The organism is Rhodococcus sp. KBW08, assembly GCF_003852455.1.
Taxonomy (GTDB): Bacteria; Actinomycetota; Actinomycetes; order Mycobacteriales; family Mycobacteriaceae; genus Rhodococcus_F; species Rhodococcus_F baikonurensis.
The window spans coordinates 342,580-573,265 of the sequence record NZ_QAJJ01000017.1; the positions used below are offsets into that span (position 1 = coordinate 342,580).

Below are 230,686 nucleotides of genomic sequence, written 5' to 3' on the forward strand. Positions count from 1 at the left end.
TGCCGCCGCCTTCACAGATGGTCAGCAGGCCGTAACGACCGCCGGTGCGCTCGAGTTCGTTGAGCAGCGTGGCCATCAGCTTGGTACCGGTCGCGCCGAGCGGGTGGCCGAGTGCGATCGCGCCGCCGTTGACGTTGACCTTGGCCGGATCTGCGCCGATTTCCTTGATCCAGGCCAGGACGACCGGGGCAAAAGCTTCGTTGATCTCGACGAGGTCGATGTCCTCAATGCTCAGACCGGCCTTCGCGAGAGCATGCTTCGTGGCCGGGATCGGCGCACTGAGCATGAAGATCGGGTCGTCGCCGCGAGCGCTGAGATGATGAATCCGGGCGCGGGGCTTGAGGTTGTACTTTTCCACCGCTTCCGCCGACGCCAGCAGCAGCGCACTCGCGCCGTCGGAGATCTGGCTGGCCACCGCTGCGGTCATGCGACCGTCTTCGACGAGAACCTTGAGCGTCGCCATCTTTTCGAGGCTGGTCTCGCGGGGTCCTTCGTCGACGGTCGCGTCACCCATGGCGACGATCTCGTTGTCGAAACGACCCGCGGCGATTGCAGCCTTGGCGCGCTCATGGCTCTGCAGTGCCCACTTCTCGAGCTCTTCGCGGCTGATGTCCCACTTCTCGGCGATCATTTCGGCGCCCTTGAACTGCGAGACTTCCTGGTCACCGTAACGCTCGGTCCAACCGACCGAACCCGAAGTCGGCGTGTCGAATCCGTACTGCTGACCGACGATCATCGCTGCCGAGATCGGAATCTGGCTCATGTTCTGAACGCCGCCGGCAACGATCAGATCCGCGGTGCCCGACAGGATGGCCTGAGCACCGAAGTGCACTGCCTGCTGGCTCGAACCACACTGACGGTCGACCGTCACACCGGGTACGTGCTCCGGGAATCCCGCTGCGAGCCAGGACATGCGGGCGATGTTGCCGGCCTGGCCGCCGATGGCGTCGACGCAACCGAAGATCACGTCGTCGACGTCACTGGGATCGATACCGGTGCGCTCGACCAGTGCCTTGACGACGTGTGCACCGAGATCGATGGGGTGCACGCCGGACAGCGCGCCGCCCCTCTTGCCGATCGGTGTTCGAATGGCGTCGACGATGTAAACCTCGGACATAGCGTTAGCTCCTAGTTTCGTTGTGCAGCAATAGTTCTTGAAGTTGATTCAGCAATAGCGTCTGAAGTTGTTGCCGGATCGGATAGCCCGTCGAGCACGATCGCGAGATATTGAGCCGCGACGGCGTGAGCCGAGAGGGATCCACCCGGGCGGTACCAGCGAACCGCGACCCACACGGTGTCGCGCATGAAGCGGAAGACCAATTCGACGTCGATGTCGGACCGGAAGGTCCCGTCCGCGACGCCGGCTTCGAGGACGCCGACCCACAGGTCCCGGAACTCGGTGTTGCGCTCGGCCAGGTAAGCGAAGCGCTCGTTCCCGACGAGGTGCTTGACCTCGTCCTGGTAGATCGCAACAGCCGAATGTGAGGCGTCGATGGCCTCGTACGAAGTCACGACCAGAGCTTCGAGCGTCGCGCGACTGTCCAACCCCGCCGCGACGATCTCGCGGTATTTTCCGAAGAGTTCGTCGAGGAACTGGTGCAGGATCTCGTCGACCATCGACTCCTTGGAATCGAAATGGTGATACAAACTGCCGGAGAGGATCCCGGCGGCGTCGGCGATATCGCGGACCGTCGTCGCGCGCACTCCGCGATCGGCGAACAGCCCGGCCGCGATCTCGAGCAGTTCGTCGCGGCGCCCTGACTTGCCGGTTGATTCGTCGGAATTTCGAGGTGGCGTCATGTATTCAATCCTATCCAGGGCCCTCCCCTGTGCGCGGTCAGCGAGTCCAGGGACTCCTTAACCGCGCACGGGGACGCTAGGCCCTCTGCGAAGAAACGGAGACGATCTCGCCGGTCATGTAGGTGGAGTAATCGCTGGCGAGCATCGCGATGACCGTTGCGATCTCCCAGACCTCCGCGGCGCGGCCGTAGGCCTCACCGGAGGCCAACTGGTCGAGCAGTTCCTCGCTGGTGACCTTCGCCAGAAACGCATGACGCGCAATGGAGGGTGAGACCGCGTTGATCCGGACTCCGTACTCCGCTGCTTCGATGGCGCTGCACCGAGTCAGTGCCATGACGCCGGCCTTGGCTGCGGCGTAGTGCGCCTGAGAATGCTGCGCGCGCCAACCGAGAACGGACGCGTTGTTCACCAGAACACCGCCGTGCGGAACGCTCTTGAAGTACCGCAGCGCGGCGCGCGTCGAACGGAAGGTGCTGTTGAGGGTGATGTCGAGAACGCGATCCCACTGATCGTCCGTCATGTCGACGACGGGAGTCTCACCGCCCAGGCCTGCGTTGTTGACGACGATGTCGATACGCCCCAGCTTCTCGGCCGCGCCGACGAACAGCGCGTCGACCTGCTCGGTGCTGGACACGTCGCAGATGATCGACTCGACCTGCTGACCGGGGAATTCGGCCTTCAGCTTCTCCACCGTCTCCCCGAGCCGACGCTCGTGGAAGTCGGAGACGAGAACGTCGCCACCCTCGAGAAGCACCCGGCGTGCAGTTGAGAAGCCGATGCCGGTTCCGGCTGCGGCGGTGATGATCGCCTTCTTGCCCGCGAGCAGTCCGTGGCCCGGGGTTTCCTCCGGCGCAACGGAAAGCGGGGACGCGGCTTTGGTGTCAGACATTAACGAGCCTCTCGGGGAAGACCGAGCACGCGCTCGGAAATGATGTTGCGCTGAATTTCGTTGGAGCCGCCGTAAATCGTGTCGGCGCGGGTGAAGAGGAAGAGGCGCTGCCACTCGTCGAGCTCGAGATGCTCGGGATCGGTGATGTCCGAGGCATTGCCTTCGGAATCGGCCCACGGTGCAACCAACGACGACGCACCTTGCACGTCCATCGCCAGCTGTCCCAGATCACGATGCCAGTTGGCCCACAACAGTTTTGCGACGGACGCTTCTCCGCCACCGGTTCCGGCGTCGACCGCGTCGAGAGTACGCATCGCGTGGGCGCGCATCACGCGCAGTCCGACCCACGCGCGGGCGATCTTTTCGCGGATGTGCGGATCCTGGTCGCTGCCATTGGCTTTCGCCAGGTCGACGACGCCTTGGAGCTCGCGGGCAAATCCGATCTGCTGTCCGAGCGTGGACACACCGCGCTCGAAGGTGAGCAGCCCCATCGCGATCTTCCAGCCCTCGCCGGGTTCCCCGACCACGAGATCGGCGTCGGTGACGGCGTCGTCGAAGAAGACCTCGTTGAACTCCGATGTGCCGGTGAGCTGCTGAATGGGCCGAACTGTCACACCGGGCTGATCCAACGGGACCAGCAGGAAGCTCAACCCCTGGTGACGCTTGGAGCCCACCTCGGTGCGGCAGACCACGAAGCACCACTGCGCGACGTGAGCGAGTGAGGTCCACACCTTCTGACCGTTGATGATCCACTTGCCGTCTTCGAGGCGTGCGGTGGTGGAGACGTTCGCGAGGTCGGAACCGGCGCCGGGCTCGGAGTAGCCCTGCGACCACAGTTCGCTGACCGTGTTGATGCCAGGAAGGAATCGGCGCTTCTGCTCGTCGGTGCCGTACGCGATCAGCGTCGGGCCGAGCAGCTCTTCACCGATGTGGCTGACGCGAGCGGGCGCACCGGCCTTCGCGTACTCCTGATGGAAGATGACCTGCTGGGAGATGCTTGCTCCCCGCCCGCCGAACTCCTTCGGCCACCCGAGGCACGTCCACCCCGACGCTGCGAGGTGCTTGTCCCACTCGAGTCGTTGCTCGAAGAACTCGTGCTCACTGCCGGGGCCGCCCTTACCCTTGAGCTGGGCGAATTTGCCCGTCAAGTTCTCGGCCAACCACTGCGCGACCGTGGCCGCAAACTCGTCGTCCGTCATCTGCCCGTCCGGGCTCTCGCTCTGGTCCACATATGTAAGATAACCTACCAAGCACTTGCTAGGTAGCGTGTCAGGTAGGAGTCCAGTGACCGAACAACCGAGAACCATCCCATCAGCCCTCATCCGGGCCGCCGAGGAGTTCGGTGAGCGCGCGGCTATCGCCGATGGCGACACCCGACTGACCTTCGCACAGCTACATCAGCGCGTCCGCGATTTCGCCGGCGCACTGATCAACCGCGGGGTGAAGGCAGGCGACCGCGTCGTCATCTGGTCGCCCAACACGTACCACTGGGTGATCGCCCTGCTCGGCGCTCAGTACGCCGGAGCAGCCATCATCCCGATCAACACCCGATACACCGGCACGGAAGCGCTCGACATCATCGAGCGCGTCGACGCAGCTGCCCTGGTGGTCGTCGGCACGTTCCTCAAGGCCGATCGGTACCAGCAGTTGCTCGACGCCAACCCGGACCTGTCGATCCCCACCGTCATCCAGGTACCGATCGACGGGAACGACGACCGTGACGGCGTCATCGAGTTCGAGGACTTCCTCGCGCTCGCCACCGACGCCGCTCGCACCGATGCCGACGCGCGTGCTGCGAAGGTACAGCCCGACGACGTCAGCGACATTCTCTTCACCTCCGGCACCACGGGACGTAGCAAGGGTGCGATCACCGCGCATCGTCAGTCCATCGCCGTCGCGAAGTCGTGGGGTGAATGCGCCGAGGTCACCGCCGACGACAACTTCCTCATCATCAGCCCGTTCTTCCACACCTTCGGCTACAAGGCCGGAATCCTGGTCTGCCTGTTGAACGGTGCGACGATCGTGCCGGTGTCCGTCTTCAACATCGACGACACCCTCGCGCTGGTCAACAGCGAGAAGATCAGCATCCTGCCGGGCGCCCCGACGATCTACCAGACCATCCTCGATCACCCCCGCCGCAGCGAATACGACCTGTCCTCGCTCCGCATCGCGATCACGGGCGCAGCACCCGTGCCGGTTGCTCTCGTCGAGCGCATGCAGGCAGAGCTTTTCGACGCCGTCCTCACGGCATACGGTCTGACCGAAGCCGTGGTTGCGACCATGTGCCGCACCGACGACGACCCGGTCACCGTCTCCACCAGTTCCGGCCGCGCGACAGCCGATTTCGAGGTCAAGATCGGCGATCAGGGTGAGATCCTGCTTCGTGGACCGAACGTCATGCTCGGGTATCTCGACGACCCCGAATCCACCGCCAAGGCAATCGACGCCGACGGCTGGTTGCACACCGGAGACGTCGGAACCCTCGACGAGCGTGGCTATCTCGACATCACCGACCGCCTCAAGGACATGTACGTCAGCGGCGGATTCAACGTCTACCCCGCCGAGATCGAGGGCATGTTGGCTCGCCTGCCCGGCGTCCACGAGTCTGCCGCCATCGGCATCCCCGATCACCGGATGGGCGAGGTGGGCCGCGTCTACATCGCCCAACTCGACGGTGCCGGCCTCACCGAAGAGTCGGTGATCGCCTTCCTCAAGGAGAAGATCGCCGGCTTCAAGGTGCCCCGCGAAGTACGCTTCGTCGATCACCTGCCCCGTAACCCTTCGGGCAAGGTCCTCAAAACGGTTCTGCGCGAGGAACAGTCATGACCGTTCCCTTCGAAGCCGACGTCGTGACCTACGAGGTTCGTGACTCGGTCGCCGTCGTGACGTTGAATCGCCCCGACTACCGCAACGCCCAGAACTCGGTCGTGACGTATGCACTCGACGCGGCTTTCCAGCGCGCCGTCGAGGACGACGACGTGAAAGTGATCGTCCTGGCAGGCAACGGACCTCATTTCAGCGCCGGACACGATCTGGGAACTCCGGGACGCGACCATCACGTCGAGTACGAGAACAAGGCCACCATGTGGTGGGATCACGTCGACAAGCCCGGCGGTGACCAGCGTTTCGCCCGCGAGATGGAGGTCTACCTGGGCATGTGCCGCCGTTGGCGGGAGATCCCCAAGCCCACCATCGCGATGGTGCAAGGCGCCTGCATTGCCGGTGGGCTCATGCTCGCCTGGGTCTGCGACATGATCGTCGCGGCCGACGACGCCTTCTTCTCCGATCCCGTTGTCCGCATGGGCATCCCCGGCGTCGAATACTTCGCGCACCCGTGGATGGTCGGGTCACGTTTCGCGAAGGAAATGCTCTTCACCGGCGATCGCTTCACCGCGCAACGCGCCTACGAAATCGGCATGGTCAATCGCGTCGTCGCCCGCAAGGATCTCGAGAAGGAGACGTTCGAGCTCGCCGGACGTATCGCCGAGATGCCGCGCTTCGGACTGGCTTTGACCAAGAAGGCCGTCAACCAGTGCGAGGACCAGATGGGGATGCGCAACGGCATCGACTCCGTCTTCGGTCTGCATCACTTCGCTCACGCTCACAACGCCGAGGTCGGCAAAGACTCGCTTGGTGGTCTCGACGCCAAAGCCATGGCTGCCAGTGCTCGCGCACCGCAGGAAGGAACAAACTAGTGGATCTCGTATTCGACGACGCCACAACCGCATTCCGTGACGAGGTTCGCTCGTTCCTGGAAGCGAATGTGCCCGCGACTCCCCTGAAGTCGATGGATACCGCCGAAGGCTTCGAAGAGCACCGTCAGTGGGAGCACACTCTCGCCGACGCCGGCTACGCCGTCGTCTCCTGGCCCAAGGAACTCGGCGGACGCGATGCGTCCCTGCTCGAATGGGTCATCTTCGAGGAGGAGTACTACCGCTCGGGCGCGCCCGGCCGAGTAAGCCAGAACGGCATCTTCTTGTTGGCTCCCACACTGTTCGAGCATGCAAATGCCGAGCAGTTGGCTCGCATCATGCCGCGCATGGCTCGTGCCGACGACATCTGGGCCCAGGCCTGGTCCGAGCCCGAATCGGGTTCCGACCTCGCCAGCCTGCGTTCGAGTGCGAAGAAGGTCGACGGGGGCTGGCTGCTCAACGGTCAGAAGACGTGGAGCTCACGCGCAAGCTACGCGGACTGGGGCTTCGGCTTGTTCCGCTCCGATCCGGATGCGCAGCGCCACAAGGGCATCACGTATTTCATGTTCGACCTCCGATCGAAGGGCGTCACCGTTCGCCCGATCGATCAGCTCGACGGCGAGCCCGGCTTCGCCGAGATCTTCCTCGAAGACGTCTTCGTTCCGGACGACCCGGCCAACCCCGGCGAGTCGGGTGTGATCGGCAACGTCAACGAAGGTTGGCGCGTCGCGATGAGCACCGCGAGCAATGAGCGCGGCCTCTCGCTGCGCAGCCCCGGCCGTTTCCTCGCCACCGTCGACCGCCTGCTCGAGCTGTACAAGTCCAGCGGACGAACCGACGACAGCGCTCTACGTAACCAGGTTGCCGACGCCTGGATCGGTGCTCGCGCCTACCAGCTCAACACTTTCGGTACCGTCACCCGGCTCGCCGACGGTGGACAACTCGGCGCCGAGTCCTCGATCAACAAGGTCTTCTGGTCCGAGTGGGATATCGCCACCCACGAGACCGCTCTCGAACTGCAGGGCCCGGAAGCCGAGCTGGCCGACAACTGGATGGACGGATACCTGTTCTCCCTGTCCGGCCCGATCTACGCAGGCACCAACGAGATTCAGAAAAACGTCATCGCCGAGCGTCTGCTCGGCCTACCGAAGGCGGACCGATGAGATTCGCGCTCGACTCCTCCCACCAGGACTTCGCTGCAAGCATCGATGCACTGCTGACCAAGTCCGACATGCCCTCCGTCATCCGCTCGTGGAACGACGGTGACACCGAGCCGGGCAAGAAGCTCTGGCAGCGCCTTGCCGAGACCGGTGTCAACGGCCTCGTCATCTCCGAAGAACACGACGGACTCGGCGCCGACGCCGTCGACCTGGTCGTTGCTCTCGAACAGCTCGGTCGGCACGCAGTACCCGGACCGGTTGTCGAGACGATCGCCGTGGCACCGACGCTCCTGGCTTCGGTTGCACCGGAACGTCTCTCTGCTCTCGCCGAGGGTTCGCTGGCAACCGTCGCCGCTCCCCCACACACACCGTTCGCGCTCGATGCCGATGCGGTGGATCTGGTTCTGCTCGTGCAGGACGGCTCCGTATCACTCGGCGTCCCTGGCGAAGCCAAGGCATCGGTAGATCTCTCCCGCAAGCTCTACGAGGTTTCTGCCGGCGAATCGCTGGGCTCCGCCGACTTTTCGGCCGCCTTCGACATGGGCGCGCTTGCCACTGCCGCGCAGTTGCAGGGTCTCGGCCAGACACTGCTCGAGGTCACCACCGAATACGCGAAGCAGCGCAAGCAGTTCGGCAAGGTCATCGGACAGTTCCAGGCAATGAAGCACCACCTGGCCGAAGTTGCCGTCTCCCTCGAAATGGCTCGCCCCCTGCTCCACGGTGCCGCTCTGTCGGTTCGCGATCAGTCGGCCGACGCTTCCCGTGACATCTCGGCGGCCAAGGTCGCGTGCGGGGATGCTGCGTACAAGGCCGCTCGCGTCGGACTTCAGGTTCACGGCGCCATCGGCTACACGATGGAACACGATCTCTCCCTGTGGCTCACCAAGGTACGAGCACTGCTCACCGCGTGGGGCACACCGTCCGAGCACCGCGCACGCGTCGTCGAAGCTCTGGTTGCATCATGAGCATCGACACCGAAGACCAGGCAGCACTGCGCGCGTCGGTACGCGATCTCCTGAGCAAGCATTCCGACTCCGCTGCCGTCCGCGCTGCCATCACCACAGAGATCGGCTACGACGCCGCCTTGTGGAGCAAGCTGTGCGAGCAGATCGGCGTCGCCGCGCTGGCGATTCCCGAGGAGTTCGACGGCGTGGGAGCAGGTTTGGGTGAGGTACACGTGGTCCAGGAGGAACTGGGCCGCACGCTGACCCCGTCACCGATGCTGGGTTCGGCGATTCTTGCCGCACAGGCACTGCTGCTTTCCGGTGACAACGACGCATGCTCGCGACTGTTGCCCGGTGTCGCATCCGGCGAGAGCACGCTGGCCCTGTGCTGGGCAGGTGCCACAGGTTGGAGCACCTTCGGCGTCGAGGCAACCGAGGATGCGTTGACCGGCACGGCGTCGTACGTCCTCGACGGCCACGTCGCAGACACCCTGCTCGTTCTGACAGCCGACGGGTTCTACGAAGTGGATCCCGCGGCCGAGGGCGTCTCCCGCCGACGCGTCCCCACCATGGATCCCACGCGAACGCTGGCAGAGGTCACGTTCTCCGGTGTTCGCGGTCGTCCACTGCAGTGGTCCGAAGATCTGGTCGATCGCATCCGAACCGTCGTTCTGATCGCGTTGTCCGCGGAACAGGTCGGAGCGGCCGCGGCGATCGTCGAACAGACCGTCGAATACACGAAGTCGCGCAAGCAGTTCGGCCGCGCGATCGGTTCCTTCCAGGCCCTCAAGCACCGGATGGCCGACATGTACACGTTGGTCGAGACGGCGCGGTCGATGACGTACGCCGCCGTGGCGACGCAGTCGGCGGACGACGCGGCGGTAGCGAAGGTGTACTGCTCGGAAGCGTTGCAGCAGATCACCTCCGAAGCGGTTCAGTTGCACGGCGGAATCGCGATCACCTGGGAGCACGACGCTCAGCTGTACTTCAAGCGTGCACACGGCAGCGCTCAGCTCTTCGGTCAGCCGAGCACCTACCTGCCGAGCCTCGCGCAGGCAGCGGGTCTGTAGGACGCCTCGGTGCTTGTTCGCTCGGGATTTCGAGTGAACAAGCACCGATGCCGCCCAGTCAGTGGAATGCTCCGCAGATTTATGCGGCTCGATCACGCAGAATCGGTCACCAGACAGCTGTCCATCTCACAGACCGGAGTTTTCTCGTGAATCGATTCGACGACAAGCGCGTCCTCATCAGCGGCGCAGGATCCGGAATCGGCCAGGCCACCGTTGCCCGCATCCTGGCAGAAGGTGGCACCGTCGTCGCCGCCGACATTTCCGAGACCGGCCTCGAACAGACATTGAACGCTGCGAAGGACGCAGGCCATGCCGATCGCCTGACCACGGTGAAGGTCGACATCTCCAGCGAAGAGTCTGTTCGCGAACAGGTCGGCGCTGCGATCAAGGCTCTGGGCGGTCTCGACGTGCTGGTCAACGCGGCGGGCATTCTGCGCTCCGCGCACACCCACGAGATGACGCTCGATTTCTGGAACACCGTCATCGGGGTCAACCTCACCGGAACATTCCTCATGACGAAGGAGTCCCTGCCGGCACTGCTCGAAAGCGGAGCAGGCGTCGTGGTCAATTTCAGTTCCACGTCGGCGACGTTCGCCCACCCCTACATGACGGCGTACGCAGCGTCGAAGGGTGGAATCCAATCCTTCACGCACGCACTCGCTCTCGAGTACAGCAAGCAGGGCCTCCGCGCCGTGGCCGTCGCACCCGGCAGCATCGCTTCGGGCATGACGTCCGATCCCGGCTTCCCGGCCGACATCGACTTCACGCTGCTCGGCAAGTTGGCGCCGGCAATCGGCGAGGGTTTCGCTCCCCCGTCCGCGGTCGCCGGCGTGATCGCGATGCTCGCCTCCGAAGACGGCTCGTTTGTCACCGGAACGGAAATCCGCATCGACGGCGGCACGCATATGTGACCACTTGCTGTGCGCCTTTATTAACCCCCGGCGGTTAATAAAGGCGCACAGCAGTGAGGCGGCATACTTATCTGGTCGCGCGGAACCGGTCCGGCGGTACGGAGTGCGGTGGGGAGCCAGCGGTGAGCGAATCAACAGGCAGTACGAACCTCGAGCCTGTGCTGATCAGTCCTGTTGTCGGCGGAATGATTCGCACGTGGTCCGAGGACGAGACCCGCTTGTGGAGCGTCGAGGATCCCGCCGCGCTCGGCGCACTGCTCGGACAGGGCCTCGTAGCTCGCACCGCCTTGCCGGACAACAAGTTCCGAGAAGTTGCGTTTCTGAATCCCCAGACCCAGGCCCTCACCGTGCAGCCGCGCTTCGCCTCACAGGACAGCACTGCCCTCGCCGCACCGTTCAAGCTCACCGCCGCGACTGCCCCGACCGGCGGCGCCTGGGAAGATCTCGAGGCGGTACTCGCCTCCATCGCGATCTCCGCTGCCGGTCGCGGCGAATTCTGGCTCGCGGAACTCGGCGGGTGGGATTCTCCCCACGAACCGAACTGCCTCTTCACGACCGTCGACGAATCGGGACTGGCCAACGCAGTCATGGAAGCAAACCCCGCACCCGTGGGCACAGGCGTCTGGCCGGAGGTTCCACACGGACAAGCCGGTGTTTCGGTTTCGGCACCAGCTTCACAGGACACCATCGAGGCTGCCGGAATCTTCGCGGTATCAGCCATCGAGACGTGGGGCGTCACTCCGTGGGACATCAACCTCACCTTCGGCAAACTGGTTGATTTCGCCTGATCAACGGCACCGACACGCGGCGGTGAGTTGTACGTCTCCCCTCAGCCGACGGCTCACGGTTCGTCACAACACGCCCGATGGCCACGACATCGGCCCCCTCGATGGGCATACTGAGGGAACTGGGGTTACTCCCGGTCACAAATACCCGTGGATCCGCGTCGGGGCGGGGGCGGTCCGACAACACGCGAGCAGCCACAGACACTGGCCGCTCCGAAAGGTTCAATCATGGCAACCGACCAATTACAGACGGTTGTATTGCACGGCGACCAGCTCAAATACGTCGACCAAGGCAGTGGCCCCGTTGTGGTGCTCATTCACGGCCTACTGGGCGCGCACTCCAACTGGGAGCCGCAGATCGAGACGCTCTCGCGCCACTACCGCGTCATCGCTCCTGATCTCTTCGGACACGGCGCGTCGGACAAGCCTGCCGGCGACTACTCACTCAGTGCTCACGCCGCCACCGTTCGTGACCTCCTCGAAGCCCTCGATATTCCGTCGGCCACCCTCGTCGGTCACTCCCTCGGTGGTGGGATCGCGATGCAGACGCTGTACCTGTTCCCCGACCGGGTGGAGCGGCTGTGCCTGGTGGCCAGCGGCGGACTCGGCCCCGAGGTGAGCCCACTCCTGCGCGCGGCGACTCTGCCCGGCAGCGAACTGGTACTTCCCGTTCTCGCGTCCAGGACGTTGACCGACGTGACGGACAAAGCGCTCGGACTTTTCAACAAGATCGGCCTGTTCAAGCTCGGTGCCAGCGCGAGTGAGGCCCGTAAGAGCTTTGCTTCGGTATCGGACGCGTCGACACGTCAGGCATTTCTGGCGACCGCGCGATCGGTCATCAACTACAACGGCCAAACCGTCAATGCCACTCCGCATTTCGCGAACTTCAAGAACCTGCAGGCACTACTGGTGTGGGGCGAGGAAGACACCATCATCCCCAACGCCCACACCGAGAACGCTCGCGCCGAACTACCGCTGGGGCGGGTGGAGATCTTCAAGCGCGCCGGGCATTTCCCGCACCTTGACTATCCGGATCGCTTCGACCGCGTCTTCTCCGAATTCATGACGGACTGCGGAGTCGGTATCGGCACCGGACCCAAGGCCGTCAGCAGCTGAACTAGCTCCCCGCAACCAGCTCTTCGAGGTAGCTCGCCACCCCGTCCTCGTCGTTCGTGGGCAAAATTCGGTCGGCGAGCTCGATGACCTCGGCTCTGGCGTTGGCGGGCGCCAGAGCCGTTCCGGCCCAGGTCAGCATCGCAACGTCGTTGAAGGCGTCACCGGCCGCGGCCACTTCCGACGCGTCGATGCCGTCGATCGCGCACAACTGCGCGAGAGCGCTGGCCTTCGAGACGCCCGCCGCTGCCATTTCCATGTACGGGGCCCCGGAGTGGGTCAACTCCACACCCTCGATACCCGCAGCGACCGCAGTTCGGTACAAGTCGGCGCTGGGAACCTCGGCATGCCGGGCCACGATCTTGACCATCGGCTCCACGTCCAGCGGCAGCGTATCGGCGAGCACCATCTCGTGCAGGTGCCGGTGATGGTCCGCGAACTCGCACAGAGCGGCATACTCCGGCTCGGCAAAGAACTGCGTGGGTCCGACGTTCGCGAACACGACGCCCGGAATCAGAGCGCGAACCTGCTCCATAGCCGTTGCAGCCAAAGATGTTTCGATCGAAATGGTGTCGACGATCTCCGGAGTCCCGTCCGCCAGGTCGAGAATGACAGCTCCGTTGGCACACACAGCTTTACCGCGAAATCCGCACGAGCTCGCCAACGTGTGTACCGAATGCCTGGCCCGGGCCGTCGCCCACACAACTTCGATCCCCGCGAGCCGCGCGTTCTCCATGGCCTGCGCGGTGCGCGCCGAAATCGTTCGGTCGGAGCGCAGCAGGGTGCCGTCGAGGTCGGTTGCGAACATACGAATACGGGTCACCAGACAATGATGGCAGTCCGTTCGCAGCCCTCACCAACTACGTGGCATGGGCCATTGCTCTGTCAATTACTTGCTTGGGCCTCGAGAAGGTGCCGACGCATTTCACCGAAGACCGCACCCAGCCGCTCGACATCTCGCGGGCTCAGCAGGTCGAACATGCTCTCCCGTACAGCGGCCACGTGGGCCGGGCTTGCCGACGCCAGTTTCTCGGCACCCAAGTCGGTCAGCTCCGCATTAGCGCCCCTCTTGTCGTCGACACACTCGACCCGGCGCACCCACCCGGCACCGACCAGGCGATTGACGGCCCTGGTCACACCACTTCGCGTAGCCATAACAGCGTCGGCGAGCTCACTCATGCGCAGTTGTCGCCCGGGCGCTTCGGCGAGAGCGACCAGCAGTTCGAAATCGGTGAAGGAAATGTCGGAGTCTCGCACCAACTGCTGATCGAGAACACGCTGGAGCAGTCGGGTCGAGTCCAGGTAAGCCCGCCAGGCCGTTTGCTCCGAGTCGCTCAACCACCGCGTCGATTCCATGACGCCAGCATAGCTGAAGTAGTTGACAACGAAATCAAATGATCTATTCTCAATGTAGTTGATCAGTCAACTACCTGTTCGAAGAGAAGGTTCAATCGGGAGGCGGGCGCCATGAGCGACAACAACGCAGTGCAGTTCGACAAAGCAGTGCAGTTCGACAAAGCAGTGCAGTTCGACAAAGCAGCGCAGTTCGAGGAACGCCGTGCCGAGATCAGAGATCGACATCTGATCCCCGCTGACAAACGACCATCATCGATGGCACGCGGGCTGCACCATACTGCCCTGGTCAGCAGTGACGTCGAGCGAACCGTGAAGTTCTATCAAGATCTCCTCGGCTTCCCGCTCACCGAATTGATCGAGAACCGTGACTACCCCGGGTCGTCGCACTTCTTCTTCGACATCGGTAACGGCAACCTCCTGGCCTTCTTCGACTTCCCGGGTCTCGACGTGGGCCCGTACCAAGAAGTACTCGGCGGCCTCCACCACATCGCGATCAGCGTCGAACCTGCCAAGTGGGCAAAGCTGCGCACCCAACTGACCGAGGCCGGCGTCGAACTGATCGAGCACAGCGAGGTTTCGTTGTACTTCCGCGATCCCGACGGCGCTCGACTCGAGCTGATCGCCGACCCGCTCGGCGAGATGTACGGCAATCACGTCCTCTGAAAACTTGCTCCCCCCACACCATTCGGAAGGCACACCATGACCTCCACTCTGTCGCAGCCGAACCTCGATATCCGTCGATCGGGCGACCGCTTCAAGTCCAATGCCGGCTGGCTGGACTCGAAGCACTCCTTCTCGTTCAGCAATCACTACGACCCGAAGAACACTCACCACGGCCTTCTCCTGGTCAACAACGACGACATCGTCACGCCGGGAATGGGATTCGACACCCACCCGCACCAGGACATGGAGATCGTCACCTGGGTCCTGAGAGGTTCTCTCGTGCATCAGGATTCGATGGGTCATTCGGGTGTCATCTACCCCGGTCTCGCCCAACGGATGAGCGCCGGGACTGGCATCCTGCATTCCGAGAAGAACGACTCGTGGCGACTCGGTGACGTGGCCGGCACGCATTCCGACAAGCACAGCGACCCGGTTCATTTCATCCAGATGTGGGTTATCCCCGATGAAGCCGGAATCACCCCCGGCTACGAACAGTTGGAGATCGACGCCGAATTGCTCGCCGGTGGACTGGTTCCCGTCGCGTCCGGCATGGACGCGTACGCCGATCACTCGGCAATCCGGATCAAGAACAAGTACGCCGCTATGCACGTCGCCCGTCTGCAACCCGGACAACCTGTGACCCTGCCGGATGCACCGTTCCTGCATGTTTTTGTCGCCGACGGTCAGGCCGCCATGGAAGGCGTCGGCGTGCTCGAAGAAGGTGACGCGGTACGCGTATCCGGCGGCGGAGGTCAGCAGGTCAGCTCCGATACCGGGGCTGAGGTTATCGTCTGGGAAATGCACGCCACCGTTTCGCAAGGATGACATGAAGTCCTTCTCGTACGACGCTTCACCGGCTCGAATTGTCTTCGGTCAAGGGACGATCGACACGATCGCCGAAGAAGTGCGGCGGCTCGGCGGTAGTCGAGTGATGGTGCTGGCAAGTCGTCGACTGAACGCGGTTGCCGCCGCGGTCACCGCATCCCTCGGCGACATGGTGGTGGCCCGCTTCGACGGCGCTGTGATGCATACTCCGATCGAAGTCACGACAGCCGCGCTGAAACTTGCCGAGAGCCATCACGTCGACGTCGTCGTCGCGATCGGCGGCGGGTCGGCAACCGGGTTGTCCAAGGCACTCGCACTACGAGCGGGGTTCGATCAGATCATCGTTCCGACGACGTATGCGGGGTCAGAAGCCACTCCGGTGTTGGGTGAAACGGAGAACGGACGCAAGACAACTCGCTCGTCGCCCCACATCAGACCGGAAACCGTCATCTACGACGTCGACCTCACCCTCGATCTGCCGCTTGGCACCACCGTCACCAGCGCCGTCAACGCGATGGCGCACGCGGTTGAAGCGTTGTATTCAGCCGAGTCCAATCCGATCACCGACTCGATGGCGATCGAAGTGATCTCCGGGATCGCCCGTGCGCTGCCGAGCATTGTCGATGATCCGAAAAATCTGGAAGAGAGGGCCGAACTCCTGCAGTCGGCCTGGTTGGCCGGAACCTGCTTGGGCACAGTCGGTATGGGGATTCATCACAAGGTGTGCCACACCCTTGGCGGCAGCTTCGGTTTGCCGCACGCCCCTACCCACACCGTTGTCCTCCCCCACGCAATGGCGTTCAACGCGTCTGCCGTCCCGGAAGTGATGTCGCGAATAGCGACTGCCCTGGGTGTATCCGATGCCGCTACCGGCGTTTTCGACCTCGTCACCGCGTGCGGCGGACCGACGTCTCTGCGAGAACTGGGAATGCGTCACGATCAAATCGAAAAGGCAGTCGAACTCGCCACCTCCGCCGCCTATCCGAACCCGCGTGAGATCACCGCGGCAGGCCTGAACGAACTCCTCGATAACGCCTGGTCCGGGCGTCGACCCGCCATCGGGTGAGAACAAATCAGGCAGTACCGCCACGAGGCCTGACATGTTCGAAGATCAGAATCGTCTCGGTCGCAGCAACCGCCGGGTGTGCCGAGAGATTGTTGACGACGAAGTCACGCAACTGCGCCGAATCCGTCGTCGCGACGTGCAGCATGTAGTCGTCGACACCGGCAACGAAGTACACGTTGAGGACGGAGTCCAGCTTGGCGAAGTCGTCACCGAGCCGGTTGAGGTGCGACCGTGCGTTGGCCTGCAATCGAACAGCGATCATCGCCTGCAGATCCATTCCGAGAGCGGCGGGGTCGATGTCCGCGTGAAATCCCCTGATCACACCGTTGTCCACCAAGGCGCGCACACGGCCGAGGCATGTCGACGGTGCGATTCCCGCGATCGCGGCCAGCGCATTGTTCGGAATCCTCGCGTCTTTCGCCAGCTCTTCGAGCAGAACCCGGTCGACCTCGTCCAACTTCACGGCAGCCCGAACATGCTTCGGCGAGGCGGCCGTCTGAATACCGATTTTTGAACTTTCGCGCACCATGGATACAGCCTAGAGAATTATCTTCACTTCTCTTCACTATCTGGCGACGAAACTTCATGCTTGGCACCTGCCATTCGAAGAAACAACAGACTCAGTTCGGAGCCGTGTCATGAAGGTCGGAATCACCCGCGAGATCAAAAACCACGAGTACCGCGTGGCCATCAGCCCAGCAGGCGTCCACGAACTGGTCGGCCGAGGGCACGAGGTCGTCATCGAAACGGGCGCAGGCGTCGGCTCCTCGTTCAGTGACGAGGATTTCAAGGCCGCGGGCGCACAGATCCTCGGATCTGCCGATCAGGTCTGGACGGACGCAGATCTACTCCTGAAGGTCAAAGAACCTATTGCAGAAGAGTATTCGCGGCTCCGCAAGGATCAGGTGCTCTTCACCTACCTTCACCTGGCGGCGTCGAAGGAATGCACCGACGCACTTCTGGCGTCGAAAACCACCTCCATCGCCTACGAAACCGTTGTCGGTTCCGACGGTTCACTGCCCCTCCTCGCCCCGATGAGCGAAGTAGCCGGACGCCTGGCACCGCAGGCCGGCGCCTACCACTTGATGCGTCACGGCGGCGGACGCGGAGTTCTGATGGGCGGCGTTCCCGGAGTGCGCCCCGCCAAGGTCGTGGTGATCGGTGCGGGAGTCTCCGGTAAGAACGCCATCGCCGTGGCCTACGGCATGCAGGCCGACGTCACCGTTCTCGATCTGTCGATCGCGCGACTGCGGGAAATCGACGAGCTGTACCACGGCCAGGTCAAGACCATCACCTCCAACAGCCTCGAACTGGAACAGGCAGTACTCGACGCGGACCTTGTCATCGGCGCCGTGCTGGTCCCCGGGGCGAAGGCTCCCACTCTCGTGTCCAACAGCCTGGTGGCGCGCATGAAGCCGGGCTCTGTCCTGGTCGACATCGCCATCGATCAGGGCGGCTGCTTCGAGGATTCGCACGCGACCACGCACGCCGATCCGACGTACCAGGTACACGGTTCGGTCTTCTACTGCGTTGCCAACATGCCCGGAGCCGTACCCCGTACGTCCACCTACGCACTCACCAACGCGACACTTCCCTACGTCGTCGCATTGGCCGACAAGGGGTGGAAGGACGCGGTCGCGACAGTGCCCGGCCTGGGGTCAGGACTGAGCACACACGACGGTCTACTCCTGTCCGACAGTGTTGCAGCGGCGCACGGGTACTCGGCTACGACTCTATGACCCTGGCGACTCTGACCCAGGCGAGGAAAGCTCGAGATCGCTAGCCTTGATCCATGAGCAATCCTGACATCACGCTGAATTCCGGAACCACGATCCCGCAACTCGGCCTCGGAGTCTGGCAGGCCACCAACGACGAAACCGAGCATGCAGTGCGGTTCGCACTCGACGAGGCCGGCTACCGGCACATCGACACTGCCGCCGCCTACGGAAACGAAGAGGGCGTCGGACGAGGTATCGCCAACTCGTCCGTCGCACGAGAGGACATCTTCCTCACCACGAAGCTGTGGAATGCAGATCAGGGCTACGAGCCGGCATTGAAGGCTTTCGACAGCAGTATCGACAAGCTCGGCGTCGACTACGTCGATCTCTACCTCATCCACTGGCCGCTGCAGGACAACGACCGACTCCTCCGCACGTGGGAAGCGCTCGAAAAGATCGCGGAATCGGGCCGTGCCAAGGCAATCGGGGTGTGCAACTTCGAGCCGCATCATCTGCAGCTCCTCGTCGATCGCGGCGGAATGTTGCCCGCCGTCGATCAGGTGGAACTGCATCCGCACCTCACGCAGCACGCTATTCGCGACAAGGCCGCCGAGCACGGGATCAAGGTCGAATCGTGGAGCCCACTCGGCGGTACCAGCAACGCGGGTTGGGGTAAGGCGTCCAAGCCCAACACCCTGCTCACCGACCCGATCATCACTCGAATCGGTGATCGCCACAGCAAAACTGCCGCGCAGGTCCTGATCCGCTGGCACCTTCAGAACGGCCTGATCGTCATCCCGAAATCCGTACACGATGCTCGGATCGCTCAGAACATCGACGTATTCGACTTCGAACTCACCGATCTCGATCTGAGCGAAATCGACACGCTCGACGACGGTACCCGCGTCGGAGCGCATCCCGATGAGCTCAACATCGGTGCGCCGAGCTGATCAAGCCGCTCGTTTGGTGGGGCGAAGCGCATCGAGTCCGTTTCGCCTCACCATCGTTCCGAGGGTCTTCCACCACGGCCGAGCCGGATCCGGCTCGCTTCCGTCGCCCATTCGGTGCAATTGATCGGTGTGCCACTGCAGGTCGAGTGCACCGTCGAGCATCGAGATGTCGGCAACCTTCCCCAACAACTTCCGCGCGCCGAACTCCACAGTCGGGACGTTCAATCGTTCCCGATCCGATTCCAGGAGAACGGTTGCCGCGTCCGGGATCGTGATCGTCGGCCGGCCGAGACCGATAACATCGCACGCGCCGGAAGCGAGTGCCTCGACCATCGCCGATCGCGAGCGGAAGCCGCCGGTGACCGCCAAGGGAATGTCGCCGGCAATCGCTCGGACTGTCTCGGCATACTCGAGGAAATATGCCTCTCGATCGCGAGTGCTCTGCTTCTGCGCTTTACCCATCATGGCCGGCGATTCATAACTGCCACCGCTGATCTCGATGAGATCGACGGATTCTTCGGTCAACGCGCGCACTACTTCTCGCGACTCGTCTTCCGAGAACCCGCCGCGCTGGAAATCAGCCGAGTTGAGTTTGACCGACACCGCGAATCCCGGCGCAACGGTAGAGCGTATGCGCCGAACGATCTCGATGAGAAAGCGTCGTCGACGCTCAGGATCTCCGCCCCACTCGTCCGTCCGCTGATTGGACAACGGCGAAAGGAACTGCGCAACAAGATAACCGTGCGCTGCGTGTATCTGCACGCCACCAAATCCGGACGACTCGGCGATGCGAGCAGTTTCCGCGAACTTGTCGATGATCTCGCCGATCTCGGCAGTCGAGAGTTCTCGCGGCGTCGCCATGCCCGGAATTTTCAGCGCGATCGCGCTGGGGGCGACCGGTCGACCTCTGCTGGCAATCGGGTTGGATTGTCGCCCTGGGTGGTTCAGCTGCATCCAGATCTCGGCGCCGCCGTTCTTGGCAGTCTTGGCCCAGGAAGTCAGCGCTTCGGCATCTCGATCGTCGTCGACGACGACGTTGCCCGGTTCGGCGATCTGCGTTCGATCGACCATGACATTGCCGGTGATCAGCAACCCGAACCCGCCAATGCCCCAACGCCCGTACAGCGTTTCCAAGCGGGTGGACGGTCCGTGTGCCCGGTCACCCAGGGCCTCGCTGAGCGCCGCTTTCATGGTCCGATTCCGCAGGATCTGCCCGCAGGGCAAAGTCAACGATTCTCCGAGCGTGGTCATGGATGCCTCTCGCGACGAATAGGAAAAGAAGGTCAATGGCGGGGCGCAGAACCGAAGTGCCGCTTGGTATCGCGCACGAAGCTCGAGAAGATCAGTGAGTTGACCGGTAGGCCACCGCGTACCGCGAGCGACAGCTTCGGACGCGGTGAGAATGCAAAGGTCCACTGCAGTCTCGAGCCGACTGCGAGTTCGTCGACGCGATAGTCCTCGGCAAAGGATTGGAACAGCGGCACATTCGATTGTTCGACGTAAAACGAGTGCCGACGCGTTTCGTCGTCCCAGGTGATGAACTTTTCGCGCATCTGCATTGCACCGCCGCCCACCTCCGCGATTCGTCGCGTGCCGACACCGTACGGGCGAGGCGAGGTGTAGTGAACTTTGGTGAGCAGCCGACACCACGACAACGGTTCGTCCGCGGTCAGACCAGCCCAGACGTCATCCGGTTGGGCGGTGAGGTCGATCGAATACGTGAAGATATGCGGTGCCGTGTCGAAAAAATCGGCACCGACCGGTTCGAGGTCGAACCAATGTGTCATCGCCTACTCCTGCCCAATTAGCCGTTACATGAAGTTACGGATACTTGACGACCGAAGTCAACCCCCGAAGGCTCAGTTGGACCGAGCTTCAGAGCGCGAGAGCCCCTGCAGCGAAGCGATGACCTGTTCGAGCGGCTCGATACTTCGAGTCGTCTGGCACACCGCCACTGCACCTTCGACCGACGTGATCGTCAGGTTTGCCATCGATTTTGCCTGCGCTGCAGGATAACCCGCAGTTTCGAGTTGCGATTCGATCAACTTCTGCCAACCCAGCATGACCTCAGCCGACACTTCCGCGACTTCGGGTTCACTGGCACGCGCCAACCCGCCGGCAATCACCGGGCAGCCGATCGCAAAGTCCGAGCGCGTGAGATTGAGCCGCCAGATGTCTCCGACCGCTTCGATCACGTCGGCTGTGGAACCGGTAGCCGCGGCCGAGCTGATTCGCCTGGTGATGATCGCACCGGCCGCGCGTACGGCTTCGACCATCAGCTCGGTCTTACCGCCTGGAAAGTGATGGTAGATCGACCCTCGGGGCGCGCCACTGTGCTTGATGACGTCACTGAAGGACGTCGCGTCGACGCCGTTGCGACTGATCAGTTCGACCGCACTACGAATCATGCGATCACGTGAGCTCAGCTCTGCCATGTCACAGATCCTTCGGCCGTCGGTACACCTGTCGACTCATACGCTACGTTATGTATGACGACCTACATAGTGATGGGATGAAACAATGAGTGACGAGACAACCGCAACCGTCGATCCGGCGCAGATGACAGGCCTCGAACTTCTCCGCTGGATGGGAACGCAGGTCAACGACCGACCCAGCATCGGACGCCTCCTCGGCATGGAGATGCGCGAGGTCAACGAGGGATCGGTGAGCTTCGCCCTGACCCCGCGCGCCGATTTCAGCAACCCCCTCGGCACTGTCCACGGCGGCATTTGCGCAACGCTGCTCGATTCGGTCATGGGCTGCGCGGTACACACGATGCTTCCGGCGGGCGTCGGATACACGACCCTCGAACTCAAGCTCAACTACATCCGCACGGTGCCTCTCGACGGTGACGAACTGACAGCCCACGGCAGTGTCATTCATGTGGGTGGGCGTACCGCGACCGCAGAGGGCAAGGTGCTGGACAAGAACGGCAAGTTGGTGGCGCATGGAACCACGACGTGCATGATTTTTCGCTGAGCCGACGGAGGATGGCGAAAATGTAGCCGCGCCCGACGTGAGCAGGGGGCGAGTGTCGATGTACGATCGGCTCGTGACCCTGCTCACTGCGCACCTCTGGTGGCCCGACCGCTGACGGTCAGCCGCAACTGCGTGCTGCCCGGACCGATATCGGGTGGTCCAGCAGGCTCCTCTCAGGATCCCCGATCCGGCAAATGCCGTACGCGTCGTCGCTACGACCGCCAAGATCAGGTACCGAATCCACGAAGGAGAGTTAGTTGACCACCACCCCACTCAACCGTTCGCTCGAGCCTTTGGGCGTCTCCATCCCGTCGAAAGTGCCGACGCACTGGTACAACCTGGCGGCTGACCTCCCCGAGCCCGTTCCCCCGCACCTGCATCCGGGCACTCGTGAGCCGCTCGGCCCTGAGGACTTGGCGCCGCTGTTCCCGATGAACCTCATTGCGCAGGAAGTCGCAACCGAGCGCTACATCGAGATCCCGGAGACGGTTCGCGAGATCTACGGCATGTGGAGGCCCTCTCCCCTGTTCCGGGCGCATCGACTCGAGCGCGCTCTGGGCACACCTGCTCGCATCTACTACAAGTACGAAGGCGTGAGCCCGGTCGGTTCACACAAGCCGAATACTGCTGTCGCGCAGGCGTACTACAACGCAATCGAAGGAACCACCAAGCTGACCACCGAAACCGGAGCGGGCCAGTGGGGTGCGTCGCTGTCGTTCGCGGGTGCGCTGCTCGGACTCGACGTAGAGGTGTGGCAGGTTCGCTCCTCCTTCGATTCGAAGCCGTACCGACGCATCCAGATGGAGGCGTACGGCGGAATCTGTCACCCGTCGCCTTCCGACCTGACGGAAGCCGGACGCGCACTGCTGAAATCGCATCCCGACACCACAGGCTCGCTTGGTATGGCGATCAGTGAGGCCGTCGAGGTCGCTGCGCAGGATCCGAACACGCACTACTCACTCGGCAGCGTGTTGAACCACGTCATGCTGCACCAGACCGTGATCGGTCAGGAAGCAATGGTTCAGCTCGAAGAAGCCGGCGACGCCATCCCTGACACCGTGTTCGGTTGCGCCGGCGGCGGTTCCAACCTCGCGGGACTAACCTTCCCGTTCCTGGGACGAAACCTTCGCGAGGGCACCAAGACTCGTCTGGTCGCCTGCGAGCCATCGGCATGCCCGTCCCTCACCCAGGGCGAGTACCGCTATGACTTCGGTGACGTCGCCGGTCTGACGCCGCTGCTCAAGATGCACACTCTTGGCAAGGACTTCGTTCCCCCGGCCATCCACGCCGGTGGCCTCCGCTACCACGGTATGTCGCCGATGGTCTCGCATGCGGTCAACCTCGGCCTCATGGACGCGATTGCCGTCGATCAGGACGACGCACTCCAGGCCGGTCTGATTTTCGCCCGCGCCGAAGGAATCATCCCGGCTCCGGAATCAACCCACGCGGTTGCCGGCGCCATCGCTCACGCCCGTGCCGTCACAGAACCCGAGGTGATCGTGATCGGACTGTCCGGCAACGGTCAGTTGGATCTGCCGGCGTACTCGCCTTACGTCTGACACTGTCGGTGTGGTGGTCTCGTGTGTGCGGGGCCACCACACTTCGTCACACCGATCACGATCCCTGGTCGGATCCCAATTCGTCGACCGAACCGACAGAAATCGAACTTGCCCGGCCCTGACGCGACAGGCAGTGGCTCGATCTCGAGGCACGGATCAAGTCAGCCACCTCCAAAACGAACCGATCAGTTTGCTCGATCGGTTACGGTCTTTCGATGCAGCTTCGGTTGAAGGAACACTGGAAACTGATCGCCCTCGGACTCGCGTTGATCGTGGCAATCGCTTTCATCGTCGTATCGGCACTCTCAGACTCGAACGAGGTTGCATCGCCGAAGACAGGCGGTCCGATCGTCGAACAGGGTGTTGTCGACGTGGACCTCTCCGATCCTCCGCAACAAGCCTGGGAACTCGATGTCCGAGCGCTCACGGACAACCCGGGTGACGTGCTGCTGTCGATGCCTTCCACGCTCGATAGCTACTACGGCTACGGCAACACGTACCAAGTCGGTGATGTGCTGGTGGCCGCGACTGCTTATCCGCTTCCCAAGACCGACGAGTCTTCGTCGAGTCAGGGAGTCGGTGCCGTCACACTCGTCGGGGTGAATCCCGACGACGGAAATCCGCTGTGGAAAACGCGAATCGGCGGAGTCATCGGCCAGTGCAGCCAGCAGAACGAATCCACGATCATCGCGTGCTGGGGCGATCGACGGATGATCTTTGTCGATACCGCGACCGGAACTCTGATGTCCGACCTCGGGACCGACTTCGATCTCAATGGCGCCACCATCACAGGAGATACCGTGTACACGTCCGGCGAAAGGACGGACGGAACCGTTCGAACGCGAATTCTTGCCAGCGGCACCACAACCAATTTGACGGCCAACTTCGTGCGTACCTTCGAACCAAGTGAGAAGTTCGGAGCCGTCTACACGGTCCCTCACACCGACACTGTCATTTCCATGGAACAGGGTGACGGCGGGGACCCACAGTACCGCTATCGAATCTACGATCTGCAGTCCGGCGCCGAACGATTCCGATTCGAGGGCGATTCGCTTGTCCCGGCCGGGAATGGATTGTTCCTCACCAGTGTCGGCGGCAGGTCAGGTTATGCAGGAACCCAAAACCTCTTGGCTTCCGATGGATCCACGATTCGTGCGATACCGATTCCCTCGTACTCATCGTCGTCCTACCCAAATAAGTCCTCGACGGGCCTGCCGATGTTTCTCGGCGACGGCGCCTACGACCCGAACTCCGGTGACGAACTTTGGCGCAGTTCACAAATCGTCAACACCGCGATGGCCGGGACGGGAAGCGCCATCGCCGCCGTGGTAGGAAAAACAATCCTGGTCACGTCTCCCGAGACTCGCACAATCTCGGGTCTCGACATCGAGAGTGGTCGACAGTTGTGGCAGACACCCTGGCAAGACGCGTACTGGGTTCGCAGCGGGGTAACCGATGGCGACCACTTCGTCTTCAGCGACTACACCGGAATGCATTCGATCAGGGCTCGCGACGGAAAGATGATGTGGTCGGTTCCCCTTCCCCCAGAGGTTGATCCGCGCGGAGTCGTCGTCTCGAATGCCGGCAAAAACGTGTCGTTCTCCTGGCAAAACCATTTCACCATTTGGCGATAAACAAGCGGTGCTGAACATCGGGGGCGGAAGGGATCGATCCGACGTTCACGGCCCGTCGTACGGACGGATCTCACGACGCAGCCCACTTGCCCTGAGTACTTGACGCTGCACTCCCGCCCGCACGGAATCCTCGGTGCCGATTACTCTCACATGGTTTCTGGCGCGAGTGATCGCCGTGTACAACAACTCCCGAGTCAGCAGTGACGACGCCTCGGCCGGCAGCATCACTGATACCGTGTCGTACTGGCTGCCCTGGCTCCGGTGAATCGTCATCGCGTAGACGGTCTGCACCGACGAGAGTTGGCTCGGGTGAATCAGAAACGCATCACTCCCCCGCTGGAACGCGGCAATGGGAACGCCATCCTCACGCTGCACGATCACACCGGCATCCCCGTTGTAGATCTTTGCCTCGTAGTCGTTGGCCGTCACCAACAGGGGTTGGCCCGGATACCACCTCGCCGGGTCCAGGAATTGCCCTGATGCCGTGCCGACCCACTCCATCGCCTGCTGCGCCCACCTCCCGACACCGTACGGTCCGTCACGGTGGGCGCACAGAAGGCGGTGCGATTCCAAGCCTTTCAGCGCGCCGATCGCATCACCCACTTCCGCCGACGCCGTCACCACCTCTGAACTCGCAACGATGTCGGCGCGCAATGCGTCGACGTCCTCGGGAGAATGGAAGGAGACGGCGGGATCACCGCTGCGCAGGATACGCAGAACCTCAGCGGAATCTCCCGCTCGAACTGCCCTGGCCAACGACGCGATGGTTCCGTCGAAGCGGCGCCCGCGTGAGAGTTGAATGATCCCGCCCCGCAGACGATCCTGCTCGTCCACACTCAGTGCCTCTTCGGCCCCGGTTGCCGCGAGATCGTCACCCACCAACTGTGACAGCGCCGGATTTCCACTGACTTCTACCGGGCGGGCGACAAGATCAGCAAGAACAGCGCCGGCGTCGACGGAGGTCAACTGATCGGGATCGCCGACGAGCAGTAGCCGGGCATCGGGGCGAACGGCTTCGAGCAGGCGCGCCATCAAGGTGAGGGAGACCATCGACGTCTCGTCGACGACGACCACGTCGTAGGGAAGTCTGTTGGTCGCATTGTATTTGAAACGACTCGAACTCCCCCGCTGCCAACCGAGTAGCCGGTGCAAGGTCATGGCCGCGAGTTCTTCGGGAAGGCCAAGGCTCGCGGTCTGCTCACGTACGGACTCTTGCAGACGTGCTGCGGCCTTGCCCGTCGGCGCTGCCAACCCGATGCGAGCATTCGAACCCAGTTCCTCCGACAGGAGAGCGAGAATACGTGCGACCGTATGGGTTTTGCCGGTTCCGGGCCCACCGGCGATGACCGTCGTCCACTGTGTCGCGGCGAGAGCAGCGGCTATTCGTTGACGATCAGGGGCGGAGGTCGGCCCGTGCTCGTCGACGAACAACGAATCCAGGCGCGTTCGGACCGCTTTCAGGTCGGCGGGCGGCCACGTGGACGCACGCTCGTCGAGCACTCGCCGAATCGTCTGCTCCTGCAGAAAGTACCGATCGAGGTAGAGAAGCTCACCGTCGTCGGTGTCGACCAACCGGAGCGGTCTGAGAGGTCCGGCGTTGCCGCCGATCACCAGAGGGCTCAGCCGAAGGGCGGCAACGATCTCCGACGGTTCGGGCCACGGCAACGACGCAAGTTCGTCTTCCGTCGCGTTGTCGACGCTCACATCACGCATCCGTCGGAGATCGAGGCACACCGAACCTGATCGCACAGCCCGAACTGCCAACGCCGCGGCCAGCATCACTTTCTCGGAAGTTTCACCGCCCAGGCTGCACACCCGCATCGCGACATGGACGTCAGCGGCAAGCAGAACCCCAGCTTCGTTGAAGATTCGCACGATCCCTTTGGCGCGCTGCGCCAATTGCGCCTCGGTCATCGGGCCTTCTCCCCTGCCGTGTTGGACGCATCGAGACCGGCCAGCAGATCCGATAGTTCAACCGTCAGCTGAGCAGGCGGTTTCCATTCGAATACACCACATTCCGGCGGACTGTCCGGGCCGAGCATCCCACGCACGAATTGATACTGCGCTCCTCCGAGATGGCGATGCGGATCGTAGTCGGGCAGTCGCCACCGCAGATACCGATGCAGCGCAACCGAATACAGCAAAGCCTGCAAGGGATAGTGCGAGCGCATCATCTCCGTCGCCATGAGTTCACGCGTGTAGTTGGCAGCCGTCAGATCGCCGCGGCCGAGCCGGTTGGTCTTGTAGTCGACGATCACGAACGACGGGCCCGGGATCCGGAGGACGGCGTCGATACTGCCCGTCAGGAACCCGCGCATCGGTGACGTCTCGACGCGGTCGAGATGGTCGGCGTAGGACGCAAGGATGTCGTCGGAGGGAAGGTGGCGCCTCAACAGTTCCGACACTCCGCGAAGTGTGACACTCATCGACACCGGATCGTCGCCACCGGCCAGTGGGAGTTCGAAATCGAGTTCGGGAAGGCGATCTTTCGGCGCGATCGTTGCCAAGGTTCCGAATCCCAGTGGAGTCTGCATCACCAGTAACAACGCATCCGCGAGTGCTTCGGAGTCGAGCTCGGCCGCCCGAACCGAGACCGCCTCCGCGCAGCGCATACCGAGTTCCGCTCTCAGGTCTGAAGCAGCCGTGTCCACCACCTCGAGCACCTCGTGCACCAGCGTGCCGAATGCGGCGCCCGCCGGAAGGCCGTTCATCGGTGAAGCCAGCGCCTCCAGGGGCGAAGGGGTGACAGTCCCGATGTCTACGGAATCCTCTGGCTCGTCGTCCTTTTCGGGATCCTCTACCTCACTGTCGGTGCTCGTGATCGCGTGGTGCGCTCCGGCGGTCAGTGCCGAGTACGACGTACGACGCCACAGAGTGTCCAGGTCGCGATCGAAACGCGCCGCGGCCAGTTCGGTCGCTTCCGCGGCCGCACCGGACCACAGGACAGGCGACGGTGGACGTGGACCTACCGGTTCCACCGAGATCACGTCGGACGCTGCTGCCGGCCACGTCGCGAGTCGTGCTGCGGTCGTACCGTCGTCGAGCACCTTCACTACCCGAGCAGGTTCGGCGATGCCGGGCGTACGTCCGAGCATCAACCGGTGCAGTGGCGAGCGGGAGGTCCCGTAGCTGGGTGCCCACCAGAGCACGAGTTGGCACTGTGCTCGGGTCAGCGCCACGTACAGCAATCGTAGTTCTTCGCCTGCTTCCTCAGCCTCCGCAACAGTCTTTCTGGCGTTGTACCCCGGACCTTCCTGTCCACCGACGTCGAGGATGCGGCGCCCCTCCGGATCGTGCAACAGCTGCGTCGGCGAGTTGAAGCCTCCCACGCTCTCCCAACTGAACGGGACGTAGACGATCGGGAACTCGAGCCCTTTGGTGGCGTGCACGGTTGCGATTTGCACTGCGGCAGCGTCACTGTCGAGGCGACGGCTTCTGTCGGTCGCACTCCCGGACGCCGGATCCTTGATCCGGTCGGAAAGCCAGCGAACCAGTGCGCTCAACCCGAACGCTTCCTCGGTGGCGACGCGACCGAGGAGTTGTGCGACGTGCCGCAGATCGGTGAAATCTCGTTCGCCGGACGGGGCCGCGAGTACCCGCTTCTCCAGATTCGTTTCGGCGGAGATCCTTTCGAACACGGCCGCGAACCCGACGCGTGCGAACAACCCGGAATACGAGCGCAGTTGACCCGCCAGTTCCGCGACGACGTTGTCGCCGTCAGCGTCCAGTTCTTCGGAGGTGCGTCCGAAAATCGGCGAGAGCGCGGTCAACCGGACGCGATCCGACCGGTGCGGCTGCTCGATCGCCTGCAGCAGCCACAGCCACTGCGTCGCACTGGGTGTTGCGAAAACACTGGACCCGCCGGTCAATACGGAAGGTACACCTACGGCATCGAGGGCATCACGGATCATCGCCACCTGCTTGTGGGTGCGCACCAACACCGCGACGTCCCCCGGCTCGACCGGGCGAGGATCACCGTCGAGGGCCAGCCGGGCATCGCTGCCCAGGAGCCCGACCACGTCTGCTGCGACGTCGTCCGCGACGCGACTGCGCAGTCTGCCTACAGCCGGAAATCCTGAACGATTGAGCGGCCCGGCACCGGTTCGCGGCAGGTGGCGTACACGCATCGGCACCGGGCCGAACAACCGAGACTTCTTGTGCGAAGCCTCCACTGGATGCGCGACGATGCCTTCGTTGCCGAGTGCGGCACCGCCGTAGAGGTGTTCGAGTGCCGCCAACAACCCTGGATCGCTACGCCAATTGGTGGTCAACTCCTGGTGCGCATCAGCCTGATCGACCGCATCGAGATAGCTCAGAACTTCTGCCCCGCGGAACGCATAGATAGCTTGCTTGGGATCACCGACCAGGACCAGTGTGGTGTGTCCGTGGAAGGCCAACCTCAGGATGTCCCACTGCAGCGGATCGGTGTCCTGGAACTCGTCGATGAGCACGACTTCGAATTTTTCGCGCACCCGACGGCACGCGACGGGACCGTATTCCGGATCGGTCAATACGCCGTGCAACAGCGTCAGGAGATCGTTGAAGTCGCGAATTCCTTTGGTTCGCTTACGTCGCTCGACCTCGAGACGAGCAGCATCCGCGAAGAGGACTCGCTGACCAGGCGCGGTCTCCTCCTCGCCGTCGGGTTCGAGAATTGCCTGACCATCGCCGACTGCGCTTCGGGCAATAGCCAGCGCGTCCTTCATGGAGAACGGTGGAGACGAGTCCGTTCGGCTGTAGCGGCTGAGGTACAAATCCGAAACGACTTCACTGATCAGGTCGTCGACCGATTCCACGAAAGTCGTGTCCGGCTCACGTTCCCCGGCGATACCGAGGCCGTCGAGCATCCGCTGGCAGAAACTGTGGGTGGTCGTGATGGTACCGGCGTCGAACTCCGCGAGAGCGCGCAGGAGTCGACGACGCCGTACACCGATCTCCTCGTCGTCCGCCGTTGCGAGGTATGCCACCAGATCATCGTCCGACCGCCGCGCAGTCTCCGGATCAACCAGTGCTGCGGACACTCCGGCGAACCGTTCTCTTGCACGCTCACGAAGTTCCTGAGTGGCGGCCCTACTGAATGTCACCAGCAGAACTTGCGATATGTCGGCGAGACCTTCGGCAACACAACGAGTCGCGAGTCCGACGATCGCGTAGGTCTTGCCGGTTCCGGCGCTCGCTTCCAACACCGTAGTGCCGGTAGGCAGTGGCCCCAAGAGATCGAAGTCCACGGGTTACTCCGCTCTTTCGTTGGTCAGCAACGGATCCCACAGCCGTCGGGCGAAAACTCCGAACCGAGTCGGTTCCTCGGCCCAGACGAACTCGTCGTCCGACGGCGGGTCCGCGGAAAGCTCCGCAAGTGTTCGAGCTTCTCCGAAAACATAAGCGTTGCTTGGATCGATCATCTCGCCGTACTGCCCGGTCCACTGGGTGTCCGCACCGTTTGTCGCATCATCGACCGATTCACCGCCAAAGCGTCGGCGCGCGTATTCGGCTGAGGTAGCGGCCCACATCGGCAGCGGGCGATGCAGTCCCCGCTCCCGTAGGTCCACCAATTGCTGCAGGATCTCGGTCGCATTGACTGGCGCATCGAGCACCGACCGTGCTGCTGCGATCTTTCCCCGACCCCGTCCGATGGAGACTGCATCGAGCGCTCCGGGTCGTCCGTACGCTTTCAGAGCGAGCAGGTTGATCCAGGCCGTCATCCGATGTTTAGGCGCCAGTGAGGAATACGACGCCCGCACCACTGAATTTCCGTGCACCCCGGTTACCGTTCCGGTGAGACGATGCCCGTCACCGAGGTCGATGTCGACGTCGACGGCTTCGGAGTCGCCGTCGAAGTGCGGCAAGGCAAGTCCGGCAATCTGATCTACCACCCATTCGACGTTGCCCAGAACCGTGGCGCCCAGGTTGTAGGGCGGCAAAGTACCGCGGCGCCACTCCGCTGCACGGAAATCTGCAGAGCTCCGACCAGCCAAGCGCGAGAGAAGCATTCGATCACCCAGAGCCCAGGTGGACAGTGGATCGAGCTCGGTTGCCAGCGAATCCGCGATGTCGTCGTCGAGTTCCGGTACCCGGACACCGAGGCGTTGGCGCAGAAAACCACGCGCGGGATGCACGAGGAAGCTCACCAGCTCGGCGAGGTTCACTTCCTTCGGATGCACCTCGGGTAGCTCGGCCGACAAGACTGTCGGCAATTCGATCGGTGTTCCGGAGGCAGCCCTCGCACCGGCCAGCGCTGCCGTGTCGAAGCTGAACGGCTGGTCCGGCGAGAAGTTTCGATTGTCGAACGACTGCAACGGATGTCGTGTCAGTACTCCGTTGATCGCTTCCGGACCCACCGTCGCACTGAGTACGTCAAGGAGGCCGCTGAGGGGGATCGCCGGCGGTCTGACGACACCGGTGACCGGATCGGCACCGGTATACAACAGAATCAGATGCTCACCCGCAGACATCACGGCGTCGAGAAGCAGTTGCCGATCTTCACTGCGCAGATCACGCTCCCCCACAACGGGATCACGGGACAAGATGTCGTCGCCGTCGACTCCACCGGTTCGAGGGAACACCTCGTCGTCGAGCCCGATCAGCACGACCACGCGATGCGGCACCGAACGCATCGGAACCATCGTGCACACCGTCAGTTCGCCGGTTCGGAAGTTGGCGCGCGTAGGTCTGCCCGCGAGGCTTCGCGAGAGCATCGCGCGAACATCAGCCAGACGTAACACCGTCTCTCCGCCGAATTCGACAGCAGCTGCCAGTTCGCGGTGAGCCCCTGCGCTCTGCCACGAATCAGCGGGCGCTGTGTCGGTCAGCAGATCCAGGGCCCGCATCAGCACACGAAGCCATTCGGCCGGCGAATGTGGGCCGGCAAGATCGCGAAGCGAGACGGCCAGGCGATCGACGAACTCTGCGAAACGTCCACTCAGGTCGATGTCGGTGCCGTCCACGTCATCGAGTGGCAGCGCGAGATCCAACCAGGCATTTTCCGATTCGTCCGCGCTGACCCCCAACAAGATTCGGTCCATGGCGGTGTTGAAGGTGTTCTGCGGAAATGCGTCGAGACCGAATGTTGCACGCTGCCGACTACCGATTCCCCAGCGAGCACCCGCTTCCGTCGTCCATTCCCGCAGTCTTTCCAACTCGTCGTCGCCCCACGAAAAACGTGTGCGGACAGGCTCGGTCGCGGCAAGGTCGAGAACCTCACTGGCTGTGGCCCGGCCGTCGGCCAGGTCGAGAAGAGAGCCGAGAACAGCCAGGACAGGATTGGTCTGACGTAATCCGCGGTCTGCCAGCCTTACTCGAAGAAGATGCCCGGGGTGGCCATGGACTCCTTGCCCGAACGCTGCACGAACCAAGGGTGCATACGTTTCGACGTCCGGGCACATCACGAGTACGTCGCGCGGCTGCAATGTCGGGTCGTCCTCGAACAATCGGAGCAGACATTCGCGGAGCACCTCGACCTGCCGTGCCGGCCCGTGGCACGCGTGAACCTGAACTGTCCCATCGGGTTCCGCTGAAACGCTGGGAGCACGATCGGCGATGACATCGGCTTTGACCGTTGCCAGGAGGGATTTCGGGCCGGCTGGTTCGGGAAGATGCACCGTCTCGAACTCGACGGCACCGAGGCTGATCTGAAGTTCACGAACGTCGCGAGCGAGGCTCGACAGCAACGGATTGGCGGATATCAGCGCCGACCCGTCTTCCGAACGTCGGATGGTGCTCTCGCTTCGAGGTTGCATGCGCGAGCTCATCGTGGCCCACAGCGCGGGGCTGGGGTGCGGAAGCCAGATGTGCACGTCCCGATTCGCGCTGAGTGCGCTCAAGATCATTCGCTGATCGACCGGCAGCCGTGTCGGCCCGAAGACCGACAGACGTTCCGGCAGGTCGACCAAGGCCGGGTCCTCGACCAGCGCGCTGCTCACGTGCTCCAGTCGCTCTGCCGGCCCCGGAACGTCGATCTTGTCCGCGACGATGCACCACAGGCGTGCCTGCCATTCGAAATCCTCCGACAGTGCCGATCCGTGTCCGTCGGTCAACCGCCCGGCGGCCCAGTCGATCAGCATCTGCGGGCGTTGCGCGGCGTAACTGCGGAATAGTTCGGTGACGTGCGTAGCGGAGGCAAACCGTCGACCTTCACGATGGCCTTCGAGATGCTTCGCCAGGACTCCGCACCAGGGCTCGCCGAGGGACTCGTCGATCACATCGAGAACCGTCCACACCAATCGCGTCGGCGACCACGGGTCGTCGTCAGCCGTGATTCCACTGACCGCGGCCACGGACTCCGCGACCAGGCGCGCGGGTGAAGGAAACGCGATGTTCGCAGAAATTCCGTCCAATGCTGACGGCCCGGACGTGCCTAGCTGGGAGGACAGCCGCTGATTGAGCCAACGCTCGACGCCCTTGGCCGGCACCGCAACAGTTTCTCGGGCGAAGGGATCCGACAGCGGTGTACGGAGGAGCGTGGCCAACGCCGAGACCAAGGTGTCCGAACGCTCGGCCCGGTACAACTTCAGCAATCTTCGCTCCCCTCACTCCGTCCAGACGTCCATCTCACCACGGCGATGTGACATGCCACGCCGAACCAGCCTCACGCAGCGGTGACGCGCAGGCAACATGACCGCAACCGGACGTTCGTACTGTGCGGGAATGACCAGTCCCGTCACCACACCTCGCCCCGCTGGAACCGGTCTCGACATCTCCGGCCTCGGCAAGACCTTCGAGATGGGTCGCCGGTCGGTGACCGCGCTGACCGACGTGTCCCTTCAAACCAGCGAAGGCTCCTTTCTGTCTCTGCTCGGGCCGTCCGGATGCGGGAAGTCCACCGTTCTCCGCATCCTTGCCGGCCTCGATACTCCGACGTCGGGAACAGCACTTGTCAACGGACAGTCGCCCGCCGAGTTACGCAAGCGCCGCGAACTCGGAATCGCCTTCCAGGATTCGGCTTTGCTGCCGTGGCGAACAGTGGCCTCCAACATCAAACTGCCGCTGCAGGTTGCCGGCATCGATCCCGACCCCGAGCTGATAGCCGATCTGATCGCGCTCGTCGGCCTCGAAGGATTCGAGAAGGCTAAGCCCGCCCAATTGTCCGGCGGTATGCGTCAGCGTGTGTCGATCGCACGATCGCTCGTGGTCAAGCCGAGTGTCCTCCTACTCGACGAGCCGTTCGGCGCACTGGACGACATGACCAGACAACGGCTCAACATCGAATTGCTCAGGATCTGGACCGAGAAACCGGCGACCACATTGATGGTGACGCACGGAATCGCCGAAGCCGTGTTCCTCTCCGACGTCGTCGCCGTCATGACGCCGCGGCCCGGACGCGTCCTCGAAGTCGTGCCGATCGACCTGCCGCGCCCACGGACACCCGAGATGATGCGGACATCTGAGTTCCACGAGATCCACGACTACCTCTCCGGCCTGCTCTTCGGAAAAGCAGGCGTCGCATGACCATTACCGATATCGAGAACGTCGCGACCGCGGCGGCGCAGCCATCAGCGCCGCGCCGGATCCGATTGAAGCGTCCGACGTGGTTCGGCGGTGCAGTCGGTATCTGCGGACTGATCGCACTCTGGTGGATTCTCGCGGCGGCCGGTGTTGCGGGAGGCACGATTCCGACGCCGTGGGTGGTTGTGTCGACGATGTTCGACGACGGCTGGTCACTGTACCGACCCAATTTCACCGTCACGGCTTCCGGTGCGCTGCAGGGCTTTATCTGGGGAAATCTGCTGGCGATCACGCTTGCCGTGCTTGTCGTTCTCATTCCGCCTATCGAGGGATTGGCCACACAATTGGCGATCCTGAGTTACTGCACACCGCTGTTGGCGCTCGGCCCGATCATCCTGGTCGTCTTCGGCGGCCGGACCCCCACAATCTTCCTCGCCGCGATGTACTGCTTCTTCACCACGATGGTCGGCACACTCGCAGGCCTGAGATCGGCAGACAAGACGAGCCTCGATCTCGTCGCCGCCTACGGCGGTGGGCGTTGGCAGAAGTTCACCAAAGTTCAACTGGTGAGCGCACTTCCGAGTACCTTTGCCGCTCTCAAGATTGCCGCACCCTCCGCTGTACTCGGCGCTATCCTCGGTGAGTATCTCGGCGGGGTGGACAGCGGGATCGGCGTCGCACTCACAGCCGCTCAGACGTCGTACAACGTCCCGCGAACGTGGGGAATGGCCATCGCCGCCGCCTTGCTCGCCGGCCTGGGATATGCCGTCGTCGCAGCGATCGCCCGGCTCGTCACCCCGTGGACGAGCGCTCCGGGAGCACAGAAATGACCGCGGTCCGAGGAACATTGAGATTCCTCGCTCCGATTGCCATCGCCTCGGCCCTGTTGCTTGTCATCTGGGTGGTCTTCCTCAATGCCTTCCCCCAGGTGGGTCCGCGTGTGGGAAAGACGCCGGCCGACGTCTGGGAGTATTTGTTCTCCGGCCCTAAATCTGCTGACGCTCGTTCGGGCATCATCGACAACCTGTTCATCACTCTGCGCGACGCCGGTGTCGGTTTTGCCGTCGGAATGACTGCCGCGCTCGTGGTGGCATCGATCTTCGTCGTTTCCCGCACTGTCGAACAGACTTTCATGCCCGTTGCAATGCTTCTACGATCTGTTCCTCTCGTTGCGATGACTCCGATCATCGTCCTGATATTCGGCCGCGGAATCGTGGGTGTGACGGTCATGGTTGCGATAGTGGTGTTCTTCCCGGCGCTGGTCATGATCATGGTCGGTCTACGTGCCGCTCCAGTTCAGGCGCAAGATCTCATTGCCGCGTACGGCGGGAGTCGTTGGACCGCATTGCGAATGGTGTCCGTACCGTCCGCACTTCCGGCTGTGTTCGCCGCCGCTCGAGTATCCGTGCCCGGAGCCTTGATCGGCGCCCTGATCGGCGAATGGCTCGGTAGCGGTCAAGGCTTGGGTTCGAGCATGATCAAAGCCATTCCGCGCTATCAGTACAACGAACTGTGGGCATCTATCGTGGTGATCACCGTGGTGTCGATCATCCTCTACGCCGTGGTCGGAATCTTCGAAAACATCGCCCTGTCTCGTTTCGGGCCTTCTGCCGGCAAGTCGTGACATCTGTTAACACGACCTCAACAAACTCTGTCTCCCAAGCAAACTGAACGAAACCGACTGGCCCTAGTGTTCCGATTCATGACGCCATTCAAGCCCGTCCGCCAGCTGGACCGCAGGGCCTTCTTCCGATACTCCGCGCTGACCGGCATCGCAGTCGCCGGTAGCGCGTCATTGCTCGCGTGTAGCAGTGACTCCAGCAGTTCGAGTGGCGGAACCACGGACGACGGTTCCGAATTCGGAACAGTTGCAGTGCAGTTGTCCTGGATCAAGAACATCGAGTTCGCCGGCGAGTACTTCGCTCTGGACAAGGGGTACTACAAGAATGCCGGGTTCGGGAATGTCGACCTGGTGGCAGGTGGCGCAGCCGGTACCGGCGTCGAAGCCGGCTTGGACACCGGCAAGGTCTGGATCGGAATGTCCGCACCGCAGCTCACAGCCCCCGCTGTACTCGACGGGCTGGACGCAAAGATCGTCGGTGCGACATTCCAGAAGAACCCGTTTGCAATTGTCAGTTCTGCTGCGGCACCGATCAACTCGCCGCAGGACATGATCGGCAAGAAGATCGGCGTCCAGGATTCCAATCAGCTCGTCTTCGGAGCTCTCCTGGCAGCAAACGGCCTGACCGAAAGCCAGATGACGATCGTGCCCGCGCAGTTCGATCCGAGCCCCTTGGCGAACGGCGAGGTGGACGGCTGGGTCTCCTACGTCACCAACGAGCCGATCACGCTGGCCGCCAAAGGTTTCCCCAACGCCCACTTCCTCTTCGCGGACTACAACCTGCCGTTGGTCGCCGAATCGTTCACGGTTCTCCAGTCCACCATCGACAACGAGAGGGACAAGCTCAAGGCATTCCTGAAGGCCGAGATCCAGGGCTGGAAGGACGCGGTCGCCGATCCGGCAGAGTCGGCACGGCTCGCCGTCGAGGTCTACGGCAAGGACCAGAACCTGGAACTCGACGAACAGATCAAGGAAGCCACCGCACAGAACGATCTTGTGGTGTCGGCAGATACCAAAGCGAACGGGTTGTTCACGATGACACCCCAACTGATCGAACAGAACATCGCAGCGCTGTCGAAAGCGGGACTGGAGATTACAGCGGACCAACTGTTCGACATGTCGATCCTCGAAGAGGTGTACGCCGAGAATCCGGAGCTGATCTGACTGAGCCGAGCGTCAGCGAACCTCTTGCGCGAGTATGCCCGAGATGAATAGTTGTACAAGGACCTCGGCCTTGTACCGGTCATCGGACCCAGCACCGATACAAAGGTTCCCGATGCCTTTGAGCACGTTGTACGCATCGACCCGCGAAGCATTGCCAACGGACTCGAGCGCTGCCGCGAGGAGGGAGTCACATACCGGGACGAGGCGGTCGACGAAGTAGGTATGCAGAGCGTCGGACCCGGCGCTGTCTCCTTGCAGTGCACCGGCGAGCCCATGCTTGGTTACCAGGAACTCCACGAACAAAGCCACCCATGCCCGCAAAGCCGCCTCGGGCGTTGCACTCTCCGCGAGCATCTGTGGGCCCGCGTCCGCACACGCCTCGACTTGGTGTCGGTATACGGCGACCACCAACTCGGGACGCGTCGGGAAGTGGCGGTAGATCGTCCCCATGCCGACGCCGGCCTTCGCCGCAATCTCCCGCACCGGAGCGTCGACCCCGGACTCCACGAACACTGCTGCCGCCGCGTCGAGCAGCGCCTGCTCGCTTCGACGTGGGCGACCGACTTGCTTGGGCGACACGACGCGCGACTGCTCGTCCTGGGCATCAGCCATGTGCACTCCTCGCTGACTCACGACATATGTTTGCATTACGGAACACAGTTCCGTAATGTTGCGGAGCGACGCTCCGATAACCAGTATCGCAGGGTGCAGCCTCAGCAAGGAACTTGCCATGACCTCATCAATGATCAACACGCTGAACGGCATCATCGGCGCCGGCACCCCGGTCGTCTCCGTTGCCCCCGTCGCGTTGTTCGCCCCCGATCGACCAGTCCCGCTGGAAGTACGTGTGTCTGCTCCGGCGGCAGGCACGAACCTCCCCGTTGTGGTGTTCTCCCACGGCAACGGGTGGAACCTCGATGGATACTCGCCACTCACGGCATTCTGGGCATCCCACGGATTCGTGGTGATCCAGCCGACACACCTGGACTCGCGCCGGAACGGTTTCGGGTTCGATCACCCGGTGTTCCCGACGATCTGGACCGAGAGGATCGCGGATCTCACACGTATCCTTGATCAGCTCGACACCATCGAATTTGCCGTGCCCGGGCTTGCCGGCCGCATCGACCGCAGTCGAGTTGCCGCCACGGGTCACTCCTGGGGCGGGCAAACCGCTCAGTCGCTCCTCGGAGCACGGATCTTCGACGAGGCCGGCCAGGCCGGCCAGGACATGTCCGACAGTCGCGCCACCGCGGGAATCCTGTTCGCAGCAACCGGTCTCGGCGGCGAGAACCTGCATCCGTTCGCGCAGGCGAACTTCCCGTTCATGCGCCCCTCGTTTCAGGAACTGACGACGCCGACACTCGTCGTCGCGGGCGACCACGACCAGTCCAAGATGTCCAGCCGCGGACCTGACTGGTTCACCGACGCCTACACGCACAGCCCCGGAGCCACCGACCTCCTGACCTTCTACGGTGCCGAGCACGCACTCGGCGGAATCGTCGGATACGAAGTCGCCGAGACCACTGACGAGAACCCAGAGCGGGTCGCCGCCATCCAACGGATGAGTACTGCCTACCTTCGGACCGCGTTGCGCATCGATGAGACCAGCTGGCCAGCGGCCCGGGCCGCGTTCAGCGACAACGCCGACCCGATCGGCCGAGTCGACACCAAGTAATGCGGCAGTGATCCAACTTATTGGCCGAAGTTGAACCTGAGATTCGCATTTATCAAGGTGTTGAGCCGCTTTCGCATTCTGACAACCTCCGCCTCGGGCGGTATCGGATCGTCCAAGAAGAGCGTCCAACGCAGCATCGTGCTGTTTCCGACCGCCTCGATGTCGAATCGGATGACGGCGTCGGGGCGGTCCGGCCAGATCGAGGACCAGATCACCAGCTCCGGTTCCTCAGCCCTGACGATCGCCGGTGCGATCTCGCTCTCGAGCAGTTCCAGCCAGTGCCGAGCGGGCTGGCGGTACGGATCGATCAATGCCTCGAACATGAAGCGCGCAGGCGGCGGCTGGCTCCGGCGCCTCGTCGCGACTTGCTGCATGGCTCGAGCGTAACCGCCCCTAGGAGATACACCTCTACCTTCACCGTGCTGGATCCACGAAAACTGGGATAAACCGGGCACTGGCGGAGGACACTCAGGAGCACATCCGTCTGGGAGGGCCGCTCATGCGTAAACGCCATCAAATCCTGCTTGCAGTGTCCGCAGCGATCGGGCTGTCGCTGACGCCGATCAATGCGTCGGCAACACCGAGCACAGGGGTGCACGGTGAAATCCTCGGGCAGGTGACTTTCGACGGCAAGGATTACATCCTGCGCCAGATCACCATCGACCCCGGTGGTTCCACCGGTTGGCACTTCCACGACGGGACGCTCTACGCACTGATCGCGCAGGGCACGCTGAGCCACTACCGATCCGATTGCTCCGTCGACGGGATATACAGCGCTGGAAATACATTGATCGAACCCAGCGGTTCTGATCATGTGCACATCGGAAACAACTCTCAGACAACACCATTGGTGCTCGAGGTCATTTACGTCAATCCGACGGGTAGCCCCCTCTCCGAGGATGCTGCGCCGCCCAACTGCCAACTACCCGGCTGACGGGGCAGAAGAGGTAAACCGCACCGGCATCGATTCGAGTCCGGACACGAAGTTGGCGGCACGCCGCGGCAACGGCGCGTCGGTGGCAAGTTCCAGGTCCGGCAGCCTGGCGAACAGTTGCTCGAACATGATTCTTCCCTCGAGCCTGGCCAGCTGATTGCCCAGACAGAAGTGAGTTCCGAAGCCGAAGGCCACGTGTGGGTTCGGTGTGCGGCCGATATCGAACTGTTCGGCGTTGACGAACACGGATTCGTCGAAATTTGCAGACTCGAAGAGCAGCAGCATTTTCTCGCCTGCCTTCAGCTGCGCACCGAAGAAATCGGTATCACGTGTCAGGGTTCGAGCCATGTTCTTGATCGGCGACGACCACCGCAGCATCTCTTCCATCGCCAGAGGAATGGCATCGGGATCGTCGACCAGTTCCCGATGCTGGTCCGCATGACGCAGCAGCTGTTCCATGCCACCGCTCAGGACGTGCCGCGTGGTCTCGTCACCGCCGATGAGAATCAGTAGGGACTCGTTGACGATTTCCTGATCGGAGAGAGCCTCTCCGTCGACCTCACTGTGTATCAACGTGCTCACCAAATCGTCGGCCGGCTCGCTCCTCCGCTCGGCGATGGCTCGCATCATGTACGCGGTGAAGTCGACGTACGCAGTCATCATGGCTTGCAGCTGATCCTGGGAAGCGTTGCTTCCCAGTGCTTTCACCAGATCGTCCGACCACCGCAGAAACAACGCGCGTTCTTCCGGACGGACACCCAACATGTCGCCGATGACGGCCATAGGCAGCGGTGCCGCCAAGTCTGCGACGAAGTCGGCTTCTCCTTTCTCACAGACGGCGTCGATCAGTTGATCGCAGATCTCCCGGATACGCCCGGCCTTGGCTTCGACCTTCTTACGTGTGAAACCCGCGTTGACCAAGCGTCGACGCGTGAGGTGCTGCGGGTCGTCCATGTCGATCATCTGCGGCAACGGACCCGTTTCGGGACGGATGCCGCCGGCGTTGGAGAACAGTTCGGGATCCCGCTCGGCTGCGACGACGGCGTCGTAGCTCGCTGCCGCGGTGATTCCGTTGGCGTCGTCTCGGTACACGGGCTCGTGATCGCGCATCCAGGCGTAGGCATCGCGAACATTCCCGAGGTCTCCGCTGTAGAAGCGCCCGTCGATCAAATCGAAGGTCGGTCTGGTAGCCATCACTCCGCCTCTCACACAACCCTTGCCTCAATAAGTAGAACCTGTTCCTATATAGCGTGGGGCGTTTTCACCGAAGCCGAACCGGAAAACCTCCAGAAGCAGCACGCGCGCCCGCCGGAGCAACGACCAGGAGACACGCATGGACGACGACACCGCCTCAGCGGGCATACCCACTTTCACCGGCAGATCGATACTGGTGACCGGCGGCGGTAGTGGCATCGGCCTGGGCATCGCTCGTTCGCTGGTTGCGGCCGGCGCTCACGTGACGATCTGCGGACGCAACAAAGTGAAACTGGATGCTGCTGCCGAATCGATCCGGCAGTCGAATCCGGCAGGATCGGTCGGCGTCTCCTCCGCCGACGTCACGATCGAAGCAGACGTCGTCGCCACTGTCGCCGCGGCGGTCTCCGTCACCGGAAAGCTCGACGGTGTAGTGGCCTGCGCCGGCGGGAACGAAACCATCGCACCGGTCACGCAACTCGACGTCGACGCCTGGCGCCGGACCGTCGACCTCAACGTCACAGGGACCATGTTGACGATCAAGCACGGCGCCCGGGCACTGGTGGCAGGAGGCGGCGGATCCATCGTCGCGATCTCGTCGATCGCCAGCAGCAACACACATCGCTGGTTCGGCGCATACGGCGTCTCGAAGTCCGGCGTCGACCACCTGGTGCAGTTGGCGGCAGACGAACTGGGCGCCAGCAACATTCGTGTCAACGCGATTCGGCCGGGGTTGACCCGAACGGATCTGGTCGCGCTCATCACCGACGGTGGCCCCATCCTCGACGACTACCTGGCCAACACTCCACTCGAACGCGTCGGTGAAGTCGAGGACGTCGCCGGACTCGCTTCCTTCCTCCTCGGACCGCAATCCACCTGGATCACCGGGCAGATCATCAACGTGGACGGAGGCCAAATGCTGCGCCGCGGACCGGATTTCCGCTCGATGCTCGAACCCGTCTACGGCTCCGACGGACTCCGCGGGGTGGTCGCGCCATGAGCTACACGATTCTGGGCAAGAAGGTCGAGATGCCGGTCGAGGTTCGCACCGCGTCGGCCTTCATGGCGCTGTACTCGGTACCCAGCGCAACCGCGCAGTCGATCATCGACTACACCGGCTTGACGGTGCTCCAGTACCGGCCCGGTCGGGCGCTGTGCGGGCTGGTTTTCGTCGACTACATCGACGGAGATCTGGGCCCGTACAACGAATTCGGAGTGACGTACATGGTGCGCAGCCACACTGCGCCTCCCGAAACCTCGGTGCTGGGAGATCTACGTTCACTCGCTGCGGGAACTGCGGGGGCGCTCATTCACGAGTTGCCGGTGGACGGCGAATTCACCAAGGCCGCCGGCCGGGAAATCTGGGGGTTCCCGAAGGTGCTTGCCGAATTCGACACCGAGCACGTCGGCTCGGTCAAGCGCGGATCCGTCTCGCGCGACGGCAAACTCATCACACAGTTGAGTGTGAAATCCGGCGTCAGCGTGCCGGGTGGCGGAGCCAACATGTCGTTGGCCGCGTACTCACATCTCGACGGCGTCACCAGGTGCACGTCGTGGGACATGGCGCCGACCGGCGTCAAATCGCGACCTGGTGGAGCCGAGGTGCAGCTGGGCAGTCACCCGATGGCGGCGGAGCTTCGGAAACTCGGACTCCCCCGCCGGGCCCTGATGACCACGACCATCAAGAACCTGGCGATGACGTTCGGGGAGGCGACAGCGATCTGAGTGTCAGCCGACGGCACCCCTTTCGGTCGCGTGTGACTCGGGCTACACTCCTGGACGGTTGACCAACTCGCGTCAGACCGCCCGAAAGGACACTCGTGCAGATCACCCGACGCACCGTACTGGCAGGCGCTGCCGCCGCACCTGCGCTCGCCGCTCTGTCGACGAACCAGGCCGTCGCAGCTTCGTCGGCACGCTCTTATTCACCCGCACGCACCGACAAGTCGTCGGCGTCACTGCAGGTGGGCGCCGGAATTTCCGATGTGACCGGACCGGTCGCCGAAGTCGGCATGATGGGCTACTCGAGCTTCGACCAACGCGCCGAAGGTCTGCACCAGCGAATGCGCGCACGCGCCTTCATCTTCGAGTCCGGCGGGTCGCGGGTCGTCTACGTCTGCGTCGACAACTGCATGATCTTCCAGTCCGTGCACGACGAGGTTCTGCGCCGGCTGGCCGGAAAATTCGGCGATATCTACACCGAACGCAACGTCATGTTGACGGCCATCCATTCACACGCGGCATGTGGTGGGGCCTCGCACAACTACGCGTACAACCTCGCAGTTCTCGGCTTCGAATTACAGGTGTTCGAAGCCGAGGTCAACGGCATGGTCGAGGCGATCAGCGCTGCCCACGAGAACCTGGCGCCCGGCACGGTACGTTTCGGCCGGTCCGAACTCACCGACGCGAGCGTCAACCGATCACGAGTGGCGTTCGATCTCAATCCCGAAGAGGACAAGGCCTACTACCCCGGCGGCAACGATCACCACATGCGGGTCATCCGAATCAGCCGGGGCAGCAAAGACATCGGGGCGATCAACTGGTTCGCCACCCACTGCGCCTCGCTCACGAACGAGAACCATCTCATCTCCGGCGACAACAAGGGCGCCGCGGCGTACTTCTGGGAGCACGACGACCAGGGCGTGCGCTACCTCGACGGCGACACCAGCTTCATCGCCGCATTTCCGCAGACCAACAGCGGCGACATGTCACCCAACCTCTTCCTCGAACCCGGACGTGGACCGACCGACGACGAATTCGAGAACGCACGCATCATCGGACTGCGCCAGGTCACGGCGGCTCAAACTGCCTTCCACGCGGCGTCCGAAACCGTCACCGGTGGCGTCGACAGTCGGATCATGTACCTGGACATGGCAAATCAGGTGGTGAGCGGACGATTCACCCCGGACGGGCGAGAGCATCGCACCGCGCCGGCTGCGATCGGCGCGGCAATGAGCGCCGGAAGCGTCGAGGACGGACCGGCAATTCCGATCTTCCCCGAGGGCACCAGGAACCCCATGATCGACGCACTGGGCGGCATGGATGCCCCTGTGCCTCAATGGCTTCAGGATGCACAGGCACCCAAGCTCGTAGTCGTTCCGGTCGGCCTGTTGCCACCGGGCGGATGGGTACCGAACGTACTGAAGATCCAGATCCTGCAGATCGGCCAGTTCTACATCGTCGGTGGCCCTGCGGAATTCACCATCGTCTCCGGATTACGGGTGCGTCGAACCGTCGCCGACGAGCTTGGGGTTCCCCTCGAGAACGTCATCTTCCAGGGATACGCGAACTCGTACTCGAGCTACTGCACCACGCCACAGGAATACGATTCGCAGCAGTACGAGGGCGGTTCGACGATGTTCGGCCGTTACACACTGCCTGCCTATCAGCAGGGGTACGCCGCTCTCGCAGCCGCGATGCGCGATGGCACCGAACCTCCTCGCGGCCCCGCGCCGGCCGACCTGTCCGGGTTCCAGCCCAGCTTCGGACCTGGTGTCGACTTCGACGAACCTTTGCCGGGAACACAATTCGGCGATGCGACGGTCCAGCCAGGCGACAGCTCATCGGGCGGGCAAGTTGCCGTCGAGTTCGTCACCGGCCACCCCAAGAACGACACTCACCGAAACGGGACCTTCTACGAGATCCAACGCAATACCGGCGGATCCTGGACGCGCGTGGCCGACGACAACGACTGGTCCACCAAACTGCACTGGCGCCGGGTCGGGAGCAACGGTTCCGTCGTACGCATCACGTGGGATGTTCCGGCCGATACTCCGGCGGGTACGTATCGAGTCCAACACTTCGGTGCGTCGAAGGCTCGGGGTACCGGCGCGATCACGCCCTTCTCCGGGGTGACCGCCGAATTCCGACTCACCTGACCCGCGCGGTGGCTGGGTTCAGGCTGCGGTCGGATGCAGCGAGGTGCTCGGCGCCGACTGCTCTGACGCTGCCGGGCGGTCGATCTTCGCCGCGACGATCAGAACCAGCAGACCGGCGACGGTGACTGCCGCTCCCATCCAGATCGGGGAGGTGAAGCCGAGCCCCGCAGCGATGGTGATTCCGCCCAGCCATGCCCCGAGTGCGTTGCCGACGTTGAAGGCGGCGATGTTGGCACCCGACGCCATGGTCGGTGCGGCCGACGCGTAGTTCATGATCCGCATCTGCAGGCCGGGGACCGTCGCAAAACCGAAGGCGCCCATGAAGAACAGTGAGATCACGGTCATGACCTTGCTCTCCGCGGTGGCGGCGAACACGATCAGAACGACGGTCAGAATCGCGAGAATCCAGACCAGTGCCTTCGTCAGCGAGCGGTCGGCCGCCTTGGCACCGAGGAAATTACCGACGAACAGGCCCGAGCCGAAGAGGATGAGCAGCCACGGAACGCTGGACGTCGCGAATCCCGTTACCTCGGTGAGCGTGAAGGCGATGTAGGTGAAGGCTCCGAACATTCCGCCGTAGCCGAGGATGGTGATGGCGATCGAGAGCCAAACCTGCTTGTTGCGGAATGCCCCCAACTCTCCGCGCAATCCGCCGCCGGTCGTGCTTGCGGGCGTCGTCGGGACGAGTGCTGCAATTCCGATCAGGGCGATGACGCCGATGACGGTGATGGCCCAGAACGTCGAGCGCCATCCGAGTTGCTGGCCCAGCAGCGTGCCGAACGGAACGCCGAGGACGTTGGCGATGGTCAGGCCCGCGAACATCATCGCGATGGCGCCGGCGCGCTTGTTGGGCGCGACCATGTCGGCGGCAACCACCGAACCGATTCCGAAGAACGCACCGTGGCACAGCGCCGCGACGATGCGTCCGCCCATCATGACCTCGTAGGTCGGCGCGAGCGCGGACATCAGGTTGCCGATGATGAACAGCACCATGAGCGAGAGAAGGACCTTCTTGCGCTCGAAGCGAGTGACGGCAGCGGTCAGGAGGATCGCGCCGATCGCCACGGACAGCGCGTAGCCCGAGATCAGGTAGCCCGCGACGGACTCGGTGACCTCGAAGTCGGCCGAGACCTCGGGCAGGAGGCCCATGATGACAAATTCGGTGAGGCCGATCCCGAACCCGCCCATAGCGAGGGCAATGAGACCCAATGGCATCTCGATGTTCCTTTCACAGATTTACGCGCAAGCCGTTAGCGGGCGTGTGCAGTAGTTGCAGGCGCGCCATAAATAGTTGCACGCGCGCGCTACATGCGCAAGCTGGTAACCTGGAGCCGCAGGAAACGGACAAGGAGAATCACATGGGGATCGCCGACGACGCCGTCGAAATCCGTTCGCAAGGGTGGCGCACGCTCGCAGCACTGCACGGCGCCCTCGACACCGAACTGGAACGCGCGCTCCAGCGTGAGCACAAACTGTCCGTCGTCGAATACACCGTGCTCGACGCGCTGAGCCGCCAGGACGGCTGGCACATGCGCATGGCCCAGCTGGCCCGCGCTGCCGCACTGAGCAGCAGCGCCACGACGCGCTTGGTCAACCGACTCGAAGATCGAGGACTACTGACGCGCATCCTGTGCGCCGACGACCGTCGAGGCATCTACACCGAGTTGACGCCGGCCGGCCGCGAGCTTCTCGAAAGCGCACGGCCGACGCACGACGCCACCCTCGAGGCCGCGCTCGACGAGGCATGCAAAACGCCTGAACTCGCGCCACTGGTGCGCGCCCTGCACGAGTTACCCGTCGGCTAGAAGGCTGCCGGAAGCAGGGCACGCTCCGCGACGCCCGAGACCACCTGAGCGACAAACACACCCGCGTCGACCTCCGCCCGCCCACCACGCACGGGGACCAGAACGTCGACGGTGCCGCCGTGCACCTCGTTGTCCCCGATCACCGCGATGTACGGGTCACGGTGAGTGCGCGCATCGCGGATACGACGTCCCAACGATCCGTCAGCTGCGATCGCCACTCGAACATCGTGAGCCTCGAGATCAGCCCGCAAACGCTCGGCCGCATCCCGATGTCGGTCGCCGACGGGCAGGATCGCGACTTGGTTGGGTGCCAGCCACGGCGGCATCCGTCCTTCGAACCTTTCGATCAAGAGCGCAGTCATGCGTTCCATCGACCCGAGCAAGCCCCGATGGATCATGACGGGGCGGGCCTTGGATCCGTCCTCAGCGGTGTACTCGAGGTCGAAGCGCTCCGGTTGATTGAAGTCGAGTTGGACGGTGGAGAGTGTTTCCTCGCGGCCGTGCGCGTCTCGCACTTGGACGTCGATCTTGGGACCGTAGAACGCTGCCTCTCCCTTCGCTTCCACGTACTCGATCGAGCGTGCATTCAGTGCTCCGCGAAGGTGATCCTCGGCGTCCGCCCACTGCTCGTCGGTGCCGAGGTACTGCCCCTCTCCCCCTCTGATCGAGAGTCGATACCCCCGTTCGGCAATCCCCAGAGTCGAGTAGCAGCGCTCGATTGCGTCGAGCGCCACGATCACTTCCGCTTGCACTTGTTGACGACTACAGAAGACATGTGCGTCGTCGAGATTGATCTGTCTGACTCGACTCAATCCGCTGAGAACTCCGGAGAGTTCGCTACGAAACATCGAGCCGAGTTCACGAACGCGGAAAGGTAGCTCGCGATAACTACGACCGCGAGCGGCGAATACCTGAGCGTGATGAGGACAGTTAGCCGGACGAAGGAGAAATGACTCTCCGCCTATCTTCATTTCGGGGAACATGTCGTCCGAGAACTTGGACCAATGCCCAGATCTCTCGTACAACTCTTTCTTCGCCATAACGGGGGTATAGACACCCCGGCACCCGGATCGCGCTGCTTGCTCGGCGGCGAACTTTTCGAGTTCGCTCCTGATGATCGCGCCGTCCGGTAACCAGAGTGGGAGGCCTGCTCCGACAATGGGGGTGGTGGCGAATAACTCCAGCTCGCGCCCGAGTTCAAGGTGGTCAACGCTCATGAGAGATCTCCAAATCGTTCAAGGGGAGACGCACACGGAGCGAATAAACAAGAAAACCCCGGGGCGATAACTCCCGGGGCTGAAAGGGTTCGGTCAGCAGTTGCTAAACGATGCGCCGGAAGAGAACCGGCGTCGTCGTGCTGTGCGCAATACTGACCATGTACGTGAGGTTACATCAACTTCCGACCCACCTACAGCCCGAATTGTCGGGCCTCTATGCTGACGCAACTGGGAAGGCGCAGCAGTAGCCAACGAAACACCCACGAAGAGCGAAGTTTCGGCAATCATGTCCGAACGTGAGGTTCTCGGATATGAGGAGGATGTGCGACGGTGCCGGACCACTTGCTCGAACAGTTGATCACCATTCCTTTGTTCACGGGAATCATCGGGTACATCACCAATTGGTCGGGCGTCCTGATGCTTTTTGCGCCGATCAACTTCCACGGGATCAAAGTGCCCGGCCTCAAACTGCTCTTCCCGTTCCTTCCCCGGCGCGTCCAGGTGATCCCCGCGATCACGAGCGACGGCCGATTCGGTTGGCAAGGGATCGTCCCTTCGCGGGCGGAGAAGATGGCGTCGATCGCCGTCGACAAATCCCTCGCGAAGGTCGGCAGCATTGCCGACTTCTACCGCGTTCTGGACCCGGACAGCATCGCCGAGCACTTGGTGAACATCTCGCGCAGTGAGGTGCGCGGCGTGGTCACCAGAATCATGACGGCCGAGAATCCTCAGCTCTGGCACAACCTTCCGACGTCGGTGAAGGAAGCCGTCTTCCGCAAAGTGGAGGACGACCTGCCGGCCAGCGTGCGCATGATCACCGACCGCATCGAAGAGGACATCGACGAGTTCATCGACGCGAAGCTGATGGTGATCCGCTACCTCTCCTCGCATCCCAAACTGCTCAACGACATCTTCCGCACGATGGGCAACAAAGAGCTCCGGTTCATGCAGAACTTCGGCTTCTACTTCGGTTTCCCGATGGGCTTCGTGCTCGTCGGAATCCTCCACCTGGTTCCGCAGTGGTGGGTGCTTCCCATCGGTGGCGTGATCATCGGATACATCGTGAACTACCTCGGCATCACGATGATCTTCGAGCCGATCACACCCAGCCGTTGGGTGCCGTGGCGACAGGGACTCTTCCTCAAACGACGCACCGAAATCATCGCCGGGTACGCAAAAACCCTGGCCGATCACGTCGTGACGCTCGAGAACATCGGCACCGAACTCCTCGAAGGTCCGCGCTCGGACCGAACGCGGCGGATGCTCGACCAGGTACTGCGCGAATCCGTCGACGACGCCGCCGGCTGGGCAAAGTCGGTCGTCAAGATGACCGTCGGTTCGCAGAGTTACAAGCGTCTGCCCGGCCTGGCCACCACCGAAGTGCTCGACCTGTACCCAAGGGTCTTCGAAGACGCGGAGTTCGCCGAGAGCCAGTCGGAGAAGATTCGTGTCTTCGTCACCGAACGCATGAGCATCCTTTCACCGGAAGATTTCAGCGAACTACTACGCTCAGCCGTCAAGCAGGACGAGTGGCTGTTGTTCGTACACGGGGCCGTGCTGGGCTCGTTTGCCGGTTTCCTACACCTCGCAATATTCGGAGTATGAGTCGGAGTATGAGTATGAGTGAGCACGACCACCGCCTGATCGTCGAAGCGGAATCGTACGACTGGGCTGCGGACATCACGCCGGTCGAATCCGTCGAAAAGCGTCTGATCCGTAGCCTTGTCGGGCTCACTGCCACGACGACGCTCACGTCGATCAAGCTGACGGGTTGGGCTTTCGGAACGGCGAAGGAGGCGACGCGACAGATCGTTCAGGCTGCCGCCGAAGCCGCGGCAGAAGCTGCTGAATCCGCCAACGTGCAATCCGAACGTCGGGCCGAGAACTCCAACGGAGACGGCTCGCGGACGGAGAACCTGCGGGCTGCAATGGCGCCTCGTACCAACCGCAAACAGAGCGTCGAGGCCACTCTCGCGGCGCTGCGGGCACGCGGCGACAGGTTGCTGGACCGTTCCGCGGACGTGACCGATCGCGACGACCTGCACCCGGCCTACGACCGGATCCTCGACGAGATCGCGCCGGACGAAGCTCGAATTCTCCGGCTGTTGGCCACTTCAGGTGCGCAACCGAGCGTGGACGTACGCACGGCGCGTCCGTTCGGCGTCGGCTCGGAGATGATCGACGAGGGTTTGTCGATGATCGGAGAACTGGCGGGATGCCGGCATCTGGATCGCATCAGCGCCTACCTGAACAACCTGCATCGGCTCGGTTTGGTGGCGTTCTCACGCGAGCCCGTCGAGGCCGACCGGTACCAGGTGGTCGAGGTGCAGCCGTCGGTGATCGAGGCGGTCAAGCGCGCGGGACGATCCAACAAGATCGTCCGTCGTAGCATCCTGCTGACGCCGTTCGGTGACGACTTCTGTCATACCTGTTTTTCGCTGTAGGGCCTCCGGCCCCGTGAGTGGTTAAGGAGCCCCTGGACTCCTTAACCACTCACGGGGGGCTTGCCCCTACAGCCAGGTATCTTCCGTCGTGGTCGTCAGGAAAGCTTCCAGATCGTCACGCCAGGTAGCCGGAACAGTCTTGTCCGGCTCGATGCCCGTGTACTGCCCGCGATAGAAGAGCAGCGGGCGTTCGGTCTTGATCTCACTCATCGACGACACACGTCCGAAGACGACGTAGTGATCACCGCCGTCGTGGACTGTTTCCACTGTGCAGTCGATGTGGGCAAGCGACTTGTCGATGATCGGCGAGCCCAACGGTGATGGCGTCCAATCGATACCCGCGAACTTGTCCGGCTCACGTGACCCGAAACGAGCACACACCGCCTGCTGTTCCTCCGCCAACACGTTGACGGCGAACTTCCCGGTCCGCTCGATTGCCGCCCACGACCGAGAACCCTTGGTGGGGCAGAACAACACCAAAGGCGGGTCGAGTGACAGGGCGGCAAAAGACTGACACGCGAACCCGACCGGCTCACCGTCGTCGACTGTCGTGATGATGGTGATACCCGTGCAGAATTGCCCGAGAACCGTGCGGAACTGGCGTGGATCGATGGCCTGTTCCGCACTCACCGACGCGTCGGGCGAACTCACGGCTTCATTCCCACCGTGAAGTCGTGACCCCACAGGCTCACGGCCGTGCTTTCCCTCGCGATCCAGTTTTCGTCCTCGACCTCTAGCCCCTCACAACCGAATTCGATGTCGAACCCGCCCGGAGTCTTCATGTAGAACGAAAGCATCTCGTCGTTGACGTGGCGACCGAGCGTCGCCGACATCTTGACCTTCTTGCGCAGTGCCCGGTCGAGGCACAGTCCGACGTCGTCGGAGTTCTCCACTTCGAGCATCAGGTGCACGATGCCCGTCGGGTTGGGCAACGGCAGGAACGCCAAGCTGTGGTGACGCGGGTTGCAGCCGAGGAACCTCAGCCACGCCGGGTCGCCGTCCGCGGGTCGGCCGACCATCTGCGGAGGCAGACGCATCGAATCGCGAAGTTTGAATCCGAGTACGTCGCGGTAGAACCGCAGCGAGGCGTCGTCGTCATCGGTGGTGAGCACGACGTGACCGAGGCCCTGCTCCCCCGTCACGAACCTGTGTCCGTACGGGCTCACGATCCGACGATGTTCGAGAGCAGCGCCGTGGAACACCTCGAGGGAGTTACCCGAGGTGTCCTCGAACGCGATCATCTCGACGACGCGACGGTCCTTGAGCTGCTCCGCCGTCCCTTCCTTGAACGGAACACCGGCTGCCGACAATCTGTCACGGATATCCTGCAGCTCAGCCGCATTCGCGGTTTCCCAGCCCGAGACGAGCAGACGGTCGGTGTCGTTCGGAACGATGACAAGACGCGCCGGGAAGTCGTCCATACGCAGATACAGCGATTCCGCGTCGACGCCCTTGCCCTCGATCATTCCGAGGATCTTGAGTCCGTACTCGCGCCACGCAGCCATGTCGGTGGCCCCGATGCGCATGTACGCCAGAGATCGAATACCCATCATTTACCTCCGTCGAGCAGGAAGTCGGTTGCGAGCCGGTTGAATTCGTCGAACTTCTCGAGCTGCGCCCAGTGACCGCAACCGCCGAAGACGTGGAGCTGCGCGCGCGGGATCATCTTGAGCGCAACCAGTGCGCCGTCGAGAGGGTTGACCCGATCCTCACGGCCCCAGATCAGCAACACACGCTGACGCAGCTTGTACGCCTCGCGCCAGAGCATGCCGAGCTCGAAGTCACCACTGGAGAAGGACTTACCCATCGCCTTGGCCGCAGCGAGCGACTCGGGAGTGCTGGCCGCAGCAAAACGTTCGTCGACGAGTTCCGGCGTGATCAGCTTCTGATCGAAGACCATGATCCGCAGGAACGCTTCGAGGTTCTCACGTGTGGGCTGGTAGCTGAACTTCCCGAGGTTCTTGACGCCCTCGGTGGGGTCCGGCGCAAACAGGTTGACACTGAGACCGCCGGGGCCCATCAGAACGAGGCGACCGGCGCGGTCCGGGTAGTCGAGCGCAAAGCGAACAGCAGCGCCACCACCGAGCGAATTGCCCAGCAGATCAACGCGACCGGTGATCTCGAGCGTATCCAGGAGATCGTTGAGCGCCGACGCACTGTGCACGAAGTACTGCGGATGCTCCGTCGGCTTGTCGGACTGCCCGTAACCGGGCTGATCGACCGCGATGACGTGAAAGCTCTTCGCCAACACCGGAATGTTGCGGGCGAAGTTAGACCACGACGACGCGCCTGGGCCACCGCCGTGCAGCAGCACGATGGTCTTGTCGTTTCCGACGCCTGCCTCGTGGAAGTGCAGTTTCAGATCGGGGCGCACTTGCGCGAACCGCGAAGTGGACTCGTAGGTGAGAGCTTCTTCGGTGGTTGTCACTGAGCCTCCTCTAGACCATCGTGTCGGTGATCGGCAGACCGAATTCGCCGGTTCCGAACATGACGTATGCGCGTTCGGGATCGTTCGCGGCGTGGACGCGACCAGCGTGAGCGTCGCGCCAGAAACGCTGAATCGGAGTGCCGTTCTGCAGTGCCGTGGCACCGGAGTTCTCGAAGAGCTTGTCGATCGAGGCGATCGCACGGCCAGTGGCGCGCACCTGGTCGCGTCGAGCGCGCAGACGCAGTTCCATCGGAACCTCTTCGCCCGCAAGGATCAACGCGTACTCGTCGGCGACGTTGCCGGAGAGCTGACGCCACGCGGCGTCGATGTCGCTGGATGCCTCGGCGATGCGCACCTTGGCGAACGGATCGTCCTTCGACTTCTCTCCGGCGAACGCAGCGCGAACGCGCTTGCCCTGGTGCTCGACGTGCGCTTCGTAAGCGCCGTACGCCATTCCGACGATCGGCGCCGAGATCGTGGTGGGGTGAATGGTTCCCCACGGCATCTTGTAGACCGGTGCAGTGTTCTTCTCGAGGCCCGGGGCGGTCAATTCGCTCATCGCCCGGAAGCTCAGAACGCGATGCTTGGGAACAAAAACATCCTTGACCACAACGGTATTGGAGCCGGTTCCACGCAGGCCGACCACATTCCACACGTCGTCGATCTGGTAGTCCTCGCGAGGAATCAGGTAGCTCACGAAATCGACTGCGCGGCCGTCCTTGAACACCGGACCACCGAGAACGGCCCAGCTGGCATGGTCACAACCCGAGGACCACGCCCACGCACCGTTGACCTTGTATCCGCCCTCGACTACTTCACCCATACCCATCGGAGCGTAAGAGGACGAGATGCGCACGTCAGTGTCGTTGCCCCACACGTCTTCCTGCGCCTGCTGAGAGAAGAGGGCGAGGTGCCAGTTGTGTACGCCGATGATCGAGGAGACCCACCCTGTGGAACCGCACGCGCTGGCGATCTTCTTGACCGCGGAGTAGAACAGCACCGGATCGGCTTCGTATCCGCCCCACTGCTTCGGCTGCAGCAAGCGGAAGAAGCCTGTTTCCTGGAGTCCCTTGATGGACTCGTCGGGGATACGACGCAGATCCTCGGTCTCCTGTGCGCGCTCGCGCAGTGCCGGCAGTAGTGCGTCGAGCCTCTGCATCACCTCGTGGCTGTCATGGTTACCCACTTCGACGCTCCCGTCTTCCTCGATCGGTTGGTTCACTTACACTTGAGACTAGAACACGTTCTCTTTTCTGTCGAGACGCTGACAAAGGTCCCGTTTGTGGCCGCAATGCTGTAACAAGTGCCCCCAAAATCTGGCGGAACCGGATCGAGTTCTATAACGTGTTCTACTAACAGCTAGAAGGGATGTGAGGTCACAATGGCGCAGATTCGCGAGATCGACGTCGGAACGGTGCAGACTCGTTTCGCCCGCGGTTGGCACTGCCTGGGTCTACTGAAGACCTTCAAGGACGGCAAACCGCACGCGATCGAGGCTTTCGGTACGAAGCTCGTGGTGTTCGCCGACAGCAAGGGCGACATCAAAGTTCTCGACGGATACTGCCGTCACATGGGCGGTGACCTCACACAAGGCGAGGTCAAGGGCGATTCCGTCGCCTGCCCCTTCCACGACTGGCGCTGGGGCGGCAACGGCAAATGCACCGGCATTCCTTATGCCCGCCGCGTGCCTCCGCTCGCACGTACCCGCGCGTGGACGACCCTCGAGCAGAACGGTCAGCTCTTCGTCTGGAACGACCCCGAGGGCAACCCACCGCCCGAGGAGATCGTGATTCCCCGTATCGAGGGCGCGTACAGCGACGAATGGACCGACTGGACCTGGAACTCCATGGTCATCGAGGGTTCCAACTGCCGCGAGATCATCGACAACGTGGTCGACATGGCGCACTTCTACTACATCCACTACGCCTTCCCGACGTACTTCAAGAACGTCTTCGAAGGTGAGATCGCCACTCAGTACCTCAACACCACAGGCCGTCCCGACATCGGAATGGCCTCCCAGTACGGCGGCGACACGCTTCTTCGCTCCGAAGCTGCGTATTACGGGCCGTCGTACATGGTCAATCCCCTGTGGAACAGCTACAGCGGATACGAGGTCGAGAGTGTTCTGATCAACTGCCACTACCCGATCAGCCCGGACTCGTTCGTGCTGCAGTGGGGCGTGACGGTCAAGAAGCCGACGGGTGTCTCCGACGAGATGGCCGACAAGTTGGCCGGCAAGTTCACCGAGGGCATCAGCGAGGGCTTCCTACAGGACGTCGCGATCTGGAAGAACAAGACCAAGATCGAGAATCCCCTTCTCTGCGAAGAAGACGGCCCCGTCTACCAGCTACGACGCTGGTACGAGCAGTTCTACGTGGACAAGGCCGACGTCACCGAGAAGATGACGCAGCGCTTCGAGTTCGAGGTGGACACCACCAAGGCAAACGAAGCCTGGCACGCCGAGGTCGAGGAAAACCTCGCACGCCAGAAGGCCGAGAAGGAAGCCGCAGCAGAAGCGGCAAAGAAGGAAGCAGAGGTCTAGTCGTGAGCGCCTCGATCGGAACCGACGCACGGTGGGCTCGTTGGGCCAAGGCACCGGACTTTGCCGGGCAAACGGAACGGCTCGAGGCGATCGCGGCCCAGACGATCGAGGACAAGCACGAATACCTCGACTCGGGTCTGCAGGAAGTCGACTGCAAGGCATGCGGTGCCTGCGTACTTGTTCGCAAGAACACGTACAAGCACACCAGCGTGCAGTGGACTTCCGACCCGGCGCTGCGTTGCCACACCTTCAAAGAGGCCATTGCGTCCGGACAGTCGACGGCGTTGAAAGACGGTTGCCCGAAACTGCACGACAGCATCGCCGACGCAGTAAGGGACGGCACCATCACGGTGCGTGATCCCGAGGTCAGCTGACCCGATTGTGCAGAACGAGGGCCGACCCACCACGGGTCGGCCCTCGTTGTGCGTTCCGGCAACTGTGCGTCTGTCAGGCAGGCGGTCGCACTTTCCGTGCAGCCACCGCATAGACGTCGCTCGACGTGGTGAGCGAGTTCTTTCCGCTGACTGCCGGCACTCCCCCACGGAGATTCACCGCCCAGTTGAGCGCACCCAGTGGTCCGCATCCGCTAGCCCCCGGCGCCGCAAACGCAGCATCCGAATGTGGGACTGCCGGAAACACTGCACCCGGGAACTCACCGATGGGTTCCGATGGCGGGTTGCCTGTTGTCGTCAGGTGAAGGTTGATCGGATTCGAGATCGAACCGATGTAGCAATCGTCGCCCAGCAACGGATTCGACAGTTTCAAGCGGACCGGCATCGTGAGTTCCTGCTCGAGGACCTTCAGATCCGGGACTCCCACCGATTCGACTGTCGCGCTGATCTGAGTCAATCCGAGCGGAGTATCGATCCCGAGCGCACCCCCTGGCACCGAAATCGGGTTGGAATAGACCCCGTTGGACCCGTCCTGCTTGGCGACAAAGGTCTCGACGAAACTGTTGTCGGGCTGGGTCGCGTATTTCACCCCGCCCGCAACCTTGAGACTGCCGTCCGGGATCGGCACCGAAAGTGCACCCAATTTCATGGTCCCTCCCCGCACCACGACGGTGGCGCACGTCGTCACCTCGAGATCCTCGATCGGGCACGTGCCCCAACCGTCGAAGGTCAACGGATCAACCTCCGGCGCACTGGAGGAACCGAGTGATCCTCCCCCGGAGGACCCTGACGAGGATTCGTCGGCGACTGCCACACCTGCCCCGGCCATGACAAACCATGCAACTACCACAACGGTCGACGCCACTCGAGATTTATTGCGGCTCTTCAACTTCGAATTCCTCCATCGTTGACGGAACTTCACGAGAGCCACCCCTGCGGATCGCACCTCGATCTACGCCCGGCACGCTACCGAGAAGTGAGACGCGGATTCACACATAACAGCGATATTTCCCACCAAAGAACTACGGCGATCACGCTCGATCGAACTTCCGTCCTAGCTCGGAAACCGTATCGATCCCATTGGCTCAGTTCGGTTCGACTGCTCCCGAACCGATGACCTGATCGAGGAACGGCCCGAACATCTCCCCCAGGTTCTCGGCGATCTGATCGGGAGTACCGAAGGACAACGTCACGTGACTGATCGCGAGACGCACTATCGTGCTGCCGAACATCTCGGCATGGACGCGGTCGACGTTCGCCCAACTGGTCATGAAGATCTCGGCCAACCTCGCGCTCGCATGTTCGAGCAGCGGAGTCCCGTCGGTGGTGACCAGGCTCAGCAGGTCATGTTGCGGGCGAGGACCGACAATGCTGACCACCATCGGATCCCGGGCACCGGCGTCGAAAAAGGCACGGAAGGCTGCCGAGACCGCGCCCCGCGGATCCGAATGATGCAGCGTTACTTCACGTTCCACTTCTTCGAGAAACTCGTCGACAAACCGGATGAGGTATCCGGACGCCAACCCCTGCCGGGACGTGAACTCCTTGTACAACGTCTGCCGGCTCATACCCGCAGCTTCCGCGATATGCGCCATGGTGATGTCGTTCCACGATTTCTCGGTCAAGAGTTCGCGTGTGGCGTCGAGCGCTGACGCACGGAGAAGTTGACGAGCTGCCTCGTGGTACGGGACACGGGCACGAGCGGTGGACATATCGGGAAGATTTCCATCGCCCGTGCTCGGTGTCAAAACGGTGGACACGCAAGCCACAGAAGTCACGAGTGCACTCAGCGCACCGGTGAGGCGACAAGACCCGCCGCAAGTTCGGTCAGATCCCTGTTTGTATCGGCGAGTACGTCGGCGCTGAGGTCCGGGGAGCGTTCGATCATGGTTCGGACGGCGCGAATGTCCTTCGGCCGCCCCACGCTCACAGCACCGACGATATTTCCGTCGCGCGTGCAGATCGCGGTGAAATCGTAGGAGTCCAAGTCTCCGCGGACGATCACGGTGTCATCGGCACCTGGCCAACCGGCTACCTGGATGTTGCGGCCGAATTGGTTCGACCAACTCCACGGGACGGATTCGAAAGGTTCATCCTTTCCCACGATGGTCTTGGCAACTGCGACGCCGTGGTCCTGCGCAGTGTTCCAGTGCTCACCACGGTGCATGCCGCCGAGAAAACCGTTGGGCACGTTGGCTACATCTCCGATCGCGTACACACCATCGACAGACGTCCTGAGGTATCGGTCGACCGAAATCCCGTTGTCCACCGCAATACCCGCCGCAGCAGCCACATCGGTATCGGGCAAGGATCCGATTGCGACGACGGCCAAGTCCGCCGTCCACTCGCGTCCGTCACGCGCACGTGCGGTGACACCGTCGACACCTGCAGTAAGCGTCTCGAGATCGACTCCCGTCTGAAGGTCGACGCCCGCGAAGTTGTGCAGCGCAGCGATCCGCTCCGCTATCGACGGTGGTAGCAACCGGGACAGGGGCAGTGGCTGGGCTTCGAGAACCTGCACACTGCAACCCAAGTCGCGTGCGGTCGATGCCACCTCGGATCCGATCAATCCGCCACCGACAACCAGCAGCGAGGATCCTTCGGCCAGCTGAGATTGCAAGCGTCGCATGTCTGCGATATCCCGAAGATAGTGAACGCGCTCGGAATCGTCCGCGGCCAACCGTCGGGACCGTCCACCCGTGGCAAGAATCAGAACGTCGAAGTCGATGCTCTCGGCGTCGTCCAAATGTACTGTGCGGGTATCGGTGTCGATACTCGTGACAGTCTTGCCGATCCGGAGGTCGATGCCCTCCTCGCTCCAGAACGTCGAGGGCCGCAACCGAACCCGATCGATCGACGCTTTCCCGGACAGAAGTTCTTTCGACAACGCCGGGCGTCGGTACGGCTCCTCGGGTTCGCTGCCGATCAGGATGATGCTGCCGCCGAACCCTTCCTTGCGCAGGGCCTGCGCCGCACCGGCACCGGCGATGCCCGTGCCCACGATCACCACGGTGCGTGTGTCGGACTCGCGGACCGCTGTCATCAGCGGTCCACCTCGACCATCTCGAAATCGACTTTGGCAGCACCACAATCAGGGCAGGACCAGTCTTCGGGAATCTCGTCCCAGCGAGTGCCCGGCTCGATACCGTCGTCGGGCCAGCCGATCGCTTCGTCGTATTCGAACCCGCACTGGAGGCAGCGGAACAATTTGTAAGCAGTGGCAGTCTCGGACATCGGTTTTCCTTTCGTCGGTGGGTAGTTCGATCAGGATTGCGCGACGAGCGTGAAGTCGACCTTCTCGCGGACGCCGCAGTCGGGGCAGCACCAGTCGTCCGGGATACTCGACCATGGCGTGCCGGGCGGAAAGCCCTCTCGCGCAGCACCTGTCGATTCGGTGTACGTGTAATCACAGATCGGCAGATGTAGGCGTTCATGCGTTCACCCCGTAGGCCGCGAGGATCTTGGCCCGCTTCTTCGGCGCGATGTTGACCTGGGTGATGTCACCTCGGTAGTGCGCGAGGACGCGGTGATCCATCACCTTGCGCCACAAGGGCGGAACTGTGGCGAGCATGATCATGCTGGCGTACCCGCTCGGGAGCTGAGGTGCCTCTTCCATGCTGCGAAGCGCCTGGTAGCGACGCGTCGGGTTCGCATGGTGATCGCTGTGCCGCTGCAGGTGATAGAGAAAGACGTTGGTGCAGATGCGATCACTGTTCCAGCTGTGCGCCGGCGTGCATCGCTCGTACCGTCCGCTTGCGGTTTTCTGACGCAGGAGTCCGTAGTGCTCGAGGTAGTTGATCGCTTCGAGCAGCGAGAATCCGATGAAGGCCTGGATCACGAGGTACGGCGCAATACCGATCCCGAACACTGCAAGCGCGACACCGAACAGAACAACCGACATGAGCCAGGCGTTGAGAACGTCGTTCTTGATACTCCAGTGTGTGGTGCCCAAACGCTCGAAGCGGGTCTTCTCGAGATGCCACGCCGACTTCAATCCCCCGGCGACGCTGCGCGGCCAGAAACCGTAGAGGGTCTCACCGAAGCGCGAGGTCGCCGGATCTTCCGGAGTCGACACTCGCACATGGTGGCCACGGTTGTGCTCGAGGTAGAAGTGACCGTAAGCACTTTGTGCGAGAACGATTTTGGACAACCAGCGCTCGACGCTTTCCTTCTTGTGCCCGAGTTCGTGGGCGGTGTTGATGCCGATTCCGGCCGTCACACCGATCGTCACTGCGAGTCCGATATTGGAGAGAACGCTCAAATCCCAACGCGCCCAGATGTAGCAGGACAGGAAGAAGGCCGTGTATTGCAGCGGCAGATAGGCGTAGGTGCACCACCGGTAGAAGCGGTCGTTCTCGAGTTCGTCGATCACCTCGTCGGGCGGATTTTTCCCGTCCTCGCCCGCCAGAATATCGATGACAGGAATGAGGGCAAAAGCAATCAGCGGGCCGGTCCACCAGAAGACATTCCATCCGGTGGCGGTAACAAGCCCCACTGCGATGAAAGTTGCCGATGACGGAATCAGCGCCAACAGCCATAGGTAGCGTTTCCGGTCTCTCCAAGTTGCGAGCCGACCATCTGGCTCGGTGTACACCAACGCCGCCATCGAATTCTCCAGTTCTCGTTCGAATCAGTGAGTGCGTCCTGCGCGGCAATCCGCGACACGAACAACATCTATGTATAGAGAGTGGACAAATTGCGGTCTTTTGTCAACGATTTTGAGGGTAAAAGTTTTACAAACACGCAAATTTGTACAAAGCAGCGACCTTTCCAGCCGGGCTGATCGCAAATCTTCCACCACCGGGCCACGCTCGGTACAAAAGCGGAATGGGGACGTCAAAGTGCGCCATATGCGCCAAGCACCGAGGAACAGGTCCGCTCGTCAGCCCTCGAATTTTCGAGGACGACTTCGTTGTTGTCACCCATCGACCCCCTCCACCACACGGACGTTCGGTTCCTGGATATGTGTTCGTCGAGACCCGTCGACACGTGTCCGGGTTGCCCTCACTATCCGAGCCTGAAGCACTCGCCATCGCACGCGCGGTCAGGCGCGTCTCACGTGCTCTCGACTCGGAATTAACTCCGGAATTCGTGTTCTCCGCGATCGCCGGGCTAAGCGTCCCCCACTTTCATCAGCACGTTTTCGTCAGGCCTTTCGGCGCTCCCAGTTCACTGAGTTGGAACGACGTTGATTCATGGGACGACGCGCCACGCGTCGGCGAGGCCGAGCTCGCGCTCCTGTGCGGGCGAATCTCAGCTAGCTTCGAACCCGAGCACTAGCGCAAGACAATCGGAGCGCGTTCGGACCGTCCAGTGAGAGACACAAGCTCTCGATGTCCGATTTGCGCGAATTTCCCCAAAACAAAAGTTCGCTTACCCATACTGAAATGACCGACTGTCCTCGACGTGAGTGGGTCCTCATGGATACCGACGTATTGGTAGCGGGCGCCGGCCCGATCGGATTGACCACCGCGATCGAGCTGCGCAGACGCGGTATCTCATGTCGGATAATCGACCCCCTCGACGAACCGCGGCAATACGCGAAAGCCGTCGGGATTCAGCCACGCACTCTCGAACTCTTCGAGAACATGGGGGTGCTCCGCCAGGCGCTTGATGCCTCGACATTGATGCGCGGTCAAATCATGTACACGAACGGCGTCGAGGTCGGCCGCGTCGACCTCACCCTCCCCGAGGACGTCCCTTACTGGTTCCTCTGCCTGCCCCAGTATTCGACGGAGCGCATCCTCACCGAGCGCCTCGCCGAATTGGGGACAACCGTCGAACGCGGAGTCGGCCTTACCGCATTCGAACAATCCGACGACGGCGTCACCTGCACACTCAGCGACGGCAGCACCGTGACAGCCCGGTACCTGGTGGGTTCCGACGGCGCTCACAGCGTGGTCCGCAAAGGGCTTGGCCTGAGCTTCGAGGGCGGCGCGTTTGCGGAAAGCTACATGCTCGGTGACGTCGAAGTCGACTGGTCGATCCCCAGCGGCTACTCCGTCCGCGCCAACCACACCACCGACGACGGAACCACCGACGACCTACTCGTCTGCATCCCACTTCCCGGACACAAGCGGTACCGCATGTCGATGCTCGTTCCGGACGATTTGATGCCGGACGAATCGTCGAACAAAGCCTCTGTACAACACGGTTTTTCAACCGGCACGACACCTGAACTCCATCACATCCAGGCCGTACTCGACAGACTGTCCCCAGAACCGACAACCGCCTCGATGCTGCGATGGTCCTCGGTCTTCCGCATCAGCCACCGCATCGTCGACGCTTACGGTCGCGGACGGGTTTTTGTCGCCGGCGACGCCGCGCACATCCATCCCCCGACTGGAGCGCAGGGCATGAACACCGGCATCCAAGACGCCCACAATCTCGCATGGAAGGTAGCGCTCGCCGTCAAAGGCGTTGCAACAACAGATCTTCTCGGGACCTACGATGCCGAAAGACGTCCGGTCGGTGAAGAAGTCGTCGGGATGACCGTCCGAAATGCTCGAGAAGGAATCGGTTCGGGAGAGTCTTCCATCGACACGGCAATGCGGCGCCAGGCTCAACTGTTGATCGACTACTCGGAGAGTCCGCTGAACACCGGGCGTGATTCTTCGAGTCCACACGTCCAACCGGGCGAGCGTGCACCCGATGCACGCGGAATGCGCCGAGACGGTGTGCAGTATCCAATTCGGTTGTTCGACTTGCTGTCCGGAGTCGACCACACGTTACTGCTGACTTCGGACGGATCCGCAGAGAGCATCAACAGCCTCGAGAAGGTCGCCGACGCCGCCATTCGATCAGCGCACGGCATGTTGGACGTCTACGCGATAGTGCCACCGGGAACCGTGACCGTCGATTCGTTGGTGCCTATCATCGAGGACAACGACTCGCAGCTATGCGCCGCGTATGGGGTCGAAGGTACGGCGGCGCTGGTCATTCGCCCCGACGGCTACCTCGGATTCCGTGGTCACCCGGAGAACGTTTCCGACTACTTCGCGAAAGCGTTTGCCGTCAATCAGGAATGAGCGAAGCGAACATCAACCGGATCTCGGGTGAGAGCTTCATCAACTCGACGTATCCACCCAACGGCCCGGCGTCGAGGTAGGAGAACTCCATGCCGGCGCCCTCTACCCGACCCTGTTGCACCACCGGCATTTCGCGACGCTCGGCTTCGATCAGCGTGGCCTCGTAATCGTCTGGAACCCAGGCCATGTGATGAACTCCGACGCCGTGGGCCTCCAGGAACTCCGTGTAGAGGTTGCGTCCGGACACGGGTTGAATCAGCTCGAGCTGTTGGCCGCCGGCATATCCGATCGACACGTGGACAACGTAGTCGGCAGGCTCACCTCGATACGTTGTGGTCTCGGGACCGAAGGCGATGTCTGGCATACGCAGCCACCGCTCCGCTCCCCACTGCCGAGTGAACTCCTGTTCGGCAGCCTCGATGTCCTCGACCACCCAGCAGATCTGGAAGATCGGTCCCGAGACCAAGGGGGTCATGCCATTTTTCCGTTGTCCACCGAGTAGACGGCCCCGTGTATCGCCGAGGCGTCGTCGGAGGCCACGAAAGCCACCATCTTCGCAACGTCCTCGGCTTCCATCAAGCCTCGCGGCGATGCAACCTTCATGACGAGATCGAAGTCGACTCCGTCGGGGAAGGTGAATCCGGTGACTTGAGGAGTCATCATGCCGCCGGGGCAGATTGCGTTGACCCGCAGAGACTTTCCGGTGAATTCCATCGCCATCGCCCGGGTCAGACCGATGAGTCCGTGCTTGGCAGCGCAGTATCCAGCCGAGTACGCCTGCCCTTCCAGCCCCGCGATCGAGGAGACGTTGACGATGTTGCCGCCCCGTTTCAGCAAGTGTGGCAATGCTGCGCGGGAAAGGAAGAACGGTCCGTTCAGATTGACCGCAAGGTCATGTGCCCATTCGGAATCCGCAATATCCGCCGTATGACGAAGCGAGTGGGATCCCGCCACGTTGACGAGGATGTCGATACCACCGAGCGCTTCGACGCACGCCTGCACGGCCGCATCACACTGAGCGGAATCCGAGACGTCCGTCGCCGCGAAACGACGCTCTCCATCCGCGCCGACCACCTCGACCATCGACTGTCGCAGCTTTTCCTTGTCACGGGCGATACCGAAAACCTGTGCGCCCCTGCGGTGGAGTATCTCGGCCACCGCGCGCCCCAGCCCTGAGGACGCGCCGGTCACCAAGGCCACTTTTCCGGCCAGTACGTCTGCCATGGGCTAGGAAGCCGCTGCTTCGCGCTGGAGTTCCAGTGCGATGTCGATCAACTGATCTTCCTGGCCGCCGACCAACTTGCGCTTGCCTGCGCGTACCAACAGCTCCGCGGACGACACTCCGTACCGCTCGGCCTGACGCTCGGCATGCTTGAGGAAGCTCGAGTACACGCCGGCGTAGCCCATCATCAGTGCCTGACGATCGAGCAGGCATTCCTGCGGCATTGCCGGGCGCACAACGTCTTCGGCTGCATCGGCGATCGCGAAGAAGTCGATACCGGTCTTGACGCCGATCTTGTCGCAGACACCGACGAAGGCCTCGACCGGGGCGTTGCCGGCGCCGGCACCGAAACGGCGGGTGCTGCCGTCGATCTGCTTGGCTCCCGCACGCACTGCCGCGATGGAATTGGCGACGCCCAGGCCCAGGTTCTCGTGGCCGTGGAAGCCGACCTGAGCGTCGTTGCCGAGTTCCTGAACCAGCGCCTCGACGCGATCGGATACCTGCTCGAGTACCAGCGCGCCGGCCGAGTCGACCACGTACACACACTGGCAACCCGCGTCGGCCATGATGCGGGCCTGCTTGGCCAGCTTCTCCGGCGGAATCGAGTGAGCCATCATGAGGAATCCGACGGTTTCGAGTCCACGCTCACGCGCGAGACCGAAGTGCTGGATGGATACGTCCGCCTCGGTGCAGTGAGTTGCGATGCGGCAGATGGACGCACCGTTGTCCTGCGCAATGACGATGTCGTCCTTGATGCCCAGCCCGGGCAGCATCAGGAAGGCGATCTTCGCGTTTGTCGCGGTCTCGACGGCAGCTTTGATGAGTTCCTGCTCGGGAGTCTTCGAGAAGCCGTAATTGAAGGAGGATCCGCCGAGACCGTCGCCGTGGGTGACCTCGATGACCGGCACTCCGGCTCCGTCGAGGGCACCGACGATGGCCCGTACTTCTTCGACGGTGAACTGATGACGCTTGTGGTGGGAGCCATCGCGCAGCGATGTGTCGGTGACGCGGATGTCCCAGCTCGAATCGAAATGAATCATGTCGCTCATGCCTTCACACTCAGAAGCTTCTGGGCGATTTCCTCGCCCACCTTGGTGGCTGCTGCCGTCATGATGTCGAGGTTGCCCGCGTACGGGGGCAGGAAGTCGCCTGCGCCTTCGACCTCGACGAACGTGGTGACCGTGGCATAGCCACCGGAAACGACGCTCGGTTCGTCGAACTGCGGTTCGTTGAGCAACCGGTAACCCGGCACGTACTGCTGGATGTCCTTGACGACGCGGTGAATTGAGTCGGTGATCGCGGCCCGATCGGCGTCCTCAGGGATAGCGCAGAAGATGGTGTCGCGCATGATCATCGGCGGGTCTGCGGGGTTGAGGATGATGATCGCCTTGCCGCGCTGTGCGCCGCCGATGGTCTCGATACCGCGGCTGGTGGTCTTGGTGAACTCGTCGATGTTCGCGCGAGTTCCCGGGCCGGCGGACAACGACGCCACGGAGGCGACGATCTCGGCGTATGCCACGTCGACGACACGCGATACCGCGTAGACGATCGGAATGGTTGCCTGCCCACCGCACGTGATCATGTTGACGTTGGGCGCGTCGAGGTGCTCGCGCAGGTTCGCGGGCGGAACCACAGCCGGGCCGACCGCGGCCGGAGTCAGGTCGACGGCACGGATACCGGCGGCCTCGTAGCGGGGTGCTGCCTCGCGGTGCACGTATGCCGACGTCGCCTCGAAGACCAGGTCCGGTTTCTCCGCCTGGCTGAGCAACCAGTCGACGCCCTCGGCGGAGGTCTCGAGTCCCATCTTGCGAGCGCGTGCCAATCCTTCACTCTCGGGATCGATTCCGATCATCCATCGCGGCTCGAGCCACTCGGAGCGCTGCAGTTTGTACAACAGATCGGTGCTGATGTTTCCCGATCCGACGATCGCCACACTTGCCTTGGTCATGACTACTCCTACGTGAACTGAAGAGAGACGGAGCCGAGGCCGCTGAACTCGGCTCGGAAGTTGTCGCCTGGATGAGCGTCGATCGCTCGCGTGCACGAACCCGGCAGAACGATGTCGCCGGCCTTGAGCCGAACCCCGAACGTGTCGACCTTCTGCGCCAACCACGCGACAGCGGTGACCGGGTTCCCGAGAACCGCATCGCTGCGCCCCTCCGCAATCCGCTCGCCGTTGCAGGTCAGCACCGCGTCGATCGCCTTGATGTCGATGTCCGACGGGCGAACTCGTTCCTTGCCGAGGATGAACCCCGCCGAGGAGGCATTGTCCGCGATGGTGTCCGAGAGGCCGATCTTCCAGTCCTTGATCCGGCTGTCGATCAATTCGATGGACGGCGCATAGGCGACAGTGGCGTCGATGACGTCTTGTTCGGTACACCCGGCGCCCGGCAGATCTGCTCCCAGAATGAAGGCGACCTCCACCTCGACGCGTGGGAAGCAGAACCGCGAGGTGTCGACCGGACGGTTCTCGAACTCTTCCATCTCGGCAAGCAGATGACCGTAATCGGGCTCGTCGACGCCCATCATCTGCTGCATCGCCAGTGACGAGAGCCCGACCTTGTGTCCGACCACCTTTGCGCCACCGGCAACTCGACGCCGGATGTTGATGAGCTGGATCTCGTAGGCATCGACGACATCTATTTCCGGATAGTCGGCGATCAGCGGACTGATCGGAGCGCGGTCCCGTTCCGCCGAATCGAGATGGTCGGCAAGTTCGCCGCGGATCTGCGTCGAGAGCATCGATCAGGCCTTTCCGGCTGTTGCGAATGTGGCTGCATGCTGGCCGGCACGACGGCCGGAGAACACGCAGTCGGCGAGCGACAATCCGCTCACATACGAGTTGGAACAGATACCGACGGCGGTACGGCCGGCGGCATACAGGCCGGGGATACCCTCCCCGGCCTCGTTTTTCACCATGCCGGACGATTCGTCGACCACCAATCCACCGAGCGTGAGCATCGGGCACGGATTCATCATGTTGGGCTTGATCGAGACGTCGTACATCGTGAACGGTGCAGACAGTATCGGCCTGACGAAGTCCGACGGTTTGCCCATCGGATCAGGTTGTCCGGCAGCGGCGGCGGAGTTGTGCGCGTCGACTGTGGCTTGAAGGCCGGCGACGTCTATCCCCGCTTTGCGGGCGACCTCGGCAATGGTGTTGCCACGGACGGCGGTACGCATCATGCCGGTGGTCTGTACTCGCTGGAACCACATCGACTGGTCACCGATCTGCGACTTCGCTTCACGAACGAGTGCGGAATCTGCCAGCAACCAACCGATTCCGCGGCTCTTCTCCGCCATCGCCTGACCAAGTGCGGCACCGTAACGGGACTCGTCGACGATCCGCTCTCCGGATTCACCCACCAGAACCGAACCGAGAAAAGCGCTGGGCGGGACGATGAATCGCCAGGCTGAGACATTGCCGAGTTTGTCGGTCGCTCCCCCGGCCTCGATGCCGAGGTTGATGCCCTTGCCGTCGTCGCCGGAGGTGCCGAGCGGGATACCGCCCTTGTAGGCAGGGGCATGGGTGCGCATCATCTCGCGATTGGAGACGAAGCCGCCGGCGCTCAGGATCACGCCTCCGCGCGCCTGGATGCGAATCCGCTTGGCGTACTTCTTCTCGATCTTCGCGATGAGTGCGTCGAGAATCGTGCGCAACTGCGGCGCGTAGACGCCGGGTTTGGAGGACAGGGATCCGAGCGTCGCGTGCCGGTGCCGAACTCCGGCAGGAGCGTCACGAAGCGTCAGTGCTTCGACGCCGATCACCCGGCCGTCCTCGATGATCAGCCGGTCCGCTCGCGTCTGGCCGAGCAACTGGACGCCCTTCGCCTCCGCGGACTTCGCGAGCGGGCCGTACAGCATCTTCCCCGAGGTGCCACGCCCCTTGGCACGATGACCGCGCGGAGCAGGCTTTGCGATGTCACGGAACCCACCGGCAGATTCGCTGCCCGAGAAGTAGAGGTAGTGCTTGTTGCTCGGGTACGACGTCTTGTAAGGACACAGTGAGGCCTCGAACGGCACTCCGTGACTGCGCAGCCAGTCGATCGACGCCGGGCTCTCGTCGACGAACCGGCGCAGGGTCTGCGGCGTCACCGCGTCACCGACCTCGCGGTTCAGGTAGGCGAGCATGGCTTCGGGACTGTCCTCGATGCCGGCTTCCTTTTGAATCACGGTGCCGCCACCGGCGTAGTAGATTCCTCCGGAAATCGTGCTGGCGCCACCACCGAGCGCTCGGTCGATCGCCAGAACCGACGAACCGGCCGCTACCGCTTCGAGCGCCGCGCTGGCGCCCGCCACACCGAACCCGACGACAAGGACGTCAACCGAAGTATCCCAGGTCACACCGCACCATCCTCAATCTCACTGCAACGTGTTTCGTTATCAATGACAACGTCCGGAAATACTTCCTGGCAGAAAGCATGGACTGACACCCCCATCATTCTATAACGTGTTCTACATGAGCAAGCAGGAATACGACATCGTCGTCGTCGGCAGTGGTGCCGCAGGTATGACAGCGGCCTTGACCGCAGCCCACCAGGGCTTGAGTGTGGTCATCGTGGAGAAAGCCGCCCACTACGGCGGATCGACCGCCCGTTCCGGTGGTGGGGTCTGGATCCCCAACAACGAGGCACTTCAAGCGGACGGTGTCACCGATACGCCAGAGGCCGCACGTTCCTACCTGCACAGCATCATCGGCGACGTCGTCGCTCCCGAACGCATCGACACCTATCTCGAGCGCGGTCCCGAGATGCTCTCGTTCGTGTTGAAGAACAGCCCGCTCGAACTGCAGTGGGTGCCCGGCTACTCCGACTACTACCCGGAAGCTCCCGGCGGACGCCTCGGTGGCCGCAGTGTCGAGCCCACCCCGTTCGACGGCAACAAGTTGGGCGCCGACCGCAAGAACCTCGAGCCCGACTACGTCAAGGCCCCCAAGAACTTCGTCATCACCCAGGCCGACTACAAGTGGCTCAACCTGCTGATGCGCAATCCTCGCGGACCCCTGCGCGCCATGAAGGTCGGCATGCGATTCCTCGCAGCCAAGGCCACCAAGAAGGATCTGCTGGTTCGCGGCCAGGCACTGGTCGCCGGTATTCGACTCGGACTTCAGTCCGCCGGAGTACCCATCCTGCTGAACACCCCGCTGACCTCCCTGTACACCGAAGACGGCGCAGTTCGCGGCGTCAACGTCCTCGTCGACGGCGAGGAGCAGGTCATTCGCGCCCGCCACGGAGTCGTGTTGGGATCCGGCGGATTCGAGCACAACAAGGAAATGCGTGAGAAGTACCAGCGCGCACCCATCGGCACCGAATGGACCGTCGGCGCGAAGGCCAACACCGGCGACGGCATCCGCGCGGGCCAAGAAGTCGGCGCTGCAGTCGATTTCATGGACGACGCCTGGTGGGGCCCGTCCATTCCACTGACCGGCGGCCCGTGGTTCGCTCTTTCCGAGCGCACCCTCCCGGGCTGCATGATGGTCAACATGTCGGGCAAGCGCTTCGGAAACGAGGCCGCTCCGTACGTCGAGGCAACCCATGCGATGTACGGCGGTGAGTACGGTCAGGGCGAAGGCCCCGGCGAGAACATCCCGACGTGGATGATCCTCGATCAGCGCTACCGCAACCGCTACACGTTTGCCGGTATCACTCCCCGCTCCCCCTTCCCCGGCCGCTGGCTCAAGGCCGGCATCGTGGTCAAGGCAGGAACCATTGCCGAATTGGCCGAGAAGACAGGACTTCCCGTCGCATCGCTGACCGAGACCGTCGATCGGTTCAACGGCTTCGCGCGCAACGGCAAGGACGAGGACTTCGGACGTGGCGACAGTGGATACGACGCGTACTACGGCGATCCCCGGCTGAAGAACCCCAGCCTCGCCGAAATCAGCAAGGCTCCGTTCTACGCCATCAAGATGGTTCCGGGTGACCTCGGTACCAAGGGCGGAATCTGCACCGACGTCAACGGCCGAGCACTACGCGAAGACGGAAGCGTCATCGACGGCCTCTACGCCGCCGGCAACGCGAGCGCTCCGGTCATGGGCCACACCTACGCCGGACCGGGCGCGACCATCGGTCCCGCAATGACTTTCGGTTACCTGGCCGTACTCGACATCGTCGAGCGCGCAAAGAAGGCCGAGACCACCGGAGCAACGGCATCAGCTGCGACTGAAAAGACGGCGGTCGACCATGCCAATTGATCCGAAGATCGCGCTCGGCGCCGAGCTTGCCCCACAAGAGTTCTCGTGGACGCCGTCGGACGTGCAGCACTACCACTTGGCACTGGGCGCTGGAGCACGTCCGCTCGATCCGAGCGAACTGCGCTACCTCGACGACGAAAAGCCTCAGGTACTGCCCACCTTCGCCACCGTCGCCGCCAACTTCCACGCCACCGAAGCCCCGAAGGTCTCGTTCCCCGGCGTCGAAATCGATCTGGCGAAGGTAGTCCACGGAAGCCAGGAAGTCACTGTCCATCAGCCGATCCCGGCAAGTGGAAGTGGTCGCACCACAACTCGAATCGCCGAGGTCTGGGACAAGGGCAAGGCCGCGGTGATCGTGCAGGAATCCGTCACGGTCGACGCCGAAGGCAACCCTCTCTGGACCGCTCGCTCGTCCATTTTCGCCCGCGGCGAGGGTGGTTTCGGGGGTGAACGTGGTCCGTCGGAGTCGATTTCGCTTCCGGATCGCGAACCAGATGAGACAGTGGTGACGCCTGTGCTTCCACAGCAGGCTTTGCTGTACCGGATGTGTGGTGATCGGAATCCGTTGCACTCGGATCCGCAATTCGCCTCCGCGGCAGGCTTTCCAGCGCCTATCCTGCATGGACTGTGTACTTACGGAATGGTCTGCAAGACCGCAGTGGATACCATGCTCGACGGCGACAGCAGTCGGGTAGCCGGATTTCGGGCCCGCTTTGCCGGGGTCGTATTTCCCGGCGAGAACTTGAGTATCCAGATCTGGAAAGACAATGGGCGACTCCTGATCTCAGCTTCTGTACTGGAGCGCGAAGCTCCTGCTCTGGCTGACGTAGTTCTCACTCTTGTCTGATACCCACCTGTCTGATACCCACCTGTTAGAACTCACCGCAGTTCTCGAACCCGATGGAGTAGCCCGAAGATGACGGCACAAGACGAAAAGTTCCGACTGTCCCGACGAGGTTTCATGGCGGCTGGAGCCGGCGCCGTGGCAGCGACTGCATTCGCCGGCTGGACGCCCGCCTATGCCGTCCCCGCCGGCTCTTCCGGCTCCGCGGGTGGTCCCGTCTCCACCCTCACGCCGCCGCCTGCCTTCCCCGAAGGCATCGCGCTGTACCAGCAGGCATATCAGAACTGGTCCAAAGAGATCATGCTCGACGCGATCTGGACCTGTTCGCCCAAGACGCCCGAAGACGTAGTCCGCCTCGCGAACTGGGGACACGCCAACGGCTACACCATTCGCCCCCGCGGCGCCATGCACGGTTGGACACCGCTGACCATCGTCAACGGCGCGCCGGTCGACAAGGTCATCCTCGCCGACACCACAGTCCACCTCACCGGCGTCTCCGTCAACGCCGGTGGCAGCCCGGCTACCGTCACCGCAGGACCCGGCGCGACCCTCGACGCCATCACCACCGCACTGCAGGCACAGGGCCTCGGGTTCGCGAACCTGCCGGCGCCTGGTGTGTTGACCATCGCCGGCTGCCTCGCCGTCGACGCTCACGGCGCAGCTCTTCCCGCCGAAGGCGAAGCGCATGTTCCCGGACAGACTTTCGGCTCACTCTCCAACCTCGTCACGTCCCTGACCGCGGTGGTCTGGAACGGTAGTGAATACGCACTGAAGACGTATGCACGTAGCGACGCGGCGATCAAGCCGCTGCTGACTCACCTCGGACGCACCTTCCTCACCTCCGTCACCTTGCAAGCCGCCCCCAACTACCGCATGCGCTGCGTCAGCCACACCGACATCGGTTGGCAGGAACTCTTCGGCGCCCGCGGCGCGTCCGGACGAACCTTCGAGAAGTTCGTCCGCGAAAACGGTCGCGCAGAAGCAATCTGGTACCCCTTCACAGAACGCCCGTGGATGAAGGTGTGGTCACTTGCCCCCACCAAGCCGCCGTTCTCGCGTGAGGTGACCGGACCGTACAACTACATCTTCTCCGACAACCTCCCGGAGCCGGTCACCGACATGATCGGCCAGATCAACGCCGGAAACCCGGGCATCGCACCGGCATTCGGCCAGATCATGTACGCCACCACCGTTGCCGGACTCGCCGCCACCTTCTCGAACGACCTCTGGGGATGGTCCAAGGACGTACAGTTCTACATCCGGGCCACCACCCTGCGCCTGACCGAGGGCGGCGGCGCCGTCATCACCTCCCGCGCCAACATCGGCCAGGTCATCCACGACTTCACCCAGTGGTTCAACGGCCGCATGGAGTACTACCGCTCCATCGGACAGTTCCCCCTCAACGGCCCCGTCGAAATCCGCTGCTGCGGCCTCGATCAACCGTCCGAGGTCGAGGTCGACTCGGCAGGCGCCCCCACCATCTCGGCCATGCGCCCCCGCCCCGACCATCCGGAGTGGGACACCGCCATCTGGCTCAACGTCCTCGGCGTCCCCGGAACCCCCGGCATGTTCGCGTTCTACCGCGAAATGGAACAGTGGATGCGCAATCACTACAACAACAACGACGCCACCTTCCGCCCCGAGTGGTCCAAGGGCTGGGCGTTCGGCCCCGACAAGCCGTACACCGACACCCCGATCATCACCCAGGGCCTCCCCCAGACCTACCGCGACGGCGTCCCATCGAGCGACAACTGGGACACCGCCAACGCCGCATACAACGCGTTGGATCCGCACAAGGTCTTCAGCAACACGTTCCTGGACCAGTTGTTGCCCTGAGGTTCACGAACCACCTACACGCTCTGACAACTCGACGGTCGTCGCCACTCCCAGCATTCGGGATTGCGGCGGCCGTCGTGCGTTGGAGCGACGGACATGAGAAAGCCCTCCGCATGCCGACCAGGCACCCGACTCAATCGCGATCAGGATGGATCGCCTCGTGCATACTTTCCACTGCCCTGGCATGAGTTGAGAGCTCGGATCTAGCCGACCGAATCGTGGCGCTGTCGCTGCGTGCCCCCGGCTCGGACGACGACGAGTCCTCTCCGTGGCTCGACACGCCTCCTCCGGGCTGCTCGGAGGAGCCGGTGCGCTCTTCCCTCTCCGCGCGGGCACGCAACAACGACTCGGACTTCGGGGTATTTCGCATCGGAGCATTGTCCCAGATCCATCTCCTACGACTCACACGGAGCGCTCTCACCCCCGGTGAGCGGGTCGTTCCTGAACATCGATACCTGGAAAGTCCGCAACAAAATATCTACAGCGGTCAGGGTAGACATTCTCGCGGGGCTGTTGTATCTTTTTTCTCGTAGCAAGGAACGAGTCAAGAGATGCGGGAGAGATGAACTACCCGCAAGCAGTACCGCAGGGCAGGGACGTGCCGGGGCCGAATTCGTGTGTGAGTGTGCAGTCGGACCCGGCACCCCCCTTCAAAGCGGCTACCGGATGTCTTGTGCGAGTCCGGAAGTTCGAAAGAATGCAGTTATGTAAGTAAGTTCAACCCCATCCGGCCCCCGGCGCACCTCGCGCCGGGGGCCCCGTCCGTTCAGCGAAAGAAGCGAGCCATTCCGGCAGATACACCACCGGGGGACCCCTCCGGCAGATTCGACGACGAGAACTATCCTGCGTACAGCATGGGACATGCGGCCGAGATCCTCGGCGTCAGACAAGCTTTCCTTCGTAGCCTCGATGCCGCGAAACTGCTTACCCCACAACGCTCCGAGGGCGGACATCGCCGCTACTCCCGCTACCAGCTGCGCATCGCGGCCCGCGCGCACGAACTTGTAGCCAATGGCACGGCTCTCGACGCGGCTTGCCGCATCATCATCCTCGAAGACCAACTCACCGAGGCTCGTCGCATCAACGCCGAGCTTCAGCAAGCGCAGGACCGACGAGCGGAATCGGACGCGACGCCAGACTGAGGACTGACGTGATCAGGCACTGGGAATAGCAGTCGCCCCTGACCGTCAATCTGTTCACTCCCCCTTCGAACTGCTAAATTCAGACAATTGGGACATTGCTCGGCGTCGGTTGCTCGATTTCCACATCGAAGGGATCGCAGGCATGAATTCCTCCCACCACCGCCGCCGGGTGCGACTGGCTGCTCTGTCGATCACCTTGACCGTTGCCATTGCAACCGCTGCGTGCAGTTCCGACGAGGACGCGGCAATAAACACGAACAGCGCAACTCCCAGCACCGCGAGCAGTCAGGAATCCACCGAGATCGCGGACATCGTCCGCCGTCAGGTGGCCGACCTGGGCCTCAGTGCCGCGGTGTTCGGTGTATGGCGGGGCGACGACGAGGTTGCTCTCGGCGCCGTCGGAGAGTCCCCTGTCGGAGTTCCGGCTACAACCGACATGCAGTTGCGCGTCGGCCAGCCGATGGAACCGATGCTCTCGACAGTCCTGCTGCAACTCGACGAAGAGGGAACGCTCCCCCTCGATCAGCCGATCGCGAAGTGGGAACCGAACTTTCCACGCGCAGAGACCATCACTCCGCGAATGCTGGCCAACAGCACGTCGGGTATCTCCGACTACGTGACAGATCCACAGTTCCTCAAACTCTTCACGGACAATCCGATGAAGGGCTGGACGTCTCAGGAGATCCTGAATCTTGCCAACTCTCGTCCACCTCTGTTCGAACCCGGCACCAGTTGGGCGTACGCGCACAGCGACCTGACGCTGCTCGGCGACGTCATGGAGAAAGCGACTGGAAAACCGCTGGGTGACCTACTTCAGCAGCGCGTCTTCGATCCAATCGGGATGGATAACAGCAGCGTTGTGCTCACGCCGCAGATGGACGAACCGATCCTGCACGGCTACACCAATGAACGCGGAGTGTTCGAAGACTCCACCTTCTGGAATCCGACGGCTTTCCTGCACAGCGGAAACATGAACGCGCCTGTCGCCGACGTCGGAAGGTGGGTTCGCGCACTCGGAACGGGAGAGTTGCTCTCCGACAAGGCTTTCGAGCAACAGATGGCGCCGACGACTGCGGGCTTGGGAAGTATGACGGCGGACAAGTTCTTTTCCTTCGGGACCGGGCACCTCGACGGCTGGCTGGTGATGAACCCGTCGTACGGCGGTTACAACGGTCTTGCGCTGTACTACCCCGACTCGAAGACGACGATCGTCGTCTACGCCACACTCGGGCCGACAACCAACGCGGACCTCAACAACGCCGTGTCGATGGGGAAGGAGATCGGAACCCTCCTCGAGCCGGATCACCCGCCGCAGGTACCGTCACCGTGACGCCCCACACACGCTGGTAGTAACAGCGCCGGTCGGCAACTTCCTGTTTACGCACGGATTACCTCCAGGACTTATCGCCCCATCACCATTCTCTTCAGTACCGAACGAAACGCGTCGGACCGCGGGCTGTCTCGCCAGTGAACGAGAACGTAGATAGATGGGGACCTGCCCGATGAGGAAATACGCGATGTCAGTGGCATGCACGGTTGCAGTCACAGCGGGGGTGACTCTTGTGATGTCGGTGCCTGCCGGAGCGGACCCGAATGACGGTGGGTCGTGCCCGGCCGGTGCGGTATTCGCGGTCGGCGGAACGTGGGATCCGACGGGACAAACGACACAACCAATCACCGACCGCTACGTGGCCCAGGGTTATGCCGCCAAGCCGGTGACCTACCCCGCCAGTTTCTGGCCGCTCGGCGATCAGACGTACGACCAGAGTGTTGCCGCCGGCGCCCAGACACTTCGCACCGAAGTCAACGCATTCCACGCTCAGTGCCCGGGCAGCGAGATCGTCGTCACCGGATACTCGCAGGGAGCGCGGATTGCCGGCGACGTGCTCGGTGACATCGCACGCGACGGATCCATTCCGCAGTCGCAAGTCGAAGGCGTCCTCTACGCCGACCCTCGCAACTCGGCCGGGGGCATCGAAACCGTAGTGCCCAATGTCGTTCCGGGAGCGACGATGTCCGGAGCACGCGGCGGATTCGGCGACATCGCAGTACGGGAAGTCTGCATCGAGGGTGACGGCATCTGCAACATGCCCAAGCCGCGTGATGCTCCCGAGGTGTTCGTGGATTCGGTCTTCGGCTACTTCACGAAGCACAACACCTATACGCCGATGATGTCCGAGCCCGCTCCGCCTGCTGCCCCGGCATTGCCGGAGACACCGTCGGTACCTCTGCAACCCGCTGACATTGCCACTGCGATCGTGACGCGGGTCGTCGAGAACATCACTCCGTATCTGACCGCTGCACTCACCACCGTGCTGACGAAGTAACGCGACAGCGCTTGTTCGGCTGACTGAAAGTCGACCGATTCGTACAAGTCGAGAGCCACCGCATCGAGCACCATCGATCACATGCTCACCTTCATCGTCAGATACGGGTACGTCCCGTTCATGCTCTTGGGAATCAACGGAGCCGCAATCGCGCTGGCGGCATCCGGCGCGCCGAAATGGTCACTGGTGGCATTGATTCTCTTCGCAGTGGTCTGCTCTTTTGCCGCCGAACGGGCGCTTCCCTACGAATCTTCGTGGAATGCCCCGGGACCGGACAGGTTTCGCGACGCTGTCCATGCGTTTGTCAACGAATCCCTCATCTTGGTCAGCGTCGCGGTGATTCCGTTGATGGCCGCGGTGATTCCGTTCGACGGTCTGTGGCCGAGCGGTCTTCCGTTTGTCGTTCAGGTTGTCTTCGCAGTGTTGGTTGCCGATTTCGGCATCACCGTAGTGCATTTGATCAGCCACAAGGTTGGATGGTTGTGGCGTTTCCACGCGGTTCATCACAGCCTCGAACGGTTCTACGGTATGAACGGACTCATGAAGCACCCCGTGCATCAGACTTTCGAAACCGCCGGCGGCGTCCTGCCACTGATCCTCCTCGGGATGCCCGTTCCAGTTGCCTCGGCGCTCGCGGTTTGCGTCGCTGTCCAACTCCTGCTTCAGCATTCGAACGCCGATTACCGCATCGGCCCTCTCCGTCCGATCCTCGCGCTCAACGCCGGCCACCGATTCCATCACCTGAAGTGGGCTGGAATCGGTGACGTCAACTTCGGTTTGTTCACTCTGATCTGGGATCACCTGTTCCGCACTTATTCTTTCGATCCGGAAAAGCGCTTCAGCAGTGACGATCTCGGAATGGCGGCCAAGCCCGACTACCCGGACGACTACCTCGGCCAGTTGGCGGAACCGTTCCGGAGACAGACCTGACGGACAAAGGTCGAGATTCAGCCCGCGAGTACCCGCCGCATGACGGGCTTGGCTGCGAACGCACTGGCCAACACCAACGCAATCCCCACCGCCAGGGTGAGGCCCAACTGAACGAGTGCCATCGGAGTGGTCAGTACGACTGCCCCTGCCAGCGGGAAGAGGAACAGCAGTGCGGCGCCGGCGCCGGCCAGCGCCATTACGATCACGGGAGTGCGAACGTGACGCATACGGGCACTGTCCATCACCTCGACAGGTGTGCCGGCCAGAGTCAGACTCCGATAGAGCTCGCGGTTGTCGAGGATCCCGGATACCTGGGTGAGTGCAGACGAGACAGCTGCCAACGTGAACGTTGCTCCGAGCGTGAACAACACACCGGTTCTCATGTCGGCGAACAAGAATTCCTGTCCCGGTTGCAGTTCCTGACCCTCTCCGTTGCCTATCGCTGCGAGCAAAGACGTGCCGGCGGCAACAAAACTTGCCATCGTCACACCGCTGACCGTGCGCCACACGGCCTTCGGGTTGTCCAGGACCCGACGTGCCGCGATCAACGACGCACCGTCCCTCGCGAATCGGAGCATGATCCGTCCGAGCAACGAGATGACGAACGGACCGACCAGCGCAACAACGCCGAAGCAGAGACCAAGTCCCACCAGAATTGCCGCGATGCTCGCCGCGGCACCACCGAATGCACTCCATCCCAACAGAACCCCGACACCCGCGACAGCGAAGATCATCTTCGGCGCGGCACTCGGATTGCCCGCCGTGACTCCCAACGGACTCACGAACACCTGACGCATCCCGAGCATCGACGTCAAAGCCGCCAGTACGGTCATTCCGAATACGATGCCCACCAGAGGAACTGCGCCGACCCACAGCTCACCCCACTCGAAGGTGCGACCTTGAAATCGCAAGAGCGCCACGAGCGGCAACGCGAGGAAGTACCCCAGCGCGCCGATCAACGCACCGGCCAAGCCCTGGACACCCGATTCCGCAGCGCACAGCGCAACAATCTGACGAGGTGTGGATCCGATGAGTCGCAGCGCGGCCAGACGTTCGTCTCGGCGACGGGCGCCCAAGCGGGCCGCCGCCAGACCGAGAGTGATCGCCGGGACGATCATCAGCACCGACGCAACCCCCGCGAGCGCAAGATAGGCCTCCGACTCGGGTTCACTCGTTCTGCCGGCAAAGGCACCGTAACCACCGAGAACCGTGAGCAGCAAGGTGGTCGACGCGGCAAAGGCCGATACGGGGAGCGCGAAGGTACTCAACGTCTTTCGTCCCTCGCCTCGCACCGTCATCAAGGCGACACGCGCTGTGGCCTTCATGCCGCCACCTGTGTCCCGACGAGCGAACCGGCCTGCATCGTCATCGTACGATCACACCAGCGAGCGACCTCGGCGTCGTGAGTGACGACGACCAATGCCGAACCGATCTGTTGCGCAGAATCACGCAACACTCTCATCACTTCCCAGCTTGTCTGTGCGTCGAGGGCACCGGTCGGCTCGTCCGCGAACAGAACTGCAGGTTTGGTCACCAACGCTCGGGCGATCGCGACACGTTGGGATTGTCCTCCCGACATCTGACCTGGGCGCCGGTCCTGCAATCCCTCCAGACCCAAAGGTGCGAAGAAACCGTGCGCCGTCCTCTTCGCTTCCGCGATGGACAAACCGTTGAGCACCAAAGGCAAAGCGACGTTCTCGATCGCCGGAAGCTCCGGCAACAGCTGACCCGACTGGAAGACGAACCCGTAGGACTCACGCCGCAGTCGACTTCGATCGTTCTCACCGAGGTTTTCGATATGTCTACCGCCCAACATGATTGCGCCTGAGTCAGGTTTCACGATTCCTGACATGCAGTGCAGCAGCGTCGACTTACCCGATCCTGACGGCCCCATGATCGCCGTGGCAGTGCCCGCACGGACTTCCAGCGACACACCACGGAGCACCGGAACATTGCCGTACGACTTGCCCAGCGAGTGGACCGACAAGACTGCGGGTGATTGTGCGTTGTTCATGAATACAGCCTCTCGCGAAACCCCTCGCCGACACATCGGCCCAGCGCACGATCTTCGAACTGCCCACGGTCCTACCGGAGGATGACCGGCCCCCGAGGTCTGTCAGGGTCGTCACTATGATTTCCGGCATGACCTGGTCCGGTGACGTCCACATGCAGCCCGGCATTCTCATGTTCGCCGGAGCCGTCGGGTCAGCACACACGCATGCGCATGCCGCTGTTCAGATCATGATCGTCGACGACGGGGTGGTCACGGTCACGGACGGGAACGGCCACAGGGAAGTCGTGCGATCCGTGGTCATTCCGTCAGGGGCGGTGCACTCGTTGTCCGCCTCGGAAGGCGCGCGAGGACGGGCGATCTATGTCGATTCCACTATCGGGATGGGCCGACGCATCCAGCCGCCTGAATCCGACCTCGGCGGTGTGGCCGAATGGTCGAATCGTGGACGGACGGCCGTGGCGATGACCGACCGTGGCGATGATTCTGATCTGGAATACGCAGCGAGGCTCGTCGATTCACTGTCCGGAGGCAAACAGCCGTCGAACCTACGTGATCTTCACCCTGCGCTCGAACATGCTCTGACGATACTGCCCGAGCGCCTTTCGGGGCCGATCACGCTGGCGGACACCGCCGCGCGGGTCTCCATCTCGTCCGGACGCTTGGGAAGAATCTTCAACGATCAACTGCAGATGAGCTTTTCGACGTACATCCGTTGGTTGCGGCTACGGCGCGCCATGGAAGTTATGAGCAGTGGCGCAAGTCTGACAACCAGTGCCCACGAGGCCGGTTTCACCGACAGCGCCCATCTCAACCGCATCTGCCACAGCATGTTCGGGCTCACGCCCAGCGCTGCGACCGGCGATCTCACCTGGAATTGATGCTGCTCCCTGAACCAACGCTGTCCGTCTCCGTCCTCGCCAGTAGCGACAGACGACTGTAGAGGCGCGCCAACCCGGGCACGTCCCGGAGGCTGCCTGCTACTTCTTCGACGCAAGCGTCGGCATACACCGTCAGCCGCGCATCGACGTCGTACAGAACATCGACGACGTTACCGAAGCGGCGGACTGCAAATTCCGATGCTTCTTCGAGAACTGGGACCCCGAAGATCACCCAGTCGTCGAAGCGAGAGGCAAGCTCGAGGTAGTCGGCGGCCGAGGTCGAACCGCCGCACAGCACCGCGAAATCGAACCACACGACACCATCTCGAATCGCCGAGCACGCCAATGTGCGTGTACCGATCGTCAATTCGACACCCTCACTCGACGGCCTCACAATTTCCGAGTCGACGAGGAATTCTCCTGTCGCAAAACGGTAGTCCCCGGCACTTGGTTGTCCTGCGGTCCGGTAGTCGATAGAGCCACCCAACTCGATCACCTCGAGAGTCAACTCGATCAACTCGATCGACGGAACGAACTGCTCGTGAAAAAGCGGATTCGGAAGAAGCTCGGTCGGCGGGACATTGGACGTGACAACAACAGTCACACCTTTCGCGACGATTGTGTCGAGAACCCTTGCCATGAACATTGCGTCGGCAACGTCGTCGATGTGGAACTCGTCGAAGCAGAGCACACGGATTCCGTCTACGACGTGGTCCAACGCCGAACCCATCGACCCGAGTTCGTGCGCCCGTGCGTGCAGGTCTGCAAAGAACCGATGAAAGTGAATGCGCCGCTTGCCGACTGGGATGCTGTCGTAGAACTCGTCCATGAGCATCGTCTTCCCGCGGCCGACGCTTCCCCAGAGATAGATCCCGCCCCCGGTCTCACCGCCGGATATCCGGACCCGCAGGGCATCGAGAGCTTCACGTGCCGCCAACTGCTCTTCGTCCAGTAGCATTAGACTCCTCTACGTCTGTAGAGTCGAGGCTAGTGATCGAAAGCAAATCGAGTCAATGTGACCCTCACGACGCACCATCAGCAGCAAGGAACGACATGAAGCCCGACCGCAGAGCTCTCATCGCGGCATCCGCCGTCACGATCATCGCCGAGCAGGGCCCGCGTGCACTCACCCATCGGGCGGTTGATCAGTCCCTGGAACTTCCCGCCGGTTCGACGTCCTACTATTTCCGCACTCGCGAGGCACTTCTCGAAGCGACCGCACTGCACATCGTGCAACGATCGCGTTCCACTTTCAGTGGACTACTCGAAAGCCACGGAGACCCTGCCACCCTGACGGCCGAGTATCTCGACGATCTTCTCTCGCAACGCCGAAACGAATTGATCGCGCGATATGCACTGCTCCTGGAGACTCCCCGAGATTCGACATTGCACCAACTCCTCGAAGGAAGTCTGTTTTCGCTGGAGAAGGCAATACCCATCTTCGAAACCATCGGCGTTGACGATCCCGACGTCGCTGCCGCCAATTTCCTGAGCCTTCTGGAGGGCTTGATCTTCGATTACTGCCTCGGATCACGCAGCCGAGATCCTCGCTCCACCGAAACCGTTCGGCAGCTCAGGATCCCGATCGACATCTACCTGCACGGAGTTCACGCCAACTGAAAGACGTTGTTCAGCAGAGGCTTCCGGTGCATGGTCGTTGACCGGAAAACAGTGCCGCAACAAAGGGAGTGCTGTCTGGAACCGAAGCTGGAACGGTTCCCAGATGATCAGTGGGATAGGTATGGAATGCAAAGTCCACACCGTTTGCAGCGAGGTCAGCCGCGAACTTCAGTGTCAGCGGTGCCGGAACATCGATGTCCGACAACCCCTGACCGATGAAAAACGGGCGGTCGTATCCTGCGGTCGGCACAGTGAGCAGTTCACGTGCAGCCTCCATGAATACCGGATTGTCCAGCGACTTCGTCAGCACCTGCCCGAGCGTGACGGTTCCGTACTTCGTGCGCGCCTCGGTGTAGCACATGTTGTTCTCGACATCGTCGAGGATGGTCTTGCCGAGCGGGGTCAGATACGAGTCGATGTCGATGTCCGGCCTCGAAGCACGCAGTCCGTCAAGAACGTTCGCGATGTAGACCGTCGTACCCTTGAGCGGAAGCGCCGGGAAGGCCGGACCGCCGAGCGGTAGGAGATTCTCGATGTTCGAGGGGACACCAGTGGCGACTGCGCCGCGGTAGTCCAACTCCGGCGCGTAATCAGTGGCAAGCGAAGCGGTGAACATAGTCGCCTGCCCGCCCTGCGACTGCCCCATCGCAACCCATTCGCTCGACAAGTCACCGTCGACCGCACGAGCGGCACGCACCATGTCCACGACGCTGTGCGCAGCGGAACGACCGTCGAGATACGGGTGAACACCGGGTGTTCCGAGTCCCACGTAGTCGGTGGTCACCACCGCGTATCCCTGTTCCAGCCAGTGCCCCAGATGCGTCGCGGTCCGCTCGAGCGGAACGCTATTGCTCGGCGCGCACTGATCCGCGACACCCACCGTTCCGTGCGCGTAGGAGATGACCGGCCAACCACCCTCGGGCGGAGTCCCCTCGGGGCGATACACCACACCGCTACTCGTCATCGGTGCATCCTTCGGGCCCGTGGACCAGTACGTCACCTTCGTTGCGCTCACAGCACCCGGGATGACCCGATCCGCACCGAGCGACTCCTGGCCCACCACGGCGCCGGGGGCATTCTTCGATTCCGCCGCGGCCGGTGCGGTGACGGTCAACGCCACCAACGCGCTCGCACCCAATCCGACGAGCGTTCTACACAGCCGCTTGCTCACGTGCCTTCTCCTACCGATTGCGTTGACAGTGCCGTATGTGGCGATCAGCCCCACATCAGCCAGCCGATCGAGTTCAGACCTTAGAACAGCCTTACCAATTGGTCAACCTAAATTCCCGCTCCACATTTCCCGTTGTCACGCGACTGCTCCGGTAAGGTGGCGGTGTTCTATACATGCAGGTCCCCCGCGAGTTCAGGAGGCCGAAGGGCTCTCTCATGTCAGCGCCTGATCTCCCGACGTTCCCCCCGTCGCAGCAGAATTCGGTGGCCGCGATCCTCCGAGCGGCAGGCTGTGTGTTCGCCGAAGACGAAGCTCGCCTCCTTCTCCACACTGCACGCTCTCGCGACGAACTCGACGCGATGATCGATCGACGATTTGCCGGCGAACCACTCGAGCCTGTCATCGGCTGGGCAGAATTCTGCGGACTACGCATCCACATCGACCCTGGAGTATTCGTCCCCCGCCGACGCACCGAACTCCTCGCCCGCCAGGCCTGCGCACTCGTCGGTGCGGGAAGCGTCGTCATCGACATGTGTTGTGGTTCAGGAGCTGTCGGGGCCTTCGTGCAGGCGATGATCGATGCTGTCGATCTCTACGCGGTGGACATCGAACCGGCCGCCGTTCGCTGCGCTCGTCAGAACATCACACCGCCCGAGCGTGTTCTCGAAGGCGATCTGTACGGCCCACTGCCGACGGCATTACGAGGTCGTGTCGACGTCGTCGTCGCCAATGCGCCCTACGTCCCCACAGACTCGATCCGGCTGATGCCGCCCGAAGCGCGACTTCACGAACCGCACGTCTCGTTGGACGGCGGCGCCGACGGCCTGGACCTACAGCGTCGCATCATCGCCGATGCTGTGCCGTGGCTACGACCGGGCGGTCATCTGCTCGTCGAGACAAGCACGGAGCAGGTCGAGATGACCGTCGAAACCTTCACTCGGGGAGGGTTTCTCACGCGGGTAGCAACCTACAGTGAGACCGCGTCAACTGTGGTGATCGGTCAGTGTTGAAGGCGATCGGATCATGAAGGCGTGGACCACTCCCGAGCGCGGGCGGCAAAGCCGTCGACAAAAAGCCCGAACGCACGATCGACGCGTGCCCGGTCCCCCGTGGCCAGAAGATCCATCGACAGACCCCGCATTTGCGAGAGCAACAGAGTAGCGACAGAGGCAACATCGTCCTCGGGGCAGCCCGCTTGCCGTAGACCGGCTTCCAGTGCCTCGATCCAATCGCCCACGAATCGATCCAGGAACCGTCCGTAGCGTTCACGATCACCGAGCGCGAGGGCGTAGATCTCGACCATCACTCGGAACCGCGGCAGGACCTCCGGCGTCGTACGTTCGGTCCACCACGCGGTCAGCACTGTCGCCGGATCGACCCCCGGTTTCATCGGGACCGCAATCGGAATGGACTCACCACGCATGTTCTCGATGACCTCGGAGAGCAGATTCTCCTTACTCTCGAAATGGTTGAGCAACGACGCATGCGACACACCCACGGCCTTGGCGAGCTGCCTCACCGTCAGTTCCCCGACACCGTTGTCGATAACGTAGCGGGTCAGCGCGTCGAGCAACTCCTCACGTCGCCCGGCATATCTCAGGCTGCGTTTGTCGATGCGTTCGGGCTCCGGCACATACCCACCCTACCGGCCGGAACCACCAGGTCAGCGGCTGACTGCCTTCTGATACCGACGAATAGCGAACGGCACGAAGACGATCAGCAAACCGAAAGTCCACAACAACGACGCGATGACCGGGTTCTGCAGTGGCCACGCATCCGGAACTGTCATCGCAGGATTGGTATTGCCGAACAATTCACGGACCGCCTGCGTCACCGCCGACACCGGATTCCATTCGGCGATCACTTTGAGCGGCCCGGGAAGGTTGGTGGTCTCCACAAAAGTGTTCGCGATGAACGACAGCGGAAAGATGACGATGAAGCTCGCGTTGTTGAAGACCTCCGGCGTCCGGATCCACAGCCCGACGACAGCCATGACCCATGACAACGCGTACGCGAAGAACAGCAGCAGCGCATAGCCTGCCACCGCCTCGAGGAAGCTGGAATGAATGCGCCACCCCACCAGAAGACCGGTCAACGACATGACCACCAAGCTGATGACGTTGATCAACACGTCACTCGACGTTCGGCCGGTGAGCACGGCAGACGGAGCCATGGGCAGCGATCGAAATCTGTCGATGATTCCTTTCTGGATGTCTTCGACCATCCCCAGACCAGTCCAGGTGGCACCGAATATGACTGTCTGCGTGAAGATTCCGGCAATCAGGAATTCTCGATACGACGTGCCCGGGACAGAGATCGCGCTGCCGAACACGTAAGCGAACAAGAGCACGAACATGATCGGCGACAACGTGGTGAACACCAGCAGATCCGGAACGCGCTTGATCTTGATCAAGTTTCGCCTGGCGATGGTCAAACCGTCTTCGAGCGCCATCTGCACGGTCATTTCTGATCCTCCAGTTCAGCCTGGTGCCCGGTCAGTGTGAGGAAGACATCGTCGAGGGTGGGTCTGCGAAGTCCGACGTCGAACACCCGGATGCCGCGTGCCGACAGAAGATTGAGCGCCGCAACCAAGGCATCGGTGCCGTCGTCGACAGGAACAGTGACGCGACGGACATTCTCTTGAACCTGAATGTCCCCCACGGCAAGCGAGCGCAATTCCTCTCGCACGATGTCGAGATGTTCGACCTCGTGCACGCTCAGTTCGATGCGCTCACCCCCGACCCGCGCCTTCAACTGATCTGCGGTACCGCGCGCGATGACCGAGCCGCGGTCGATGACCGCGATCTGGTCGGCCAGCCTCTCTGCTTCTTCCATGTATTGCGTCGTGAGCAACAGTGTTGTCCCCTGCGCCACCAACCCTTCGATGACATCCCAGAGACCGAGTCGCGCCCGAGGATCGAGGCCGGTGGTCGGCTCGTCCAGAAACAACACCTGCGGCCGAGCGACCAATGCGCCCGCGAGATCGAGACGTCGCCGCATTCCACCGGAATAGCCCTTGACCGGCCGATCTCCGGCCTCGACAAGATCGAACTGCTCGAGCAATTCACGCGCTCGGGCCTTACTGCTGCGGGCGCCGAGGTGATACAGCCTCCCAACCATGTCCAGATTCTCGTAGCCCGTCAGGTACTCGTCGACCGCGGCATATTGGCCAGAAGCACCTATCTTCGACCGCAACGCCCGCGCATCCTCGACCACGTCCAGCCCGGCAACCTCGGCGCGACCACCGTCCGGAATGAGCAGCGTCGTGAATATCCTTACCGCGGTGGTTTTTCCGGCACCGTTGGGACCCAACAGTGCCATCACTGAACCCTCGCGCACTTCCAGGTCGATACCGTCCAGTGCCGTGACGTCGCCGTACTTCTTGACCAACCCCTCGGCCACTATCGCTTCGGCCATGAGCCCTCCCGCGTCGGTTGTCCGTCGGTAGTCCGTTCCCCAGTGTGACCCAGGAGGCCGACACATTCCAGGAAATTTCGTCAGATGCCGGGCTGCAATCACCTCCCTGGTTTCGCCGGTGCCTTTCGGTCACGAGGTACGGAACAGAGCACACGTCCCAGTCCTGTCCAATACAGCCGAAAAATTTCACCAACCTTTCGACGGATATACACCGGAAAGAAAAACCCGAAATTCTTGAACCAAGGCCACTTTCGGGTATTCACGATGGGTGCGGCAGCGTTACACTCGTACAGCAAGTGACACTCGGGCCGATGACGGTTGACATATGGTGTCAAATCTCGAATTCAGAATCAGGCAGAGGCCGAAAAGAATTGAATCACCGATTCAGTGCATGCGGGGACGAATCACACTTCGGGGGATCAAGAAAGGCTGACTGTGGCATGAGTATCAGAACTCGATACATCCGAACTCCGTGGATCCGAAAAACGGCGGAATATTCCTTCGAAACCATCTGCTTCACATTGGCCGTGATTGTCGTGGCTGCACTGATCGCCGCATACAACACACAATCACGCTCCGCGCCGACGTACACGCCGACCTCGCTCTCCGCGAATCCTGAATCTGCAGCGCTGCCCTTCGACATTCCACACAAGTCAGCACTCAACGGAAAGTTGGTCTTCGCTCACTACTTCCCGCCCTATCCGGTATCGATCGACAATGCGAATCCGTCCAGCGATTACTATGCGACGCAATATCTTACGGTCAACGGCGAGAACAACAAGCACGTTCGCTACGGAGGATTCCTCCGTGACCGGCCGACACCGCGGCAACCCATCGCCGATGCTCAGTGGCGCCAACGCGACCTCGAAAACGAAGTTCGTTCGGCAATCGCCGCGGGCATCGACGGATTCTCCGTCGACATCATCGCCAAGGCAACCGACACCAGTTGGTGGGGTTCCACCGTGCCCACCGCCCTGATCAAAGCGGCCGCGGCAGTCGATCCGAATTTCAAGATCATGCTCATGCCTGATATGAACGGCGCGTTCAAAAACATGACCGCAGCTCAAATGGCAGCAGAGATGAAACCTTATTCGACCATGGCATCATCGTTCAAATTGAACGACGGACGGCTCGTGATATCTCCATTCCTTGCCGAGAACAAGACTGCGGGCTGGTGGTCGGAGTTCATCAGCATTATGAAGAATTCTTACGGAATAAATGTGGCATTTGTTCCGGTTTTCCTCGACGCCGCAGCCAACCGGAATTCTTTTGCATCGATCAGCTACGGGATGTCGAATTGGGGTAACCGAAATCCGGCAGGAAACCCGCTCTCGGGATCGAACCCGAACTCTCCGATGGGACTTGCCGCCGCCGCTCACTCCTTGGGAAAGATATGGATGCAACCAGTCGCCTTCCAAGATGTTCGTCCAAGTCAGTCGATCTACGACGAGGCACAGAATTCACAGAACCTGCAGAACATGTGGCAGATCGCGATTGCGTCCAACAGCGAATGGGTACAACTCGTCACCTGGAACGACTACAGCGAGGGAACGTCGTTCGCGCCCAGCGTCGGCCACGGACGCGCGTTGCTCGACATGAGTTCCTACGGGTTGTACACCTTCCGCACCGGCGCCTCACCTGCAATTGTCCGTGACACCGCGTATCTCGTCTATCGCAATCAGCTGGTCTCCGCGGTCCCCGTCAATCGCTCTGCTGCCCCTATGATACTGCGCCAATGGTCATCCCCCGCTCGCGATACCGTCGAAGTCCTTTCCTTCTTGACCGCGCCTGCGGTCGTCAAAGTGACGGTCGGAACCACGACAACCACCTGCAATGCCCCGGCCGGGATGAGCAGCTGCATAGCACCGTTGAAGGTTGGTGCTGTCAAAACCACAGTCGTTCGCGGTGCGACGGAAGTCGCGAAAGTCAGCTCTCACACATCGGTGACAGCCACACCGTACAACCAGAATCTCGAGTACCTGGTCGATTCCAGTCGGAGATAACGGTGACGAAGATCGGGTAAGTCCGTCGACTCACCCGATCTTCGTTGCGCCGTCGGTTTCAGCTGCAATTGGTAACTCGGGCAGCGATACCGCCCCCGTCCGCTCCACCCTCACCGCCAACGTCACCGCGGCGGCCAGCGCCGATACGCCCGCTCCGATCCAGTACAAGACCGCGAACGAATGGAGAGTCGGCACAGTGCTCGCACCGATCACCACCGTCGAACTGGCCAATACCGCTGCCGCAACGGCGCTTCCGGTGGAGGTACCGACCGATCGGAGCAGGCTGTTGAATCCGTTGGCCGAGGCAGTCTGATGGATCGGTGCACATTCGGTGATCAGGGTCGGCATGGCGGCCAGGGAAAATGCCACACCGGCCGATACCACGGCAGCGCCGATCACGATATTGACCAACGTCGGCGCCAACAGCACACGCAAGACATATCCGATTGCAATGACGATCGCACCCGAGGCCAACGTCGCCTTCGCTCCCCATCGTCTCGTCACTTTCGACGACACCGGTGCCAACCCGATCATCAGGATGCCCCCCGGCATCATCGCGAGTCCGGCTTCGGCGGCCGAGAGTCCGAGACCGTCCGCCGACGCCAGGGGCAACTGAAGTTCCTGTGTTGCCGCCAACGCGCTGATGAACATGGCAAAACCGAGTAATACTGCGCAGACATTCGAGACCAGAATCGGAGCACGAAGGGAAGTCCGCAGGTCGACCAACGGTGCCGGCGTGTGCAGTTCCCACGGAATCCATCCACAGAGCAAGACCACACCGGACGCGATCAGAACCAGAACCTCGGGGCTTGCCCATCCCCATTCGGTTCCCTTCGAGACAGCCAGCAACAATGCCGTCATGGCGAGTGTGAGGACTGTGGCTCCTAGAAAGTCGAAGCGTCCGCGACTCTTCACAGCCGATTCCGGCACCACCAGCGGCAAGACGACTATCAGTACAACCCCGAATCCACCAGTGACCCAGAAGAGCGCGGGTAGTCCCCAGTGCGCCGAGATCACCCCGGCCATCGGCATGCCGAACATGCCGCCGATCCCCAGGGTCGCACTCATGAGCGCGACTGCACCACTGAGCTTTTCCGGAGGAAGGACATCGCGCATGATGCTGATTCCGACGGGCAGAAGCGCCGTCGCGAAGCCCTGCAACGAACGTCCGAGGATCAGGAGCCAGAAACTCTGACTGAGCGCCGCAACCATGCAGCCGACGATCATCACGGCAAGGCAGACGAGCATCATCGCCCGCTTGCCGAACATGTCGGCAAGCCGGCCGATGAGAGGGGTCGCGACGGCACCGGTCAGCAACGTCGAGGTCACCAGCCAGGAGGCGGTGGCCGACGAAACTCCCGATGCCGTCGCGAACGCAGGCAGGACCGGCACCACCAGGGTCTGTTGCAGCGCGACCACCACACCGCTCAGACTCAGGACGCCGACGACCCACCCGGTCTGCGCTTTCGCGCGAACAGTCTTGTCCGTCAAGCGTTCGAGCGAGCGGCTACTCCGGCGTCGACCGGAACCACGATGCCACTCATGTGGGCACTCGCGTCGGCGGCGAGGAACAGGACTACTCGCGTGATCTCGAAGGGATCCAGCCAACCGATCGGCTGCGCGTGCAGAGTCGCGTACACAGGTTCGACGTCGTCTGCCGTCGGCGATTCGAGGTCAGGCCGCATCATTGCGTACATCATGTCGTTGTGAATCATCGGCGTCGAGATATTTCCCGGTGCAATAGCATTCACGGTCACACCCGAGTTGGCCAGTTCGAGTGAGACGCTCTTCGTCAAACCGATGACGCCCCATTTGGAGGCGCCGTACGCCGCCATCTGGGTGCCACCGGATCGACCCATCATCGAGGAGATCGTGATGATGCGACCGTAGCCACGTTCCGCCATTCCACCTGACACGGCCGCAACGGTATTGAACACACCGGTCAGGTTCGACGAAATGACTTCGTTCCACTGTGCCGACGTCATCGACGTGATCGGAGCGGGCACAGACACACCGGCATTCGCGACTGCAATGTCGATGCGGCCGAATTCGGATTCCGCGCGGGCAACGAGCGCGTCCATTGCTTGGCGATCAGCCGTGTCGGCCTTGACTGCAATACACCGGCGGCCAGTGGCTTCCACCAAACGAACGGTTTCCTTCAGGTCCTCCTCGGTTGCGAGGGGGTAGGCGACGACATCACTGTTCTCGCACCGATCGCAGATCACGATGTCCGCGCCACGCTCCGCGAATGCGATAGCGTGGGCGCGCCCCTGACCGCGTGCGGCGCCGGTGATCAGTGCAACTTTTCCTTCGAAGCTGCCTTCGAGGCTGTTCATGCCGTCTCCTAGTTCGTCGTATGCCAGCGTGCGCTGTACTGCATGCGTACTCCGAACCCGCCCGAAAGAAACAGTCGATCCCGGACAGCGGGAATCTAGCCGATCACCGGTAAACGGCGGTCTCGAACTCCAGGTATCCGTTGATGGATCCAGCGTCCGCGAACGGCAGAATCTGCGTTGCCCAGAACCCTCCGACGCCGGTCTGCCGGTCGATCCAGTAATAGAGGTTGGCCAGACCCGCCCAAGCCAGCGATCCGGCCGGCCTACCGGTGGGTGCCACCTCTTCATTGGTCATGAAGGAGTATGCCCATCCCTTGGGTACACCGGGGAAGAATTCCGCATCGTTGGACAGTGTCGGGAGAACTCCGGGCAACAACCCCACGTGCTGGCCTTCGAGCCCGTTCTGAACGGCTGCAGCTACCGTCTCCGACGACAACACGCGACCCGAAGTGCCCACGCCGTCGTTCAGCCACATACGAATGAACTTCATGTAGTCGCCGACAGTGCCGTGCAAACCGTGACCACCCATGTGCACCTCGGGTTCGGCCGGAAGCTCGAATCCAATGAGCGGAGTGAGGCTTCCGTCGCTCTCGCGCTGATGGATCGGTGCAAGTCGATCCTTCATCGACGGGCTCATCGTGAATGCCGTATCCGTCATCTCGAGCGGTTCGAAGATGCGCTCGCGCATGACATCGCCGAGTCGTTGACCTCGAATAGACTCGACGACCTGTCCGGCCCAGTCGATGTTGGTGCCGTACTCCCACTTCTCACCCGGGTCGAAGAGCAGCGGTGTCGTGAGCGCCGCTTTGCTGCACGTGATCACGCTGGGCTGCCCATGTTCCTGTGAGAGCCGATTGTACGACTCGTTGAAGAAGTCGTAGCCGAACCCTGCAGTGTGCAGGAGCAACATGCGAGTGGTGATGTCGCGCTTGGGTTCCCGAAGAACAGGGTTTCCGCCGGCGTCGAAACCGTCCAGGACCTTCAGCTCACCGATGTCCGGAACATAGGTCGCTGCAGGTGCATCGAGATCGAGCAACCCCTCCTCCACACATTGCAGGACAGCAGTACCGGTGATCGCCTTGGTTGTGGAGAAGAGCGCCAAGGTTGTATCGAGGGTCATCGGAACGCCGTAACCTAGTGTCCGCTCACCCGCAGCACCCTCGTAGATGTTGCCTTCTCGATCCGTGATCATCGCAACCACACCCGGGACGCGATCGGCCCCCTGAGTTGCTCGCGCCAGCACGTCGTCGAGGCGCTGCTTCGAAAGGGGCTTCCGCGCAATATCTTCGATCGTCACTGCATTTCTCCATCCGACTTGCAACTTGTCTTGTCGAACAGAATGTAACGGCGATCACACACCCGATTCTGCCTCGAAACGGCAGGAAAACTGTCTCGTTTCGGCAGAACCGGGCAGAGCCTGGAATCAGCTCTGGGGCGCTCCGATATTCACCAACCAAGAAATGCCGAATTTGTCTGTACAGGAGCCGAATTCGTCTCCCCACATCTGCTTCTCGAGCGGAACGCTGACCGTACCCGTTCCCGACAACTGCTCCCAGTACCCGCGCAGCACATCGCCGTCGTCGCCACTGAGGCTGACTGTGATGTTGTCGCCGGGGTTGTACGGCATGCCGGGCGGAGTGTCGGCACCCATCAGGGTGTATCCCTGATCGGTTTCGAGCATTCCGTGCATGATCTTGTCCCCGCCTTCGCCGGGATTGCCGAATTCACCGAACGTGCTCAGCGCCAGCGTGCCACCGAAAATGCCCTTGTAGAACTCCAACGCTTCTCGGGCATTGCCGTTGAAGCTGATGTACGGATTAAGTCGAGTTGCCATGACGTACTCCTAGCTCGTTGGATAGCTGTCACGTTCGATTTCAATCCTTGCAGACTGCTCCGACACGAAACAACGGATCGTGGCAGTTCATCCAGTGCGTAAACCGATCGTCATGACCGTTCAAACAACTGCCCTCGGAGTGGGTTCCGAGTCTCGGAAGGCAACTCTCCGAACCGTTTCCGGTAGGCGGCCGCAAACATGCCCAGATTGACGTAGCCCCAGGCGTTGGCGATTTCCGAGACGGTTTTCCCATCGGAACGCAACAGTTCGCTGCGTACCCCCTCCAGCCGGCGCGCGCGCAATCGTTGCCCCGGCGTGGTGTCTCGGTACCGTCGAAATCCCGCGGTGAGCGCCCGGACACTGACACCCACCGCAGCCGCGATCTCCGATGCCGTCGGCACCGAGCGAGCGAAGGTATCGATGTACTCCTCCGCCGATCGCACGTAGGCCGGTTCGGCAGAAGCGACGTCGACGCCGAGCTGCAACCCGGCCTGCGTCGCCCACTCGTCGAGAAGCTGAGCCGTAATGAGTTCTTGAACCCTGGCACCGAGCCTTTCGCCCGACATCGCGTCGGGCGACTCTGCGATCGCGCGAACAACGTAGTCCATCAATGCGAGCCAACTCGAGCCACGCCCGCCGATGGTGCACTTGTGCCGCCAGAGACGGTCGTCGGGAACTGTCCCGTACCACTGCAGGGCATGGTCAGCGACAAGCTGATGCGGCACAGTGAGATTCAGCTGCAGATGGTCCTCGTCGAATTCGACGAAATAGTCGGTCCGACTGCAGTCTGCGACAAAGGTCTCCCCCACTCCGGTATTCGCCGCAGCGCCCCGGCCAAGAGCATGTCGACCGTTGCCTCTGATCGTCGTCAGGACCAGAATGTTTCCGGCTTCAGGCGAACATTCAGCGACGGAGACCGGAATTCCGTAACAGAATCTGGTGACGTCGATCTTGCCGACCGCCGCGGAGTACATGTCCGAAGCCGGCTTCAACCGACTTCCGATCGGCGTCACCGTGTAGGGCATGTAAATGTTGTCGGACCACTTCTTGATGCGGTCCCAGTCCCGAGAAAAGGCCTGGTGATGCCGCATGGTGGGCCGGCCGGCCGCGTCGATGAGCAAGGCATCCTCGAACATGATTCGAGTATCGCACCAGGGTCCGGGAAGGTCACGCAAAGTCAGCTGAGGCGATCTCTGGCTGAACAGCGGCGAAAAGCAACGAATCCACCACAGTCCCCCGGATAACCATGTGCGCCCTCATCCGCCCCTCCTCCACCATTCCGATTTTGGTGAGTACCGATGCCGACGCCGAGTTCTCCGGACGACACGTTGCCTGCACGCGTTGCGCTCCGAGTCGAGCAAACGCGAGTTCCAGAACCGCGCTCCCCGCTTCGGACGCATAACCCTGCCCCTGGAACTTCGGGTTCACGACAAAACCTAGTTCCGCCCGCCGGTGCGCGGCGGATACTTCCCACACAGCTACCGAACCGATGACCGTTCCGTCGACCTTCGACGTGATCGCCAGGGTGAATGATCGACGCTCGACGCCCGCGGCTTCCAATGTCGCGTCGGCCAGGAATTCCCTGGTCACTGCCAGGGTGTTCGGACCCCAATCCACATATCTACAGACGACGGGGTCGGAGGCGTACTGATGGACGGCATCTTCATCCCCGAGTGTGAAGTCTCGAAGGACGAGGCGTTCGGTAGTCAACGTGAACATCCAGCGATCGTAAATTAACGGCGAAAAGCATATTGACTCGAACTGGTGTTCGAGTATTGTTGGGGGTGGGGATCGGGGGATTCAATGAATGTTCTGTCATCGGATGTGGTGTCGGGCTCTGCGGTGGGGTTACGCGGACGCCTGTGGCAGTTGACGGCTGCGGAGCTACGTGAGGCTGCCGTGTCCGCGAGCGCGGAGATTCTGCGTCTCGAGGCCATTCGGGTGGCAGTGGTCGACGAGCTCTCGTTGCGCCCGGATGATCAGGTGATCGCCAGCCGCGGGGTCGGTGCGTGGTTGGCGTCGAACACGATGCTGCAAGTTCGGGACGGGAAGAAGATCGCCGCCCTTGGTGTTGCGCTGCGGCCGTTTCCGGCAGTGGCAGCCCGGTTCGATTGCGGGGATTGTTCGTTCGAGCACGCCGTGTTGATCGTGGCGTTTTGTGAATCGCCGCCGAAGGGGATGCCGGACGAGGCGATGCCTCGCTGTATCGATTTGTTGTTGGCTGCAGCGTCGGGTGTGGAAGCAACGACGACGAAGGTGCGGAACGTCATCGCGACGTTGGAGCGAATCTTCGAATCCGATGAGATTCCACCCGCCGAAGACGTCGACTGCAACGAACTCCGCATCGCGTCGACGCTGAATGGTCGGGTGGTGGTGCGTGGCGATTTCGACGCCCTCACCGACGAAATGCTGCTGTCGGCGTTGTCGAATCTGACGATGCCCACCCCGGCACCCGACGGAACCCCCGATGCTCGGTCGGCGGCGAAGCGGACCGCGGACGGGTTCACCGAACTGATCCGCCGGTACCTGGACTGCGCCAAGACCGGCATGGATGGCGGCCAGCGGCCGCACGTGAACGTGCACATCAATGCCCGGGATCTGGCCGAGCACCAGGATTGCGCCACGACACCCACTGATGGTGGTGGGTCTGTGTCGGATCTCGATGTGGGGCACATGCCCTGGCTGGGACCACTGTCGGTATCGCAGACCAGGCTTCTCGGGTGCGACTGCTTCCTGTCCACTGTCCTACTCGATGATCACGGCGCGCCGCTCGATGCGAAACCCGGAAAGCGGTTGGTCACCGCCGAACAGAGAGTGGCGTTGATCGCCCGCGACAAGGGCTGCGCGTTCCCCGGCTGTACGTGTGTTCCGGCGTGGACGGATGCGCACCATATTCGGCACTGGGCGAACGGTGGTCCGACGGTGATGAACAATCTTGTCTTGCTGTGCCGTTCGCATCACCGGCTGATGCACCGCAAATCCGGGTTCGTCGGGAAGTGGGAGATCCGGATCGGGGTCGACAACAAACCCTGGTTCATCCCACCGCCCTCGATCGACCCGCAGCGGCACCCGCGGCCGGCGAACACCACCTTCAAAACCTGAGGACAACACCCTCTCGTAGACAACAAAATACGGCCCGAGCACCGCATCGAAGAGATCCTCCGATGCGGTGCCAACAGGCCGTGACGCGGGACGGAGCTGTGCCCTCGATCAATCAGCGAGTCAGCACAAGCCCCGATGTCGGAACTCCCGTGCCCGCGGTCACCAGTACATTCTCGACGGAGTCGACCTGGTTGACCGAAGTGCCGCGGATCTGCCGAACTCCCTCGGCGATACCGTTCATCCCGTGGATGTATGCCTCGCCGAGCTGTCCACCGTGGGTGTTGATCGGAAGCTTGCCGCCGAGTTCGATTGCGCCACCGGCAATGAAGTCCTTGGCCTCTCCCCTACCGCAGAAACCGAGTTCCTCGAGCTGCATCAGAACATAGGGCGTGAAGTGGTCGTAGAAGATCGCCGTCTGCATGTCCGACGGGCGCAGCCCACTTTGTGACCAGAGTTGATCGCCGACAAGGCCCATCTCCGGTAGGCCGGTCAGACCGTCACGGTAATAGCTGGTCATGATGTATTGATCTGCCCCGCTGCCTTGTGCGGCCGCAGCGATAACGGCAGGGGTGTTCTTCAGATCTTTGGCTCGTTCTGCCGAGGTGACGACGATGGCGATGCCTCCGTCGGATTCCTGGCAGCAATCGAGGAGATGCAAAGGTTCGGCGATGAATCGCGAGTTCTGATGGTCCTCGAGGGTGATCGGTTTTCCGTAGAAGAACGCCTTCGGATTGGTGGCTGCGTGCTTACGGTCCGCGACGGCGATTCGACCGAAGTCCTCGCTGGACGCTCCGTATACGTGCATGTACCGCTGCGCGACCATCGCGACAAACGATGCGGGAGTACCCAATCCGTGAGGATAGGAGAAGGCGTTGTCCGTCCCGGACGAATTGACCTGCGCCACAAGGCCGGAGTTCACCTGCCCGAAACGCGCACCCGATCGCTCGTTGAACGCGCGGTATGCGACGACGACGTCTGCGACGCCAGTGGCGACCGCCATGGCCGCCTGCTGAATCGTCGCCGCAGCGGCACCGCCACCGTAGTGAATACGACTGAAGAACTTGAGGTTCGGGATACCCACCGAACGAGCCACTGCGACTTCGGTGTTGGTGTCCATGGTGAACGAGGTAAGACCGTCGACGTCGGCGGCTGTCAGACCGGCGTCGTCCAACGCGGCTTGAACAGCCTCGGCGGCCAGTCGCAGTTCACTGCGACCGGAGTCCTTCGAGAAATCCGTGGCTCCGATTCCGACGATCGCGGCCTTGCCGGACAGTGCGCTCATTCAATGTCTCCGTTTTCAATGACTCCATTCGAACCCGACGCCGGAAATGCCAGTGTGACCTGCGCGGTGATGTGATCTCCCAGACTGTTCTTGCCGACCACCGCGAGCGAAACGAGATCCTCGTCGTAGGAGGTCACCGTTCCGGAGAGCGTCAAAGTGTCGTAGGCGTACCAGGGGACCCCGAGGCGGAGCTTGATCGACGTGAGTACTGCCCGCGGTCCTGCCCAGTCGGTCACGAATCGCTGCACCAGGCCGGTATCCGTGAGGATGTTGACGAAAATGTCTTTCGAGCCGCGTTTCTGTGCAAGATCACGGTCGTGGTGAACATCTTGAAAGTCGCGGGTAGCGAGCGCTGCCGAGACCACAAACGTCGGGTCGCCGTAGATCGAGAGCTGCGGAAGAACCTCTCCCACAGTGATATCCGTCGTCAAAGTCATCATCACTCCTTCACCGCAGAAACCGCAGAAGCCCCAGAAACCCCAGAAACATCAACCGGCTGCCACGCGTACAAGGTCCAGGGAGTTCCCCCGGTCTCGTCGTCTCCGGGGAAGTCGAGGTAGATCGCCTCCACCTCCATTCCGATCGACACACTCGAGGGATCGACACCGCGCAATTCGCCGAGCATCCGCACACCCTCGGGCAGTTCGACCAGGGCCACGACGAACGGCAACGACCGACCAGGAACCTTGGGCGCGTGGTGAACGACAAAACTGAAGACCGTTCCCCGTCCGGACGCGACAACGTAGTCGGTCTGCTCCGACTTGTCCTTCCAGATCGCGGGCACCGGCGGGTGCTGCACCGAACCATCCGAACGCAGTTGAATACGCAGCTCGTGTGCGGCAACACCGTCCCAGAAGAACTGTGTGTCGAGAGACGGCGTCGGGCGCAGCATCCGAGATGCGTCCAGGTCAGCAGGGACGTCAGTCGAAGGCAACTCGCTGACTGGCGGCGCGAACTTCAAGATCCGGAACATCATCTCCGAGACCAATTCTTCGCCGACCCGCCAGAAGCTGCGGGTAGTGAAGAACCATCCTTCGCCGAGACCTGTCTTCTTGGGTCCCACAACGTCTTCCAACACCGACGAGATGGTGACTTCTTCACCCGGCTTCAAGTAGCGGTGGTAGATCTGATCGCAGTTGGTCGCGACGACGGACGTGAATCCTGCCTCGTCGAGAATGTCCGTCATCCGGCCCAACGGATCGTCGGCTTCTCGAATCGCCCCCAGACCGCGCATCGTCCATACCTGCGCCATCGCCGGCGGTGCGACTATGCCGTCGTGTCCGGCAGCGCGGGCGGCCGATTCGTCGACGTAGATGGGGTTCTCGTCACCGATCGCCTCGACCCAGTTGCGGATCATCGGCAGGTTCACGGGGTCCCGGCCGGCGCGAGGAGCGCTCGGCCCGTCCTCTCGAACCCGCTCGGCAGCAGTGAGAATGGGATCTGACACGATTTGTTTCCTATCTCGGAACGCGGGGAAGTTTCAGGCCGGCGGTAGCGATCAATTCGCGCATCACCTCGTTGACTCCACCGCCGAAAGTGATCACCAGGTTGCGCTTGATCTGCATGTCCAGCCACTCCATGAGATCAGCCGTTTCGGGATCGATCGGATTTCCGTATCGTCCGACGACCTCTTCCGCCAGTCGACCGACTCGTTGGATGCGTTCGGTCGCAAACACTTTGGTCGCCGAAGCGTCGGCGATGTCCACCGAATCCGAATCGCTCGACGCCACTTGCCAGTTGAGCAGTTCGTTGAGGCGATACGTCGCGTGAATCTCGCCGAGCGCGCGTCGTACATCGACGTGATCGAGCAGGTTCTCCCGCTTGGCCCAATCGACGACGTGGTCGTAGATCCCTGCGACACGACCTGCCGGACCGAGCATGACGCGCTCGTGGTTGAGCTGCGTCGTGATCAGGCGCCAACCCTGATTCTCCTCACCCACAAGCATGTTCACCGGAACGCGAACATCCTCGTAGTAGGTGGCGTTGACATGATGCGCGCCGTCGCAGGTGATGATCGGCGTCCAGGTGTAACCGGGATCTTTGGTGTCCATGATCAGGATCGAGATGCCGCGGTGCCGCGAATCAGCGGAACCTGTTCGCACGGCGAGCCACACGTAATCGGCGTCATGCCCGCCGGTGGTGAAGATCTTCTGACCGTTGACGATGTACTCGTCTCCACTTCGAACTGCCGAGGTACGCAGCGCTGCAAGGTCGGTGCCGGCCTCCGGTTCGGTGTAGCCGATCGCGAAATGCACTTCACCGGCGAGGATCGCGGGCAGGAATTTCTGCTTCTGCTCCTCGCTGCCGTACTTCTGCAGAGTCGGGCCGACGGTCTGCAGAGTGACCGAAGGCAGTGGGACATCCGCCCGCACAGCCTCGTTGACAAAAATCTGCTGCTCGACCTCGCCGAACCCACGTCCGCCGTACTCCACGGGCCAGCCGACGCCGAGCCAGCCGTCCTTGCCCATACGACGGATGACCTCGCGGTAGGTAGGGCCATGCCGCTCCACACGCATGATCTTGGCCTCCTCGGGCGAGATCAGCGTCGAGAAGTAGCGTCGAAGTTCAGCTTGCAATGCGCGCTGACTGTCGGTCAGATCGATGAACACCGGGCCCCCACGAGGTCGAGTCGCTGCGAAGCGCCACCGAGAAGGCGCGCCAAATCTTTTGCAGTCGAGTAGTAACGATGAAGCGGATAGGTGACGTCGACGCCCAGACCGCCGTGCAGATGGTGGAGCACCTGCATCGTGGCGGGTACTTCCTGGGCGATCCAGTACGCCATGACGTCGAGGTCCGACTGGGCATCCAGGCCCTCCGACACGCGCCAGGACGCCGACAACGCCGCGACGTGAAGAGTCCGCGAGGTGACATAGGCGTCGGCGATCTGCTGTGAGACCGCCTGGAACGTGGCGAGCGGCTTGCCGAATTGCTCGCGTGAGCCGACATGTGCCGCAGTGAGATCGACGGCACCGGACACCAAACCGTCTGCAACGGCTCCGATACTCGCCGTAGCGATCCGGTACAGCGTCTGGACGGCTTCCTCGCCGGCACCGAGAAGTTCACCGACTGCCTCGTCCATGGTGACTGCGAACTCCGGACTGCCGGACGCACTGGGTGTCGGCGTCAATGCGACGCCGGCGGCGGTCGGATCGACGAGCACGACTCCGGCGTCGGTGGGCACAAGAATTCTGTGTGCGCTCGCCGCGAAGGGCACCGCAAGCACGGTCCCGCTGACGCGATACCAGTCGCCCGACTGCTGCGCGGTAGTCGACGGCTGCTTCGGGAACTGCTGCCCCGGTTCACCGAGGGCCGCGGTGAACACCCGGCCATCGCTGACTCCGGTGAGCAATTCGTCCTGCTGCGCGTCGGTCCCCAGAGCAACGATGGGGAGTACGCCGAAGCCCAGAGTCGCGAGAGCCGGAATGGGTGCAGCGGCCCGGCCGACCTCGACGAGGAGGGAACCGACGTCGGTCACCGAGAGGCCCTCACCGCCCAGACGCTCGGGCAATGCCAACGTGAGCAGATCGGCTTCGGCGAATGCCGCCCAGAGCGCGTCCGGCTCCAGTTCACGGGCAAGGAGCGCGGTAGCCACCTCGGCTACCGCTTCCTGGGTTTCATCGGGAGTGAAGTCCACGCTGGCAATCCTGTCTCTGATGTAGAACGTGTTCTAGTTGTATCACCAACGTGGACATTTCTAAAGGCCTCTACTCACGCCGTCTAGTCACGGGGCAGGCCCAGAATTCTCTCCGCGGCGACGGTCAACAGAATCTGCGTGGTTCCGCCGGCAATCGACAGGCATCGCGTGTTGAGGAACTCACGCGAGAGCGGACCCTCCACCCATCCGGCTGGCCCACCCAATTCCATGGCGAACTCTGCGACATTCTGACGCTGACGCACGCCTACCAGCTTGCGGACGCTCGACGCCGGGCCCGGATCCTGACCGTCCAACTGCCGCAGTGTCGTACGCAATTCCAGCAACGAGCCCACCATGGCGGTTCCGATCAGCCCACCGAGCTTGTCTGCAACCACAGGATCGGGATCGCCTGCCAGCTCGAGCAATTCCTCCATCGCACCGCCGAGCGAAGACCCTCCACTCATCGCGACTCGCTCGTTGGCGAGGGTCGTGCGGGCCAGTTTCCAGCCTCCGCCAAGTTGGCCGACGACACACTCGTCCGGCACGAAGACGTCGTCGAGGAAGACTTCGTTGAACAGAGCGTCTCCGGTGATCTCACGCAGCGGCGAGATCCGAATCCCAGCCGTCTTCATGTCGAGAAGGAAGTACGTGATGCCCTTGTGCTTGGGAACATCGCGATCGGTCCTGGCAAGGCAGATGGCCCAGTCCGCCTCACGCGCAAGCGAAGTCCACACTTTCTGGCCGTTCAGCTTCCAACCACCCTCGACCTTTTCCGCGGTCGTGCGCAGCGCCGCAAGATCCGAACCTGCACCGGGTTCACTGAAGAGCTGGCACCAGGTGATCTCACCCTTAAGCGTCGGAGTCGCAAATCTTTCGATCTGCTCCGCACTGCCGTGCTCGAGGATGGTGGGAACGGCCCACCAGCCGATCACGAGATCGGGTCGGCCGATACCGACGGCCGCCAACTCTTCTTCGATCAAAATCTGTTGTGCGGCCTTGGCGCCCCGGCCGTACGGCTTCGGCCAGTGCGGTGCAAGGTAGCCGGATTCGGCCAGCGCGTTGCGCTGTTCGGATTCGGGTAGCGCCACCAGTTGCGCTACCTCTTCGCGAATGTCGGACCGGTCGGATTCCAGTTCACTCAAGTCGATCTGAAGGTGACGCCGTGCGCCGCCGATCGTCAATTCCGCGACGCGTGCGCGCCAGCGAGATGATCCGCCCAGAATCTGCCGGAGTGACAGTGCTCGACGAAGGTAGAAGTGCGCCTCGTGCTCCCACGTGAATCCGATGCCGCCGAGCACTTGAATGCAGTCTTTCGCCGTCTCGACAGCGGCGTCCAGAGACACCGCGGCCGCCACCGCCGCCGCAATCGGAAGCTCGTCGCCCGACTCTGCAGCGACCGCGGCGTCCCAGGCGACGGCTCCGGCATTCTCTACGCGACACAGCATTTCGGCACAGATGTGTTTGATCGCCTGGAACGAGCCGATGGGCTTTCCGAATTGTTCGCGAATCTTCGCGTACTCCACCGCAGTACGCAGGCTCCACGCCGCGATTCCGGCCGCTTCGGCAGCCCCCAGCACCGCCGCGAGATCGGAAACCGATCCTGGGGCAATGTCATCGAGGATTCGGTCGGCGTCGACTGTCACTCGGTCGAACGAGACTCGTGCCAGTGGTCGCGACTTGTCGATGGTGTCGACCGCTTCGTAGGTCACGCCTTCGCTGTCGCCGTCGACGAGAGCCCAGACAACACGCGAACCGTCGGCTCCGGACACCACGCCCGCCGGAACGAGTACCGATACACCCGAATCTGCACCCCAGGCGTAACCTCCTTCGCCATGAAGCTCGATGCCGCCGGACGCATTCGCCGTTGCCGTAACTGGACTTTCGTCCAATACGACGGCACACGGCAGCGCACCGTCGGCGAGCGTTTCGGACCACCGTTTGGCAGCGGGCGACGAACTACGCCCCACCACCAGAGCGGCCAGCGCAGTCGTGAGAACAGGACCCGGCACGAGTTCGATTGCCGCCTGCTCGAGCATTGCCGCGAGATCGACGATTTCGGCTCCGGCTCCGCCTACCGCTTCAGGAACGGCGACCGAAAAGATCCCGAGAGACGCGAACTCGGACCATTTCTCCCGCCACGAAACTGCTGGTCCACGGCGTACCATGTCCATCGGCGTGGCCGAGCGCGCCCAGGCCTCTATCGATTCCTGGACCGCCCGCTGTTCATCGGTCGTGGCGATTGTCACAACTGGTTCCCGCCTCTCGATAAGTGACACAATTGTTTAGAACGTGTTCTAATATGACACCTGGCCAAGAGTCAAGGCGCGAAGGAATTTGTCGATGACCACAACATCCCGATCCCGCTCCAACGCGGTTGCTTCTGCAACGCTCGGGGACGACGATCTCAGCTCCAACGCGCAACGTGAACGCCGCAAGCGGATTCTCGACGCAACACTCGCCTTGGCGTCCAAGGGCGGCTACGAGGCCGTTCAGATGCGCGCCGTGGCCGAGCGCGCCGACGTCGCAGTCGGAACGCTCTATCGCTACTTCCCGTCGAAGGTTCACCTTTTGGTGTCCGCTCTGGCACGCGAGTTCGAGAAGATCGACTCCAAGGGCAAGATCCCACCTGGAACCAGCCCGCTCGAGCGGATGCAGCTGATCCTCAGCCTCATCACCCGCGCGATGCAGCGCGATCCGCTCCTCACCGAAGCCATGACTCGCGCGTTCATGTTCGCCGACGCCTCCGCAGCGGCAGAGGTCGATCAGGTGGGCCAGCTGATGGACCGACTCTTCGCACGGGCGATGACCGAAGAGGAGCCGACCGAGGAGCAGTTGGCGATCGCGCGCGTGATCTCCGATGTGTGGCTGTCCAATTTGGTGGCATGGCTCACGCGACGTTCTTCGGCTACCGATGTCGCCAATCGCCTGGAATTGACGGTTGAACTGCTGCTCGGTGACGGAACGCGGAAACCCGAATAGACATCCTTTGTCGCATCTGTCATTTTTGCACTGATCTGGCAGAAACGTATCGAGCCAGGAGTCGCTGCATCACCTAGATTTGAAGAGGTGAGCGCACAAGATCTGTCCATCGAACTCCGCCGAGCGCTGTCGGGCGTGGCACGCACCCCGCGCCTGCTCGTAGCCTCCGACTACGACGGGACGATGGCCCCCATCGTCGCCAACCCGGACAAGGCCTATCCCCGCGCGGAAACGGTGCGTGCGCTCCGCTCCCTCGCCAGCCTGGCGTCGACGACGGCGGCCGTGATCTCGGGCCGCGCCCTCAAGGATCTGGCTGCACTGTCCCGGCTTCCTGCCGAAGTGCAGTTGGTCGGCAGCCACGGCTCCGAGTTCGACATCGGATTCGTGCACGCGATCGACGCCGACGCCAGGAAACTGCTCGACGAGATCGTCACCGAGTTGGGCCGAATCGCCGCCGACACCCCCGGCGCAACTGTGGAGAAGAAGCCCGCCAGCGTCGCCCTGCACGTACGCAATACCAGCGCCGACGACGCCGAGAAGGCGCTCATCGCCGTTCGCACCGAATCAGCCCTCTGGCCGGGTGTTCAGGTCACCGAGGGTAAGTCGGTGGTCGAGTTGGCGGTCATCGCCACAGACAAGGGCCACGCACTCGACTTGATTCGCCATCAGGACGGCGCTACCGCTGCCGTCTTCATCGGGGACGACGTCACCGACGAAAAGGCGTTCAGCAGGCTTCAGGGGCCGGACATCGGAATCAAGGTCGGCAGCGGGGACACCGTCGCCGACTATCGCGTCGACAGCACCGAGGATGTCGCTGCCGCTCTGGCGTTCCTGCTCGACGAGCGCCGTACGTGGCTTTCCGGTGCCGACGCTCCGCCCATCGAGCGACTCTCGATGCTCGCGAGTCCGCGCACTGTCGCTCTGGTGACCCCGGATGCGACGCTGACCTGGTTGTGTCACCCGGAACCGGATTCGGCGGCGGTCTTCGCGCACCTTCTCGGCGGAACCGGGGCCGGCCACTTCTCGGTCGGGCCTCGCCGCACAGCCCTTCCTCTGAGCCAGAAGTACATCGACAGCACGATGACCGTTCAGACCCGCTGGGCGAGCCTGTCCGTCACCGACTACCTCCCGCACGACGTCCCACAAGGACGAACCGACCTGACCCGCATCATTTCCGGTCAGGCAGACGCGATCGTCTCGTTTGCACCCCGCCCCGAGTTCGGCCAGGGTCAGGTCACGCTCGAGGTCGTCGACGAGGGCATTCGTGTCCTCGGCACCAACGAGCCGTACGTGCTCCGCTCCCCCGGCGTGCTGTGGAACATCGCCACCGACGGAAATCAGCAGACCGCCCACGCCATCGTCGAACCGTCCAAGGGTGACGTCGTACTCGAATTGCGTTGCGGAACAGAAGAAATCGGACCCTCGGAAGTTCCAGAGATCGAACGTCGGGGGACTTCTGAAGCCTATTGGTCCGATTGGGCCAAGACGCTCGAACTCCCGAAGCTGAAGCCGGACTTGATGAAACGCTCTGCGCTGACCTTGCGCGGGTTGGTTCATGCCGATTCCGGTTCCATCATGGCCGCCGCGACGACATCCCTGCCGGAAGAGATCGGCGGAGTCCGTAACTGGGACTACCGCTATTGCTGGTTGCGCGACGCAGCCCTCACTGCAACAGCTCTCGTGAGTGTCGGGTCCACCGACGAAGCCGAGAACTACCTCGACTGGGTCCACCGCGTGCTCGAAACGCTGCCGGGACCCGAGCGCCTGCACCCCCTCTACACGCTCTACGGGACTTCGCTACCGCCCGAGGCCGTCATCGATTCGCTCCCCGGATACGCCGGCTCGAGGCCGGTCCGCGTCGGAAACGCCGCGAATCAGCAGGTTCAACTGGACGTGTTCGGCCCGATCGTCGAGTTGATCGTCGAACTGGCGAATGCACGCGAAAAGGCCGGTGCCCCCGATCCTTTGAGCGACCGCGACTGGGAACTGGTGTGCGCCATGGTCGAGGCGGTGCAGCGACGCTGGTTCGAACCCGATCACGGCATCTGGGAGATTCGCGACAACCCGCGTCACCACGTCTATTCCAAGGTGATGGGTTGGGTCACCGTCGACCGCGCTGTCGATCTTGCAACCCGCTTTTCTCGCGAGGCTCTGCCCGAGTGGGCGGAACTGCGTGACCAGATCGCCGACGAAGTACGCCACAAGGGCTGGAAGGACGACGTTCAGTCGTACACCGCGGCCTACGACGGTACCGATCTCGACGCAGCCACTCTCCACATCGGACTGTCGGGGCTGATCGATCCGACGGATCCACGCTTCGCAGCGACCGTCGTAGCCACCGAGGCTGAACTACGCAGCGGCTCAACGGTATACCGGTACCATCACGACGACGGTCTGCCCGGCATCGAAGGTGGATTCCACCTCTGCGCCGCCTGGCTCGTCGAGGCCTACCTGCTGATCGGGCAGCGATTGCAGGCAGAGGCACTGTTCGACCAGTTGGTCGCGGCGGCAGGTCCCACCGGACTTCTCGCGGAGGAGTACGACCCCATCGCGGAACGCTCGCTGGGCAACCACCCCCAGGCGTACAGCCATCTGGGATTGTTGCGCTGCGCCCAACTCCTGGCGTGAGCGCTACACCCTGACGGCTACACCCGGATCCGACCTGATGTTCGTCCTGTCAGTAGTTCGGTGTCGAGCATCTCGACGATCGGAACGCCGGATCCGGACGGCGACATCAGGAGCGCACCGGCGCGTCGGCCCTTCTCTTCCTGGGGCTGGCGCACCGTTGTCAGCGATTCGCGCAGCGCCTCGTCGACGCCGTCGAATCCGGTGATCGACAGTTGGCCAGGTACATCGATGCCCTGCCAGCGCGCCCAGTCCAAGGCGCCGAGAGCCAGCACGTCGGTGGTGCAGACCAGTGCGGTGATCTCAGGGTTGGTCGCGAGAGCTTCCGCCGCCGCCGAGTGCCCGGACTGCGATGTGTGGACGTACCGCTCGATCACCGTGAGTGAGAGTGGGTCCATGTCGGCCGCCACCATCGCGTCGCGCACTCCTTCGATCCGCTCACGCTGGACGTGGAAGTGCGGGGACTTGAGTCGTTCCTGACTGACCACGCCGTCCATCCGGTCGCGCCCCAGCCTCATGCAGAGCACGCCGATGTCACGGTGTCCGAGACCGATGAGGTAATCGGCGACCTTGCGCATGGCAGCGCGGTCGTCGATGCCCACGAGGGATGCACCGGGAATCTCGCGGGGCTGGTCGCAGACGACGATCGGAATGTGACGCTCGAGCACGGCAGCGAGATACGGGTCGTCGTCGGCCACCGAGTAGACGACAAAGCCGTCGACGCCCGCCTGCTGGACCACGGCTGCAGCATCCACCTCGTCGCGTCCAGGCCCGGCCGGGATGAGCAGCAAGCCCTGGCCGGCGTCCTCACACGATTCCGAGAGACCGGCCAGGAAGCTCATGGCAGCCGGGTCACGGAACGAATAACTGAGCGCTTCGGTGAGCAGGAGACCGACGGCGCCGGCTTTGCGAGTTCGCAAGGAGCGGGCGACCGGATCAGGTCCGGGGTATCCGCGTCGCTTGGCCGCTTGGAGCACTCGATCCCGCAGCTCGACGGAGAGCTGATCGGGTCGGTTGTACGCGTTCGAGACTGTAGTTCTCGACACATTGAGCTCGGCGGCAAGCGACGCCAAAGTGGCTTGACGGCGTGGCTGACGGGACCGGGGCATAAACGGACGTTAGCCGTAGTGCCCGCAGACGGCGCGTTGGGGCTGAACCGAAGGTGAACTACCAGCGACTATGCGCTAATGTGTAACGGTAACGGTTTCCAATAGCATTTAGCCCAGCCTTTGTTCAGGAGAAAAGCACGTGCGTTCGTCGTCGAAATTCCGCACCGCCACCGCCCTCGCGGCCGTCTCGGTCGCCGCAGCATTCGCGCTCACCGCGTGCAGCTCCAACTCGTCGAAAGACGAGGGCATCACCGTCGTCGCATCGACGAACGTGTGGGGCGACGTCGCGCAGGCCGTCGCCGGCGACAAGCTGACCGTGACGTCGATCATCAACGAACCGTCCGCGGACCCGCACTCGTTCGAGGCGACGCCCGCCGATGCCGCCAAGATCACCGACGCATCGCTCGTCGTCTACAACGGTGGCGGCTACGACCAGTTCATCACCGACGTCCTCGACGCGGGCAAGGGCGAGCAGAAGACGGTCAACGCCTACAACCTGCTCGACGGCGGCATCCACGCCGGCGAAACCGCGGGCGAATCGCATGACGGTCACACCCACGGCGCAGTCAACGAACACGTCTGGTTCGACATCCCGACCGTCGACGCCGTCGCACATTCGGTGGCCGATCAGCTGAGCGCTCTCGATCCGGACAACGCGGCGACCTACGAGGACAACGCGAAGGCATACAGCCAGAAGCTCGCCGGCGTCACAGCGATCACCGATTCCATCGCCGCTGCCCACGCGGGCGCACCGGTGGCTCAGACCGAGCCGATCGCGCACTACCTCCTGGTCGCAGCTGAACTGAAGGACGCAACTCCCGAGGAGTTCACCAGCGCCATCGAAGACGGCAACGATCCGTCACCGGCTGCAATCGCCGCAACGCGCCAGCTCCTCTCGGAGAAGCAGGCCCGCGCACTGGTCTACAACATCCAGACGCAGGACAAAGTGACCCAGGACATGCGCACCACAGCCGAAACCGCCGGAGTGCCCGTCGTCGAGGTTACGGAGACTCTGCCCGAGGGCCTGGACTACATTCAGTGGCAGACGCAGACCGCGGAGTCGCTCGCAAACGCCCTCTCTGCCCAGTAATTATTTGCCCCACCATTTCCGAGAAGAACCGATCGGCTTGTGACAGAAACTTCCGCGAATACTCCTGTGCCTCCGGGTAACACCGTGCCTTCAGGAAACACCGTGCCTTCAGGTAACACCGTGCCCGCTGTGACGCTGAAGGGTGCTCGATTGTCTTTCGGCGCCCGCACCCTCTGGGACGGACTCGACCTCGAGGTACAGCCAGGTGAGTTCATCGCCGTACTCGGACCGAACGGGTCGGGCAAGACCTCGCTCCTGAAGATTCTGCTGGGCCAACTGCAACTCAGCGGCGGTAGCGCACAGATCGTCGGCACGCCGGCACGGGCCGGGAATTCACACGTCGGGTACATCCCGCAGCAGAAATCCATCGACGACGGCCTCCCGCTCCGCGGCCGCGACCTGGTCGGCCTCGGCGTCGACGGTCACCAGTGGGGTACGGGGTTACTGCGTCGGGGTCGTCGCCGCAAGATCGTCGACGACGCCATCGCACAGGTCAGTGCCCAGTCGTTTGCCGACGCTCCTATCGGTTCCATGTCCGGCGGCGAGCAGCAGCGACTGCGGATCGCGCAGGCTTTGGTCGGCGACCCGCGGATCCTGCTGTGCGACGAGCCGCTACTCAGCCTCGACCTCGCCAACCAGCACCTGGTCTCGACGCTGATCGACAAGCGTCGGCGCAGCCATGACACCGCGGTGCTGTTCGTGACGCACGAGATCAATCCGATCCTGCCGTTGGTGGATCGAGTGCTCTATCTGGTGGACGGCAAATTCCGGATCGGGACGCCGGCCGAAGTGATGACGTCCGAGGTTCTCTCGGATCTGTACAACACCGACGTCGAAGTGTTGCAGGTTCGTGGCCGTCTCGTCGTGATCGGCACCGGAGACGCCATCGACGCACTCGGCAGCGCCGGCGGACTACGCCCGGGAGAAGGCGTTCACCATTCTGATGAGGATCACCACCAGTGAGTAACAAGTTCACCGACGCGATGTCGCGGATGTTCGACGTGTCCGCCACCGTCGACCTACTGCAGTACGACTTCGTTCAACAGGCGTTGATCGCCGGTGCCATCCTCGGATTGTTGGCAGGCATCATCGGGCCGCTGATCGTGAGTCGTCAGATGTCGTTCTCGGTGCACGGCACGAGCGAGTTGTCACTGACCGGCGCATCCGCCGCACTTCTCGTCGGTGTGGGCGTCGGCTTCGGCGCCATCGTCGGTTCGGTCGTCGCCGCGGTGCTGTTCGGACTGCTGGGAGCGAAAGCGCGGGACCGGGATTCGGTGATCGGCGTGATCATGGCTTTCGGCCTCGGCCTGTCGGTGTTGTTCCTCTGGGCATACGACGGTCGCACGGGAACCAGCTTCTCACTGCTGGTCGGACAGATCGTGGCGCCGGGAAACAGCGGTCTCGAACTTCTGCTGCTGTGCGCGGTCATCGTGATCGGCACACTCGGATTCATCTACCGCCCTTTGCTGTTCGCGAGCACCGACCCCGAAGTTGCTGCAGCTCGCGGTGTTCCGGTTCGGGCACTGTCGATCGTGTTCGCCGTGTTGGTCGGCATCACCGCAGCACTGGGCGTGCAGATCGTCGGCGCGCTGCTGGTGATGTCGCTGCTGATCACCCCCGCAGCGGCCGCCGCGTACGTCACGGCAAGCCCACTCAAGGCCACGATCCTCTCCGTCGTGTTCGCCGAACTGGCAGCCGTCGGCGGCATCCTTCTCTCGCTGGCACCCGGCGTTCCCGTCTCGAGTTTCGTCACCTCGGTCTCGTTCGTGATCTACCTGATATGCCGGCTCTTCGGATCCGCACGTCGCAAGAATGCCGGACGGATTCCGGCCCACGCCTGAACACCGAGAGCCACGCATATCTCGAAGCTCATGTACCTAGAATCGAGGTATGGGCTACAGCGTTGATCTGAACAGCGACCTCGGCGAGGGCTTCGGAGCCTGGACCCTGGGCGACGACGACGCCATGCTCGAACTTGTCACCAGCGCGAACATCGCCTGCGGATTCCATGCCGGGGACCCGACAACGCTGTTGGCGACTTGCGAATCCGCAGCCACCCGCGGCGTGCGGATCGGCGCGCAGGTGGGTTACCGAGACCTCGCCGGTTTCGGGAGACGCTTCATCGACATGTCCCCGAAGGACCTCACCGCCGACGTCATTTATCAAATAGGGGCGCTCGACGGTTTGGCTCGTGTCTCCGGATCGCGGGTCACGTACGTCAAACCCCACGGCGCGCTTTACAACGCAATAGTCCATCACCGTCGGCAAGCACGGGCGGTCGTCGCCGCTGTCGTCGCCTACGACAGTTCGCTACCCGTTCTCGGACTACCGGGTTCGGTGTTTCTGGAAGAGGCTCGAGAGGCCGGCCTCGAGATCGTCGCCGAGGCTTTTGCCGATCGCGCGTACACGGCGGAAGGCACCCTGGTTCCCCGCACCGAGTCCGGCGCCGTTCTGCACGACCCGACGCTGGTTGCAGAACGGGTTCGGCGAATGGTCGTCGACGGCGAGTTGGACGCAGTCGACGGAAGCACGGTGAAAGTCGCCGCAGCATCGGTGTGCGTCCACGGTGACAGCCCGGCAGCTGTCGACATGGCCGCAGCGATCCGCGCTCTCCTCGAATCCTCCGACGTCGAGATCACGCCCTTCACATGATCACGATCCTGCCAGCCGGTGAATCCGCAGTCCTCGTCGAATACGACGAACTGCCGAGCGTGCTGGGCAACTTCAGGGCTCTCGACGCCAGTCGGATCCCCGGAGTGATCGACCTGATTCCCGCGGCGCGAACCATATTGATCGAGTACGACAACGCGATCACCGGACACAAACTCGTGGAGAAATGGGTCCGTGGGGCAGTACCGATCGAACTCACAGCAGATGAGAGTGGGCCTGCTGTCGAGATTCCGGTCCGCTACGACGGCGCCGATCTCGTAGAGGTGGGCAAGCTGACCGGACTCGGGGTCGACGGTGTGATCGATGCTCACACGGCTGCGTCGTGGACCGTCGCGTTCATCGGTTTCGCCCCTGGCTTCGCATATCTGACCAGCAACGAGAGAAAGCTCGAGGTTCCACGTCGATCGGACCCTCGCAGGCAGGTCCCGGCTGGTGCAGTCGGGTTGGCCGGACCGTTCTCGGGCGTCTACCCGCGCAGTTCCCCGGGTGGCTGGCAGTTGATCGGAACGACGGAACTGTCGGTGTGGGATGCCGAGCGTCGACCGCCGGCATTGCTTCTACCCGGCACCACAGTCACGTTTGTCCGTGCATGATTTTGGTGCAAGCATGATTTTGGTGTCTTCACCGCGTTGTTGCGGGAGAATGGATTCATGGCCTGGCTCGAGGTAGTGCGTACCGGCCCGCTCGCCACAGTTCAGGACCGCGGGCGGACGGGCTACGGCGCCCTCGGGGTCGGCAGATCCGGCGCCGTCGACATGGTCTCGCACGACAGCGCTAACAGACTCGTAGGCAACACTTTTCGAGCAGCAACCATCGAAGTCACCACTGGGGGTTTCGCTATGCGGGCCGTCGGTTCGATGACGGTGGCAGCGACAGGCGCGCGAGTGCCGCTGACCGTCGACGGACAGCCGGCACCTGACTACGCGAGCATCCACCTGGGCGGCGGCAGCATTCTCGAATTGGGTTACAGCACAACCGGGTTGAGAACGTACATCTCTGCACGCGGTGGCGTCGACGTCCCACAGGTACTCGGCAGCAGATCCACCGACACACTCTCCGGACTCGGGCCTCCGCCGCTCGCCGCCGGCGATCTACTCCTCCTCGGGGCCGAAGAAGGGACGTGGCCCACCGAAGAATTGATTCCACCGCCGGCACCTGCGCTCGGCCCAGTTCCGATCGAGATCACGCTCGGCCCCCGAAATTCCTGGTTCACCGCCGCATCCGTTCACGCGCTCCTTCACACGACATGGAAAGTCACCGAACACACCAACCGAGTCGGCATCCGGTTACAGGGCCAGGGGCCTTTGCATCGCTCGCGCACCGAGGAACTGCCGAGCGAAGGCGTCGTGATGGGATCCATCCAGGTGCCGCCGGGCGGACAGCCCGTCGTGTTTCTGGCCGACCATCCCGTGACCGGCGGATATCCGGTCATCGCCGTCGTTTCCGACGCGGGGATTGCGTCGTTGGCACAGCTGCGCCCCGGCAGCACTATTACCTTGAAGGCCACTACTCGGCCGTCCTAGCGCTGATAGTCTCAGCCGCGCCAGCTATGCGGCCGGCGGCGCTCGGCCGTCGCCAGAACCTGAAGGACTGTCACACTATGAGCCCTAAGAGCAGCACACTTGCTCTCGGAATAGCGTCACTGATCACTGCTGCACTCGTCCTGTCCGGATGCAGCAGTTCGGAAAGCGGAGACGCAGTCTCCAGTGATACCAACACCAGTGAGACCACTGCTTCCGAAAGTTCTGCATCCTCATCGTCTGCCGCTGCCGCGACGCCAACCTTGCGGGACGGGACACCGTTCATCGGTGAACGGACGACGATCGAAACCGGCGACGACCCCGAAGCGCCGAGCATCAGCGTCAGCCTCCCGCCGAGCTGGACTCACGGCGAGAACATCCCTGCCGGCGTTACGGATGCGTTGTCCAGCAACAGCCAGGAACCCAGCGGTTTCATGCCCAACACCACGGTGACGGTCGAAAACCAAGGCACCGCAACAAAAGACGAGGTTCTTGCCGCTGCGCGTGAAACCATCGCCACCCTCGACGGATGGACCGAGGTGAAGTACACCGAGATCGACGTCGACGGACAGCAGGGGTTCCGCCTCTCCGGAACCTGGACAGCGCCAAACCTGGACGTTCCGCTCTACGCCGTCATGACAGTCGTTGCTTACCAAGCCGACGACAACTCGCCGGTCTACCTGGTCAGCTTCGCAAACCAGTTCACCGACACGACGAACATGCAGACCTCCAACCAGGTGGAAGAAATCAATACCTCCATCGAATTCGGCTGAGCGCCTCGAGATTTGAACACCTGATCACCGAACGACCGCGGCGGGCCGAGACTTCGACAGTCTCGGCCCGCCGTTTCACAATTCTCGGCTAACTCGAGCCGAACAGGCCGCTGAGGGAACCCAGGCCACCGCTCAACGAGCCGAGCGATCCGGTTCCGCCACCGGTTCCGGGGCCAGTGGGATCGACTGGATCAACCGGATCAACGGGATCGACCGGGTCAACCGGATCGACCACATCCGCGGCGCGGACAGTGATGGACGGTCCCACGTTGGCGAAATTCGCACTCGACTGGAATCCGTTGCCCATCACCGTGGCACCTACCGCCAATCCACTTCCGTACACGGTTCCCGGCGCACACGAAGCAGTGACCGTGTAACTGGTCTTCATGGTCACCGGCTTGCTGCCGTTGTTGATCCAGCCGGCACTGGTCACCTCGAGCGTCGTGGCCGTCAGTTCCGGCGTTTCAGTGGTTTCGGTCATCGTCCCACCGACGTGAAACTTCGTGACCTTCGCCGAGCCCGGGACAAAGGTCAAGCATGCGGCATGCGTCTCGGTGAACCTGCTGATATATCCGTCGATTCCGCTCTTCTTCGACACTGTCGTGTAGGTGATCGTGTCACCGATCTTCGGGGACGCATTGTCCACGGTGCGAGTAAATGTGTAGGCACCAGAAGTTGCGGTCTCGGCAGTCGCGACTCCCGCGCCCAGCGCGCTTGCACCCACGGCCAGAGCGATCACCCCCAAACCAGCTCCGACGGTGGACAGACAACGATTCCTCGATCCAAACTTTGCCACGAATAATCTCCACACTTAAAGGTTCCAGGACAACCGAATTCGTTGATTACTGGAACTTGTTGCAACCCGACTCTCGAAGTACGATACAGTCGACCTGGACATTCGCCCAGCTTTTCGCCGAATTGATCGCCAATCAGTTAACAGCAGGCAATCAACATCGAAAAAGTCCTCTCAATTCGGACTTTTCCGTAAATTCTGCCGAACTGACGCATAGGCAAGCGTCCGATAGGTTTCAATGGTTACCACGGCGCAACCTTTGAAGAGTCATCCCATCGCCGTCAGCGTGAACCCCTCGAACGGAGAATTTCATGTCACGTTTTTCAATGCGGAAAACACTCACCGGAGTAGCAATCGCTGCGCTTGCAACCAGCGGACTTCTCATCAGCACCGGCGCTGCGCACGCAGATACCGCGCACCCGAAGACCAGCACCGTGACTTCGAACCAGGTCACGATCACCAAGAGCGTCGTGGGCGACGGAGAAGTGGCGCCCGGCGGGAAATTGACTGTCCGCACGACAGTTTCGGCCAACGGCCATCCGGACTTCTTCGTCAACAAATTCGTGGACCGCTTTCCGGCCGGATACACATACATCAAGGACAGCGCCTCGATCGATTCCTGGCACTTTCTCGGGCTGACTCAGAAAACCGAGAAGGTCTCCCCCACAGTCGACAATGCGGCGCGCACCGTCACCATCCCCGATGCGGGTTGGAATGTCTCGATCACCGGCAGCAAGACGGTCACTTTCGAGGTGAGCTACCTGGTTCCAGACAACGCACAACCGGGAACTTACGTCGAGCTCCCCAGCTCCATCGGCATCTCGCTGTGGGGCACCGACCAGAACATCAGCGGCGTCTACGCCAAGATCCGTGCCAAGAACCCCGGCGAGGCGGCCGCATCGGGCTCTGCAGATCTGGGCTTCGGCTCTTCTGACGGCGAGGGCGGAACCGGTTCGGCCGGCTCCTCCATCCTGGACAACCCGGCCGGCTTCATCTCAGACATCATCAGCGGTGTCCTGGCCAACGGCAGCTGATTCACCCGCTCCACCAAGAACACTCCGTCGGGGAATGTGATCGAGGGTGGCATCGAATCTTCGGACTCGGTGCCACCCTCGAACTTTTGTCGCGATCGCACTCCGTCGCGCTCTGCATCGAACAACCAAATAGGAAAGCATTACCTAAGTCATTCGCGGTATGATCCATCGATGAGTTCCACAGGATTTCCGTACTGGGCTGTGCCGGCGGGCCGGTACGTACCGCTCCCCTTCGCCATGACGACGTCCACCATCGGGCGCGATCAGAAGCGGGTGTGGCGCGAGATCCGCCATCCCGAACATGAACTCCTGTGGGGCGCTTCCGGAGAGATGAGCGCGTATATCGACGACGTTCGTTGGCAGATCCCACCGACGGTCGGCATGTGGATTCCGGCTGGAACCCCACGCCGCATCACGCTCGGCGCATCCACCGAGGCACGCTTCACCTACTTCCGGCCCGAGTCGTTTCCCCACCCGTGGACCAAACCCGCGATCATCGGCATAGACGACGTGGTCAAGACGATGCTCATCCATCTGCACCAGCGAAACATGCCGACCGAAGCGCGCTTGCGGGCCGAATCAGTAGTCTTCGACACCCTCGCACCCATCGAGGCAGCCGATGTCGCGGTGCCGATGCCCGCCGATCCCCGGGCCCTCGCCGTTGCACGCCGCTTGATCGCCGACCCCGCCGATCAACGCGGGCTTGCCGATTGGGCCTATGTGGTCGGTGGAAGCCCCCGCACCCTGAGCCGCGTGTTCTCTCAGGGCACGGGGATGTCCTTCACCGAGTGGAGAATTCAAGTTCGCGTCCGCGCCGCGATGTCCTACCTCGCTGCGGGCGTTCCCGTTTCGACGGTGAGCCGTCGCGTCGGATACGAAACCCCCAGCGCCTTCACCAGCGTGTTCCGCAAGGTCACCGGACGGACACCGAAGAACTATTACTCGGACGCGTGCGAATTATCGGCCTAGCTGTTCAGAAGCATCAGCTGGTCAGAACCCGTTCATCTTCGAGACCAGTTCGGCGAAGGCATATTTGACGCTCAGCGACGTGGGTGAAGCCAAGGCCATGACTCGTGCCAGACCGAGCTGCTGAATCAGCCTGCCGTCCTTGACTGCCGGCAGGTCGGCAAACAACTTGTCCCCCATCAACCCGGGGAGCCCCTGACCACTCGCGTCGTTGAGCACGATCACGTCCGCGTCCAGTTCGTTGTACTGTTCGCGCGATGCAGTCACCGATCCCTGGGTGTCGCCGCACAGTTCGGCGCTTCCGGCCGACTGCTTCAGCCCGAGCTGGAACATCAGGATGACTCTGCCGTCGTCAGCGCAGTAGTTGGTGAGGCCGTCGATGTTTCCCGACAGGAAGGTCAGGGTTTTCCCGTTCAGATTCGGGGAGCCCGCAGCCAGGTCGGCGATGGAATCGTCGGTTTCCTCGATCAGCTCAGCCGCCCGCTTCGGTTGTCCGAGTACTGAACCGATGGTCGACAACTGCTCCTGCCACGTAGTCGCCCATGCGGTCTCCTTGAACGGAATCGTGGGTGCGATCTGAGAAAGACGTGCATAGTCGTCTTCGGTGATTCCCGAGACCACCGCGATGATCACGTCCGGCTCCAACGCCAGGATCTGCTCGAACGGCACACCGGAAGTGCTGTCGAGCAACGTGGGTTCGACATCGCCCAACAATTCTTCGTCCCAGGGCAGGATTCCGTTCTCCAAGCCTGCCCCACTGAACGACTCCATGGCGACGGGCGTCTTGCCCAGCGCGAGGACCGAATCCTGGCTGTTCCAGCCGATGGTCACGATCCGCTGAGGTTCGGTCTCGATGGTGGTCGAGCCGTACGCATGATCAACGGTAACGGGCAGCGCGCCGGCCTCGGCCAACTGCGTCGCGTCCTCCGACGCTGTTGACTCGGTGCTGCTCTGGCATCCTGCGAGCAGGGCAATTGCGGCCACCGCAGCCACTATTCGGATAGTGCTTTTCATCTTCTGTCAGCTCTCTTCGCAAACGTACTTTGTTTCGACCAAGCAGGTATATCGAGTCATGATCCCGGTAATGGGGTCTCGATCCTCCATCTGTCCGCTGCCGCGTAGCCCTTGGCATCTGCGAGCACTTTCCGCACTCACACCGGCTCTACCGTAGAACTGCACAACGAGTGTTCAGATCTGGGCGAGGAGTTTCACGAGTGTCAGCGCTGCCCGAAACTCGTACCGGTCCGATCGAGATGATCAAAATCGGATCGTTCTCCTCCGGACGCGGACCGCGGTTGGTCGCAGCCGTCGCAGGGCAGGCGTCGTATCAGGTAGCTCAAGCCCTCATTCCGGTGCTGATCGGCACCGTCGTCGACCGGGCAATCGGAAAGTCCGACAGCACAGCACTTCTCGTGTGGCTTGCGGTGCTGTGTGCTCTGTTCGTCGGACTTGCTCTGTCGTGGCGAATCGCGGTTCGCCTGAACACACAGGTCTTCGTCTACGGCGAACACGACCTACGACTGAATGCAGCCAGACGGGTACTCGACGCCAGAGGCATGAAAGCTCAGCGTTCGACGGGTGAAGTTCTCACCATCTCCACCTCGGATGCCTCACACGTCTCGGGCTTTTCCTGGGTTGTCGCCGAGCAGGGCTCGGCTTTCGCAGGGCTCGCCGCGGCAGTGATTTCGCTTGCCTTCGTCTCCTGGCCGCTCGCGCTGATCGTCGTTCTCATCACGGCTGCGCAACTCGCCTTCATCCACAAGATCAGCGGTCCGCTGGACGAGCGTGTGTATGCAGAGCAGAAGAAGGCAGCCGAGGCAGGAACGCTGGCAACGGATTTCACGCTGGGCCTGCGGGTACTGAAAGGTTTCGGGGCCGAACCCACCGCACTGTCGCGCTACGTGCACGCAAGCCGCGAATCCATGAAGGCAGCGATCCGGACGGTCCGAGCGATGTCCAGCCTGACCGCGCTGAATTCCGGGGTCTCGGCGTTGGTACTGGCGTCGGTCGCCTTGGGGGCGGCGTGGATGGCGCATCAAGGCACGATCACCGTGGGCAACTTCGTCACCGTGGTCGGACTGAGCAGGGTGATTGCCGGGCCGATGGAAACGCTGGGATTCTTCGGTGCCGAACTCGCCGCAAAGCGAGGCTCCGCGCGCAGACTGTCCGAACTGCTGGCCGAGCCACACCTGATCGAATCGCTGCACTCCACGGCCGCGATCGACTCCGACAGAAGTGAAGACGCCCTGCTGATCTCGACCGACAACGGAACGGTCGTCTCGGCTCGCCGCGGAGAAGTGGTGGGCGTGCGCGCTGACGATTCCGCTCACCGACTGGCACTGCAACTCGCCTTTCAGACGCCGCTGGGCCCCAACCGATATTTCGTACTCGGCACCGATGCAACCGAACTCGGTCCGGACGCAGTTCGCGATCAGGTGTTCGTCTCCGCCCATGAAGGAACCGTGTTCACCGGTACCGTCTTCGACAATCTGGCAGCACCGAGCGTCGACTCGTCGGCAATGACGTCATCGGCGCTCGACGACGTGTTGACACATCTGCCCGACGGCCACCACTCCGAGGTCGGTGAGCAGGGAAAGAAGCTCTCCGGAGGTCAGCGTCAACGACTACTTCTCGCCCGCGCTCTCCATCAACCGCAGCCGATCCTGGTCCTTCACGAACCCACCACTTCCGTGGATTCTGTCACCGAGCATCGAATTGCACACTCGCTGAGAAACTTTCCCGACAAGGCCATACTGGTGATCACCTCGAGTCCGACCTTGCTCCATTCGTGTGACCGTGTCGTCACGATCGACGACGACGCTCGGGGAGGAGACACACTGTGACCGATACCCTTCCGGATGCATCTGTTGTTCCGCCTGCATCTGCCCTGCCGATCGCGTCGACCAAGCAGACCGTCCGCGCATTGATGGCACTGCTTCGGCCACGTAAGCGAGCTCTCGCACTCACGACCGTCGTACTTCTCTCCGCCACAGCCTGCGGATTGTCCACCCCGGCGTTGCTCGGACTCATGGTCGATGCGGTCACAGAGGGCAAACCGTTTGCCGCGCTCCTGCGCATCACCGCGTTCATGCTCGGTGCAGCGGCAGCCGGGGTTGCGCTGACCTGGTGGAGCACACAGCTTCTCGCGAATGTCGCGCAGAACGTGCTGGCCGATCTTCGGGAGGACGTGTTCGCCGCTACGCTCGCGCAACCGTCGTCGCTGGTCGAGGATGCCGGAACCGGTGATCTGATTTCTCGGGTCTCGGGTGATGTCGAAGCTGTCAACACTGTCATCGCCCGGGTGCTGCCCGCAACGGTGTCTGCCCTGTTCATGATTTCATTGACGCTTGTCGGTGTGGGAGTGATCGATTGGCGCTTCACCGTGGCAATCGTTGCCGTTGCGCCGATTCATTACTTCGCTCTCCGACATTTCCTCCGACGCTCCGGACCCGTCTACCGACGCTCTCGCGCCGCGCAGGCCAGGCGAGGGCAGCAGCTCATCGAAACCCTCGGTGGCGCAGGCACTGTCACTGCCCTGCGGAGAACTGACGAGCACATCGGCAGAATCGCCGCGACCTCCGAGTATGCCATCAGCTTCGACATGCAGGCAGTTCGATTGCGTACCAACTTCTTCGCCCAACTCAACGGCGCCGAACTGCTCGGACTCGCCGCGGTCCTGAGCGTCGGCTACTGGCTCGTGACCACTGGATCGGTGTCCATCGGGGCCGCTACCGCCGCTGCCCTCTACTTCCACAGTCTGTTCAGCCCCATCGCGGTATTTCTCTCGAACATCGACGAATTGCAGGATGCGGGTGCCAGCCTGGCTCGCCTGATCGGCGTCACCGCGATGCCGGGGCGTCCCGCGAGCATTCCTGTCTCGGCTCGGTCCGAACCCATCGGCGTCGAGGTGGACCGGGTTTCGTACTCGTACGACCAGTCCACCCCGGTGATCGATTCGATCTCGATCTCGATTGCACCGGGGGAACGAATCGCCGTCGTCGGCAGCAGTGGTGCCGGAAAAACCACACTCGCCAAACTGATTGCGGGAATCATTCCCGTCGGGAACGGGCGAATCACCGTCGACGGCACACCGATTGACGACCTGAGTGACGCCGAACTTCGACACAAAGTCGTCCTGGTCAGCCAGGAAGTTCACGTATTCGTCGGGACGATCGCCGACGATCTCCGGTTGTGTGCACCAGATTCGGACGACGCGAAGATCGTCGAAGCCGTCGAAGGAATGAAAGCTCAATGGATTCACGAGCTTCCGGACGGGCTCGAGACCAGGGTCGGGGCCGGCGGGTACCAGTTGACGGCGGCGCAGGCACAGCACATAGCCCTCGTCCGACTGGCTCTGCTCGATCCGCCAGTCGTGATCCTCGACGAGGCGACCGCCGAAGCCGGAACCACCGCAGCAGGTCTTCTCGATCAGGCAGCCGAGCTTGCGGTCAGCGGCAGGACTGCCGTGGTGATAGCGCACCGCCTGAGCCAAGCAGTCCGCGCCGATCGGATACTCGTCATGAGCGGTGGCCGCGTAGTCGAGAGCGGGACACATGACGAACTGATCGGCGCGGACGGTTCCTACGCTGCGCTCTGGGAAGCCTGGTCGGTACGGAGCTAGATGCCCGCCAGGCTCACCTGAAAGCCGTTACAACTCAGCTGCTACGACGCCTGCGGGCGATGTCCGCCAGGACGACTCCGGCAGCAACCGAGGCGTTGAGCGACTCGACCGGACCGGCCATCGGAATGGACAGGATCGCGTCGCAGTTCTCGCGGACGAGGCGCGAAAGGCCCTTGCCCTCGGAACCGACAACGATCACCACGGGACCGCTGCCGTCGAAATCGTCGAGGGTCGTGTCACCTTCGGCGTCGAGACCGACGACCTGAACACCCTTCGACGCCCAGTCCTTGAGCGTACGAGTGAGGTTGGTGGCCCGAGCGATCGGCAGACGAGCGGCAGCACCGGCGCTGGTACGCCAAGCGACAGCACTCACGCTCGCGCTGCGACGCTCCGGAATCACGACGCCGTGTCCACCGAAAGCTGCGACCGAGCGCACAACGGCACCCAGGTTGCGGGGATCGGTGATGTTGTCCAGCGCGACGAGCAGCGGCGGCTCGGCATGCTTGCGTGCCTCGGACAGAAGATCGTCCGGGTGCGCGTAGCGGTACGGCGGAACCTGCAGGGCGATGCCCTGGTGAAGGCCGTTGGCGCTGAGGCGATCCAGATCGGTGCGGGGCACTTCGAGGATGGAGATTCCGGCGTCCGCAGCGAGCTGAACGGATTCCTTCAGTCGATCGTCGCTCTCGGTGCCGACGGCGACCCACAGTGCCGTCGCCGGAACGCCGGCGCGTAGGCACTCGACCACCGGGTTGCGTCCGAGCACTGTCTCGGGACCGTCGAGAACCTTGCGGCCCGGACCCGGACGGCCACCGCGGCCCTGCTTCTCGTCGGCACGTGCGGCGCGCGCTGCACGCTTTGCCGCGGGATGCTTGGTGCGTGCCTCGGCGGGCGGCGTAGCGCCACGCCCTTCGAGACCGCGACGGTGCTTACCGCCGGAACCGGCAACCTGGCCCTTCTTGGTGCCGCCCTTACGGACTGCGCCGCGCCTGCTCGAGTTTCCAGCCATTGTTACTGCCCTGCCTTAAGGGACCATTCGGGTCCGTCGGGAGTATCGGTTACTTCGATACCCGCCTTGATGAGGCGATCGCGGACCTCGTCCGCCACCGCCCAGTTCTTTTCCGTACGTGCCTGCTGCCGACGATCGAGATCGGCCCGCACCAACACGTCCAAAGCTTCCATTGCCGTCTCGGTGTCGCCACCGGACTGCGTCCAATGCTCGTCGAGTGGGTCGACGCCCAGGATCGCGAGCATGGCCCGCACCTGACCGGCAGCCACCCGAGCCGCGTCGAGATCACCGGCAGCGAGCGCGGAATTACCCTCGCTCGCCTTGCCGTGAATCTCGGCCAACGCGATCGGCACCGACAAGTCGTTGTCGAGAGCCGCCGCGAAACCTTCGGTCCACGTGCCGAGTTCGACGCCACCCGCACGCTTGTGTGTGCGCAGGACGAACGACTCCAGCCCCTGGTAGGACTTCGCGCTTTCGTCCAACGCCTCGTCCGAGTACTCGAGATTGGAACGGTAGTGCGCACTACCGAGGTAGTACCGAAGTTCTTGCGGACGAACCTTCTTGAGCACGTTCGGCACCGAGAGAACATTGCCCAACGACTTGGACATCTTCTCGCCACTCATCGTGACCCAGCCGTTGTGCAACCAGTACTGAGCGAAATCGTCGCCGGCACACTTGGCCTGCGCAATTTCGTTCTCGTGGTGCGGGAAGACGAGATCGCGTCCACCACAATGGATGTCGAATGCCGCCCCGAGGTAGAACTCCGCCATGGCCGAGCACTCGAGGTGCCAGCCTGGACGGCCGGGTCCCCACGGTGTCGGCCACGAGGGCTCACCGGGCTTCACGGCCTTCCAGAGTGTGAAGTCGCGAGGATCACGCTTTCCCTCGGCGGCACTCTCGCCCTGATGAACGTCGTCGAGTTTGTGGCCGGACAGTGCGCCGTACTCGGGATAGCTCTGCACGTCGAAGTAGACGTCGCCGCCCGCCGCGTACGCGTGACCGTTCTCGATCAGGCGTTCCATCATCTCGACCATCTGCGTCACGTGACCGGTGGCCCGTGGCTCGATGGACGGCGGCAGCACACCCAGTTGGTCGTAGGCCCACGTGAACGAACGCTCGAACGTCGTCGCCCACTCCCACCAAGGTCGACCGGCGTCGGCGGCCTTGTTGAGAATCTTGTCGTCGATGTCCGTCACGTTGCGCACGAAGGCAACGTCGTTGCCGTGCGCCAACAGCCAGCGTCGCAGCACGTCGAAAGCGACGCCGCTGCGAACGTGTCCGATGTGAGGATCACCCTGAACTGTCGCCCCACACAGGTACACCGATGCATGTCCGGGGGCCAACGGAACAAAATCCCGAAGGGCCCGCGTACCGGTGTCGTATAGGCGCAGGGTCACGACCAGCGATCTTACCTGTCGTGTTCGGTTGTCATGACCAACGCGGTGGCCATGGCGGCGATCCCCTCGCCGCGACCGGTCAAGCCGAGGCCGTCCGTAGTGGTCGCGGACACCGAAACAGGTGCGCCGAGGATGTCCGAGAGCACCCTCTGTGCCTCGTCGCGTCGCGGCCCGATCTTCGGCCGGTTGCCGATGACCTGTACCGCTGCGTTGCCGACGGTGAACTGGTTCTCTTCGAGCAGTCTGCGAACCTCGGCAAGCATTCGAGCGCCGCTCACGCCGTCCCATTCGGGCCTGCCGGTGCCGAAAACCGAACCGAGGTCACCGAGGCCCGCCGCAGAGAGCAACGCGTCACACAGAGCGTGGACGGCTACGTCGCCGTCCGAATGGCCCGAGCACCCGTCTGCTTCCTCGAACAGCAACCCGGCCATCCAGCAAGGACGACCGACCTCGATGGGATGAACATCCGTGCCGAGACCGACGCGCATCTAATTTCCGTCCTGTGAATCCGCGCTCAACTCTGTCTCCGAGCTCAGGAGCGCCCGTGCCAGGACCAGGTCGAGCGGAGTGGTGATCTTGAAGGCGAGAGCATCGCCGGGAATCGTCTGTACCGAGACACCGAGACGCTCGACCAGAGCGGCGTCGTCGGTCGCGGCGACGTCACCGGCTTCGTACGCACTGCGCAGGACGTCGGTGGAGAAGCCCTGAGGAGTTTGCACCGCACGCAGCTCCGAACGCAGAGGCGTACCGGTGACTGCGCCGAGCACGTCGACCGACTTGATCGTGTCGGTAACCGGGAGTACCGGGATGACCGCGGAGCTGCCCGCTCGGAGGGTGTCGACGACGCGCGCGATCAACTCCGGCGGTGTCAAGGCCCGCGCAGCGTCGTGCACGAGAACAAAATCTGCGTCGCCTGCCGCACTGAGGCCGGCACGAACCGAATCGGTTCTTTCGTCACCACCGCCGACGACGTCGACGTCCGCTGCACGACCGAGGTCGGCTACGACGGATTCGACCAGCTCAGGCGGCACAATGACAACAACGCGGTCGATCGCCCCGGATTTCCGGAGTCCATCGACCGCGCGTGCAAGCATGGTGCACCCACCGAGTTCGACAAATGCCTTGGGCACTTTCTCACCCAATCGCACTCCCCGACCTGCGGCAGGTACCAGGGCTACTACTGCCACTGTCAGCTTTGTTGTGTTGCAGTCAGGACGCGGCCGCGAGGACCTCGTCGAGAATGTTCTCTGCCTTCTCGGTGTCAGTGCCCTCGGCGAGCGCGAGCTCTCCGACGAGAATCTGACGAGCCTTGGCGAGCATGCGCTTCTCACCAGCGGAAAGTCCGCGGTCCTGCTCACGACGCCACAGGTCACGTACGACTTCTGCAACCTTGTTCACGTCACCTGAGGCAAGCTTCTCGAGATTTGCCTTGTATCGACGAGACCAGTTGGTGGGCTCTTCGGTGTGCGGTGCTCGCAGAACCTGGAAAACCTTGTCGAGGCCTTCTTGGCCGACCACGTCACGAACTCCGACGTACTCTGCGTTGTCTGCAGGAACCCGTACTGTGAGATCGCCTTGAGCGACCTTCAGAACCAGGTATTCCTTCTGCTCACCCTTGATGGTGCGGGTTTCGATAGCTTCGATCAGCGCCGCACCGTGATGGGGGTATACGACGGTGTCTCCGACCTTGAAAATCATGTGTCCCGTGCCCCTTTCGATTCCACTAGTTTAACACGTGAAAGAACCGACCACTCATCAACTGTGCAGGTCAGGGGCATCCTTGCTCGAGCGTAGGGGTTGACAGGGCTTGTTGTACGTGCATTCAACTGGTCTGGAGCACCCCTGCGTAACCGACTGAAAGCCCACGCAGACAACCGTTGTGGCTACCCGACGGCCAGCCCGCGGGACCTTATCTACTACTCTGCCTAGTGGAGTGCGAACCTGACGCCGTGGAGGACAAATCGTGACTGCTATCCGTAAGCCGACTCGTCGAGTCGCTACCGCCATTGCACTGGCTGCAGGCGCAGCCATCGCGCTGTCCGCTTGCGGTTCCGGACAGGTGAGCCAGACCGCCGTCCAGCAGGCCGCCGTGAACGGCAACAGCGCCGACCTCGGTGAGATCGCACTGCGCAACGTGCACATCGCTTACCCCTCGTCCGAGGAGTACAGCATCGAGCCGGGCGGCAACGCCGTGCTCGCCTTCAGCATCGTGAACGACAGCGCCGAGACCACGGACAAGCTCGTCAGCATCACCACCGACTACGCAGCACGCGTCGTCGCAGGTGAAGAGGTCGGCGGCCTGACGATCAAGCCGCAGACGTCGCTGCAGGCCGGCCAGTTGCCCGCAGGCGAAGGTGCCGCGACCGAGGCCGAGACCCAGATCAAGAACAACGAAGAGAACGACGACGCACCCGCTGCGCTCACTCTCGTCGTACTCCAGGACATCAAGGCGGGCGTTCGCCCGGGCCTGACCGTCCCGATCACCTTCAAGTTCGAGAAGGCCGGTTCGGTCACCGTCGACGTGCCTGTCGACGCCGGCCCGCAGCTCGAGCGCAACGAGTCGGACAAGTCGCCTGACGTTGCAGAAGCCGGGCACTGAGCCCCGAATCACCAAGGCGCACATTGCGCTTCGCAGAACAACTTCAGTACTGAACTAGAGGCGGGGTCCATGTCGGACCCCGCCTCTAGTCTGTCCCGGTGGCCAAAGTGAAATCGAACTACCGCTGCTCCGAATGCCAGTCGGTAGTGCCCAAATGGGTCGGTAGATGTCCGGACTGCGATTCGTGGGGCTCGATGACCGAGGTCGCTGTAGTGGCACCCGTCGCCAGCCGCGCCGGCGCCTCACTCGCAAAAGCGGGATCAAGCGCCGTGCTACCGACGACGCCGGCCACACCGTTGACACAGATCGACAGCACCTCGACGCAGGCCAAGCCCACCGGGATCGGCGAGTTGGACCGTGTACTCGGCGGTGGCGTCGTACCTGGTTCGGTGGTTCTGCTCGCCGGAGAACCCGGTGTCGGAAAATCCACGCTACTTCTCGAGGTCGTCTACCGCTGGGCGATGCGCAGCGCGGATGATCGAGCCTTGTACGTCACGGGCGAGGAGTCTGCCGGTCAGGTTCGACTTCGGGCAGATCGCACCAACTCTGTCCACGAACGGATGTATCTGGCGGCAGAATCCGATCTCGCGACCATTCTCGGCCACATCGAGCAGGTCAAGCCGACCCTGGTCATCGTCGACTCGGTACAGACGATGCTTGCTGCCGACGTCGACGGAGTCGTCGGCGGCGTGACTCAGGTCAAGGCCGTCACCAGCGCCCTGACCTCCCTGGCAAAGGCCAGCGGAATCCCGGTGCTTCTGATCGGCCACGTCACCAAGGACGGCGCCGTCGCCGGTCCGCGCTCGCTCGAGCATCTCGTGGACGTGGTTCTGCACTTCGAAGGTGACAAGCACTCCACCCTGCGCATGGTCCGCGGCGTCAAGAACAGATTCGGTGCGGCCGACGAAGTGGGATGCTTCGAACTCAGCGAGCAGGGCATCAACGAGATCAGCGATCCGTCCGGCCTGTTCCTGCATCACCGTGAAGAAGCCGTGGAAGGCACTGCCGTCACAGTGATGATGGACGGTAAGCGACCTCTACTCGGTGAAGTTCAGGCCCTCGTCGCCGCCACGCCTCTACCGACACCTCGCCGAGCCGTCAGCGGGCTCGACACCGCCCGTGTGGCCATGGTTCTGGCCGTGTTGGAGCGCCGCGTCGGAGTGTCGATCTCGAAGGCCGACGTCTACGCCGCGACCGTCGGCGGTATGCGAATGACCGAGCCGGGTGCCGATCTGGCTCTCGCCATAGCGGTCGCTTCCGCGGTGAAAGCCAAACCCGTCCCCAAAGGGCTCGTCATCCTCGGAGAGGTCGGACTCGCCGGAGAGGTTCGACGAGTTGCCGGCGTCAACCGGCGGCTGATCGAAGCTGCCCGATTGGGATTCACCAGCGCCATCGTGCCGGTCGATTCCGGCCCGAACATTCCCGGCATGCGCGTCAACGAAGTAGCGAACCTGGCCGAGGCACTCGCCTATGCCGGATTGATGGGCGGCAAACAAGCCCCGTCTCGCCCCAAGCTCACTCCGGTGAAATGACCGACCTGCGTCCGACTACCGCGTCAGACCGACGAGGTGCCGAACGGAGAAGTCGGTTCGCCGTCCACGAACTCCTTGGTCTTGGCGAAGTGTTCCGGGGTGATGGTCAGGAACAGTCCTCGGGAGGTTCCCACCACCGTGTCCGGATCCGCTGTCGGACCTTCGACGATCACTGCTTCCGCGCTGGTGTAGACCTTGCGGCGCAAAACCCCGTCGATGCGAGCCCGGAATTCGAGCACCGATCCCAACGGGATCGGTCGGGCGAAGTCGATCTCGAGGTGCCCGGTCACCACCGGCGAGCCGAGCGCCATGCATGCCATGCCCTGAGCCTCGTCGAAAGCCGTCGACAGAATGCCGCCGTGAATGACACCCGGACCGCCCTGATACTTCTTGGCGACCTCCAGACGACCGGTCACTTCCAGCCCGTTACCGGCCCTGAAACTCATCGCCATTCCCGCAGGCTGGTCGTCGCCGCAGCCGAAGCATTTCGACCAGTGCTGAGGCAGCTTCTCGCCGGCGGCCGGAAAGAATTCGGTCGGCTCCGGGAGGGTCAGGTCGTCAGGCAGGGTCCAGGTACTACTCATGGATAGGTAATCTAAACGGGGATCAGTCCGGCGCAGGCATCGGACCCGACCGAAGTGACATCGACCTCAGCAGGGAGTTTCTCAATGATCAGTGCGATGGCGGACACACAGTCGTCGTCGGCATTGCGAGAGACCATCGCCAGGTTGGCGCCGGGTACCGCGCTGCGAGACGGGCTCGAACGTATACTTCGCGGTCGTACCGGCGCGCTGATCGTCCTCGGATACGACGAGGAGATGGAAGCGCTGTGTGACGGCGGATTCAATCTGGACGTGGAGTTCGCCCCGACTCGCTTGCGTGAACTCTCGAAGATGGACGGCGCGGTCGTCCTCTCGACCGACGGCACACGCATCGTGCGTGCCAACGTCCAGCTCGTTCCCGATCACAAGATTCCCACCGTCGAATCCGGTACCAGGCACCGCGCCGCCGAGCGCACGGCAATTCAAACCGGCTATCCCGTGGTCTCGGTCAGCCAGTCGATGTCGATCGTCAGTGTGTACGTCGGCGGTATCCGGCATGTCATCGACGGATCGGCCACCATACTTTCGCGTGCCAACCAGGCCGTCGCCACGCTCGAACGATACAAAGCGCGACTCGACGAAGTGACACGGCAACTGTCGGTCGTCGAGATCGAGGATTTCGTGACCCTGCGCGACGCGTTGACAGTCGTGCAGCGGCTCGAAATGGTTCGCCGTGTGTCGATCGAGATCGAGCAGGACGTCCTCGAGCTCGGCACCGACGGTCGCCAGCTTGCATTGCAGCTCGAAGAACTGGTCGGCGACAACGACATTGCACGCCAACTGATCGTTCGGGACTACCTGGCCGGTCCCGAACCGATCGGCACCGCGGCGATGGACAACGTCCTCGTTGCACTCGATCGCGTCACCGACGCCGACCTCCTCGATCTCACGACACTTGCGCGGGTTCTCGGTTATCCGGGCACGATCGAAGCACTCGACACTCCGATGACCCCTCGCGGATACCGCGTGCTGATGAGGGTGCCTCGATTGCAGTTCCATCAGATCCACCGGTTGGTCGGATCCTTCGGCACTCTTCAGTCGCTGCTGGCCGCTACGGCCGCCGATCTGCAGTCGGTCGAGGGCATCGGCGGGCTGTGGGCCCGTCACATCCGTGAAGGACTTTCCCGGCTCGCGGAAACCTCGATCACCGGATCGTTCAACTAGCGGGCCCGGTCAGGCTCGCTCTCACGCGATGTTGAACGGCTCCGGAGAGCTTCGCAGTGCGCCGAGCTGACCGACAACCGTGTACGCGCCTGCGCCCACCGGATTGCGCTCGGGGTTCTGCGCGGTCGCGCACTCGGGGGTCGACGTCGTTGCCGACCAGGCGACCTTGAACGCGGCTTGCTCACCCGGAGCGAGATTGCGCACGTCGGCTGCGGGCTGCGGGTAGCAGTCGACGTTGGACCACAGACGGGTCTTGCCGTCGATGCTGTAGACGAGCACCTGCTGAAGGCCGCCCGCCAGATCTCGATCGCAGGGTGCCGAACCGATGTTGGTGATGACGATCGTGAACGACGGCTCTTCGCCGGGAGCAAAGGTCGCCTTGTCTGCGGTTGCCTTGACTGCCAGCGACGAGTCGGCACACTGACCGGCCGGGACCGGAGCCCCGGTGGTCGACGAAGACGAAGACGACGAAGAAGAAGATCCCGAAGCCTGCGTGCCCGAGCCGCCCGAACCACCGGCAGCACCGCCACCCGAGCCACCGCCACCGTCCGGTGCGTTGGATCCGGAAGGGTTGGGGGTGAAGGAGACGTCTGTTGTCAGCGAGGAACTCGCAGCGGCCGAATCGGCCTCCGGGGTGTCACTTCCACCGCCGAAGAGGGCGGACGCCGCCCAGATGATCAACGCCAGCGCAATAACGGCGGCACCAATGGCCAGCGCCCGGCGACGCCAGTAGATCTCAGGGGGCAGTGGTCCATTCGGTTCCAACACGGACTCAACGGTAGTTGGCTCAGGGTCGACTAACCGTCAGCTGAGACGGCGTGTCGGTGCCCATTGTCCGGTGCCAGGGATCACTGCCCCGGAAGATCTAACCCTCGACGCTCTCGCCGATGTCGCCGACAGCGCCCTGAACACGCATGTGACCGTCGGACAATGTGTACGTGACGCCGACGATCGCGCACGCACCCTTGTCCACCTTGTCGGCGATGATCCGCGACCTCTGCATGATCAACGAGCCGGTCTCCACGACGTGACGACCTTCGAGTTCGTCGACGGTGGACAAGCCTTCGTTGCGGCCCATCAGGATGGACGGAGCAACGCGCTCGACCACGCTGCGGATGAAGCCGTCGGGAACCGCACCCTTGTCCAGGGCGTCGAGCGTTGCCTTCACGGCACCGCAGCCGTCGTGCCCGAGGACGACGATGAGCGGCACGTTGAGCACGTGAACGGCGTACTCGATCGAACCGAGCACCGAATCGTCGAGCACATGACCTGCCGTGCGCACGACGAACATGTCGCCGAGGCCCTGATCGAAGATGATCTCGGCGGCTACGCGTGAATCACCGCAACCGAACAGCACCGCGGTGGGGTGCTGCCCATCGACGAGCTTCGCGCGATCGGCGATTCCCTGGCTGGGGTGAATGGACGCGTCGTTGACAAATCGCTCGTTGCCTTCGCGAAGGGACTTCCAAGCGGAAATGGGGCTTGATCGTGGCATTCACTCATTGTGCACCCGTCGCATTTCGGACTCTCGCCGGGAAGGTTGCGTAGACGCAAACGGAAGCTCCGCGTCCACATTCACGCCTTGTGATGGCGTGCCCGAATTGGAACTTACTTCAGAGTCAGTTTCCTGATACCGTCTCGGGACGTGACCTGGAGCACTTCGACCTTCCGAGTGTGATCGAAGAAACCCGACCAGAACGATTCGGCCGGAAAGGGGGATGGCGTGAGCACTGAAGTTGGAACAACCGGGGACGCAACGCCTGCCTCCCCCGCCAAGACGAACATGTTCTCGAACCTGCTGTCCGAGATCGGACTGCTGTTCACCTTCACCGTTCGCGTATGCGTCGCCGCTTTCACAACTCTGCGACACAAGCGCCTCGCCTGGCGTGAAGCGCTCGACCAGATGTGGTTTCTCGCCCACGTCACCTCGGTCGCTTCGGCACTGGTGATGATTCCCCTCGGCGTGGGCGTAGCTCTCCAGATCGGTTCGCTCGCAGACCAAATCGGCGCGGGTTCATACAGCGGTGCAGTCGTCGCGTTCCTCATCATCGGACAGGCCGGACCGCTGGTCTGCGCCCTGATCATCGCCGGCGTCGGCGGTTCCGCAATCTGCGCAGATTTGGGAGCGCGCACGATCCGCGAAGAGATCGATGCGCTCGAAGTGCTGGGACTGCCGGTACTCGAACGCCTGGTCGTCCCGCGGATGATCGCCATCGCCGTCGTCTGCCTTCTCCTGAACTCGATTGTTCTCGTAATCGGTTTGGGCGCAAGCCTCTTCGTGCACGTCCTGATCCTCGACGGCAACGCCCAGAGCTTCCTGCGCAATCTCGTTCAATTCAGTCAGCCCAGCAATTTCGTCGTCTCCGGCATCAAAGCCGTTGCCTTTGCGCTCATCTCGGGAATCGTGGCCTGCTACAAAGGCCTGACCGTCAAGCGTGGAGCCCAAGGCGTCGGCGATGCCGTCAACGAGACCGTCGTGCTCTCGTTCGTTCTCGTGTTCGTCGCCAACCTCGCAATTACCCAGTTCTACCCGCTGTTCGTCTCGATGAAGGGTGCCTACTGATGCACCTGCCCATCGCAATTCGTGCCAAGCGGGCCAGTTCGCGCACCGTCGACGGTCTGAGTCGACTCGGCGATCAGTTCACGTTCCACGCGCGTGTCATCACCTCGATTCCGGCAACCCTCAAGCGATATTGGCGTGAAGTCGCCCGTCTCGTCGCCCAGGTGGCATTCGGTTCGGGCACCCTGCTCGCCGGCGGCGGCAGCGTCGTCGTGATCTTCGCGATCTCGTTCTTCGCAGGTTCCCAGATCGGACTCGAGGGCTACCGCGGACTCAACCTCGTCGGCCTCGCACCGCTGTCCGGCGTGATGTCCGCCATCGCGAATACTCGTGAGGTCGCACCACTCGTTGCCGCAATCACCTTGGCTGCCAAGGTCGGAACTGGATTCACCGCGCAACTCGGAGCCATGCGGATCTCCGAGGAAATCGACGCACTCGAAGTCATGGCGATTCCCTCGCTGCGATACCTGGTCACCACCCGAATGATCGCGGCGCTCATCGCGGTGGTCCCGCTGTACCTGGTCGGCCTGTTTGCTTCGTACATGGCAACGGCGCTTGCGGTGATCCGGGTCAAAGGCCAGTCGGAGGGAACATACGGCTACTACTTCAGTCTTTTCCTCTCTCCCAACGACATCTGGTTGTCGTTGATAAAAGTCATGGTATTCGCGGTCGTCGTGACCCTCGTGCACTGCTACTACGGTTATACCGCGACGGGCGGACCTGAAGGCGTCGGGCGAGCAGCCGGGCGAGCGCTGCGCACCAGCATCGTCTTCCTGGCCTTCACCGACGTCGCCATGACCATCGCGCTCTGGGGACTCAAACCTCAGGTGCCCGGGTTGACCGGATGATCGTCACGGGCACCAGTCGAATTGCACTGGCACTGCGTGGTTTACTTGCGATAGTCCTGCTGATCGTCGCCTACGTCTTCTTGTTCAGCAGGGGCACGGACACGTTCAGTTCCACACCGCAGGTCAGTGCTGTCGTCCCTGCCAGCGCCGGTGCGCTGCGAGTCGGATCCTCGGTTCAGTACCGCGGCGTCGTCGTCGGTTCGGTCGCCGATATCGAGCCTGGCACCACCGCTTCCACCATCTCACTCGCAATCGACGAGGGTGCATTCGAGGACATACCGTCGACAAGTCAGGTGCGGCTGATGCCCCGCAACATCTTCGGCGACTTCTTCGTGGACCTGATTCAACCTGACGGTCTCTCGCGCGGTCCTGCTCTCGCGCCGGGTACCGAGTTGGCATCAGATCAGTCCGAAGTCGCGGTCCAGCTCTACCAATCGATCTCACGGATCTACTCGCTCGTTTCTTCCCTCGACCCCGCCGACATCAACGTGGCGCTCACGGCAGTCTCGGATGCGATGAGCGGCAAGGGAAACCAGATCGGTGAGTCTCTCGATTCAGTCCACCAAGCGTTGGTCGGTGCGCAGCCCGTCATCGACGGACTCGGTGACGACCTCGACGACATAGCCACGCTCGCCGACAGTCTCTCGACGAGTGCGCCCGACATGCTCGCCGCATTCGAGAACTCCATCACCACATCCAAGACCGTCATCGAGAAATCCGACGGATTGGCGGGGCTTCTGCGGGCGGGCACCAGCACGGGATCTGCCGCCACAAGTCTGATCGGTGACAATCGTGACCGCATGATCACCTTGATCGACGACGCCGATTCCCTCACCGGTGCAATCACTTCGCGGCCAGACCACATCACCACCTTCTACAACGGCCTGCGCAATCTCACGATCAATCTTCCGCCCGCGTTGGCCCACGGTCCGTGGCTCAGCACCGACCTACGGTTGTCTGTCACAGATCTGTATCCGTACGGAAAGACCGACTGCCCGCAATACGACGGGACTCGCGGCCCCAACTGTCCGGCCTCCGCGACCGCGTTCGGCGGAACCGTCGGCCCGGTTGGCAGCCCTGCCGAACGATCCCTGATCTCAGCTATCACCCAGGGCGGTACAGCTTTGGATACTCTCGTGGCGGGGCCGGTATTTCGCGGCACGACGGTGGTGGGCAGATGAGCGTGAAGAAATCTCTGATCAGGTTCGGATTGTTTGCCGCACTGTCTATTCTCGCCACCGTCGTCGTGGTGAGCACCCTGATCAACCCCGTCTCCGGGTCGAGCTCGCAGTACCAGGCTGTCTTCGTTAATGCGTCCGGTCTGGTCACCGGCAGTGATGTCCAGATCGCCGGAGTCCGAGTCGGGCGCGTCGACAGCGTCGAGTTGGTGAACAACCAAGCCGTCGTCGGCTTCGAACTCGAATCCACACAACGTATTCCGACCGGCGGTCGGGCGGTGGTGAGGTACGCGGATCTGTTGGGGGCACGGACGATCTCGATCGAACCAGGGCAAGACGGGGGCGCAACCGGCAATTACCTCTCCCCCGGGGCCACCATTCCCGTCGAACAGACTCAGCCCGCGATCGACCTCACCGACATCCTCGGCGGCTTCCGTCCTCTGTTCGACGCGCTCGACCCCACCGAAGTCAACGAGCTTGCCGCACACGTCGTCCAGGTATTCCAAGGACAAGGTTCCACCATCGAAAGCCTGCTGGAGCGCACTGTTGCCGTCACCGAGAACTTGACGTCCCGAGACGCGATATTGGACCAACTACTGACCAACCTCGACCGGGTACTCACCGTCACCACGACGAATCGACCCAACTTCGTCGAGATGATCAACACGCTCGACACACTGGTCGGCGGTTTGGCACAGGACCGCCAACAGATCTCGGCCGCAGTTGATTCCGCGGGTTCCCTGACTTCTTCCCTTCAGGACCTCGTGACGCGCGTGGAACCCGAGTTGGCTGGCGCGCTGACTTCCGTCGATCAATCGGCTCGGGTCGTCGTCGACAATCGTGAGTCGCTGGCGACCGGTATCACCGCGTTCGATCAATTGTTCACCCAGTTGGGGATCGCGATGAGCTACGGAAGCTGGGCGAACATCTACATCTGCAACTTCCGACTCAGCGCGCTGGACCAGTCGGTGACTCTCGGCGGCCCCGAGCGTTCGGCGGTGTGCCGATGAACTGGCTCACCGTCAAGAACCCGGTCCGCAACGGAATCATCTGCATTCTCGTCGGAGTCTGTGTAGTTCTGGCCGCACTCGTTGTCCCTCAACTGATCTTGAAGGTCAAGACCAACGAGTATCACGCCGTCTTTGCCAACGCCACCGGATTGACGCAGGACGATCCGGTCAACGTCGCAGGAGTCCCGAGCGGGGTGGTCACCTCGTTGGCGGTCAGCGGCAACTCCGTTGAAGTCACCTTCCGACTCGACGACGGCGTCACACTCGGCGAAGACTCCCGTGCGGACATCAAGATCTCGACTCTGCTCGGCCGACGCTCGCTCGACATCACTCCGAACGGATCGCGCTCGCTACCCGGAGGTTCGACCATTCCCATCGAGAACACGAGTGTTCCGTTCACTCTCGACGATCTCGGGCGAGGAGCACAAACCACTTCGGAAAACCTTGATCTGCAACAACTGCGAAATATGCTGACCGTGGTGTCCGACAACTCACCGGACGATCCCGAGCTCATTCGCCGCTCGCTCGAGGGAATCGACGCACTCTCCGGAGTAGTCAACGACAACGACGTTGCGCTCCGTTCCCTTCTCACCGGAGCGCAGCAGACGACCGCAACACTGCTCGAGCAGAAGGACACTCTGGAAACCCTTCTGGGAAATGCTGACCTGGTGATGGCCACGATCGCCGACCGGCGAGATGTGCTGAATGCGCTTGTACAAGACCTCAATCAGTTGAGCACCACACTTGCCCAGTTCCTGGGTGACAACCAGGCATTGCTCGACTCGGTCATGGGAGACATCCACGAGGTGACGGGAGTTCTTTCCGAGAACGAACAATCACTGACCACGCTGCTCGACAACTTCGCACCCAGCGTTCGGTACGTCACGAACGCGACCGGCAACGGCAACTGGCTCGATCTCAACTCACCCTCCACACTCATCCCGGACAACTGGTTGTGCGTCGTCGGGCTCGTTCAGGGGTGCCGATGACCACGACCGTCAAGAAACTCGCCGTGCTGGCAGCGATAGTGATCTGCGCGATCGGTGCCGTCCTGTTCGTCACGCGTGACGAACACCGACTCACTCTCACCGCCGAATTCACCTCGACCGACGCAATCTTCACCGGTAACACGGTGACGATTCTGGGAGTTCCCAGCGGAAGGGTCGAGAGCGTCACGCCGGAAGGCTCCCGGGTTCGAGTGGCGCTGAGCCTGCCATCCGGAACACGTATACCGGCCGACGCGCAGGCCTGGGTCCTTTCTCCCTCGGTCATCAGTGACCGCACAATCGAACTCGGCCCCGGATACGAGGACGGTGAATTCCTCGCGGACGGCGCAGTGATCCCTCTCGAACGAACTCACTCCCCGCTGACATGGGACCAGCTGACCGCATCGGTGAACGAACTGACGGTCGCGCTCGGCCCTGGCGCCGACGGCGGTGGGATCGGTGACCTCATCGGAGAAGGCGCTCACGCGTTGGACGGCAACGGGCAAGCATTCAACGATGCCGTGCAGTCCATCTCACAGGCCAGTTCGGTACTGGCCGGCGCGAGTCCTGACATCTCCGAACTGGTGAAGAACCTGAACACCCTCGTGCAGTTGATCGCGGACAACCAGACCCAGGTCGACTCGCTGTCGAACTCGGTGACCGTCACGGCACGCGCGTTCGGTACCCAGCGAGAAGACATCAGCGGGGCGCTCGATTCCCTGACCACGTTGCTCGGACAGGTCTCAGCGCTACTCGCCGAACACGGCGAGGCGGTCACCGCCGATCTGGGTACGCTTGCACAGTTGGCCGGCGCAGTCGCGACCAAACAGGACCAATTGCGCGAGATCATTGAAACGGCACCAACGGGATTCGAGAACGTTTCCAACCTCGTCACCGAAGAAGGCCGAGCCAGAGCACGGTTGAACGTCGCCACCGATCTCTCACAGTTCGACACGACACGAGAACTGTGCGAGAAGATGCCGATTCCGCTGTGCACAGGGCCCGGAATCGTCAATCCCATCGAATTTCCCTCGGTAGGCAGCTCCGACCTGGCACGCATCCTCGGTGGGGGCAACTGATGGCGTCGAACAAGTCCGTAGTGAGCGTTGTCGTGGCACTCGCCATCGCGGCGCCTTTGACCGGCTGCAGTCTCAACTTCCAGCACCTCCCTCTCGGGCGCTCTCTGCCGGGAGAGTCGTACCCGCTGAACATGGAATTCGTCGATGCGTCATTGCTTCCCGTCGGCGGCGAGGTGCGTATCGGTCAGGCAGTGGTCGGCAGAGTCACGTCGATGAGCGCGGAAACCTTTGCAGCCGTGGTACATACCGAGATCGAATCCGATATCGAACTACCCACCGGCACCCGCGCTCGGATCGAGTTGTCCACCCCGATCGGCGATGCGTTCGTCAACCTCGAAGTTCCGGTCGATTCAACCGGCCCCATGCTCGTACCAGGTTCCACCATCGAGCGTTCGGAGACCGTCCGCGGACCCGACGTCGCACAACTACTCGGCGCCGTCGGAACTTTGTTGAACGGCAGTGGGTTGGCACAGGTCAAGACCATCGTGAGCGAGGCTGATCAGATTCTCGACGGCAGGGAAGAGACGATCCGCGATCTACTTGGGCGCCTGGACACTTTTCTCGGGACACTCGAAGACCGAAAGGAATCGATCAACTCGGCGCTGGACTCGCTGAATCGGCTGAGCGCTCTCATCGGCGACGAGAGCGCCACCATCGACGAAGGCTTGCGCACACTCACACCCGCATTGGGCGTGATCGCCGACCAACGACAACCGCTCCTCGATCTACTCGACGAAACCGACAGACTCAGTACCGCAACCAATTCCGTACTCGACCAGTCGGCCGACCAGATATCAGAGATAACCGGACGTCTGTCACCTATCCTCGACCAGTTCTCGGCAATGGGCCCGACACTGGGTGAGACGATGGCCAACCTGGACAATGCGAGAGTGCTCCTCGAGCGCGCCAGCCCGGGTGATTACGTGAACATCGACCTCGACGTCGATGTCGAGGGCACCGTGACCGGAGTGCTCAACGAGATAATTCCGGGCGCCGCACCGCCACTGCCACCTCTGCCCGCCTCCGATCGGGAACTGCCGATCACGACACCCCTGCAAGGAGGAACGCGATGAAGAACCGAACCGTCTATTTCGAGATCGTCGCCTTTCTCCTCATCGCGGTGGTCAGCACGACGTATGTGCTCCGACAAGTAGGTGCTGGAGATCCCTTCACCGGAACATTCTCGGTCACCGTCGAATTGGAGAACGCGGCTGGAATCGCTCCGGGTTCGGAAGTGGCCTATCGCGGAGTCACCGTCGGCGACGTCGAGTCGGTGGAGGTTGACTCTGCCCGGGACCTCGTCGTGATGACGCTGAGCATCGCCGCCGACCAACAGATCCCCGACGATTCGCATGCGGCCATCAGCCAGGACACCGCAGTCCCGGTACTGAAAGTTCAGTTGACTTCGCAGACCGACGGCGGCCCGTATCTGCATGAAGGCTCAGTTGTTCCGACTGAGCGCACGTCGATCCCGGTCGCGTTGGGAACCGTGATCGCGAACTTCAACGCTGCTGCCGACACTGTCGATCCGGCAGACCTACGGACACTCTCGCACGAACTCGGCGAGGGATTGAACGGATTGGGTCCGGATCTACAAGCGCTCGTCGACAACTTCGACGTGCTTGCGCGCACCGTTCAAGCCGATCAGCCCCGTGTCAACACGCTCGTCGAGAACTCGCGCTCATTGTTTGCTGCGAACGAGGAGAATATCGACGCTCTTCCCGAAGTTGCACTCACACTTCGCCAATTGACAGATCAGGTACGAAACTCCGATCCGCAACTGCGCACTCTCCTCGATCGAAGCCCGAGCGTTCTCGACAATCAGATACTGCCTCTCATCGAACAGAGCCGCGAGCCGTTCAGTCTTCTGTTGGCCAATTCTCTCGTCTCCACTCAGATCGTCACCGCACGGATGCCCGCGGTCGATGCCTTGTTGGTGGTGGTACCCAAAGGTTTCGAGAAGTTCGGAAGTATCGTCGAAGACGGACGCGCTCAGCTTGATCTGATCACAGCACTGGGTCCGGTTTGTATCTACGACACGCCCCGGCGATCGGTACAGGACACCTCACCGACCACGCTCGACAAGAACCAACACTGCGCGGACCAGTCGGGCCGGATCCAGAATCGCGGCTCACAGAACGCCCCCACCGGAACTGGAACGATCGACGGGGTTGCCGAATACGATCCTGCCCTCGGCACGGTTGCAGCCGGTGACGGAACGTCGATTCGTCTGGGCCTCAACGGTGGTCAGAACACCGTTCTCGGTGACAACTCGTTTGCCGCACTACTAGTACAAGGAACGCAATGACCGAGACACCCCAGTCCGAGACACCCGAGCCCCAGATCTCCGAGAGTCCAACACCCACAGTCGTCGAGAAGCCCACGCGCCTTCGCAAGCAGACCCTGCTGATCGTTGCCGGCGCCTTGGTCGTCGTAGCGGCGCTCGGCTGGGGCGCCTTCGCGACCTGGCAGAGATCGATCGACGAAGACGCCCGCACCAGCGCACTGGACAGCGGACGGCAATTCGCCACTGATCTTGCGACGTACAACTTCCAGAACCTCGATCAGAACCTCTCCGTGGTGCGCGACAACTCCGTCGGCGAGTTTGCCGGCCAGTACGCCCAGGTGGCCGCTAATCTGCAGAACATGATCGTGCAGTATCAGGCGACCTCGTCCGCTCAGATCATTTCTGCCGGGCTGGCGAGCAGCGACCGGGACAATGCCGAGGTGCTCGTTTTCCTCGATCAGACGATTACGAACACCAACTCCCCGGATCCGAGGATCGACCGCAACCGCATGCAACTGTCGCTGGTCCGCGAGGACGGCGAGTGGAAACTGAGCAACGTGCAGTTGTTGTGACCTCGTCACGGCGTAGTATCTCCCCGAGCATTATCGAGCGATAGCTAGGGGACCCCGTATGGCCACGAAAGATTCGGCGAAGGACGCCACAGCCAGTTGGCGACGGATCGAGCCGCTCGAGCTGACTCCTATCCTGGAAGCCGCCCTCGAAGGATTCTACGACAACGGATTCCACGGAACGTCGGTACGCGAGATCGCGCGTCGTGTCGGTGTCACTATTCCCGCTCTCTACTACCACCACCAGAGCAAGGAAGGGATTCTTCTTGCTCTCCTGGAAGTTTCGACCAGCGACGTGCTCGCACGAGCACACACCGCCTACGCCGACGGTGGAGACGACCCCCGGCAACAGCTCACCAATGTCGTCGAAGCGATCGTCCTTCGCATGACCACCCGGTCACGCCTTGCGGCTCTCGAGGGCGAGGTGCGGTACCTCAGCCCCGAAAACCGCCAGCGATACCGCGTCGTACGAAAGGGTGTCGAGGAACTGGTACTGGGCATCGTGACGGAAGGCGCGGGACGAGGCGTCTTCTCGGTGGCGGACATCCCCGAGACCACGCGCGCGCTGCTCGCGATGTGCCAGTCGATTCCGCGTTGGTATCACGCGGAGGGAGAACTCACCCCGGCAGAGGTGGCTCAGAAGTACGCCGTGATCGCACTGAACACGGTTGGATGCAAACCCAGCCGCAAGCGTGCACGTTGATTCTCACACCGTCGTGTATCGCGCCCGAAGTTCACGCTTGAGGATCTTGCCCGTAGCGCCCAACGGGAGTTCGGTGACTATCTCGATGGACTTGGGGCACTTGTAACCGGCAAGTCGGCTTCGGACGAAACCTGAAATCACGTCGGTATCGAGTTGATGTCCTGCAGCAGCAACTACGACGGCTTTGACCGCCTCGCCCCACAGTGGATCCTCCACTCCGATGACGGCGACTTGGGATACTCCCGGATAATCGGCGATGACCGATTCGACTTCGATGGGATAGACGTTCTCTCCACCCGTGATGATCATGTCCTTCATCCGATCGGTGATGTAGACGTAGCCCTCGCTGTCGACCCGTCCCACGTCGCCGGTATGGAACCACCCGTCGGCATCTATCGCAGCGGCAGTCTCTTCCGGACGTCGGTAGTAGCCTTCGGTCGTTTGAGGAGACCTGACATAGATCTCGCCGGCCTCGCCGATCGCAACTTCCTCGCCTTCCGGTGACATCACCTTCAGTTCCACCCAGGGGTACGGTTTTCCCACCGAGCGCAGCAGTCCGACGTTCTCGCCGTCCACTGCATGGTCACAAGAATCGAGTTGCGTTACTGCTCCATGCGTTTCGGTCAGCCCGTAGACCTGGAACAGGGGCGTGCGGAACGTCTCGAGAGCTCGCTTCAAGACCGACGGTGTGATCGGGGAAGAACCGTAGGCGATGGATCGGAGAGTTGCGAAATTGCGCTCTCGCGCACCTGGCACGTCGACCAGCATCCCGATGACGGAAGGCACGAGGAAGGTATTGGTGATACTCATCCCTTCCATTACTTCCAACAGACCGTCAGGTGTGAATTCCGGGAGAACGACGTTGTGGGCTCCATTCGCGAGTCCCACGAGTACCCAACCCAATCCGCCGATGTGGAACAGTGGCATCGCACACAAGCTGACCGAGGATTCGTCGAATCCCCATGGCCCACCGGTTCGCGTGCATGCTTCCAGGTTCCTGTTGGACGTGAGAACGCCTTTGGGTTTTGCCGTGGTTCCGGATGTATACAGTTGCAGTACAACGTCGTCCAGGCTTCCGCGCCATCCCGGATCGACCGAACTTGCGCCTGCCGATCGAGCTTCGTAGTCGAACTCCTCGGAACCGTCGATCTTCACAACGCGCAGCTTCGTGACTCCCGATGCCTGCACCGCCGACACCACGCCCTCGAATTCACTGTGGAAGAACAACACCCGAGCGTCCGCGTCGGCGAGCACCTCGGCAACCTCGGCGCCGGACAACCGCCAATTGATGGGGATTGCCACTGCCCCGATCTTTGCTGCCGCAAGTACGATCTCGACGACTTGAGTCGAGCTTCTGTCCACCACGGCCACCCTGGTTCCCGAGCTACAACCCAGGTCGAGAAGAACGTTGGCCAGCCGACTGGTACGGAGGTCGAGCTCGGCAAACGTCATCGACCCGTCTCGACCTGTCAACGCGAGGGCGTCCGGTCGTGCAGCAGCGTGGCGTCGAGACTCATCGGCAAGGCGATATTGTGAGCACATCGTGAAAAGCCCCTTCTGGATTGGACGTAACTTCCGGCCCAGGCGTGTGCACGACGCCCGAGCGCTGTCTAACCGACGAACTCTCGACGAGCTATTGCATCGCCTCGATGTGTTTCATCACGTCCGGGTACCGACGCAAGTGAGCACCGCCGTTGACATCGAGAACCTCACCCGTGATCCACGAAGAAGCATCGGAGGCGAGGAAGAACACCGCTTCGGCAACGTCGCGAGGCAACCCGTTACGGCCGAGCGGAGTGTTCTCCGTGAAGTCCGCCTGAATAGCCGGAACACCGGTGAGACCCTCGACAAGAGGCGTTTCGACAAGACCTGGCGAAACCGCGTTGACGCGTATCCCCCGGTCTCCGAGTTCGAGTGCCGCCACCTCGGTGAGCATGGCGAGGCCCGCTTTCGCGGAGCAGTATCCCGCAAAACCTGCTGCTGCCTGTCGTGCGTTCAGCGAGGTGATCGACACGATCGATCCACCGGCAGTCATGGCACGCGCAGCATGCTTGATCACGAAGAAACCTCCGGTGAGACAGATGTCAACGGTTCGCTGCCAAGTTTGCGCCTCCAAATCCGTGATGAAGCCCGGCAGATTCACCCCTGCACAATTGACCGCGATATCCAACCGACCGTGCTGCGCCTTCGCCCCCTCGAATATCGCCTTGACCGATTCTTCGTCGACGACGTCGACCCGGACTGCTTCAGCTCGCCCACCGAGTTCTACGGCGCGTTTCCGCCCGCCTTCGACGTCGATGTCACCGATCACGACGATCACCCCTCCAGCGGCCAGCAATTGCGCTGTTGCCCAACCGATACCGGAGGCTCCGCCGATGACGACGGCTACCGCTCCTTCCATTCGCCCGGGCATCAGCGAGGAATGTTCTCGTAGTACGGGACAACGATTTCGTCCGTACTCGTGACGTCGCCCAGCATCATCGTCGTGATGGGGTGGACCACGTGCGGGTCCACCTCGACGTTGATACATGCAGGAACCCCCGCGTCGAACGCACGTTTCATAGCGTCGGCAATGGAGGCGACGTCCTTCACACGCTCACCATATCCACCAAAGGCCTCGGCAACTTTCTCGTATGCACTGTCTGCGAGTTCGGACACGACAATTCCTTCGTCCCCGTACACCGCTTCCTGGCCGTGGATCGACATCCCCCACACTGCATTGTTGAATATCACTGTCACAACCGGCATTCCGTGGCGGGCCATCGTGTCGAATTCCTGGATGTGGAATCCTGCGGCGCCGTCACCCGTAATGAGCACGACCGGTGATTCCGGTCGTGCTCGATGTGCGCCGATTGCGAAACCCGGCCCGACACCCAGACACCCGAGGTAGCCGAGCCTCAAGACACCACCAACTACTTCGGTGGTCGTGAAGAATTCACCCCACGACGGGGCCTCGGCACCGTCCATCACGAAAGTCGTACCAGGCGGGCAGGCTTCGACGATCGCGCGCGCTGCAAAGTACGGATGCGCCTTACCGCTTTCCGTCGCTTGGTCCTCGAAACCATGCCGGTGCGCGTGTTTCGCACTGGTGGCGGCATCGACCCAGGCACTCCAATCGGGCCATTGACGTTGCTCAGCCGCAGTTTTCAACGCGATTAGTGCTTCTCGACAGTCGGCAAGTATCGGAACGTCCACATCCTGCATACGTCCGATTTCGGACGCGTCGACGTCGATCTGAACCAACCGCGCACCGGGGAACAAACTGGTGCGTCCGCCGGTGAACATTCCGGCGCGGGCCCCGACAACGAACACCACGTCGGGCGTCGGCTGCCCGAGGGCAGGCAATGAACCGATTGCCAGCAACCCGCCGCCGGCGAGGCGATGGCTTGCGGGTACTGCTCCATCGGACTTCCCGGGGTAGAACACCGGCACATCCACCGTTTCCGCGAACGCCACAAGTGCCTCGCTCGCGTGGGAGAAAGTGACGCCGCCGCCGATCACAATAGCGGGGTTCGTCGCTTCACCGAGCAGATCGAGAGCGGCCTCGACCGCCGCGGCAGTCGGACCCGACCTCGCACTCAGGGTGTAGTTCACCGGAAACCTCACGGTGTCCTCGTCGGCTTCACCGAACATCACGTCGATCGGCACTTCCAGCAACACGGGCCCCGGAATTCCGGTCGTCGCCTTACGAATTGCCAGAGCAACTATCTCGGGAACGCGCGCCGGATCGGTGATGCGATATGCCCACTTGGTCACTGGAAGGGCCGCGGCAATCTGATCGAAACCACCCTGAAGCGGATTCGTCTCGGTCTCGCGCATCGGCGGAGCACCGACGACGAAGACAGTCGGAGTGCGATCGAGGAGTGCATTGGTCAGCGCGGTGTAGACATTGGTGAAGCCTGGGCCGGAGGTGACCACACAAACGCCGTAATTGCCCGTCACCCGCGCGTATGCATCCGCAGCGTGTCCCGCAGTGGCTTCGTGTCGGGTGTCGGTGAGCCGAATGCCATATCGCCGACAAGCTACGAGGAAAGCATCCAAATGCCCTCCATGGAGGGTGAAGACCTCGGTAGTGCCCGCTTCGGCTAGTGCCCTGGCCAGTAGTTCGCCACCGTTGACAATCATGTATTTCCTTCCGAATCTCGTGCTTGATTAACGATCGCTAAGTCATTTCACTGTATCGTGGGTCACAGTGCGACGCCAGAGTGGCATTATGCGAACACATGGCACGAAATTCCCCCCAAACCGATCGAATCGTCATGTTGACCGAACTGCTGGCATCCGACCCCACGACGGGGCGGAGCCTCGCCGACATCGCACGACACCTCGGCGTCGCAACGGCAACCTGCTACCCCATGGTCGTCGCTCTCACCGAGGCCGGCTGGCTCGTACGTCACCCGATCCGCAAGACCTACCAACTCGGCCCGGCACTAGTTCCCATCGGCCAAGCCGCCTCCCGCGCAATCGATGTCGTCGATCTTTCCCGTACCGTCATGCAAGAGCTGGCCGACACATCCGAACTGGCCTGTCTCGGATTCATCCGATCCGGCGCCGACCTCGTTGTCGCCGAGGCAATTCAACCGATCTCCAAACGCAGCGGAACTCTCGGCTTGCGCATCGGCGACAATGTACTGATGGCACCTCCACTGGGGGCAGGCCTTGCCGCATGGTTCGACGAGGACGACCTTCACGAATGGTTTCTCCTCGGCAAGGAAGCATTGGACACGGAGGCCACACTTCTACGGTCGGAGTACGAGCCGATCCTCATGGCCATTCGAGAGCGCGGTTTCGCCGTGGAATGCCTTCGCCAACAAGAACGTTCAATTTCCGACGCCGTCACCGAGATGCGCGGGCCGGGAGTCGGCGGCCAGAGGGCCGCACTCGCACTGAGAGAAGCACGACGTCTTCTGTCTGCGGATGTAGCGGTCGGAACACTCGACCTCGACGCCAATTATCAACTGCTGTCCGTCAATGCCGTCGCCTTCGCCCAGGACTCGACACCGGCACTGATCCTCTGCCTGGTCGATGCCCCGTCACCACTGACCGGGGAGCGGATCGCCGAACTGGGCAAACTCGTGCGGGAAGCCGCCGATCGGGTCACCACTCTCATGCACGGCCGAACACCTCGACCATTGACATCCGCAGACGGAGCAACATAGCTTGTAAATCCTATCGCTTATATAACGATCGATAAGTCTATGAGCGTGGCGGTCCGCCTACGTCCCGTGACCACCCCGATCCCCGCACACCCTTCTGCCGCAAGGAGCCTCCATGACTCTGACTCACTCCGCCCTTTACATCGACGGAACCTGGCAATCACCGACGACGCCGGACGCCATCTCGGTGCACTCGGCCAGCACAGAGGAGAAGATCGGCAGTGTGCCGGACAGCGCACCCAACGACGTCGATACTGCCGTCGCGGCGGCGGGCCGAGCCTTCCGGACGTGGTCGCGACTCGCGCCTGCCGACCGAGCCGACGCCTTGGATCGATTTGCCGCGGCCCTGGGGCGTCGCGCGGATCTCACAGCTCGATTGGTCAGCCAGCAGAACGGAATGCCGATCTCGATCTCCACTGTTGCCGAAGGACAAGGACCTTCAGGGCTTTTGAGCTATTACGCCGCGCTTGCCCGCACGACCGAGCTCGAAGAACACCGTAACGCGCTGGCCGGAACGGGAACCACCATTGTTCGGAAAGAGCCGATCGGTGTTGTCGCCGCGATTGCACCGTGGAACTTCCCCTCGCTTCTCGCAATGATGAAAATCGCCCCCGCGCTCGCATCAGGATGCACCGTTGTACTGAAGCCGTCGCCCGAGACCGTGCTCGACGCGTTCGTCCTGGCCGAGGCCGCAATGGAGGCCGACCTTCCTGCCGGTGTTCTCAACATCGTCACCGGAGGACCCGACATCGGCAAGTACCTCGTCGCTCATCCGGGCGTGCACAAGGTCGCCTTCACCGGCTCCACACCTGCAGGGCGACACATCGGAGCAACCTGCGGGCAACTACTGCGACCGGTATCGCTCGAGCTCGGCGGCAAGTCCGCCGCAGTCATTCTCGACGATGCGGACCTCGACGCGACGATGGCAGGTTTGGCGACGGCATCGTTGATCAACACCGGCCAGACCTGCTACGCCTCGACAAGAATTCTCGCGCCCGAAGGACGCTACGAGGAGGTGCTCGATGCCGTCACCGCAATGGTCGAGTCGCTACCGGTGGGCGACTCGTTGGACCCCACCACCTTCATCGGCCCTCTCGTGAGCGCCGGGCAGCGCGAACGTGTCGAGTCCTTCATCGCCACGGGCACTGCGGAAGGCGCACGGATCACGACCGGCGGATCACGACCGCGCACACTCGAGCGCGGATGGTTCCTGGAGCCAACCGTTTTCGGTAACGTCTCCGCGAACCACACGATTGCAACCGAAGAGATCTTCGGCCCCGTCCTCTCTGTCATTCCATACACCGACGAGGCACAGGCCATCGCAATCGCCAACGATTCCGAGTACGGCCTCGGTGGAACCGTGTGGACTGCCGACTTCGATCGCGGGTTGGAAAAAGCCCGCTCAGTCGATACCGGTTCGTTTGGGATCAACGGCTACACACTCGATTTCGGAGCACCGTTCGGAGGCACCAAGGCGAGCGGGATCGGTCGCGAGCTCGGACCGGAAGGCCTGGCCGCATACTTCCAGACCAAATCGATCTTCACCACGGCCTGATTCGTCACCTGCACCATGAGTGCCCGGAAATCGTCGAGCACACGATTGCACACTTACTTAACGATCGTTAAGCTAGGTTCAATGCAGTAACCGCGACAGAAGATCAAGGAAGTATCCAGTGGCCGTGCGATCCAGTGACCAGTACCGAAAAGGGCTCAGCGACGATCGTCGAGTCTTCTACCGAGGCAAGAAGATTTCCGATGTCTACGCCGAACCCGAACTGACTCTCGCAGTCGATCATTCGGCATTGTGCTACGACATCGCCGACGACCGACCCGACCTCGCGGTCACCGATGTCGACGGCGACCCAGTCAGCGCGTTCTACGTGGCGCCGACATCTGCGGACGATCTGATTCGGCGCGGCGCCCTGATCGAGGAAGTATCGCGACGCGGCGGCGGAACCATCGTCCTCAAAGAGGTGGGCAGCGATGCGTTGTTCGCCCTTCTGCGTGCAACCACGGGTGAAGGTCTCGAGAATGCGCGCGCTTTCTACAAGCGGGTCTGCGACGGCGATCTCGCACTCGCCGTCGCGCAAACCGACGTCAAGGGTGACCGGTCACTTGGACCGCGCCAACAGGCAGACCCAGACCTCTACCTGCACATCGTCGACGAGGACGCCGACTCCATCACCGTGCGCGGCGCGAAGTGCCACACTTCGTTCTCCGCCAACGCCGACGAGTTGATCGTGCTGCCCACCCGCGCGATGGGCCCCGAAGACGCCGATTACGCAGTGTCCTTCGCCATCCCGATCGACACACCAGGTCTCGAACTGTACGTCTCTCCCTACGCTGCCGGAGAACGCAACTCCTTCGAATTTCCGATCTCCACGAAACACAAACTCCTCGAATCGCTCACCGTCTTCAACGATGTCCGAGTACCGAAGAATCGAGTCTTCCTCAACCGTCAACCCGAACTTGCCGGGCCACTCGCGCTGGCGTTTGTCGATTACCACCGCTTCACCGCCATCAACTACAAGTTGCCCCTACTCGACATCATGGTCGGAGCAGCTTCACTGATCGCCGAGGCCAACGGCATCAGCAAGGCAGGCCATGTAAAGGGCAAGATCACCGAACTGATCACCTGGAGCGAGACCGTCCGTGGACTGGCTCAACTCGCCGCCGTTCGATCGAAGCCAGGAGCACACGGTGTCCGGCAACCAGATCCGCTTGCCGTCAACATGGCCAAATACCACTTCGCACATGGATTCCACAACGCGGTCGCCATCCTCACCGATCTCTCAGGTGGCCTCCTCGCCACCGGCCCCGGCGGTGAAGACTGGGACAATCCCGAAATTCGTGCAGTTCTCGAAAAATACTACGCTGCAGCAGTTCCTGCCGAAAAGCGTCTACGTCTGTTGAACTTCATTGCGGATCTGACCGCCCGCGACTACGGCGGATACCAGTCAGTCCTGGCTACGCACGCAGAAGGATCGCTCGAGGCCGAGAAACTGCAGATCTCACGCTCCTTCGATCCGACGAGGGCACGCGAATACGTCAGCGACCTCGCCGGAATCGCCCACCTCTGACCATTCGTCCCGAGAGAACAACAAGGATTTTCATGATCTCGACAGCATTCACGGAAACGTTCGGCGTTCGCCACCCCATCGTCCAAGGTGGAATGCAGTGGGTCGGCAGAGCAGAACTCGTCGCAGCCGTCGCCAATGCCGGCGCCTTGGGATTCATCACCGCACTCACGCAGCCGACGCCGGCCGACCTGGCGAACGAAATCGCCCGATGCCGCGACCTGACCGACCAACCGTTCGGCGTCAACCTCACAATTCTGCCGTCGATCACGCCACCGCCGTACGACGAGTACCGCCAGGTGATCGTCGACTCAGGCGTGAAGATCGTCGAGACCGCAGGTTCCAATCCCGCACCTCACCTGCCGATCTTCCATGACGCCGGCATCAAAGTGCTCCACAAGTGCACAACAGTCAGGCATGCGGTGAAGGCACAGGATCTCGGTGTCGACGGAATCAGTATCGACGGATTCGAGTGCGCCGGCCATCCAGGGGAGGACGATGTCGCAGGCTTGGTCTTGATTCCAGCTGCCGCAGAGAAGATTTCGATACCCATGATCGCTTCCGGCGGCTTCGCCGATGCACGCGGTCTGGTCGCCGCGCTGGCACTCGGAGCAGACGGCATCAACATGGGTACACGATTCATGTGCACCACCGAGTCTCCGATCCACCAGAACATCAAAGAAGCGATAGTCGCCGCAGACGAACCACAGACCGAACTGATCTTCCGACCACTCCGCAACACTGCACGCGTGGCAAGCAACACCGTCAGCCGAGAGGTTGTCGAGATACTCTCCCGCGGCGGGCAATTCGAGGATGTGCGCGACCTGGTAGCAGGAGCGCGAGGGCGAACCGTCTACGAAACCGGTGATCCCGACGCCGGCATCTGGACGGTCGGCACATCACAGGGACTGATCCACGACATCCCCACCGTAGACGAGTTGGTCCAGCGCATGGTGTCCGAAGCAGAGGACATCATCGGGGCACGCTTGCGTTCGATGACCGAACGCGTTTCCGTCTAGGACAGGAGAGCAACCCATGCGTCGAACACTGTTCACAGCCGACCACGATGCCTACCGAGAGACCGTGCGCGAGTTCATTGCCCGCGAGATCATGCCTCACTACGACAGCTGGGAAGAAGCCAGGCTCGTCGACCGATCGGCGTGGCTCGCCGCCGGCAAGATGGGTATCGTCGGTCTGGCCGTCCCCGAACAATACGGAGGCTCGGGTGAACTCGACTACCGGTACCGGTATGTGGTCGCCGAAGAGATCGCCCGTACCGGTACCACCTCGTTCGGCGCCGGACTCGGACTTCAGGACGACATCGTCATTCCGTACATCGCCGACCTCGGCACAGACGAGCAGAAGGCACGTTGGCTACCGGGTATGGCTGCCGGCGAACTCATCTGCGCCATCGCGATGACCGAGCCGGGTACCGGCAGCGATCTGCAAGGCATCAAGACCTCGGCTGTTCGAGATGGCGACGACTGGATCTTGAACGGACAGAAGACCTTCATCACCAGCGGTATTCACGCCGACATCGTCATCGTTGCAGCGCGCACCGATCCCGAAGCCGGGTCGCGGGGATTCAGCCTCCTCGTGGTCGAACGTGGGATGGACGGATTCACCCGCGGTCGCAAACTCCACAAGGTGGGGCTCGCAGGTCAGGACACAGCCGAGTTGTCGTTCGACAATGTGAGAGTCCCGGCAGGCAACCTCCTGGGCGAGGAGGGTGGAGGCCTCATTCATCTCATGGAGCGCCTTCCCCGTGAGCGCCTGTCGATCGCAGTGAGCGCAATCAGTTGCGCGCGTGCGGCCTACGAATGGACCAAAGGCTACGCGTTCGACCGTACCGCCTTCGGAAAGCCGATCGGCGACTTCCAGAACACTCGATTCGCCCTCGCCGAGATGCTGACCGAGATCGACGTGACACAGGCATACGTCGACAACGCAGTCCTGGCCATCAACGACGACCAGCTGTCAGCAGTCGAAGCGGCACAGGCAAAGTGGTGGGCCAGCGAACTTCAGAAGCGCGTCGTGGATCGTTGCGTACAACTACACGGCGGATACGGCTACATGATGGAGTATCCGATCGCCCGGGCCTACGTAGACAGCCGAATCCAGACCATCTACGGCGGAACCACCGAAATCATGAAGGAGATAATCGGCCGCGACATCGCGAAGAGTTGATCAGCACCGAGAACGACCGTGGTCCCGAACATCCTGTGTTCGGGACCACGGTCATTGTAAGCACCGTTCTCGCTCCGTCTATCCGAAGACTGCTGCGCGCTTTTCCTGAAACGCCGCAACACCTTCGGCGAAATCATCACTGCCCAACAGGTCGATCTGGCCTGAGCGCTCGCGTGTGAACGCATCACCGAGTTCGGTGAGCGTAGCGTCGTTGATCGCCTTCTTGGTAAACCGAAATGCAGGGGACGACCCGGCGACCAATCGGTGCGTCAGGTCTGCCAACTCCACCGCGAAAGCGTCGTCCTCGCACACGTGTGAGACCAGGCCGCAGTCGAAAGCATCTCGAGCGGATAATCTTTCGGCCAGCAGTGCCATGCGCATGGCGCGCGCGCGACCGATCGACGCTGCCACCAGTGCGGTGGCTCCACCGTCCGGCATCAATCCCACCTTTGTGAACGCGAGCAGAAAGTAACTCGACTCCGCTGCGAGCACGAGGTCGCACGCCAAAGCCAGCGAAACACCCACACCTGCCGCAGGGCCTCGTACCGCAGCGACCACCGGAAACGGAAACTCTCGAATGGCCTGCACCAAGGCATTGGCGGCATCGATCGTGTCCGCCGACGGCGGACCGGACAACGTCACGCCCGCGAGGTCCGCGCCCGTGCAAAAGGCCTTGCCCTCTCCTTCGAGAACCGCCACCCGCACATCCGAAGATTGTGTGTGCTCGACGAAGATCGTGGCAAGACTCTCCAGGGTTTCGGTAGTCAACGCGTTCATTCGCGCTGGCCTGTTGACGACTATGCGGAGCACTCCGCCGTCTCGGCTCGCGTAGACATCCGGTCGCGTTTCGGTCATTGAAATTCCTTGTCAGTCAGAATCGATCGAGTTGTGCTACAAAAGTTGATCTGCCACTCAGTCGCCCAGCCAATCCTTCGTCACGGCGGTGGTATCGACCCCGGGTGGCCGGGCACCTGACGGCTGCACAGTCCTGGAACGGGAGAACCGCGGCGCGGGTGCCGCCTGCACTATTCCGTCGGCTTCGACAAGAGTTCCCCGCTGGGCAAGATGCGGGTGCAGCGCGGCTTCGGCGGGGCTCAGGACAGGAGCAACACAAGCGTCCGTCGATTCGAACAGCGCTGCCCAGGCGTCTCGTGTGCGCAACGAGAACGCCTCTGTGAACCGTTCTCGGATTGTGGGCCAGCCACTTCGATCCATCTGATCGGGCAACGATTCCGGCGCGATATCCAGGCCTTGGAGGAGCGCCGCGTAGAACTGCGGTTCGAGGGCACCGACTGCTACGAACTTACCGTCCGAACATTCGTATGTGTCGTAGAACGGCGTGGAACCGTCCAGGAGGTTGGTTGCACGTGAGTCACTCCACTGTCCGCTCCCTCGCAACGACCACATCATCTGCGCCAACACCGAAGTTCCGTCGACAATTGCGGCATCGACCACTTGTCCTGTGCCCGAACGCTCTCGCTCGTACAACGCAGAGACGATTCCGAGGATCAAGAACATGGAGCCACCGCCGAAGTCTCCGACGAGGTTCAGCGGAACCGTGGGTTTCTCGGCCGGACCGATAGCGTGCAGGACTCCGGTCAGCGCCAGGTAAGTGATGTCGTGTCCCGCCCGCTGCGCGAGTGGGCCGTCTCGACCCCATCCCGTCATACGTGCGTAGATCAGCCGGCTGTTGAGTTCGGTGCACACGTCGGGGCCGAAACCCAACCGCTCGGTCACGCCGGGCCGAAAACCTTCCAGGAACACATCGGCTTTCGAAACGAGGGCCCTCACCAACTCTCGGCCTGACTCGGTCTTGAGGTCGGCTTCCACCGACCGTCTCCCACGCAAAAGTTGGTCCTGCTCTCGTGGCGAGATCTCGAGTCCACCGGACGGACGCTCGACTCGAACAACGTCCGCTCCGAGATCTGCAAGCATCATCGCAGCGTGCGGCCCCGGACCCAACCCCGCGAGTTCCAGCACTCGAACACCGTGCAACGGGCCGCTCATCCGATGGAAACCTTGCCTGAATAGCGATCGCGCAGTTTTCCTTTGACCAATTTCCCGGTCGGAGTTCGAGGTAGATCCGTACTGAACACGAGTCGCCTCGGCAGCTTGTACTTGGCGATCTGCGCGCGCAAATGAGAAAGCAGTTCGTCGCGAAGCGCATCGCCGGCTTCGGCTTCGGGGACTGGCTGGACGACAGCCATCACTATCTCCCCCATCTCGTCGTCGGGCAACCCGATCACCGCCGCGTCCAATACCGAGGAATGCTCGATCAGCACGTTCTCGATCTCCTGCGGATAAATGTTCACACCGCCCGAGATGATCATGAAGGACTTACGGTCGGTCAGAAATAGGTAACCCTCCTCGTCCACGAAGCCGACATCACCCGTAGTCGTCCAGGCCGGGTGGGCGGGATGCTGTGCCTCCTGGGTCTTTTCGGGCGCATTGTGATAGTTGAATGGCAACTCGTCACGTTCGAAGTACAGCGTACCCACCTCGCCGGGGGGTAGATCTTCGCCGTTCTCCCCGCATATGTGGAGCACTCCCAGGGCGGCCCGCCCCACCGTGCCCGGCTTTCGCAGCCACTCGTCCGAGTGAACGATGGTCATGCCGTTGAGTTCCGTCGAGGAGTAGTACTCGTCCAGAATCGGCCCCCACCAATCGATCATCTTTCGCTTCACATCGACGGGACACGGTGCGGCCGCGTGGACGGCGAGTCGCAGAGACGACATGTCGTAACGGTCGCGAGTTTCTTGTGGCAGTTTGAGCAGGCGCACGAACATTGTCGGCACCCACTGGCTGTACGTGATGCGATAACGCTCGATGTATTCCAGAGCCTTCTCCGGATCGAACCGATTCATCACCACAACGGTTCCGCCCAGCGCCTGGACCGACGCGCACGTCCGGAGCGGAGCGGCGTGATAGAGGGGCGCCGGGGACAGATAGATGTCGTCTTCGGTGACACCCCAAACACTTTGGTTCATCGCCGTCATCTGATCGCCGGGATCCTGTATCTGACGATTCGGCAGAGCCGGCTTGATGCCCTTGGGACGGCCGGTGGTTCCCGACGAGTACAACATGTCGGCGCCGCGCGGCTGATCCGGGAGCGGGACGTCCGACTCCATGTCAGCCGCCCGGTCGAGGGAGTCGTATCCGTCGAGTTGGCCGCCGAAGGAAAGCCTGGTCACCTGCAGGGGAACGAGTTCGGACAATGTCGCGGCCAGTTCGCTCAGAGCAGCATCGACGATGACTACCTTTGCCTCACAGTCCTCGACGATATATGCACCTTCCGGAGCGGTCAGGTGCCAGTTCACCATCGTCAGGTAGACACCGGAGCGCATAGCCGCCCAGTAGATGTCGAAGACCTGAACGTTATTGGTGGCGAGTACGGCCAGGTTGTCGCCCCGCCGCAACCCGAGTCCGTGGAGAACTCGCGCAATCCGAATCGAATTCGATTCCAGTTGCGCGAACGTCACCGCTTCACCGGTCTCGGCAACGATCACCGCGGCCTTGTCCGGGTTTGTCGCAACATACGCTCCGGGATACATGGTTTACTCCAAGGTTCGTTCGCTGAGGTCTTGTTCACAAAGTTGTTCGTGCGGAGATCATTCGAGAGAAAGCGCGACTTTTCCTACCGCCGTGCGCTCGCTCAACGACGTCAGTGCATCGGCAGCACGCGCCAAGGGGTAGAGGGTGGGCTCGGGCACCCTCAGAGCTCCCGACCCGAGCAGGGGATAGAGCTCCTGCCATTGACGCTGTAGATACCGGGGATCGGTTTTCAGATATTCACCCCATCCTGCACCCGTCACCGAAATATTCTTCAGGAGAAGTCGATTCACCTTGACCGTGGGAATATCACCGCCGGTGAATCCCAAAACGACCAGGCGACCGTTCGGCGCAAGGCTGCGCAGGCTGTCCGTGAAGCGGTCACCACCGACCGGATCGAGAATGATGTCGACACCGCGCCCATTCGTAATCCGTTGGACGCGTTCCTTCCACCCGTCGACCGACACGACGTGCGTTGCCCCGGACTCCGCGGCGATTCTCTCCTTCTCGCCCGTACTCACGACAGCGACCGTCTCCAGACCGAGCGCAGACGCGACATGCAACGCGGCAGTACCCAACCCACCGGCCGCGCCGTGAATCAGGACGGTCTCGCCGGCACGGTATCGCGCACGTTCGTCGAGGGCGAAGTGCGCGGTCAGATAATTCAGGAGAAATCCCGAACCGGCCGAGAGCGAGACCACATAAGGCAGAGCGAAGACATTGGACGGCTCGACCGCAACGGTCTGCTGCCACGAGCCTTCCCCGGTCGTCAGCACGGCCACGCGCCGCCCGGGCACGAAGCCTGACCCTGGCGGCGCGCTCCGAACGGTACCGGCACCTTCAATCCCTGGTACGCACGGTAGTTCGCGCACCATTTGGTAGCCGCCCGTGGTCTGGAGAAGATCAGGGAAACTCACGCCGGCGGTGTGAAAATCAACTACCACCCGTGCGGGATCGACAGGTTCGTCGACATCGACCAACGACAAACCTTCGGGCCCCGTCGCCTCCACCAAGTGGACTGCTTTCATTCAAACTCCTCGGACTGATTCCGGCGACTTCCTCGGCAAACGGGGTCCTCCACGGCAACAGCTTAACGATCGTTAAGTAAGACTCTACGACGGCAGGCAATGCCATGGCAATGGCGCTCGACCACGGAACGTCCCGGACTGCAGTCTTCTGCGAGGTTTGCGCGGCCACACCGGCAGAGCGCGGCTTTCGATCAGGTTGTCAGTACAGGTAATCCTCGCCGCTGGCGCGGACGGTTATGTCACTGATGCTGATACCCCACGGTTGATCGATGATGTGAACGACAGCGTCGGCCAGGTCGTCGGGCTTGATCAGCCAGTATTCGATGGAGTCGACATCCTTCTGCCCGGGGCTGAGGGTGCCGTCGACCAGGTGCCCGACGTTCTCCATGTAGGTACCCGCACGTTGACCGGTGAGACCGAGGATCGCGTTCTCGTTGACGATCCAGCTCGCCAAGTTCGTTCCTGTCACACCCGTGGGCTTGACAGTCGTCACCTTGATCTTGCCCTTGGCTTCGATTCGCAGTGAATCCGAGATCGTGGTGACTGCAGCCTTGGTTGCGCTGTAGACGCCGGAACCGTCGACGCCGGCGTTTCCGAAGATCGACGAGATGTTGACGACTTGACCGCGACCCTGCTCGATCATCTGGTCGTATACCGCAGAGATTCCGTTGACGACGCCCTTGATATTGATGTCGATTGCCTTGTGCCACTTCTGCCACGCACGTTCGTGATCGGCGAAATATGCGAGAGGCATGACGCCTGCATTGTTGACGAGTACGTCGAGCGCTCCGTACTCCGAAATGCCGTGCTGCGCCGCGGCGATGACCTGATCCATGTCGGTGACGTCGGCAACCTTGTAGGTGCCGGTGAATCCCGCGGCCGCGATACCGTCGAACACAGTCTTCAGGCCCGCCTCGTTGATGTCCACGCCGACGACTTTGGCGCCCTGCGCAGCCACCTTCTCGGCGATGAGTTGACCGAACCCACCCCCTGCACCGGTGATGAGAATGACCTTGTCCTGCAAGTACTGAGACATAACTGTTTCCTCTTGTTCTGGATTTCGGGTTCGGTGTGGGTCAGACGATGTCGATGGCATCGAGGACTGCAGCGACGGTCTTGCGGTCGCCGGAAACCTCGACGGCAGACCGCCATGCAGATCGGGTGGTCCCCCACCGCAGAAATTCGGTGGCCTGGGTGGTCGCGACGTTCTCCGGCACGTCGTCAGATTCGGTGACGGTCACTCCCCCATCGCCACGAGAGATGACGAAAGTGCGCTCGGTGGCGCCGTTGAGGCGCAGTGCCACAGGCGATGTCAACGCGGCGGCGACAGCTTCGCCGCACATCTGCGGGAGCCCAGCAACCATCCAGTCGATCGCCGGATCGACTGCGGCCGCCACGTCGATCTCACCGTGAGGAATCGGTCCGAACGGCGCCAGAAGATCCGACGTCAAATGGACGAGATGGTCGAACGACACCGCGTCACTGAGCTGATGCAGGCGATAAGTCCCGAGGTCGAGCATCTCGAGTGTGTTGTTGCGAAGCTCCTCTGTCTGCAGCGCGGCCAACGTCGCGAGCCCCGCTTCGGATTGCTCCCGGTAGTAGTCCAGGATCTGCTCGTGCGGTAGATCGGCACGCTCGCGGACGGCAGCGTCGTTGAGCCGCTCGGACTTTCCACTGGGGTTCGACGGGAACACCAGATCCGGGTCGGCGATGAAGTTGAAGAAGAACGCCATGTGACCGATGAGGTCGTGGACGCGCCAACCGTGGCACGCAGTGTCCGCTTCCCACTCGGTAGTCCCGAATTGCTCGGCTATCTTCACGGTATTTTCTGCCAGCGCACGAGCGCCGGCGAGTCCTGCGTCGGACATGGTGGCTCGATTCTTACGAGGATGCGAGGAAAATGGATTTGAGTTGCTGGTACGCCGCAAGCCCTTCGGGACCGAGTTCACGACCCAAGCCGCTGGCTTTGACGCCACCGAACGGTGAACCCCAGTCGAGGTTGAAGGTGTTGACACCGAACGAGCCTGTCTCGACGCGTCGAGCAATTGCGATACCGCGTTCCTCGTCGGAGGTCCATACAGTCCCACCGAGGCCGTACTCGGAGTTGTTGGCAAGCGCGACAGCCTCATCGACGTCGTCGTATGAAATGACTGACAGCACCGGCCCGAATACTTCCTGCCGTGCGATGGTGCTGCCGTTGTCGACATCGGCGAACACCGTGGGCTGCACGAAGAATCCGGTGTCGAGGTCGGCGGGGCGTCCGCCACCCGTGGTGACAGTTCCGCCTTCCGAGCGTCCCTGGTCGATCAAGGACAGCACACGGTCCTGTTGCCTCGCGCTCACCAACGGGCCGACGAACGTCGACGGTTCCATCGGATCGCCGACCTGCAGACCCTCCGCCATCGCGGTGATGGCGTCGACGTACGTCCGACTACGGCTGCGGGGAACCAAGATTCGAGTCGACATATAGCACGTCTGCCCACTGTTGAGCAGGGATGCAGTTGCCAGACCGGTTACCGTCTCCTCGACATCCGCGTCGTCGAGGACCAGGGCCGCCGACTTGCCACCCAATTCCAAGGTAACGGGGCGAAGCATTCCGCCGCACACCGTGCCGATGTGTCGACCGGCCGCAGTGGATCCGGTGAACGCTACCTTGTCGATCCCGGGATGCGACACGAGATACTGACCGATCTCCGGTCCGCCAGTCACGATGTTGATGACACCCTCGGGGAGTTCTGCCGCAATGGCGGCCTCGGCCAAAATGTAGGAGTCCAAGGTGGTTTCGGGAGAGGGTTTCAGAACGACGGTGCATCCCGCAGCAAGAGCCGGGGCGATCTTGAACATCGAAAGCACAGCCGGGAAGTTCCAGGGCGCGATGGCAGCAACGACACCGATCGGCTCGCGTCGCACGATTGTCGTGCCTGGCATCGGTTGGCTGGCCCGCCGTTCTTCGGTAGGCATCGACTCGGCGAGGCCTGCGTAATAGCGCAAAAGCTGGACGGGCGCTGCCCCCTCGGCGAAACGGGCGAGCTCGATGGGCATGCCGTTCTGGTGAGTGACCGCCGCCGCGCGGTCCTCGGATCGTTTCTCGAGTTCGTCGGCGAACCTGCGGATGACACGCGCACGTTCGACAGGGGAAAGATCGGACCAGTCGTTCCGTCGCAATGCTTTTCGAGCCGCTGATACAGCTGCGTCGACGTCCGTCGATACGGATGCGGGGAACGAGCCTATCTGTTGCTCCGTGAAAGGTGATACGACTCGGATGATTTCGGAAGTGTCCGGCGCTCTCCACAGTCCGTCGATGAACAGTGCAGTGCGGTCGGTGAGTGTTGTCATTGTGGCTCCTCCAGGGATGGCGCTCGACGTTGAACCAGCCAACCTGTGTTGATCATCACTGCCGAACCGACGAGAAAATTGACATGATGCGCCAATTTATTTACATTTCGACACATGGCCGATCTGATCAGCGCCTCGTCGCTGACACGACTGCCCGAGTTGATCTCCGAACTCGGCGGAGATCCGTACGAATTCCTCGACCGTGTGGGCGTCGATCCGGCCGTCATCGGCGCGTACGACCACTTCTTGCCGTTCAGTGCCTTGTCCACACTGCTCGGACTCTGTGCGGATGAGTTGGAGGCGCCGGACTTCGCACTCAGACTCGCGGGCAAACAGGACCCGGACATTCTCGGTCCGGTCGCCATCGCGGCCCGCAGTGCCGAGACAATCGGAGATGCATTGCACGACGTCGCCCGATACGCGCACGTGTACAGCCCGGCGTTGGCGGTAGATCTGACAGTCGGCGACACCGAGGTGTCCTACGGGATCGATACCGTGCTGCATCGACTTCCGTATCGGTCCCACGTCGTGGAACTGGCGATGGGCGTGACACTTCAGACGTTCCGGATGATGGCGGGCCCGGACTTCCATCCGACGCACATCTCGTTTCAACATCCACGCATCTCCGAACTGCGCAGGTATGTAGAGTTTTTCGGTTGTTCTGTCGAGTTCAGCTCGGATCGGAACCTGTTGACCTTTCCGCGCGGAGTCATGCATCGCCACCTGCCCCGGGTGGATCCGATGGCCTACGACTTAGCCGTGCGTTTCATGGCAGGTCGAGATCCGGATGTGGCGTTCCACGACGCGGTGTCGGCTGTCATCGTGCGTTCCCTGCCTGCGGGTGCAGCCACGCTGAAGCAAGTCGCGACATTGATGATGCTGCACCCACGAACACTGCAGAGACGATTGGCGTTGGAAGGCAAGGCGTTCGAATCGCTCGTCGACGATTCACGACGCGAACTCGCTCGCAGTCTTCTCTCGAACAAAGACGTGTCCCTCTCCGAAGTGTCACGCCAACTCGGCTATTCCGAACCGAGCACCCTCACTCGAAGCTGTAGGCGTTGGTTCTCCACAACGCCCCTGAAGAAGCGGAGGGAACTTACCCGCCGCGGCGGTTGACCGCATGAGCCACGACGCCGACGGTTCGAAGGTCGTAGCGGCTCACCACCGGGGGCGTGGGAGATGGGATGAGAACAGATCCGGCATCGCGTCACTGCAACGGTCGGGGAATACCGCCTCTCGCTTTTCCAGAAACGCCGCGATACCTTCACGAACGTCAGCCTGAGCACCGCGAGCATTGATTCCGATGCTCTCGACGCGATGCGCGACCATGGGGTGTTCGACTCCCAGCATGCGCCAGACCATCTGACGCGACAGGGCAACCGATACCGGCGCGGTGTCACGGGTCAGGCTGTGAGCGAGCGCCGTCGCCTCCCCGAGAAGATCTTCGCGCGAATGCAGTCGGTAGACCAACCCGGCCGAAAATGCTTCCGCGGCAGTGAAGATCCGTCCGGAGTAGATCCAGTCGAGGGCTCGCTGGAGCGGAACCAGTTTCGGCAGCAACCACGACGAACACGACTCGGGCACGAGGCCTCGCCGGTTGAAGACGAAACCCATCCTGGCGTCGTCGGCGGCCAAGCGAAAGTCGGCCGCAAGAGTCATGGTGATGCCCACGCCGACGGCCGGTCCGTTGATGGCCGCAATGATCGGCTTCAGTGAATCGAACATCCGCAGGACGACGCGTCCGCCGCCGTCCCGACGTAGATCGACACCGTTCGCGTCATTTCCGTTCGACTCGGCGCTCCATTCGGAGAACGTCTCTGCTCCCGAGGACAGATCGGCCCCCGCGCAGAACGCACGGCCCGCTCCCGTCAGGATCACCGCACGCACAGCGTCGTTCGCGTCGGTGGCGTCGAACGCTTCGATGAGCTCGTTTTCCATCGTCGTGGTGAATGCGTTCAGCTTGTCCGGTCGATCAAGGGTGATCACGGCGATACCGTCTTCGATACTCATCGATATGTGTTCCACAGGTCCCTCTTTCTCTTGGTGGCGATTAGCGAACGATAATCGCCAGTTCTGCCCATATACGCAGTTCAAGGCGGTTTCTTTCCATCAGGTGTGTCCCGCGACCGTTCGGCTCTAAGCTGGGCAGGACGCAGGCACCGAGGAAATGAGAAGGAACCGAACAATGAGTGGGGCAAAGACTGTCGTTGTCCGGCAACTCATACTCGATTCCGCTGTCCGAAACATGAACGAGCGCGGCTATCACGGGACGTCCATGCGAGACATCTCCGCCGGCGCCGATCTCACTGTCGCGTCCATCTACCACCATTTCAAATCGAAGCAGGAAATACTTCAGGAAATCATGATTCGGGCGCTGCACGACGCCAACAGCATGACCCGTAGTGCACTGCTGCGCTCCGGCGGCGATCCGAAAGACCAACTACAAGCACTCGTCCGCGCTTGGGTCATGTTCCATACGACCAGGCGCGAAGACGCCCTCGTAGGAGCGACCGAATTGCGCAGCTTGGACGAATCGGGGCACCGTCTGGTCGTAACCCTGCGTGACGAGCAGGAAAGCATGTTTCGCGACGTCATCGAGCGCGGAATTGAAGAAGGTACTTTCCACACTCCATTTCCCCGGGATGCCGTGCGCGCCATTATCAACATGGGGCAGCAGGTCTGTGTGTGGTGGCGCGTCGACGGACCGATGAATGCGGAAGATATCGCGTCTCGCTACTGCGCATTGGCGACCGCGATGGTCGAATCAAGCTGAGCTGGGCGACACCTCCGCCGAGAAGGGCTGAAAGCACGTAGGGCTGCAACGCCGCAGGGCCGAAGCCACGAAATGCCGTCGATGTGCGAGACCAGCGCGCCTCGACGTGCGTCCGCACACCCACTGCTCGAATTGATATCCCCATTCCTGAGATCTACATCACTGACGAATCATCATCTCAGGCGAACGATCGTTTGGCAACAGATTCCGGATCGCACGGCACATGCGGAGAAATCCGCTGCAAAAGTGCACTTTTCTCGACTATTGACATTTAACGATCGTTAGGTCAATGATGGCTCGCAGCCGAACGATCGTTTGGCAAATTGGAACGAAGGAGTGCGGGCAACATGAGCACCTCCGCATTGCCACGCGAGACACCGCGCACCTCGCCGACTGCCTCGAGGTGGACGCCTTCGCCACCCGAGTGTCCGAGCGCCTCCCGTAGGGCAACGATGGCGAGATATGACTTCTCGTATCGAAGATCGCACTCGCACTTGGATATTGCGTCGTCTGCACACCGAACTTGCCGCAACTCACGTCCTGACCGAACTCACCTGAACGACCCCACAGAGAGCGAATCGCGATGACCAACAACACCGAATCTGCGGTGGAGCGCCCGGGCAGATCTCGGCGCGCGTCCTTTGCAGCCGCGATCTCCACTTCCCTGGAGTGGTACGACTTCTTCATCTACGCGACTGCCGCTGCGCTCGTGTTCAACTCGACGTTCTTCGCCACCGACAGCGAGGTGGTCGCTGCAATGAGTTCGTTTGCCACCGTCGCAGTCGGATTCATCGCCCGTCCCATCGGTGGAGTGCTCGCCGGTCATTTCGGTGACCGGTACGGACGAAAGCCCGTGCTCGTTGCCGCCGTGGTTCTGATGGCTGTGGCAACCTCCTTGGTCGGTTTCGTACCCAACACCAATGTCGTGTGGCTTGCCCCGGCCATCCTCGTGACGCTGCGAATCTGTCAGGGCTTGGCCGTGGGAGCACAGTGGGGCGGAGCCGTATTGCTTGCCACCGAGAACGCACCGGCAAACCGCCGCGGGCTCTTCGGTAGCTTCGCCCAACTCGGTGTTCCGATCGGTGTGGTGCTGGGCAATATCGTGTTCCTGGTTCTGACAGCAACTCTCGCGGCTGATTCGTTCCTTTCGTGGGGATGGAGGATCCCGTTCTGGATCAGCTTGATCATGCTTCCTGTGGCATTCCTCATCCACCGCTATCTCGAAGAGACGCCCGAGTTCAAAGCGCTCGCTGAAAAACTGGCCGAATCGCCGGTAGTTCGGAAATCCCCCATCCTCGAAGTTCTCAAGAAGAACCCGGGCACCGTCCTCGCTGCAGCGGGCGCCAATGCCATCGGCGTGATTTTCTTCTACACGATGATCACCGGGTCGGTTCAGTTCGCGACCACCTACCTGGAGATACCGCGGTCGACGGTCCTCACCTACATCCTGATCGCATGCGCAATACAGATTCCCCTGGTTCCGCTGGCGGGATACCTGTCCGACCTCTACGGTCGCAAACTCGTCTTCGGCCTCGGCACCGCAGCCATGATGCTCTGGGGTATCCCGATGTGGCTGATGATCGGTGGGTCCAGCCCGGACACGATCTGGCCGTTTGCCGTCGCGGTTATCGTCGGAGTGGTGGCAATGTCCCTCCAAACCGGTACGCAGGGAACGCTCTTCGCTGAACTGTTCCCACCGGAGATTCGATTCTCGGGCGCTTCACTCGGCTATCAGATATCCGCAATCATCGGGGGTTTCGCGCCGATGATCATGGTGATGCTGATCAACGGCAATCCGGACAACGCATGGAAAGTCGGTTCCTTCCTCGCCGCTGCCGGTGCCATCGGATTGATCTGCCTCTACGTGATCGTTCGCCGATACTCCGGACGCTCGCCAGTCGTAGGCACACGAGTGGAGACTGCGAACGCTCAGTACGCATCGTGATTCAACCGGGGGGTGAGTGGTCTCGATGCCACTCCCTCCCGGTTTTCGGGCACGAGAAATGACTGTCGGTCACTGCCGATAAAGTGACCTCCACACGTCGACGTGTCCTTCGTCGACCGGGAGCGCAGGTTCGAGGAGTGTGTCGGTAGCGGTGGCAGTGGAATCTTCGGTGCTGCTCGAGTGGTACTCCGATACGGCCCGTGATCTGCCGTGGCGACGCGAGGGCGTCAGTGCCTGGCAGATCCTGATGAGCGAAATCATGCTCCAGCAGACGCCGGTGGTGCGTGTCGCGCCCATCTGGGAAGAGTGGGTGCAGCGCTGGCCGGTTCCGTCGGCGATGGCGGCGTCGAGTCAGGCAGAAGTGCTTCGCGCTTGGGGCAAACTCGGTTACCCACGACGCGCGCTGCGGCTTCACGAATGCGCGGGCGTCCTGGCTGCCGAGCACGGTGACGTGGTGCCCGAAGATGTCGACATCCTGCTCTCGCTGCCGGGGATCGGTTCCTACACCGCCCGCGCCGTGGCGTGCTTCGCTTACGGACAGCGAGTGCCGGTGGTGGACACCAACGTACGACGCGTTGTCGCACGGGCCGTTCATGGCAACGCCGAACCAGGCAATCCGTCCAACACACGCGACCTGGCCGATGTCGCGGCGCTGCTGCCGCGGACGCGAGCGCGCGCAGCCACCTACAGCGCAGCTCTCATGGAACTCGGCGCACTGATCTGCACTGCGCGGACGCCGAACTGCGAAAACTGCCCGTTGCCGAACTGCGCCTGGGTCGCTTCGGGCAAACCGGCACACACCGGACCGCCCAAGAAGGTGCAGAAGTTCGCGGGAACCGATCGCCAGGTACGAGGAAAATTGATGGCCGTTCTTCGTGAGAGTCACCGTCCGGTCGAACGCGCGCAACTCGACATCGTCTGGCCGAACGATCCGGGTCAGCGTGACCGCGCACTGCATTCCCTGCTCGTCGACGGACTGGTCGAGCAGACGGATGACGGCCTGTTTGCGCTGGCCGGAGAGGGTACGGCTTAACCGACTCGCATCGGGTTGCATTCTTCGGCTGCGGGTTCGTCGGCCTGAGGCGGTGCGACGTCCGGATCAGAACGCCGCAGTGCAGCAGGAACGGCAGGTACCGCCGGGTCGCAAGGGGTCTGAGCCGGAATCGGTAGGGCGGCGCCGGGCGGAGGTCCACTGGTCGAGGTCGCCGGCTCCGCGCCGACGTTCGGACGATCCGTGGACACCGCGCGCGATCCGTCTGGAGACAGCGCGATCAGCAACCCCGTCAGCATGAGCAGAAGTGGCAGGACTATTGCCGCCGCCCACCGGATCCTGTTGACGGGCCGGACAGCCATGCCGCCACCGGACCGAACGTCAGCTCCCCGATCGGCCGCCACCAGCGCAGCGCCAATCGCGAGTTGGGTCCGCTCGCCGAGAAACAGGAAGCCGAGACCTGCCAGTTCAGCGGCTTCGGCGGACGGCTGCCGAGACTCTTCCTTCACGAGCATCGCGACGAGCATCTTGGGCACCGGGTCTCGTTCGGCGACGAGGAGGTCCAATGTCGCAGCAAATGTCGAGCTGTCTGCAAGCAACTCAGCGGTGTCGTAACGGTGCGCCGAGTCCACGACACCGGCACTCGGGTCGACGGCCGCGATCACGGTCTCACCGCCGTCCGGCCAGAACACGAGAATCGACGAAACACCATTCAGAGCGTCGACCGCCCGCAGGTAGGCGAGCCGAGCGTCGAGACCGTTGACCAACTCCACGTTCTCGAAAGAACTGGAGGACAACGAATCCGGAACGAGGTCACGCACGTCCGCACGCTCGCACATAACCCCGACGACTGTGGGACACAGATTCGAGCGCAGGGCCCGGCCGGTGGCGACCTCGGCAGCGGACGCGAGCGCGCGTGCCGACGCCTGCGGAGAGGGAACGGTCCCGTCTGCACCCCAGGGGTGACGGAACTCGTCGATCGAGCCCAGAAGGGGTGTGTCCGCATCTACGAGAGCTGTTGAAATTGAATCGTTTTCGAATACAACGCCCAGGCTTTCACGCACTGGATCCTCCATAGACTGTTGCCGTTACGGGTGCTGCCATCACTGCGAAGCTGTATCAGAACGTCAGGCCATCGACCGCCATTGCACCTGGTTCCAGCACCACGTCCACCAGCGCTCGGCCGTCGACCGTGACGCGATACGTCCCCGGTAACAGTCCGAGAAACGAGAAGTGACCCTCGAACGGTTTCACTGTCCGCGCTGTCGCGTGCCCGCATTGATCGATACCGATGATCGCCACTGTCTGCGTGGTGCCGGACGTCACCAGACCCGAGATCTGCCCGTTCGCAACTACCGGATCCTCCTGAACCGTTTGTCCGTCGACGGAATTCCCTTGTGGATCACACACTCCCGGTCCAGTCGACACGCGCACAGTGACGTCGTTCGACCGCACGCGAACCGCACCACTATCGGCAGTGACCACTACTGCTGTCGGTAGACCGTCGGTATCTTCCCGCTTGCCCGCAATCATCGTCGCAGTTCGTGTGAAGAATCGATCCGCTTCCAGATCCCCTATCAAGCACAGTAACCCGGCCTCGTCGATGTCCGAGCCGACTCCGCAGTAGCCCGGCAGGGACGGCAGAGTGAAACCTCGGGGCACCTGAAGTTGTACGACCACGTCCGAGAGCGATGTGCCCCGGACACCGATGTCGACGACGTACGTCACCGGATCACCCTCTCGGACAATCGCGTTGGACGGTCCGGAATCGAGGCCCGGGCCGTCGGCTGGATCGAAGGGCGGCGCACCGTCGATGGCCGTCAACTCGACGGTGAAGGCAGGCGTGAAGTCTCCCTCGGCTGCCAATCGAACATCCGACTGCATCGGAAGCACACCGAGCGCAGCAGCGCCGACCACCAGAGCTCCGGTCACGACAACGACGCCGATACCTCGCACTCCTCTCCGCCACGCCCTCGGTCGGAGTCCGACGAAAACGGCCTTCGACCACACCTCTGACAGACGAGTTCTCACGACGCTCCTTCGAAGTCTGACTCTCGGGGCTCCCGACAGGCACTCGCGGCCACATTTGGCGAATCCCGAGCTACGTTCAATAGAAGTCGCTCGACGGCCGCGAAAGCCAATGGTGACGGCGTGATTGTGCGGGTGAACTTCTCTCACCCAGGGTGAAGTCCCGGGTGAATTGCCCGGGATCGCACGCTCTGGATTCGCACCAGCTACGCTCCTCCCTGTAGATAGATGGATCGAGACAATCCGCCCAAACTCTTCAATTACTGCGGGGCGCGAAAGCAGAAAGGGTCCGCGCTGATGTTCGGGATGGACGGCCATGACTGGGCAGCTATTCCCGAAAGGCGCACTCTCTCGACGTCGATTCCCCGGCAGGCACTGTTCTCGAAACTTGACCGGCGCGCCGCGCTGACCATCGTCCGTGCACCGAACGGTCACGGGAAATCGTCGTTGATCGCATCGTGGCTGCGCGCTCATCTGGCATCCGAACGAATACTCGTCTGGGTCTCGGCCCCACAGCCCTCGTCGACTCTCGAAGATTTCTGGGCCATTGTCCTCGATCGAATCCATGCCGCCGGAATCGCACTGCCCGACATCGACGATCTCGCCGATCCTTTCACCGCTGTCGCCAAATCCCTGAACGCCCTCAGCCGCCCCGTGCTGCTCGTGCTGATCAGGCCGGATCTGACAGCGGAACCAGAGTTGGACGATCAGCTGATCGAACTCCTCACCCTCTGCCACAACCTGGACCTCGTGGTCACGCTCTCGGGCTTCGGCATGTTCTCCGAGCCGTACCTGCTCGACACCGACCACGAGGTGATAAGTGCGAGTGAGCTGTTGTTCACGACAGCCGATACCGCCCATGTGCTGGAACAGGCCGGCGTACAACCGACTGACGGTGATTCCGAACAAATCACATCCTTGACGGGAGGACTGCCCGCGCTTGTTCGCGTCGCCGTTCCCGCCGTCCGCGTCTCCGGCACCGGCACCGGCACCGGCAACCGCGGGCAGATGATCAAAAAGAACATCGTGCGGGCGATAGACGATTACGTGAACAATTCCGTTCTCACCACCGCCGAGCACGTGAAGCAACTCGAGTTCCTGCTCGCGACGGCCTTTGCGCGATCGATCACCGTCGACATCGCCGCAATGCTGTTCGAGTCCCAACGCCCGGACGCTGCCGAGACCGTTCATCAGATTCGCGCGCGCCTGGCGATACTCGAGACATCCGGATTGCTGTCGCGGGTCGAGACCGAAGCAGAAGAAACCTGGGAGTTGCCGCCCGCAATTCGTCGATCGATACTTGCGCGCCACACCCACGCTGGAATCGATCCAGCGCAACGTCTTTCGTTCCTCGCGCACAATCGACTCGACAACGGTCATCACGCGTCAGCACTGGACTACGCTGTCGAGGCAAAGAACTGGACACTGGCAGTAGACATCGTCGAGCAACACTGGGTGACGATGATCGTCCACAACCTGGACTCGGTTCGCTCTGCCCTCCAACGGATTCCGATGGAAGCTGCAGACAAACACTCTGCCGTGGAGGCGGGGCGCGCTCTGTTCACGATGCATCCGAGCGAGCGCTCGGCGGTCGTCGACTTGCTACCCGAATCGCCGACCGAACTGTGGGAGCTCGGCAGCGAGGCCGGCGCGAAGGACGCCTTGAGCATTGCCTGCGTTCAATCGATCATGCTCAGGATGGCCGGCGAGTACGGGCTCGCGGCAGAAACCACCAGGCGCCTGTCTCACCTCAGTCGCAGTGCGCTGGAGAACAACCCGGAAGCCGTCAGCGCGCAACTCCCTCTCATGCGACTTCAATGGGCGATCAATTTTCAATTGAGCGGCAGGCTCACCGAATCCACGATCAAGGCCCGAATGGCCTACCACGGCGCGCTGTCTCACGGAGTCGACTTCATCGCTCGCAACTCCGCGGGCAGTGCCGCACTGAATTGGGCGCTGGCGGGTGAACCTCGCCAGGCCGCATACTGGTTCGAGCTCGAGCAAAAGCACCCGGACCCTGGCGGTTGGCTGGAACCTGTGGTCAAGATCGCCGGCCTCACGGCACGGGTGCTCGAGGCCCTCGACACACTCGACTTCGACGACGCACGCGGGACACTGACCGAACTCGGTCTACCTTCCGACACCGAGGAACTGTGGGCATTCGTCGTCTATGCACACTGCCAATTCGCCTTGACCTCCGGCGACCGAACGTCGGCACTACTGTTGCTCCACAATGCGATCGAAGCGCATTCCATGCAGTACACGGCTACCTCTTTCGCGCTCCCGCTGATGCAATCCGCCGAGATCGATCTCCTGCTCGCTCTCGGAGAGGGAAACAAGGCCGCAGCACTGGCCAAGGAGATCATCGATCCCGCGACCAACCCGTGGACCCTCACGTCGGTGGCACGCCTACGACAGCGGATCGGCCAGAACGAAGCCGCGGTCGCCCTGTGTCACCAGTTCGACTGGTCCGGCGAGTCGTATCCGCGAGCACAAATGGAATCGCTTCTGGTGCAAGCGGTTGCACACTCCGAGTTGGGTGAACCGCGCCTCGCCGCGCAGGAATGGTCCAGAGCGTGCAGTATCGCGGATCAGACCGGACTTCTGCGTTCGTTCGCGACCATCGCATCGGCTGATGTCGAGAAGCTCGAATCAATGGCGAAAACGAATTCGCCCGCACTCGCCGAGTTCGCGAAAAAGCGTCCTGCTGAATCCTTTCCGGAGATCGTTCGCATCGTCGAGCTCACCGAACGCGAACAGAAGGTCCTCTCACTTCTGGCACTGGGAATGGGGTCGGCCGCGATGGCGGACAAACTGTACGTGTCCGTCAACACCGTCAAAACTCAACTACGTACCCTCTACAAGAAGCTCGACGCGCACAATCGAAACGAAGCGATCACGAAGGCACGTCAGCTGCGCTTGCTGTAGTCCCGGTTCGGAACTGATTCGGACTACATTCTGAAGGCATGAGCACCGATACCTGCGTCTTCTGCAAGATCGTCGCACTGACCGAGCCGGCAATTCTCGTTCACGAGAGCGAGACGACTCTCGCATTCCTCGATGCCCGACCGGTGAGTCGGGGACACACTCTGGTGGTTCCCAAACGCCATGCAGAAAACCTCGATGCTCTCGAAAGCAACGAGGGCGCTGAGATGTTCCGCGTCGGGACGCTCATCGCCGGAGCCCTTCGCCGCTGCGACATCGCCGCTGACGGAGTCAACTTTCTGGTCAACGACGGTCGCGCCGCGGGCCAAACCGTGTTCCACTCGCACCTGCACGTCGTCCCACGCCATCGCGGCGACAAGGCTAAGTTCGCTGCCGGACTTCTGGCCAGAAGAGCCGTCGAACTGGAGCAGGTGGGCGCGTCGATCCGCAGTCAACTCACTGTCTGAAGGAACTCCGTCACCACGTCACGGTAACGCTGCGGTTGATCGTCGTGGACCAGGTGACCTGCATCGGCAATACGTACGTACCGGGTTTCCGGCCTCTCGGCCATCTCACGCATCTGTCCTTCCGGAGTGATGGTGAACTCCCCCTCGATGAGCAAGGTCGGCACCTCGATCGCCTTCCACTGATCCCAGAAATGCCGCGTACCCCACTCCTCCGAGATGTCACGAAAGGTCGACACCTCGCCGTGCAGGTACCACCCGTCGTCGCGGCGGTCGAAAGAGTCGAGAAAGTACTGGCCGGCGACGGGGCCGAAGAATTCCTTCATCGCGTCCTCGGAAGCGAACGGCTGCGGCCACGCCGAGATCATCTGAGCCCAATCCGCCGCGGTGCGTCCGCGAAAATCGGGAGCCATGTCTTCGAGGACGAGGGCACCGACCTTGTCGGGGTGCGCGGCGGCGAAGCACCAGGCGTGCAGCGCCCCCATCGAATGCCCGATCACGATCATCGGACCCTCGACGGAAGCAACAGCAGACGCCAGGTCCTCGACGAATGCCTCGGTGGTCAGTTCAGCAGGCGCAGGCCTGCCGTGACCGGCGGCGTCGAAGGTGTAGACGTGGCCGAACTCGCGGATCCACGGCACGTGGCGACGCCACGTTCGTGAGCTGCCCATGAGGCCGTGCAACAACAGAATCGGTTGTCCCGTTCCACCTTCGTCATGCAACACGAGTGTCACGGTACGCGGTGAAGGTACGCGGGTAATGTCGCTTGCATGGCAGTCGTGAAGATCAATGCAATCGAGGTCCCCGAGGGCGCCGGCCCCGAACTGGAGAAGCGCTTCGCAGCACGCGCTCATGCAGTCGAGAACTCACCGGGCTTCCTCGGATTCCAACTCCTCCGCCCCACCGCAGGTGAGAGCCGCTACTTCGTGGTGACGCAGTGGGAGTCCGAGCAGGCATTCGCCGATTGGCGTGACGGCCCTGCCCGCGAAGCACACTCCGGTGAGCGCGCGAAGCCTGTCGCTTCGGGTGCGTCGTTGCTGGAATTCGAAGTTGTCCTGGACGTAGCCGCCAAGAGCTGATTTCGTGGATTGCGCTCGCCGCGGCGGGCGCAATCCCTGCTCAACTCGGCTTCACGCGTTGACACGGTGCGGGCAGTAGTGCAAAAGTTCGCATGTAAACGCGATGGTCCGACAGGAATCCGGTGAAAGCCCGGAGCGGTCGCGCCACTGTAATTCGAGGTGAAGTGTCTTTTCGGCACGACCATTTCGACAGCCAGACACTTCGGCCATCGCATGGACCTAGGGGACGCGAAAATCCCAGGAGGCTTCGATGGCTCTCGCCTATTCTCCCGATACGTCGATCGACTCGACTCGTCTGGCTTTCCTTGCCGCTGCAGTAGTGCTGTTCGCGATGCTCGCTCTCTACCTGGTCGGATTCGACCAGGGCGCTATCTCTCGCACCGGTATGTACATGCATGAACTGATGCACGACGGTCGCCACTTGATGGGCCTGCCGTGCCACTAGTCGACAATTTCACGAAGCTTCTCATTCGTGGTTTGTTGGCTGGTTTGATCGCGGGCATCCTTGCCGGCGGAGTTGCGTTCGTGCTGGGTGAACCGCACGTCAATGCTGCCATTGCGATCGAAGAAGCCAACAGCGCCACCGGTGAGGCTGCCGGCGAAGCCGCTGGGCATTCGCACGGGGACGAAGAAGAACCACTGGTGAGCCGCGACGGGCAGCGCGCCGGGTTGTTCCTGGCCACAGCGCTGGCCGGACTGGCACTCGGCGCGATCTTCTCGGTCGTCGCGAATTACGCGCGACGACTCACCGGGATGTCCGGACCGTTGTTGGCGATCACCATCGCCGTCGGCGGTTGGCTGGCCATCGAGGCCGTGCCGTTCTTCAAGTACCCGGCCAATCCGCCTGCCGTCGGAGATCCGGACACCATCAACCAGCGCACACTGCTGTGGCTGGCCGCCGTGATTCTCGGACTGCTGTCCGTCACCGCAGCGGCAGCGGCAGCAAAGGCAGTTTCCGGACACGAGTTCCTCAGTGTGCGCATCGCTGCTCCGGTGGCCGCGTTCCTGGTGATCGTCGCGATCGGTTACGTCTCGCTTCCCGGCATCAACGAGGTGGGTGAGGATTTCCCGGCAACTCTGCTGTGGGAGTTCCGGCTTTCCTCGCTCGCTACACAGGCGACGCTGTGGCTCGTACTCGGATTGGCATTTGCCTTCCTCACCGAGCGCGCGACCAAGAACGCCGACGTGGCGAAGAAGTACGCCCTTCGCTGAACCTGCTGTGCGCCTTTATTAACCGCGGGCGGTTAATAAAGGCGCACAGCAGTTCTCGTTTCAGCTCAGGTGATGCACTTCCTGAAGCCCGTACACCGGCGTCGGAATACCCTCGTAGCGCGCCTTCAACTGCAACGCGAGGTACAGCGAGTAGTGCCGGGACTGATGCAGATTGCCGCCGTGGAACCAGAGCGCCTCCTGCTGCGTGGGCTTCCACATGTTGCGCTGCTCGCCCTCCCACGGTCCCGGATCCTTGGTCGTGTTCGAGCCCAGGCCCCACACCTTGCCGACCTTGTCCGCGGTGTCCTGTCCGATCAGATCGGCCACCCAACCGTTCATCGAGCCGTAGCCGGTCGCGTAGACCACCACGTCGGCCGGCAATTCCGTACCGTCTTCGAGGATCACGCTGTTCTCGGTCAGTTCACGAATGTTGCCGTGCGCGAGCTTGATGTCTCCGTTGGCGACCAGTTCGGCGGCACCGACGTCGATGTAGTAACCCGATCCGCGGCGTAGGTACTTCATGAACAGACCCGAACCGTCGTCGCCCCAGTCGTGCTCGAAACCGGCCTTCTCGAGGCGATCGTAGAAGTCCTTGTCGCGCTCACGGATTGCGTCGTACACCGGGATCTGGAACTCGTGCATGATCCGGTACGGCAGCGAACCGAACGTGAGGTCCGCCTTGTGCGTCGTCATGCCGGCGGCAAGCGCACGCTCCGAATACAGATCGCCCAGGCCCAGATCCATCAGCGAATCCGATTTCACGATGTGCGTCGAGCTGCGCTGCACCATCGTGACGTCGATGCCGTTTTCCCACAGAGCGCCGCAGATGTCGTGCGAGGAATTGTTGGCCCCGATGACCACAACCTTCTTGCCGACGTACTGATCCGGGCCGGGGTGCTTACTCGAGTGGTGCTGATCGCCGAGGAACTTGTCCTGCCCGGGGAACGTCGGGACGTTGGCCTTGCCGGACATACCCGTCGCCATCACCAACTGCTTGGGACGCAGGGTCAGCTTCTCGCCGTTGCGGTCGACCTCGACGGTCCATTCCTGGGTCTTCTCGTCGAACGACGCCGAGGTGCAGGTCGTGGAACTCCAGTACGGCACCTCCATGACCTTGGTGTACATCTCGAGCCAGTCGCCGATCTTGTCCTTGGGCGCGAACACCGGCCAGTTGTCGGGGAACGGCATGTAAGGCAGGTGGTCGTACCACACCGGATCGTGCAGGCACAGGGACTTGTAGCGTCCGCGCCACTGGTCGCCGGGTCGCTCGTGGCTGTCGATCACGATGGCCGGCACTCCGAGCTGACGCATCCGGGCACCGAGCGCGATTCCGCCCTGCCCACCGCCGACGATCACGACGTAAGGCTGTGTGGTGTAACCGAGTTCGCGGTCTTCGATCTCCTTCTGCTCGGCCCACGTGACGCGATTCGGGTCTGCACCGTGCTTGGCGCCGCGCGGGCGGCGAGTGCCCTTGCCCTCCTCGTGGCCCTTGAGTTCCTGCAATGACGTCAGCAGAGTCCAACCTTCATCGCCCTTCAGACGAAGGTGCCCGTGCGCACGCCCGGTGGCAGTCTCGAATTCGATCCAGGCCGACGTGACGCCGTCGGCCTCGTCGGGCGTCTCGGTGGTCCGGAACCCCGAAGGATCGGTGTCGTCGAGTCGTGCGGAGAGCATGTCGGCGATCTGCTCGCGACCTTCGACGGTCTTGATGTTCCAAGTGAACGACACCAAGTCTCGCCAGAAACTGTCGAGTGCGAATTTGCCTGCAACACGCTCGATGTCACGAGCGGCAAGTGCCGACTCGAAATCCGCCAGCCAGGCATCGACGCGCTCCTGCGGTGTCACCGCCGTCAGCTTCACCTCGGGGGCGACTGCGGAATCGATGGTTTGCGTCATCACTTCTCCTTGTTTGTGAATGTGACACACAGCACATCGCATCAGTGGCCCGGGTCACAAGCGTTGCAGCCTGTTGCAATCCGCCCCACTGTGACCAATCCCTCGATCACAAAACTAGTTGAACAATGCAACGATATGTACGATTCAAACCGCCTTCGACGGTGCGCACCCCTTCGCATCCGGAACCACCCGCGATATGCAAAGGAGACGCGCATGGCACGAGCAGGCGCTATTGCCGAGCGGACGGCCCCCGCCGTACGACCTGGCGGACTTGTCGGCGTACTGGCGTTCATCGGCATCCTCGCCGCACTCATGCAAACGCTTGTCGTCCCACTGATCGCGGAACTACCCACACTGCTGAACACGACCGCCTCGAACGCGTCGTGGGTCGTCACTGCGACGCTCCTGGCGGGCGCCGTCGCTACACCGATAGCCGGGCGTCTCGGGGATCTGTACGGCAAGCGGCGGCTGATTCTGATCTGCACGATCCCGCTCATAGTCGGATCGGTCATCTGCGCAACTGCCAGTTCTCTGATTCCGATGGTGATCGGACGCGGATTGCAGGGCATCTGCGTCAGCCTGATCCCACTCGGCGTCAGCGCACTACGCGATCTGCTTCCGCCGGAGAGACTCAATTCTGCAATCGCTCTGATGAGTTCATCCATGGGAATCGGCAGCGCACTCGGCCTGCCGATCGCCGCGGCAGTAGCTCAGAACGCCAGCTGGCGGGCACTCTTCTGGGGATCAGCGGCGCTCAGTGTGCTGATACTGATCCTGACCTGGTTCTTCGTCCCGGCGACACCGGTACACAAGGTCGGCGGACGGTTCGACCTGATCGGCGCGATCGGGCTCGGAGCCGGCCTGATCTCACTCCTGCTGGCCGTATCGAAAGGCGGCAGTTGGGGATGGACAAGCGGCACCACCGTGAGCTTGTTCGCGACCACGATCATCGTTCTTCTCGGCTGGGTCTGGTTCGAACGACGCACCGACGACCCGCTCGTGGACCTACGTGTGACGGCGAAGCCGCAGGTGTTGCTGACCAATATCGCTTCCATCGCAACTGGATTCGCGATGTACACCCAGTTCTTGATCATCCCGCAACTGCTGCAACTACCGGAGTCCACCGGTTACGGCATGGGACAGTCGATGTTGGCGATGGGCCTATGGATGGCGCCACCCGGATTCGTGATGATGGCGGTCTCTCCACTCGGCGCACGCCTCACCGCACTGCGCGGGCCCAAGTTCACACTCATCACAGGCGCGCTCGTCCTCGCTCTCGGTTACGGATCTTCGATGCTGCTGATGGGCTCGACGTGGGGGCTGCTGATCGTCGCCTGCATCGCCAACGCCGGCATCAGTCTCGCGTACGGTTCCATGCCCGCCCTCATCATGGGCGCGGTCCCGCCGTCCGCCACTGCTGCTGCCAACAGCTTCAACTCCTTGATGCGCTCGATCGGCACGTCTGTGTGCGCCGCCGTCATCGGCGTCGTTCTCGCACAGATGACCATCCAGGCCGATGGCCATATCCTGCCGTCGGAAGCCGGCTTCCGCACCAGTCTGTTGATCGGATGCGGGTTCGCCCTGCTCGCCGCAGCGATCGCGCTGTCGATTCCCGTCCGAAAGATGTCTTCCCGCAGCAAAACACCCGTCGAGTCGATCTCCGCTGCAAACGTCTGACCGATACCGGTTGCCCGCACCGTCGTGCGGGCAACCGTGTCACCCCTCAGCAGGTTTCAACTTGCCGAGTCCCAGCGACTGAAATCCCACGACGTAGAACAGGGTCCACAGCACAGCCCAGTCCACGAAACCCAGTGCGTTCCCGTGTAATCCGTCGACGACTGCCGGCTCGTGAAGAATGTTCTCTGCCGCAAAGCGGTAATAGAACAGGAAGGTCACCACCGCGAGCACAAACGTGAGTAGCGCGCGGATCGCGAGGTTGACCCCGTCCGCAAAACCCGTCGGCTTGTTGCCGAAGGCGTTGGCCCAGAAGATCATCCAGAACGCCCAGCACACACCGAGCTGCGCCGGGAACTGATGGACCACGCCACCCAACTCGGCAACAGCATCGCTTCCCACTAGTGCCTTCACGACCGGAAGTGCCACGAAGTACAAGCCGGTTCCCGCGGCGAAGTTACCGATCGTGGCTGCGAGCGCCGTCTTTCCACCACCGCCGAACAGTCGCCACGGCCAGTTGTCGAGCGTCTGACCGGTCAGGATCACGACCACCACGACGCAGTAGAACCAACCGAGCACGGTGTCGACGGTCATCAACGGATCCGTGGCGGAAAGCGACACGGACGGCAGGCCGAACACGAAGTACAGCGCCAGCGTCGGGACGGCGACAAACGCGATCTCACACAACCCCACCAGCGGTTGCTTCATCCCGAGGGAAGTCCACGGCCAGTGCTGCCAGTTCAGGACCACCATCACCCAGGTCCCGAATCCGAAGAGCACGAACAGCGCACCCGCGAAATAACCGAGACCGCCCTCACGATCGGCCGCGAAATCCGGGTACAAGCTCCCCAAACCGTGTGCCAGGAGCCACGTCACCACGACGGCGAAGACCGCGGTCGCGGCCATGATCGCCAGCCCCTTCGCCGGCTGCGGGAGTCGATCGAAGCCGGCGAACTCGCAGTTGAAGCCGATGAACACCACAAACAGGATCGCCCAGAAAAGCGCCGCGTTGAACGGCAAAGGATAGAAATTCCACGGGCTGGTGGTCGGATCTGCCAGAAGGTACCAACTCGCCACGGCCAGCACGAGAACGATCACAAGATTGGTGATCCCGAACCCGATCCAGCGGCGTGACGGTGGCCGGTTCGGCGTCGCCGGTTCTGTGGGTGTGTCGACTGTAGCGGTCATGTTCCCTCTCCCAGATTGTCTCGCAAGATGATTCGCGAAGTGGTCGCGCAACTATGAAGCTGTCGCGCGGGGCACCGGGAGGGTTGCCGAGGGTTGCAATCGCAGTCCGATTCTTCGGAATTGCAACACCGTGCAACCCTTCCGCATTGTGGTCGTCGTCACATACAAATCACTCACCGGTTCACGGCTAACCGTTTCACTACCAACGAGGAGAAACTGCATGAGCATCACGGGCAAGGTAGTTCTGGTCACCGGCGCCGGCCAAGGAATAGGACGCGGAATCGCTCTCCGCCTCGCCCACGACGGCGCCGACATCGCACTGGTCGACCTCGATCAGACCAAGCTGGATGCGGTTGCCGACGAGATTCGACAGATCGGGCGTCAGGCGACCACGTTTGTCGCCGACGTCAGCGATCGAGCACAGGTGAACGCCGCTGTCGAACACGCACACAAGGAATTGGGCGGATTCGACGTCATCGTCAACAACGCGGGAATCGCTCTCGTCGGCCCGATCTCCGACGCGACGCCGGAAGAGGTCTCCAAGATCTGGAGCGTCAACGTCGACGGTGTGCTGTGGGGAATTCAAGCTGCAGCAGCAAAGTTCCAAGCGCTGGGACAACGCGGAAAGATCATCAACGCCTCGTCCATCGCCGGCCACGACGGATTCGCCATGCTCGGCGTCTACAGCGCCACGAAATTCGCGGTCAGGGCCCTCACTCAGGCCGCAGCCAAGGAATACGCGTCCGACGGAATCACCGTCAACGCGTACTGCCCCGGCGTCGTGGGAACCGACATGTGGGTGACGATCGACAAGAGGTTCGCCGAACTGACCGGTGCGCCGGAGGGCGCCACCTACGAGAAGTTCGTCGGCGGAATTGCGCTGGGTCGAGCTGAAACCCCCGACGATGTAGCCGGTTTCGTCTCGTACCTCGCCGGGCCCGATTCCGACTACATGACCGGGCAGGCCGGTCTCATCGACGGCGGTCTCGTCTACCGCTGACCGAAGTGTCGTCACTGAGAACGGTGCCTTCGCCGAAAACGGTGCCCTCGCAGAAAAGGCGGTTGCCCGAACCCGCGATGCCACCCGGCGAGGATCCTCGCGACTACGCGAGGACCCTCGCCGCGGTGTACGACGCGACGATGGCCGGAGACCGCGCACCGGCCCGACCCAGGGACGTGGTGCGCCAATCGTGGCAGCGCCTGCGCGAACTCGGTATCGACCCCGAGCACAACCGGGTCGAACCGTCGATGGACGTTGCCGAACTCGATCTCCGTCGTCGTGAGTCCGGACTGTACGACGTGCTCGACGACGTCACGCGTGGACTCGAATCGGTCACCGCAAGCGGTGAGAACATCATGGTCGTAGCGGACCTTCGCGGAACTGTGCTGTGGCGCAGCGGTTCCCATCGCGTACTCGACCAGGCTGCGCGTCTGGGTTTTGTCGAAGGGGCGAACTGGGCCGAGGACAGCGTCGGTACCAACGCCATCGGAACGGCATTGGTGTCACGACAGGCGGTGCAGATCTTCTCGGCGGAACACTATGCGCGTAGCCACCATCCGTGGACATGTGCGGGGGCACCCATCCGCGATCCGCGGGACGACCGTGTCATCGGCGTGGTGGACATCAGTGGTCCGGCGAAGACCGTCCACCCCACGACGCTCGCTCTGGTCGACGCCGTCGCACGCCTCGCCCAATCACACCTGCGGGACAAGCACAGGGACAATCTCGATCAATTACGTTCTGTTGCAGGGCCGATGCTTGCCCGTAGCGGGTCACCCGCATTGGTGATCGATACTCATGGATGGGTCGCAGCGGTCGACGCACTCCCCCATCGCTCGCGCGTGCTGCTTCCCGCAGCTTTGGCTCCCGGCAGAACGTGGTTTCCGGCTCTGGGCCTGTGCGAACTGGATCCGCTCCCCGGCGGGTGGCTGGTTCGTCCGATCACCACCGGCGAGAAAATCACCGCTCCCACGGTGCATATCGATCTGCGCGATTCCGAGAACATGTCGGTGACCGTCACATCCGGGTTCGGCGAATGGGCGTACTCCCCGACCCAGCGGCACGCCGAGATTCTGTTCCTCCTCGGATCGGAAAGACGAGGACTGACTGCATCTCGGTTGGCGCAAGACCTGTTCGGTGACCCGGCCCGCACGGTGACTGCGCGGGCCGAGATGTCACGTCTGCGAAAGAACCTTGCCGGAGTTGTTGCAGCGCAGCCGTACCGGTTCGTCGATGCAGCGCACGTGACGTTGTCCTGCCCCGTGGACGGCGCGCATCTGTTGCCGTTCTCGAACGCGCCGGCAGTACGTGCCGCTCGCCTCACTCAGGCCGGTTCGGAGGCCTGAGTAAGCAACTGCAGAAACACCTCTTCGGGCTGAGCGCCCGACACTGCGACCGCACGGTTGGCAACGAAGAACGGAACACCACTGACTTGGAGTTGGCGGGCCATGGACAGATCCTCGCGCACGGCCTCGGCGGCGGCATCGGAGCCCAGTTGCTCGCGCACCACATCGGCATCGAGACCGACGCTCACGGCCAGCTCGACCAACACCTCACGGTCGTCGATCACCTTGCCGTCGCTGAAGTGAGCCTTGAACAGCGCTTCGAGGAGTTCGTTCTGCCTCTCACCCGCGAGATGCAGCAACCTGTGCGCATCAAAGGTATTGGCGGCGATCACGGTGTCGAAGTCCAAGGTCAACCCGACCTCGGCTGCCGTCGCACTGACATGGGCGAACATCTGACGTACCTGATCAGGCGCCATCCCCTTCATCTCGACCAACGCGTCGAGTTCGGTACGGCCCGCGCCCACCGGGGTCTCCGGAGCAAGCTGGTACGAGCGCCAGATGACGTTGACGCGGTCCTTGTTCTCGAAACGATCCAGAGCCGAGAGGAACCTGGTCTTTCCGATGTAGCACCACGGGCAAGCGACGTCCGACCACACTTCGATGGTCACGTCTTGGTCAATCACGATTTGATCAGTCACCGAAGGTGCAACAACGAACAGGGGCGGGATTAGTCCCGAGTCACGTGACCAGGCCACACCGGAACGCGATCAACGACGCACCCACCCGGTTGGGCACGCCGAGCTTGGCGAACAGTGAAGAGATGTGCGTCTTGACGGTGGTCTCACCGAGGTACAGCCGCTCCGCGATGACGCTGTTGGCCGCGCCTGTCGCCAGGATTGCCAGCACTTCACGCTCGCGTTCGGTGAGCGACGCGAGGGGAGTCTGATCGGGGGCTTGCCGACGCGGCGTCGAGGCCACGATGGCGCGCAGAGAATCGCAGCTGAACAACGAGTGGTCGGACGCCACCACTCGTACTGCCTGCTGGAACGCCTGTGGAGCCGCGTCCTTGCTCAGGAAACTGTGCGCACCCGCCTCGACGGCCTGCACGACCATGTCGTCGACGTCGAAGGCTGTCATCGCAATGACCTTCGGCGGATTGCTCATGGTCATCAATTCTCGGGTGGCCTCCAGGCCACCGACCCGCGCCATCTTCAGATCCATCAACACAACGTGCGGACGAAAACGCGTGACCTTGGCTACGACCTGATCGCCGTCTTCTGCCTCGGCAACCACCACGATGTCCGGCGCTGCTTCCAGGATGTCCTTCATTCCGCGCCGAACCCAGGCGTCGTTGTCGACGATCAAAACTGTGATGCGCGAGTCAGCGTCCATAGTGCGCTCAGATTACCCAGAGCCCCCGACAGTGAGGGGGTGGGCGGGCTACGACGACCAGGGCACCCAGCAACTGACGAGGAAATCGTCCCCCAACGCGCCGGCCTCGACCTTGCCGCCGATCTCTCGCGCCTGTTCGGCCAGTCCGCGTAGACCTGATCGCGAACCGATCGACGTCATGGGTGCAAGCTCGCTGAGCTTGTTGCGTGCGAGGATGCGGATTCCGTCGTGCGGCGACCCGGTCACCGAAATGACGAGCATCTGGTCGCTCGCGTATTTCTGGACATTGGTCAGTGACTCCTGCACGACGCGATAGCAGACATGCCCCGCCAACATTCCGACGTCACCCGGGAGCAACTCGGATTCGAGACGGCAGAGAATGCCAGCGGCGCGGGCACTGTTGACCAGATCTCCGATCGCGTCGATCCCTTGATGCCCACCGTGTTCGCGACGATCACCATTTCCTCTGAGCACTCCGACGATTCCCTTCAATTCGTCCAAAGCCTCGTGCGCGGTCGTTCTGATCATCGCAGCCGTGTTGACGACCTTCTCGGGATTGTCTGCCGCGCTCACCTGCAGCCCGCCGGCGAACAACGAAATCCGGCTCAAGCTGGCGGCGATCGTGTCGTGCATGTCGCGAGCGATCCGCGTTCGTTCCTCGGTGCGAATCATCTCGTCGCGCATCACGTCGGTTTTCTCGGTGGCCAGATCCCGTACGTGCTCGGCCTCGACGAGTTCGGTCCTGGTCCGGATCAGGAGAGAGAGCGCCACGACGATGCCGACCATGACGGCCGCGACGAGCCACGGGATCCAGATGGCGACGTCGTATTGAACGACTGCCGAACCGTCCTTGGGTTTCATGGTGCCCATCGTGAGAACGGAGTACTCACGATTTCTAAAAGCGTCGTAGGTCAACGAAATTCCGCACACGACGAAGACAGCTGCCGCAGCGGCAGCAAGCCGAGGCCCACGTACGATCCGGGCAACGGCGAACAACGCGATGAGCGCCGCCGTTGCATCAGTGGGAAAGAACAGCGGCCCGACCAGCGTGATCGCCAGAACCACCCAAGGATGCTGATGGCGCCAGACGAGCGATACCCCGCCGGCAACGCCCAGGACGAACCCGATCCCGACCAGCACCGGTGGCATGTTTCCCGACGAACCGGCGATGCCCACCGTCATGAAGGAACAGAAAAGGCTGAACGCGACGGCGGTGGTGGTCCATACGCGCCGTCGCACAACAGTTCCTTGGGTGGTGATCACCGAGCAAGCGTATCGACCGCCACCGACGCCTCGAATCAGCCGAACGGGTGGACGGACCGCCAGGTTCCGACCGAAAGGATGAGGCGGACCGATCTTTCGGCTGAAGCGGTGAGCAGTCCTCACATCGTTGACTTGTGCCATACCAACTCTCGAAAGGCGCACATCATGCGATCACTCCGCACTCCCCTCGTCCTCCTCGCCGTCGGCGCAGCCTTGTTCGCAACCATCGCCTCGGGCGAAACAGACGAAGCGAAGAAGGTCGACGACAACGGTTCGTCCACCGCTCCTGCGGCTGCCTTCGGCATCGGTGACGTCGTCGAGCTGGGCGACTGGCGCGTACAGGTACACGGCGTCGTCGATCCTTACGTCTCGACCAATCAGTTCATCACCGCTGATCCCGGAAACCGTTACGTGGTGGTCGACACCGAGGTCACCAACAACAGTGACAAGCCGTCGACTGTCTCGTCGATGATGTGCTTCGAATTGCAGGACTCGGCGAACAAGTCGTACAACATCACGTTCACCGACAGCAGCACGTCGAGTGTCGACGGAGAACTTGCGCCGGGCGCTGCCAAGCGAGGCGAACTGGCCTACGAGGTCCCCGAGGCCGCAACCGGCCTGCGCCTTCAGTTCAAGTGCGATCTGTTCTCGTCCGGCTCGGCAACGATCAACCTGTCGTGAACCGTCCGGGCGATCTGCTGCTGAGTCCGTGGGCGCTGGTTTCGGTGGCGATCATTCTGATCAACGACCACGCACTCAAAGGCGCCTTCGGGAACATGGTGACGGGCAAGCTGTCCGACGTCGCCGGCGTGTTCCTGTTTCCCCTGCTTCTGCTCTCGGTTTTCGAGGTGCTCAGGCGAAACCTGGTGGGGCGAGCAGCGATCGCCTGGTCCATCGCGGTCACGGGTATCGGCTTCGCCGCGGTGAAGGTGGTCCCGCCGATCGGTGACGCGTACGAGTGGGTGATCGGGTTTCTCCGCCTGACCGCAGGAGGATTCCGCGGAGATCTCTTGCCGATCCTGGTCTATCGCGATCCATCGGACCTGTGGGTGCTCCCGATACTGTTCGCGAGCTACCTGGTCATCACACACAACCGCACTCGGGCGCCGGAGGGGGCGCCCGAGCACGAGTTGATCAGTCCAGGGCCGCATCCAACGTGATGTCGACGCCGGTCAGTGCCTTGCTGACCGGGCAGGTTTCCTTGGCCGCCTGGGCGACCTCGGCGAAGCCGTCGGCGTCGAGGCCGTCGACCTCGGCGCGAACGGTGAGCTTGATTCCGGTGAGCTTGAAGCCGACCGTGTCGGGTCCGAGCGACACGTCCGCGGTGATGTCCAGGCTCTGCGGGGTTCCGCCGGCCTCGGCGATCAGGGCCGACAACTGCATCGCGTAGCAGGAGGAATGTGCCGCGGCGATGAGCTCCTCGGGGCTGGTGGTTCCGCCGGCCTCCTCAGCTGCGCGCTTGGGGAACGACACGTCGAAGGTCGCGACGCCCGAGCTGGTGAGTTCCACCTGCCCCGAGCCGGCCTCGAGGGTGCCGTTCCAGGCGGTGCGTGCGGTACGAGTTGGCATTGCTGTCCCTACTTCCGTCTTCACATGATTCGGTGAACGCCTTGCGATCACGAACCTACCCGCGATACGTGACGTCACACCTACTGTTTCGGACGGGACTACCCGAGGAGCGTCGCGGACAGCAGTTTCTCGACGCGGGCCTGTGCGGAGTTCTCCGAGGAAAAGTGCACGATTCTGCCGATGTCGAAGACAAGCCCGAGCGCCGCGTGGACGAGGAAACGCGCTTGGACGATCGTCAACTCCGGCCGTGCCTCGACGCACAGGTGCGCCCACTCCTCGACGTTCAAACGCTGAATGTTGCGCAGCTCGGTCCGCGATCGATCAGGCAAGCTGCCGATCTCGGCAAAGTACACGGCCAACAGTTCACTGGTTCCGAACGAAACCTCGACGTACATCTTCGCCAACGTCTCGACGGCTGCGAGAGGAGTCTCGGATTCCGCCAACGCCGAACCCAACGTCATCGTCAGACGATCGGACGCTCGGTGGAAGGCCGCAGCCAGTAGGTCGGCCTTGCTCGCGAAGTGCCGATACACACTCGACGCGTTGATACCCGCCGCGGCGCCGATCTCCTCGATGCTCACGTCGTGATACCCGCGCTGATAGAACAGCAGGACTGCTTCCTGAAGCAGCACTTCACGTTTCGACGTCCGCACGAGGCCGTTTTTGCGTTCGGACGCCGCCGCCCCCGCGCCGCCTTCCACACCGACCGGCAGTTCGACGCCGACGACGGACCAGCATGCCGCAAGGATCAGCGCTTCGATCTGCTTGGCGGACAACGCCGATCGATGCCCGGTGATACTGGCGATCACGCTGAGCACAGCGGGTGCGATGAGCTCCACATCCGCCGGGTCGAGTTCCGGGCGAACTGCGGCCAGCGGCTCGGCAATCCGAAGATTGAGCGTGCGCATTCCCACCCGCAACTGCTCACGATCCTCGTCGACCAGGTAGCGCCCCTCCCAACGGTAGAGACCTCCCCTACGCCGATTCTCGATCGTCGCGCGAATGACGCCCACCATCGTGGAGTTCAACTGCTCGCGTGGATCGTCGTTTCCGTGCACCGCGGGATCGCTGGCATCCAACAACGCCTGGGTCAGGTTGTTCACGGTGTAGACGAACAGCGCGTATTTCGTGGGGAAATGACGATAGAGGGCAGGCCCGGAGATTCCGACCTTCGCTGCGATCTCGTCGATACCCACCGCGTGGTAGCCACGTTCGCTGAATGCTTCCGCAGCAGCGGCCGCAATTTGCGCCTTCCGATTCTTCGGACGCGTCCGTGGTGCAGGGTCGCTGCCACGCACGGAGACGCGTGTCTGTCCGGGCACCTGACCCTCCACTTCCGTTGCTTTCTCTTGCACTGCCTTCGTCCGCTGCACCGCACTTCTACAGGCGTGAGTCCGAACGGATCATGTTAACCGTCACGAAGGTCGCAATTCGCGCCCGGTACAGCTTCACCCGAAACCCTACAACGCGGCTGTCGCGCCGGACGGATTCCGGAAAAAGAGTCTTGACACCCGCTCTCACACCGGTGTTATGTTAGTGACGATTCGCACAGTCTTGCACGTAGTCCGCTAGCGGGCTCGTTCCTCGTGGCACGGAGTTTTTCCTTGCCCACAACAGGGTTCGATGCCGATTGACCGACCGTAAGAAAGTAGTTGTGAGCACATGATTCGCACTCGCTTCACCGAAATGTTCGGCGTAGACCACCCCATCGTGCAGGGCGGCATGATGTGGGTAGGGCGCGCAGAACTTGTTGCGGCCACGGCAAATTCCGGTGCCCTCGGGTTCCTGACGGGTCTCACCCAGCCCACACCGGAAGACCTCGTCAAGGAAATTGCTCGCACTCGCGATCTCACGGACAAGCCCTTCGGTGTCAATCTCACTATTCTGCCGTCGATCACGCCACCGCCGTACGCCGAATATCGCCAGGCGATCATCGAATCCGGAATCAAGATCGTCGAGACGGCCGGTTCGAATCCGATCGATCACCTTCCGCATTTCAAGGACGCGGGTGTGAAGGTGATCCACAAGTGCACTGCAGTTCGTCACGCGGTCAAGGCCGAGAGACTGGGCGTCGACGCCGTCAGCATCGACGGATTCGAATGCGCCGGGCACCCCGGCGAGGACGACATACCGGGGCTGATTCTGATTCCGGCTGCCACGCAGCAACTCACGATTCCCGTGATCGCCTCGGGCGGAATCGCAGATTCTCGTGGACTCGTCGCGGCCCTCGCGCTGGGCGCGGACGGCGTCAACATGGGAACTCGATTCATGTGTACCGTGGAATCCCCTGTAGCGCAATCGGTTAAAGAACAGATTGTCGCCAACACCGAACGCGACACCAAGCTGATCTTCCGGACCCTCCACAACACCGCACGCGTGGCCGCGAATGCGATCAGTGCCGAAGTCGTCGACATCGAGGCGCGCGGCGGCGCACAGTTCAGTGACATTCAGCATCTGGTCGCCGGAGCGCGCGGACGCAAGGTCTTCGAAGACGGCGATCTCGACGCGGGCATCTGGTCGGCCGGCCAGAGTCAAGGCCTGATCAACGACATCCCGACGGTTTCCGACATGATCGACCGCATGGTCTCGGAGGCCGAACACATCATCACCTCACGGCTTTCCGGATTCGTCACCGCGGTGAGTGCGGCATGACCGCCACCGCCGAGACGGGCTTCCGCTCCGAGATCACCGACGGTGTAATGCGATTGACTTTCGACCGCCCCAAGCGGATGAACGCGATCGACCTGCCCACGATGAGCGCTTTCGCCGCCGCCGTCCGAGACGGCGGCGCAGACCCGGCAGTTCGTACCATCGTCATCACCGGCTCCGGTCGAGCGTTCTGCACCGGCGCCGACCTCGCCGCAGCTGCGGTCAACCCCGCAGACCCGAAGGTCGTCATGGATGCGGCGACTTCGCTGATTCGCGCCGTCACCAGCGCCCCGGTCCCGGTGATCGCCGCGGTCAACGGTCCCGCCGCCGGCGTCGGAGTGTCCATCGCGCTGGCTGCGGATCTGACGTACGCAGCATCGAGCGCGTACTTCCTCCTCTCGTTCGTCAACATCGGCCTGATGCCCGACGGCGGCGCCAGTGCGCTGGTACCGGCAGCGATCGGACGAGCCCGCGCGGCGGAGATGGCGTTGCTGGGTGAGAGGGTCTCCGCCGACGACGCAGAGCGTTTCGGGCTCGTGTCCCGCACCGTCTCCGACGAAGATTTCGCCACACACATCCAGTCGATCGCCGATCGAACGTCCAAGGCTCCCCGCCGTGCCCTCGAACTCACCAAAAGAGCGCTCAATGCGGCTACGTTGGATCGCCTCGACGCCGCGTTGGAGCTCGAAAATATCGGGCAGGCAGAACTTCTCACCGGTGACGACTTCAAAGAAGGCGCGACGGCGATGCTTCAGAAGCGCGCACCGCAGTACAAGTAACCCTGCGAATTTTCGTTAACAAAACCCCTGTGCACATCGACGGCTCACTGTAGCCTGAGTCACACAATCACCCACGCATGAGAGGAACCCATCGATGGCCTCCACCGATGCAGTCTCCGAGGCGCAGCGTTCGCGCCGCACCAACTGGAACAATCAGATCGCCAGGCATGCGCAGATGATTCCCGATCGCACCGCGCTGCGATTTTTGGGCAATTCCATCACCTGGAGCACTCTCGACACGCGCGTCGAGAAGCTGGCAGACGCCCTTGCTCGACGCGGTGTCAGCTTCGGCGACCGCGTGCTCATCCTGATGCTCAACCGCCCGGAATACCTCGAGGTCGTGCTCGCGACCAACGCGCTGGGCGCAATCGCTGTTCCGGTGAACTTCCGTCTGACGCCACCCGAGGTCGCTTATCTCGTCAACGACTCCGGCTCCAAAGTCATTGTCGCCGAGGGCCCCTTGGCTCCGCTGGCCAGCGCGGCTCGCGCCGCATCCGAGGGAATCGACATCTCCATCACCGTGGGCGCTGCCGCCGAGGGTGACAGCCTGAATTACGAGGACCTGATCAGCGAAGAGGGTGGGCAGCACGCGTTCGTCGACATCCCGGACGACACTCCTGCTCTGATCATGTACACCTCGGGAACCACCGGTCGCCCCAAGGGTTCGGTACTCTCCCACTCGAACCTGTCGTCGCAAGCATTGACCTGTATCCGGGCCTTCCACCTGTTCAACGCCGATTCCATCGGTTTCTGCGCGTCGCCCATGTTCCACATCGCAGCCCTCGGCTCCATCGCACCGAGCCTGCAACTCGGCACGACCACGGTGATCCACCCGGTCGGCGCATTCGACCCGGGCCAACTACTCGACATTCTCGAAGCCGAGAAGGTCACCAGCCTGTTCCTCGTGCCTGTGCAATGGCAGGCCGTGTGCGCAGTTCAGAAGGCACAACCTCGAGCACTGTCGCTGAAGAACATCTCGTGGGGTGCCGCGCCGTCGTCCGATACGATCCTGCGGGCAATGGCCGAAACCTTCCCCGACGCATTCAATGTCGCGGTCTTCGGTCAGACCGAAATGTCGCCCATCACTTGCGTTCTCGACGGCGAAGACGCAATTCGTAAGCTCGGATCGGTCGGTCGGGTCATTCCGACCATCTCCGCCAGGGTGGTCGACGAGAACATGGACGACGTGGCACCCGGTGAAATCGGGGAAATCGTCTACCGCGGACCCACGATGATGAGCGAGTACTGGAACAACCCCACCGCCACCGCAGACGCCTTCCACGGTGGATGGTTCCACTCCGGCGATCTCGTTCGAGTCGACGACGAAGGCTTCGTCTACGTCGTCGACCGCAAGAAGGACATGATCATCTCCGGCGGCGAGAACATCTACTGCGCCGAGGTGGAAAACGTTCTCTACGAACACGAATTGATCGTCGAAGCGGCCGTCGTCGGTCGCCCCGACGCCAAGTGGGGTGAGGTGCCGGTCGCGATCGTCGCAATGGCGCCGGGTTCAGCCGTTGACCTGACCATCGAAGAGCTGAGCGTCTTCCTCAACGATCGTCTCGCGCGCTACAAGCACCCGAAGGACATCGTCGTCGTGGAAGCGCTCCCACGCAACGCAAGCGGCAAGGTCGTCAAGGGTGAACTGCGAGAGAAGGTTCGAGCAGTCGACGCCGTTTCCTGACTCGACATGAAACGGGCGGCACCTCCAGCGAGGTGCCGCCCGTTCGTGTGCGTCCTTCACGTGCTCTGCGAATGCAACTTCCGATGCAGTTCTCGTACCTGTGGAACCAACTCCGGAACCGGACCTTCGACCGGGATGTTCGGCGCAACCTCGTTGACGGACAGAGACTTCACCGGCGCCGGAGCCACACCCCACTCCGCGAGCCAGTCGCCGAGTTGGGCCGAAGAGCAGATGTAGACGATCCGTCCCAGTCCCACCCACGCGTGCGCTGCCGAACACATCGCGCAGTGCTCACCCGAGGTGAATACCGTTGCCGTCGAACGCTCTTCCGGCGTCAGGTACTGAGCCGCCCACCGCGCCAGCTCGAATTCGGGGTGACGAGTGTTGTCGCCGCCCGCGATTCTGTTTCGATCCTCCGCCAGAAAGGTTCCGTCGGCCGCTGCCAGGACGGAACCGAAAGGTTCGTCGCCGGCATCCAATGCTTCCGTTGCCAATTCGACGCAACGACGCAGGTGACCCAGTTCGATGTCGTTCATGTGTACGCCCTCTCCCGTGATACACGAAACGGGCGGCACCGGTGAGGTGCCGCCCGTTTCGTTACTTGCTCTGCTGTACTACTCTGCTGCGCTTTCGCTTTCGCCGGCCTTGGTCAGCTCGATCGGCGGTGCGTCCGGCACGTCGATCGGCTTCTTGGTAGGCGTGAACGTGAACTTCGCGTCCTCGCCCGAGCCTTCGCCGTCCCAGTTCTCGACGTCGACGAGCACGATGTGACCCGGTCCGATCTCTCCGAAGAGGATCTTCTCGGACATCTGGTCCTCGATCTCGCGCTGGATGGTGCGACGCAGCGGTCGTGCACCCAGTACCGGATCGAATCCGCGCTTGGCCAGAAGCGACTTGGCCTTGTCGGTGACCTCCATGGCCATGTCCTTGTTCTTGAGTGCCGCCTCGACGCGAGCGAGCATCAGGTCGACCATCTGAACGATCTGCTCGTTCGTGAGCTGATGGAAGACGACGATGTCGTCGATACGGTTCAAGAACTCGGGACGGAAGTGCTTCTTCAGCTCGTCGTGAACCTTGAGCTTCATGCGCTCGTAGTTCGACTCCGTGCCCGTTCCCGAGCTGAAGCCCAGGCCGACTGCCTTGGAGATGTCCGACGTACCGAGGTTGGACGTGAAGATCAGCACCGTGTTCTTGAAGTCGACGGTACGTCCCTGACCGTCGGTGAGACGGCCGTCCTCGAGCACCTGCAGGAGGGTGTTGTAGATCTCCTGGTGTGCCTTCTCGATCTCGTCGAACAGCACAACGCTGAACGGCTTGCGGCGCACCTTCTCGGTGAGCTGGCCGCCCTCTTCGTATCCGACGTACCCGGGAGGGGCACCGAACAGACGCGACGCGGTGAAGCGGTCGTGGAACTCGCCCATGTCGATCTGGATCAGAGCGTCGTCGTCACCGAACAGGAAGTTGGCGAGCGACTTCGCGAGCTCGGTCTTACCGACACCGGACGGGCCGGCGAAGATGAACGAGCCCGAGGGACGCTTGGGATCCTTCAGACCTGCACGCGTACGACGGATCGCCTTCGAGACGGACTTGACTGCCTCTTCCTGGCCGATGATCCGCTTGTGCAGTTCCTCTTCCATGCGGAGCAGACGAGTGGTCTCCTCCTCGGTGAGCTTGAAGACGGGGATGCCGGTCCAGTTGCCCAGAACCTCGGCGATCTGCTCGTCGTCGACCTCGGCGATGACGTCCAGGTCTCCCGCACGCCACTGCTTCTCACGCTCAGCGCGCTGAGCAACGAGGGTCTTCTCCTTGTCACGCAGGTTCGCGGCCTTCTCGAAGTCCTGCGCGTCGATCGCGGACTCCTTCTCGCGACGCGCGTCGGCGATGCGATCGTCGAATTCGCGCAAGTCCGGCGGTGCAGTCATCCGACGGATGCGCATTCGCGCGCCCGCCTCGTCGATGAGGTCGATCGCCTTGTCCGGCAAGAAGCGGTCGTTGATGTAGCGGTCGGCCAGCGTCGCCGCTGCCACCAGAGCACCGTCCGTGATGGACACACGGTGGTGAGCCTCGTAGCGGTCACGAAGACCCTTGAGGATCTCGATGGTGTGTTCGACGGTCGGCTCGCCCACCTGGACGGGCTGGAAACGACGCTCGAGAGCGGCATCCTTCTCGATGTACTTGCGGTACTCGTCGAGAGTGGTGGCACCGATGGTCTGCAGCTCACCACGGGCGAGCTTGGGCTTGAGGATGGAGGCCGCGTCGATAGCGCCCTCGGCCGCGCCCGCACCCACGAGGGTGTGCAGCTCGTCGATGAACAGGATGATGTCGCCGCGGGTGTTGATCTCCTTGAGAACCTTCTTCAGGCGCTCTTCGAAGTCACCGCGGTAACGGCTGCCGGCCACGAGCGACCCGAGGTCGAGCGTGTACAGCTGCTTGTCCTTGAGGGTCTCGGGGACCTCGCCGTTGACGATTGCCTGAGCCAGGCCCTCGACCACAGCGGTCTTACCGACACCGGGTTCACCGATGAGAACCGGGTTGTTCTTGGTACGACGCGAGAGAACCTGCATGACGCGCTCGATTTCCTTCGAGCGGCCGATGACCGGGTCCAGCTTGCCTTCGAGGGCAGCTTGCGTCAGGTTGCGACCGAACTGGTCGAGCACGAGCGAGGTAGACGGCGTGCCGGCCTCTCCGCGGGTGCCACCGGTTTCGGTGGGCTCCTTGCCCTGGTAGCCCGACAGCAGCTGGATGACCTGCTGGCGGACGCGGTTGAGATCGGCACCGAGCTTGACCAGAACCTGGGCTGCCACGCCCTCACCCTCACGGATGAGACCGAGCAGGATGTGCTCCGTACCGATGTAGTTGTGTCCGAGCTGCAGCGCTTCGCGCAGACTCAGCTCGAGGACTTTCTTGGCGCGCGGTGTGAAGGGGATGTGACCGGACGGAGCCTGCTGGCCCTGGCCGATGATCTCCTCGACCTGGCTGCGGACTCCCTCGAGGGAGATACCCAACGACTCCAACGACTTGGCTGCAACACCTTCGCCCTCGTGAATGAGGCCGAGAAGGATGTGCTCCGTGCCGATGTAGTTGTGGTTGAGCATCCTGGCTTCTTCTTGAGCCAGGACAACAACGCGCCGCGCGCGATCGGTGAACCTCTCGAACATCGCTCTCCCTCACACTCTCCGGCGGGCAGGTTCGAGACCGGATGTCTCGTCCCTGGTCGCCGCGTTTCGCTCCGGCACTACAGACTGATCGCCTCGCCGGTCAGCGGACTGACGTCCACGAATCGACAAAGGTTGCACGACCCCACTTATTACTCTAGAGGGCGCGAAGTCCACCTGCTGCTCCTCCACCCGATTGGCGGCGGAAGCCGGACTGCTTACCGTTCACAACGTCGCAGCTGAGGGAATCGTTTCCCGGTTCCTGTACGCCTGAAGCGAACAGCGATTTTCGACGCCTGATCAGCCGAATATCGGGAGTACCCGAGTGCACGGCACCTCACGCGGATTCGACGGATCCAGCGCGTTGAGCGTCAGAGTCGCCGTTCGCGCCGACGCCACCAACGCGATGTGATCCGACAGGTCCTGTTCGCAGCCGTCCTGAACAACTATGTTCGACGCATTCGACGCGGCCAGTATTCCGCTGCTGTACGGAACGACTACTTGATCGAATCGGGTCACGATGTTGGTGTACTCGACGTCATCGGAGTAGACGCCCGCGTCGCGCAGTTCGGTCACGAAGGTGGCGTTGTCGAAATCCGGTCCGCCGACGCCTTCCGGAGGGCCGACCTCCGAGCCGTCCCACAACGGAGCGATGGAGACGATCTTGGAAACCTTCGCGTCGCCGCCGAGGAACTTGGCGTAGTACGCACTGACCGTCGTCCCTTGGGAGTGTCCGATCAGGTCCACCTTCGAGCTACCGGTCGCGGTAAGGACTTGGTCGACGAACTCCGCCAACTGCCCTGCGCTGTCTCCGAGTGGTGCGAGGCCGCCGGCTGCGGAAATCGGCCACGGCTGGTCCGTTCGATTCCCGAAGGTGAGCGCGAAAACGCAGTACCCCTCGTTGGCCAGCACGGGTGCGAGTACGCCCCAATTTGTCTGACGGTTGGCCGCCGTCCCGTGCACCAGAACGACGGGATCAGGATGAGCAGCGGAAGGCCTGCACGAGAAGTCGTTGGTGCCGGGGGCCGATCCGCCCGGGTTGGTCGCTTCGAGGGCGATTCCACTGAAGAAACCGAACGGAACGGGAAGAGGTTCGTTCGCCGACGCAAGCGGTGTGGCGGTCGCAGCTACGACTCCGGCCAGAGCGAGAGCGCCCACGCATGTTCGAATCCCCACCGAAGGCCTCCACATGTTGCTCAACCCACGACGGGCAATACCGAGTTGCACGGTACCGGCCGCTGGTGCGCGGGGTCGAGTGCATTGAGAGCAAAAGTCGCAGCGCGCAGCGATGCCGCGATGGCGAGGTGATCGGAGATGTCTTGCTCACAACCGTCCTGGACGACGATGTTGGTGGCGTTGGGCCCGGGCTCCAGTCCGTTTGTGTACGGCAGCACCAGTTCGTCGTAGCGCGTCGTGATGTTCGTGTAGTGAACGCCCGGCGCGTAAACGCCTCCCGCACGGAGATTTTCGATGAACTCCGAACCGGCCCCCATGTTCAGACACGCCTTGCAGATCGGGAATCCGGCCTGCGCTGCCTCGGATACTCCGAGTTCGCGAAGGCTGCGGCCGATACTTGCCTGCTCGTTTCCGAGCGTCCCCTTCCACAGCGACGCCACCGAGACGATGTTGTCCACTTTGTCGGCACCGCCGAGGAACTTCGCGTAGTACCCGTTGATGATGGTGCCCTGCGAATGTCCGATCAGATCTACCGACGTTGCGCCCGTGGCACCCAGTACTTGATCGACGAATTTCGACAATTGTGCTGCGCTGGAGGGAATTTCCTGCATTCCACCGATGGCCGACAACGGCCATGGCTGCTCGGGGAAGTTGCCGTACGTCAGCGCGAAGACGCAGTAGCCCTCGTTGGCGAGCAACGGCGCATAGGTGGCCCAGTTGGTCTGCCTGTTTCCACCCGTTCCGTGAACGAGCACAACCGGATTGGGATGTTCGGCAGTCGGTTTACACGAAAAGTCATTGGATCCGGGAGCTGAACCGCCAGGATTTCCCAACTCCTGAGGAACTCCTGCGAGGAATGCATTGGGCACGGGCAACGGAGCCTGAGCCGACGCCACGGAACTGAACCCGATGAGCATCACCGCGGCAAGAACCGCTCCCCCGAACAACCTGATTCTGCGCACGACCGACTCCTCTACGAGAGATGCGAACCGTGCAGACGCTAACAAACTAGAACGCGTTATCAATCCGTTTCGGCAAAATGCGCCCGAATCCATTCGCGATCCATTTCAGACGGCCTTTTCGTAGGCTCGGCGCACCTCGGTCGAAATACGACCGCGGGCCGAAATCTCGAAGCCGGCACCCTTGGCCCATTCGCGGATGGCGGCACTCTGATCGCGGTCGGCAACTGGGCGAGACTTGGCCACCGATCCGTTGGCCGATTTTGCGGAATTCGACTTTCTCGCATGGGGAATCCACTTTTTCAGTGCATCGCGCAGTTCCGCGGCGTTGGCGGCGGTGAGATCGATTTCGTACGCAACTCCGTCGACGGAAAACTCGACAGTTTCGTCAGCGGGCGATTTCTTGTCCAGATCGTCAACCATCGTGACGACAACCTTTTTCACCACGACCATTCCTCCCCAGATCCTTCGATAAGCAGCGACAATAGCACCTGGACAAACGTCCTGTCTTGGCTCGTCCGGATGATTGGGACTGATCGCCGCCGGGTATGCCAGTCGACTTGTCTTGTGAAAAGGACAGTGCCGATACGCTCCTTGCGACGCATTGGGGAATGCATGCAGCGGGGGGATCATGACAGAAGACGGCACGAGAAAACACCTCTTCCGAGTCCCACTTCGAATCGGGAACTACGATGCGCTGAACGCGCAGAGCCCGAAGCTACGGCAGAACTCCGTCACCGCTCAGAGCGGCGGCGGGCGAATATCGTCGGGAACAAATCGAATCCCTCGGGAGCGCCCCAACTGAAAAAGGTTCGGCCGCAACGTGTGCGGCCGAACCCTGATCGAAGTGAATCTAGCGAGCGGACGGACGGACGATCGGGAAGAGGATCGTCTCGCGAATACCGAGACCCGTCAAAGCCATCAGCAGTCGATCGATTCCCATGCCGGTGCCGGTGGTCGGCGGCATGCCCTGTTCCATCGCGGCGAGGAACTCCTCGTCCAGCACCATCGCTTCGTCGTCGCCGGCCGACGCGAGGCGCGCCTGGTCGACAAAACGCTCACGCTGGATGACCGGGTCGACAAGTTCGGAGTAGCCGGTCGCCAACTCGAATCCGCGGATGTACAGGTCCCACTTCTCGGTGACACCCTTCTTGCTGCGGTGATCTCGGGTCAGGGGCGACGTCTCGACCGGGAAGTCGCGGACGAACGTCGGCACGTACAGCTGATCGCCGCACTGGTGCTCCCACAGTTCCTCGACGAGCTTGCCGTGGCCATAACCCTTGTCCTTGGGAATCTCGAGGCCGACCTTCTCCGCCAAAGCAAGAAGCTCGTCGACCGTCGTATCCGGGGTGACCTCGGTGCCGATGGCCGCCGACAACGACGGGTACATCTCGAGAACCTGCCACTCGCCGCTGACGTCGTACTCGGTACCGTCGGCGAGGGTGAGGACCTGCGTGCCGAACGCTTCCTGCGCAACTTCCTGGACGAGCTCACGAATCATCTTCGCGGAATCGTCGTACGTGCCGTAGGCCTCGTACGTCTCGAGCATCGCGAACTCGGGAGAGTGGGTGGAGTCGACGCCCTCGTTGCGGAAGTTGCGGTTGATCTCGAAGACCTTCTCGATGCCGCCGACAACGCAACGCTTGAGAAACAGTTCCGGCGCGATACGCAGGTACAGGTCGATGTCGAGGGCGTTCGAGTGCGTGACGAACGGGCGAGCTGCCGCGCCGCCGTGCAGCGTCTGCAGCATCGGCGTCTCGACCTCGAGGAAGCCGCGGCTCTCGAGCGCATTGCGCAGCGCGCGGACGACAGCGACGCGCTTGCGGGCGTTGTCACGAGCCTCGGGGCGAACGATCAGATCCGCGTAGCGCTGACGCACCCGGGACTCTTCGCTCATTTCCTTGTGCGCAACCGGCAGGGGGCGCAGCGACTTGGATGCGATCTGCCAGGCGTCGGCCATCACGCTGAGCTCGCCGCGACGGGAGCTGATGACCTCGCCGTGGATGAAGACGAAGTCACCGAGGTCGACGTCGGACTTCCAGGCAGCCAGTGCCTCTTCGCCGACACCGGCGAGGCTGATCATGGCCTGCAGCTGGGTGCCGTCGCCCTCTTGCAGAGTCGCGAAGCACAGCTTGCCGGTGTTGCGCATGAAGATGACGCGGCCGACGACGCCGACCAGCACACCAGTCGCCGTGTCCGGCTCGAGCTCCGGATACTCCGCGCGGATCTGCGCAAGCGTGTGGGTGCGATCGACCGAAACCGGGTACGCCTCCTGCCCCTGCGCGAGGATCCGTTCACGCTTTTCGCGCCGGATACGGAGCTGCTCGGGGGTGTCGTCGACTGGCTGGGCTTCTACATCACTCACGGGGTACAAGACTACTGGGCCGTGTCCACCGCGTTTGTTGCTGGTAGCACCGCGGCCACCGCGAGCACGATTCCCGACAGGAGGTACAGCGCAACCCTGACGTGATTCCACATCGTCCACCCCGCCTCGTACGACGCCCATGCGGCTGCGTCGGTAGCGCTCACCGAGGCAAAAGCGTCGTTACGCGGGACGTGGTAAATCGCGGTCACCGCGAAGGAAACAAGGACGCCGACGCAACCGACGACCACGAGCACCCAACCGTTCGGCCTGGAGATCGATGCCCAGATTCCAGCGGACAGTGCAGTCAGCGCGGATCCGATGAGCGGCAGCATCAAGGCACTGCGCGGTGCTTCGACGTTGATCGCCTGCATCGACGTGATCGCGGTATGAGTGTCCACCGATCGCAGGGCGGGCATCACAAAGGAAGAGAAAGCAAACAACGCACCACCGGCGACGAGCGCGCCGAGCGCAGTCACGCCGACCAGCAGCTCCAGAATGACCTCGGACTTCTTCATGACCAAACCCCCGTTCGAGCGACCTCGGCGGCAAATGTGGTGAAATCTCGAGCGGGCCTGTCCAGGACCTCTTCGACCACTCCGGTCACGCTTTGATTCCGTCCGTCGAGAACCTCGGCGAACAGGTACGTGAGCAACTCCACGACGTCGCTCGGGATGCCGACTTCCGTCATACTGTCGGAAAATTGTTGCAGTCCAATTCTTTCGAACTCCACCGCGCGACCCGACGCCGTCGAAATCGCCTCAACGGCCTCCGCGAAAGTGAGTAACTCCGGACCTGTCACCTCGAGGACTCGGCCGAGGAGTTCGGTTCGAGTCAACGCGGCCACCGCCACGTCAGCGAGATCGTCGACGTCGATGAACGGCTCCCCCACCCCACCTGTCGGAAGTGCCAGGTGGCCTTCTCGAATCGGGTCGAGCAGATACCCTTCACTGAAATTCTGGGCAAACCAACTGGCCCGCACCACAGCCCATTCCAGGCCACTGTCGGCCAGTACCCGCTCGGCCTTCTGCGCTGCCGGTTCACCCCGACCGGACAGGAGCACCATTCGCCTGACGCCTTCGCGATACGCGAGATTCGCCAACTCCTCGATGTGCGTGCTCGATTCCGGCACCGCAAGATCCGGCGCATACGCCACGTATGCCGCGTCGACACCGGACACAGCGGGCTGCCACGTCGTCTGATCGTTCCACTCGAAAAGCGTCCCGGAGGTTCTCGACGCGATTCGGGTCCGCACGCCCGCCGCGGTGAGCCTGTGAGCCACGCGCGCACCGGTCTTGCCGGTACCACCGATCACTACTGCCGATTGAATGTCACCTGTTGTAGTCATGTCTTCATTCGACCGCGCGACGTCAATACGATCCATAGTCGAAGGTCGTAAAAACATACGCCAGCGTCTACCGTCGAATCATGGATGCATTGTCGATGATGCTGGCCGGATCGCGGGCGGAGGGCGCTTTTCTGCTGCGCTCGTTGCTCGATCCACCGTGGTCGTTGCGTATCGAAGACCATGCACCCGTCACCGTGCTGGTTCTGGTTCGCGGCACCGCAGTCGTCGTCTCCGACACCGGCCAGACCGAGAATCTCGAGGCCGGCGACGTGGCACTTCTGCGCGGCCCCGATCCGTATACAGTCGCCGATCAGCCCGGCACCCCGGTTCACGTACTCATCGACGAAGCGCAGAACTGCGCCGCGGTCGACGGCTCACCACTCGAGGACATGTCAGTGCTCGGGGTTCGCACGTGGGGCAACTCGACGAGCGGCGAAACCGTCATGCTCACGGGCACATATCGTTTGGACTCCTACGTCAGCCGCCAGATCCTCGACAGCCTGACGCCCGTCGCGGTGGTCCGAGGCAGCATCGAAACTGCGCCGATGACAACACTTCTGGAACAACAGATCGCCTCCGATGGGCCAGGGCAGGAAGTCTTGTTGGACCGACTCCTGGACCTTGTCCTGATCTCGGCGGTCCGTACGTGGTTCACCGAGAATCCGGATCGATCACCGCGATGGATCAAGGCATACGAGGATCCCGTCATCGGGCATGCCTTGCGGCTCATACACAATCGGCCGGAACATCCCTGGACGGTCGCGAGTTTGGCTCAGGAAGCCGGCAGTTCGCGAGCAGCTTTCGCTCGCCGATTCACCAACCTCATGGGCATCGGGCCGGTTGGTTATCTGACTGAATGGCGTATGTCCGTGGCCGCGGATCTGCTCGCAGACCCGGCACGAACGGTGTCGTCGATCGCCCGAGAAGTCGGTTACTCGAGCCCCTTCGCCCTCACGACGGCCTTCACCCGCCATCACGGAGTGAGTCCGAAGATCTATCGCCAGACCTGCTGTGCGCCTTTATTAACCGCCCGCGGTTAATAAAGGCGCACAGCAAACGGGTCAGTGAGCGGAAACAGCGGCCAACTCGCGGGAGCAATGACGCACTCCGCTGAGCGCACCGAGCAAACCTGCAGCCTTGATCGCCTGGTATCCGCCCACCAGATCGGTGGCCTTGTGCAGGCCGAGCTGCTGCAACGACGCTGCGGCCAGGCTCGAGGTGTAGCCCTCGGAGCAGACGATGACCCACTCGACGTCGTGGTCGGTAGCCAGCGCGAGGTGCGCGCTGCTGGTGGGGTCGAGGCGCCACTCGAGCACGTTCCGCTCGATCGCGAGTGCGCCGGGGAGAGTTCCCTCGATGGCGCGCTGCGCCTGCGGACGAATGTCGACGAAGATTGCTCCGCGGTGAAAGGCTTCGGTGAGCTGAAAGACGTACATACGATCGATCTGTGCGCGAGCGTCGTCGAGCATTTGGTCGATGGTCATTTGGTGCCCCCCTCGGGCAGGTCGGTCAGCTCGGTACGGGTGCGGCGAAGCGTCCGGTGATCCGTCACTTCGTAGTAGGACATTGCGGTCAGCGGCGGCGAGTAAGCATGAACACTCAGAGTCGGTGCATCAGAGCTGATTTCGACCGGAGCGCCGGGAGCATCCGTCGAACGCACGACATCGTGAACCCATCCGAGCGGGAACGAAGCCTGATCGCCGGCGTCGAGCTGGCGTTCCACCAGGGCGTCACCGGCCCAACGGAATTCGGTGAGAGAACCGCTGAGGACAGTCAATGCGCCGAACGAGCCTGCGTGGTCGTGCAATTCGGTATTGCGTTCGGGTACCCAGCTGATGAGCCACACATCGACGTCGTCGTCCGCGTGCAAGCGGGTGGACCAACGGTCGAGCGTCGGGAAGGCATCGGGGATGAGGTGATCGAAACGGCCGTCGAGCACGCCGTTCGCTCCCTCGTCGGTCAGTCGCAGCAAATCGGCCGGGCGAAGGCGGGTGGGCAACGACGCACCACTCGGACGACGTCCAGACGCCCCACGATTAGAGCTACGACCTGCGGAAACAGCACGGTCAGCAGTAAGAGTCGGGGCCAAAACAGAGAGATCTGCAGAATATGTGGATAGCACGAGCTAGCTCCAAGGAATGTGAATTGGTCAAGGCAGCGGTCAGCCTCGACAACACTCCTGAGCACCCATGCAGCGATTCACGAGCACCATTGTGGCACAACTTTCGCAATCGCGAAACTGCTGGAACGAAACCATCGATCAGGCGACCGGTCGTCGACCGGATCCACGACGCGCCTGATTGCGCTCGAAGACCAACCTCAGCCCCTCGAGAGTGAGGTCCCGTTCGAGGTGATCGATAGTGTCGGATTCGGGGATGATCAGCGGCGCGCTGTCCCCCGTTGCGATCACGGAGACGTCGTCACCACCGAACTCCGGCAGTTCGTCGCGTACGCGGTTGACCAATCCGTCAACGAGGCCGGCAAAGCCGAATACCGCGCCGGACTGCATGCATTCGACAGTGTTCTTGCCGACCACCGAACGCGGGCGCACCAATTCGACCTTGCGCAGCGCAGCGGACTGCGACGCCAAGGCATCGGTCGAGATCTCGAGTCCGGGCGCAATGCAGCCGCCCAGAAACTCACCCTTGGCGGAAACGACGTCGACACAGGTCGATGTACCGAAGTCCACGACAATGCACGGACCCTCGTAAAGATGGTGCGCGGCAAGACTGTTGACGATCCGGTCAGCTCCCACCTCTTTGGGGTTGTCCACCAGCAGCGGCACACCGGTGCGAATACCCGGTTCGACCACCACATGGGGAACGTGACCCCAGTACCGCTCCAGCATCACGCGGATTTCACGCAAGACGGACGGCACTGTCGACAGCGCCGCAACGCCGGTGATCTGATCGACATGGGTACCCAACAGCCCACGGAAGGTCAACGCCAACTCGTCGGCAGTCATCCGAGGGTCGGTTCGCATTCGCCAGTCCTGCAACAGCTTCGAATACTCGCCAGTCCCGGAAAACAATCCCAGAACGATATTGGTGTTCCGCACGTCGACCGTGAGCAGCATGGGTTACACCAGGCTGGATTCGCGCGAGGCCTCGAGTGTCGACAGCATGCGCGGGGTGATCAGACCCGAACCCTCCGGCGCGTGAGCCGGGTCGGAGCCGAGTTCGATCTGCTTGTTGTCGGCATCGACGAACACGACGCGCGGGGAGTACTCCTTGACTTCCTGCTCGTTCATCACGCCGTAGGCGATGAGGATGACCAGGTCACCCGGCTTGACCAGATGCGCTGCCGCACCGTTGATTCCGATGACACCAGTGCCGCGCTCGCCGGCGATGACGTACGTCTCGAGACGCGCACCGTTGTCGATGTCGACGATGCACACCTGTTCGCCTTCGAGGAGATCTGCGGCGTCCATCAGATCCTGATCGACGGTGACGGAACCGACGTAATGCAGGTCGGCGTGAGTCACTGTGGCGCGGTGGATCTTCGACTTCATCATCGTGCGAAACATATCCAGGTCCTTACTCGTGAAAAGTGCTCAGTGAGACAGCAGGTCGTCGATGGCGTCGGCGGATGGGTCGGTGTCACGCTCGAGGAATCCGGTTCCCACCGCGACACCGACGTTGTCGATCAAACGGGTGGTTCCGAGCTTGGCGGCCACCAACAGCCGGCCGTCACCTCGCTCGGGCGCGGGGCCCAGATCTACGCCCCGCACCTCGAGGTAGTCGACCTCGATTTCCGGAACAGCTGCCAGAACAGCGCGTGCGGTTTCCAGAATTGCTTCCGCGCCCCCGGCCGCCGCGTGCGCACCGGCGATCAGAGCTGCGGACAGCGCGACCGCTGCGGTGCGCTGGCTCTCGTCGAGGTAGCGGTTGCGAGAGGACAACGCGAGGCCGTCGAACTCGCGGACCGTCGGAACTCCGATGATCTGTACGTCGAAGTTGAGATCCCACACCATCTGACGGATGAGCGTCAGCTGCTGGTAGTCCTTCTCACCGAAGTAGGCGTGATTGGGTGCCGCGATCTGCAGCAGCTTCGCCACAACCGTCAGCATTCCTGCGAAGTGCGTCGGGCGTGCGCCGCCTTCGAGTTCGCTGCCCAACGGCCCGGGCACGATGGTGGTGCGCTGACCACGCGGGTACATCGTCTTGACGCTCGGCGCGAACACCAATTCGACGCCCTCGGCGCGAAGCAGGTCGAGATCCGCATCGAGAGTGCGTGGGTACGCGTCCAAGTCTTCGCCGGCACCGAACTGCAGCGGGTTCACGAAGATGGAAACGATCACGACCGCGCCGGTGACCTTGGCCTGACGAACCAGTTCGATGTGGCCGGCGTGCAGCGCACCCATCGTCGGAACGAGCGCCACCTGACGCCCGACACCGCGCAGTGCCCGCGAGACGCGCCGAAGCTTGTCCGGATCGTGGTGCACCGTCAGTTCGCCGCGCTTGTATCCGCCCTGCAGATCACTCACGACGGTCACCTCCCGTTTCAGTCAAGATGTCGAACAATTCGGTGGGGGCGCCCACCCGCTGGGCCGATCGCAAGGACATCGCTCGATAGCCGGCAGCGAGCTCCGGATCCAGGTCTGTCAGTACGCGCAAATGTGTGTCGACGGCAGCAGCGTCACCGCGTGCCACCGGGCCGGTCAACGCCGAGGGACCGCGTCGTAGCGCGTTGTCCAAGGCCGCCGACAGCAGCGGCTGCAGGACACGCTCGGCCACCCCACCCGGATCTCCGTCGACCAACTGCTGACCGAGCAGCTCGTCACCCTGCAACGACGCTCGCAGCGCCTCGACGGCGTCGACCACGAGCGTGACCAGGTGATTACTGCCGTGCGCCAGTGCCGCGTGGTACAGCGCGCGGTTCTCCTCGCGTACTCGGACGGGCTCGCCGCCGATTTCGAGAACCAGTGACTGCGCGATCGCGTATCCGATGTCGTCGGCAGCAGTGATTCCGAAGCATGCCGACGACAGACGCGCAGTGTCCTCGTCGTGACCGGTGAACGTCATCGCCGGATGGATGGCCAAGGGCAGCGCGCCCAGTTCGGTCAGCGGGGCCAGGATCGCGATGCCGTTGGCACCGGACGTATGGGCGACGAGCGTGCCCGGCTTGACGGCCTGGGTGGCCGCGAGACCTCGAACAAGATCCGCAAGCTGGTCGTCAGGAACGGCGAGAATCAGCAGCTCGGAGCGAGCTGCGACGTCGGCAGCCGGAAGAATTTCGGTATCGGGAAGCCGCTTCACAGCGCGGGCGACCGAGGCGCTGGAGACGGCGGAGCAAGCGCTGACAACATGACCGGCTCGCTCCAATGCGGCACCGACAGCTGTTCCGACCCGGCCTGCGGAGACAATTCCTACCGTCAATCGCGCAGGTGCAGGTCCATTAGTGATCCCGAAGGAAGTCACCGGATTCCTCTCGTTCGTTCCAGTCCCGCTCGGCGGGTACCAGACGTTCTGCGTCCGAGGATATCCTTCGCCCGAACCGTCATGCCATGGCCGGGCGAGTGATCTGCGACTCAGTCCTCTCGGCGACGACGTCGACCGGAGCCTTCGGACGGATTGTTCGAACTCAGGTTTGCCATGATTTCGGCGACGGTCAATCCGTTGGAATGAGCACCGCTGGCGGCATCCTCCGGGGCAGCACGGCGACGACGGCGCGGCTCGGCATCAGGCTCCGCAGCGGATTCGGGTTCACCTTCCGCGACAACTTCGGGGACAACCTCGAGCATCTCTTCGACGACAGCGTCTTCTATGACGGCGTCTTCGATCTTCGGGGCCTGGGTGGGAGCCTTGACTTCAGGCTCGACCGGCGCGACCGGCGCCGGATCCTTCTTCACCGGAACGTCTTTCACCGTTCGTGACGGCGAGGAACTCACCGGAGAACTCGGTGCTTGGTTCCCGCTCTGGGGCTTCTGCGTTTCTTGCGACTTCTGCGTCGGAATGACGCGCGGCGCCACGAAGCTGCTGTCACGCCACGACGTCTCCGCGAACACGACGGTCGTCTCAGCGGTCACCGGATCGTCGTTGGGCGACGCCAAGCCGCCGACGTTCGGTGTCGGTTGGCTGGGTCCGCTCTGGCCGGCGCCGGGAACGTACAACCCCGACGGTGCCGGCTGGTACGCGCCGTACGAACTACCGCCGAGTTCCGGCACTCGCGTCGAATCGGTCTTGAGCGCGGTCTGTTCGGGCAGCAGCCCACCTTCGAACAGTGCTTCGAGGTTTCGGCGCAGCGCTACCAATTCGGCGCGCAACCCGGCCAGCTCCTCCGCGTCCGCGGTCACCTCACGTCGCACGCGACCTTCGACGCTCAGTTCGTACTCGCGTCGAGCAGAAATTTCACGTTCGAGCTGCAGTTCGTACACGGTCTGCAGATCGGCAACCTTGGCTTTGTCCAGTGCCGACTCACGCCGATACTTGGTCATGGCGATAGCGCCGAGGGTGGCTGCCCACAGAGCGACGACCAGACCCACCCGAAGAAGCTGAACGCTGTTGCTGAAAATCAGAAACAGCGAAGCAATGACAGCAAGTGCCAGAAGAGCAGCAATGATCATCTGGCTCGCGCTGCGCTTGCTTCGGCGCGCAGACTTCGATCGACCAGAATTTGTCATGGTTGCCAGGGTACTTGCCGAGACCGGGGTCGCCACGTACCTCGGTGGGTGATTTGCCGACCAGGCTGTCAGTGCGCAGGCTCGTCAGGTGTATCTTCCGGCGTCTTGCAACAATGTTCGAGCCACAGAGCTGCCGCTACCAGCGCAATTGCGGCGCCCAACCCCACCCACGCGCCCGGCGTGTCGGAGGCTGCAGCCTGCAGAACCGAGCGCTGTGGGATGAGATACACCAGCACTCCGACCCAGACACCGACGGTAGCTGAACCGACCAAAGCGGATGCTTTGGCCAATGCCAGCGCTCGGGCGGCGGTGATCGGATGAAGCTGTCTGAGCCCGTCGCCGACCTGCCGGTTTTTGACGCGTGAACGAATGACAAAAGCGAAGACGGCCTCGGCAACGGCCACGAAGTACAGCGACGCTCCCGCATAAACAGGGATGGGCGGCATCGAACCGTAGAACACGCGAATCAGAATCCAGGTGGCCACGGCCGCCACTGCGGCGAGTACCGCGAGTTCACTGATCCGGGTCGGCTTCAAACCCTTGTCGTTTTCGGTCACCGCGCAAGCACCACATCGGTAGTGCGGACACCTTCGCGCTCAGTGCGATCGAGGCCGTCGAGAATTTGTGCCACCGGCAACTTCTGGCCGTCGACGATCAGCGTCGCGTCAGGCTCGACGTCCAGCCAGGGAACGAGCACGAATGCCCGAAGATGCGCGCGCGGATGCGGAAGTGTGAGCACGAGATCGGAACTGACGACGCCTTCGCAGTCGACTACGTCCACGTCCAGGCTCCGTGGCCCCCACCGCTGTTCACGCACCCGGTCTGCGGCTTCCTCGAGAGCTTGCGACCGGCGAAGCCACTCAGCGGCGTCGGCCTCGGGATCGTCGACCACCACCACCGCGTTGAAGAAATCCTGCTGCTCGACGCCACCCCACGGCGCCGTCGAGTAGACCGGTGAGACAGCAACGACAGCGCTGCCCAGACCGTCGACAACGGACTGCAGGTGAGCCACGCTGTCGCCGATGTTGGAACCGATCGACAGAACAGCGCGCGTCATGCCGATCTGGTCCGATGTGCGACGACGGCAACGTCCGCAAAGACCAGCGGAATCGGTGCCGACGGTTTGTGGACCACGACCTCGACGCTCTCGACCCGAGAATCCTTCATGACGTCGTCCGCGATCTCCGCAGCGACGGTCTCGATGAGATCGCGCGACGGGCCGGCGACGATGGCTGCGGCGGCCTCCGCCAACTCGCCGTAGTGCAGAGTCTGAGTCAGGTCGTCCGACGCTGCGGCTGGAGCCAGGTCCATCCACACGGTGATGTCGATGAAGAAGTCCTGACCGTCACGCTTCTCGTGGTCGAACACTCCGTGGTTGCCGCGAACCTTCAGCCCGCGCAATTCGATTCGGTCCCCCATGTCAGGCCCTTTCTCGTCCACGGTTCCAGGCGTCGACCACGGCAATGGCGTCGAGCGAAGCTTGTGCGTCGTGCACCCGAACTCCCCAGGCGCCTTCGCGCGCTGCAAGGGCGGAGACCACGGCCGTCGCAGTCTCGCGCCCACCGGGCGGACGGGGATTGCCGTCGGGATCGCTGAGCAGAGACCCGAGGAAACGCTTGCGGGAGGCTCCGACGAGCACCGGGAATCCGGTCGCGTTGAACTCGGGTAGTGCTCGCAACAGTGCCCAGTTGTGGTCGGCGTTCTTCGCGAACCCGAGGCCGGGGTCGAGGATGATCGACGACGAATCGACACCTGCCTTCAACGCCAGATCGACCTGCGACAGCAGTTCGTCACGGACGTCGCGGACCACGTCGTCGTACTGATCGGCGCTGCCGCGGTGGACGTAGTCACCGGCCGAGCGCCAATGCATGAGAATCCAGGGCACTCCGGCGTCGGCCACAACGGATGCCATGTCGGGGTCTGCGCGACCACCCGATACGTCGTTGACGATCCCTGCACCCGCTTCGATCGCGGCGGCGGCGACGGAAGCGCGCATCGTGTCGACACTGACGCGGATTCCTGCTGCCACGAGTTCTTCGATCACCGGCGCAATTCGGTCCGCCTCGAGTTTCGGATCGACGCGGGTGGCTCCCGGGCGCGTCGACTCGCCGCCGACGTCGACGATGTCGACGCCTATGCGTTGCAGTTCGAGCCCGCGAGCGATCGCCGCGTCACGATCGAGAAATTGACCACCGTCGGAAAACGAATCGGCGGTGACGTTCAGAATCCCCATCACGACCATCCGGGCCGGATCGCTGCCTGCAACGGGAGCCGCGGACATCTCGCTCACTTACGCAGGATGAGGTCCAGCGCTTCGGACCGTGAGGCCGCGCTGGATTGCAGGAGCCCACGAACCGCAGACGTGGTCGTGCTGGCTCCGGGCTTGCGGATACCGCGCATCGCCATGCAGAGATGCTCGGCTTCGATGACGACGATGGCTCCACGGGGGTCGAGCTTGCGCATCAACGCATCCGCGATCTGACTGGTCAGGCGTTCTTGAACCTGCGGACGCTTGGCGTACAGATCGACGACGCGCGCGAGCTTCGACAAACCGGTGACCTTGCCCGACTTTCCCGGGATGTAGCCGACGTGGGCGACGCCGTGGAAGGACACCAGGTGGTGCTCGCACGTCGAGAACATCGGAATGTCTCGCACAAGCACCAATTCCTGGTGACCCTCGTCGAAAGTCGTGTTCAACGCGTCGTCGGGCTCGGAGTACAGACCCGCGAAGATCTCCTTGTACGAGCGCGCAACCCGGGCCGGCGTGTCGAGCAGGCCTGGGCGCTCCGGATCTTCACCGACCGCGATCAACAATTCCCGTACGGCAGCCTCTGCCCGCGCCTGATCGAACGGGCGGCCCGTTCCGAGCGACACCAGTTCACTGGCCACATCATTCACCGACAACCGAACTCTCCTCGAGAATTGTTCACAGGTCCCCCGCCGCAGAGCCTAGTGGCGCAGGGTCAGCGAGATCCGTCCGGTCCGTCCCAGCGAGCGGTGCTCGGGCCGTCGTCCTCAGCCGAATGATGCGGCGGCGGAGTCTGCGGTTGTTCCGGCGTGGGGCTCTGCCACTGGTTTTCGCCTGACGGGTTTCCCCGATTCGGATCGGCGAAGGGTCCACCGTCCGGGTACTGCACCGGGTAATCGGGCTGCGCGGGGTAACGGCGGCCGGGATGCGGCTGCTCCGGGTACGCCTGCTGGCCCGGATGCGGCTGACCGTACTGCCCCTGATCGGGCTGGGGCTGACCGTGTTGGGGCTGTCCGTGTTGGGGCTGTCCGTACTGGCCCTGCGACTGGTTCGGCGGGGTCGGATTCTGTCCACCGGTGTATCCACCCGACTGCTGTCCGGGGTACGTCGGAGACGGATTCTCACGCGGAGGCCAACCCGGTGCCGACCATCCGGCGGGCGCTCCGTAGTCCGGTGTTCCCGGTTGCGGCGTCTGCTGCGGAGCACTCGGCTGTGGGTACGAAGGCTGTGCGTAGCCGTTGGAAGGTCCCTGGTTGCCGTTGTTGGGGAGACCACCGTTGTTGGGGACACCACCGTTGGGGGCACCGCTGTTGGGTGCGCCTGCCTTGACGAGAACAGGTGCGGCAGCGGGCTCCGGCCAGGTCTCGCCGCGCTCGATTGCGAGTTCGCGCGGAGTCTTCACCGGCGGACGATCCGAAGGCGTACGCCCACCGAAATCGTTGAAAGCCGTGATGCGCGGACGCTTTTCGACGCCGGCAAGGATCTTCTCGAGGTCCTTGCGAGTCAACGTCTCACGCTCGAGCAGTTCGGTAGCGATGAGGTCGAGCGCATCGCGGTACTCGTTGAGGATTGCCCACGCTTCGGTGTGCGCTGCCTCGATGAGGTTGCGCACCTCTTCGTCGATTTCGCGGGCGATCTCGTGGGAGTAGTCGGACTGGACGCCCATCGAACGGCCGAGGAACGGATCCCCGCCCTCCTGTCCGTAGCGAACTGCGCCGAGCTTGGCGCTCATGCCGTATTCGGTGACCATTGCGCGGGCGATCTTGGTCGCCATGTCGATATCGGACGACGCTCCGGTGGTGGGCTCGTGGAACACGAGCTCCTCGGCGGCGCGTCCACCCATTGCCATGACGAGACGAGCGATCATCTCCGAACGCGTCATCAAACCCTTGTCGTCCTCGGGCACCGTCATCGCGTGACCGCCGGTGCGACCGCGAGCGAGGATCGTGACCTTGTAGACCGGCTCGATGTCAGGCATCGCCCAAGCAGCCAGCGTGTGACCGCCCTCGTGGTACGCCGTGATCTTCTTCTCGTGCTCGCTGATGATGCGACTCTTACGCCGCGGTCCACCGACAACACGGTCCACCGATTCCTCGAGCGAAGCTTCGGTGATGACGGTCCCGTTTTCGCGTGCGGTGAGCAGCGCAGCCTCGTTGATGACGTTCGCAAGATCGGCACCCGACATGCCGACGGTCCGCTTGGCGAGACCTTCGAGGTCGGCGTTGGGATCGATCGGCTTGCCCTGCGAGTGCACGCGCAAGATCGCGCGGCGACCGGCGAGGTCGGGGGCCCCGACCGGAATCTGGCGATCGAAGCGGCCCGGACGCAGCAGTGCGGGATCCAGGATGTCGGGGCGGTTGGTTGCGGCGATCAAGATGATGCCGGTGCGATCACCGAAGCCGTCCATCTCGACGAGCAACTGGTTGAGTGTCTGCTCACGCTCGTCGTGTCCGCCGCCCAGGCCTGCTCCGCGCTGACGACCGACGGCGTCGATCTCGTCGACGAAGATGATGCAGGGGCTGTTCTGCTTGGCCTGCTCGAACATGTCGCGAACGCGCGAAGCACCGACACCGACGAACATCTCGACGAAGTCAGAACCGGAGATGGTGAAGAACGGGACGCCGGCTTCGCCTGCGACAGCGCGAGCGAGCAGCGTCTTACCGGTTCCGGGAGGGCCGTACAGCAGCACACCGCGCGGAATCTTGGCGCCGAGCGCCTGGTAGCGAGCCGGGTTCTGCAGGAAGTCCTTGATCTCGTACAGCTCTTCGACAGCCTCGTCCGCACCGGCGACGTCGGCGAACGTGGTTTTCGGCATGTCCTTGGTGAGCTGCTTGGCCTTCGACTTACCGAATCCCATGACTCCGCCGCGACCACCGCCGCCCTGCATCCGGTTCATGACGAAGAAGAAGATGCCGAACAGAATGATCATCGGCAGCACGAACAGAAGGATCGACGTCAGCCAACTCTCCTGAGTGACCGTCGTGTTGAACTTGTCCGCTCCGGCGCCTTCGACCTTGTCGAAGATCTGCTCCGACGCACTCGCGGGGTACTTCGCCAGGATCTGCGTCTTACCGTCGGTGGCGTCGTTGCCGTTCTTGAGCCACAGACGAACCTGCTGCTCACGGTCGTCGATCTGCGCCGACGCAACGTTCTTGGCGTCGAGTTGGGAGATCGCGACCGAGGTGTCGACGGTCTTGAAGTCGCGGGTGTCGTTGCTGAAGTAGCTGAAGGCATAGATCACCAACAGCACGACGGCTACGAGTAGCACGTTACGGAACACAGTCTTACGGTTCATACAGGTCGGCCGATGTGGCCGGTCCTTTCGAGAGTGCGGGTCTGCCAGGTCGCCTTCCGGCTGCCAACCGGACACCTGCAGGTTACCGCGATCGGCCCCATCGATGCCCGCCAGCAGCCGTGCCGCTTGGTCGGAACGGTCGTCACTGTGTTCAACGTGCGTATTGCCGATCAGGTTCCCGGGCTATGTCGCAGCACAGTTTCCCGTGAGCGAACACGCTCACAGTGGTTATCGTGCGCTTTCCCGACGCTTGTCCGTCGTTATTCGTCAGGCCGTGTCGGAGAGGATTCCCGCAACAGCGTCAGCGGCGCCCGACGGGTCACCGTCGATGATGCGGTGTGCGAGCTGATCGAGCCGCGCAGACAGCCGAGCCGAGGACTCGGGCACGTCCGCCTGCTGGGCGATAGTGTCGTCGAGATCGGCCAACAAGCCACCTCCGGCCAGGTGCCGGACGCAGCGCCATGTCTCGGCGAAGTTTCTCGCGGTCCCGTCGTCGGTCAGCATCGCGACCCGCAGCGCAGCGTTGGGATTCGACGCCGCAGCGCGAGCCAGGCCGGCCATGATCGCTTCCCTGGCTGCAGTCAGTTCGTCGACGGTTCGGTCTTGCAACCGCACTCCCGAGTCCGCAGAGCGGCTCGCGTCGGGCGTCGGAGCTTCGCGAATCACTGCACCGTTGCCGTGCTGGATCTCGACTCGGCCCCGGATCTCGAGGGCAACGAGCGCTTGAGCCAGCGACGCGCGACTCACGCCGAGTTCGGCAGCCAGGCTGCGTTCGGGAGGAAGCCGATCGCCGGGCGAAAGACCTTGAGCCTCGATGAAATTCGAGATGTGCTCGGCCAACTGCTCGTACAGACGCGGACGCTTCAATCGTCCGGGCAGGCCCGAGCGCGAGCCGGGCGATGACGTCGAATTCATGCCTCGGAGTGTACTTGACAAATGGCGCAGTGGCAGAGAGGCTAGGCCAATTCCAAGTGATGCAGACCACAAGCTGGTCGCGAACGGATTGAGAGTTCGATGGCAAATGTCATAGCCCTGTCAGTACTTGTCCTGGTGTTCGTCATATCCACCGTGAGGTCGGTGAACATGGGTGCGCTTGCCCTGGTGGCTGCCTTCGTCGTCGGAACACTGGTCTTCACCGTCGATACCAGCGAGATCCTCGACGGCTTCCCGGCCAGCCTCTTCGTCATCCTGGTCGGTGTCACTTACCTGTTCGCGCTGGCCAGAAACAACGGCACGGTCGACTGGATCATTCACGCGGCAGTGCGGGCGGTCAGAGGACGAGTGGCCCTCGTGCCGTGGGCGATGTTCGCGGTGTGCGCGGCAGTGACCGCCATGGGTGCGGTCAGTCCCGCTGCCGTCGCCATCATCGCGCCCGTGGCGATGGGCTTCGCCACCCGCTACCGGATCCACCCTATGCTGATGGGCTTCATGGTCGTCCAGGGCGCAACGGCGGGCAGCTTCTCCCCCATCGGAATCTTCGGCGTGATCACCAACGACGTCATGCGCCAGAACGGTCTCCCGTCGAGCCCGGCCTTGCTGTTCGTCTCGACCTTCGCGGCCGCGGCCGTTGTCGCTGCCATCGCGTACGTCTCGTTCGGCGGACGCGCGTTGATTGCGCGCGGCGCCTCCGAACGCGTGCTCGTCAACGCAGTCGGAAACGCGTCGGGCGGTGGCGACACCATCACCGGTTCGGGTTCCGGCGACAGCTCGAAGGGTGGCGGCAGGTCCTCGGGTGGGACCGCTCCGCACGAGGGAGCACTCAATCTCGAGCGGCGACTCACCTTGCTCGGACTGGCGTCACTTGCACTCGGCGCCTTGGTCTTCGACCTCGACGTGGGATTCACCGCACTGACCGTCGCGGTACTTCTCACCCTGATCTTCCCGGCCTCCGCCCGCGGAGCCGTCGACAAGATCAGCTGGGGCACCGTGCTCCTCATCGGCGGAATCGTCACGTACGTGGCCCTACTTCAGAACCAGAACACCGTCCAGTGGCTCGGGGATTCGGTAGCGCACGTGGGCATTCCACTTCTCGCGGCCTTCTTGATCTGTCTGATCGGCGCGATCGTATCGGCGTTTGCGTCCACCACGGGAATCCTCGGCGCACTCATCCCTTTGGCAATTCCATTCCTCATGACCGGTCAGGTCAATGCAACCGGTCTGGTCATCGCGCTGGCAATCTCGTCGTCTCTGGTCGATTGCAGTCCGTTCTCGACCAACGGCGCACTGGTGGTGGCGAACGCCGCTCCGGAAGAACGCGACGTGGTGTTCGGGCTGACGATGCGGTGGGGCATGACGATCATGGTCGTGACGCCGATCCTCGCTTGGCTGCTGTTCGTTGTTCCCTGGTCCGTCTGAAACTTCTTTCAAAGAAAGGAAACTCACAATGAACATCGAATCCACACTTTTGCGCTCCCTCGACCCCCACATCTTCGACGATCACGGAGCGGCGGTCAGTTTCGGCGAAGGCGCAACCCTCTCTCGCGCCGACCTGTTGGCCGCCGCCACCGCGGTCGCCGATCGAATCCACGGTGCGCAGCGAGTGGCAGTACAGGCCGCCGCCGGCGTCGATACGGTGGTTGCTGTGACCGGCGCGCTGATCGCCGGTGTTGCCGTGGTCCCGATCCCACCCGACTCCGGCCCGCTAGAACGTCAGCACATCATCGCCGATTCGAAGGCCGAACTGCTACTCGGAGAAGGACTGTCGGATTCGAGTATCCCATTGATTCCCATCGATATTCACGCACGATCGTCGACGTCGTATCCCGAACCGAACGCGGCAGCCACCGCCCTGATCATGTACACCTCGGGAACCACAGGAGCACCGAAAGGCGTCGTCCTCTCGCGAGCAGCGATCGCAGCGGATCTCGACGCGCTTGCCCACGTGTGGAATTGGACTCCGGAAGACACACTCGTCCACGGACTACCCCTCTTCCACGTCCACGGATTGATCCTCGGAGTTTTGGGTGCGTTGCGCGTGGGCTCGCCGCTTGTTCACACCGTCAGACCGACCCCGGAGTCGTACGCCGCAGCGGGTGGCTCGCTGTATTTCGGTGTTCCGACCGTCTGGTCACGAGTGTGCGGAGATCCCTCGGCGGCAGCAGCATTGCGATCCGCGCGCTTGCTCGTGTCCGGCAGTGCACCACTTCCGGTTCCGTTGTTCGAGCGGATGAAATCGCTGACCGGGTTGGCTCCCGTCGAGCGCTACGGAATGAGTGAAACCCTCATCACCGTCAGCACGACGCACGACGGCGAACGTCGCCCGGGCTGGGTCGGCCACGCTGTTCCCGGAGTCAGAACGAGGTTGCGCGGCGAGAACGGTGAACTGTCGGCGCACGACGGTGAGCAGCTTGGGCAACTGGAAGTCGCGGGAGCCGTGCTCTTCGACGAGTACCTCGGGAACCCCTCGAAGACAGCGGAATCCATGACCGAGGACGGCTGGTTCCGCACCGGCGACATCGCGGTGATCGACGACAGCGGATTCCACCGCATCGTCGGACGCGAGTCTGTCGACATGATCAAGTCCGGTGGATACCGCATCGGTGCCGGCGAGGTGGAACAGGCACTTCTGGCATACCCCGGCGTTCGCGAGGCCGCCGTCGTCGGTGTGCCGGACGACGATCTCGGACAGCGCATAGTCGCGTTCATCGTCGGCGACGTAGCCGACTGCGCTGTGGTTTCGGACTTCGTCGCCGAATCACTGTCGATCCACAAGCGTCCTCGCCAGGTTTGTCTGGTCGACAGCTTGCCCCGCAACGCCATGGGCAAGGTGCAGAAGAAACTGCTGACGCTCTGAAGTTGGACCTGTAACAGCCACCGACGAACCCAGCGGCTGTTACAGGCTCATTTGCAGTACGGGTCGGTCGGACTAGGCGGCGAGAGCGGGAAATACGACAACCGATCCATCACGCCGTCTTGCGATCTCGATCGCCACGTCGGATTCGTTGTCCGACATGGCGACCCCATCTCCCAACTCCCGCAACAGGTATGCGGTCCGCAGCATCTTGTCGACCTCACTCGACTTGAACACGAAATCACGGACACCGTGTGATCGGTCAAGCCTCAACTCGGACAGCCCCATGAGCAGTGACGCGATCCCCGACTCCAACTTCGAGACTCGCTGCTGATCGCTCTTCAACGCGCGAGTAAAGCTCTCGAATGGGTTGGCCTCGTCCATCTGAGCGTGCTCCACGGCTTGAAGGACGATCACACGTTTCTTGAACGCGATAGCGAGTGCGGCAAGCTCGAGGTGGGCGCGGAACTCGCCACCGTCCTCGTCGATTTCAGTGAACTAGCTTGGAGTCAGCCACTCTCCAACAGGACGGCAACAACTCCACACAAATGCCGCACCTCGGCGACGGTCGGCGCAAGTTCGTAGGCATGGTGGTGACAGACGTTGCTCAATCTGTTCCATGCCATTGCTGCGGCGTCGGCACGTGCCGGTGTGTCGAGGGAACGCAGTATCACCAATCGCGAGCGCATGCTTGCTTGCGGCGCTTCGGCATTCAGCGCGATGCACCGTTCGGCTACCAGTTCCTCCAATGCCTGCCTGGCCAGAAATGCAGCCAACCGTGCCGAACTTCCAGCAGCACCGACACTTCCATCGAGCAGTAGCTCCGCATTTCGCAGCACGACAGCCGGCGGCATCTGTGTTGTCATTCCGCGAGGATCCCGTCGACCGTCTTCCTGAGGTCATTCACTTCGCTCCTCGTGATCGACATGTCGGCCCCGACATGCGAGCCGGCGTTAGCAATGTTGAGCGTCGCTTTGCGCCCTTCTCGCAGAATTTGCCACTGTGACAAAGGCTTCTCGGCATCGCCGTACACCGCGAGCGCGATCTTGGCCCGCGTCTTTTTCACCGACGTCCACCGGTTCTCGGTGTCGACCCGACTCTCGCCCGCCTTGTGCTGCTTCGCGTAATACACTTGTTGCGCCGCGGATTCCAATGCCAACCGGAACAAACCTGGCGCCACTCGGCGCTTGACCTCGTCGGGAACGTTCTCGTCGAGCACCAGCGCGCGGACGTCGTCCACATAACGAGTCGCCTGGTTCAGTGTCTCTGCGACACAGACCTGCGATCCGGTCTCACGTGCAACCTCGACCAGTCGCGCATTCACCGCAAGTTGCCGTATCGCGGTGGCCAATCGGTCGTCGTGGGAGAACACGATGACCTGCCGTGTCTCCGACAACTTCGACAACACTCGGATGAACCCGTCGATCTTGGCCGGGTCCATCGCCTGAATCGGATCATCGAGAACGATGAAGCGGAACGGACTGTTCGGTGTGGTCGCACGCGGAATGAACAGTGCAAGCGCCAAAGCGTGCAACTCCCCCTGACTCATCACCGCCAATGCTTCGGTCGGCACTCCGTCCACCGACCCTTTCAGCACCGCCCTGCGTCGAGTATTGCTGCCTTCCAGGCTGATCGACCCGATGTCGACGTTGCTTTCCTGCCTGAGCTCCGACCAAATCTCGCGCGCCTGCTCCGCGATCGGCTCGAGTCTCTGATTCCGCAGTTCTGCCGCGTGGGCGGCTACCCACTTCTTCGCCGCATCCAGGACTTTGACGGTGTCATCACTCAAACGTGCGTCACGCTCGAGGTTGACCCACGTCATCAAACGACCCGCGATCGGAGCCCATGTGTCTTCCTGCTCAGCGATTGCGAGCGACGCCTCTTCGCGCACGGCGTTCGCAGCGTCGATCACCGCAGGCAAGGTCTTCTCGATGTGCTCGGCGAGTTCGGTTACTCCGGTCGGCGCACCTTGGGCAGCGACCACTGAATCTCGGTACCGGGTCAACGACTCCAATTCCTGGCCGTCGACCGATTCCAGCCGTACCAGCTCGTTCAGCAATTCCTTTGCCGCCCGACATGCGTTGTCAAGATCGCGCCGAGACTGCCGATACTTACCCAGCTTGCTGTTCTGTTCCGCGAGGCGCGTTCGGGATTGGGCAGCCCAGGCGTCATCCAGCACCCCCTCCGCGCATACCGGGCATCGATTATGCCTGTGCCACTGTGCAATTGAATTGCTCTGTCGAGGATATCGCTGCGCTGTTCCACTACGGACAAAGCATCGCCGGCGTGCTCGACGGTGTCGGCGACCGCAACCCGGAGATCGGCGACAACCACCTCGATCGCCGACTTCTGCGGGACCGCCAGAGTCGCGCACCTGCGCAGACCAGACAAGGTGGGAGCAACAGCCGAGCCGGAGCCTGTCGCGAGCGCAAGCACTTCGTCGAGATCGTGAGTCCGCTTCTTCAACTGAGTGACGGCGGATTGTGCACGCTCGTCTGCTGATTCAGCGACGATTTCCTTGAGTTGACGCAGATCTTCATTCGCGCGCTGACGCGGAATCTTGGCAGCCTTCAGCGCGGCGATGAGCCGCTTCTCAGCGTCGGCGATCTCGTCCAGTCCCAACAGCTTTGCAAGTGCGTCATACAGCGTCGACGGGCTGTCCTCCACCAGCCCTCCGATCTCGTCGTAAGACAAGATCGGCCGATGCAGCTCTACGGCGGACTTCCATCCGAGTTCGTCGGTGCCGACAGTGCGCTTCTGCTTGCCCGTCTGGGTCCACGCTTCGTTGTCATGCAACGTGGCACCGATCGGCCAGTCGACGCCGACGACGGTCGGTTGGGAACCCTCGACGGTCAGCCCGACACGCACCTCGCATGGATCCGGGCTGTGTAAGTTTCGCCAGCTGTCAGCCCATAGTTTCGCCTTGTTTTTCCACCGGTAGCTCGAGCTGGTGACTGCAAATTCAAGAGCTTCGGCAAAACTCGACTTACCCGACCCGTTGCGCCCACTGACGATGGTGATGCCGGGCGCAGGATGCAGATCGAGAACGGCTTTCGGCCCGATGCCGCGGAAGCCGGCGACCGAAATGGATGTAAGGAATGCCCCAACTGGTTCTTCGTCTGGGCCGCCGGCGGTTTCGGGTCGGGTTCTCAGCTGTTCCGCACCGCCGATCTGCTTGCTGAGTGCATCATCACCCTCGAGTGCTGCAAGAACGAGATACTTCGCCGCATCAGGCAGATTCGTGTCTCCGTCGATCGCGTCCCAGACGACCTCGTCGAGCGATCTTTCCGCTTCTCTGTTGGCAGTTGTCACCAGAACTCCCTCGCCTCGTCGATCCCAACCGACCCAACGGTTTCATATGGGACCGACAGTACGTCGCGGCGAGGGCGCTCAGCTGTCCGTCAGGACACGACGAAATGCGACAGGATCGCCTGGACTTCGTAGATGTCGACCTGCTTGGTGAACTGTTTCTGGATCGGTGTCGCGTTCCCCGAGATCCAGATCTTCAGCTCGGCGTCGAGATCGAAGGTTCCGGCTGTCTCGACCGCGAAGTGGGTGATCGACCGGTACGGCACACTGTGGTACTCGATCTTGCGGCCCGTCAGCCCCTGCTTGTCGACCATCAAGAGTCGCCGATTCGTGAACAGAAAATGCGTCGCGAACCAACTGATACGCCGCATGAACCTGCTCGCCGTGGCCGAGCAGACGTGCGTATTCGTGGTGCGCCGCAGCGGGATCGATTTTTCCAGCGTTACCGATCAACCCGTCCATGAGACCCATCAGGCCCGATACCTCCGTGCTCGTCCAAGTTGCCTCCACGGTCGAAGGCGACAGCGACGCTATCGGTGCACGAGTCAGTGGTGTTACCGGCGAGCAGGCTCAGCCGCCGTAGACCTCGGGGTCCAGGGTGCCGATGTACGGCAGATCGCGGTACCGCTCGGCGTAATCGAGGCCGTAACCGACGACGAACTCGTTGGGGATGTCGAAGCCCACGTCCCGGACGTCGACGTCGATCTTGACCGCGTCGGGCTTGCGGAGCAAGGTGACGACCTCGAGCGAAGCGGGGTTACGAGTCTTGAGGTTGCGCATCAACCACGACAGCGTGAGACCGGAGTCGATGATGTCCTCGACGATCAGCACGTGGCGACCGGCGATGTCCTTGTCGAGGTCCTTGAGGATGCGGACGACGCCCGAAGACGAGGTCGAGGATCCGTAAGAGCTGACGGCCATGAATTCCATCTGCGACGGGATCGGCAGGGCGCGGGCGAAGTCGGTCATGAAGAAGACCGCTCCCTTGAGGACTCCGATCAGCAGGAGATCCCCTTCGGGGGCGCCTGTCGGGTAACGCTTGGCGATGTCCTCAGCCAGTTCCGCCGTTCGAGCACGGATCTGTTCTTCGGAGATCAGTACCGATGCGATGTCGCCCTCGTACACGCGTCAAACCCTTCGTCGGTCTTCGAATCCGAGGATCAGCCTGCCACGTCGCCGGGCCGCCACCAACCTCGCCTCCGGTGTTCCGCCCCCGATCGCGACGCCGCCTTGCCCCCGCCAGTCGATCACCAGGGCGTCGACCGCGCGTAATTGTTTGTCGGTCAATGCTTTTGCGCCGCCCTGCAACAGCCAGGCCCGTAGAGCGCGTCGACGGATTGCGGTGGGGGCTTCGGCAAGTGTGTCCACTTCCACTTCTCCGTCGACGACAACCCGTAGGAGTAGGGCCTCGGCGTACTCGTCGAGCGCCTCGCCGTCCTCACGTAACTGCGTCGCGGTTCGGGCCAACGCCTCGGGAACTCCCCCACCGAGAATTTCTTCGAGTAGCGGCAACGCCTCGTGCCGCAGACGGACACGAGTGAACTCGGGATTGTCGTTGTGCGGGTCCTCCCACGGCGTGATTCCCAGGTCGACGCAGGCCGCCCTGGTCACCGATCGACGGATGCCGAGCAGCGGCCGTCCCCAGGGGGCGTCGAATGCCGCCATACCCTGAATCGATCGCCCACCGGACCCGCGGGATAGTCCGAGAAGGACGGTCTCTGCTTGATCGTCGAGCGTGTGTCCGAGTAGAACCGGGAGGTCAGTCCTGGCGTCGCGCAGGGCGTTGTACCGAGCCTCACGCGCTGCGGCCTCGAGACTCCCACCATCGGCTACGTCGACGGTCAGCACTGTCGCGGTCCGGCAACCCAGCGCCAGCGCCTGATCCGCGGCCGAGCGTGCGACGGCATCAGAACCATCTTGGAGGCGATGGTCCACGATCAACGCGTCGACAGAATCGGTTTCCGCCACGGCTGCTGCGGTCAGCGCCAACGAATCGGCTCCCCCGGACAGGGCGACGACCACACGGCGTCGTGGCTCGAATGCGACCGTCCACGCCCGCACGGCCTGTCGCAACGCCAGTAGGGCAGGCGTCTCAGGCAGCAGCATCTAACCGAGAACGCGCTTTACCCACGCGTCGGGATTGTCGATCTCGTCGAGCAACGGCAAGGTCTCGGGCCCGGCCCAGATGGTGTTGAACTGCTCCATGCCGACCTTGAGAACCACCGCGTCGACGAAGGCCTTGCCGCGTACGTACTGCGCCATCTTGGCGTCCATGCCGAGAAGCATCTTGATGATCCGCTGCACGGGGTTGGACTTGCGCTGCCGACGCTTGTCGAAGGCTGCGCGGATAGTGGCCACCGACGGCACCACGGCAGGGCCGACGGCGTCCATCACGTGGTCGGCATGCCCTTCGAGGAGGGTGCCGAGCACGAGCATCCGATCCAGCGCGTCACGCTGGGGTTCTGCCTGCGAGGCGCGCAGCAGGCCGATGATCCCACCTGCCGTCGCACCGTCACTGGAGTCGGGTTCCTTCCGCGAACGCAGCTCGGCGGCGAGGCGCCCGACGACGTCGGTCATCGACTCGTCCACCGTCGCTCCGAGCGTTTCGACGGATTCCTTCATGTACTCCGCTAGCCACGGCGAGGAAGAGAACTGGACCCGGTGAGTGACCTCGTGCAGGCAGACCCACAACCGGAAGTCACTCGGATTCAGCCGAAGGGACCGTTCGACGGAGACGATGTTCGGTGTGACCAGGAGCAGCGTGCCGTGCTCGCCGGTGAACGGGTCGTACTGCCCGAGGATCGCCGAAGACAGGTACGCCAGCATTGCTCCGGCCTGCAAGCCCGCCGGCTTTCCGACGATGAGATTGCCACTGCCGTCGGGGTCGGCGCCGGTGAGATGCGCCATCGACCGCGAGGCCGCCGTGATCCACCCGGCCCGGTCGAGCACGTCAGCGGCCGGGACCGGTAGGCCGTCGGCCAAACCGGTCACCTCACGAACCGGCAGTTCTGCACGCTTGGACGCTTCGGCGAGTTCTGCGGTTGCCGTTTCGGCCGTGTAGCGAGACATCGCGGGGCCGCCGCGCGCCAGTTTTATCCCGGCTTTGGCGGCAAGACTCCAGTCGACGGCACCACCGAGCGGAGCCGAGGATTCATCATCGTGTGGAGTCTTTTCGGCCACTATTGGCACCCGCAATTCCTCAATGCTCCGGCAATCGCGTCCAGGGCAGGACGGCTCACTTCTGGCGGCCGGTCATTGGACATCAGTGCGAAGGTGAGCACTCGCCCGTTCTGATCGACCACGAATCCTGACAACGCGCTGGCCGTCGAGAGAGTTCCCGTCTTGGCGCGTACCCAACCCGCACCGGTTCGGTTTCCGGACGCGTAGCGGTCGGACAAACTTCCTGTTCCGCCGGCCACCGGAAGGTAGTCCAGCAGCGGACGAAGTTTCGGATCACCGTCACCGGCCGCAGCCGTCATGACGCGATCGAGTACCTGAGCGGGAATGAGATCGTCGACGGACAGTCCGCTGGAATCGTGCAGCGAAACTCCGGTGTAGTCGAACCCGGCGGCCTGCAGGGTCTTGCCGGTCGCGTCGACGGCTCCGGTGAACGAGGCTTCGATTCCGGAGGCAATCGCGACCTCACGCCCGATGGTCTCGGCGAGCACGTTGTCGGAATGTTCCATCATCTGCAGCAGCCGGTCGCTCAGCGGCGCCGACTGCACGGTGGCGATCGGCTTGGCACCGGCAGGCGCCGCGCCGAGACTCACATTGGCGGGATCGACACCGAGGGCCTGAGCGAGCACCTTGCCCGCGTCCAACGCGGGCGTTTCCGAACGCGGCGACTCGTCTTGAGTGCCGTCGTACCGACCACCTTCGATCATCACCGATTCGATCGGGGTGATGTAACCGGCCGCGATGTCAGCGGGGAACCACCCGGTGGCCATGTTGTCGCCCTTGAACAAACTCGAGTCCACCACGACGCTGGTCACCGGCGCACCGGCAGCCTTGATCTGGTCGACGAGATCCGCGATGTGAGCGGCGTTGGCGTAGTACCCGCTCTGCCCCTTCGGCGTCGCCGTCAGCGTCGGATCCCCGCCGCCGACCAGAACGATCTGGCCGGGGCTCGATCCGGGCACCACCGTCGTGGACAGCCTGTGGTCGAGCGGCAACTTCAGCAGTGCCGCCGATGCGGTGAGCACCTTCGTCGTGGACGCAGGCGTCATCGGCGTCGACGGGTCTGCGCTCCACAGAACGTTGCCGGTCAATGCGTCAGCCACGACTCCGGTGAACTTCCCCAGATCCGGGTTGGCCACGGCCGGGCCGATCGCCGCAGCGATTCCCGACGCGCTGGGGATCGGTGCGTCCGTCGGGACGGGCACCACCTGAGGTGACGGCGTCACGAGCGCAGGCTGCGGCGACGTAGTCACGGTCGCACTGCCGGCAGTGTCGTTCGACGTACCGAGTTTCACGACGACAACTCCAGCGACGGCCAGTACAACAATTGCACCGACCGCCAGAAGGATGCGGAAGTTACGCCGTCGACTCTCTTCCAACGAGCCGATCTTCTTCTTTCCTTGGCCCGCCAACGCCCCTCCGTCTGTGCTCTGCCTACTGGGTGGTCAGGCAACCTTATCCTTGACCCGATATCCTTCCGACGAATCATTACCGACACGACAGCGAGGAATCGGCGTGGAGTTCGACGTCACCATCGAGATCCCCAAGGGTCAGCGCAACAAGTACGAGGTCGACCACGTAACCGGTCGCGTCAAACTCGATCGCTACCTCTACACAGCTTTCGGCTACCCGGCCGACTACGGCTTCATCGAAAACACCCTGGGTGAGGACGGCGATCCGCTCGACGCCATGGTCCTGCTCCCCGAGTCGGTCTTCCCCGGCGTCATCGTCGAGGCTCGCGCAGTCGCGATGTTCAAGATGGTCGACGAGGCCGGCGGAGACGACAAGGTCCTCTGCGTTCCGGCCGGCGACCCCCGCTGGGATCACATCCAGGATCTGGGTGACATCTCACAGTTCGAGCTCGACGCGATCAAGCACTTCTTCGTCCACTACAAGGACTTGGAGCCGAACAAGCACGTCGAGGCTGCCAACTGGGTCGGCCGCGCCGAGGCCGAGGCTGAGATCGAGGCTTCGATCAAGCGTCTCGCTGCCAACGGCGGTCACTGAGCTCGAGTTCTCAGGCCTTGCAGAAATCCCCGCACATCGGAAGATGCGCGGGGATTTTTTGTGCTGTTTTTACTCGCCCTTGCAGTTCCTACTCACCCTTGCAGTTTCTACTCACCCTGGAAGACCGGCGGGCGCTTCTGGAAGACGGCGGTGATGGCCTCGGTCAGATCCTGCGAAGGCAGGAACGCCGCGTTCCAAGCCGCGACGTAGCGAAGGCTGTCGTTCACGCCCGCGCTGCGGGTGTGATCGAGCACGTCCTTGATGCCGTGGACCACGAGCGGCGGGTTGAGAGCAATCTCCTTGGCGGTCGCGCGCGCCGCGGCCAGTACTGCGTCGGCGTCTTCGAACACGTCGTTGACGAGACCGATCTTCTCCGCGCGCGCTGCGTCGATGTCCTTGCCGGTCAGAGCCAACTCACGCAGGTGTCCGTCGCCGATGATCGCGGGCAGACGCGCGAGGCTGCCCATGTCTGCGACGATCGCGACCTTGACCTCGCGGATGCTGAACTTGGCGTCGGCACTCGCGTAGCGGATGTCCGCTGCCGTGATCAGGTCGACGCCGCCGCCGATGCACCAGCCCTGCACAGCTGCGACGACGGGCTTGCGGCAGTCTGCGACGGCATTGATGCCCGACTGCATGCGCTTGATCATGTCGTGGAACTTGGTGCGCGGGCCTGCCTGAGCCTTGTCCGCGAGGACGGCACCGAATTCACCGCTCATCGCCGGCAGGTCCAGGCCGAACGAGAAGTGCTTGCCGGAACCGGCGATGACGATTGCACGCACCTCGGGATCGGCGTCGAGGTCGGCGAAGATTTCGGGGAGTTCACTCCAGAAATCCGGCCCCATCGCGTTGCCCTTGCTCGGCCCGATCAGCGTCACCTGGGCGATGTTGTCTTCGCGCTCGACGGTGAACGCATTCCAGCTCTTCTGTTCAGTCATTACTCAAGAGTAACTAAAGGTCGGGCTCAGCCGAAGACCGCTGCCTTCATCCGAAAATTCCTGCCTCGTCGAGTACCAGTACGACGAGGGTGACGGCCATCAGGGCGAACATGATGAGCATCGCCATCCTGGCCGCCCGCTCACTGGTCGGCGGGAAAACGCGCTGCGCCGGATGCTCGGCCACGTACTCGGACAAGGACATGGTCCTGGCACGTGAGCGTGTCGGATTCTGTACCGCTGCTGTTGTAGCCATGTCGGTGATCCTTTCAACTACGCAATCTCAGTCAGGTACCCCAAAGGTGAAGTACCCGACTGAGTTCGACTTCTCCAATGTAGACCCGCAGACCGAAGAAGTCAGCGTGAGTTTCGTGCGAATTACCTGAGAGTTAGTCCACACAGGGGATGCCGCCATTCGCGTCGGCTCGGATGGGTGATCCCTGCGCTCCCGTGTCGGGAACGGTCCCGGCCGATACCGACGGACCGGGTTGCACCGGAGCAGTCGAGAACACGGTCTGTGCATTGTCCTCGCCGATCAGTACAGACACTGATTCGGCCGCTGCCTGCTCGTTCGACACCGCGACCACACCCAACTGCTCGGCCAGCGCCTCTGCGACGGCTTTGGCGCCGACCCCATAGCTGACCACCGACTTTGCCGTCGGAGGTGCGGTGCTCACCTCGCCGACTTCGACTCCCGACGCTTTCGCCTCCGACGCCAACGCGGCGCCCAACCCGTCCGTCGCGGTTCCGTTGCGGATGTCCACAACTTCGTTCCCGGTCGAGATCGCGGTGTCCATCGCAGGGGCAGACGCAGAGTCGCCTCCCGCGAAGATCCTCGACACTTCACTACGCAGACGCGCCGGATCGACCGTGTTGACGTCCTGGCCGTCGACGGTCTCGTATCCCTCGATCGGAAGGGTGTAGAAGTCGATGTTCCCGCCCGCGAGAGCGCTTGCCTGAGAAGCGAATCGGACGGGATCCATGGCGGAATCGATCACCACGTCCTTCTTCACCACGTCGGCGAGTGCCGTCATCTTCGGAATGTTGCCGATGACGCCGGAGCCCTTCAGGTTGGCAATCACCGCACTGATGAATGCCTGTTGCCGATGGGTGCGATCCAAGTCCCCGTTGTCGAGACCGTGGCGTTGACGGACAAACGAAAGCGCCTGTGACGCATCGAGAGTCTGAACCCCGGCCGGGAAGTTGGCACCCGAGAAGTCGTCCTGCACCGGATTGTTGAGGCACACCTGAACGGGGCCGATAGCCGAGACGACGTCGTAGAAGCCCATCAGGTTCACTTCGGCAAAGTGATCGATCGGAACCTTGAGCAGATTCTGCACGGTGGTCAATGTCGAGCGCCTTCCGACTTCCCGTGCTTGCTGTTCTCGCGCAGCAGGATCCGTCACACCGTCCGCTACGAGTTTGGCGTCCGCGTGAGCCTTCGCCATTCCGTAGGCTTCCTTGATCTTGGCCATTCCGTAGCCGGGCACCGCGACGTAATCGTCGCGTGGGATCGCCACCGCACTGGCCTTGCCGCCGTCGCCCGGAACATGGAGCAGGATAAGCGTGTTCGTGTTGTACCCACCCACGTCGCTGTCCCCCGCATGCAACTTGTCGGTGACGAACTCTGCCGGCAGATCGCTGCCGTCCATCGCTTTACGACTGTCGAGCCCGATCAACAAGATGTTGGTATCCCCGCCTGGTGAACTGCCGGCGTCGTCACCGAGAGCGGAGAGCGCGTCCGATCGATACAGCCCCGACGTGAGATCCGACTGCACGTACCACCCGATTCCGACGCCCACCAGAATCGTCGTCGACAAGGAGGCGGCCGCCAGCTTGCGCCCCACCGAGAGCGTCGACCGCTGCGGTTGACGCCTACGCCTGTGCCTGCTTGCCGAGTGTCGAGGTCGCGGTTCCACGGCCGACACGCTATCCACCGTTCCTGAGTAGAACCTGTCGATACCGGACACAGCTGGTCATTCGCTGAAAGAACGCTGAGAATGAAGTCCGAATTGGGCAAATCTGCTCTAGGCTCCGCCTTGTGGACCGCCGACGCTTCCTCAGTGCCCTCGCAGCAGCAACCCTGACCGGAACCGCCGCGGTGACCATGGGAACCGCTTGTTCGTCACGTTCGGTCGGGACGGCGGTCGCCGCAGCCGACGAACCAGCGGACCCCGCGCCTGTCCCCGATCTGCCGCCCGCCTTGTTGCCGCCTCCACCGCCGTCTGCCCGGGTGCCGCTGCCCGGTGGCGGTTCGTTGACCGCCCTGCCAGGTGGCGGAGATCTGCTCGCCCTGACGGTTGACGACGGGGCCAGCTCCGAAGTCGTGCGCCTCTACACACAGTTCGCAAAAGACACCGGTATCCGTTTGACGTACTTCGTCAACGGGCAATACAACTCGTGGACCGAAAACGCCGGACTTCTGAGACCGCTGGTCGAGAGCGGACAAATTCAGCTCGGCAATCACACCTACTCGCACCCGGATCTGACGTCCGTGTCGAAGCAGCAGATCGCCGACGAGCTGACGAAGAACGGAACGTTCCTGCGCAACACCTACGGCGTGGACGCGGCGCCGTACTTTCGACCGCCGTACGGAAGGCACAACGCGACAGTCGATTCCGTGGCCGCAAGCGTCGGCTACACCGTGCCCACCCTCTGGTTCGGGTCACTGTCGGATTCTTCGTTGATCACCGAGGAGTACATCCTCCAAATGGCGAACCAGTACTTCAATCCGGGGGCCATAGTGATCGGACACCTCAACTATCTGCCCGTGACCCACGTGTATCCGCAACTGGTGGACATCATCCGGAGCCGGAACCTGCGGACGGTCACGCTCAACGATGTGTATCTGAAGCCGTGACGCCGTGGTGACCGCAGCCGACAACGAGGTTCCGGCTGAAAACCCGGTTCCGTCTGTGAAACAACGCACCGAGGCCTGGCTGCTCGCGGACATCACCGAGGAACCCGCCGGACATCTGGGGCCACACCGGATGGCGCCGAAGAAGGAGAAGCGCCACCCGTGGTGGAAGGTGATGTGCCTGACCGGTGTCGATTACTTCTCCACTCTCGGCTACCAACCCGGTATCGCGGCGCTGGCGGCCGGCACGTTGGCTCCCATCGCGACAGTCGTATTGATCCTGCTGACGCTGTTCGGTGCGCTCCCGGTCTACCGGAGGGTGGCCCGCGAGAGTCCGCACGGCGAGGGTTCGATCGCCATGCTCGAGAAGCTGCTCCCCAAGTGGCGCGGCAAGATCTTCGTTCTCGTGCTTCTCGGCTTCGCGGCCACCGATTTCCTCATCACCATGACGCTCTCGGCTGCCGACGCCACGGCGCACCTCGTCGAGAATCCTTTTGCACCAACCGTTCTCTCCGGACACACCGTCGCTGTCACCCTGGTTTTGCTTGCGCTCCTCGCTGCGGTATTCCTCCGCGGCTTCACCGAAGCTATCGGTATTGCGGTCGGATTGGTCGCCGTCTACCTCGCCTTGAACGTGGTGGTCATCTCCGTGGGTTTGTGGCACATCGCGACTGCGCCGTCGTTGGTCACCGACTGGACGAGCGCCATGACCACCGAGCACGGAAATCCGGCGATGATGATCCTGATAGCGCTGATCGTCTTCCCGAAGTTGGCGCTCGGCCTGTCCGGCTTCGAAACCGGGGTCGCGGTCATGCCGCAGATCAAGGGCGAGCCACACGACACCGAACAGAATCCACGCGGCCGCATCAAAGGCGCACGGCGCCTGCTCACCACGGCGGCGCTGATCATGAGCGGATTCCTGCTGACCTCGAGCCTGGTCACCACCATCCTGATCCCGGAGAACGAGTTCCAGCCCGGAGGCGCTGCCAACGGTCGCGCGCTTGCCTTCCTCGCGCACGACTATCTGGGTGAGATCTTCGGAACCGTCTACGATCTCAGCACGATTCTGATCCTCTGGTTTGCCGGTGCGTCGGCAATGGCAGGGTTGCTCAATCTCGTTCCGAGGTATCTGCCCCGCTACGGCATGGCACCGTCGTGGGCCCGCGCCGTGCGTCCGCTGGTCCTCGTGTTCAGCGTCATCGCCATCACCGTCACGATCTACTTCGACGCCGGCGTCGACGCACAAAGTTCCGCGTACGCAACCGGTGTCCTTGTGCTCATCTCGTCGGCGACCGTCGCCGTTGCACTGTCCGCTCGCAAGCACGGTCAACGAAAACTGTTCGTAGGGTTCAGTTTTGTCGCAGTTTTGTTCGTCTACACGACGATCGCGAACATCTTCGAACGCCCGGACGGGGTGAAAGTGGCGTCGTTCTTCATCGCCGCGATCATGGTGGTGTCCTTCCTTTCCCGGATCTCGCGAGCCTTCGAACTACGGGCAACCTCCGTCGAATTCGACGAGACCGCACTGCAATTCATCGCCGAGGCAGCCGAGAAGGGTTACCTCGCGATGGTGGCGCACGACGTCGACCGTCTCGACGAGGACGAGTATCGGCAGAAGGAATCGCAGCAGCGCGCCGAAAGCAACATCCCGGAGGCGGAGTCGATTATCTTCATCGAAGTCAACGTCACGGACTCCTCCGAATTCAGCACCGACCTCCTCGTCCACGGACGACAGCGCGGTGAGCACCGGATTCTCTGGGTCGACAGTCCTGCCGTCCCCAACACCATTGCGGCGGTTCTCCTGCGGACGAGGGACATCACCGGCGTGATTCCCGACGTCTACTTCGAGTGGACGGAGGGAAATCCGATCATGTACCTACTCCGATTCCTCTTCATCGGCGAGGGCGAGACCGCTCCGGTGACCCGTGAGGTTCTACGTCGCGCCGAACCCGATCAGTCCCGACGGCCCCACGTCCACGTCGGTTGACACGGCACTCCCCGTGACCGCCCATGCGTGTACAGATGCGGCGCTGCTCGCACAGCCAGCATTGTTGATCGCTTCGGGCACAACCGACCTCGGCCACGATGTTCGAGCATCCTGCGAGAACGCATCCGGTGAACATCTGCAGCCTCGGAAGTCGGCGAATATCAGCGACAAGCAGTTGGGAGCAGGACGGGCTTACCGGGCGGGGAGTGGGTGAACGCGATTCTTCGTTCGATCTATGGTCCGGAGCAGACGCTTAGTGGACAATGCGAACATGACGACCGGCGCGCCTGCTCAAACCGTGCACTTTGATCAGAAGCATTACACGGCAGTGGTTTCTGGCGCGAAAGTTTCCACCGTCCGCTGGCGCGAAGACATACACGAAGGGCCGGCAATTTTCATCTTCGATAATCACCCGACGGCCCGCCCCCTTGCAGGACAGGTCACTGCTGTAGAAACGTACGATCTCGCTCATCTGTCGCCGCTAGCAGCTCGCCAGCCACCCGGCACCGACATGACGAATTTCGCAAGACAACTCCGGGTCAACTACTACCCCGAGATGCCTGAAGACGCTGTTGTTCAGGTGGTCGTCATAGCCACTGGTCACCACGGGGATTCGTCACTGCCCACGACGTAGTGCGACCGAACTCAGCCGTCGAAAACGTCTGTTGCACTTCCGTGTGCGTCGAGGTCTGCGTTGCTGGCGCCGATCTGGTAGTTGCGGCCAATTCTGGCTGGGTTGATCGGTCCAGGCGCGCTGGCGCTCGTCCGGGGTCAGCGTTGTCGTGGATCCTCTGCGACAGGGCCGCCTTCGTTTTCCCACCGATCCAGTGCGCGTTTTTCCTGCTTGGCGGCGGTGTCTTTGCGTGATCCGAGTGATCTTACGGACTTGAGTAGTTCTGTGAGTCGGCCCATGACCGGACCATACTCGACTTTCCGGCGAAGCTGACCCGGGGTTGGATGTATCTCCATCGGAGATGCCATCGGGGACTTCGACGCCGCCATCGACGGCGTCGACAACCACGAAACTCTCCGCCCAGCCGTGCATTGCACTACCCGCACGAGAACGCACGATCCGGGTGCATGGCGGCGCACTGCCAGCGCGGGGTGCGACTTCGGGACCGTAATGTTCGCGGCCAAACCGCGATCACGACGGCGGCGAAGCTACGCACGACGTCGCTGCGTCGTTCGGTGAGAATACTGGACATACGCCGGGAAAATCGGGGGCTTCAGCCGTCGAGATAGGGATAGGTTGTGGTGCGTGAGCGCACAGCATCTCGATTCGACGAGGTTGGTTCCGCCGACATCGGTAACGCGCATGGTTACTCCGGCCAGCCCTTGGCCATCATGATGGTCGCGATCGCCGGCGAGGTCGAGTGTGGCGAACTGGCTACCCACGTTCCACTCGCCGGTGGTTTCGGCGGTCCATCTTTAGAACGATCCGTGAGGAGCGGAATCTCCGCGCTCTAGGTAGCAGGTGTGGTGGTGTGGTTGTTGTGGAGGTTCGATTTTGTGCCGTTTGACGATGAGGACGATGGCGATGATTGGGTAGGCCAGGATTGGCGCGAGAGCACCCGCATACGCCTGTTGGTCCAGCAGGATGGCACTGCCGCTGAGCAATGCGAAGTCGAAGAGTCCGTGGAGGACGGAGTTGAGTGCGTTGCTCCCGGAGACCCGGCGCGTGAGATAGAAGAAGTATCCGGCGAGGCTGACCACAATCGCTTGCGGGACAGCGGAAGCGCCGTGTCCGAAGATGTTCGACAGGTGTACGGCGCCGAAGATAAGACTGGACCAGAGGGCAACCTGACCTTCGCGCAGACCGTGGTTGCGTAGCATGGTCACTCCGATGCCACGGAACATTCCCTCTTCGCCCCAGCCTACGAACTGTGTGGCGATCAGGAGGACGACGACGAACAGCCAACCTTTCTCCGCGAGCGCGCTGTAGTCGATGCCCAATAAGATTGCGGCGAGAAGTACGACAGGCACGACCCAAACCCAGCGATTCACCGGCCGATCGTCCTTGATCACCGGACGCCACCAACCTAGGGCTGCGACAACGCCATAGGTGAAGACCAGGGCGATTCCCAATGGGATCAGCATCGTGAAGACAACCCCGCGCGTGGTCAGGGTTTCGTCCTCGTTGCCCCAACCTTCGATGAGGCTGCCACCGAACTGAATTATTGCCAGGTACACCACGACGACGACAGCGAAGGCGGCGTAAGAGAGCTGACGCCCGGAGATGCGAGCCTGACCCGTGCGCTTTTGTATGTCCACCGCACAATATTAATGTCCAGATCGGCTTGATGCGGGCCGGGTCTCCTCGGTAGGCCACCCAAAATTCGTCCTTGCCTGCGAGCGCATTATTTTCAGCCAAATCCCGCTCATACCGGATCAGGGGTCGAGCGTTTTACGCGGTCGGGCGCGGGAAGAGTTGACCGGCGCGAGCAAGCCGAAACCGTGGCCGCAGCGAAAGACCGGAATCCGCACCTTGTGTCTCACCGGATCGTCGGAGATCTCCACGTCGGTTGACGCGCCAAACGACGAGCTGAGGGTTGGTCCAGGCCATGCCGGTGGATGACCCAGCAAGGCCCGTTACTGGAACGGCAAAGCCGCGATGCTCATGCGCGGGGCTACCTTTACACCGCGGCCGTCAAGGACAAGGACTTGATGGATCTGCGGATCTGGGCGTCCCCCGCAACGTCACACTGGTGCGCGACGTCCTGAAAACGGATCTGCCGGACTGGCACGCCGAACTCGCCAGGACTCGAAGTCCAACTTCTCCGACGACGTGGTCAGCGCATGTGCGCCGTTGCTCGAGCCGTTGACCTCCCCGAAGTTCATGCAGATTCGGATTCTCCGTCACTGGTGGGGTCTTCGCCGCTGAGTTCGCAGTTGGTCAGTCCTCGAAGCATGTGCGCGAAGGTTGCCGAGGCTCGCGCGTCGAGGTCGTCGGTCGAGATGCCAGAT

Annotated in this window: 219 protein-coding genes, 1 pseudogene and 1 riboswitch (2 of these 221 running past the window's edge); of the genes and pseudogenes, 98 read left to right on the forward strand and 122 right to left on the reverse strand. The window is 62.3% G+C overall.

Translation table 11 applies throughout. The annotated features are described in order from the left end of the window. From DBV08_RS22185 to DBV08_RS22200, 4 genes are all read right to left on the reverse strand, one after another. Window positions 1–1,117, reverse strand: partial view of an acetyl-CoA C-acetyltransferase gene (locus tag DBV08_RS22185; RefSeq protein WP_124568851.1) — the 5' portion only. The gene continues 32 nt to the left of window position 1, outside the view; only the first 1,117 of its 1,149 coding nucleotides appear in the window; it begins with the start codon at window positions 1,115–1,117; its stop codon lies beyond the left edge, outside the window. A gap of 11 nt (window positions 1,118–1,128) precedes the next feature. Continuing rightward, window positions 1,129–1,800: a TetR/AcrR family transcriptional regulator gene (locus tag DBV08_RS22190; protein ID WP_095970970.1), complete on the reverse strand. Its 672-nt coding sequence runs from the start codon at window positions 1,798–1,800 to the stop codon at window positions 1,129–1,131. A 76-nt stretch (window positions 1,801–1,876) separates the two neighbouring features. Beyond that, entirely contained in the window at window positions 1,877–2,689 is an 813-nt protein-coding gene (locus tag DBV08_RS22195; RefSeq protein ID WP_003945582.1) for an SDR family oxidoreductase, read from the reverse strand. Then, a complete protein-coding gene (locus DBV08_RS22200; protein ID WP_007734188.1) occupies window positions 2,689–3,918 on the reverse strand; it encodes an acyl-CoA dehydrogenase family protein in 1,230 nt (409 codons plus the stop codon). The genes DBV08_RS22195 and DBV08_RS22200 overlap by 1 nt, the downstream gene beginning before the upstream one ends. Window positions 3,919–3,973: 55 nt before the next feature. Here DBV08_RS22200 and DBV08_RS22205 point away from each other — a divergent pair, with 55 nt between their 5' ends. From DBV08_RS22205 to DBV08_RS22240, 8 genes are all read left to right on the forward strand, one after another. Continuing rightward, window positions 3,974–5,515, forward strand: a complete 1,542-nt coding sequence (locus DBV08_RS22205) for a FadD3 family acyl-CoA ligase (protein ID WP_124568852.1) — start codon at window positions 3,974–3,976, stop codon at window positions 5,513–5,515. Further along, window positions 5,512–6,384, forward strand: a complete 873-nt coding sequence (locus tag DBV08_RS22210) for an enoyl-CoA hydratase (RefSeq protein ID WP_019746945.1) — start codon at window positions 5,512–5,514, stop codon at window positions 6,382–6,384. The genes DBV08_RS22205 and DBV08_RS22210 overlap by 4 nt, the downstream gene beginning before the upstream one ends. After that, window positions 6,384–7,544, forward strand: coding sequence for an acyl-CoA dehydrogenase family protein (locus DBV08_RS22215; RefSeq protein WP_007734181.1), 1,161 nt, complete (start codon window positions 6,384–6,386; stop codon window positions 7,542–7,544). The genes DBV08_RS22210 and DBV08_RS22215 overlap by 1 nt, the downstream gene beginning before the upstream one ends. Further along, window positions 7,541–8,506 (forward strand): acyl-CoA dehydrogenase family protein, encoded by a 966-nt coding sequence (locus DBV08_RS22220; protein ID WP_124568853.1) that lies wholly within the window; start codon window positions 7,541–7,543, stop codon window positions 8,504–8,506. The genes DBV08_RS22215 and DBV08_RS22220 overlap by 4 nt, the downstream gene beginning before the upstream one ends. Continuing rightward, complete coding sequence (locus tag DBV08_RS22225) at window positions 8,503–9,555, forward strand: acyl-CoA dehydrogenase family protein (protein ID WP_095970967.1); 1,053 nt, start codon at window positions 8,503–8,505, stop codon at window positions 9,553–9,555. The genes DBV08_RS22220 and DBV08_RS22225 overlap by 4 nt, the downstream gene beginning before the upstream one ends. A gap of 146 nt (window positions 9,556–9,701) precedes the next feature. Further along, window positions 9,702–10,466, forward strand: coding sequence for an SDR family NAD(P)-dependent oxidoreductase (locus tag DBV08_RS22230; RefSeq protein WP_124568854.1), 765 nt, complete (start codon window positions 9,702–9,704; stop codon window positions 10,464–10,466). Window positions 10,467–10,588: 122 nt separating this feature from the next. Beyond that, complete coding sequence (locus DBV08_RS22235) at window positions 10,589–11,254, forward strand: hypothetical protein (protein ID WP_124568855.1); 666 nt, start codon at window positions 10,589–10,591, stop codon at window positions 11,252–11,254. Window positions 11,255–11,479: 225 nt separating this feature from the next. Then, window positions 11,480–12,367 (forward strand): alpha/beta fold hydrolase, encoded by an 888-nt coding sequence (locus DBV08_RS22240; protein ID WP_003945464.1) that lies wholly within the window; start codon window positions 11,480–11,482, stop codon window positions 12,365–12,367. A gap of 1 nt (window position 12,368) precedes the next feature. On the opposite strand, the gene DBV08_RS22245 is transcribed toward DBV08_RS22240, so the two are convergent. Beyond that, entirely contained in the window at window positions 12,369–13,187 is an 819-nt protein-coding gene (locus DBV08_RS22245) for an HAD family hydrolase (RefSeq protein ID WP_124568856.1), read from the reverse strand. A gap of 62 nt (window positions 13,188–13,249) precedes the next feature. Beyond that, the gene (locus tag DBV08_RS22250) at window positions 13,250–13,720 is read right to left on the reverse strand and encodes a MarR family winged helix-turn-helix transcriptional regulator (protein WP_124568857.1); all 471 of its coding nucleotides are present in this window, start codon (window positions 13,718–13,720) and stop codon (window positions 13,250–13,252) included. A 147-nt stretch (window positions 13,721–13,867) separates the two neighbouring features. On the opposite strand from DBV08_RS22250, the gene DBV08_RS22255 reads away from it, so the two are divergent. The 3 genes from DBV08_RS22255 to DBV08_RS22265 are packed head-to-tail and all read left to right on the forward strand — an operon-like array spanning window position 13,868 to window position 16,274. Continuing rightward, window positions 13,868–14,383: a VOC family protein gene (locus tag DBV08_RS22255; protein WP_397487882.1), complete on the forward strand. Its 516-nt coding sequence runs from the start codon at window positions 13,868–13,870 to the stop codon at window positions 14,381–14,383. 36 nt (window positions 14,384–14,419) lie between these two features. Then, a complete protein-coding gene (locus tag DBV08_RS22260) occupies window positions 14,420–15,208 on the forward strand; it encodes a pirin-like bicupin family protein (RefSeq protein WP_124568859.1) in 789 nt (262 codons plus the stop codon). Between the two features lies 1 nt (window position 15,209). After that, a complete protein-coding gene (locus DBV08_RS22265) occupies window positions 15,210–16,274 on the forward strand; it encodes a maleylacetate reductase (protein WP_124568860.1) in 1,065 nt (354 codons plus the stop codon). Window positions 16,275–16,281: 7 nt separating this feature from the next. Here the strand turns inward: DBV08_RS22265 and DBV08_RS22270 are convergent, their stop codons facing one another. Beyond that, complete coding sequence (locus DBV08_RS22270; RefSeq protein ID WP_019746936.1) at window positions 16,282–16,803, reverse strand: Lrp/AsnC family transcriptional regulator; 522 nt, start codon at window positions 16,801–16,803, stop codon at window positions 16,282–16,284. 109 nt (window positions 16,804–16,912) lie between these two features. On the opposite strand from DBV08_RS22270, the gene ald reads away from it, so the two are divergent. Then, window positions 16,913–18,013 carry an alanine dehydrogenase gene (gene ald, locus DBV08_RS22275; protein WP_124568861.1) on the forward strand — a complete coding sequence of 367 codons (1,101 nt, stop codon included), beginning with the start codon at window positions 16,913–16,915 and terminating at the stop codon, window positions 18,011–18,013. Window positions 18,014–18,066: 53 nt separating this feature from the next. Next, window positions 18,067–18,942, forward strand: coding sequence for an aldo/keto reductase (locus DBV08_RS22280; protein ID WP_095970959.1), 876 nt, complete (start codon window positions 18,067–18,069; stop codon window positions 18,940–18,942). Here DBV08_RS22280 and DBV08_RS22285 read toward each other — a convergent pair whose 3' ends face one another. The 3 genes from DBV08_RS22285 to DBV08_RS22295 all read right to left on the reverse strand — a co-directional run bounded on the left by DBV08_RS22285 (window position 18,943) and on the right by DBV08_RS22295 (window position 21,377). After that, window positions 18,943–20,193, reverse strand: a complete 1,251-nt coding sequence (locus tag DBV08_RS22285; RefSeq protein ID WP_124568862.1) for an NADH:flavin oxidoreductase/NADH oxidase family protein — start codon at window positions 20,191–20,193, stop codon at window positions 18,943–18,945. A gap of 32 nt (window positions 20,194–20,225) precedes the next feature. Continuing rightward, window positions 20,226–20,729, reverse strand: coding sequence for an SRPBCC family protein (locus tag DBV08_RS22290; RefSeq protein WP_095970957.1), 504 nt, complete (start codon window positions 20,727–20,729; stop codon window positions 20,226–20,228). Window positions 20,730–20,801: 72 nt separating this feature from the next. Then, window positions 20,802–21,377, reverse strand: a complete 576-nt coding sequence (locus DBV08_RS22295) for a TetR/AcrR family transcriptional regulator (protein ID WP_095970956.1) — start codon at window positions 21,375–21,377, stop codon at window positions 20,802–20,804. An 85-nt stretch (window positions 21,378–21,462) separates the two neighbouring features. Between DBV08_RS22295 and DBV08_RS22300 the strand changes: the two genes are divergently transcribed. The 3 genes from DBV08_RS22300 to DBV08_RS22310 all read left to right on the forward strand — a co-directional run bounded on the left by DBV08_RS22300 (window position 21,463) and on the right by DBV08_RS22310 (window position 25,114). Continuing rightward, a complete protein-coding gene (locus DBV08_RS22300; protein WP_003945940.1) occupies window positions 21,463–21,921 on the forward strand; it encodes a PaaI family thioesterase in 459 nt (152 codons plus the stop codon). A 257-nt stretch (window positions 21,922–22,178) separates the two neighbouring features. Next, window positions 22,179–23,480, forward strand: a complete 1,302-nt coding sequence (locus DBV08_RS22305) for a TrpB-like pyridoxal phosphate-dependent enzyme (protein WP_124568863.1) — start codon at window positions 22,179–22,181, stop codon at window positions 23,478–23,480. Between the two features lie 215 nt (window positions 23,481–23,695). Beyond that, on the forward strand, window positions 23,696–25,114 hold the full coding sequence (locus tag DBV08_RS22310) for a PQQ-binding-like beta-propeller repeat protein (protein WP_124568864.1): 1,419 nt from the start codon (window positions 23,696–23,698) through the stop codon (window positions 25,112–25,114). A gap of 45 nt (window positions 25,115–25,159) precedes the next feature. Here DBV08_RS22310 and recD read toward each other — a convergent pair whose 3' ends face one another. Genes recD through recC form a run of 3 tightly spaced genes read right to left on the reverse strand, consistent with a single transcriptional unit; the run spans window position 25,160 to window position 33,627 of the window. Next, window positions 25,160–27,028: an exodeoxyribonuclease V subunit alpha gene (gene recD, locus DBV08_RS22315; protein WP_124568865.1), complete on the reverse strand. Its 1,869-nt coding sequence runs from the start codon at window positions 27,026–27,028 to the stop codon at window positions 25,160–25,162. Continuing rightward, on the reverse strand, window positions 27,025–30,342 hold the full coding sequence (locus DBV08_RS22320) for a UvrD-helicase domain-containing protein (RefSeq protein WP_124568866.1): 3,318 nt from the start codon (window positions 30,340–30,342) through the stop codon (window positions 27,025–27,027). The genes recD and DBV08_RS22320 overlap by 4 nt, the downstream gene beginning before the upstream one ends. 3 nt (window positions 30,343–30,345) lie before the next feature. Further along, complete coding sequence (recC, locus tag DBV08_RS22325; RefSeq protein ID WP_124568867.1) at window positions 30,346–33,627, reverse strand: exodeoxyribonuclease V subunit gamma; 3,282 nt, start codon at window positions 33,625–33,627, stop codon at window positions 30,346–30,348. 97 nt (window positions 33,628–33,724) lie between these two features. Between recC and DBV08_RS22330 the strand changes: the two genes are divergently transcribed. The 4 genes from DBV08_RS22330 to DBV08_RS22345 all read left to right on the forward strand — a co-directional run bounded on the left by DBV08_RS22330 (window position 33,725) and on the right by DBV08_RS22345 (window position 37,340). Next, on the forward strand, window positions 33,725–34,558 hold the full coding sequence (locus DBV08_RS22330) for an ABC transporter ATP-binding protein (RefSeq protein ID WP_124568868.1): 834 nt from the start codon (window positions 33,725–33,727) through the stop codon (window positions 34,556–34,558). Then, complete coding sequence (locus DBV08_RS22335; protein ID WP_124568869.1) at window positions 34,555–35,385, forward strand: ABC transporter permease; 831 nt, start codon at window positions 34,555–34,557, stop codon at window positions 35,383–35,385. The genes DBV08_RS22330 and DBV08_RS22335 overlap by 4 nt, the downstream gene beginning before the upstream one ends. Further along, on the forward strand, window positions 35,382–36,179 hold the full coding sequence (locus DBV08_RS22340; RefSeq protein ID WP_124568870.1) for an ABC transporter permease: 798 nt from the start codon (window positions 35,382–35,384) through the stop codon (window positions 36,177–36,179). Before DBV08_RS22335 ends, DBV08_RS22340 begins: the two co-directional genes overlap by 4 nt. Window positions 36,180–36,257: 78 nt before the next feature. Then, a complete protein-coding gene (locus DBV08_RS22345) occupies window positions 36,258–37,340 on the forward strand; it encodes an ABC transporter substrate-binding protein (RefSeq protein WP_185564806.1) in 1,083 nt (360 codons plus the stop codon). 12 nt (window positions 37,341–37,352) lie between these two features. On the opposite strand, the gene DBV08_RS22350 is transcribed toward DBV08_RS22345, so the two are convergent. Further along, a complete protein-coding gene (locus tag DBV08_RS22350; RefSeq protein ID WP_124568872.1) occupies window positions 37,353–37,952 on the reverse strand; it encodes a TetR/AcrR family transcriptional regulator in 600 nt (199 codons plus the stop codon). 118 nt (window positions 37,953–38,070) lie between these two features. Here DBV08_RS22350 and DBV08_RS22355 point away from each other — a divergent pair, with 118 nt between their 5' ends. Further along, window positions 38,071–39,015 carry an alpha/beta fold hydrolase gene (locus DBV08_RS22355; RefSeq protein ID WP_124568873.1) on the forward strand — a complete coding sequence of 315 codons (945 nt, stop codon included), beginning with the start codon at window positions 38,071–38,073 and terminating at the stop codon, window positions 39,013–39,015. A gap of 17 nt (window positions 39,016–39,032) precedes the next feature. On the opposite strand, the gene DBV08_RS22360 is transcribed toward DBV08_RS22355, so the two are convergent. After that, on the reverse strand, window positions 39,033–39,389 hold the full coding sequence (locus DBV08_RS22360; protein ID WP_260395707.1) for a hypothetical protein: 357 nt from the start codon (window positions 39,387–39,389) through the stop codon (window positions 39,033–39,035). A gap of 125 nt (window positions 39,390–39,514) precedes the next feature. On the opposite strand from DBV08_RS22360, the gene DBV08_RS22365 reads away from it, so the two are divergent. Next, entirely contained in the window at window positions 39,515–39,949 is a 435-nt protein-coding gene (locus DBV08_RS22365) for a cupin (RefSeq protein ID WP_095970944.1), read from the forward strand. On the opposite strand, the gene DBV08_RS22370 is transcribed toward DBV08_RS22365, so the two are convergent. Continuing rightward, the gene (locus DBV08_RS22370; RefSeq protein WP_124568874.1) at window positions 39,938–41,143 is read right to left on the reverse strand and encodes a cytochrome P450; all 1,206 of its coding nucleotides are present in this window, start codon (window positions 41,141–41,143) and stop codon (window positions 39,938–39,940) included. The genes DBV08_RS22365 and DBV08_RS22370 overlap by 12 nt on opposite strands. 139 nt (window positions 41,144–41,282) lie before the next feature. Here DBV08_RS22370 and DBV08_RS22375 point away from each other — a divergent pair, with 139 nt between their 5' ends. The 3 genes from DBV08_RS22375 to DBV08_RS22385 all read left to right on the forward strand — a co-directional run bounded on the left by DBV08_RS22375 (window position 41,283) and on the right by DBV08_RS22385 (window position 45,021). After that, complete coding sequence (locus DBV08_RS22375; protein WP_124568875.1) at window positions 41,283–42,143, forward strand: SDR family oxidoreductase; 861 nt, start codon at window positions 41,283–41,285, stop codon at window positions 42,141–42,143. Next, the gene (locus tag DBV08_RS22380) at window positions 42,140–42,868 is read left to right on the forward strand and encodes an acetoacetate decarboxylase family protein (protein ID WP_124568876.1); all 729 of its coding nucleotides are present in this window, start codon (window positions 42,140–42,142) and stop codon (window positions 42,866–42,868) included. The genes DBV08_RS22375 and DBV08_RS22380 overlap by 4 nt, the downstream gene beginning before the upstream one ends. Before the next feature lie 95 nt (window positions 42,869–42,963). Beyond that, entirely contained in the window at window positions 42,964–45,021 is a 2,058-nt protein-coding gene (locus DBV08_RS22385; RefSeq protein ID WP_124568877.1) for a neutral/alkaline ceramidase, read from the forward strand. A gap of 18 nt (window positions 45,022–45,039) precedes the next feature. On the opposite strand, the gene DBV08_RS22390 is transcribed toward DBV08_RS22385, so the two are convergent. Beyond that, entirely contained in the window at window positions 45,040–46,236 is a 1,197-nt protein-coding gene (locus DBV08_RS22390) for an MFS transporter (protein ID WP_124568878.1), read from the reverse strand. A gap of 143 nt (window positions 46,237–46,379) precedes the next feature. Here DBV08_RS22390 and DBV08_RS22395 point away from each other — a divergent pair, with 143 nt between their 5' ends. After that, window positions 46,380–46,826, forward strand: a complete 447-nt coding sequence (locus tag DBV08_RS22395) for a MarR family winged helix-turn-helix transcriptional regulator (RefSeq protein ID WP_003945852.1) — start codon at window positions 46,380–46,382, stop codon at window positions 46,824–46,826. Here DBV08_RS22395 and thrS read toward each other — a convergent pair. Next, a complete protein-coding gene (gene thrS, locus DBV08_RS22400; RefSeq protein WP_124568879.1) occupies window positions 46,823–48,043 on the reverse strand; it encodes a threonine--tRNA ligase in 1,221 nt (406 codons plus the stop codon). The two genes, DBV08_RS22395 and thrS, sit on opposite strands and share 4 nt — an antisense overlap. 330 nt (window positions 48,044–48,373) lie before the next feature. Between thrS and DBV08_RS22405 the strand changes: the two genes are divergently transcribed. Continuing rightward, on the forward strand, window positions 48,374–49,648 hold the full coding sequence (locus DBV08_RS22405; RefSeq protein ID WP_019746908.1) for a DUF445 domain-containing protein: 1,275 nt from the start codon (window positions 48,374–48,376) through the stop codon (window positions 49,646–49,648). Between the two features lie 14 nt (window positions 49,649–49,662). Continuing rightward, window positions 49,663–50,487, forward strand: a complete 825-nt coding sequence (locus DBV08_RS32965) for an Abi-alpha family protein (protein WP_095970937.1) — start codon at window positions 49,663–49,665, stop codon at window positions 50,485–50,487. A 66-nt stretch (window positions 50,488–50,553) separates the two neighbouring features. Here DBV08_RS32965 and hsaB read toward each other — a convergent pair whose 3' ends face one another. The 4 genes from hsaB to hsaA are packed head-to-tail and all read right to left on the reverse strand — an operon-like array spanning window position 50,554 to window position 54,101. Continuing rightward, window positions 50,554–51,138: a 3-hydroxy-9,10-secoandrosta-1,3,5(10)-triene-9,17-dione monooxygenase reductase subunit gene (hsaB, locus tag DBV08_RS22415; protein WP_003945677.1), complete on the reverse strand. Its 585-nt coding sequence runs from the start codon at window positions 51,136–51,138 to the stop codon at window positions 50,554–50,556. After that, the gene (gene hsaC, locus DBV08_RS22420; RefSeq protein WP_003945585.1) at window positions 51,135–52,037 is read right to left on the reverse strand and encodes an iron-dependent extradiol dioxygenase HsaC; all 903 of its coding nucleotides are present in this window, start codon (window positions 52,035–52,037) and stop codon (window positions 51,135–51,137) included. Before hsaC ends, hsaB begins: the two co-directional genes overlap by 4 nt. Next, window positions 52,037–52,915 (reverse strand): 4,5:9,10-diseco-3-hydroxy-5,9,17-trioxoandrosta-1(10),2-diene-4-oate hydrolase, encoded by an 879-nt coding sequence (gene hsaD / locus DBV08_RS22425; RefSeq protein WP_003945808.1) that lies wholly within the window; start codon window positions 52,913–52,915, stop codon window positions 52,037–52,039. Before hsaD ends, hsaC begins: the two co-directional genes overlap by 1 nt. 10 nt (window positions 52,916–52,925) lie before the next feature. Beyond that, window positions 52,926–54,101 (reverse strand): 3-hydroxy-9,10-secoandrosta-1,3,5(10)-triene-9,17-dione monooxygenase oxygenase subunit, encoded by a 1,176-nt coding sequence (gene hsaA, locus DBV08_RS22430; protein ID WP_031332838.1) that lies wholly within the window; start codon window positions 54,099–54,101, stop codon window positions 52,926–52,928. A gap of 195 nt (window positions 54,102–54,296) precedes the next feature. Between hsaA and DBV08_RS22435 the strand changes: the two genes are divergently transcribed. Continuing rightward, entirely contained in the window at window positions 54,297–55,457 is a 1,161-nt protein-coding gene (locus DBV08_RS22435) for a Rieske 2Fe-2S domain-containing protein (protein WP_095970936.1), read from the forward strand. Window positions 55,458–55,459: 2 nt separating this feature from the next. Continuing rightward, a complete protein-coding gene (locus DBV08_RS22440; protein WP_007734099.1) occupies window positions 55,460–55,831 on the forward strand; it encodes a hypothetical protein in 372 nt (123 codons plus the stop codon). Window positions 55,832–55,904: 73 nt separating this feature from the next. Here DBV08_RS22440 and DBV08_RS22445 read toward each other — a convergent pair whose 3' ends face one another. From DBV08_RS22445 to DBV08_RS22470, 6 genes are all read right to left on the reverse strand, one after another. Beyond that, window positions 55,905–56,738, reverse strand: coding sequence for a hypothetical protein (locus DBV08_RS22445; protein ID WP_124568880.1), 834 nt, complete (start codon window positions 56,736–56,738; stop codon window positions 55,905–55,907). Window positions 56,739–56,934: 196 nt separating this feature from the next. Continuing rightward, window positions 56,935–57,561 carry a TetR/AcrR family transcriptional regulator gene (locus DBV08_RS22450; RefSeq protein WP_095970934.1) on the reverse strand — a complete coding sequence of 209 codons (627 nt, stop codon included), beginning with the start codon at window positions 57,559–57,561 and terminating at the stop codon, window positions 56,935–56,937. A 74-nt stretch (window positions 57,562–57,635) separates the two neighbouring features. Continuing rightward, window positions 57,636–58,892, reverse strand: coding sequence for an NAD(P)/FAD-dependent oxidoreductase (locus tag DBV08_RS22455; RefSeq protein WP_124568881.1), 1,257 nt, complete (start codon window positions 58,890–58,892; stop codon window positions 57,636–57,638). Continuing rightward, on the reverse strand, window positions 58,892–59,083 hold the full coding sequence (locus tag DBV08_RS22460) for a rubredoxin (protein WP_007734094.1): 192 nt from the start codon (window positions 59,081–59,083) through the stop codon (window positions 58,892–58,894). Before DBV08_RS22460 ends, DBV08_RS22455 begins: the two co-directional genes overlap by 1 nt. A 30-nt stretch (window positions 59,084–59,113) precedes the next feature. Then, on the reverse strand, window positions 59,114–59,269 hold the full coding sequence (locus tag DBV08_RS22465; protein ID WP_124569052.1) for a rubredoxin: 156 nt from the start codon (window positions 59,267–59,269) through the stop codon (window positions 59,114–59,116). A gap of 10 nt (window positions 59,270–59,279) precedes the next feature. After that, window positions 59,280–60,455 (reverse strand): alkane 1-monooxygenase, encoded by a 1,176-nt coding sequence (locus tag DBV08_RS22470; protein ID WP_124568882.1) that lies wholly within the window; start codon window positions 60,453–60,455, stop codon window positions 59,280–59,282. Between the two features lie 814 nt (window positions 60,456–61,269). Between DBV08_RS22470 and DBV08_RS22480 the strand changes: the two genes are divergently transcribed. Then, window positions 61,270–62,877, forward strand: a complete 1,608-nt coding sequence (locus DBV08_RS22480; protein WP_124569053.1) for an FAD-dependent monooxygenase — start codon at window positions 61,270–61,272, stop codon at window positions 62,875–62,877. On the opposite strand, the gene DBV08_RS22485 is transcribed toward DBV08_RS22480, so the two are convergent. The 6 genes from DBV08_RS22485 to DBV08_RS22510 are packed head-to-tail and all read right to left on the reverse strand — an operon-like array spanning window position 62,864 to window position 68,443. Further along, the gene (locus DBV08_RS22485; protein WP_124568883.1) at window positions 62,864–63,352 is read right to left on the reverse strand and encodes a VOC family protein; all 489 of its coding nucleotides are present in this window, start codon (window positions 63,350–63,352) and stop codon (window positions 62,864–62,866) included. The genes DBV08_RS22480 and DBV08_RS22485 overlap by 14 nt on opposite strands. Next, window positions 63,349–64,101, reverse strand: coding sequence for an SDR family NAD(P)-dependent oxidoreductase (locus DBV08_RS22490; protein ID WP_124568884.1), 753 nt, complete (start codon window positions 64,099–64,101; stop codon window positions 63,349–63,351). The genes DBV08_RS22485 and DBV08_RS22490 overlap by 4 nt, the downstream gene beginning before the upstream one ends. 3 nt (window positions 64,102–64,104) lie before the next feature. Beyond that, a complete protein-coding gene (gene dmpG / locus DBV08_RS22495; RefSeq protein ID WP_020906144.1) occupies window positions 64,105–65,148 on the reverse strand; it encodes a 4-hydroxy-2-oxovalerate aldolase in 1,044 nt (347 codons plus the stop codon). Beyond that, the gene (locus tag DBV08_RS22500) at window positions 65,145–66,047 is read right to left on the reverse strand and encodes an acetaldehyde dehydrogenase (acetylating) (RefSeq protein WP_124568885.1); all 903 of its coding nucleotides are present in this window, start codon (window positions 66,045–66,047) and stop codon (window positions 65,145–65,147) included. Before DBV08_RS22500 ends, dmpG begins: the two co-directional genes overlap by 4 nt. 8 nt (window positions 66,048–66,055) lie before the next feature. After that, entirely contained in the window at window positions 66,056–66,841 is a 786-nt protein-coding gene (locus DBV08_RS22505) for a 2-keto-4-pentenoate hydratase (RefSeq protein WP_124568886.1), read from the reverse strand. Window positions 66,842–66,844: 3 nt separating this feature from the next. After that, window positions 66,845–68,443 carry an FAD-binding protein gene (locus tag DBV08_RS22510; protein WP_124568887.1) on the reverse strand — a complete coding sequence of 533 codons (1,599 nt, stop codon included), beginning with the start codon at window positions 68,441–68,443 and terminating at the stop codon, window positions 66,845–66,847. A 115-nt stretch (window positions 68,444–68,558) separates the two neighbouring features. On the opposite strand from DBV08_RS22510, the gene kstD reads away from it, so the two are divergent. From kstD to DBV08_RS22545, 7 genes are all read left to right on the forward strand, one after another. Continuing rightward, on the forward strand, window positions 68,559–70,292 hold the full coding sequence (gene kstD, locus DBV08_RS22515) for a 3-oxosteroid 1-dehydrogenase (protein ID WP_185564823.1): 1,734 nt from the start codon (window positions 68,559–68,561) through the stop codon (window positions 70,290–70,292). Beyond that, window positions 70,282–71,139 (forward strand): MaoC/PaaZ C-terminal domain-containing protein, encoded by an 858-nt coding sequence (locus DBV08_RS22520; RefSeq protein ID WP_124568889.1) that lies wholly within the window; start codon window positions 70,282–70,284, stop codon window positions 71,137–71,139. Before kstD ends, DBV08_RS22520 begins: the two co-directional genes overlap by 11 nt. A gap of 69 nt (window positions 71,140–71,208) precedes the next feature. Beyond that, on the forward strand, window positions 71,209–72,972 hold the full coding sequence (locus tag DBV08_RS22525) for a cholesterol oxidase substrate-binding domain-containing protein (RefSeq protein WP_124568890.1): 1,764 nt from the start codon (window positions 71,209–71,211) through the stop codon (window positions 72,970–72,972). A gap of 854 nt (window positions 72,973–73,826) precedes the next feature. Next, window positions 73,827–74,114, forward strand: coding sequence for a MerR family transcriptional regulator (locus DBV08_RS22530; protein ID WP_020906139.1), 288 nt, complete (start codon window positions 73,827–73,829; stop codon window positions 74,112–74,114). A 142-nt stretch (window positions 74,115–74,256) separates the two neighbouring features. Further along, window positions 74,257–75,444 (forward strand): serine hydrolase, encoded by a 1,188-nt coding sequence (locus tag DBV08_RS22535; protein ID WP_185564826.1) that lies wholly within the window; start codon window positions 74,257–74,259, stop codon window positions 75,442–75,444. Between the two features lie 187 nt (window positions 75,445–75,631). After that, entirely contained in the window at window positions 75,632–76,441 is an 810-nt protein-coding gene (locus tag DBV08_RS22540; protein WP_124568892.1) for a PE-PPE domain-containing protein, read from the forward strand. A gap of 81 nt (window positions 76,442–76,522) precedes the next feature. Continuing rightward, window positions 76,523–77,371 (forward strand): sterol desaturase family protein, encoded by an 849-nt coding sequence (locus tag DBV08_RS22545; RefSeq protein ID WP_124568893.1) that lies wholly within the window; start codon window positions 76,523–76,525, stop codon window positions 77,369–77,371. Between the two features lie 17 nt (window positions 77,372–77,388). On the opposite strand, the gene DBV08_RS22550 is transcribed toward DBV08_RS22545, so the two are convergent. Both DBV08_RS22550 and DBV08_RS22555 read right to left on the reverse strand, forming a co-directional pair. Next, window positions 77,389–78,696, reverse strand: a complete 1,308-nt coding sequence (locus tag DBV08_RS22550) for an FtsX-like permease family protein (RefSeq protein ID WP_124568894.1) — start codon at window positions 78,694–78,696, stop codon at window positions 77,389–77,391. Continuing rightward, window positions 78,693–79,385, reverse strand: coding sequence for an ABC transporter ATP-binding protein (locus DBV08_RS22555; RefSeq protein ID WP_240952356.1), 693 nt, complete (start codon window positions 79,383–79,385; stop codon window positions 78,693–78,695). The genes DBV08_RS22550 and DBV08_RS22555 overlap by 4 nt, the downstream gene beginning before the upstream one ends. Before the next feature lie 128 nt (window positions 79,386–79,513). On the opposite strand from DBV08_RS22555, the gene DBV08_RS22560 reads away from it, so the two are divergent. After that, window positions 79,514–80,263, forward strand: a complete 750-nt coding sequence (locus DBV08_RS22560) for an AraC family transcriptional regulator (RefSeq protein WP_124568895.1) — start codon at window positions 79,514–79,516, stop codon at window positions 80,261–80,263. On the opposite strand, the gene zapE is transcribed toward DBV08_RS22560, so the two are convergent. Then, window positions 80,250–81,221 carry a cell division protein ZapE gene (gene zapE / locus DBV08_RS22565; protein WP_124568896.1) on the reverse strand — a complete coding sequence of 324 codons (972 nt, stop codon included), beginning with the start codon at window positions 81,219–81,221 and terminating at the stop codon, window positions 80,250–80,252. The genes DBV08_RS22560 and zapE overlap by 14 nt on opposite strands. Window positions 81,222–81,316: 95 nt before the next feature. Here zapE and DBV08_RS22570 point away from each other — a divergent pair, with 95 nt between their 5' ends. Continuing rightward, window positions 81,317–81,883, forward strand: a complete 567-nt coding sequence (locus DBV08_RS22570) for a TetR/AcrR family transcriptional regulator (protein ID WP_095970919.1) — start codon at window positions 81,317–81,319, stop codon at window positions 81,881–81,883. 10 nt (window positions 81,884–81,893) lie between these two features. On the opposite strand, the gene DBV08_RS22575 is transcribed toward DBV08_RS22570, so the two are convergent. Beyond that, window positions 81,894–83,054: a lipase family protein gene (locus DBV08_RS22575; RefSeq protein ID WP_124568897.1), complete on the reverse strand. Its 1,161-nt coding sequence runs from the start codon at window positions 83,052–83,054 to the stop codon at window positions 81,894–81,896. 215 nt (window positions 83,055–83,269) lie between these two features. On the opposite strand from DBV08_RS22575, the gene DBV08_RS22580 reads away from it, so the two are divergent. Further along, window positions 83,270–84,064 (forward strand): putative protein N(5)-glutamine methyltransferase, encoded by a 795-nt coding sequence (locus DBV08_RS22580; RefSeq protein WP_124568898.1) that lies wholly within the window; start codon window positions 83,270–83,272, stop codon window positions 84,062–84,064. Window positions 84,065–84,075: 11 nt separating this feature from the next. Here DBV08_RS22580 and DBV08_RS22585 read toward each other — a convergent pair whose 3' ends face one another. The 3 genes from DBV08_RS22585 to DBV08_RS22595 are packed head-to-tail and all read right to left on the reverse strand — an operon-like array spanning window position 84,076 to window position 86,471. Continuing rightward, entirely contained in the window at window positions 84,076–84,687 is a 612-nt protein-coding gene (locus DBV08_RS22585) for a TetR/AcrR family transcriptional regulator (protein WP_124568899.1), read from the reverse strand. Between the two features lie 30 nt (window positions 84,688–84,717). After that, the gene (locus tag DBV08_RS22590) at window positions 84,718–85,518 is read right to left on the reverse strand and encodes an ABC transporter permease (RefSeq protein ID WP_003945537.1); all 801 of its coding nucleotides are present in this window, start codon (window positions 85,516–85,518) and stop codon (window positions 84,718–84,720) included. After that, window positions 85,515–86,471: an ATP-binding cassette domain-containing protein gene (locus DBV08_RS22595; protein WP_095970915.1), complete on the reverse strand. Its 957-nt coding sequence runs from the start codon at window positions 86,469–86,471 to the stop codon at window positions 85,515–85,517. The genes DBV08_RS22590 and DBV08_RS22595 overlap by 4 nt, the downstream gene beginning before the upstream one ends. Before the next feature lie 440 nt (window positions 86,472–86,911). Between DBV08_RS22595 and DBV08_RS22600 the strand changes: the two genes are divergently transcribed. Next, complete coding sequence (locus tag DBV08_RS22600) at window positions 86,912–88,474, forward strand: glycoside hydrolase family 71 protein (RefSeq protein ID WP_124568900.1); 1,563 nt, start codon at window positions 86,912–86,914, stop codon at window positions 88,472–88,474. Between the two features lie 30 nt (window positions 88,475–88,504). Here DBV08_RS22600 and DBV08_RS22605 read toward each other — a convergent pair whose 3' ends face one another. The 6 genes from DBV08_RS22605 to DBV08_RS22630 form a co-directional block, all read right to left on the reverse strand. After that, window positions 88,505–89,965 (reverse strand): MFS transporter, encoded by a 1,461-nt coding sequence (locus DBV08_RS22605; RefSeq protein WP_124568901.1) that lies wholly within the window; start codon window positions 89,963–89,965, stop codon window positions 88,505–88,507. Next, window positions 89,962–90,810 carry a mycofactocin-coupled SDR family oxidoreductase gene (locus DBV08_RS22610; RefSeq protein ID WP_095970912.1) on the reverse strand — a complete coding sequence of 283 codons (849 nt, stop codon included), beginning with the start codon at window positions 90,808–90,810 and terminating at the stop codon, window positions 89,962–89,964. Before DBV08_RS22610 ends, DBV08_RS22605 begins: the two co-directional genes overlap by 4 nt. 103 nt (window positions 90,811–90,913) lie before the next feature. Beyond that, entirely contained in the window at window positions 90,914–92,053 is a 1,140-nt protein-coding gene (locus DBV08_RS22615; protein WP_260395728.1) for a serine hydrolase, read from the reverse strand. A gap of 180 nt (window positions 92,054–92,233) precedes the next feature. Beyond that, window positions 92,234–92,644: a VOC family protein gene (locus DBV08_RS22620; RefSeq protein ID WP_021332374.1), complete on the reverse strand. Its 411-nt coding sequence runs from the start codon at window positions 92,642–92,644 to the stop codon at window positions 92,234–92,236. 110 nt (window positions 92,645–92,754) lie between these two features. Then, a complete protein-coding gene (locus tag DBV08_RS22625; RefSeq protein WP_124568903.1) occupies window positions 92,755–93,780 on the reverse strand; it encodes a helix-turn-helix domain-containing protein in 1,026 nt (341 codons plus the stop codon). Between the two features lie 31 nt (window positions 93,781–93,811). Further along, a complete protein-coding gene (locus DBV08_RS22630) occupies window positions 93,812–94,363 on the reverse strand; it encodes a GNAT family N-acetyltransferase (RefSeq protein WP_124568904.1) in 552 nt (183 codons plus the stop codon). A gap of 84 nt (window positions 94,364–94,447) precedes the next feature. Here DBV08_RS22630 and DBV08_RS22635 point away from each other — a divergent pair, with 84 nt between their 5' ends. Further along, complete coding sequence (locus DBV08_RS22635; RefSeq protein WP_124568905.1) at window positions 94,448–95,746, forward strand: HNH endonuclease signature motif containing protein; 1,299 nt, start codon at window positions 94,448–94,450, stop codon at window positions 95,744–95,746. Window positions 95,747–95,858: 112 nt separating this feature from the next. Here the strand turns inward: DBV08_RS22635 and DBV08_RS22640 are convergent, their stop codons facing one another. From DBV08_RS22640 to DBV08_RS22665, 6 genes are all read right to left on the reverse strand, one after another. Further along, window positions 95,859–97,028, reverse strand: coding sequence for a lipid-transfer protein (locus DBV08_RS22640; RefSeq protein ID WP_124568906.1), 1,170 nt, complete (start codon window positions 97,026–97,028; stop codon window positions 95,859–95,861). Beyond that, a complete protein-coding gene (locus DBV08_RS22645) occupies window positions 97,025–97,465 on the reverse strand; it encodes a MaoC family dehydratase (RefSeq protein WP_124568907.1) in 441 nt (146 codons plus the stop codon). Before DBV08_RS22645 ends, DBV08_RS22640 begins: the two co-directional genes overlap by 4 nt. 2 nt (window positions 97,466–97,467) lie before the next feature. Further along, the gene (locus DBV08_RS22650; RefSeq protein WP_185564870.1) at window positions 97,468–98,478 is read right to left on the reverse strand and encodes a bifunctional MaoC family dehydratase N-terminal/OB-fold nucleic acid binding domain-containing protein; all 1,011 of its coding nucleotides are present in this window, start codon (window positions 98,476–98,478) and stop codon (window positions 97,468–97,470) included. 7 nt (window positions 98,479–98,485) lie between these two features. Beyond that, window positions 98,486–99,637 (reverse strand): acyl-CoA dehydrogenase family protein, encoded by a 1,152-nt coding sequence (locus DBV08_RS22655; RefSeq protein WP_124568909.1) that lies wholly within the window; start codon window positions 99,635–99,637, stop codon window positions 98,486–98,488. Continuing rightward, the gene (locus DBV08_RS22660) at window positions 99,622–100,662 is read right to left on the reverse strand and encodes an acyl-CoA dehydrogenase family protein (protein WP_095970904.1); all 1,041 of its coding nucleotides are present in this window, start codon (window positions 100,660–100,662) and stop codon (window positions 99,622–99,624) included. The genes DBV08_RS22655 and DBV08_RS22660 overlap by 16 nt, the downstream gene beginning before the upstream one ends. A gap of 83 nt (window positions 100,663–100,745) precedes the next feature. Continuing rightward, complete coding sequence (locus tag DBV08_RS22665; protein ID WP_124568910.1) at window positions 100,746–102,908, reverse strand: acyl-CoA dehydrogenase; 2,163 nt, start codon at window positions 102,906–102,908, stop codon at window positions 100,746–100,748. Window positions 102,909–103,002: 94 nt separating this feature from the next. On the opposite strand from DBV08_RS22665, the gene kstR reads away from it, so the two are divergent. Both kstR and otsB read left to right on the forward strand, forming a co-directional pair. Next, a complete protein-coding gene (gene kstR / locus DBV08_RS22670; RefSeq protein WP_003945752.1) occupies window positions 103,003–103,641 on the forward strand; it encodes a cholesterol catabolism transcriptional regulator KstR in 639 nt (212 codons plus the stop codon). Window positions 103,642–103,728: 87 nt separating this feature from the next. Then, window positions 103,729–106,269, forward strand: a complete 2,541-nt coding sequence (gene otsB / locus DBV08_RS22675; protein WP_095970902.1) for a trehalose-phosphatase — start codon at window positions 103,729–103,731, stop codon at window positions 106,267–106,269. 17 nt (window positions 106,270–106,286) lie between these two features. On the opposite strand, the gene DBV08_RS22680 is transcribed toward otsB, so the two are convergent. Next, complete coding sequence (locus DBV08_RS22680) at window positions 106,287–107,375, reverse strand: LacI family DNA-binding transcriptional regulator (protein ID WP_095970901.1); 1,089 nt, start codon at window positions 107,373–107,375, stop codon at window positions 106,287–106,289. 139 nt (window positions 107,376–107,514) lie between these two features. On the opposite strand from DBV08_RS22680, the gene DBV08_RS22685 reads away from it, so the two are divergent. The 7 genes from DBV08_RS22685 (at window position 107,515) to DBV08_RS22715 (ending at window position 113,428) form a co-directional block, all read left to right on the forward strand. Continuing rightward, window positions 107,515–108,465 carry a metal ABC transporter solute-binding protein, Zn/Mn family gene (locus tag DBV08_RS22685; RefSeq protein WP_095970900.1) on the forward strand — a complete coding sequence of 317 codons (951 nt, stop codon included), beginning with the start codon at window positions 107,515–107,517 and terminating at the stop codon, window positions 108,463–108,465. 102 nt (window positions 108,466–108,567) lie between these two features. Next, complete coding sequence (locus DBV08_RS22690; protein ID WP_095971018.1) at window positions 108,568–109,428, forward strand: metal ABC transporter ATP-binding protein; 861 nt, start codon at window positions 108,568–108,570, stop codon at window positions 109,426–109,428. After that, window positions 109,425–110,306 carry a metal ABC transporter permease gene (locus DBV08_RS22695; RefSeq protein ID WP_003945811.1) on the forward strand — a complete coding sequence of 294 codons (882 nt, stop codon included), beginning with the start codon at window positions 109,425–109,427 and terminating at the stop codon, window positions 110,304–110,306. Before DBV08_RS22690 ends, DBV08_RS22695 begins: the two co-directional genes overlap by 4 nt. 49 nt (window positions 110,307–110,355) lie before the next feature. Next, a complete protein-coding gene (locus DBV08_RS22700) occupies window positions 110,356–111,117 on the forward strand; it encodes a LamB/YcsF family protein (protein ID WP_124568911.1) in 762 nt (253 codons plus the stop codon). Then, a complete protein-coding gene (gene pxpB / locus DBV08_RS22705) occupies window positions 111,114–111,728 on the forward strand; it encodes a 5-oxoprolinase subunit PxpB (protein WP_124568912.1) in 615 nt (204 codons plus the stop codon). The genes DBV08_RS22700 and pxpB overlap by 4 nt, the downstream gene beginning before the upstream one ends. A gap of 57 nt (window positions 111,729–111,785) precedes the next feature. Next, window positions 111,786–112,658: a biotin-dependent carboxyltransferase family protein gene (locus DBV08_RS22710; protein ID WP_124568913.1), complete on the forward strand. Its 873-nt coding sequence runs from the start codon at window positions 111,786–111,788 to the stop codon at window positions 112,656–112,658. A 77-nt stretch (window positions 112,659–112,735) separates the two neighbouring features. Next, complete coding sequence (locus DBV08_RS22715; protein WP_058039314.1) at window positions 112,736–113,428, forward strand: LpqN/LpqT family lipoprotein; 693 nt, start codon at window positions 112,736–112,738, stop codon at window positions 113,426–113,428. 88 nt (window positions 113,429–113,516) lie between these two features. On the opposite strand, the gene DBV08_RS22720 is transcribed toward DBV08_RS22715, so the two are convergent. Next, the gene (locus tag DBV08_RS22720; protein ID WP_260395711.1) at window positions 113,517–114,224 is read right to left on the reverse strand and encodes a hypothetical protein; all 708 of its coding nucleotides are present in this window, start codon (window positions 114,222–114,224) and stop codon (window positions 113,517–113,519) included. A 308-nt stretch (window positions 114,225–114,532) separates the two neighbouring features. Here DBV08_RS22720 and DBV08_RS22725 point away from each other — a divergent pair, with 308 nt between their 5' ends. Both DBV08_RS22725 and DBV08_RS22730 read left to right on the forward strand, forming a co-directional pair. Then, window positions 114,533–115,255: a hypothetical protein gene (locus DBV08_RS22725; RefSeq protein ID WP_234036732.1), complete on the forward strand. Its 723-nt coding sequence runs from the start codon at window positions 114,533–114,535 to the stop codon at window positions 115,253–115,255. Window positions 115,256–115,426: 171 nt separating this feature from the next. Further along, window positions 115,427–116,224, forward strand: a complete 798-nt coding sequence (locus DBV08_RS22730) for an AraC family transcriptional regulator (protein WP_020968391.1) — start codon at window positions 115,427–115,429, stop codon at window positions 116,222–116,224. 21 nt (window positions 116,225–116,245) lie between these two features. Here the strand turns inward: DBV08_RS22730 and DBV08_RS22735 are convergent, their stop codons facing one another. Next, complete coding sequence (locus DBV08_RS22735) at window positions 116,246–117,235, reverse strand: iron-siderophore ABC transporter substrate-binding protein (RefSeq protein WP_260395712.1); 990 nt, start codon at window positions 117,233–117,235, stop codon at window positions 116,246–116,248. 200 nt (window positions 117,236–117,435) lie between these two features. Here DBV08_RS22735 and DBV08_RS22740 point away from each other — a divergent pair, with 200 nt between their 5' ends. Both DBV08_RS22740 and DBV08_RS22745 read left to right on the forward strand, forming a co-directional pair. Beyond that, window positions 117,436–119,064: an ABC transporter ATP-binding protein gene (locus DBV08_RS22740; protein WP_124568914.1), complete on the forward strand. Its 1,629-nt coding sequence runs from the start codon at window positions 117,436–117,438 to the stop codon at window positions 119,062–119,064. After that, the gene (locus DBV08_RS22745; protein ID WP_124568915.1) at window positions 119,061–120,842 is read left to right on the forward strand and encodes an ABC transporter ATP-binding protein; all 1,782 of its coding nucleotides are present in this window, start codon (window positions 119,061–119,063) and stop codon (window positions 120,840–120,842) included. The genes DBV08_RS22740 and DBV08_RS22745 overlap by 4 nt, the downstream gene beginning before the upstream one ends. A gap of 34 nt (window positions 120,843–120,876) precedes the next feature. Here the strand turns inward: DBV08_RS22745 and rlmB are convergent, their stop codons facing one another. From rlmB to carD, 5 genes are read right to left on the reverse strand one after another with little or no spacing between them, the layout of a single operon-like run. Further along, a complete protein-coding gene (gene rlmB, locus DBV08_RS22750) occupies window positions 120,877–121,848 on the reverse strand; it encodes a 23S rRNA (guanosine(2251)-2'-O)-methyltransferase RlmB (protein ID WP_003945749.1) in 972 nt (323 codons plus the stop codon). Between the two features lie 2 nt (window positions 121,849–121,850). Then, a complete protein-coding gene (gene cysS, locus DBV08_RS22755) occupies window positions 121,851–123,245 on the reverse strand; it encodes a cysteine--tRNA ligase (RefSeq protein ID WP_095970890.1) in 1,395 nt (464 codons plus the stop codon). A gap of 11 nt (window positions 123,246–123,256) precedes the next feature. Next, window positions 123,257–123,733 (reverse strand): 2-C-methyl-D-erythritol 2,4-cyclodiphosphate synthase, encoded by a 477-nt coding sequence (gene ispF, locus DBV08_RS22760; protein ID WP_095970889.1) that lies wholly within the window; start codon window positions 123,731–123,733, stop codon window positions 123,257–123,259. After that, window positions 123,734–124,432 (reverse strand): 2-C-methyl-D-erythritol 4-phosphate cytidylyltransferase, encoded by a 699-nt coding sequence (gene ispD, locus DBV08_RS22765; protein WP_124568916.1) that lies wholly within the window; start codon window positions 124,430–124,432, stop codon window positions 123,734–123,736. Between the two features lie 22 nt (window positions 124,433–124,454). Continuing rightward, the gene (gene carD / locus DBV08_RS22770) at window positions 124,455–124,943 is read right to left on the reverse strand and encodes an RNA polymerase-binding transcription factor CarD (protein ID WP_124568917.1); all 489 of its coding nucleotides are present in this window, start codon (window positions 124,941–124,943) and stop codon (window positions 124,455–124,457) included. A 265-nt stretch (window positions 124,944–125,208) separates the two neighbouring features. On the opposite strand from carD, the gene DBV08_RS22775 reads away from it, so the two are divergent. Together DBV08_RS22775 and radA are read left to right on the forward strand one after the other, a co-directional pair. After that, entirely contained in the window at window positions 125,209–125,844 is a 636-nt protein-coding gene (locus tag DBV08_RS22775; RefSeq protein WP_095970887.1) for a copper chaperone PCu(A)C, read from the forward strand. Between the two features lie 98 nt (window positions 125,845–125,942). After that, window positions 125,943–127,376 carry a DNA repair protein RadA gene (radA, locus tag DBV08_RS22780; RefSeq protein WP_003945739.1) on the forward strand — a complete coding sequence of 478 codons (1,434 nt, stop codon included), beginning with the start codon at window positions 125,943–125,945 and terminating at the stop codon, window positions 127,374–127,376. Between the two features lie 23 nt (window positions 127,377–127,399). Here the strand turns inward: radA and DBV08_RS22785 are convergent, their stop codons facing one another. Continuing rightward, window positions 127,400–127,960, reverse strand: a complete 561-nt coding sequence (locus DBV08_RS22785) for a PaaI family thioesterase (RefSeq protein ID WP_095970886.1) — start codon at window positions 127,958–127,960, stop codon at window positions 127,400–127,402. Window positions 127,961–128,056: 96 nt separating this feature from the next. Here DBV08_RS22785 and disA point away from each other — a divergent pair, with 96 nt between their 5' ends. Then, window positions 128,057–129,142, forward strand: a complete 1,086-nt coding sequence (disA, locus tag DBV08_RS22790) for a DNA integrity scanning diadenylate cyclase DisA (protein ID WP_024487741.1) — start codon at window positions 128,057–128,059, stop codon at window positions 129,140–129,142. 21 nt (window positions 129,143–129,163) lie between these two features. Here disA and DBV08_RS22795 read toward each other — a convergent pair whose 3' ends face one another. Next, window positions 129,164–129,910 carry a DUF4232 domain-containing protein gene (locus tag DBV08_RS22795; protein WP_124568918.1) on the reverse strand — a complete coding sequence of 249 codons (747 nt, stop codon included), beginning with the start codon at window positions 129,908–129,910 and terminating at the stop codon, window positions 129,164–129,166. A gap of 97 nt (window positions 129,911–130,007) precedes the next feature. Next, complete coding sequence (locus DBV08_RS22800; RefSeq protein WP_124568919.1) at window positions 130,008–130,637, reverse strand: carbonic anhydrase; 630 nt, start codon at window positions 130,635–130,637, stop codon at window positions 130,008–130,010. A gap of 228 nt (window positions 130,638–130,865) precedes the next feature. Here DBV08_RS22800 and DBV08_RS22805 point away from each other — a divergent pair, with 228 nt between their 5' ends. Genes DBV08_RS22805 through DBV08_RS22850 form a run of 10 tightly spaced genes read left to right on the forward strand, consistent with a single transcriptional unit; the run spans window position 130,866 to window position 140,362 of the window. After that, window positions 130,866–131,705, forward strand: coding sequence for an ABC transporter permease (locus DBV08_RS22805; RefSeq protein WP_260395713.1), 840 nt, complete (start codon window positions 130,866–130,868; stop codon window positions 131,703–131,705). Further along, the gene (locus DBV08_RS22810; protein ID WP_020906104.1) at window positions 131,705–132,550 is read left to right on the forward strand and encodes an ABC transporter permease; all 846 of its coding nucleotides are present in this window, start codon (window positions 131,705–131,707) and stop codon (window positions 132,548–132,550) included. The genes DBV08_RS22805 and DBV08_RS22810 overlap by 1 nt, the downstream gene beginning before the upstream one ends. Next, entirely contained in the window at window positions 132,547–133,731 is a 1,185-nt protein-coding gene (locus DBV08_RS22815; RefSeq protein ID WP_124568921.1) for an MCE family protein, read from the forward strand. Before DBV08_RS22810 ends, DBV08_RS22815 begins: the two co-directional genes overlap by 4 nt. Further along, entirely contained in the window at window positions 133,728–134,738 is a 1,011-nt protein-coding gene (locus tag DBV08_RS22820) for an MCE family protein (protein ID WP_124568922.1), read from the forward strand. Before DBV08_RS22815 ends, DBV08_RS22820 begins: the two co-directional genes overlap by 4 nt. After that, entirely contained in the window at window positions 134,735–135,727 is a 993-nt protein-coding gene (locus tag DBV08_RS22825; RefSeq protein WP_260395714.1) for an MCE family protein, read from the forward strand. The genes DBV08_RS22820 and DBV08_RS22825 overlap by 4 nt, the downstream gene beginning before the upstream one ends. After that, window positions 135,724–136,803, forward strand: a complete 1,080-nt coding sequence (locus DBV08_RS22830) for an MCE family protein (protein ID WP_124568924.1) — start codon at window positions 135,724–135,726, stop codon at window positions 136,801–136,803. The genes DBV08_RS22825 and DBV08_RS22830 overlap by 4 nt, the downstream gene beginning before the upstream one ends. Next, window positions 136,803–137,876, forward strand: coding sequence for an MCE family protein (locus DBV08_RS22835; protein ID WP_124568925.1), 1,074 nt, complete (start codon window positions 136,803–136,805; stop codon window positions 137,874–137,876). Before DBV08_RS22830 ends, DBV08_RS22835 begins: the two co-directional genes overlap by 1 nt. Next, window positions 137,873–139,111, forward strand: coding sequence for an MlaD family protein (locus tag DBV08_RS22840; RefSeq protein ID WP_124568926.1), 1,239 nt, complete (start codon window positions 137,873–137,875; stop codon window positions 139,109–139,111). Before DBV08_RS22835 ends, DBV08_RS22840 begins: the two co-directional genes overlap by 4 nt. Beyond that, entirely contained in the window at window positions 139,108–139,662 is a 555-nt protein-coding gene (locus tag DBV08_RS22845) for a hypothetical protein (protein ID WP_124568927.1), read from the forward strand. The genes DBV08_RS22840 and DBV08_RS22845 overlap by 4 nt, the downstream gene beginning before the upstream one ends. Before the next feature lie 58 nt (window positions 139,663–139,720). Continuing rightward, the gene (locus DBV08_RS22850; protein ID WP_124568928.1) at window positions 139,721–140,362 is read left to right on the forward strand and encodes a TetR/AcrR family transcriptional regulator; all 642 of its coding nucleotides are present in this window, start codon (window positions 139,721–139,723) and stop codon (window positions 140,360–140,362) included. A gap of 3 nt (window positions 140,363–140,365) precedes the next feature. Here the strand turns inward: DBV08_RS22850 and DBV08_RS22855 are convergent, their stop codons facing one another. The 3 genes from DBV08_RS22855 to DBV08_RS22865 all read right to left on the reverse strand — a co-directional run bounded on the left by DBV08_RS22855 (window position 140,366) and on the right by DBV08_RS22865 (window position 144,487). Further along, window positions 140,366–141,904, reverse strand: a complete 1,539-nt coding sequence (locus tag DBV08_RS22855) for a long-chain-fatty-acid--CoA ligase (protein ID WP_124568929.1) — start codon at window positions 141,902–141,904, stop codon at window positions 140,366–140,368. A gap of 91 nt (window positions 141,905–141,995) precedes the next feature. Then, window positions 141,996–142,775 (reverse strand): SDR family NAD(P)-dependent oxidoreductase, encoded by a 780-nt coding sequence (locus DBV08_RS22860; protein ID WP_234036729.1) that lies wholly within the window; start codon window positions 142,773–142,775, stop codon window positions 141,996–141,998. Then, window positions 142,775–144,487 (reverse strand): thiamine pyrophosphate-binding protein, encoded by a 1,713-nt coding sequence (locus DBV08_RS22865; protein WP_124568930.1) that lies wholly within the window; start codon window positions 144,485–144,487, stop codon window positions 142,775–142,777. The genes DBV08_RS22860 and DBV08_RS22865 overlap by 1 nt, the downstream gene beginning before the upstream one ends. A 98-nt stretch (window positions 144,488–144,585) precedes the next feature. On the opposite strand from DBV08_RS22865, the gene DBV08_RS22870 reads away from it, so the two are divergent. The 5 genes from DBV08_RS22870 to DBV08_RS22890 all read left to right on the forward strand — a co-directional run bounded on the left by DBV08_RS22870 (window position 144,586) and on the right by DBV08_RS22890 (window position 150,782). Continuing rightward, on the forward strand, window positions 144,586–145,521 hold the full coding sequence (locus tag DBV08_RS22870; protein WP_124568931.1) for a helix-turn-helix domain-containing protein: 936 nt from the start codon (window positions 144,586–144,588) through the stop codon (window positions 145,519–145,521). A 112-nt stretch (window positions 145,522–145,633) separates the two neighbouring features. After that, window positions 145,634–147,073 carry an aldehyde dehydrogenase gene (locus DBV08_RS22875; protein WP_124568932.1) on the forward strand — a complete coding sequence of 480 codons (1,440 nt, stop codon included), beginning with the start codon at window positions 145,634–145,636 and terminating at the stop codon, window positions 147,071–147,073. A 118-nt stretch (window positions 147,074–147,191) separates the two neighbouring features. Continuing rightward, window positions 147,192–148,598: a 4-hydroxyphenylacetate 3-hydroxylase N-terminal domain-containing protein gene (locus tag DBV08_RS22880; RefSeq protein WP_124568933.1), complete on the forward strand. Its 1,407-nt coding sequence runs from the start codon at window positions 147,192–147,194 to the stop codon at window positions 148,596–148,598. 32 nt (window positions 148,599–148,630) lie between these two features. After that, entirely contained in the window at window positions 148,631–149,614 is a 984-nt protein-coding gene (locus DBV08_RS22885; protein WP_124568934.1) for a nitronate monooxygenase family protein, read from the forward strand. A 16-nt stretch (window positions 149,615–149,630) separates the two neighbouring features. After that, window positions 149,631–150,782 (forward strand): acyl-CoA dehydrogenase family protein, encoded by a 1,152-nt coding sequence (locus tag DBV08_RS22890; protein WP_124568935.1) that lies wholly within the window; start codon window positions 149,631–149,633, stop codon window positions 150,780–150,782. Window positions 150,783–150,860: 78 nt separating this feature from the next. On the opposite strand, the gene DBV08_RS22895 is transcribed toward DBV08_RS22890, so the two are convergent. From DBV08_RS22895 to DBV08_RS22925, 7 genes are all read right to left on the reverse strand, one after another. Then, entirely contained in the window at window positions 150,861–151,637 is a 777-nt protein-coding gene (locus DBV08_RS22895; RefSeq protein WP_124568936.1) for an enoyl-CoA hydratase, read from the reverse strand. Window positions 151,638–151,694: 57 nt separating this feature from the next. Continuing rightward, the gene (locus tag DBV08_RS22900) at window positions 151,695–152,789 is read right to left on the reverse strand and encodes a CaiB/BaiF CoA-transferase family protein (RefSeq protein WP_124568937.1); all 1,095 of its coding nucleotides are present in this window, start codon (window positions 152,787–152,789) and stop codon (window positions 151,695–151,697) included. Continuing rightward, window positions 152,786–154,333, reverse strand: coding sequence for an acyl-CoA synthetase (locus DBV08_RS22905; protein ID WP_124568938.1), 1,548 nt, complete (start codon window positions 154,331–154,333; stop codon window positions 152,786–152,788). Before DBV08_RS22905 ends, DBV08_RS22900 begins: the two co-directional genes overlap by 4 nt. Before the next feature lie 57 nt (window positions 154,334–154,390). Beyond that, entirely contained in the window at window positions 154,391–155,359 is a 969-nt protein-coding gene (locus tag DBV08_RS22910) for an NADPH:quinone oxidoreductase family protein (protein ID WP_124568939.1), read from the reverse strand. Between the two features lie 199 nt (window positions 155,360–155,558). After that, window positions 155,559–156,395, reverse strand: coding sequence for an SDR family oxidoreductase (locus DBV08_RS22915; RefSeq protein WP_124568940.1), 837 nt, complete (start codon window positions 156,393–156,395; stop codon window positions 155,559–155,561). 40 nt (window positions 156,396–156,435) lie between these two features. Continuing rightward, window positions 156,436–157,227 (reverse strand): maleylpyruvate isomerase N-terminal domain-containing protein, encoded by a 792-nt coding sequence (locus DBV08_RS22920; RefSeq protein WP_124568941.1) that lies wholly within the window; start codon window positions 157,225–157,227, stop codon window positions 156,436–156,438. Window positions 157,228–157,240: 13 nt separating this feature from the next. Next, on the reverse strand, window positions 157,241–158,695 hold the full coding sequence (locus DBV08_RS22925) for an aldehyde dehydrogenase (RefSeq protein ID WP_124568942.1): 1,455 nt from the start codon (window positions 158,693–158,695) through the stop codon (window positions 157,241–157,243). 114 nt (window positions 158,696–158,809) lie between these two features. On the opposite strand from DBV08_RS22925, the gene DBV08_RS22930 reads away from it, so the two are divergent. Next, window positions 158,810–159,814, forward strand: a complete 1,005-nt coding sequence (locus DBV08_RS22930; protein WP_124568943.1) for an AraC family transcriptional regulator — start codon at window positions 158,810–158,812, stop codon at window positions 159,812–159,814. A gap of 42 nt (window positions 159,815–159,856) precedes the next feature. On the opposite strand, the gene DBV08_RS22935 is transcribed toward DBV08_RS22930, so the two are convergent. Next, complete coding sequence (locus DBV08_RS22935) at window positions 159,857–160,708, reverse strand: crotonase/enoyl-CoA hydratase family protein (RefSeq protein WP_378376984.1); 852 nt, start codon at window positions 160,706–160,708, stop codon at window positions 159,857–159,859. 175 nt (window positions 160,709–160,883) lie between these two features. On the opposite strand from DBV08_RS22935, the gene DBV08_RS22940 reads away from it, so the two are divergent. From DBV08_RS22940 to DBV08_RS22950, 3 genes are all read left to right on the forward strand, one after another. Continuing rightward, window positions 160,884–161,471: a TetR/AcrR family transcriptional regulator gene (locus DBV08_RS22940; RefSeq protein ID WP_095970861.1), complete on the forward strand. Its 588-nt coding sequence runs from the start codon at window positions 160,884–160,886 to the stop codon at window positions 161,469–161,471. Window positions 161,472–162,054: 583 nt separating this feature from the next. Next, window positions 162,055–163,416: an MFS transporter gene (locus DBV08_RS22945; RefSeq protein WP_095970860.1), complete on the forward strand. Its 1,362-nt coding sequence runs from the start codon at window positions 162,055–162,057 to the stop codon at window positions 163,414–163,416. Between the two features lie 151 nt (window positions 163,417–163,567). Continuing rightward, window positions 163,568–164,449 (forward strand): A/G-specific adenine glycosylase, encoded by an 882-nt coding sequence (locus DBV08_RS22950; protein ID WP_124568945.1) that lies wholly within the window; start codon window positions 163,568–163,570, stop codon window positions 164,447–164,449. Here DBV08_RS22950 and DBV08_RS22955 read toward each other — a convergent pair. Continuing rightward, window positions 164,446–165,471, reverse strand: coding sequence for a hypothetical protein (locus tag DBV08_RS22955; RefSeq protein ID WP_260395715.1), 1,026 nt, complete (start codon window positions 165,469–165,471; stop codon window positions 164,446–164,448). The two genes, DBV08_RS22950 and DBV08_RS22955, sit on opposite strands and share 4 nt — an antisense overlap. A gap of 55 nt (window positions 165,472–165,526) precedes the next feature. Continuing rightward, entirely contained in the window at window positions 165,527–166,438 is a 912-nt protein-coding gene (locus tag DBV08_RS22960) for a hypothetical protein (protein ID WP_124568947.1), read from the reverse strand. Window positions 166,439–166,663: 225 nt separating this feature from the next. On the opposite strand from DBV08_RS22960, the gene DBV08_RS22965 reads away from it, so the two are divergent. Both DBV08_RS22965 and DBV08_RS22970 read left to right on the forward strand, forming a co-directional pair. Further along, on the forward strand, window positions 166,664–169,363 hold the full coding sequence (locus tag DBV08_RS22965; protein WP_124568948.1) for a LuxR C-terminal-related transcriptional regulator: 2,700 nt from the start codon (window positions 166,664–166,666) through the stop codon (window positions 169,361–169,363). A gap of 38 nt (window positions 169,364–169,401) precedes the next feature. Beyond that, the gene (locus DBV08_RS22970) at window positions 169,402–169,827 is read left to right on the forward strand and encodes an HIT family protein (RefSeq protein WP_095970855.1); all 426 of its coding nucleotides are present in this window, start codon (window positions 169,402–169,404) and stop codon (window positions 169,825–169,827) included. Here DBV08_RS22970 and DBV08_RS22975 read toward each other — a convergent pair. Then, window positions 169,812–170,549, reverse strand: coding sequence for an alpha/beta fold hydrolase (locus tag DBV08_RS22975; RefSeq protein ID WP_095971015.1), 738 nt, complete (start codon window positions 170,547–170,549; stop codon window positions 169,812–169,814). The two genes, DBV08_RS22970 and DBV08_RS22975, sit on opposite strands and share 16 nt — an antisense overlap. Before the next feature lie 45 nt (window positions 170,550–170,594). Between DBV08_RS22975 and mhuD the strand changes: the two genes are divergently transcribed. The 3 genes from mhuD (at window position 170,595) to DBV08_RS22990 (ending at window position 172,115) form a co-directional block, all read left to right on the forward strand. Next, entirely contained in the window at window positions 170,595–170,903 is a 309-nt protein-coding gene (gene mhuD, locus DBV08_RS22980; RefSeq protein ID WP_007726927.1) for a mycobilin-forming heme oxygenase MhuD, read from the forward strand. Window positions 170,904–171,017: 114 nt separating this feature from the next. Beyond that, a riboswitch (cobalamin riboswitch) is annotated at window positions 171,018–171,149 on the forward strand. Between the two features lie 4 nt (window positions 171,150–171,153). Continuing rightward, the gene (locus DBV08_RS22985; protein ID WP_003945915.1) at window positions 171,154–171,348 is read left to right on the forward strand and encodes a CbtB domain-containing protein; all 195 of its coding nucleotides are present in this window, start codon (window positions 171,154–171,156) and stop codon (window positions 171,346–171,348) included. Then, a complete protein-coding gene (locus DBV08_RS22990) occupies window positions 171,339–172,115 on the forward strand; it encodes a CbtA family protein (protein ID WP_095970854.1) in 777 nt (258 codons plus the stop codon). The genes DBV08_RS22985 and DBV08_RS22990 overlap by 10 nt, the downstream gene beginning before the upstream one ends. A gap of 60 nt (window positions 172,116–172,175) precedes the next feature. Here the strand turns inward: DBV08_RS22990 and DBV08_RS22995 are convergent, their stop codons facing one another. Continuing rightward, the gene (locus tag DBV08_RS22995; protein WP_124568949.1) at window positions 172,176–174,011 is read right to left on the reverse strand and encodes an NAD(P)/FAD-dependent oxidoreductase; all 1,836 of its coding nucleotides are present in this window, start codon (window positions 174,009–174,011) and stop codon (window positions 172,176–172,178) included. A gap of 213 nt (window positions 174,012–174,224) precedes the next feature. Here DBV08_RS22995 and DBV08_RS23000 point away from each other — a divergent pair, with 213 nt between their 5' ends. Beyond that, window positions 174,225–175,688, forward strand: a complete 1,464-nt coding sequence (locus DBV08_RS23000; RefSeq protein ID WP_124568950.1) for an MFS transporter — start codon at window positions 174,225–174,227, stop codon at window positions 175,686–175,688. Between the two features lie 39 nt (window positions 175,689–175,727). Here the strand turns inward: DBV08_RS23000 and DBV08_RS23005 are convergent, their stop codons facing one another. Further along, window positions 175,728–176,873, reverse strand: coding sequence for a hypothetical protein (locus DBV08_RS23005; RefSeq protein WP_124568951.1), 1,146 nt, complete (start codon window positions 176,871–176,873; stop codon window positions 175,728–175,730). Between the two features lie 220 nt (window positions 176,874–177,093). On the opposite strand from DBV08_RS23005, the gene DBV08_RS23010 reads away from it, so the two are divergent. Both DBV08_RS23010 and DBV08_RS23015 read left to right on the forward strand, forming a co-directional pair. Next, window positions 177,094–177,873: an acetoin reductase gene (locus DBV08_RS23010; protein WP_095970851.1), complete on the forward strand. Its 780-nt coding sequence runs from the start codon at window positions 177,094–177,096 to the stop codon at window positions 177,871–177,873. Between the two features lie 77 nt (window positions 177,874–177,950). Beyond that, window positions 177,951–179,219, forward strand: coding sequence for a GAF domain-containing protein (locus DBV08_RS23015; protein WP_124569058.1), 1,269 nt, complete (start codon window positions 177,951–177,953; stop codon window positions 179,217–179,219). Here DBV08_RS23015 and DBV08_RS23020 read toward each other — a convergent pair. From DBV08_RS23020 to DBV08_RS23030, 3 genes are read right to left on the reverse strand one after another with little or no spacing between them, the layout of a single operon-like run. Further along, window positions 179,198–179,842 carry a DsbA family protein gene (locus DBV08_RS23020; RefSeq protein ID WP_234036727.1) on the reverse strand — a complete coding sequence of 215 codons (645 nt, stop codon included), beginning with the start codon at window positions 179,840–179,842 and terminating at the stop codon, window positions 179,198–179,200. The two genes, DBV08_RS23015 and DBV08_RS23020, sit on opposite strands and share 22 nt — an antisense overlap. 55 nt (window positions 179,843–179,897) lie before the next feature. Then, window positions 179,898–180,551 (reverse strand): response regulator transcription factor, encoded by a 654-nt coding sequence (locus DBV08_RS23025; RefSeq protein WP_124568952.1) that lies wholly within the window; start codon window positions 180,549–180,551, stop codon window positions 179,898–179,900. A 48-nt stretch (window positions 180,552–180,599) separates the two neighbouring features. Next, a complete protein-coding gene (locus DBV08_RS23030) occupies window positions 180,600–181,955 on the reverse strand; it encodes a sensor histidine kinase (protein ID WP_124568953.1) in 1,356 nt (451 codons plus the stop codon). Between the two features lie 24 nt (window positions 181,956–181,979). On the opposite strand from DBV08_RS23030, the gene DBV08_RS23035 reads away from it, so the two are divergent. Continuing rightward, the gene (locus tag DBV08_RS23035) at window positions 181,980–182,495 is read left to right on the forward strand and encodes a DUF4352 domain-containing protein (protein WP_095970846.1); all 516 of its coding nucleotides are present in this window, start codon (window positions 181,980–181,982) and stop codon (window positions 182,493–182,495) included. After that, entirely contained in the window at window positions 182,492–182,974 is a 483-nt protein-coding gene (locus DBV08_RS23040; protein WP_124568954.1) for a hypothetical protein, read from the forward strand. The genes DBV08_RS23035 and DBV08_RS23040 overlap by 4 nt, the downstream gene beginning before the upstream one ends. Here DBV08_RS23040 and DBV08_RS23045 read toward each other — a convergent pair. Continuing rightward, window positions 182,949–183,383 carry an OsmC family protein gene (locus DBV08_RS23045; RefSeq protein WP_095970844.1) on the reverse strand — a complete coding sequence of 145 codons (435 nt, stop codon included), beginning with the start codon at window positions 183,381–183,383 and terminating at the stop codon, window positions 182,949–182,951. The genes DBV08_RS23040 and DBV08_RS23045 overlap by 26 nt on opposite strands. Before the next feature lie 98 nt (window positions 183,384–183,481). After that, window positions 183,482–184,705, reverse strand: coding sequence for a TetR/AcrR family transcriptional regulator (locus tag DBV08_RS23050; RefSeq protein ID WP_124568955.1), 1,224 nt, complete (start codon window positions 184,703–184,705; stop codon window positions 183,482–183,484). A 340-nt stretch (window positions 184,706–185,045) separates the two neighbouring features. Here DBV08_RS23050 and DBV08_RS23055 point away from each other — a divergent pair, with 340 nt between their 5' ends. The 3 genes from DBV08_RS23055 (at window position 185,046) to fadD5 (ending at window position 188,495) form a co-directional block, all read left to right on the forward strand. Next, on the forward strand, window positions 185,046–186,035 hold the full coding sequence (locus DBV08_RS23055; protein WP_095970843.1) for a nitronate monooxygenase family protein: 990 nt from the start codon (window positions 185,046–185,048) through the stop codon (window positions 186,033–186,035). Next, a complete protein-coding gene (locus DBV08_RS23060) occupies window positions 186,032–186,811 on the forward strand; it encodes an enoyl-CoA hydratase (RefSeq protein WP_124568956.1) in 780 nt (259 codons plus the stop codon). The genes DBV08_RS23055 and DBV08_RS23060 overlap by 4 nt, the downstream gene beginning before the upstream one ends. A gap of 94 nt (window positions 186,812–186,905) precedes the next feature. After that, window positions 186,906–188,495, forward strand: coding sequence for a fatty-acid--CoA ligase FadD5 (gene fadD5, locus DBV08_RS23065; RefSeq protein ID WP_124568957.1), 1,590 nt, complete (start codon window positions 186,906–186,908; stop codon window positions 188,493–188,495). Between the two features lie 56 nt (window positions 188,496–188,551). Here the strand turns inward: fadD5 and DBV08_RS23070 are convergent, their stop codons facing one another. The 8 genes from DBV08_RS23070 to DBV08_RS23105 all read right to left on the reverse strand — a co-directional run bounded on the left by DBV08_RS23070 (window position 188,552) and on the right by DBV08_RS23105 (window position 197,495). Next, window positions 188,552–189,031 carry a nucleoside deaminase gene (locus tag DBV08_RS23070; protein ID WP_124568958.1) on the reverse strand — a complete coding sequence of 160 codons (480 nt, stop codon included), beginning with the start codon at window positions 189,029–189,031 and terminating at the stop codon, window positions 188,552–188,554. A gap of 78 nt (window positions 189,032–189,109) precedes the next feature. Next, window positions 189,110–191,653 carry an ATP-dependent Clp protease ATP-binding subunit gene (locus DBV08_RS23075; RefSeq protein ID WP_003945604.1) on the reverse strand — a complete coding sequence of 848 codons (2,544 nt, stop codon included), beginning with the start codon at window positions 191,651–191,653 and terminating at the stop codon, window positions 189,110–189,112. Between the two features lie 297 nt (window positions 191,654–191,950). Further along, a complete protein-coding gene (locus tag DBV08_RS23080; RefSeq protein ID WP_397487885.1) occupies window positions 191,951–192,841 on the reverse strand; it encodes an esterase/lipase family protein in 891 nt (296 codons plus the stop codon). A gap of 5 nt (window positions 192,842–192,846) precedes the next feature. Next, entirely contained in the window at window positions 192,847–193,788 is a 942-nt protein-coding gene (locus tag DBV08_RS23085; RefSeq protein ID WP_124568959.1) for a triacylglycerol lipase, read from the reverse strand. A gap of 105 nt (window positions 193,789–193,893) precedes the next feature. Then, complete coding sequence (locus DBV08_RS23090) at window positions 193,894–194,232, reverse strand: Lsr2 family protein (protein ID WP_166813291.1); 339 nt, start codon at window positions 194,230–194,232, stop codon at window positions 193,894–193,896. A gap of 406 nt (window positions 194,233–194,638) precedes the next feature. Further along, complete coding sequence (gene lysS, locus DBV08_RS23095; RefSeq protein WP_095970837.1) at window positions 194,639–196,150, reverse strand: lysine--tRNA ligase; 1,512 nt, start codon at window positions 196,148–196,150, stop codon at window positions 194,639–194,641. 11 nt (window positions 196,151–196,161) lie between these two features. After that, window positions 196,162–196,665, reverse strand: a complete 504-nt coding sequence (locus DBV08_RS23100; RefSeq protein WP_124568961.1) for a DUF1772 domain-containing protein — start codon at window positions 196,663–196,665, stop codon at window positions 196,162–196,164. Further along, window positions 196,662–197,495: an NAD(P)H-binding protein gene (locus DBV08_RS23105; RefSeq protein ID WP_124568962.1), complete on the reverse strand. Its 834-nt coding sequence runs from the start codon at window positions 197,493–197,495 to the stop codon at window positions 196,662–196,664. Before DBV08_RS23105 ends, DBV08_RS23100 begins: the two co-directional genes overlap by 4 nt. Before the next feature lie 80 nt (window positions 197,496–197,575). Between DBV08_RS23105 and DBV08_RS23110 the strand changes: the two genes are divergently transcribed. Next, window positions 197,576–198,535 carry an AraC family transcriptional regulator gene (locus DBV08_RS23110; RefSeq protein ID WP_124568963.1) on the forward strand — a complete coding sequence of 320 codons (960 nt, stop codon included), beginning with the start codon at window positions 197,576–197,578 and terminating at the stop codon, window positions 198,533–198,535. A gap of 21 nt (window positions 198,536–198,556) precedes the next feature. On the opposite strand, the gene DBV08_RS23115 is transcribed toward DBV08_RS23110, so the two are convergent. The 14 genes from DBV08_RS23115 to DBV08_RS23180 form a co-directional block, all read right to left on the reverse strand. After that, window positions 198,557–198,979 carry a rhodanese-like domain-containing protein gene (locus DBV08_RS23115; protein WP_003945445.1) on the reverse strand — a complete coding sequence of 141 codons (423 nt, stop codon included), beginning with the start codon at window positions 198,977–198,979 and terminating at the stop codon, window positions 198,557–198,559. Further along, window positions 198,976–199,494 carry a cysteine dioxygenase family protein gene (locus DBV08_RS23120; RefSeq protein ID WP_095970834.1) on the reverse strand — a complete coding sequence of 173 codons (519 nt, stop codon included), beginning with the start codon at window positions 199,492–199,494 and terminating at the stop codon, window positions 198,976–198,978. Before DBV08_RS23120 ends, DBV08_RS23115 begins: the two co-directional genes overlap by 4 nt. 261 nt (window positions 199,495–199,755) lie before the next feature. Further along, complete coding sequence (locus DBV08_RS23125) at window positions 199,756–200,571, reverse strand: type III pantothenate kinase (RefSeq protein ID WP_095970833.1); 816 nt, start codon at window positions 200,569–200,571, stop codon at window positions 199,756–199,758. 3 nt (window positions 200,572–200,574) lie between these two features. After that, window positions 200,575–201,021: an aspartate 1-decarboxylase gene (gene panD, locus DBV08_RS23130; RefSeq protein WP_003945761.1), complete on the reverse strand. Its 447-nt coding sequence runs from the start codon at window positions 201,019–201,021 to the stop codon at window positions 200,575–200,577. A gap of 27 nt (window positions 201,022–201,048) precedes the next feature. Next, window positions 201,049–201,981, reverse strand: coding sequence for a pantoate--beta-alanine ligase (gene panC, locus DBV08_RS23135; RefSeq protein WP_185564832.1), 933 nt, complete (start codon window positions 201,979–201,981; stop codon window positions 201,049–201,051). Then, entirely contained in the window at window positions 201,974–202,915 is a 942-nt protein-coding gene (locus DBV08_RS23140) for a Rossmann-like and DUF2520 domain-containing protein (protein ID WP_124568965.1), read from the reverse strand. Before DBV08_RS23140 ends, panC begins: the two co-directional genes overlap by 8 nt. Before the next feature lie 110 nt (window positions 202,916–203,025). Continuing rightward, window positions 203,026–204,117, reverse strand: coding sequence for a DUF6779 domain-containing protein (locus DBV08_RS23145; RefSeq protein ID WP_185564834.1), 1,092 nt, complete (start codon window positions 204,115–204,117; stop codon window positions 203,026–203,028). A 68-nt stretch (window positions 204,118–204,185) separates the two neighbouring features. After that, the gene (locus DBV08_RS23150; protein WP_153213529.1) at window positions 204,186–204,653 is read right to left on the reverse strand and encodes a DUF3180 domain-containing protein; all 468 of its coding nucleotides are present in this window, start codon (window positions 204,651–204,653) and stop codon (window positions 204,186–204,188) included. Between the two features lie 17 nt (window positions 204,654–204,670). After that, the gene (gene folK / locus DBV08_RS23155) at window positions 204,671–205,174 is read right to left on the reverse strand and encodes a 2-amino-4-hydroxy-6-hydroxymethyldihydropteridine diphosphokinase (protein WP_124568966.1); all 504 of its coding nucleotides are present in this window, start codon (window positions 205,172–205,174) and stop codon (window positions 204,671–204,673) included. Beyond that, window positions 205,171–205,536, reverse strand: a complete 366-nt coding sequence (gene folB, locus DBV08_RS23160; RefSeq protein WP_003945780.1) for a dihydroneopterin aldolase — start codon at window positions 205,534–205,536, stop codon at window positions 205,171–205,173. Before folB ends, folK begins: the two co-directional genes overlap by 4 nt. Window position 205,537: 1 nt before the next feature. Beyond that, entirely contained in the window at window positions 205,538–206,398 is an 861-nt protein-coding gene (gene folP, locus DBV08_RS23165; RefSeq protein ID WP_124569061.1) for a dihydropteroate synthase, read from the reverse strand. Window positions 206,399–206,403: 5 nt separating this feature from the next. Next, a complete protein-coding gene (folE, locus tag DBV08_RS23170) occupies window positions 206,404–207,021 on the reverse strand; it encodes a GTP cyclohydrolase I FolE (RefSeq protein WP_019746783.1) in 618 nt (205 codons plus the stop codon). Window positions 207,022–207,080: 59 nt separating this feature from the next. After that, window positions 207,081–209,660, reverse strand: a complete 2,580-nt coding sequence (gene ftsH, locus DBV08_RS23175) for an ATP-dependent zinc metalloprotease FtsH (RefSeq protein WP_124568967.1) — start codon at window positions 209,658–209,660, stop codon at window positions 207,081–207,083. Between the two features lie 267 nt (window positions 209,661–209,927). Next, the gene (locus DBV08_RS23180; protein ID WP_124568968.1) at window positions 209,928–210,575 is read right to left on the reverse strand and encodes a FadR/GntR family transcriptional regulator; all 648 of its coding nucleotides are present in this window, start codon (window positions 210,573–210,575) and stop codon (window positions 209,928–209,930) included. Between the two features lie 99 nt (window positions 210,576–210,674). On the opposite strand from DBV08_RS23180, the gene DBV08_RS23185 reads away from it, so the two are divergent. Further along, a complete protein-coding gene (locus DBV08_RS23185) occupies window positions 210,675–212,015 on the forward strand; it encodes an SLC13 family permease (RefSeq protein ID WP_124568969.1) in 1,341 nt (446 codons plus the stop codon). 28 nt (window positions 212,016–212,043) lie between these two features. Next, on the forward strand, window positions 212,044–213,453 hold the full coding sequence (locus DBV08_RS23190) for an acyl-CoA synthetase (RefSeq protein WP_124568970.1): 1,410 nt from the start codon (window positions 212,044–212,046) through the stop codon (window positions 213,451–213,453). 72 nt (window positions 213,454–213,525) lie between these two features. Here DBV08_RS23190 and DBV08_RS23195 read toward each other — a convergent pair whose 3' ends face one another. From DBV08_RS23195 to dacB, 9 genes and pseudogenes are all read right to left on the reverse strand, one after another. Next, window positions 213,526–213,834 carry a hypothetical protein gene (locus tag DBV08_RS23195; RefSeq protein ID WP_124568971.1) on the reverse strand — a complete coding sequence of 103 codons (309 nt, stop codon included), beginning with the start codon at window positions 213,832–213,834 and terminating at the stop codon, window positions 213,526–213,528. 125 nt (window positions 213,835–213,959) lie between these two features. Further along, window positions 213,960–214,316, reverse strand: coding sequence for a hypothetical protein (locus tag DBV08_RS23200; protein WP_234036725.1), 357 nt, complete (start codon window positions 214,314–214,316; stop codon window positions 213,960–213,962). Next, on the reverse strand, window positions 214,313–215,509 hold the full coding sequence (locus DBV08_RS32970) for an AAA family ATPase (protein ID WP_260395716.1): 1,197 nt from the start codon (window positions 215,507–215,509) through the stop codon (window positions 214,313–214,315). The genes DBV08_RS23200 and DBV08_RS32970 overlap by 4 nt, the downstream gene beginning before the upstream one ends. Next, a complete protein-coding gene (locus DBV08_RS32975; RefSeq protein WP_260395717.1) occupies window positions 215,503–216,762 on the reverse strand; it encodes an AAA family ATPase in 1,260 nt (419 codons plus the stop codon). The genes DBV08_RS32970 and DBV08_RS32975 overlap by 7 nt, the downstream gene beginning before the upstream one ends. An 89-nt stretch (window positions 216,763–216,851) precedes the next feature. Further along, window positions 216,852–217,230 (reverse strand): annotated as a pseudogene (locus DBV08_RS23210) (PH domain-containing protein). Window positions 217,231–217,329: 99 nt separating this feature from the next. After that, on the reverse strand, window positions 217,330–217,884 hold the full coding sequence (gene hpt, locus DBV08_RS23215; protein WP_020906068.1) for a hypoxanthine phosphoribosyltransferase: 555 nt from the start codon (window positions 217,882–217,884) through the stop codon (window positions 217,330–217,332). Window positions 217,885–217,887: 3 nt separating this feature from the next. Then, window positions 217,888–218,865: a tRNA lysidine(34) synthetase TilS gene (tilS, locus tag DBV08_RS23220; RefSeq protein WP_095970822.1), complete on the reverse strand. Its 978-nt coding sequence runs from the start codon at window positions 218,863–218,865 to the stop codon at window positions 217,888–217,890. Next, the gene (locus DBV08_RS23225) at window positions 218,866–219,939 is read right to left on the reverse strand and encodes a zinc-dependent metalloprotease (protein ID WP_095970821.1); all 1,074 of its coding nucleotides are present in this window, start codon (window positions 219,937–219,939) and stop codon (window positions 218,866–218,868) included. After that, entirely contained in the window at window positions 219,939–221,348 is a 1,410-nt protein-coding gene (gene dacB, locus DBV08_RS23230) for a D-alanyl-D-alanine carboxypeptidase/D-alanyl-D-alanine-endopeptidase (RefSeq protein ID WP_124568972.1), read from the reverse strand. The genes DBV08_RS23225 and dacB overlap by 1 nt, the downstream gene beginning before the upstream one ends. 103 nt (window positions 221,349–221,451) lie before the next feature. Here dacB and DBV08_RS23235 point away from each other — a divergent pair, with 103 nt between their 5' ends. Beyond that, a complete protein-coding gene (locus tag DBV08_RS23235; RefSeq protein WP_003941181.1) occupies window positions 221,452–221,943 on the forward strand; it encodes an inorganic diphosphatase in 492 nt (163 codons plus the stop codon). A gap of 107 nt (window positions 221,944–222,050) precedes the next feature. On the opposite strand, the gene DBV08_RS23240 is transcribed toward DBV08_RS23235, so the two are convergent. The 3 genes from DBV08_RS23240 to DBV08_RS23250 all read right to left on the reverse strand — a co-directional run bounded on the left by DBV08_RS23240 (window position 222,051) and on the right by DBV08_RS23250 (window position 224,797). Beyond that, on the reverse strand, window positions 222,051–222,881 hold the full coding sequence (locus tag DBV08_RS23240) for a crotonase/enoyl-CoA hydratase family protein (RefSeq protein ID WP_095970819.1): 831 nt from the start codon (window positions 222,879–222,881) through the stop codon (window positions 222,051–222,053). A 46-nt stretch (window positions 222,882–222,927) separates the two neighbouring features. Continuing rightward, window positions 222,928–223,134: a hypothetical protein gene (locus tag DBV08_RS23245; RefSeq protein ID WP_124568973.1), complete on the reverse strand. Its 207-nt coding sequence runs from the start codon at window positions 223,132–223,134 to the stop codon at window positions 222,928–222,930. Between the two features lie 133 nt (window positions 223,135–223,267). Beyond that, on the reverse strand, window positions 223,268–224,797 hold the full coding sequence (locus DBV08_RS23250) for an LCP family protein (RefSeq protein WP_260395718.1): 1,530 nt from the start codon (window positions 224,795–224,797) through the stop codon (window positions 223,268–223,270). Window positions 224,798–224,919: 122 nt separating this feature from the next. Here DBV08_RS23250 and DBV08_RS23255 point away from each other — a divergent pair, with 122 nt between their 5' ends. From DBV08_RS23255 to DBV08_RS23270, 3 genes are all read left to right on the forward strand, one after another. Next, on the forward strand, window positions 224,920–225,738 hold the full coding sequence (locus tag DBV08_RS23255) for a polysaccharide deacetylase family protein (protein ID WP_124568974.1): 819 nt from the start codon (window positions 224,920–224,922) through the stop codon (window positions 225,736–225,738). A 4-nt stretch (window positions 225,739–225,742) separates the two neighbouring features. Further along, window positions 225,743–227,722, forward strand: a complete 1,980-nt coding sequence (locus tag DBV08_RS23260) for an amino acid permease (RefSeq protein WP_124568975.1) — start codon at window positions 225,743–225,745, stop codon at window positions 227,720–227,722. Between the two features lie 271 nt (window positions 227,723–227,993). Continuing rightward, entirely contained in the window at window positions 227,994–228,356 is a 363-nt protein-coding gene (locus tag DBV08_RS23270; protein ID WP_124568977.1) for an ASCH domain-containing protein, read from the forward strand. A gap of 794 nt (window positions 228,357–229,150) precedes the next feature. Here the strand turns inward: DBV08_RS23270 and DBV08_RS23280 are convergent. The 3 genes from DBV08_RS23280 to DBV08_RS23285 form a co-directional block, all read right to left on the reverse strand. After that, complete coding sequence (locus DBV08_RS23280; RefSeq protein WP_260395719.1) at window positions 229,151–229,993, reverse strand: CPBP family intramembrane glutamic endopeptidase; 843 nt, start codon at window positions 229,991–229,993, stop codon at window positions 229,151–229,153. Between the two features lie 426 nt (window positions 229,994–230,419). Then, complete coding sequence (locus tag DBV08_RS32395) at window positions 230,420–230,560, reverse strand: hypothetical protein (protein WP_166812572.1); 141 nt, start codon at window positions 230,558–230,560, stop codon at window positions 230,420–230,422. Next, window positions 230,557–230,686: the end of a TetR/AcrR family transcriptional regulator gene (locus DBV08_RS23285; RefSeq protein WP_166812574.1), read on the reverse strand. The gene runs 536 nt beyond the window's last position; only the last 130 of its 666 coding nucleotides appear in the window; the start codon falls outside the window, past its right edge — the gene reads right to left on this strand; its stop codon occupies window positions 230,557–230,559. The genes DBV08_RS32395 and DBV08_RS23285 overlap by 4 nt, the downstream gene beginning before the upstream one ends.

Coding starts and splice junctions, on each gene's coding strand:
- DBV08_RS22190 (WP_095970970.1), bottom strand. CDS start 1,800: ATGACGCCACCTCGAAATTCCGACGAATCAACCGGCAAGTCAGGGCGC.
- DBV08_RS22195 (WP_003945582.1), bottom strand. CDS start 2,689: ATGTCTGACACCAAAGCCGCGTCCCCGCTTTCCGTTGCGCCGGAGGAA.
- DBV08_RS22210 (WP_019746945.1), top strand. CDS start 5,512: ATGACCGTTCCCTTCGAAGCCGACGTCGTGACCTACGAGGTTCGTGAC.
- DBV08_RS22220 (WP_124568853.1), top strand. CDS start 7,541: ATGAGATTCGCGCTCGACTCCTCCCACCAGGACTTCGCTGCAAGCATC.
- DBV08_RS22225 (WP_095970967.1), top strand. CDS start 8,503: ATGAGCATCGACACCGAAGACCAGGCAGCACTGCGCGCGTCGGTACGC.
- DBV08_RS22240 (WP_003945464.1), top strand. CDS start 11,480: ATGGCAACCGACCAATTACAGACGGTTGTATTGCACGGCGACCAGCTC.
- DBV08_RS22250 (WP_124568857.1), bottom strand. CDS start 13,720: ATGGAATCGACGCGGTGGTTGAGCGACTCGGAGCAAACGGCCTGGCGG.
- DBV08_RS22260 (WP_124568859.1), top strand. CDS start 14,420: ATGACCTCCACTCTGTCGCAGCCGAACCTCGATATCCGTCGATCGGGC.
- DBV08_RS22265 (WP_124568860.1), top strand. CDS start 15,210: ATGAAGTCCTTCTCGTACGACGCTTCACCGGCTCGAATTGTCTTCGGT.
- DBV08_RS22270 (WP_019746936.1), bottom strand. CDS start 16,803: ATGGTGCGCGAAAGTTCAAAAATCGGTATTCAGACGGCCGCCTCGCCG.
- ald (WP_124568861.1), top strand. CDS start 16,913: ATGAAGGTCGGAATCACCCGCGAGATCAAAAACCACGAGTACCGCGTG.
- DBV08_RS22280 (WP_095970959.1), top strand. CDS start 18,067: ATGAGCAATCCTGACATCACGCTGAATTCCGGAACCACGATCCCGCAA.
- DBV08_RS22285 (WP_124568862.1), bottom strand. CDS start 20,193: ATGACCACGCTCGGAGAATCGTTGACTTTGCCCTGCGGGCAGATCCTG.
- DBV08_RS22290 (WP_095970957.1), bottom strand. CDS start 20,729: ATGACACATTGGTTCGACCTCGAACCGGTCGGTGCCGATTTTTTCGAC.
- DBV08_RS22295 (WP_095970956.1), bottom strand. CDS start 21,377: ATGGCAGAGCTGAGCTCACGTGATCGCATGATTCGTAGTGCGGTCGAA.
- DBV08_RS22300 (WP_003945940.1), top strand. CDS start 21,463: ATGAGTGACGAGACAACCGCAACCGTCGATCCGGCGCAGATGACAGGC.
- DBV08_RS22310 (WP_124568864.1), top strand. CDS start 23,696: ATGCAGCTTCGGTTGAAGGAACACTGGAAACTGATCGCCCTCGGACTC.
- recD (WP_124568865.1), bottom strand. CDS start 27,028: ATGACCGAGGCGCAATTGGCGCAGCGCGCCAAAGGGATCGTGCGAATC.
- DBV08_RS22330 (WP_124568868.1), top strand. CDS start 33,725: ATGACCGCAACCGGACGTTCGTACTGTGCGGGAATGACCAGTCCCGTC.
- DBV08_RS22335 (WP_124568869.1), top strand. CDS start 34,555: ATGACCATTACCGATATCGAGAACGTCGCGACCGCGGCGGCGCAGCCA.
- DBV08_RS22340 (WP_124568870.1), top strand. CDS start 35,382: ATGACCGCGGTCCGAGGAACATTGAGATTCCTCGCTCCGATTGCCATC.
- DBV08_RS22345 (WP_185564806.1), top strand. CDS start 36,258: ATGACGCCATTCAAGCCCGTCCGCCAGCTGGACCGCAGGGCCTTCTTC.
- DBV08_RS22350 (WP_124568872.1), bottom strand. CDS start 37,952: ATGGCTGATGCCCAGGACGAGCAGTCGCGCGTCGTGTCGCCCAAGCAA.
- DBV08_RS22355 (WP_124568873.1), top strand. CDS start 38,071: ATGACCTCATCAATGATCAACACGCTGAACGGCATCATCGGCGCCGGC.
- DBV08_RS22360 (WP_260395707.1), bottom strand. CDS start 39,389: ATGCAGCAAGTCGCGACGAGGCGCCGGAGCCAGCCGCCGCCTGCGCGC.
- DBV08_RS22365 (WP_095970944.1), top strand. CDS start 39,515: ATGCGTAAACGCCATCAAATCCTGCTTGCAGTGTCCGCAGCGATCGGG.
- DBV08_RS22370 (WP_124568874.1), bottom strand. CDS start 41,143: ATGGCTACCAGACCGACCTTCGATTTGATCGACGGGCGCTTCTACAGC.
- DBV08_RS22375 (WP_124568875.1), top strand. CDS start 41,283: ATGGACGACGACACCGCCTCAGCGGGCATACCCACTTTCACCGGCAGA.
- DBV08_RS22380 (WP_124568876.1), top strand. CDS start 42,140: ATGAGCTACACGATTCTGGGCAAGAAGGTCGAGATGCCGGTCGAGGTT.
- DBV08_RS22390 (WP_124568878.1), bottom strand. CDS start 46,236: ATGCCATTGGGTCTCATTGCCCTCGCTATGGGCGGGTTCGGGATCGGC.
- DBV08_RS22395 (WP_003945852.1), top strand. CDS start 46,380: ATGGGGATCGCCGACGACGCCGTCGAAATCCGTTCGCAAGGGTGGCGC.
- thrS (WP_124568879.1), bottom strand. CDS start 48,043: ATGAGCGTTGACCACCTTGAACTCGGGCGCGAGCTGGAGTTATTCGCC.
- DBV08_RS32965 (WP_095970937.1), top strand. CDS start 49,663: ATGAGTGAGCACGACCACCGCCTGATCGTCGAAGCGGAATCGTACGAC.
- hsaC (WP_003945585.1), bottom strand. CDS start 52,037: ATGGGTATTCGATCTCTGGCGTACATGCGCATCGGGGCCACCGACATG.
- DBV08_RS22435 (WP_095970936.1), top strand. CDS start 54,297: ATGGCGCAGATTCGCGAGATCGACGTCGGAACGGTGCAGACTCGTTTC.
- DBV08_RS22450 (WP_095970934.1), bottom strand. CDS start 57,561: ATGTCCACCGCTCGTGCCCGTGTCCCGTACCACGAGGCAGCTCGTCAA.
- DBV08_RS22455 (WP_124568881.1), bottom strand. CDS start 58,892: ATGACAGCGGTCCGCGAGTCCGACACACGCACCGTGGTGATCGTGGGC.
- DBV08_RS22460 (WP_007734094.1), bottom strand. CDS start 59,083: ATGTCCGAGACTGCCACTGCTTACAAATTGTTCCGCTGCCTCCAGTGC.
- DBV08_RS22470 (WP_124568882.1), bottom strand. CDS start 60,455: ATGGCGGCGTTGGTGTACACCGAGCCAGATGGTCGGCTCGCAACTTGG.
- DBV08_RS22480 (WP_124569053.1), top strand. CDS start 61,270: ATGGATACCGACGTATTGGTAGCGGGCGCCGGCCCGATCGGATTGACC.
- DBV08_RS22485 (WP_124568883.1), bottom strand. CDS start 63,352: ATGACCCCCTTGGTCTCGGGACCGATCTTCCAGATCTGCTGGGTGGTC.
- DBV08_RS22490 (WP_124568884.1), bottom strand. CDS start 64,101: ATGGCAGACGTACTGGCCGGAAAAGTGGCCTTGGTGACCGGCGCGTCC.
- dmpG (WP_020906144.1), bottom strand. CDS start 65,148: ATGAGCGACATGATTCATTTCGATTCGAGCTGGGACATCCGCGTCACC.
- DBV08_RS22500 (WP_124568885.1), bottom strand. CDS start 66,047: ATGACCAAGGCAAGTGTGGCGATCGTCGGATCGGGAAACATCAGCACC.
- DBV08_RS22505 (WP_124568886.1), bottom strand. CDS start 66,841: ATGCTCTCGACGCAGATCCGCGGCGAACTTGCCGACCATCTCGATTCG.
- kstD (WP_185564823.1), top strand. CDS start 68,559: ATGAGCAAGCAGGAATACGACATCGTCGTCGTCGGCAGTGGTGCCGCA.
- DBV08_RS22520 (WP_124568889.1), top strand. CDS start 70,282: ATGCCAATTGATCCGAAGATCGCGCTCGGCGCCGAGCTTGCCCCACAA.
- DBV08_RS22525 (WP_124568890.1), top strand. CDS start 71,209: ATGACGGCACAAGACGAAAAGTTCCGACTGTCCCGACGAGGTTTCATG.
- DBV08_RS22530 (WP_020906139.1), top strand. CDS start 73,827: ATGGGACATGCGGCCGAGATCCTCGGCGTCAGACAAGCTTTCCTTCGT.
- DBV08_RS22535 (WP_185564826.1), top strand. CDS start 74,257: ATGAATTCCTCCCACCACCGCCGCCGGGTGCGACTGGCTGCTCTGTCG.
- DBV08_RS22540 (WP_124568892.1), top strand. CDS start 75,632: ATGTCAGTGGCATGCACGGTTGCAGTCACAGCGGGGGTGACTCTTGTG.
- DBV08_RS22545 (WP_124568893.1), top strand. CDS start 76,523: ATGCTCACCTTCATCGTCAGATACGGGTACGTCCCGTTCATGCTCTTG.
- DBV08_RS22550 (WP_124568894.1), bottom strand. CDS start 78,696: ATGAAGGCCACAGCGCGTGTCGCCTTGATGACGGTGCGAGGCGAGGGA.
- DBV08_RS22555 (WP_240952356.1), bottom strand. CDS start 79,385: ATGAACAACGCACAATCACCCGCAGTCTTGTCGGTCCACTCGCTGGGC.
- DBV08_RS22560 (WP_124568895.1), top strand. CDS start 79,514: ATGACCTGGTCCGGTGACGTCCACATGCAGCCCGGCATTCTCATGTTC.
- zapE (WP_124568896.1), bottom strand. CDS start 81,221: ATGCTACTGGACGAAGAGCAGTTGGCGGCACGTGAAGCTCTCGATGCC.
- DBV08_RS22570 (WP_095970919.1), top strand. CDS start 81,317: ATGAAGCCCGACCGCAGAGCTCTCATCGCGGCATCCGCCGTCACGATC.
- DBV08_RS22580 (WP_124568898.1), top strand. CDS start 83,270: ATGTCAGCGCCTGATCTCCCGACGTTCCCCCCGTCGCAGCAGAATTCG.
- DBV08_RS22590 (WP_003945537.1), bottom strand. CDS start 85,518: ATGACCGTGCAGATGGCGCTCGAAGACGGTTTGACCATCGCCAGGCGA.
- DBV08_RS22595 (WP_095970915.1), bottom strand. CDS start 86,471: ATGGCCGAAGCGATAGTGGCCGAGGGGTTGGTCAAGAAGTACGGCGAC.
- DBV08_RS22600 (WP_124568900.1), top strand. CDS start 86,912: ATGAGTATCAGAACTCGATACATCCGAACTCCGTGGATCCGAAAAACG.
- DBV08_RS22610 (WP_095970912.1), bottom strand. CDS start 90,810: ATGAACAGCCTCGAAGGCAGCTTCGAAGGAAAAGTTGCACTGATCACC.
- DBV08_RS22620 (WP_021332374.1), bottom strand. CDS start 92,644: ATGGCAACTCGACTTAATCCGTACATCAGCTTCAACGGCAATGCCCGA.
- DBV08_RS22625 (WP_124568903.1), bottom strand. CDS start 93,780: ATGTTCGAGGATGCCTTGCTCATCGACGCGGCCGGCCGGCCCACCATG.
- DBV08_RS22630 (WP_124568904.1), bottom strand. CDS start 94,363: ATGTTCACGTTGACTACCGAACGCCTCGTCCTTCGAGACTTCACACTC.
- DBV08_RS22635 (WP_124568905.1), top strand. CDS start 94,448: ATGAATGTTCTGTCATCGGATGTGGTGTCGGGCTCTGCGGTGGGGTTA.
- DBV08_RS22640 (WP_124568906.1), bottom strand. CDS start 97,028: ATGAGCGCACTGTCCGGCAAGGCCGCGATCGTCGGAATCGGAGCCACG.
- DBV08_RS22645 (WP_124568907.1), bottom strand. CDS start 97,465: ATGACTTTGACGACGGATATCACTGTGGGAGAGGTTCTTCCGCAGCTC.
- kstR (WP_003945752.1), top strand. CDS start 103,003: ATGACCACAACATCCCGATCCCGCTCCAACGCGGTTGCTTCTGCAACG.
- DBV08_RS22680 (WP_095970901.1), bottom strand. CDS start 107,375: ATGCCCCGGTCCCGTCAGCCACGCCGTCAAGCCACTTTGGCGTCGCTT.
- DBV08_RS22700 (WP_124568911.1), top strand. CDS start 110,356: ATGGGCTACAGCGTTGATCTGAACAGCGACCTCGGCGAGGGCTTCGGA.
- pxpB (WP_124568912.1), top strand. CDS start 111,114: ATGATCACGATCCTGCCAGCCGGTGAATCCGCAGTCCTCGTCGAATAC.
- DBV08_RS22710 (WP_124568913.1), top strand. CDS start 111,786: ATGGCCTGGCTCGAGGTAGTGCGTACCGGCCCGCTCGCCACAGTTCAG.
- DBV08_RS22715 (WP_058039314.1), top strand. CDS start 112,736: ATGAGCCCTAAGAGCAGCACACTTGCTCTCGGAATAGCGTCACTGATC.
- DBV08_RS22725 (WP_234036732.1), top strand. CDS start 114,533: ATGTCACGTTTTTCAATGCGGAAAACACTCACCGGAGTAGCAATCGCT.
- DBV08_RS22730 (WP_020968391.1), top strand. CDS start 115,427: ATGAGTTCCACAGGATTTCCGTACTGGGCTGTGCCGGCGGGCCGGTAC.
- DBV08_RS22735 (WP_260395712.1), bottom strand. CDS start 117,235: ATGAAAAGCACTATCCGAATAGTGGCTGCGGTGGCCGCAATTGCCCTG.
- rlmB (WP_003945749.1), bottom strand. CDS start 121,848: ATGGCTGGAAACTCGAGCAGGCGCGGCGCAGTCCGTAAGGGCGGCACC.
- ispF (WP_095970889.1), bottom strand. CDS start 123,733: ATGCGCGTCGGTCTCGGCACGGATGTTCATCCCATCGAGGTCGGTCGT.
- carD (WP_124568917.1), bottom strand. CDS start 124,943: ATGATTTTCAAGGTCGGAGACACCGTCGTATACCCCCATCACGGTGCG.
- DBV08_RS22785 (WP_095970886.1), bottom strand. CDS start 127,960: ATGAGTAGTACCTGGACCCTGCCTGACGACCTGACCCTCCCGGAGCCG.
- disA (WP_024487741.1), top strand. CDS start 128,057: ATGGCGGACACACAGTCGTCGTCGGCATTGCGAGAGACCATCGCCAGG.
- DBV08_RS22800 (WP_124568919.1), bottom strand. CDS start 130,637: ATGCCACGATCAAGCCCCATTTCCGCTTGGAAGTCCCTTCGCGAAGGC.
- DBV08_RS22810 (WP_020906104.1), top strand. CDS start 131,705: ATGCACCTGCCCATCGCAATTCGTGCCAAGCGGGCCAGTTCGCGCACC.
- DBV08_RS22815 (WP_124568921.1), top strand. CDS start 132,547: ATGATCGTCACGGGCACCAGTCGAATTGCACTGGCACTGCGTGGTTTA.
- DBV08_RS22820 (WP_124568922.1), top strand. CDS start 133,728: ATGAGCGTGAAGAAATCTCTGATCAGGTTCGGATTGTTTGCCGCACTG.
- DBV08_RS22825 (WP_260395714.1), top strand. CDS start 134,735: ATGAACTGGCTCACCGTCAAGAACCCGGTCCGCAACGGAATCATCTGC.
- DBV08_RS22830 (WP_124568924.1), top strand. CDS start 135,724: ATGACCACGACCGTCAAGAAACTCGCCGTGCTGGCAGCGATAGTGATC.
- DBV08_RS22835 (WP_124568925.1), top strand. CDS start 136,803: ATGGCGTCGAACAAGTCCGTAGTGAGCGTTGTCGTGGCACTCGCCATC.
- DBV08_RS22840 (WP_124568926.1), top strand. CDS start 137,873: ATGAAGAACCGAACCGTCTATTTCGAGATCGTCGCCTTTCTCCTCATC.
- DBV08_RS22845 (WP_124568927.1), top strand. CDS start 139,108: ATGACCGAGACACCCCAGTCCGAGACACCCGAGCCCCAGATCTCCGAG.
- DBV08_RS22850 (WP_124568928.1), top strand. CDS start 139,721: ATGGCCACGAAAGATTCGGCGAAGGACGCCACAGCCAGTTGGCGACGG.
- DBV08_RS22855 (WP_124568929.1), bottom strand. CDS start 141,904: ATGTGCTCACAATATCGCCTTGCCGATGAGTCTCGACGCCACGCTGCT.
- DBV08_RS22860 (WP_234036729.1), bottom strand. CDS start 142,775: ATGCCCGGGCGAATGGAAGGAGCGGTAGCCGTCGTCATCGGCGGAGCC.
- DBV08_RS22865 (WP_124568930.1), bottom strand. CDS start 144,487: ATGATTGTCAACGGTGGCGAACTACTGGCCAGGGCACTAGCCGAAGCG.
- DBV08_RS22870 (WP_124568931.1), top strand. CDS start 144,586: ATGGCACGAAATTCCCCCCAAACCGATCGAATCGTCATGTTGACCGAA.
- DBV08_RS22875 (WP_124568932.1), top strand. CDS start 145,634: ATGACTCTGACTCACTCCGCCCTTTACATCGACGGAACCTGGCAATCA.
- DBV08_RS22885 (WP_124568934.1), top strand. CDS start 148,631: ATGATCTCGACAGCATTCACGGAAACGTTCGGCGTTCGCCACCCCATC.
- DBV08_RS22890 (WP_124568935.1), top strand. CDS start 149,631: ATGCGTCGAACACTGTTCACAGCCGACCACGATGCCTACCGAGAGACC.
- DBV08_RS22895 (WP_124568936.1), bottom strand. CDS start 151,637: ATGACCGAAACGCGACCGGATGTCTACGCGAGCCGAGACGGCGGAGTG.
- DBV08_RS22900 (WP_124568937.1), bottom strand. CDS start 152,789: ATGAGCGGCCCGTTGCACGGTGTTCGAGTGCTGGAACTCGCGGGGTTG.
- DBV08_RS22905 (WP_124568938.1), bottom strand. CDS start 154,333: ATGTATCCCGGAGCGTATGTTGCGACAAACCCGGACAAGGCCGCGGTG.
- DBV08_RS22910 (WP_124568939.1), bottom strand. CDS start 155,359: ATGAAAGCAGTCCACTTGGTGGAGGCGACGGGGCCCGAAGGTTTGTCG.
- DBV08_RS22915 (WP_124568940.1), bottom strand. CDS start 156,395: ATGTCTCAGTACTTGCAGGACAAGGTCATTCTCATCACCGGTGCAGGG.
- DBV08_RS22920 (WP_124568941.1), bottom strand. CDS start 157,227: ATGTCCGACGCAGGACTCGCCGGCGCTCGTGCGCTGGCAGAAAATACC.
- DBV08_RS22925 (WP_124568942.1), bottom strand. CDS start 158,695: ATGACAACACTCACCGACCGCACTGCACTGTTCATCGACGGACTGTGG.
- DBV08_RS22930 (WP_124568943.1), top strand. CDS start 158,810: ATGGCCGATCTGATCAGCGCCTCGTCGCTGACACGACTGCCCGAGTTG.
- DBV08_RS22935 (WP_378376984.1), bottom strand. CDS start 160,708: ATGAGTATCGAAGACGGTATCGCCGTGATCACCCTTGATCGACCGGAC.
- DBV08_RS22940 (WP_095970861.1), top strand. CDS start 160,884: ATGAGTGGGGCAAAGACTGTCGTTGTCCGGCAACTCATACTCGATTCC.
- DBV08_RS22945 (WP_095970860.1), top strand. CDS start 162,055: ATGACCAACAACACCGAATCTGCGGTGGAGCGCCCGGGCAGATCTCGG.
- DBV08_RS22965 (WP_124568948.1), top strand. CDS start 166,664: ATGGATCGAGACAATCCGCCCAAACTCTTCAATTACTGCGGGGCGCGA.
- DBV08_RS22970 (WP_095970855.1), top strand. CDS start 169,402: ATGAGCACCGATACCTGCGTCTTCTGCAAGATCGTCGCACTGACCGAG.
- mhuD (WP_007726927.1), top strand. CDS start 170,595: ATGGCAGTCGTGAAGATCAATGCAATCGAGGTCCCCGAGGGCGCCGGC.
- DBV08_RS22985 (WP_003945915.1), top strand. CDS start 171,154: ATGGCTCTCGCCTATTCTCCCGATACGTCGATCGACTCGACTCGTCTG.
- DBV08_RS22995 (WP_124568949.1), bottom strand. CDS start 174,011: ATGACGCAAACCATCGATTCCGCAGTCGCCCCCGAGGTGAAGCTGACG.
- DBV08_RS23000 (WP_124568950.1), top strand. CDS start 174,225: ATGGCACGAGCAGGCGCTATTGCCGAGCGGACGGCCCCCGCCGTACGA.
- DBV08_RS23005 (WP_124568951.1), bottom strand. CDS start 176,873: ATGACCGCTACAGTCGACACACCCACAGAACCGGCGACGCCGAACCGG.
- DBV08_RS23010 (WP_095970851.1), top strand. CDS start 177,094: ATGAGCATCACGGGCAAGGTAGTTCTGGTCACCGGCGCCGGCCAAGGA.
- DBV08_RS23015 (WP_124569058.1), top strand. CDS start 177,951: ATGCCACCCGGCGAGGATCCTCGCGACTACGCGAGGACCCTCGCCGCG.
- DBV08_RS23025 (WP_124568952.1), bottom strand. CDS start 180,551: ATGGACGCTGACTCGCGCATCACAGTTTTGATCGTCGACAACGACGCC.
- DBV08_RS23030 (WP_124568953.1), bottom strand. CDS start 181,955: ATGGCACAAGTCAACGATGTGAGGACTGCTCACCGCTTCAGCCGAAAG.
- DBV08_RS23035 (WP_095970846.1), top strand. CDS start 181,980: ATGCGATCACTCCGCACTCCCCTCGTCCTCCTCGCCGTCGGCGCAGCC.
- DBV08_RS23045 (WP_095970844.1), bottom strand. CDS start 183,383: ATGCCAACTCGTACCGCACGCACCGCCTGGAACGGCACCCTCGAGGCC.
- DBV08_RS23055 (WP_095970843.1), top strand. CDS start 185,046: ATGATTCGCACTCGCTTCACCGAAATGTTCGGCGTAGACCACCCCATC.
- DBV08_RS23060 (WP_124568956.1), top strand. CDS start 186,032: ATGACCGCCACCGCCGAGACGGGCTTCCGCTCCGAGATCACCGACGGT.
- fadD5 (WP_124568957.1), top strand. CDS start 186,906: ATGGCCTCCACCGATGCAGTCTCCGAGGCGCAGCGTTCGCGCCGCACC.
- DBV08_RS23070 (WP_124568958.1), bottom strand. CDS start 189,031: ATGAACGACATCGAACTGGGTCACCTGCGTCGTTGCGTCGAATTGGCA.
- DBV08_RS23075 (WP_003945604.1), bottom strand. CDS start 191,653: ATGTTCGAGAGGTTCACCGATCGCGCGCGGCGCGTTGTTGTCCTGGCT.
- DBV08_RS23080 (WP_397487885.1), bottom strand. CDS start 192,841: ATGTGGAGGCCTTCGGTGGGGATTCGAACATGCGTGGGCGCTCTCGCT.
- DBV08_RS23100 (WP_124568961.1), bottom strand. CDS start 196,665: ATGAAGAAGTCCGAGGTCATTCTGGAGCTGCTGGTCGGCGTGACTGCG.
- DBV08_RS23105 (WP_124568962.1), bottom strand. CDS start 197,495: ATGACTACAACAGGTGACATTCAATCGGCAGTAGTGATCGGTGGTACC.
- DBV08_RS23110 (WP_124568963.1), top strand. CDS start 197,576: ATGGATGCATTGTCGATGATGCTGGCCGGATCGCGGGCGGAGGGCGCT.
- DBV08_RS23115 (WP_003945445.1), bottom strand. CDS start 198,979: ATGACCATCGACCAAATGCTCGACGACGCTCGCGCACAGATCGATCGT.
- DBV08_RS23125 (WP_095970833.1), bottom strand. CDS start 200,571: ATGCTGCTCACGGTCGACGTGCGGAACACCAATATCGTTCTGGGATTG.
- panD (WP_003945761.1), bottom strand. CDS start 201,021: ATGTTTCGCACGATGATGAAGTCGAAGATCCACCGCGCCACAGTGACT.
- DBV08_RS23145 (WP_185564834.1), bottom strand. CDS start 204,117: ATGACAAATTCTGGTCGATCGAAGTCTGCGCGCCGAAGCAAGCGCAGC.
- folK (WP_124568966.1), bottom strand. CDS start 205,174: ATGACGCGCGCTGTTCTGTCGATCGGTTCCAACATCGGCGACAGCGTG.
- folB (WP_003945780.1), bottom strand. CDS start 205,536: ATGGGGGACCGAATCGAATTGCGCGGGCTGAAGGTTCGCGGCAACCAC.
- folP (WP_124569061.1), bottom strand. CDS start 206,398: ATGTCCGCGGCTCCCGTTGCAGGCAGCGATCCGGCCCGGATGGTCGTG.
- ftsH (WP_124568967.1), bottom strand. CDS start 209,660: ATGAACCGTAAGACTGTGTTCCGTAACGTGCTACTCGTAGCCGTCGTG.
- DBV08_RS23180 (WP_124568968.1), bottom strand. CDS start 210,575: ATGAATTCGACGTCATCGCCCGGCTCGCGCTCGGGCCTGCCCGGACGA.
- DBV08_RS23185 (WP_124568969.1), top strand. CDS start 210,675: ATGGCAAATGTCATAGCCCTGTCAGTACTTGTCCTGGTGTTCGTCATA.
- DBV08_RS23190 (WP_124568970.1), top strand. CDS start 212,044: ATGAACATCGAATCCACACTTTTGCGCTCCCTCGACCCCCACATCTTC.
- DBV08_RS23195 (WP_124568971.1), bottom strand. CDS start 213,834: ATGGACGAGGCCAACCCATTCGAGAGCTTTACTCGCGCGTTGAAGAGC.
- DBV08_RS23200 (WP_234036725.1), bottom strand. CDS start 214,316: ATGACAACACAGATGCCGCCGGCTGTCGTGCTGCGAAATGCGGAGCTA.
- tilS (WP_095970822.1), bottom strand. CDS start 218,865: ATGCTGCTGCCTGAGACGCCTGCCCTACTGGCGTTGCGACAGGCCGTG.
- DBV08_RS23240 (WP_095970819.1), bottom strand. CDS start 222,881: ATGACTGAACAGAAGAGCTGGAATGCGTTCACCGTCGAGCGCGAAGAC.
- DBV08_RS23245 (WP_124568973.1), bottom strand. CDS start 223,134: ATGGCTACAACAGCAGCGGTACAGAATCCGACACGCTCACGTGCCAGG.
- DBV08_RS23270 (WP_124568977.1), top strand. CDS start 227,994: ATGACGACCGGCGCGCCTGCTCAAACCGTGCACTTTGATCAGAAGCAT.
- DBV08_RS32395 (WP_166812572.1), bottom strand. CDS start 230,560: ATGAACTTCGGGGAGGTCAACGGCTCGAGCAACGGCGCACATGCGCTG.